202 protein-coding genes, 1 tRNA gene, 1 pseudogene and 2 riboswitches (1 of these 206 cut by a window edge) are annotated in these 230,686 nt (G+C 64.5%); of the genes and pseudogenes, 97 read left to right on the top strand and 107 right to left on the bottom strand.

Annotated elements, in window-relative coordinates; all coding sequences use genetic code 11:
- The 5 genes in view from PI87_RS08715 to PI87_RS08695 are tightly spaced (at most 3 nt apart) and all read right to left on the bottom strand, a layout consistent with a single transcriptional unit that may run on beyond the window.
- On the bottom strand, nt 1-3,554 hold the 5' portion of the coding sequence (locus PI87_RS08715; protein WP_232313962.1) for an SNF2-related protein. 217 nt of this gene lie to the left of the window's left edge; only the first 3,554 of its 3,771 coding nucleotides appear in the window; the start codon lies at nt 3,552-3,554; its stop codon lies off the left edge, out of view.
- A 3-nt stretch (nt 3,555-3,557) separates the two neighbouring features.
- On the bottom strand, nt 3,558-5,234 hold the full coding sequence (locus PI87_RS08710; RefSeq protein WP_039597305.1) for an EH signature domain-containing protein: 1,677 nt from the start codon (nt 5,232-5,234) through the stop codon (nt 3,558-3,560).
- On the bottom strand, nt 5,231-5,941 hold the full coding sequence (locus PI87_RS08705) for an OmpA/MotB family protein (RefSeq protein ID WP_039597304.1): 711 nt from the start codon (nt 5,939-5,941) through the stop codon (nt 5,231-5,233). Before PI87_RS08705 ends, PI87_RS08710 begins: the two co-directional genes overlap by 4 nt.
- 3 nt (nt 5,942-5,944) lie before the next feature.
- Nucleotides 5,945-8,002 carry an anti-phage ZorAB system protein ZorA gene (gene zorA / locus PI87_RS08700; RefSeq protein ID WP_039597303.1) on the bottom strand — a complete coding sequence of 686 codons (2,058 nt, stop codon included), beginning with the start codon at nt 8,000-8,002 and terminating at the stop codon, nt 5,945-5,947.
- On the bottom strand, nt 7,999-8,184 hold the full coding sequence (locus PI87_RS08695; protein ID WP_084209920.1) for a hypothetical protein: 186 nt from the start codon (nt 8,182-8,184) through the stop codon (nt 7,999-8,001). The genes zorA and PI87_RS08695 overlap by 4 nt, the downstream gene beginning before the upstream one ends.
- Before the next feature lie 725 nt (nt 8,185-8,909).
- On the opposite strand from PI87_RS08695, the gene PI87_RS08690 reads away from it, so the two are divergent.
- Both PI87_RS08690 and PI87_RS29020 read left to right on the top strand, forming a co-directional pair.
- Nucleotides 8,910-10,175 (top strand): dsDNA nuclease domain-containing protein, encoded by a 1,266-nt coding sequence (locus PI87_RS08690; RefSeq protein ID WP_198139533.1) that lies wholly within the window; start codon nt 8,910-8,912, stop codon nt 10,173-10,175.
- Nucleotides 10,172-11,986 carry an ATP-binding protein gene (locus tag PI87_RS29020; RefSeq protein WP_052321454.1) on the top strand — a complete coding sequence of 605 codons (1,815 nt, stop codon included), beginning with the start codon at nt 10,172-10,174 and terminating at the stop codon, nt 11,984-11,986. The genes PI87_RS08690 and PI87_RS29020 overlap by 4 nt, the downstream gene beginning before the upstream one ends.
- A 93-nt stretch (nt 11,987-12,079) precedes the next feature.
- On the opposite strand, the pseudogene PI87_RS29525 reads toward PI87_RS29020, so the two are convergent.
- From PI87_RS29525 to dnaA, 7 genes and pseudogenes are all read right to left on the bottom strand, one after another.
- Nucleotides 12,080-12,227 (bottom strand): annotated as a pseudogene (locus PI87_RS29525) (integrase core domain-containing protein); the annotation flags it as partial.
- A 25-nt stretch (nt 12,228-12,252) separates the two neighbouring features.
- Nucleotides 12,253-15,657, bottom strand: a complete 3,405-nt coding sequence (locus tag PI87_RS08670) for a DEAD/DEAH box helicase family protein (protein WP_039597299.1) — start codon at nt 15,655-15,657, stop codon at nt 12,253-12,255.
- Between the two features lie 90 nt (nt 15,658-15,747).
- The gene (locus PI87_RS08665; RefSeq protein WP_157003095.1) at nt 15,748-16,845 is read right to left on the bottom strand and encodes a restriction endonuclease subunit S; all 1,098 of its coding nucleotides are present in this window, start codon (nt 16,843-16,845) and stop codon (nt 15,748-15,750) included.
- Nucleotides 16,846-16,907: 62 nt separating this feature from the next.
- The gene (locus PI87_RS08660; RefSeq protein ID WP_039597298.1) at nt 16,908-18,446 is read right to left on the bottom strand and encodes a type I restriction-modification system subunit M; all 1,539 of its coding nucleotides are present in this window, start codon (nt 18,444-18,446) and stop codon (nt 16,908-16,910) included.
- A 248-nt stretch (nt 18,447-18,694) separates the two neighbouring features.
- Entirely contained in the window at nt 18,695-21,223 is a 2,529-nt protein-coding gene (gene gyrB / locus PI87_RS08655) for a DNA topoisomerase (ATP-hydrolyzing) subunit B (protein WP_039597297.1), read from the bottom strand.
- A 149-nt stretch (nt 21,224-21,372) separates the two neighbouring features.
- The gene (gene dnaN, locus PI87_RS08650) at nt 21,373-22,488 is read right to left on the bottom strand and encodes a DNA polymerase III subunit beta (protein WP_039597296.1); all 1,116 of its coding nucleotides are present in this window, start codon (nt 22,486-22,488) and stop codon (nt 21,373-21,375) included.
- Nucleotides 22,489-22,743: 255 nt separating this feature from the next.
- On the bottom strand, nt 22,744-24,342 hold the full coding sequence (dnaA, locus tag PI87_RS08645; protein WP_039597295.1) for a chromosomal replication initiator protein DnaA: 1,599 nt from the start codon (nt 24,340-24,342) through the stop codon (nt 22,744-22,746).
- A 610-nt stretch (nt 24,343-24,952) separates the two neighbouring features.
- Between dnaA and rpmH the strand changes: the two genes are divergently transcribed.
- The 4 genes from rpmH to yidC all read left to right on the top strand — a co-directional run bounded on the left by rpmH (nt 24,953) and on the right by yidC (nt 27,565).
- A complete protein-coding gene (rpmH, locus tag PI87_RS08640) occupies nt 24,953-25,087 on the top strand; it encodes a 50S ribosomal protein L34 (protein WP_003262958.1) in 135 nt (44 codons plus the stop codon).
- A gap of 61 nt (nt 25,088-25,148) precedes the next feature.
- A complete protein-coding gene (gene rnpA / locus PI87_RS08635; RefSeq protein WP_039597387.1) occupies nt 25,149-25,589 on the top strand; it encodes a ribonuclease P protein component in 441 nt (146 codons plus the stop codon).
- Nucleotides 25,586-25,900: a membrane protein insertion efficiency factor YidD gene (gene yidD, locus PI87_RS08630; protein ID WP_039597294.1), complete on the top strand. Its 315-nt coding sequence runs from the start codon at nt 25,586-25,588 to the stop codon at nt 25,898-25,900. Before rnpA ends, yidD begins: the two co-directional genes overlap by 4 nt.
- Nucleotides 25,901-25,906: 6 nt before the next feature.
- Nucleotides 25,907-27,565 carry a membrane protein insertase YidC gene (yidC, locus tag PI87_RS08625; RefSeq protein WP_039597293.1) on the top strand — a complete coding sequence of 553 codons (1,659 nt, stop codon included), beginning with the start codon at nt 25,907-25,909 and terminating at the stop codon, nt 27,563-27,565.
- Between the two features lie 67 nt (nt 27,566-27,632).
- Here the strand turns inward: yidC and PI87_RS08620 are convergent, their stop codons facing one another.
- Nucleotides 27,633-28,031: a VOC family protein gene (locus PI87_RS08620; RefSeq protein WP_039597292.1), complete on the bottom strand. Its 399-nt coding sequence runs from the start codon at nt 28,029-28,031 to the stop codon at nt 27,633-27,635.
- 59 nt (nt 28,032-28,090) lie between these two features.
- Here PI87_RS08620 and mnmE point away from each other — a divergent pair, with 59 nt between their 5' ends.
- The gene (gene mnmE, locus PI87_RS08615) at nt 28,091-29,536 is read left to right on the top strand and encodes a tRNA uridine-5-carboxymethylaminomethyl(34) synthesis GTPase MnmE (RefSeq protein ID WP_039597291.1); all 1,446 of its coding nucleotides are present in this window, start codon (nt 28,091-28,093) and stop codon (nt 29,534-29,536) included.
- A gap of 46 nt (nt 29,537-29,582) precedes the next feature.
- Here the strand turns inward: mnmE and PI87_RS08610 are convergent, their stop codons facing one another.
- Entirely contained in the window at nt 29,583-30,602 is a 1,020-nt protein-coding gene (locus PI87_RS08610) for a zinc-dependent alcohol dehydrogenase family protein (protein WP_039597290.1), read from the bottom strand.
- 130 nt (nt 30,603-30,732) lie between these two features.
- On the opposite strand from PI87_RS08610, the gene PI87_RS08605 reads away from it, so the two are divergent.
- Genes PI87_RS08605 through PI87_RS08590 form a run of 4 tightly spaced genes read left to right on the top strand, consistent with a single transcriptional unit; the run spans nt 30,733 to nt 33,597 of the window.
- Nucleotides 30,733-31,641, top strand: coding sequence for a LysR family transcriptional regulator (locus tag PI87_RS08605; RefSeq protein WP_039597289.1), 909 nt, complete (start codon nt 30,733-30,735; stop codon nt 31,639-31,641).
- A 31-nt stretch (nt 31,642-31,672) separates the two neighbouring features.
- Nucleotides 31,673-32,299, top strand: a complete 627-nt coding sequence (locus tag PI87_RS08600; RefSeq protein ID WP_039597288.1) for a hypothetical protein — start codon at nt 31,673-31,675, stop codon at nt 32,297-32,299.
- A 39-nt stretch (nt 32,300-32,338) separates the two neighbouring features.
- Nucleotides 32,339-32,737, top strand: coding sequence for an NUDIX hydrolase (locus tag PI87_RS08595; protein ID WP_039597287.1), 399 nt, complete (start codon nt 32,339-32,341; stop codon nt 32,735-32,737).
- Complete coding sequence (locus tag PI87_RS08590) at nt 32,710-33,597, top strand: metallophosphoesterase (protein ID WP_232313961.1); 888 nt, start codon at nt 32,710-32,712, stop codon at nt 33,595-33,597. The genes PI87_RS08595 and PI87_RS08590 overlap by 28 nt, the downstream gene beginning before the upstream one ends.
- A gap of 19 nt (nt 33,598-33,616) precedes the next feature.
- On the opposite strand, the gene PI87_RS08585 is transcribed toward PI87_RS08590, so the two are convergent.
- From PI87_RS08585 to PI87_RS08565, 6 genes are all read right to left on the bottom strand, one after another.
- Nucleotides 33,617-33,868, bottom strand: coding sequence for a hypothetical protein (locus tag PI87_RS08585; protein ID WP_039597285.1), 252 nt, complete (start codon nt 33,866-33,868; stop codon nt 33,617-33,619).
- Nucleotides 33,869-33,889: 21 nt separating this feature from the next.
- Nucleotides 33,890-34,051, bottom strand: coding sequence for a hypothetical protein (locus PI87_RS29415; RefSeq protein ID WP_198139532.1), 162 nt, complete (start codon nt 34,049-34,051; stop codon nt 33,890-33,892).
- 421 nt (nt 34,052-34,472) lie between these two features.
- Nucleotides 34,473-34,685 (bottom strand): 30S ribosomal protein S21, encoded by a 213-nt coding sequence (gene rpsU, locus PI87_RS08580; protein WP_003262970.1) that lies wholly within the window; start codon nt 34,683-34,685, stop codon nt 34,473-34,475.
- A 191-nt stretch (nt 34,686-34,876) separates the two neighbouring features.
- Entirely contained in the window at nt 34,877-36,415 is a 1,539-nt protein-coding gene (locus PI87_RS08575; protein WP_039597284.1) for an efflux transporter outer membrane subunit, read from the bottom strand.
- Nucleotides 36,416-36,417: 2 nt separating this feature from the next.
- Nucleotides 36,418-39,570, bottom strand: a complete 3,153-nt coding sequence (locus tag PI87_RS08570) for an efflux RND transporter permease subunit (RefSeq protein ID WP_039597283.1) — start codon at nt 39,568-39,570, stop codon at nt 36,418-36,420.
- 15 nt (nt 39,571-39,585) lie between these two features.
- Entirely contained in the window at nt 39,586-40,842 is a 1,257-nt protein-coding gene (locus PI87_RS08565) for an efflux RND transporter periplasmic adaptor subunit (protein WP_039597282.1), read from the bottom strand.
- A gap of 572 nt (nt 40,843-41,414) precedes the next feature.
- Here PI87_RS08565 and PI87_RS08560 point away from each other — a divergent pair.
- The 4 genes from PI87_RS08560 (at nt 41,415) to PI87_RS08545 (ending at nt 45,554) form a co-directional block, all read left to right on the top strand.
- Entirely contained in the window at nt 41,415-42,086 is a 672-nt protein-coding gene (locus tag PI87_RS08560) for a TetR family transcriptional regulator (RefSeq protein WP_039597386.1), read from the top strand.
- Entirely contained in the window at nt 42,083-42,985 is a 903-nt protein-coding gene (locus PI87_RS08555) for a patatin-like phospholipase family protein (RefSeq protein ID WP_039597281.1), read from the top strand. Before PI87_RS08560 ends, PI87_RS08555 begins: the two co-directional genes overlap by 4 nt.
- Nucleotides 42,986-43,090: 105 nt before the next feature.
- Nucleotides 43,091-44,530 (top strand): dihydrolipoyl dehydrogenase family protein, encoded by a 1,440-nt coding sequence (locus PI87_RS08550; protein ID WP_039597385.1) that lies wholly within the window; start codon nt 43,091-43,093, stop codon nt 44,528-44,530.
- Nucleotides 44,531-44,663: 133 nt separating this feature from the next.
- Nucleotides 44,664-45,554 (top strand): DODA-type extradiol aromatic ring-opening family dioxygenase, encoded by an 891-nt coding sequence (locus tag PI87_RS08545; protein WP_039597280.1) that lies wholly within the window; start codon nt 44,664-44,666, stop codon nt 45,552-45,554.
- Between the two features lie 25 nt (nt 45,555-45,579).
- Here the strand turns inward: PI87_RS08545 and PI87_RS08540 are convergent, their stop codons facing one another.
- Nucleotides 45,580-46,608, bottom strand: coding sequence for a D-2-hydroxyacid dehydrogenase family protein (locus PI87_RS08540; RefSeq protein WP_039597279.1), 1,029 nt, complete (start codon nt 46,606-46,608; stop codon nt 45,580-45,582).
- A 435-nt stretch (nt 46,609-47,043) separates the two neighbouring features.
- On the opposite strand from PI87_RS08540, the gene PI87_RS08535 reads away from it, so the two are divergent.
- The 5 genes from PI87_RS08535 to PI87_RS08515 all read left to right on the top strand — a co-directional run bounded on the left by PI87_RS08535 (nt 47,044) and on the right by PI87_RS08515 (nt 53,220).
- Nucleotides 47,044-48,912, top strand: a complete 1,869-nt coding sequence (locus PI87_RS08535; protein WP_039597278.1) for a phosphoenolpyruvate carboxykinase (GTP) — start codon at nt 47,044-47,046, stop codon at nt 48,910-48,912.
- Between the two features lie 867 nt (nt 48,913-49,779).
- Nucleotides 49,780-50,610, top strand: a complete 831-nt coding sequence (locus PI87_RS08530) for a winged helix-turn-helix domain-containing protein (protein WP_039597277.1) — start codon at nt 49,780-49,782, stop codon at nt 50,608-50,610.
- A gap of 72 nt (nt 50,611-50,682) precedes the next feature.
- Complete coding sequence (locus PI87_RS08525) at nt 50,683-51,147, top strand: DUF3617 domain-containing protein (protein WP_039597276.1); 465 nt, start codon at nt 50,683-50,685, stop codon at nt 51,145-51,147.
- A 328-nt stretch (nt 51,148-51,475) separates the two neighbouring features.
- Nucleotides 51,476-52,252 carry a hypothetical protein gene (locus PI87_RS08520; RefSeq protein ID WP_052321452.1) on the top strand — a complete coding sequence of 259 codons (777 nt, stop codon included), beginning with the start codon at nt 51,476-51,478 and terminating at the stop codon, nt 52,250-52,252.
- On the top strand, nt 52,246-53,220 hold the full coding sequence (locus PI87_RS08515) for a hypothetical protein (protein ID WP_039597275.1): 975 nt from the start codon (nt 52,246-52,248) through the stop codon (nt 53,218-53,220). The genes PI87_RS08520 and PI87_RS08515 overlap by 7 nt, the downstream gene beginning before the upstream one ends.
- A gap of 53 nt (nt 53,221-53,273) precedes the next feature.
- Here the strand turns inward: PI87_RS08515 and otnI are convergent, their stop codons facing one another.
- The 3 genes from otnI to PI87_RS08500 form a co-directional block, all read right to left on the bottom strand.
- Complete coding sequence (otnI, locus tag PI87_RS08510) at nt 53,274-54,077, bottom strand: 2-oxo-tetronate isomerase (RefSeq protein WP_039597274.1); 804 nt, start codon at nt 54,075-54,077, stop codon at nt 53,274-53,276.
- Nucleotides 54,078-54,145: 68 nt separating this feature from the next.
- Complete coding sequence (locus PI87_RS08505; RefSeq protein WP_039597273.1) at nt 54,146-54,778, bottom strand: response regulator; 633 nt, start codon at nt 54,776-54,778, stop codon at nt 54,146-54,148.
- Nucleotides 54,775-56,217, bottom strand: a complete 1,443-nt coding sequence (locus tag PI87_RS08500; RefSeq protein ID WP_039597383.1) for a cache domain-containing protein — start codon at nt 56,215-56,217, stop codon at nt 54,775-54,777. The genes PI87_RS08505 and PI87_RS08500 overlap by 4 nt, the downstream gene beginning before the upstream one ends.
- A 284-nt stretch (nt 56,218-56,501) precedes the next feature.
- Between PI87_RS08500 and PI87_RS08495 the strand changes: the two genes are divergently transcribed.
- Both PI87_RS08495 and PI87_RS08490 read left to right on the top strand, forming a co-directional pair.
- A complete protein-coding gene (locus tag PI87_RS08495; RefSeq protein ID WP_039597272.1) occupies nt 56,502-58,556 on the top strand; it encodes a carbon starvation CstA family protein in 2,055 nt (684 codons plus the stop codon).
- Between the two features lie 29 nt (nt 58,557-58,585).
- Complete coding sequence (locus PI87_RS08490; protein WP_039597271.1) at nt 58,586-58,780, top strand: YbdD/YjiX family protein; 195 nt, start codon at nt 58,586-58,588, stop codon at nt 58,778-58,780.
- A 75-nt stretch (nt 58,781-58,855) separates the two neighbouring features.
- Here PI87_RS08490 and PI87_RS08485 read toward each other — a convergent pair whose 3' ends face one another.
- The 4 genes from PI87_RS08485 to PI87_RS08470 all read right to left on the bottom strand — a co-directional run bounded on the left by PI87_RS08485 (nt 58,856) and on the right by PI87_RS08470 (nt 62,177).
- Nucleotides 58,856-59,602 carry a tetratricopeptide repeat protein gene (locus PI87_RS08485; protein ID WP_039597270.1) on the bottom strand — a complete coding sequence of 249 codons (747 nt, stop codon included), beginning with the start codon at nt 59,600-59,602 and terminating at the stop codon, nt 58,856-58,858.
- A gap of 103 nt (nt 59,603-59,705) precedes the next feature.
- On the bottom strand, nt 59,706-60,350 hold the full coding sequence (gene metW, locus PI87_RS08480) for a methionine biosynthesis protein MetW (RefSeq protein ID WP_039597269.1): 645 nt from the start codon (nt 60,348-60,350) through the stop codon (nt 59,706-59,708).
- Nucleotides 60,347-61,552 (bottom strand): homoserine O-succinyltransferase MetX, encoded by a 1,206-nt coding sequence (metX, locus tag PI87_RS08475; protein WP_039597268.1) that lies wholly within the window; start codon nt 61,550-61,552, stop codon nt 60,347-60,349. Before metX ends, metW begins: the two co-directional genes overlap by 4 nt.
- A 301-nt stretch (nt 61,553-61,853) precedes the next feature.
- Complete coding sequence (locus PI87_RS08470; protein WP_039597267.1) at nt 61,854-62,177, bottom strand: winged helix-turn-helix transcriptional regulator; 324 nt, start codon at nt 62,175-62,177, stop codon at nt 61,854-61,856.
- Between the two features lie 61 nt (nt 62,178-62,238).
- Here PI87_RS08470 and PI87_RS08465 point away from each other — a divergent pair, with 61 nt between their 5' ends.
- Nucleotides 62,239-62,802 (top strand): carboxymuconolactone decarboxylase family protein, encoded by a 564-nt coding sequence (locus PI87_RS08465; RefSeq protein ID WP_039597266.1) that lies wholly within the window; start codon nt 62,239-62,241, stop codon nt 62,800-62,802.
- A gap of 60 nt (nt 62,803-62,862) precedes the next feature.
- Here the strand turns inward: PI87_RS08465 and PI87_RS08460 are convergent, their stop codons facing one another.
- Together PI87_RS08460 and gabT are read right to left on the bottom strand one after the other, a co-directional pair.
- On the bottom strand, nt 62,863-64,365 hold the full coding sequence (locus tag PI87_RS08460) for an NAD-dependent succinate-semialdehyde dehydrogenase (RefSeq protein WP_039597265.1): 1,503 nt from the start codon (nt 64,363-64,365) through the stop codon (nt 62,863-62,865).
- A 4-nt stretch (nt 64,366-64,369) separates the two neighbouring features.
- The gene (gene gabT, locus PI87_RS08455; RefSeq protein ID WP_039597264.1) at nt 64,370-65,662 is read right to left on the bottom strand and encodes a 4-aminobutyrate--2-oxoglutarate transaminase; all 1,293 of its coding nucleotides are present in this window, start codon (nt 65,660-65,662) and stop codon (nt 64,370-64,372) included.
- A gap of 156 nt (nt 65,663-65,818) precedes the next feature.
- Between gabT and pdxR (PI87_RS08450) the strand changes: the two genes are divergently transcribed.
- Nucleotides 65,819-67,318, top strand: a complete 1,500-nt coding sequence (gene pdxR / locus PI87_RS08450) for a MocR-like pyridoxine biosynthesis transcription factor PdxR (RefSeq protein ID WP_039597382.1) — start codon at nt 65,819-65,821, stop codon at nt 67,316-67,318.
- Between the two features lie 49 nt (nt 67,319-67,367).
- Here pdxR (PI87_RS08450) and slmA read toward each other — a convergent pair whose 3' ends face one another.
- The 3 genes from slmA to argB all read right to left on the bottom strand — a co-directional run bounded on the left by slmA (nt 67,368) and on the right by argB (nt 70,020).
- Entirely contained in the window at nt 67,368-68,030 is a 663-nt protein-coding gene (slmA, locus tag PI87_RS08445) for a nucleoid occlusion factor SlmA (protein ID WP_039597263.1), read from the bottom strand.
- A gap of 48 nt (nt 68,031-68,078) precedes the next feature.
- Nucleotides 68,079-68,954 carry a pyrimidine 5'-nucleotidase gene (locus PI87_RS08440; RefSeq protein WP_039597262.1) on the bottom strand — a complete coding sequence of 292 codons (876 nt, stop codon included), beginning with the start codon at nt 68,952-68,954 and terminating at the stop codon, nt 68,079-68,081.
- 133 nt (nt 68,955-69,087) lie between these two features.
- A complete protein-coding gene (gene argB / locus PI87_RS08435) occupies nt 69,088-70,020 on the bottom strand; it encodes an acetylglutamate kinase (RefSeq protein WP_039597261.1) in 933 nt (310 codons plus the stop codon).
- Between the two features lie 174 nt (nt 70,021-70,194).
- Between argB and PI87_RS08430 the strand changes: the two genes are divergently transcribed.
- Genes PI87_RS08430 through PI87_RS08420 form a run of 3 tightly spaced genes read left to right on the top strand, consistent with a single transcriptional unit; the run spans nt 70,195 to nt 71,240 of the window.
- On the top strand, nt 70,195-70,788 hold the full coding sequence (locus PI87_RS08430) for a sigma-70 family RNA polymerase sigma factor (protein ID WP_039597260.1): 594 nt from the start codon (nt 70,195-70,197) through the stop codon (nt 70,786-70,788).
- Nucleotides 70,789-70,815: 27 nt separating this feature from the next.
- A complete protein-coding gene (locus PI87_RS08425) occupies nt 70,816-71,028 on the top strand; it encodes a zf-HC2 domain-containing protein (RefSeq protein WP_039597259.1) in 213 nt (70 codons plus the stop codon).
- Nucleotides 71,025-71,240, top strand: coding sequence for a cysteine-rich CWC family protein (locus tag PI87_RS08420; protein WP_039597258.1), 216 nt, complete (start codon nt 71,025-71,027; stop codon nt 71,238-71,240). The genes PI87_RS08425 and PI87_RS08420 overlap by 4 nt, the downstream gene beginning before the upstream one ends.
- Here PI87_RS08420 and PI87_RS08415 read toward each other — a convergent pair whose 3' ends face one another.
- Nucleotides 71,241-71,456, bottom strand: a complete 216-nt coding sequence (locus PI87_RS08415) for a hypothetical protein (RefSeq protein WP_039597257.1) — start codon at nt 71,454-71,456, stop codon at nt 71,241-71,243. It lies immediately after the preceding gene.
- Nucleotides 71,457-71,504: 48 nt separating this feature from the next.
- On the bottom strand, nt 71,505-72,002 hold the full coding sequence (locus PI87_RS08410) for a copper chaperone PCu(A)C (RefSeq protein ID WP_039597256.1): 498 nt from the start codon (nt 72,000-72,002) through the stop codon (nt 71,505-71,507).
- Between the two features lie 141 nt (nt 72,003-72,143).
- Here PI87_RS08410 and PI87_RS08405 point away from each other — a divergent pair, with 141 nt between their 5' ends.
- Nucleotides 72,144-73,490, top strand: coding sequence for an ATP-binding protein (locus tag PI87_RS08405; RefSeq protein WP_039597255.1), 1,347 nt, complete (start codon nt 72,144-72,146; stop codon nt 73,488-73,490).
- Between the two features lie 42 nt (nt 73,491-73,532).
- Nucleotides 73,533-74,111 (top strand): response regulator transcription factor, encoded by a 579-nt coding sequence (locus PI87_RS08400; protein ID WP_039597254.1) that lies wholly within the window; start codon nt 73,533-73,535, stop codon nt 74,109-74,111.
- A gap of 78 nt (nt 74,112-74,189) precedes the next feature.
- Here PI87_RS08400 and hslU read toward each other — a convergent pair whose 3' ends face one another.
- The 18 genes from hslU to gatC form a co-directional block, all read right to left on the bottom strand.
- A complete protein-coding gene (gene hslU / locus PI87_RS08395) occupies nt 74,190-75,521 on the bottom strand; it encodes an ATP-dependent protease ATPase subunit HslU (protein ID WP_039597253.1) in 1,332 nt (443 codons plus the stop codon).
- Nucleotides 75,522-75,555: 34 nt separating this feature from the next.
- Nucleotides 75,556-76,092 (bottom strand): ATP-dependent protease subunit HslV, encoded by a 537-nt coding sequence (hslV, locus tag PI87_RS08390; RefSeq protein WP_039597252.1) that lies wholly within the window; start codon nt 76,090-76,092, stop codon nt 75,556-75,558.
- A 144-nt stretch (nt 76,093-76,236) separates the two neighbouring features.
- Complete coding sequence (locus tag PI87_RS08385) at nt 76,237-77,826, bottom strand: ABC transporter substrate-binding protein (RefSeq protein ID WP_039597251.1); 1,590 nt, start codon at nt 77,824-77,826, stop codon at nt 76,237-76,239.
- 100 nt (nt 77,827-77,926) lie between these two features.
- Nucleotides 77,927-79,234, bottom strand: a complete 1,308-nt coding sequence (gene zigA, locus PI87_RS08380) for a zinc metallochaperone GTPase ZigA (RefSeq protein ID WP_039597250.1) — start codon at nt 79,232-79,234, stop codon at nt 77,927-77,929.
- Between the two features lie 83 nt (nt 79,235-79,317).
- Entirely contained in the window at nt 79,318-79,737 is a 420-nt protein-coding gene (dksA, locus tag PI87_RS08375) for an RNA polymerase-binding protein DksA (protein WP_039597381.1), read from the bottom strand.
- A 429-nt stretch (nt 79,738-80,166) separates the two neighbouring features.
- The gene (locus PI87_RS08370) at nt 80,167-81,243 is read right to left on the bottom strand and encodes a CobW family GTP-binding protein (protein ID WP_039597249.1); all 1,077 of its coding nucleotides are present in this window, start codon (nt 81,241-81,243) and stop codon (nt 80,167-80,169) included.
- Nucleotides 81,231-81,758 carry a Fur family transcriptional regulator gene (locus PI87_RS08365; protein WP_039597248.1) on the bottom strand — a complete coding sequence of 176 codons (528 nt, stop codon included), beginning with the start codon at nt 81,756-81,758 and terminating at the stop codon, nt 81,231-81,233. The genes PI87_RS08370 and PI87_RS08365 overlap by 13 nt, the downstream gene beginning before the upstream one ends.
- Before the next feature lie 83 nt (nt 81,759-81,841).
- On the bottom strand, nt 81,842-83,101 hold the full coding sequence (locus PI87_RS08360; protein WP_039597247.1) for a lactonase family protein: 1,260 nt from the start codon (nt 83,099-83,101) through the stop codon (nt 81,842-81,844).
- Nucleotides 83,102-83,115: 14 nt separating this feature from the next.
- Entirely contained in the window at nt 83,116-84,642 is a 1,527-nt protein-coding gene (locus PI87_RS08355) for an FAD-dependent oxidoreductase (RefSeq protein WP_039597246.1), read from the bottom strand.
- A gap of 155 nt (nt 84,643-84,797) precedes the next feature.
- On the bottom strand, nt 84,798-85,316 hold the full coding sequence (locus tag PI87_RS08350; protein ID WP_039597380.1) for a metal-dependent hydrolase: 519 nt from the start codon (nt 85,314-85,316) through the stop codon (nt 84,798-84,800).
- A gap of 78 nt (nt 85,317-85,394) precedes the next feature.
- Complete coding sequence (locus tag PI87_RS08345; RefSeq protein WP_039597245.1) at nt 85,395-86,591, bottom strand: class I SAM-dependent rRNA methyltransferase; 1,197 nt, start codon at nt 86,589-86,591, stop codon at nt 85,395-85,397.
- A gap of 47 nt (nt 86,592-86,638) precedes the next feature.
- Entirely contained in the window at nt 86,639-87,628 is a 990-nt protein-coding gene (xerC, locus tag PI87_RS08340; protein ID WP_039597244.1) for a tyrosine recombinase XerC, read from the bottom strand.
- Between the two features lie 20 nt (nt 87,629-87,648).
- Complete coding sequence (locus tag PI87_RS08335; protein ID WP_039597379.1) at nt 87,649-88,326, bottom strand: DUF484 family protein; 678 nt, start codon at nt 88,324-88,326, stop codon at nt 87,649-87,651.
- 14 nt (nt 88,327-88,340) lie between these two features.
- A complete protein-coding gene (gatB, locus tag PI87_RS08330) occupies nt 88,341-89,807 on the bottom strand; it encodes an Asp-tRNA(Asn)/Glu-tRNA(Gln) amidotransferase subunit GatB (protein ID WP_039597243.1) in 1,467 nt (488 codons plus the stop codon).
- Between the two features lie 75 nt (nt 89,808-89,882).
- The gene (locus PI87_RS08325; RefSeq protein WP_039597242.1) at nt 89,883-90,881 is read right to left on the bottom strand and encodes a dienelactone hydrolase family protein; all 999 of its coding nucleotides are present in this window, start codon (nt 90,879-90,881) and stop codon (nt 89,883-89,885) included.
- Nucleotides 90,860-91,351 carry a hypothetical protein gene (locus PI87_RS08320; protein ID WP_039597241.1) on the bottom strand — a complete coding sequence of 164 codons (492 nt, stop codon included), beginning with the start codon at nt 91,349-91,351 and terminating at the stop codon, nt 90,860-90,862. The genes PI87_RS08325 and PI87_RS08320 overlap by 22 nt, the downstream gene beginning before the upstream one ends.
- A 156-nt stretch (nt 91,352-91,507) precedes the next feature.
- Nucleotides 91,508-92,995 carry an Asp-tRNA(Asn)/Glu-tRNA(Gln) amidotransferase subunit GatA gene (gene gatA, locus PI87_RS08315; protein WP_039597240.1) on the bottom strand — a complete coding sequence of 496 codons (1,488 nt, stop codon included), beginning with the start codon at nt 92,993-92,995 and terminating at the stop codon, nt 91,508-91,510.
- A 79-nt stretch (nt 92,996-93,074) separates the two neighbouring features.
- Complete coding sequence (gene gatC, locus PI87_RS08310) at nt 93,075-93,374, bottom strand: Asp-tRNA(Asn)/Glu-tRNA(Gln) amidotransferase subunit GatC (RefSeq protein WP_039597239.1); 300 nt, start codon at nt 93,372-93,374, stop codon at nt 93,075-93,077.
- A 507-nt stretch (nt 93,375-93,881) separates the two neighbouring features.
- Between gatC and PI87_RS08305 the strand changes: the two genes are divergently transcribed.
- The 5 genes from PI87_RS08305 (at nt 93,882) to rodA (ending at nt 100,337) form a co-directional block, all read left to right on the top strand.
- Nucleotides 93,882-94,925, top strand: a complete 1,044-nt coding sequence (locus tag PI87_RS08305; protein ID WP_004628293.1) for a rod shape-determining protein — start codon at nt 93,882-93,884, stop codon at nt 94,923-94,925.
- 209 nt (nt 94,926-95,134) lie between these two features.
- Nucleotides 95,135-96,178, top strand: coding sequence for a rod shape-determining protein MreC (gene mreC, locus PI87_RS08300; RefSeq protein WP_039597238.1), 1,044 nt, complete (start codon nt 95,135-95,137; stop codon nt 96,176-96,178).
- Between the two features lie 14 nt (nt 96,179-96,192).
- Nucleotides 96,193-96,705 (top strand): rod shape-determining protein MreD, encoded by a 513-nt coding sequence (gene mreD, locus PI87_RS08295; protein ID WP_021196956.1) that lies wholly within the window; start codon nt 96,193-96,195, stop codon nt 96,703-96,705.
- Between the two features lie 42 nt (nt 96,706-96,747).
- Nucleotides 96,748-99,162, top strand: coding sequence for a penicillin-binding protein 2 (gene mrdA, locus PI87_RS08290; protein ID WP_039597237.1), 2,415 nt, complete (start codon nt 96,748-96,750; stop codon nt 99,160-99,162).
- Nucleotides 99,163-99,185: 23 nt separating this feature from the next.
- Nucleotides 99,186-100,337 (top strand): rod shape-determining protein RodA, encoded by a 1,152-nt coding sequence (gene rodA / locus PI87_RS08285; RefSeq protein WP_039597236.1) that lies wholly within the window; start codon nt 99,186-99,188, stop codon nt 100,335-100,337.
- 43 nt (nt 100,338-100,380) lie between these two features.
- Here the strand turns inward: rodA and PI87_RS08280 are convergent, their stop codons facing one another.
- Nucleotides 100,381-102,069, bottom strand: a complete 1,689-nt coding sequence (locus PI87_RS08280) for an AMP-binding protein (protein ID WP_039597235.1) — start codon at nt 102,067-102,069, stop codon at nt 100,381-100,383.
- A gap of 451 nt (nt 102,070-102,520) precedes the next feature.
- Between PI87_RS08280 and PI87_RS08275 the strand changes: the two genes are divergently transcribed.
- Nucleotides 102,521-103,459, top strand: a complete 939-nt coding sequence (locus PI87_RS08275; RefSeq protein WP_039597234.1) for a LysR family transcriptional regulator — start codon at nt 102,521-102,523, stop codon at nt 103,457-103,459.
- 74 nt (nt 103,460-103,533) lie between these two features.
- Here the strand turns inward: PI87_RS08275 and PI87_RS08270 are convergent, their stop codons facing one another.
- The 4 genes from PI87_RS08270 to PI87_RS08255 form a co-directional block, all read right to left on the bottom strand.
- Nucleotides 103,534-106,176: a DNA topoisomerase III gene (locus PI87_RS08270; protein WP_039597233.1), complete on the bottom strand. Its 2,643-nt coding sequence runs from the start codon at nt 106,174-106,176 to the stop codon at nt 103,534-103,536.
- A 242-nt stretch (nt 106,177-106,418) separates the two neighbouring features.
- Complete coding sequence (locus tag PI87_RS08265) at nt 106,419-106,808, bottom strand: thioredoxin family protein (protein ID WP_039597232.1); 390 nt, start codon at nt 106,806-106,808, stop codon at nt 106,419-106,421.
- A 59-nt stretch (nt 106,809-106,867) separates the two neighbouring features.
- Entirely contained in the window at nt 106,868-108,076 is a 1,209-nt protein-coding gene (gene dprA / locus PI87_RS08260; protein WP_039597231.1) for a DNA-processing protein DprA, read from the bottom strand.
- Between the two features lie 22 nt (nt 108,077-108,098).
- Nucleotides 108,099-109,283, bottom strand: a complete 1,185-nt coding sequence (locus tag PI87_RS08255) for a LysM peptidoglycan-binding domain-containing protein (protein ID WP_039597230.1) — start codon at nt 109,281-109,283, stop codon at nt 108,099-108,101.
- Between the two features lie 251 nt (nt 109,284-109,534).
- Here PI87_RS08255 and def point away from each other — a divergent pair, with 251 nt between their 5' ends.
- From def to PI87_RS08180, 15 genes are all read left to right on the top strand, one after another.
- The gene (gene def / locus PI87_RS08250) at nt 109,535-110,050 is read left to right on the top strand and encodes a peptide deformylase (protein ID WP_039597229.1); all 516 of its coding nucleotides are present in this window, start codon (nt 109,535-109,537) and stop codon (nt 110,048-110,050) included.
- A gap of 52 nt (nt 110,051-110,102) precedes the next feature.
- Nucleotides 110,103-112,091 carry an ArnT family glycosyltransferase gene (locus PI87_RS08245; protein WP_442965459.1) on the top strand — a complete coding sequence of 663 codons (1,989 nt, stop codon included), beginning with the start codon at nt 110,103-110,105 and terminating at the stop codon, nt 112,089-112,091.
- A 54-nt stretch (nt 112,092-112,145) separates the two neighbouring features.
- On the top strand, nt 112,146-113,132 hold the full coding sequence (gene fmt, locus PI87_RS08240; RefSeq protein ID WP_039597227.1) for a methionyl-tRNA formyltransferase: 987 nt from the start codon (nt 112,146-112,148) through the stop codon (nt 113,130-113,132).
- Nucleotides 113,133-113,170: 38 nt separating this feature from the next.
- Complete coding sequence (locus PI87_RS08235; RefSeq protein ID WP_039597226.1) at nt 113,171-113,830, top strand: LysE family translocator; 660 nt, start codon at nt 113,171-113,173, stop codon at nt 113,828-113,830.
- Between the two features lie 144 nt (nt 113,831-113,974).
- On the top strand, nt 113,975-114,835 hold the full coding sequence (htpX, locus tag PI87_RS08230; RefSeq protein WP_039597225.1) for a zinc metalloprotease HtpX: 861 nt from the start codon (nt 113,975-113,977) through the stop codon (nt 114,833-114,835).
- Nucleotides 114,836-114,923: 88 nt separating this feature from the next.
- Nucleotides 114,924-116,267 carry a 16S rRNA (cytosine(967)-C(5))-methyltransferase RsmB gene (gene rsmB, locus PI87_RS08225; protein ID WP_039597224.1) on the top strand — a complete coding sequence of 448 codons (1,344 nt, stop codon included), beginning with the start codon at nt 114,924-114,926 and terminating at the stop codon, nt 116,265-116,267.
- A 13-nt stretch (nt 116,268-116,280) separates the two neighbouring features.
- Complete coding sequence (locus tag PI87_RS08220) at nt 116,281-117,066, top strand: DUF4390 domain-containing protein (protein ID WP_039597223.1); 786 nt, start codon at nt 116,281-116,283, stop codon at nt 117,064-117,066.
- Nucleotides 117,063-119,510, top strand: a complete 2,448-nt coding sequence (locus PI87_RS08215) for a sensor histidine kinase (RefSeq protein ID WP_039597222.1) — start codon at nt 117,063-117,065, stop codon at nt 119,508-119,510. Before PI87_RS08220 ends, PI87_RS08215 begins: the two co-directional genes overlap by 4 nt.
- Nucleotides 119,511-119,546: 36 nt before the next feature.
- A complete protein-coding gene (locus PI87_RS08210; RefSeq protein ID WP_039597221.1) occupies nt 119,547-120,257 on the top strand; it encodes a response regulator in 711 nt (236 codons plus the stop codon).
- Between the two features lie 66 nt (nt 120,258-120,323).
- Nucleotides 120,324-120,399: transfer RNA gene (locus tag PI87_RS08205), tRNA-Phe, on the top strand.
- A gap of 286 nt (nt 120,400-120,685) precedes the next feature.
- The gene (locus PI87_RS08200; protein WP_039597220.1) at nt 120,686-120,991 is read left to right on the top strand and encodes a hypothetical protein; all 306 of its coding nucleotides are present in this window, start codon (nt 120,686-120,688) and stop codon (nt 120,989-120,991) included.
- A 181-nt stretch (nt 120,992-121,172) separates the two neighbouring features.
- Nucleotides 121,173-122,093 carry a MurR/RpiR family transcriptional regulator gene (locus PI87_RS08195; protein WP_039597219.1) on the top strand — a complete coding sequence of 307 codons (921 nt, stop codon included), beginning with the start codon at nt 121,173-121,175 and terminating at the stop codon, nt 122,091-122,093.
- 16 nt (nt 122,094-122,109) lie between these two features.
- The gene (locus tag PI87_RS08190) at nt 122,110-123,465 is read left to right on the top strand and encodes an aspartate aminotransferase family protein (protein ID WP_039597218.1); all 1,356 of its coding nucleotides are present in this window, start codon (nt 122,110-122,112) and stop codon (nt 123,463-123,465) included.
- Nucleotides 123,466-123,470: 5 nt separating this feature from the next.
- Nucleotides 123,471-124,313 carry a 3-keto-5-aminohexanoate cleavage protein gene (locus tag PI87_RS08185; RefSeq protein WP_039597378.1) on the top strand — a complete coding sequence of 281 codons (843 nt, stop codon included), beginning with the start codon at nt 123,471-123,473 and terminating at the stop codon, nt 124,311-124,313.
- An 84-nt stretch (nt 124,314-124,397) separates the two neighbouring features.
- On the top strand, nt 124,398-125,303 hold the full coding sequence (locus tag PI87_RS08180; protein WP_039597217.1) for a glutamate/aspartate ABC transporter substrate-binding protein: 906 nt from the start codon (nt 124,398-124,400) through the stop codon (nt 125,301-125,303).
- A gap of 24 nt (nt 125,304-125,327) precedes the next feature.
- Here PI87_RS08180 and PI87_RS08175 read toward each other — a convergent pair whose 3' ends face one another.
- Nucleotides 125,328-126,665, bottom strand: coding sequence for a protoporphyrinogen/coproporphyrinogen oxidase (locus PI87_RS08175; RefSeq protein WP_052321451.1), 1,338 nt, complete (start codon nt 126,663-126,665; stop codon nt 125,328-125,330).
- Between the two features lie 89 nt (nt 126,666-126,754).
- Here PI87_RS08175 and PI87_RS08170 point away from each other — a divergent pair, with 89 nt between their 5' ends.
- A complete protein-coding gene (locus tag PI87_RS08170) occupies nt 126,755-127,312 on the top strand; it encodes a TetR/AcrR family transcriptional regulator (protein ID WP_039597216.1) in 558 nt (185 codons plus the stop codon).
- Between the two features lie 6 nt (nt 127,313-127,318).
- Here PI87_RS08170 and PI87_RS08165 read toward each other — a convergent pair whose 3' ends face one another.
- The 4 genes from PI87_RS08165 to PI87_RS08150 form a co-directional block, all read right to left on the bottom strand.
- The gene (locus PI87_RS08165; protein ID WP_442965461.1) at nt 127,319-128,551 is read right to left on the bottom strand and encodes a multifunctional CCA addition/repair protein; all 1,233 of its coding nucleotides are present in this window, start codon (nt 128,549-128,551) and stop codon (nt 127,319-127,321) included.
- 53 nt (nt 128,552-128,604) lie between these two features.
- Nucleotides 128,605-129,294, bottom strand: coding sequence for a glutathione S-transferase family protein (locus PI87_RS08160; protein ID WP_039597214.1), 690 nt, complete (start codon nt 129,292-129,294; stop codon nt 128,605-128,607).
- 227 nt (nt 129,295-129,521) lie between these two features.
- Nucleotides 129,522-130,526, bottom strand: a complete 1,005-nt coding sequence (locus PI87_RS08155) for a complex I NDUFA9 subunit family protein (protein WP_039597213.1) — start codon at nt 130,524-130,526, stop codon at nt 129,522-129,524.
- 176 nt (nt 130,527-130,702) lie between these two features.
- Nucleotides 130,703-132,694, bottom strand: a complete 1,992-nt coding sequence (locus tag PI87_RS08150; RefSeq protein WP_039597212.1) for a lytic transglycosylase domain-containing protein — start codon at nt 132,692-132,694, stop codon at nt 130,703-130,705.
- Nucleotides 132,695-132,736: 42 nt separating this feature from the next.
- On the opposite strand from PI87_RS08150, the gene PI87_RS08145 reads away from it, so the two are divergent.
- Nucleotides 132,737-133,342 (top strand): 5-formyltetrahydrofolate cyclo-ligase, encoded by a 606-nt coding sequence (locus PI87_RS08145; protein ID WP_039597211.1) that lies wholly within the window; start codon nt 132,737-132,739, stop codon nt 133,340-133,342.
- Nucleotides 133,343-133,361: 19 nt separating this feature from the next.
- Complete coding sequence (locus PI87_RS08140; RefSeq protein WP_039597210.1) at nt 133,362-133,976, top strand: pyridoxamine 5'-phosphate oxidase family protein; 615 nt, start codon at nt 133,362-133,364, stop codon at nt 133,974-133,976.
- A gap of 4 nt (nt 133,977-133,980) precedes the next feature.
- Here PI87_RS08140 and PI87_RS08135 read toward each other — a convergent pair whose 3' ends face one another.
- From PI87_RS08135 to PI87_RS08110, 6 genes are all read right to left on the bottom strand, one after another.
- A complete protein-coding gene (locus PI87_RS08135) occupies nt 133,981-134,442 on the bottom strand; it encodes a TfoX/Sxy family protein (protein ID WP_039597209.1) in 462 nt (153 codons plus the stop codon).
- Between the two features lie 36 nt (nt 134,443-134,478).
- Nucleotides 134,479-135,309 carry a methylenetetrahydrofolate reductase [NAD(P)H] gene (gene metF / locus PI87_RS08130; protein ID WP_039597208.1) on the bottom strand — a complete coding sequence of 277 codons (831 nt, stop codon included), beginning with the start codon at nt 135,307-135,309 and terminating at the stop codon, nt 134,479-134,481.
- A gap of 11 nt (nt 135,310-135,320) precedes the next feature.
- Nucleotides 135,321-135,665 (bottom strand): phage holin family protein, encoded by a 345-nt coding sequence (locus PI87_RS08125; RefSeq protein ID WP_039597207.1) that lies wholly within the window; start codon nt 135,663-135,665, stop codon nt 135,321-135,323.
- A gap of 52 nt (nt 135,666-135,717) precedes the next feature.
- Nucleotides 135,718-137,157, bottom strand: a complete 1,440-nt coding sequence (gene ahcY, locus PI87_RS08120) for an adenosylhomocysteinase (protein ID WP_039597206.1) — start codon at nt 137,155-137,157, stop codon at nt 135,718-135,720.
- Nucleotides 137,158-137,268: 111 nt separating this feature from the next.
- A riboswitch (S-adenosyl-L-homocysteine riboswitch) is annotated at nt 137,269-137,342 on the bottom strand.
- A gap of 176 nt (nt 137,343-137,518) precedes the next feature.
- Nucleotides 137,519-138,340, bottom strand: a complete 822-nt coding sequence (locus PI87_RS08115; RefSeq protein WP_198139531.1) for a hypothetical protein — start codon at nt 138,338-138,340, stop codon at nt 137,519-137,521.
- 197 nt (nt 138,341-138,537) lie between these two features.
- Nucleotides 138,538-139,287 (bottom strand): AAA family ATPase, encoded by a 750-nt coding sequence (locus tag PI87_RS08110; RefSeq protein ID WP_039597375.1) that lies wholly within the window; start codon nt 139,285-139,287, stop codon nt 138,538-138,540.
- Between the two features lie 234 nt (nt 139,288-139,521).
- On the opposite strand from PI87_RS08110, the gene PI87_RS08105 reads away from it, so the two are divergent.
- The 5 genes from PI87_RS08105 (at nt 139,522) to PI87_RS08085 (ending at nt 144,544) form a co-directional block, all read left to right on the top strand.
- Nucleotides 139,522-140,991 (top strand): alkaline phosphatase, encoded by a 1,470-nt coding sequence (locus tag PI87_RS08105; protein WP_039597205.1) that lies wholly within the window; start codon nt 139,522-139,524, stop codon nt 140,989-140,991.
- Nucleotides 140,992-141,008: 17 nt separating this feature from the next.
- Entirely contained in the window at nt 141,009-142,403 is a 1,395-nt protein-coding gene (locus PI87_RS08100; protein ID WP_039597204.1) for an alkaline phosphatase, read from the top strand.
- 81 nt (nt 142,404-142,484) lie between these two features.
- A complete protein-coding gene (locus tag PI87_RS08095; protein WP_039597203.1) occupies nt 142,485-143,198 on the top strand; it encodes a hypothetical protein in 714 nt (237 codons plus the stop codon).
- A gap of 61 nt (nt 143,199-143,259) precedes the next feature.
- Nucleotides 143,260-144,171, top strand: a complete 912-nt coding sequence (gene thiD / locus PI87_RS08090) for a bifunctional hydroxymethylpyrimidine kinase/phosphomethylpyrimidine kinase (protein ID WP_039597202.1) — start codon at nt 143,260-143,262, stop codon at nt 144,169-144,171.
- Nucleotides 144,172-144,187: 16 nt separating this feature from the next.
- Nucleotides 144,188-144,544: a DUF4369 domain-containing protein gene (locus PI87_RS08085; RefSeq protein WP_039597201.1), complete on the top strand. Its 357-nt coding sequence runs from the start codon at nt 144,188-144,190 to the stop codon at nt 144,542-144,544.
- A gap of 67 nt (nt 144,545-144,611) precedes the next feature.
- Here PI87_RS08085 and PI87_RS08080 read toward each other — a convergent pair whose 3' ends face one another.
- The 6 genes from PI87_RS08080 to thiC all read right to left on the bottom strand — a co-directional run bounded on the left by PI87_RS08080 (nt 144,612) and on the right by thiC (nt 150,499).
- On the bottom strand, nt 144,612-145,091 hold the full coding sequence (locus tag PI87_RS08080; RefSeq protein ID WP_039597200.1) for a VOC family protein: 480 nt from the start codon (nt 145,089-145,091) through the stop codon (nt 144,612-144,614).
- Between the two features lie 138 nt (nt 145,092-145,229).
- Nucleotides 145,230-146,384: a thiamine phosphate synthase gene (locus PI87_RS08075; RefSeq protein ID WP_039597199.1), complete on the bottom strand. Its 1,155-nt coding sequence runs from the start codon at nt 146,382-146,384 to the stop codon at nt 145,230-145,232.
- A complete protein-coding gene (locus tag PI87_RS08070) occupies nt 146,381-147,217 on the bottom strand; it encodes a thiazole synthase (RefSeq protein WP_039597198.1) in 837 nt (278 codons plus the stop codon). The genes PI87_RS08075 and PI87_RS08070 overlap by 4 nt, the downstream gene beginning before the upstream one ends.
- Before the next feature lie 9 nt (nt 147,218-147,226).
- Nucleotides 147,227-147,442 carry a sulfur carrier protein ThiS gene (gene thiS / locus PI87_RS08065; protein ID WP_039597197.1) on the bottom strand — a complete coding sequence of 72 codons (216 nt, stop codon included), beginning with the start codon at nt 147,440-147,442 and terminating at the stop codon, nt 147,227-147,229.
- Nucleotides 147,439-148,590, bottom strand: coding sequence for an FAD-dependent oxidoreductase (locus PI87_RS08060; RefSeq protein ID WP_039597196.1), 1,152 nt, complete (start codon nt 148,588-148,590; stop codon nt 147,439-147,441). The genes thiS and PI87_RS08060 overlap by 4 nt, the downstream gene beginning before the upstream one ends.
- Before the next feature lie 13 nt (nt 148,591-148,603).
- Nucleotides 148,604-150,499 carry a phosphomethylpyrimidine synthase ThiC gene (gene thiC / locus PI87_RS08055; protein ID WP_039597195.1) on the bottom strand — a complete coding sequence of 632 codons (1,896 nt, stop codon included), beginning with the start codon at nt 150,497-150,499 and terminating at the stop codon, nt 148,604-148,606.
- A gap of 93 nt (nt 150,500-150,592) precedes the next feature.
- A riboswitch (TPP riboswitch) is annotated at nt 150,593-150,694 on the bottom strand.
- A gap of 227 nt (nt 150,695-150,921) precedes the next feature.
- Between thiC and PI87_RS08050 the strand changes: the two genes are divergently transcribed.
- Entirely contained in the window at nt 150,922-152,070 is a 1,149-nt protein-coding gene (locus tag PI87_RS08050; RefSeq protein ID WP_039597194.1) for an NAD(P)H-dependent flavin oxidoreductase, read from the top strand.
- A gap of 656 nt (nt 152,071-152,726) precedes the next feature.
- On the opposite strand, the gene PI87_RS08045 is transcribed toward PI87_RS08050, so the two are convergent.
- A complete protein-coding gene (locus tag PI87_RS08045) occupies nt 152,727-159,008 on the bottom strand; it encodes a putative Ig domain-containing protein (RefSeq protein WP_442965460.1) in 6,282 nt (2,093 codons plus the stop codon).
- Nucleotides 159,009-159,748: 740 nt separating this feature from the next.
- Between PI87_RS08045 and PI87_RS08040 the strand changes: the two genes are divergently transcribed.
- The 3 genes from PI87_RS08040 to PI87_RS08030 all read left to right on the top strand — a co-directional run bounded on the left by PI87_RS08040 (nt 159,749) and on the right by PI87_RS08030 (nt 163,576).
- Nucleotides 159,749-161,410, top strand: coding sequence for an acyl-CoA dehydrogenase family protein (locus PI87_RS08040; RefSeq protein WP_039597193.1), 1,662 nt, complete (start codon nt 159,749-159,751; stop codon nt 161,408-161,410).
- Nucleotides 161,411-161,525: 115 nt separating this feature from the next.
- The gene (locus PI87_RS08035) at nt 161,526-162,413 is read left to right on the top strand and encodes an amino acid ABC transporter substrate-binding protein (protein WP_039597192.1); all 888 of its coding nucleotides are present in this window, start codon (nt 161,526-161,528) and stop codon (nt 162,411-162,413) included.
- Between the two features lie 257 nt (nt 162,414-162,670).
- Nucleotides 162,671-163,576 (top strand): amino acid ABC transporter substrate-binding protein, encoded by a 906-nt coding sequence (locus tag PI87_RS08030; protein WP_039597191.1) that lies wholly within the window; start codon nt 162,671-162,673, stop codon nt 163,574-163,576.
- Nucleotides 163,577-163,879: 303 nt separating this feature from the next.
- Here PI87_RS08030 and PI87_RS08025 read toward each other — a convergent pair whose 3' ends face one another.
- Entirely contained in the window at nt 163,880-165,598 is a 1,719-nt protein-coding gene (locus tag PI87_RS08025) for a GMC family oxidoreductase (RefSeq protein WP_039597190.1), read from the bottom strand.
- 362 nt (nt 165,599-165,960) lie between these two features.
- On the opposite strand from PI87_RS08025, the gene PI87_RS08020 reads away from it, so the two are divergent.
- Complete coding sequence (locus PI87_RS08020; protein WP_232313959.1) at nt 165,961-167,385, top strand: coniferyl aldehyde dehydrogenase; 1,425 nt, start codon at nt 165,961-165,963, stop codon at nt 167,383-167,385.
- Between the two features lie 19 nt (nt 167,386-167,404).
- Here the strand turns inward: PI87_RS08020 and PI87_RS08015 are convergent, their stop codons facing one another.
- On the bottom strand, nt 167,405-168,013 hold the full coding sequence (locus PI87_RS08015) for a LysE family translocator (protein WP_039597372.1): 609 nt from the start codon (nt 168,011-168,013) through the stop codon (nt 167,405-167,407).
- 105 nt (nt 168,014-168,118) lie between these two features.
- Here PI87_RS08015 and PI87_RS08010 point away from each other — a divergent pair, with 105 nt between their 5' ends.
- The gene (locus PI87_RS08010; RefSeq protein ID WP_039597189.1) at nt 168,119-169,024 is read left to right on the top strand and encodes a LysR substrate-binding domain-containing protein; all 906 of its coding nucleotides are present in this window, start codon (nt 168,119-168,121) and stop codon (nt 169,022-169,024) included.
- Nucleotides 169,025-169,056: 32 nt separating this feature from the next.
- Here PI87_RS08010 and PI87_RS08005 read toward each other — a convergent pair whose 3' ends face one another.
- Both PI87_RS08005 and PI87_RS08000 read right to left on the bottom strand, forming a co-directional pair.
- The gene (locus tag PI87_RS08005; RefSeq protein ID WP_039597188.1) at nt 169,057-169,719 is read right to left on the bottom strand and encodes a VOC family protein; all 663 of its coding nucleotides are present in this window, start codon (nt 169,717-169,719) and stop codon (nt 169,057-169,059) included.
- A gap of 141 nt (nt 169,720-169,860) precedes the next feature.
- Complete coding sequence (locus PI87_RS08000; protein ID WP_039597187.1) at nt 169,861-170,136, bottom strand: hypothetical protein; 276 nt, start codon at nt 170,134-170,136, stop codon at nt 169,861-169,863.
- 483 nt (nt 170,137-170,619) lie between these two features.
- Here PI87_RS08000 and PI87_RS07995 point away from each other — a divergent pair, with 483 nt between their 5' ends.
- From PI87_RS07995 to PI87_RS07985, 3 genes are read left to right on the top strand one after another with little or no spacing between them, the layout of a single operon-like run.
- Complete coding sequence (locus tag PI87_RS07995) at nt 170,620-171,186, top strand: hypothetical protein (protein WP_039597186.1); 567 nt, start codon at nt 170,620-170,622, stop codon at nt 171,184-171,186.
- Nucleotides 171,183-171,839 carry a type VI secretion system amidase effector protein Tae4 gene (locus PI87_RS07990; protein WP_039597185.1) on the top strand — a complete coding sequence of 219 codons (657 nt, stop codon included), beginning with the start codon at nt 171,183-171,185 and terminating at the stop codon, nt 171,837-171,839. The genes PI87_RS07995 and PI87_RS07990 overlap by 4 nt, the downstream gene beginning before the upstream one ends.
- Nucleotides 171,840-171,889: 50 nt before the next feature.
- Nucleotides 171,890-172,465: a hypothetical protein gene (locus PI87_RS07985; RefSeq protein WP_052321460.1), complete on the top strand. Its 576-nt coding sequence runs from the start codon at nt 171,890-171,892 to the stop codon at nt 172,463-172,465.
- 178 nt (nt 172,466-172,643) lie between these two features.
- Here the strand turns inward: PI87_RS07985 and PI87_RS07980 are convergent, their stop codons facing one another.
- From PI87_RS07980 to PI87_RS07970, 3 genes are all read right to left on the bottom strand, one after another.
- On the bottom strand, nt 172,644-172,865 hold the full coding sequence (locus PI87_RS07980) for a hypothetical protein (RefSeq protein ID WP_039597371.1): 222 nt from the start codon (nt 172,863-172,865) through the stop codon (nt 172,644-172,646).
- Between the two features lie 129 nt (nt 172,866-172,994).
- Nucleotides 172,995-173,435: an acyl-CoA thioesterase gene (locus PI87_RS07975; RefSeq protein WP_039597183.1), complete on the bottom strand. Its 441-nt coding sequence runs from the start codon at nt 173,433-173,435 to the stop codon at nt 172,995-172,997.
- 67 nt (nt 173,436-173,502) lie between these two features.
- Complete coding sequence (locus PI87_RS07970) at nt 173,503-174,300, bottom strand: IclR family transcriptional regulator (protein ID WP_039597182.1); 798 nt, start codon at nt 174,298-174,300, stop codon at nt 173,503-173,505.
- A gap of 194 nt (nt 174,301-174,494) precedes the next feature.
- Between PI87_RS07970 and PI87_RS07965 the strand changes: the two genes are divergently transcribed.
- The 5 genes from PI87_RS07965 (at nt 174,495) to PI87_RS07945 (ending at nt 178,515) form a co-directional block, all read left to right on the top strand.
- Nucleotides 174,495-175,262, top strand: coding sequence for an ABC transporter substrate-binding protein (locus PI87_RS07965; RefSeq protein ID WP_039597181.1), 768 nt, complete (start codon nt 174,495-174,497; stop codon nt 175,260-175,262).
- A 20-nt stretch (nt 175,263-175,282) separates the two neighbouring features.
- Nucleotides 175,283-175,954 (top strand): ectoine/hydroxyectoine ABC transporter permease subunit EhuD, encoded by a 672-nt coding sequence (ehuD, locus tag PI87_RS07960; protein ID WP_039597180.1) that lies wholly within the window; start codon nt 175,283-175,285, stop codon nt 175,952-175,954.
- Nucleotides 175,951-176,712 (top strand): amino acid ABC transporter ATP-binding protein, encoded by a 762-nt coding sequence (locus PI87_RS07955; RefSeq protein WP_039597179.1) that lies wholly within the window; start codon nt 175,951-175,953, stop codon nt 176,710-176,712. Before ehuD ends, PI87_RS07955 begins: the two co-directional genes overlap by 4 nt.
- Nucleotides 176,709-178,028, top strand: a complete 1,320-nt coding sequence (locus tag PI87_RS07950; protein ID WP_039597178.1) for an NAD(P)/FAD-dependent oxidoreductase — start codon at nt 176,709-176,711, stop codon at nt 178,026-178,028. The genes PI87_RS07955 and PI87_RS07950 overlap by 4 nt, the downstream gene beginning before the upstream one ends.
- Before the next feature lie 85 nt (nt 178,029-178,113).
- Complete coding sequence (locus PI87_RS07945; protein WP_039597177.1) at nt 178,114-178,515, top strand: hypothetical protein; 402 nt, start codon at nt 178,114-178,116, stop codon at nt 178,513-178,515.
- 17 nt (nt 178,516-178,532) lie between these two features.
- On the opposite strand, the gene PI87_RS07940 is transcribed toward PI87_RS07945, so the two are convergent.
- Nucleotides 178,533-179,162, bottom strand: a complete 630-nt coding sequence (locus PI87_RS07940; RefSeq protein WP_039597176.1) for a DUF1963 domain-containing protein — start codon at nt 179,160-179,162, stop codon at nt 178,533-178,535.
- A gap of 164 nt (nt 179,163-179,326) precedes the next feature.
- On the opposite strand from PI87_RS07940, the gene PI87_RS07935 reads away from it, so the two are divergent.
- The 5 genes from PI87_RS07935 (at nt 179,327) to PI87_RS07915 (ending at nt 183,823) form a co-directional block, all read left to right on the top strand.
- Nucleotides 179,327-180,112 carry a COG4705 family protein gene (locus tag PI87_RS07935; protein ID WP_039597175.1) on the top strand — a complete coding sequence of 262 codons (786 nt, stop codon included), beginning with the start codon at nt 179,327-179,329 and terminating at the stop codon, nt 180,110-180,112.
- 10 nt (nt 180,113-180,122) lie between these two features.
- Entirely contained in the window at nt 180,123-180,887 is a 765-nt protein-coding gene (locus tag PI87_RS07930; RefSeq protein WP_039597174.1) for a COG4705 family protein, read from the top strand.
- Between the two features lie 18 nt (nt 180,888-180,905).
- Nucleotides 180,906-181,571, top strand: coding sequence for a response regulator transcription factor (locus PI87_RS07925; RefSeq protein ID WP_039597173.1), 666 nt, complete (start codon nt 180,906-180,908; stop codon nt 181,569-181,571).
- The gene (locus PI87_RS07920) at nt 181,547-182,911 is read left to right on the top strand and encodes a sensor histidine kinase (protein WP_052321447.1); all 1,365 of its coding nucleotides are present in this window, start codon (nt 181,547-181,549) and stop codon (nt 182,909-182,911) included. Before PI87_RS07925 ends, PI87_RS07920 begins: the two co-directional genes overlap by 25 nt.
- Nucleotides 182,912-182,998: 87 nt before the next feature.
- On the top strand, nt 182,999-183,823 hold the full coding sequence (locus PI87_RS07915; RefSeq protein WP_039597171.1) for a CPBP family intramembrane glutamic endopeptidase: 825 nt from the start codon (nt 182,999-183,001) through the stop codon (nt 183,821-183,823).
- A gap of 37 nt (nt 183,824-183,860) precedes the next feature.
- Here the strand turns inward: PI87_RS07915 and PI87_RS07910 are convergent, their stop codons facing one another.
- Nucleotides 183,861-184,718 (bottom strand): DMT family transporter, encoded by an 858-nt coding sequence (locus PI87_RS07910; protein ID WP_039597170.1) that lies wholly within the window; start codon nt 184,716-184,718, stop codon nt 183,861-183,863.
- 381 nt (nt 184,719-185,099) lie between these two features.
- Nucleotides 185,100-185,372, bottom strand: a complete 273-nt coding sequence (locus tag PI87_RS07905) for a metal/formaldehyde-sensitive transcriptional repressor (protein ID WP_039597169.1) — start codon at nt 185,370-185,372, stop codon at nt 185,100-185,102.
- Between the two features lie 100 nt (nt 185,373-185,472).
- Between PI87_RS07905 and PI87_RS29015 the strand changes: the two genes are divergently transcribed.
- The 5 genes from PI87_RS29015 (at nt 185,473) to PI87_RS07880 (ending at nt 189,922) form a co-directional block, all read left to right on the top strand.
- A complete protein-coding gene (locus PI87_RS29015) occupies nt 185,473-186,588 on the top strand; it encodes a nickel/cobalt efflux protein RcnA (protein WP_039597168.1) in 1,116 nt (371 codons plus the stop codon).
- A gap of 99 nt (nt 186,589-186,687) precedes the next feature.
- Nucleotides 186,688-187,650, top strand: coding sequence for a chromate resistance protein ChrB domain-containing protein (locus PI87_RS29010; protein ID WP_039597167.1), 963 nt, complete (start codon nt 186,688-186,690; stop codon nt 187,648-187,650).
- A 20-nt stretch (nt 187,651-187,670) separates the two neighbouring features.
- The gene (locus tag PI87_RS07890; protein ID WP_039597166.1) at nt 187,671-188,843 is read left to right on the top strand and encodes a chromate transporter; all 1,173 of its coding nucleotides are present in this window, start codon (nt 187,671-187,673) and stop codon (nt 188,841-188,843) included.
- Nucleotides 188,844-188,863: 20 nt separating this feature from the next.
- Complete coding sequence (locus PI87_RS07885) at nt 188,864-189,325, top strand: chromate resistance protein ChrB domain-containing protein (protein ID WP_039597370.1); 462 nt, start codon at nt 188,864-188,866, stop codon at nt 189,323-189,325.
- A gap of 225 nt (nt 189,326-189,550) precedes the next feature.
- Complete coding sequence (locus PI87_RS07880; protein WP_039597165.1) at nt 189,551-189,922, top strand: hypothetical protein; 372 nt, start codon at nt 189,551-189,553, stop codon at nt 189,920-189,922.
- Nucleotides 189,923-189,986: 64 nt separating this feature from the next.
- Here PI87_RS07880 and PI87_RS07875 read toward each other — a convergent pair whose 3' ends face one another.
- A complete protein-coding gene (locus PI87_RS07875) occupies nt 189,987-190,886 on the bottom strand; it encodes a LysR family transcriptional regulator (RefSeq protein ID WP_039597164.1) in 900 nt (299 codons plus the stop codon).
- 104 nt (nt 190,887-190,990) lie between these two features.
- On the opposite strand from PI87_RS07875, the gene tam reads away from it, so the two are divergent.
- The gene (gene tam / locus PI87_RS07870; RefSeq protein WP_039597163.1) at nt 190,991-191,770 is read left to right on the top strand and encodes a trans-aconitate 2-methyltransferase; all 780 of its coding nucleotides are present in this window, start codon (nt 190,991-190,993) and stop codon (nt 191,768-191,770) included.
- 76 nt (nt 191,771-191,846) lie between these two features.
- Here the strand turns inward: tam and PI87_RS07865 are convergent, their stop codons facing one another.
- Both PI87_RS07865 and argC read right to left on the bottom strand, forming a co-directional pair.
- Nucleotides 191,847-192,683, bottom strand: a complete 837-nt coding sequence (locus tag PI87_RS07865; protein ID WP_039597162.1) for a bifunctional allantoicase/(S)-ureidoglycine aminohydrolase — start codon at nt 192,681-192,683, stop codon at nt 191,847-191,849.
- 179 nt (nt 192,684-192,862) lie between these two features.
- A complete protein-coding gene (gene argC / locus PI87_RS07860; protein WP_039597161.1) occupies nt 192,863-193,798 on the bottom strand; it encodes an N-acetyl-gamma-glutamyl-phosphate reductase in 936 nt (311 codons plus the stop codon).
- A gap of 122 nt (nt 193,799-193,920) precedes the next feature.
- Between argC and PI87_RS07855 the strand changes: the two genes are divergently transcribed.
- The gene (locus PI87_RS07855) at nt 193,921-194,805 is read left to right on the top strand and encodes a LysR family transcriptional regulator (protein ID WP_039597160.1); all 885 of its coding nucleotides are present in this window, start codon (nt 193,921-193,923) and stop codon (nt 194,803-194,805) included.
- A gap of 23 nt (nt 194,806-194,828) precedes the next feature.
- On the opposite strand, the gene PI87_RS07850 is transcribed toward PI87_RS07855, so the two are convergent.
- Together PI87_RS07850 and PI87_RS07845 are read right to left on the bottom strand one after the other, a co-directional pair.
- Nucleotides 194,829-195,344, bottom strand: coding sequence for an RNA polymerase sigma factor (locus PI87_RS07850; protein WP_039597159.1), 516 nt, complete (start codon nt 195,342-195,344; stop codon nt 194,829-194,831).
- 4 nt (nt 195,345-195,348) lie between these two features.
- Entirely contained in the window at nt 195,349-195,576 is a 228-nt protein-coding gene (locus PI87_RS07845) for a YgaP family membrane protein (protein WP_039597158.1), read from the bottom strand.
- 284 nt (nt 195,577-195,860) lie between these two features.
- Between PI87_RS07845 and PI87_RS07840 the strand changes: the two genes are divergently transcribed.
- Entirely contained in the window at nt 195,861-197,150 is a 1,290-nt protein-coding gene (locus tag PI87_RS07840; protein ID WP_039597157.1) for an MFS transporter, read from the top strand.
- Between the two features lie 3 nt (nt 197,151-197,153).
- Here PI87_RS07840 and PI87_RS07835 read toward each other — a convergent pair whose 3' ends face one another.
- From PI87_RS07835 to PI87_RS07815, 5 genes are all read right to left on the bottom strand, one after another.
- Entirely contained in the window at nt 197,154-197,570 is a 417-nt protein-coding gene (locus PI87_RS07835) for a hypothetical protein (protein WP_039597156.1), read from the bottom strand.
- Nucleotides 197,571-197,638: 68 nt separating this feature from the next.
- Nucleotides 197,639-198,076, bottom strand: coding sequence for a carboxymuconolactone decarboxylase family protein (locus PI87_RS07830; RefSeq protein WP_039597155.1), 438 nt, complete (start codon nt 198,074-198,076; stop codon nt 197,639-197,641).
- Nucleotides 198,077-198,155: 79 nt separating this feature from the next.
- Nucleotides 198,156-199,613 (bottom strand): MocR-like pyridoxine biosynthesis transcription factor PdxR, encoded by a 1,458-nt coding sequence (gene pdxR / locus PI87_RS07825; protein WP_039597154.1) that lies wholly within the window; start codon nt 199,611-199,613, stop codon nt 198,156-198,158.
- A gap of 70 nt (nt 199,614-199,683) precedes the next feature.
- Nucleotides 199,684-200,895: an NnrS family protein gene (locus PI87_RS07820; RefSeq protein ID WP_039597153.1), complete on the bottom strand. Its 1,212-nt coding sequence runs from the start codon at nt 200,893-200,895 to the stop codon at nt 199,684-199,686.
- A 37-nt stretch (nt 200,896-200,932) separates the two neighbouring features.
- A complete protein-coding gene (locus PI87_RS07815; protein ID WP_039597152.1) occupies nt 200,933-202,138 on the bottom strand; it encodes a globin domain-containing protein in 1,206 nt (401 codons plus the stop codon).
- A 222-nt stretch (nt 202,139-202,360) separates the two neighbouring features.
- Here PI87_RS07815 and PI87_RS07810 point away from each other — a divergent pair, with 222 nt between their 5' ends.
- The 3 genes from PI87_RS07810 (at nt 202,361) to PI87_RS07800 (ending at nt 205,816) form a co-directional block, all read left to right on the top strand.
- Nucleotides 202,361-202,837 (top strand): RrF2 family transcriptional regulator, encoded by a 477-nt coding sequence (locus PI87_RS07810; protein ID WP_039597151.1) that lies wholly within the window; start codon nt 202,361-202,363, stop codon nt 202,835-202,837.
- Nucleotides 202,838-203,005: 168 nt separating this feature from the next.
- A complete protein-coding gene (gene dinD / locus PI87_RS07805; protein ID WP_039597150.1) occupies nt 203,006-203,875 on the top strand; it encodes a DNA damage-inducible protein D in 870 nt (289 codons plus the stop codon).
- A gap of 276 nt (nt 203,876-204,151) precedes the next feature.
- Nucleotides 204,152-205,816 (top strand): S-layer protein, encoded by a 1,665-nt coding sequence (locus PI87_RS07800; RefSeq protein ID WP_039597149.1) that lies wholly within the window; start codon nt 204,152-204,154, stop codon nt 205,814-205,816.
- A gap of 21 nt (nt 205,817-205,837) precedes the next feature.
- Here PI87_RS07800 and PI87_RS07795 read toward each other — a convergent pair whose 3' ends face one another.
- The gene (locus PI87_RS07795) at nt 205,838-207,313 is read right to left on the bottom strand and encodes a sensor histidine kinase (protein WP_039597148.1); all 1,476 of its coding nucleotides are present in this window, start codon (nt 207,311-207,313) and stop codon (nt 205,838-205,840) included.
- Complete coding sequence (locus tag PI87_RS07790; RefSeq protein WP_039597147.1) at nt 207,291-207,971, bottom strand: response regulator; 681 nt, start codon at nt 207,969-207,971, stop codon at nt 207,291-207,293. Before PI87_RS07790 ends, PI87_RS07795 begins: the two co-directional genes overlap by 23 nt.
- 146 nt (nt 207,972-208,117) lie before the next feature.
- Between PI87_RS07790 and PI87_RS07785 the strand changes: the two genes are divergently transcribed.
- Nucleotides 208,118-209,176, top strand: coding sequence for an ABC transporter substrate-binding protein (locus tag PI87_RS07785; protein ID WP_039597146.1), 1,059 nt, complete (start codon nt 208,118-208,120; stop codon nt 209,174-209,176).
- Nucleotides 209,177-209,308: 132 nt separating this feature from the next.
- Here PI87_RS07785 and PI87_RS07780 read toward each other — a convergent pair whose 3' ends face one another.
- A complete protein-coding gene (locus PI87_RS07780; RefSeq protein ID WP_039597145.1) occupies nt 209,309-210,439 on the bottom strand; it encodes a porin in 1,131 nt (376 codons plus the stop codon).
- 275 nt (nt 210,440-210,714) lie between these two features.
- Here PI87_RS07780 and PI87_RS07775 point away from each other — a divergent pair, with 275 nt between their 5' ends.
- Nucleotides 210,715-211,149: a PaaI family thioesterase gene (locus PI87_RS07775; protein ID WP_039597144.1), complete on the top strand. Its 435-nt coding sequence runs from the start codon at nt 210,715-210,717 to the stop codon at nt 211,147-211,149.
- Between the two features lie 61 nt (nt 211,150-211,210).
- Here PI87_RS07775 and PI87_RS07770 read toward each other — a convergent pair whose 3' ends face one another.
- The 3 genes from PI87_RS07770 to PI87_RS07760 form a co-directional block, all read right to left on the bottom strand.
- Nucleotides 211,211-212,716, bottom strand: coding sequence for an MmgE/PrpD family protein (locus tag PI87_RS07770; protein ID WP_039597143.1), 1,506 nt, complete (start codon nt 212,714-212,716; stop codon nt 211,211-211,213).
- Between the two features lie 36 nt (nt 212,717-212,752).
- Entirely contained in the window at nt 212,753-213,838 is a 1,086-nt protein-coding gene (locus tag PI87_RS07765) for a porin (RefSeq protein WP_039597142.1), read from the bottom strand.
- Between the two features lie 64 nt (nt 213,839-213,902).
- The gene (locus PI87_RS07760; RefSeq protein ID WP_039597141.1) at nt 213,903-214,793 is read right to left on the bottom strand and encodes an HpcH/HpaI aldolase/citrate lyase family protein; all 891 of its coding nucleotides are present in this window, start codon (nt 214,791-214,793) and stop codon (nt 213,903-213,905) included.
- Nucleotides 214,794-215,014: 221 nt separating this feature from the next.
- Between PI87_RS07760 and PI87_RS07755 the strand changes: the two genes are divergently transcribed.
- The 5 genes from PI87_RS07755 (at nt 215,015) to PI87_RS07735 (ending at nt 220,307) form a co-directional block, all read left to right on the top strand.
- Complete coding sequence (locus PI87_RS07755; protein WP_039597140.1) at nt 215,015-215,764, top strand: IclR family transcriptional regulator; 750 nt, start codon at nt 215,015-215,017, stop codon at nt 215,762-215,764.
- Nucleotides 215,765-215,812: 48 nt separating this feature from the next.
- The gene (locus tag PI87_RS07750; RefSeq protein WP_052321446.1) at nt 215,813-217,090 is read left to right on the top strand and encodes a CaiB/BaiF CoA transferase family protein; all 1,278 of its coding nucleotides are present in this window, start codon (nt 215,813-215,815) and stop codon (nt 217,088-217,090) included.
- 40 nt (nt 217,091-217,130) lie between these two features.
- Nucleotides 217,131-218,150: a cyclase family protein gene (locus PI87_RS07745; RefSeq protein WP_039597139.1), complete on the top strand. Its 1,020-nt coding sequence runs from the start codon at nt 217,131-217,133 to the stop codon at nt 218,148-218,150.
- A gap of 19 nt (nt 218,151-218,169) precedes the next feature.
- Nucleotides 218,170-219,621: an MFS transporter gene (locus PI87_RS07740; RefSeq protein ID WP_084209911.1), complete on the top strand. Its 1,452-nt coding sequence runs from the start codon at nt 218,170-218,172 to the stop codon at nt 219,619-219,621.
- A gap of 92 nt (nt 219,622-219,713) precedes the next feature.
- Nucleotides 219,714-220,307, top strand: a complete 594-nt coding sequence (locus PI87_RS07735; protein ID WP_039597138.1) for a hydrolase — start codon at nt 219,714-219,716, stop codon at nt 220,305-220,307.
- 4 nt (nt 220,308-220,311) lie between these two features.
- Here PI87_RS07735 and PI87_RS07730 read toward each other — a convergent pair whose 3' ends face one another.
- Nucleotides 220,312-221,154, bottom strand: coding sequence for a helix-turn-helix transcriptional regulator (locus tag PI87_RS07730; protein ID WP_052321445.1), 843 nt, complete (start codon nt 221,152-221,154; stop codon nt 220,312-220,314).
- Between the two features lie 124 nt (nt 221,155-221,278).
- On the opposite strand from PI87_RS07730, the gene PI87_RS07725 reads away from it, so the two are divergent.
- Nucleotides 221,279-222,745 (top strand): MFS transporter, encoded by a 1,467-nt coding sequence (locus tag PI87_RS07725; protein WP_039597137.1) that lies wholly within the window; start codon nt 221,279-221,281, stop codon nt 222,743-222,745.
- A 117-nt stretch (nt 222,746-222,862) separates the two neighbouring features.
- Entirely contained in the window at nt 222,863-223,642 is a 780-nt protein-coding gene (locus PI87_RS07720; protein ID WP_052321459.1) for an MIP/aquaporin family protein, read from the top strand.
- Between the two features lie 10 nt (nt 223,643-223,652).
- Here the strand turns inward: PI87_RS07720 and PI87_RS07715 are convergent, their stop codons facing one another.
- From PI87_RS07715 to PI87_RS07700, 4 genes are all read right to left on the bottom strand, one after another.
- Nucleotides 223,653-224,300 carry a response regulator transcription factor gene (locus tag PI87_RS07715; protein ID WP_039597136.1) on the bottom strand — a complete coding sequence of 216 codons (648 nt, stop codon included), beginning with the start codon at nt 224,298-224,300 and terminating at the stop codon, nt 223,653-223,655.
- Between the two features lie 278 nt (nt 224,301-224,578).
- Nucleotides 224,579-225,793: an EAL domain-containing response regulator gene (locus tag PI87_RS07710; RefSeq protein WP_039597365.1), complete on the bottom strand. Its 1,215-nt coding sequence runs from the start codon at nt 225,791-225,793 to the stop codon at nt 224,579-224,581.
- A gap of 909 nt (nt 225,794-226,702) precedes the next feature.
- Nucleotides 226,703-227,521 carry a MetQ/NlpA family ABC transporter substrate-binding protein gene (locus PI87_RS07705; protein WP_039597135.1) on the bottom strand — a complete coding sequence of 273 codons (819 nt, stop codon included), beginning with the start codon at nt 227,519-227,521 and terminating at the stop codon, nt 226,703-226,705.
- 176 nt (nt 227,522-227,697) lie between these two features.
- On the bottom strand, nt 227,698-230,553 hold the full coding sequence (locus PI87_RS07700; RefSeq protein ID WP_039597134.1) for a sensor histidine kinase: 2,856 nt from the start codon (nt 230,551-230,553) through the stop codon (nt 227,698-227,700).
- Nucleotides 230,554-230,686 lie beyond the last annotated feature (133 nt).

The following is a 230,686-nucleotide window of genomic DNA, read 5'->3' as shown; positions in this document are numbered from 1 at the left end:
AAAGCTTCGCCGGTCACGACATCCTTAACAGCCTCCCACCCAAGGGCGGCACCGTCTGTCCCGCTGGTCTTAGCCTGTATGAGCTGCCCCTTGCGACCGTCAATGGCAACTATGTCCACGCCATTGTCATTCGTGCCGGGTGTGCGGTAACAACCGTATCCGCGCTTCCCCCACAGAGCCCCCGTCAGGCATTCAAAATGCTGCCACCCCATGCGCAATGCCATGTCGAGCGTGATGCGTTCGTCGATGCCTGCGCCTTCCGACTCAGGAACGACCTCGGCCAAGTTGAAGTCGCCAGGCGCAACGTCCCCAGCACCATTCAACATGTCCTCCGCCAAACCGCGCTTGTATTCAAGCAGCATGTCGAGTTTTACATCGAAAGTCGTGAAATCGTCCGCACGAACCACCGGATAGTAGACGTACACAGGCTTCTTTTGATTTATGCGGTACGCGCGGTCAGTGGCTTGGTCCTCCTTGGCAGGATTCCATGTCCGCGTGTAGTGAACGACGTGGTTCGCTGCCTGAATATTGACGCCGAAGCCGACGGCAACTGGCGAAAGCACTAGGACCCCAAACCCGGGAGTTTCTTGGAACGCCTTGATGCGTTTCTGACGGCTGGCCACGTGATTCGCTGATGCCTTTGTGTCCCCGTTGATGATGTCAGGGCGAAATCCAAATTCGGCCTCGATGTAGTGCTGCAGAAGTCGCTGAATTTCGCGAAATTCGCAGAACACGATGACCTTTTCGCCTTTGGCCTTAATTGCATGAAGCTGGTTGAGCAGCCAGTCTAGCTTCGGAGCTTTCTCGCGGTATTGCCTGACCGGCTCAGGCTTGAAGACGCCCAATCCATGAGGTCGGGGGTCGGTGCAAACCAGCCTCAGGTAATGCAGTAGTCCTAGGTGATTTTTGAACGGTGTCGTAACCGTCGGGTCTCCACGTTTCTTGAAGCTCTCCACAGCTTTCGCATATAGGTTTCGCTGTGTGCTTGATAGCTGCAAGCGTCGGCACTCATCCACCACAATCTTCGGCGGCAAACCTGTATCCACTTGACTCTTCAATCGCCGAAGAATCTGCGGCGCGATGCGTGCCCTTAGCTCCTCAACGCGAGCTCGCTCCTCTTCAGTCTTGGCCTCAATAGGCTTTCTGTAGCGCTGACCGAAATCGTTTAGAGCGCCCAACAATCCCGGCTGGACGTAGTCGAACAGACACCACATGTCCGCAAGCGTGTTCTCGACTGGTGTACCTGTGCAGGCAATCTTGAAGTCCACGTTCTGCTTTTTTGCGGCTCGCGTGACCATAGCAGCAGGATTTTTGATTCGCTGGGCTTCGTCACAAACCATCAAGGACCACTTCTGGGCGGCGAACGAAAACTCGAGGTCACGCAAAGTCTCGTAGGTCGTCAGAACTATCTTGGCACTGCCTATCCAATTCGGTCGCAGAAACTTAACTAGGCCATCCTCAGACTGGAGCCGCTGGTCAATCTGAGCGCGCGGCACTCTCAGTTCGGAAAGGCTGTCACCGTAGGCGGTCAATAAGGGTAATGAGCCCGGCTGGAAAAATTTGTTGGCCTCTTCGGCCCAATTTTCCAGCAGCGAAACCGGCGCAACGACCAACATGGGGGACATGTCTGGTTCCAGCTCAAGCAGCCAGGCCATAAGTGCTAGTAGTTGGAATGTTTTCCCCAGTCCCATATCATCCGCCAGCACCGCTCCCCTGACCTGGTATTCGGTTTGCAGGCGAAATAAATGCTGCATCCACGCAAGCCCTTCCCGCTGGTGTTGTAGCAACGCGTACTCCGGGCGGATACTCTTAGGCACGTTGGGCTCAACTGGCACTGACTGCAGTGCTTCACGTCGCAGCTCCTCATACTCGAGCGCCTGGATGTTAGCTCTCAGCACGAGCTGCTTTTGGGGCCCCTTAGTGCTCGGAGGCGGTTGGATAACCTTCTCCTGGTCGAACGGCTTACCCGACTCTATATCGGCGAAAACTTCCTCGAACGTTTTGACAATCTGCTTAGCCTCTTGGACCGATATGGGCTTCGGAAGCCAGGGAACGCTCACCTCACCCGCCCCCTTTTGCTCTGAGGACTGCAGCCCCGCCTTGAGTTGTTCTATCGCTGTCTTGCTGGTCGGGATTGCCACCGGCCCGCTACCATCTTGCGGGTCGTAGACGACTACTGGCAAGACGTTCTCGGGGAACCACCCATCATCCTCCTTCCTTTTGGCGATATAGGGTGAGCAATACGGCTTCTCGATTCCGATTGAATCGACTCTGGCAGAGTAGCCGCTCAGGTCGTGGACCGCCGAATATGAGACCAATGTCGGTGGCGCTAATCGTTGCTCCAGTGCCGCCGTCAGTTCCTTGAGATGCTGCTCAGCATCCCCTTGGACGACGAAGTCATATCCGCCCCATGCAACCAACTGGTTGCCACGTTTGAGCGCGCGGGCAAGCGCCTGTGTGAATGACGACAGCTCAGCGTCATCTAGCCATTGGATTTCTGACGAAGTCGGTCCGCTTGCAACTGCAGTTTCGATGAGCAAACCAACGCGAACTGGATAGCCGGTCGCATCCCGTTCGAGCAGAGGGACAAATCGCTCGTAATCAAGACCTGCATTCTCGCGAGCTTGTTCGAACTGCGATTCCTCAATGACATCCACCGCATCTGCGCCAAGCGTGGCGTACGGATTCAGAAGAAATGCTTGTGCACGAGAGCCGGCGACACGCCTATGAGGAAGACGCTTCACTTCCTGCAGCACAGTCCGCACCTTCGGTGTCACCAGAATCTGGACAATGCCTTCTGGCGTCACAATGTCATATCTGTCGCGGACGTCCTTAGCTCGGTCGAACACTTCGAGCCAATTGGCTGGTGCCCCCTCGAACACCGGCTCAATCTCGACGACGTGGTCGTCGCTGACACTCTCCGAGCGGCGCAAGCCAATCTGAAGTTTTTCCGGAGTCAATACGACTGACCGATATAGGAAGTCGTCGAGATGAGCCCCTGCAGCGATGGCGAGTCTTCGAATGCGCCCCCACGCCTGCCGATGAGCCAAATCCCCTCGCTCTTCCTCCGCTCGCTGCGAAAACGCGACGACTTCCTTGAACAGAAGCCACTGCTCCGGACGCATGAGAGCCTGATGCCCGTCGCGCGCCATCACGGGGCCGTTGAGAATTTCATCAAACTCGAGTCCATCATTACCGTACCAACCAGCCAGCGCGATAGAGAAATCGCGGTCCGTTAATGAGTGGCTGCTTCGAAGGGCTGGGCGAGCATTGGTGAATCCGGGAAGCTGAAGAAGACTGGAAAGCTCGACATAAGCAGGCATGTCAAGTACCGCGTACATGGAATCCCAGCCAAGCAGGAAGCCGTCCTCTGTCTCCACTGCCAATCCGTCATCGACCAACTGCGTGAGGTAGCCCTCTAGCAATGAGCCCTCAATAGCTGGGACATCTGGCATAGCCTTGTCGGACGTCAGCACGACGCCCGCCGGCGACCACTGGCGCCGCCATGCATTTTTTTGCGCCTTCGCGTTCTTGAATAGCTTGAACACTGTCACCCCTTATTTCCACCACCCCTTGCCGGCTTTTTTCCGAAAGCCCCAGTGCGTCAGAACCTGATTGACTATCTCATCGCTTTCACCACCCCGAACCCACAGGTTGCCGCCCATAGATGTTTTATCGTCGATTTCAAGGCCATGCTCTCTGGCCAGCCCAGCAAGAGCTGAGCGAGAGTACGGCTGAGACTTCGCTCTCGCAGCGTGCTGGTTCGTTTCCTGGGATGATTGGCGGGTTGAAGGCAGCTTCGTCGCAGCCCGTGTCGCACGAGGAACTGAATCAGTAGGTTTGATTCCAAATTCCTTGGCCAGCGTCGCTTCGAACATGTCCTCCCACTTATCCCAGTTATGGATGCCGTCTTGGTGACTAAGCCAGAGAATGCTTTTGCTCTTCTGCTTAAGGGAATTTCGGCCATTTACTTCGAGCCGTAGCGTCTGCGTGGTGTCAAAGGGCACGGACCGTTTCGCGTCATAGCCGTACAGGGCATTGCCGAGGCCACTGAACTCTACGGCGACTAGGCTACCCATCGACATGATGAAGGCATTATTGGCACCGGATGCATCGAGTTCACGGACGAGCCCCGTCATCTTCTTACGCAGCGCAACGAAATCCTGTTCCCTAGAGTTGCGAGCAGACGAACCAAGCGCAAACTCTATGTGGTCAATTGACTTGACGTATCGCTTCCAGAAATTCATACGACGTGGGTCGCCAAGTCCATCTTCGGCCAGCTTGGTGAAGAATGTTTCAATGAACTCCAGTTTTAACCAGTCGGCCACCATTGCCCGAGCCTCTGGTGCAACCCCTCCCCATCGTGTCCGGTTCGATGGCAACCATGGGTTACCCCACCAGGCAACCGAGTGGTCGCGGAGCCTTTGGTGTAGCGCGGCATTGGGCACCTCTGCGTACCGGTCGAGCAGAAGAATCATTCCACGGTCACGCAATACCTCGTTAACGGCCAACAGCTCAAGCATCCTGGGTAGAAGCGCTTGAAACTGTGTATGGTTCAGGCGAGTTGCACCTTTCACCTGTGCAAGAACAAGCTCCCGGAGGAACCAGGACGCCTTCCCGATTCCCAGCTGCTCGCAGAGGCGCTCAATGTCCCCAGTGTCATCCCGGAGCAATGCATCCACGTAGGGCTCGCACGGTTGCTCCCCGAAGAGCCGCCTGTTTTCGACTGCGGTATCGACCCATTCCGGATTGAGGTTTCTGTCCTTGATGAGTCGATTTCGTTCGTGCAGGTACTCCCGTAGCAAGACCCAATTCTTTCGGCCGGTTAGAGCCGTCCCATCAGCAATGGCGTCATAGGTGAAGTAGCTCTTGACCAAGCCCTGATAACATCGCCGGTACGCGCTCGGCCTACTCACCCACGCGTCGACGCCCTCGAGGACTCGCTCCAAGCGCGGCCGGTCCTCCATGACGCACGCCCCTTGCGGGCGATGCGGCAAACACAGACTCCACGACAACAGATAGGCATCGCGGAACGATTTCACTTCTTGGCTCTGCCAAAAATGACGTAGCGTCTCTAGCTGATAGTCCTCAGAAAGCGCGCTGCCTTTGCGTGACTTCGTGCGCGCTTCCATCGCAGCAATTGCCTCATCAATGCCGCGGCTTGGCGTCATCGTCTTCGCGCCTTCTTCGACAGCTGGTCGCAGCAGTGACGCCAGATGGTCTAGTGCGCTCATTTCAGTGCGCACTCCCCAAAATTGCCGGACTGCTCCGGTGCTTCGGGCCGCTGCTCGCCAACGCCCAGAAACTCGAGGCGCATTTCGACGCGACGGCTCTCTTCGTCAGTATCCTTCGCCGCGTTAAAAGAGTATCCGCCAACCAGGAACAGGCTACGGACGCTTTCCTTCTGCTCCCCAGAGAGAAGACTTAGGCCAGATGCTGCAAACATACTGCAGAGCACCCGTTGGCTGCGCTGCAGACTCAGGTTCAGGTTACTGAGGTACGAGCCGGTCTTGTCGGTGTACCCCTCGACCACTACCCTCTTCAATACCCGCTTACCGAGCTCATCGTTTGCCACCCTCAGGATTTCGGGTACAAACTGACGAAGCACCACCTCCTGTTCAGTCGTCAGATTCGATTTCCCAAAAGCAAAACGCGCGCGGTCACCGAAGTCGATGACATGCCTATCACGGTCAACCTTGATGCCGTCATACCGCTTCGCAGCCTTTACGAAGCGGTCCAGGATAAGCTCAATGTCTTTACGGTGCTGCTCCTCCCTCTTCTCCTTCTCCGTGACGTTTTTGGTAACCGCGAGCAGCGCTACGCCCATGACGACCAGAAACAGCACCATCAAAGCAGTCATCAGGTCAGCGAACGAAATCCAGAACGGCTTCTCCGCCTCGTCCCGGCCGCCGCGCTTGAGAACGACCCTTGCGCCCACCATTCCTTACCTCCTCACCGGGGCGAGGCTCCCCATCGAGGCCAACGTCACTTCCAGCTCCGCAACGGCTGAATGCAACAGCCCAACTGCTGTGGAGAGCTTTGTGTGGAACTCGGTATTCGCTTTGTCGAGCGTCCTCTTTACCTCAGTAGCGAAGGAGGTATGTGCCTCTCCGAGGACCCGGCTGACGCCATCAAGGTATTCGTCAGCCTGCTTTTGCGCCGCACCCAAACGGTTTGCGGAACCTTCAATCCGCCCCAGGATGTCGCTGGTGAGAGTGGCTTCTTTGCGCGCCGCCTCCACCGTGGCACGCAGTTCGGTAACGAGCTGACTGATTGCATCTCTTTGGTTGCGATAGTCCTTCAGCAGTTCCTGAATGGCGGTTGCGCCAGCCGTAAGACTTCCTGAGGTTTCGGAGAGCTTGGTTGAAACACTGGTTACCTGGCCCATGATGCTCGTGACGCGCTCACCAGCCGTAGCGAAATTTCGGGAAGCCGTACCCAACTGCTCCGCCCCGGCATTCATCTTGTCGACTGACGACGACGTGACCTGGGTCAGTGTCGTGACGCTCTGTGCCATTTGGCTGGTTGCTGCGCCGAGCTCCTTGATTGCAGCTTCGACTGACTCAGACATTCCAGTGACAATACTCGAGGCGCGGTCGGCCATCGATTGCTCTCGGGCACGATTGCTCTCAAAAACCTCTTGCTGCGAGCCACTAAGTCTTGCCAGCATGGTGGTGACCTGCGTACCGATTGCCTCCAGCGTACCTTGCAGCTTCTGGTTGGTCTCCGACTGAGAGGTGGCGACCAGTTGCCGAATCTGTTCAATGAAAGCGGCAGACTGGGCGTTCATCGCCTCTTGGCGCGACTCAATCTTCTCGATAGCTTCGGCCATCCGCTGTGCCATCGCATCAGTTGAGCGCTGACTCGACGCCTCGATGTTGGCTACTAACGCCTGAAGCGTGCCAACAGCGTCCTGCATGCTCCGTGCTGTCTGCTGATTGAGTTCGTTGAGGCCAGAGATTTGCCCACCAAAGAGGTCATTGAGACGCTGGCTAAAGCTAGCCATGATGTCCTGAAGCATACGGGCGGCGGTTGCGCTTTGGTCGCCGCTCGCCGTCCTTACGGTCGAGGCGATGTCTTCTAGCGGGCCTTTGAGACTCTGCTGAATGCTTTCGGCAATAGTGTTGCCCAGGACTTGGTTGTCTTGACGAGCAGCCTCCAATTGCTCGCGGGATGCTTGAACCAATCGCTCCACGACCTGAGCCTGCTGCTCCTTGCCTGCAGCAATCTGGGCGCTGGTCAGTTCGCGTAGCAACTCGCCTAACTCCTCGACGAGAGCGTCCTTGAGAAGCTTGGATTGGCTTGCAGACTCTTCTGAAGCCTTAACCAGCCGTGACAGGTATTCTTCGCCGGCACCTGCCTCGAAGCATGCGTCAATCGCGTGCGCAATCTCCTCTGTCTTCCGGTAGAGCGATGCCAGCAACAGCTTTTCGATGAAGGTAACAACCATCGCGGCAGCAATGGCGGCAGCCGAGACAAGAAATGCCTCCCCAACCGAGTGCATGAGGGACTCGAGGCTCGTTCGCACAGTGGCTGCGTTCTCGCTCACTTGGAAAGCGCGAAGACCCTCAATGAGACCGCTGAACGTGCCAATGATGCCGATGCCAGTGAAAATACCCGGAAGGTGCTTGAAGAACTCCGTGCGCAACCTGCTGTCGACGACGGTTTGGCTATTGAAGTACAACTCCGCTGGCGCTGTGGCACGGACCGCCCGTACGACCATCTGACCGCCCCGTTCCTCACGCTGGACATGCAGTGATTCCTGATATTCCTTCCAGTGGTGCGCCAACTGCTTATCGCCAGCAAACACCTTTCTGAACTCAGCTGGGTAGTCCTTCGCTTCGAAATTTGCGATGTCTTGCTGAATGCGACGCAAGCGCAACCAATGTGCAAAACCCGGCCCAAGGAACACTGCAAAGAAGGCTACAACGAGAACAGCGAGTGCGGCGCCGGTAACAAGGACTGGTGTTGGCGCCGTGACCAGAGACGTCTCGAGATTCACTGCTTGCCCCCTTCCAATGCAAACTCCGCTTTTTTTGCATTGAGCTGACAGGGCAGCTCAATGCCATGTTTCTCGCAGTATGAGTAGAGGAGAGTTTCGAGCATGTTGGTCAGCGAGCGGTGCTCATTTGCAGCCGCAGCCTCAAGCAACCCTTTAAAACGACTGGAAACCCGGAAGCTCATTGAAATATTTTTCCCCTCGACCATAGTCGAACCTTTTTTAATGTATAGAGCCCTACGATACATGCATTGCAAAGCTGGGGATAGAGGGGAATAGCACCTCAGAAAAAACGTTGGAAAAACAGCACGACTCACCGGCCGGCGAAACACCGTTTGGCAGCGGCACCCACCCCTAAAAGAATTTCATACGCCTTTATCACACTATCTGGTCCACCGCGTTCGCGAAGGCTTCCACCCATTAACTTTGCTCAAACAGAGCGCCCGGTTCAACCACAGGATTGTTCTTAGGCCCCTCAAGGGCATTTTCTTGGAAGAACCGGGCCACATAACCCGGAAGAATATATAGGCACTGGCAACCAATCGCCCCCCCCCGGGCTGTCGCAGCTTCCTGTCGACTTGCTTCTGCACTGTGACGCGGCGACTGCCATACCCCCCCCCGATTGAGGGGTGGCCACCCTTCCTGCATAGCCGCATTATCTTCGTGGTACCACGGTGAAAAAAGGGAAGAAACGCAAGTCTCCCGATACGCTCAGATTTTTTGACGTTTGATAGCGGTAGATGTCTTTAGACGACTCTCGGTTCCTGCAGCATAAAAATGCCTCGACAGGCGAAGCAATGGTGTTGAATGTTGCCTGAACAAGAACCCATAAAAAGCCCGGAAAGAATATAAGCACCATGAACCGCATTTAATGGTCCTAATGATAGGAATACAGAAAGAACTGCCGTTAGTGCAAGTCGTATCGGACCTGTTCCGCGATTTCAAAGGGGATGAAATCGGCGGTCAGCACGCTTCGCGCGGGTTCAACTTCCAGGTATGGCATGCAGTACTTGAGGCCTTGAAAGCCTACAAGAGCGGCGAAGACTATGCGGTCGTTCTCGAGTGGCAACAGGACGTGGCGGTGCTCAACTCCTCGACCACACCGACAGCAGTTCGCTTCGTACAGCTGAAGAAGCACGAGACCGCTACTCATTGGAAGTTGCACCACCTCATCGCCCCCGAGAAGGGTGACGACCCGCCCGCCGCAAACGATGCCGCTACGGACGCATCATCACCAGGCGACGTGCAGCCTCCTGTGGATGGGAAGCCTGCGAAGAAGCCTCGGAAAACTAAGCCCAAAGCGCCGAAGCCGTCATTCTTGGCAAAGCTCTACGCCCATCGCAGGCGGTTCAAAGAACTGGCGCAATCGCGATTGGAATTTGCGTCGAATGCAAAATACGAGATTCCCGATGCCGCCGGCGCCACCACGATGCTATCGAGCATTGAGCTGACGGGGTTGGATAGCAAGGTACGAGAGGACCTTGAGGAAAAGGTGCGGACCCAGCTTGGGGTGCCGACCGATGAGCCCATCGACCTGTCGGACTTTGGTTTGCTTGTCAGTGAATGTCCAATTGCCGACCCGCACAAGCACGTCGCCGGCGAGCTTGCTGAGATGCAGATTGGGAGCGAACTAAAATTGAGTGGCGCGGCCACGATGCTCGCGGTGCTCGTAATTGCCTCCTATGTGCATCAGCGTGCTGGCACAACGCGATTTGCCAAAAATCTTCAGGAACTGCTGGAACGCGCGGTTACCCGCAGCGATGTAGACAAATATTTGATTGCTGCGAACGACGCACAAATCTCCACAGCGGAGCAGGTGCAAGACGTCATCAGCCGGCTGAACGCTGAATTGGCACCGTTCGCCCTGGTTAGCAAAATGAAGCGTGAGCTGTCGCGCGCGTGCGTCGAAATTACGAATCGCGCCGGCCCAACTCCCATGGTGGCAGCCCACCTAAAGGCGCTATACGAGAAGAATACTGAATACGCGCAGCTCCCGAAGGTTGTTGACATCTTCGCGGCATGGTACGAAGACTTTCAAAAATTGAAACTTCCCAACGCGTACCTGTACATGCGGGAGTACCTATATTGTCTTATGTCCATGATTATTCAAAATGCAAATCCTATACAGCAACTACCATCTGTTTCGCCTGGTTCGCAATCTGAGGACGAAGAATGAAGCGGACCGTCGTTTATCACGCACTTTGGCTAGTGTCCGAAAGGGACGAGAGCGCGAGGCAAATCTCGTTCAGCCCCACCCACAACCTGCTCGCGGGTGAGAACGAGACGGGCAAATCTCGCGTCCTGAAGCATCTCGTGTGGGCACTCGGCTGCGAGCCGACGGCACGCGATGCGGGCAACTGGGATTCCAATCTCGTTGCAAGCGTTGACCTGAGCATTGACGGTACGCGATACACGTTCATGCGGCGGGGTATCCATCAGCGGGCAGCGTTTGATGCCGAGGGGAAACTGCTTATCGGCACGGAGAGCGCTTCAACCTGGGCGAAGTTCTTTGCAGCCAGGTTCGATTTCCCTTTGAAACTGCAACGGCATCAGGAGGGGGCGTTCGCGCTTGCCGGGCCCGAATACGCTGTGCTCCCCTTCTATATCGACCAGGAAGGGGGCTGGACCAGAAAATGGAGCAACTTCAAACGCCTGACCCAGTTTGCCCGCTGGGAATTGCCAGTCCTCGAGTCCTTTACCGGTCTGCGACCGCAGCGATATTTCGAAGCCCAGCTTACGCGTGACGAACTGGCGCATCAGCTGAGGGAGGCTCGCGCGCAAGCAAAGGTTCAAGCGAAAGCCTATGAACAAGTCAAGGCAATGCTTCCATCTACGGAAGCCAAGCTGGACGAGGCACTTTTTGCTCAAGAATTGAAGGAAATGTCCGCAACGGTCGCTGAGCTCGGCAAGGAAGAGGACAAGGTCCGCACGGAGCTTTTCGATGTGGCTCAGCAACTCCAAGAGCGGACGGCCGAATTGCAGATGGTCACCCGCGCGGAGCAGGACCTGGTCGATGATTTGGCCTATCTGACAAAGGTGCCCGATAACGGCAAGCTGGCCTGCCCGACATGCGGCCAAGAGCATGGTGTGACGTTCCGTGCAAGGCTTGACCTAGCATCCGACGCCAAAGATGCACATCAACTCGTACTGAAAGTGCGAGGACAGCTGGAGAAACTGCGCGACCGTGAAGCGAAGCTTCGTATCCAGCTGAACCAAGTCACCAACCGAATGGAGCAGCTTCGGTCGTCGATGGGGCGTTACCGAGGAGAGAGCAGTGTTTCTGACATTGTTATCGCGAAGAGTCTGGACACCATTGCTTTCGCTTATGACAAAACTCGTCGAGAGTTGAAGCACCATATCGAGGAGCTCGATGAGAATAAGCAGGCGCTGCAAGAAGAGCTTGCCAAGCTGACAGACGCTAACCGCGTAAAGGAAGTTCGCAAATCCTTCAGGGAGGCAGTTAAGTCCCACGCGGACCGCCTGGACATTGCGGCCGCAGAGATTAAGGGCATCAAAATTGGGGCTCGGCCCGCGATGGCGTCGGGCAGTTCCGGCCCGCGCATCTACTTGGCCATGCACTTAGCTCTGCTCGAAATCAATGTCAAATACGGCAGCGGGCCTCGCTTCCCCTTCATCATCGACACTCCGCGCCAGCAGGGTCTCGACGACAAAAATACAGCAAAGCTCCTGAACGCAATTTACGACCACGGGGTAGCTCATCAAATTCTCGTTGCAAATGAGTCAGTGCCTGAGAGTTGGGAGGGGCGCAAACACTGCCACATCATCAGCTTCGAAGAAAAACGCCGTCTGTTGCGTGAATCCGAGTACCGAGTGGGTCTGGAGATGCTTGCTCCTCTAGTACAGGCGATGCAGGAAGCTATCCGCATTGAGCGAGAGGCCGCTGCACAAGATAGCGGTGGGAGTGAATACGACGATGCAGATGTTGATGCGCCCGCCGAGGATGGCAACGACGACGAGGAAGATTGACCTGTTTCTGGTTCCTGCACGAAACGCAGTTGGACTCCGAGGGTGAAATTTCTGCGTTTCGTACGCTTGCGCAAACTGCGCAGGAGCTGGGTAGCCGAGCAGACTATGGGGCCGCTCCGGGTTGTACTTGGTAAGCCACTCCTCAATCAGACGCTTGGCCTGGCGTTGAGACGAACCAGTGTTCGTTCACGCGTTCATCGCGGAATCGCCCGCTGAAGCTCTCGATGTAGGCATTCTCCATATGGCGGATGCCTACCCCCAAAGCGTTAAGCTACGGCTCGGTGCCGAATATCCTCCAACACTTGCACAATCTGACTCACTTGCGCGGAATGGAACACACCCAACGGCCCTTGAGCGTTCACATCAGTAAACGGTGACTCGAAGAGGCGACGGGGTTCCACCGAGCCGGTTTGAGTCAACTCTTCGACAATGAGGTTGACGAACTCAATCTGGTTGGGTGAGGCCGTGGTTCCGCTGATGAATTCAGCGAAGGCGTGCATGGCGGCCTCTCGGTCAAGACCGACCAATGAGCGTACGAACAGCCCCAAGCCATGACACTGCTCCTTGGCTTCGCTGATGAGGACCGGCGTCCCGCCAGCCTCAAGCAGCATCTTTTCCAATTCGTCGAGGTCCGTCTGGGTAAGCGGCTGATTGCGTCTCAAACGCTGCAAAGAGAGGTGCGATTCATGAGCATTGAGGAAGGCACGGGCCTTCTCCCTGAACTTGCTCATGTTTAGGCCCGCTGTTACCTGCGGAAGGTCAATGACCGAGGACTCCCCAAGTTCGTCCTCGAAGTCGGTGTAGACAATCTTCTTCTGTCCCTTTGGGATAAGCTTGATGAGCGCACGCAAGCGTCGCCGCACCGTTTCCAGCATCGGTACAGTCGCCCCCTCCCACCACTCATCACTAGCGACAGCCTGAATCAGCACAATTTCCGCTTTGATGGCCGGGATTGCAATTCGGGCTTCCAGCTCGATGGCGATACGCTGAATCTTCTCCCGCAGACTGGCGAAGTCAGGCTTGGCTTGCAAGATGGCCAACTGGGCACGTAGGACCAGCATATCGAAGCGTTTGGCTTCTTCGTCCTCGTCCGTGATGGCTGAAGGCAGGTCCGCGACCTTGGTATTCAGCTCCTCGATTTCATCCGGCCCCAGTTTCTGCCATGCCTCCGCATTGACGAACTTCTCCACGTACCGACGCTGCGGCCGCACGATAAAATTGTCCACATTCATGGCTGCCACTTTCTCACGCAGCATGTTGGCGAGGTCCCGTCGAAGCTGGTCGTCGGTCAGATTGTCACCAAAAGGTGGCGGGTCGTTCTCGGCCACACTAGGGAGCTGCTGAAGTTTCCGGTCGAGCTCGAGAATGACTTGCAGTCGCGTCTTGAACAGACGCGTTGAGAGCGGCTCGGTACTGGCACCCTCAGCGAACTCTGGATTCTGGCTGAAGAATTCGAGGTTGCCGCAGAAGTCGAAGATGTAGAAGTTCTGCTTGTCCTCACCGGGACCAAACAGGTCCTTGCATAGTCGGGTACCGCGTCCGACCATCTGCCAGAACTTGGTCTTTGACCGCACCATCTTGAAGAAGACCAGATTGACCACCTCAGGCACGTCAATACCGGTATCCAGCATGTCCACCGAGATGGCGATGTGCGGCATCTTGTCCCTCTTCGAGAAGTCGTCGATGAGGCTCTGTGCGTACTCGGTCTTATAGGTCACCACACGGGCGAAATTGCCCTTGTACTGAGGGTAGTTGATATTAAAGCGGTCGGCGATGAACTCGGCGTGGGCGTTGTTCTTGGCGAAGATGATGGTCTTGCCCAGCCGGTCGCCCCCCGCGACTTTGTGGCCCTTGGTCATCAACAACTCCAACACCTTGTCCACGGTATCGGCATTGAACAGCCACTGGTTCAATTCGGCTGGGTCCACCTCAGTAGGGGCGGTACCTTCGTCGTTCCAGTCCAGCGCGTCCCACTGCTCCTTCTCGTCATCGGACAGGTCGCTGTACTTGATGCCCTCTCGCTGAAATTTCATCGGCACGGAAACCGGAATGGGCTCGACCAGGTGGCCATCGGCAATGGCCTGCTCCAAGGTGTAGGCATCCGTCGGCACACCGGATTCGAGGTCGAACAACCCGTAGGTATTCTTGTCGATTTCGTCCTTGGGCGTAGCGGTCAGGCCCACCAGCAGGCTGTCGAAGTAATTGAAGATAGCTCGGTATTTCTGGTACACCGAGCGATGTGCCTCATCGATGACGATGAGGTCGAAGTGGCCGACGCCAAATCGGCGTTGCCCGTGCTGCGCCTCATCAATGAGGCCCATCATGGTCGGGTAGGTAGAAACGTAGACCCGACCCTCCGTATTCTTCTCGGTGACCAGGTTGACCGGCGCCGCGTCTGGCAGATGGGTCTTGAAGGCATTCACCGCCTGATTGACCAGTGCCACCCGGTCGGCCAGGAACAGCACCCGTTTGGCCCAGTTGCTGCGCATCAGCACATCAGCCAAGGCGATGACCGTTCTCGTCTTGCCAGAACCCGTGGCCATCACCAGCAGCGACTTGCGCTGGTTGTCTACCTCCAGCGTTTCGCCCACGCGGCGTACGGCACGGGTCTGATAGTAGCGCTCAATGATGGCTGGGTTGATGACCGCTTCCGCGAGCTTCTTGCGGCTGCTGCGGCGCTGAATCAGTAGTTCCAGTTCCTGCTTCTTGTAGAAGCCTTGAACTGCGCGCGGCGGATAGGACTTGTCGTCCCATAGCCAGTGCTCGTAGCCGTTCGAGTAGAAGATGATGGGGCGCTGGCCATGTGCCTGTTCCAGGCAGTCGGCGTACAGCTTGGCCTGCTGCTGGCCCACCCTGGAGTCGCGGGTGGTACGCTTGGCCTCCACCAGCATCAGCGGCTTGCCGTCATCACCCCAGAGTACGTAATCTACATAACCCTTGCCCTCGTTGTTGGGCATGCCGGTTACTTCGATTTCGAAGTTCTTGGCCGGGTCTAGCGTCCAGCCGGCCTCGCGCAACAGCAAATCGATGTAGGTCTTGCGGGTCTCGGCTTCCGAGTAATCGTGGGTATCTGGCTCGAGCGCGTTCGCTTTCTTAGCGGCAGCTACCTCTGCGCGCAGCCGCTGCAACTCGGCATCGAGTTCCGCTTTTTCGTTACGTAGCGTGGTCAGCGCCTCGTTGCGGTCTGCCAGTTGGTCCGAGAGCTTCTGAAGCTGCGGTTGGGTCAGGGCTGGTGTGTCGCTTGCCTTGGGGAGCAGCCCTGGCGCGAAGGCCAAGCCCGGCGCCGGTCTGGCAGTGCGGCCGTAGTTACGGGCGACCCAGTAGCAGAAGTGGAACAGTTCACGGGTTGCGCTTAGCGCATCGGTCTCCAGCATCTTCTTGTTGCCGTGCACCGCCAGATTGCCAAGGTCCTTGATGAGCTTGGCCTTGGTGAACAGGGCGTCACCAACCTGCGCACGGAAGCTGGGTTCGAAGATGAAGGCGCTCAGCGTATCCTGATACGGCTGCTTGAAGGCTTTGTCGTGGGCGTACAGCCATGCCACAGCCAATTCCAAGCCGCGGCGGGCATAGAAACAGGCCGTACGGGGGTCACTGTAAACCGCCCGTTCGGCACGGTGTGCTGCCTCATGTAGGGAACCCCATTCTGACTGCAGGAAGCTGAAGTTACTCATATTATTATTCTCCTTCGCCCGTCCGGCTCTACCTTCTCGCTACCAACTCAGGTGCCGATGGGAATGGTTTGTTGTTGCATATGTGGCGCCTCAGAGTTCGCCGCTGAACGCGCGGTGCTGAAGCGATGAAATAAGCATTTCCATTTCAGCTAGCGAGGCTTCGAATTTCTTTCTTTCAGTCCAAATCTTCTCAACTCGGGTTGCAAAAGTCAGTTGTTTCGCCATAGGTGGTACAGGCATAGGCAATGCCCGCAAACCAGGACCGCTGAAGTTCTGTTGTGCTGCTTGCCGAGATTGCTTCGCAATCAGCGCCTGCACAGACTTTGCCCGCAACACAGAGAAGGCGTACTGAGGCATCACAGATTCATCAAAGCGTAGTCGAATGAAATACGCGCCAGCAATGCTCGGTGGGTCTGACTCGCGAATAAGCGCAACTTTGCCAACAGTCGCCCCTGTTCTAGCAAACACAATGTCGCCAGGCCGCAAAACAAATTGCGTCTTGATTTTCTCATCCACAGCCATTCGTGGCATGGCATCAAAGTCAAGCGAGCCTAACTGGTCGAGGTCAGTAATTCGAACAATGCGGACACCATCTGAAGAATAGGCTTCGTTGTAAAACCGTGGACCGTACTCAAGCTTCGACACGCAGTCGCCAAGCTTTTTGGGTGTGCAGCCTTTCGCACCGGCAACGGGGTCCCCAAACATCTCCACAAAAATCGATTGCACAAGGCTGTCGACGCGAGTCAAGGCTTCGCGGCGCTTAGCGCGCAGTGCATCAGCCTTATCAAGGATGGTTGTAATGCGGCGTTGTTCGGGGAGCGGGGGGACTGGTATCTCGTACCGCCAAAATTCGCTCATGACCATTCGAGGCATCTTGGCGCCAGCAACAACGGTGTTTGCGAAGCTCAGAAATTCTGGAGAGCGTAGATAGTACGCCAGATAGGGGGCTATTACCTTCTCCGGATTGCATATCAGAGAAACCAGCTCAGTTGTAGCAAAGCCGTCGCCATCCGCAACAACGACCTTGTTTAAATATGGGCGCAGCTTTGAATACAGCACTGTGCCGGAGCTGAATGGGTAAGTCGATGGACCCAATTCATCGTGCGATACCATTACCCTATTTAAAATTCGACCAGAGTCTGACTCAATCTGGTCGAGACTCAAATTCCAAATTTTTTTCCCATCCACAGCGACATGCTTTGGCTTCCCCTCAATGACTATGTCGGAAAGAGGTACGCGAGGGTATCTGCTCACTTCAGCATCCCCTCAAGCTCCAGCATCCCCGTCCGAATCTCATCTTCCAATTGTTTGAGCTTTGTCAGAAGCTCAAGCGGATGCTCATGCTCGACCACCTCGTGCACCACTTCCTTGTAGCGGTTGATGGAAAGGTCGTAGCCCTGCTCAGCAATGTCGGCCTTGCGCACGCAGAAGCTCTGCTCGGTGCGCGCACGCTGACGTTCACTGCCATCGCGTTCGGCCCAGCGGGCAAGCACGTCGGGCAGGTTGTTCTTGGTGTGTTCAACCTCGCTTAGCGCCACGGTCGGGCGCACGCCGAGCTTGTCATCGGAAAGCAGCGGCTGGCGTTTATCGTCCAAGCTCCAGCCGTCGGCCTGCATGTCATAGAACCAAACATGCTCGGTGCCACCCGAATTGGTCTTGGTGAACAGCAGGATAGCGGTGGAAACGCCCGCATAGGGCTTAAAAGCTCCCGATGGAAGTGAGATTACGGCATCGAGCTTCTGGTCTTCCACCAGCACGCGACGCAGTTCCTTGTGCGCCTTGCTGGAGCCGAACAGCACGCCATCAGGCACGATAACAGCGGCGCGGCCACCGGGTTTCAAGAGCCGCAGGAACAGCGCAAGGAACAGAAGCTCGGTCTTCTTGGTCTTGACGATACTCAGCAGGTCCTTGGCGGTGTTCTCGTAGTCGAGGCTGCCCGCAAAGGGAGGATTCGCTAGGATGAGGCTGTACTTTTCTTCGTCTCCCGCATGCTCTTCGCTGAGCGAATCCTTATAGCGGATGTCCGGGTTATCGACACCATGTAGCGCCAGATTCATGCTGCCAATGCGCAGCATGGTGTTATCGAAGTCGTAGCCGTGGAACAACCCATGGTGGAAGTGCTCGCGGGCGACCGGGTCATTGAATAGTTCGGGGTATTGCTCGCGCAAGTATTCGCCGGCTGCCACCAGAAAGCCACAGGTACCGCTGGCCGGGTCGCAAATCACGTCCATAGCCGTGGGCGCAGTGAGCTCGACCATCAGCTTGATGATGTGGCGCGGGGTGCGGAACTGTCCGTTCTGGCCGGCTGCGGCTATTTTGCTGAGCAGGTATTCGTACAAGTCTCCCTTGGTATCGCGGTCCTCCATCGGCACCGCATCGAGCATGTCCACCACTTTGGCCAGCAGGCCCGTCGTGGGGATGGTGTAACGAGCATCCTTCATATGGTGGGCGTATGTGGAACCATCGCCCCCCAGCGTGCGCAGGAAAGGAAAAACGTGCTCGGCCACCACGGTATGCATTTCAGCCGGGGCGAAGTGCTTGAAGCGCGACCAGCGTAGGTCGTTGTAGTCTCGGCCCTTCGGGTCTTGCCTCTCCGGAAAGATGCGGTTGGCCATGGGCTGCCGAAGAATGGCCGCCTTGCTCTCTTCCAGCGTGTGTGCGTCGTCGAGCCGGCGGATGAACAACAGATAGGTGATTTGTTCCAGCACCTCCATCGGGTTGGAGATGCCGCCAGACCAGAAAGCGTTCCAGATGGCGTCGATTTGGTTCTTGAGCTCGCCGGTAAGCATGAATTTCCGATGCTGAAATGGTTGTCGTTGGGCTCGGAGCATTATCCCAGACGGGACCGCGTATGGTCATACCACTTGCGCGTGTTTGCGCAGTGACGCAGATGTGGACGTGCTCACAAGAATTCGGGAAAGTGCGGCGGCCTGACGACGAATTACCATGCACGCACACTATCAATAAAAATGGACCCATAAGTTTCTCAACTTATGGGTCCATTTTTCTCAGGTTATGAGGCTATCTACACTAGAACTCAAACATCAATATTCCGCGCCACCAACGCATTGCTCTCAATGAAGTTCCGGCGCGGTTCCACGTCATCGCCCATCAGCGTCGTAAAGATCTGGTCCGCCGCAATGGCGTCGTCAATCTGCACCTTGAGCAGGCGGCGCTGGGTGACGTCCATGGTGGTTTCCCACAGCTGCTCGGGGTTCATTTCGCCCAGGCCCTTGTAGCGCTGGCGGCTCACGCCGCGCTCGGCTTCGGCCAGCAGCCACGTCATGGCGGCGTGGAAGTCGGTCACGTTGGCTTCACGCTGCTTGTCGCCGGTGCCGCGGCGTACCTTGGCGCCGTCGCCAATCAGACCCTGGAAGGTCTGGGCGGTGCTCGACAGGGCGGTGTAGTCAGAGCCAGCCACAAAGTCGGCGTCGATGTGGCTGATGCGTGCGTTGCCGTGCTGGCGGCGCACGACCATCACGCGGTACTTCTCGCTCTTCTCGTCGTACTGCATGAAGGCGTCTGCCGTGGCGCCGCCGTTGGCGCTGCTGGCGTTGCCTTGCATTTCCAGCAGGCGGGCCTTGAGGGTGCGGGCAGATGCTTCTGCGGCGGCTTCGTTGCTGAGGTCCAGGGCCACGCCTTCGGCAATGGCGCGCAGGGCGTCGGCGTCAATCACGCGCGATAGGCGCTCGATCACGCCGCGGCTGAACTGGTACTGGCGTGCGAGTTCGGCCAGGGCGTCGCCGGCAATCTCGGTGCCATCGGCACGCACCAGCACGGCGGTGTCCAGCGCCTGGCGCACGAGGTAGGCGGCCATCTCAACGTCGTCTTTGATGTAGCGCTCTTCCTTGCCGTGCTTGATCTTGTAGAGCGGCGGCTGGGCGATGTACACGTGGCCGCGCTCCACAATCTCGGGCATCTGGCGGTAGAAGAACGTGAGCAGCAGCGTGCGGATGTGCGAGCCGTCCACGTCAGCATCGGTCATGATGATGATGCGGTGGTAGCGCAGCTTGTCGAGGTTGTAGTCGTCTTTGCCAATGCCGGTGCCCATGGCGGTGATGAGCGTAAGCACTTCCTGGCTGGAGAGCATCTTGTCAAAGCGCGCGCGCTCGACGTTCAGGATCTTGCCCTTGAGTGGCAGGATTGCCTGGAACTTGCGGTCGCGGCCTTGCTTGGCAGAGCCGCCTGCGGAGTCACCCTCGACGATGAAGAGTTCAGACAGCGCGGGGTCTTTCTCCTGGCAGTCGGCCAGCTTGCCGGGCAGGCCCATGCCGTCGAGTACGCCCTTGCGGCGCGTCATTTCGCGGGCCTTGCGGGCGGCTTCACGCGCGCGGGCGGCTTCGACGATCTTGCCGCAGATGATCTTGGCGTCGCCGGGGGTTTCCAGCAGGAAATCACCCAGCGCCTTGGCCACGACTTCTTCCACCGGCAAGCGCACTTCCGACGAGACGAGCTTGTCCTTGGTCTGCGAGCTGAACTTGGGCTCCGGCACCTTCACCGACAGCACGCAGGTCAGGCCTTCGCGCATGTCGTCGCCCGAGGTTTCCACCTTGGCCTTCTTGGCGATCTCGTTGTCGGTGATGTACTTGTTGATGACGCGCGTCATCGCGGCGCGCAGGCCCGTGAGGTGGGTGCCGCCGTCGCGCTGCGGGATGTTGTTGGTGAAGCAGAGCACCTGCTCGTTGTAGCCGTCGTTCCACTGCATCGACACATCCACGGCCACGCCGTCTTTCTCGCCGCTGGCGCTGAAGACGGTCGGGTGCAGCACGGTCTTGTTCTTGTTGATGTACTCAACAAAGCCCTTCACGCCGCCCGAGAAGGCGAAGTCTTCTTCCTTGCCGGTGCGCTGGTCGGTCAGCTTGATGTGCACGCCGTTGTTCAGGAACGAGAGCTCGCGAATGCGCTTGGAGAGGATCTCGTAGTGGTACTCGACGTTGGTGAAGATCGTTTCGTCGGCCAGGAAGTGCACTTCGGTGCCGCGCTTGTCGGTGGTGCCCGATACGCGCAGCGGAGACACCTCCACCATCTTGCCGTCCGGTGCTGCCACCGTTTCGATCAGGCGGTTTTGCGGAATGCCCTGCGCAAACTCGATCTGGTGCACCTTGCCACCCTGGCGGATCGTCACCTTCATCCACTTCGACAGACCGTTCACGCACGACACACCCACGCCGTGCAGGCCGCCCGACACCTTGTAGCTGTTCTGGTTGAACTTGCCACCGGCGTGCAGCTCGGTCATCGCGATTTCGGTCGCGCTGCGCTTGGGCTCGTGCTTGTCGTCAAACTTGATGCCGGTCGGGATGCCGCGGCCGTTGTCGATCACGGAGATGGAGTTGTCCGTGTGGATGGTGACCTGGATCTCGGTGCAATGCCCGGCCAGCGCCTCATCAATGGAGTTGTCCAGCACCTCGAACACGAGGTGGTGCAGGCCGGTGCCATCCGACGTGTCGCCGATGTACATGCCCGGCCGCTTGCGTACCGCCTCCAGGCCTTCCAGGATCTGGATCGAGGCGGCGTCATAGCTGTGGGCCTCGGCGGGGGTGGATTGCGGTTTCTGCTCTTCGGTCATGTCGTTCTGCTCGCAGCCATGGGCACGGAAATGGTTGTCTCAGCGCACACAGCGGGGTTGCTTAAAAACGGCGAAGGGGCGGATCTTTCCGATCCAGCCCCTCGTCTTGCTCTCGATGTTTTGTTCGAGCGGCTTTGGAAAAAGCCTCGTCAAATGCGCATCGGCATGACGACGTACTTGAAGGTGTCGTCGTCGGGCAGGGTGATGAGCGCGCTCGAGTTGGAGTCGCCCAGGCTCACCTGCACCTTTTCGGCCTTGAGGTTGGCCAGCACGTCCAGCAGGTAGGTGACGTTGAAGCCGATATCCAGCGCATCGCCCTGGTAATCGATTTCGAGTTCTTCCTGCGCTTCTTCCTGGTCAGCGTTGGTGGAGCTGATCTTCAGGACGTTGGTGTCGAGCATGCAGCGCACGCCCTTGAACTTGTCGGTGGTCAGGATGGCCGTACGTTGCAGTGCGCTTTGCAGGAACGTGCGGTCGATCGTGAAGCTGTTGCGGTAACCCTTCGGGATCACGCGCTGGAAATCCGGGAACTTGCCTTCGACCAGCTTGGAGATCAGCTCGATGTTGCCGAAGCTGAACTTGACCTGGTTCGACGCCAGTTGCACCGAGACGGGATCATCCACGTCTTCCAGCAGGCGTTGCAGCTCGAGAATCGTCTTGCGCGGGATGATGACTTCGTGACGGCCGCCGGCGCCTGCCGGTTGCTCGCCCGTTTCCACGCCGCAGTAGGCCAGGCGGTGGCCGTCGGTGGCGACAGCCATGACTTGCTTGCCATCCACCACCAGCAGCATGCCGTTGAGGTAGTAGCGGATGTCTTGCTGGGCCATCGCAAAGTGCACCATCGCCAGCAGGTGCTTGAGCGTCTTCTGCGGCACGGTGATGCGGGCACCGAAATCGGTTGCTTCCGCGACGGTCGGGAACTCTTCGGCGGCCAGCGTCTGCAGCGCAAAGCGGCTCTTGCCGGATTGCACCGTCATGCGCTTGTCGTTGAGCGTGAGGGCGACTTCGCCGTCGGGCATTGCACGCAGGATGTCGACCAGCTTGCGGGCGGCCACAGTGGTGGCGATATCGCCGGCGCCGGCGCCGCAATCGGCGTGCGTGGTGATCTGGATTTCGATGTCGGTGGACAGGAAGGAAACCCGTTCACCCTTCTTCGTAATGAGCAGATTGGCCAGGATGGGCAGCGTGTGACGGCGTTCCACGATGCCGCTCACGATTTGCAGCGGACGCAGCAGGTTGTCTCGCGAGGTTTTGACCAATTGCATGAAGGCGATCCTTGCAGTTTGAGGTGACACCGCGCGCGCCCCTCATGGCAAGTGCCTGCAGGAGCATTCGCGATTAACCCCAAAGTTGTTGAAAATCAAGGGGTTAATCACAAATTATACCGCAAAGAAGGGGGCGCTGGATAGCGTCGCGCGCGCGGCAAATATGTCTATTGTGCATGAAAAGACGCCCGCGTTCGAGCGGGCGTTTGCATACGGCAAATTCTTTGCAGATGGCGCTGCCATGCGCCTTGGCGGTCAACCCTTGAGTGTTTGCTCCAGCACGTGCAACTCGTGATTGAGCTGGGCGTCCTTGGTACGCTCATCGGCGATCTTGCGCACGGCGTGCAGCACGGTGGTGTGATCGCGCCCACCAAACAATTCGCCAATCTCCGGCAGGCTCTTCTGCGTCAGCTCCTTGGCCAGATACATGGCGATCTGGCGCGGGCGCGCGATGTTGGCCGGCCGCTTCTTGGAGTACATGTCCGCGACCTTGATGTTGTAGAAATCCGCGCAGGTCTTCTGGATGTTTTCCACCGAGATCTGGCGGTTCTGCACCGTCAGCAGGTCCTTCAGCGCCTCGCGCGTGACCTCGATCGTGATCTCTTTGCCGTGGAAGTTCGAGTACGCCAGGATCTTGCGCAGCGCGCCTTCCAACTCACGCACGTTCGAGCGCAAGTGCTTGGCCACGAAAAAGGCCACCTCTTCCGGCACGGTCACGTTCTCGGCCTGCGCCTTCTTCATCAGAATCGCAACGCGCATTTCCAGTTCGGGCGGCTCGATGGCCACCGTCAGGCCGGAATCGAAACGCGAGATCAGGCGGTCATCAATACCCGTGATCTCCTTCGGATACGTATCGCTGGTGATGATGACCTGCGCGCGGTTGGCGATCAGCGCCTCGAACGCGTAGAAGAATTCTTCCTGCGTGCGGTTCTTGCCCGAGAAGAACTGGATGTCATCGATCAGCAGCAGATCGAGCGAGTGGTAGTAGCGCTTGAAATCATCAAACGCCTTGCGTTGGTAAGCCTTCACTACATCAGAAACGTACTGTTCTGCATGGATGTAGCGAATGCGGGCGCGCGGGTTCTCCATCAGCATGAAGTTGCCGATGGCATGGATCAAGTGCGTCTTACCCAGACCCACGCCGCCGTACAGGTACAGCGGGTTGTACGACTTGCCCGGGTTGTTGGCGACCTGGATGGCCGCGGCGCGCGCCAGCTGGTTGGCCTTACCGGTGACGAAGTTGTCGAACGTGAGGATCTGGTTCAGGCGCGAGCGCTCGTGCACGGTGTCATCCACCGGCGCCTGCGGCGGCGCAGCCAGCGTCGCAACCACGGCGGGTGCAGCCGGCGGCATGCGGTACGACTGCGCGCTGACTTCAGCGGCGTCCATCACGGGCACGTCGATATCGGCCGCAGTGTGACCCACCCCATGGCTGGCCGTGGCGAGCGCGGTCTCGCGGTACATCGCTGGTGCTGGGCGCACGGCGGCCGGGTTGTGCGCCATGCTGCCTGCCACCGGCATCGCCTGCGCGGGCTGAACCGCTTGGCCAACCATCGACTGCATCGGCGCCGGGGCAAATGCCGGCTGCTGGACGGCGCGCTGGCCGGCGGTCGGATCAAGCACGAACTGCACGTCGACCTGCATCTCCCAGTAGTCGCATGCGAGCGACTGGATGCGGCCCGAGAACTGGCTCTTGACCCAGTCCAGCTTGAAACGGTTGGGCGCGGCAATCCGCAGCGTGCACGCCTGCTCGTCGAACGACAGCGGCGTGAGCGGCTTGATCCACGTCTTGAATTGTTGCGGCGTCAGCTCACTCTCGAGTTGAGCGGATGCCGCATGCCAGAAATCCTGCATCGTTATCGTTTGGTGTTTGACCGGCGCCACACACGCGTCATCGACGACGTCCCCGGGTGGGCCGGCCGCCGGGCCTCTGGCGCGGGCCAGAAACCGGGTGGCATTCGTTATTGGAACGGGATTGTACCCCCGCCCGAAAGTTATCCACAAAGGATAAGTCTGTGGATAACCTGTGGACCTGCTGTGAGTAGCAGTGGACAACTGATTTTGACACCTACCCACAAACCCAATACCAGCAAGGGTTTCATCGAAATGACCCAAGCCGCACAAGGCGCTGGGGACAACTCGTAGCGGGGTGGATTTCCGGCGCCGGACGCACGTTATCCCCAATCCGTCAGGCTTGACAGATTCGGCAAACATCGTTTAAATGGCGGGTTCTGCGATGCGCGGCAGGGGAGCGCACGCTTGTTCGCGTCAGACGCGGCGCCGGATTCGTCCAGCGCGCCTGATCCGGCTAAGGCCCGATACCGTCGGTGCCCGTGAACAACACAGCGCACGGCGGTCTGCGTGGGCGATTTCTCCTAATGAATCGACACCAGGCTTTGCGGGGCGACCCTAGGCCCGGCGCGTGCGGCAGCGTCCGCACCACCAATTAACAAGAGAGTGCATCATGAAGCGTACCTACCAACCTTCCGTTACCCGTCGCAAGCGCACCCACGGTTTCCGTGTCCGCATGAAGACCCGTGGTGGCCGTGCCGTGCTGAACGCACGCCGCGCCAAGGGCCGTAAGCGCCTGGCCATCTAAGGTTGCCGCGCCCGGGTGGCGGCTCATGGCCGTTACCCATGGCTTTCGCGGCACGCTGGCGATGGGCCCGCACGCCTACCCCAAAGCCGCAAGGCTGACGAAAACGGATGAGTTCTCATCCGTTTTTGCTTTGCGGCCCGTCCGGCGTAGTCGTCACTTTGTGCTGTATGTGCGCGCCAACGGACACCCCCAGGCGCGCCTGGGCGTCGTGATCGGCAAGAAATTTGCCAAGCGCGCCGTCGAGCGCAACCTCATCAAGCGCCAGTGCCGCGAGCTGTTTCGCCTGCGGCAGCCGTCTCTGGGCGGCCGCGACGTGCTGATCCGTCTGCACGCTAAGTTTCCGCGCCAGGACGTGCCCACCGTGGCCGCCTTCAAGCGCATCTGCCGCGAAGAGCTGTCACATCTCTTTGAGATTGCCACGCGTCCGCTGCCGGCACCTCCAGCACCCTCGGCACCCGCTCCTACGGTTTCCGCACCCGCTGCAGCCGGAGGCACGCCATGACGCGCGTGCTGTTGTTTCTGCTGCGCATCTATAAAGTGGCGTTCAGCCCCTTCGTGGGCGCGCAATGCCGCTTCCTGCCGACTTGTTCCGACTACGCGCGCGATGCCGTCATCACGCATGGGCCGGGCTACGGCAGTTATCTTGCGGCAAAACGTCTATGCCGCTGCCATCCGTTCGCACAAGGCGGGTATGATCCTGTGCCGCCCGCCGCTGGCGACGCTGTGCCCCGCTCCACCGATTCCGCATCGACCGACGCGACCGCAGCCGACGCTCAGGCTGTGCGGCCGTCGATTCACCTTCCCAGACCGTAATCCGACATGGATATCAAACGCACCATTCTCTGGGTGATCTTCTCGCTGGCGGTTGTCCTGCTGTTCGACAACTGGCAACGCGCGAATGGCCACCAGTCGATGTTCTTCCCGACGCCGCAGACGGCAACGACTGCCGCACCGGGCAGCACGCCTGCAGGCGATGTGCCGAAGAGCGCCGCCGCAACGGCAGCCGCAGGGTCGCAGGCCGCTCCGGCAACGGGCGCCGCCTCGCAGGCACCGGCTTCGGAAAAGATCGTCATCACGACCGACTTGGTGCGTGCCACGATCGATACGGCCGGCGCCATCGTCACCAAGCTTGAACTGCTCACGCAGAAGGACCACGACGGCAACCCGATGGTGCTGTTCGACCGCAGCATCGAGCGCACCTACCTGGCGCGTTCGGGCATCATCGGCGGCGATTTCCCGAACCACACGACGGTGTTTGCGGCATCGGCCGGCCCGCGTGATCTGGGCACCGGCAACGACGTCTCCATCACGCTGACGGCCGACAAGGGCGGTGCCAAGCTCGCCAAGACGTACGTCTTCAAGCGCGGCAGCTACGTGATCGACACGCGCTTTGACGTGACCAACGACGGCACGGCGCCGATCAACCCGACGCTGTACATGGAACTGGCCCGCGACGGCGGTGCTGTGGAGCAATCGCGCTTCTACAGCACGTTCACCGGCCCGGCCGTGTACACCGATGGTGACAAGTTCCACAAGATCACCTTCTCCGACATCGACAAGGGCAAGGCACACGTGCCCACCCCGACCGATAGCGGCTGGGTGGCAATGGTGCAGCACTACTTTGCCTCGGCCTGGATTCCGGCTGAGAACGTCAAGCGCGAGTACTACGTCGACCGCGTCGACACCAACTTCTACCGCATCGGCATTCAGGAGCCGCTGGGCACGGTAGCGCCGGGCGCCAGCGTGTCGGCCACGGCACGCCTGTTCGCCGGCCCGCAAGAAGCGCGCATGCTGGAAGCCATCACCCCGGGCTTGGATCTGGTGAAGGACTATGGCTGGCTGACGATCGTCGCCAAGCCGCTGTTCTGGCTGCTCGAGAAGATCCACGCGCTGCTGGGCAACTGGGGCTGGTCGATCATCGCGCTTACGGTGCTGATCAAGCTGGTGTTCTTCCCGCTGTCGGCCACGAGCTACCGTTCGATGGCCAAGATGAAGGACCTGCAGCCGCGCATGACGGCCATCCGCGAACGCCACAAGGGCGATCCGCAGAAGATGAACCAGGAGATGATGACCCTGTACCGCACCGAGAAGGTCAACCCGCTCGGCGGCTGTCTGCCGATCGTGATCCAGATTCCGGTGTTCATGGCGTTGTACTGGGCGCTGCTGTCGTCGGTGGAAATGCGCGGTGCGCCGTGGCTGGGCTGGGTGCACGATCTGTCCGCACCGGACCCGTTCTACATCCTGCCGGTGTTGATGGCCGTGTCGATGTTCGTGCAGACCAAGCTGAACCCGACCCCGCCGGACCCGGTGCAGGCCAAGGTGATGATGTTCATGCCGATCGCGTTCTCGGTAATGTTCTTCTTCTTCCCGGCCGGCCTGGTGCTGTACTGGGTGGTGAACAACTGCCTGTCGATCGCACAGCAATGGTCGATCAACCGCATGCTCGGCACCAACAAGAAGGCCGCGCCCGCCAAGTAAGGCGAACGCGCTTCAGCAAAAAGGGCACCTTCGGGTGCCCTTTTTTCATGCGGCTCGATCGCCGGCCTTATTCGGGTACGTGGCAGACCGCCTCGATGTTGTGGCCGTCCGGGTCACGCACAAAAGCGCCGTAGTAGGTTGGGTGATAGTGCTGGCGCAGGCCGGGCTTACCGTTGTCCTGACCGCCGGCTTCGATGGCCGCTGCGTAGAACGCATCCACCTCGGCGCGCGTCTCGACCCGGAATGCGACATGCACCGGCGGCCGGTTCGGCGTTTGGCCATCCAGCGCGGCGGAAATCCAGAATTCCGGCTTGGCAGGCGGGCCGAAACCAGCCACATCGGTGTGTCCCGTGATCGAAGCCGAAAACTCCATCAGCTTGCTCATACCGATGGCGCCCAACGCCAGCTGATAGAACCGCTTGCTGGCCTCGAAGTCGCTGACGACGACGCCGGTGTGATCGATCATCTGAATCTCCTTGGTTGGAAACTGGCGCGCAACCGCGCGGCTGCCGCACAATACCGCCCATGACTGCCGCTGACCACCCCACGACCTTGCCAAACGCTTCCGACGCGTCACGCGCGCCCATTCGCACCATTCCCATTGCGGCGATTGCCACCGCGCCCGGGCGAGGCGGCATCGGCGTAGTACGTGTGTCGGGGCCCGACGTGCGCGCTGTCATGCAGGCCGTGTGCGGCCGGTTGCTGACGCCGCGCCAGGCAACCTACCTGCCGTTCCTCGACGCCGACGGCAGCGCCATCGACCGCGGCATTGCGCTGTGGTTTCCGGCGCCGCATTCGTACACCGGTGAAGACGTGCTCGAACTGCAGGGCCACGGCGGCCCGGTCGTGATGCAACTGCTGCTGCAGCGCTGCCTGGCCGCCGGCCGCGAGATCGGCCTGCGCGTAGCCGAGCCCGGCGAGTTCACGCGCCGCGCGTTCCTTAACGACAAGATGGACCTGGCGCAGGCCGAAGCCGTCGCCGACCTGATCGAAGCCAGCACGGAAGCTGCTGCACGCTCGGCGGCGCGTTCGCTCGATGGCGCGTTCTCGCAGGCGGTGCATGCGCTGGTCGAGCGCGTGATCCATCTGCGCATGCTGGTGGAAGCGACGCTGGATTTCCCCGAAGAAGAAATCGATTTTCTGGAAGCCTCGGATGCGCGTGGCCAGCTTGCCGGCATTCGCTCAGCGCTGGACGGCGTGCTGGCGCAGGCACGGCAGGGTGCGCTGCTGCGCGAGGGCCTGCACGTGGTGCTGGCCGGGCAGCCGAACGTCGGTAAATCGTCGCTGCTCAACGCGCTGGCCGGCGCGGAGCTGGCCATCGTCACCCCCATCGCCGGCACCACGCGCGACAAGGTGCAACAGACCATTCAGATTGAAGGCATCCCGCTGAACATTGTCGACACGGCAGGCCTGCGCGATACGGAAGACGAAGTCGAGCGCATCGGCATCGAACGCACCTGGGCCGCCATCGCGCGTGCAGACGTGGTGCTGCACCTGCTGGACGCGGCGGACTATCGCGCCAACGGCCTCTCCACCGAAGACGCCGCCATCGACACCCGCATCGCCGAGCACGTACCCACCGGCGTGCCGACGCTGCGCGTCGTCAACAAGATCGACCTGACGGGCGTGGCCGTTGCTGGCCGCGTGGACGCCGAGCCGCCCGAGGTCTGGCTCTCAGCACGCGATGGCGTGGGCGTTGAACTACTACGCACGGCGCTGCTGGAGATTGCCGGCTGGCAGGGCGGTGGCGAGGGGCTGTACCTGGCACGTGAGCGCCATCTCGCCGCCTTGCGCGCGGCCAAGGAAAACCTGGCCCTGGCGGCCGAGCATGCCGATCAGCAAGCGCAATCGCTCGATCTGTTTGCCGAAGAGCTGCGGTTGGCACAGGAGGCGTTGAACAGCATCACGGGGGCGTTTTCCAGTGATGATTTGCTGGGGGTGATCTTCAGCCGGTTTTGTATCGGGAAGTAGCGAACGGCCCGAGGAAACGCACGGCCGCCCGCTTAGAGAATCCCCCTCACGCCCCAACCCGAACCACCACCTTGCCGAAGTGCCGCCCCGACTGCAGATAGTCATACGCAGCCGGCGCATCATCAAAGCTGAAGACACGATCGACCACTGGGCGGATCTGCTGCACGTCAACCAGCCGGACCACCTCGTCGAGCACCGTGCGGCTGCCGACGATCACGCCGTGCAGATGCTTGGCCACATCGAACAGGCTGCGCAGCCCGAAATCCACGCCCGCAAAGCCGCTCAGCAAGCCCGTGATGGAGACGACGCCGCCCAGCCGGGTGGCGGCAATCGAGCGCGCCATCGTGTCGTATCCGCCCACCTCCACCACCACGTCGGCGCCGGCTCCACCGGTCAACCGCAGGACCTCGTGCTGCCACTCGGGCACGGCCCGGTAGTTGATGGTTGCATCGGCGCCAAGCTGCCGTGCGCGCGCGAGCTTCTCATCGCTTGATGAGGTGATGATGGTGCGCAGCCCCGCTGCCTTCGCCAACTGCAGCGCCCAGATCGAGACCCCACCCGTGCCCAGCAGCAACGCCGTCGCGCCCGGCTTGACCACGGTATTCGCAAACAACGCGTTCCAGGCCGTGATGCCCGCGCAGGAGATCGTGGACGCCTCCTCGAAGCTCAGGTGCGCCGGGATTGCCGTCAGCGTGGCCTCTTCGGCGACAAACTGCTCGGCCAGCACACCGTCGAACGTAGCGCCGGGCGATTCGGCAATTTTCCAATGCGCAATCTCGCCGTCGATCCAGTTCGGGAAATAGGTGTTGATCACGCGATCCCCTGGCTTGAAGCGCGTGACGCGCTGCCCCACGGCGATCACCTCGCCCGCGCCATCGCTCAGCGGAACACGCGGTGTGCCATCGATGCCCGGGTAGTCGCCGCGCGCGGCCATCCAGTCGCGGTAGTTCAGCGATGCCGCCCGCATGCCCACGAGCACCTCGGTGGGGCCTGGCTCGCGCACGTCCATGTCGATCTGCTGCAGCCCCGCGATGCCGTGTCCCGGCCTGACTTGCCATGCTTTCATGTGAATTCCTCGTTGCTAAGCAATGAAGCACCGATCTTATTGTTTCCACATGAGACACATTGACTCCATTTGGTAGACTCACCGTCGCCCATCAGGCGCCATTAAATCAACTGAAACGGAGCAGGTTTGGATGGACGATCGGCTCAGCGGCGTGGCCGAATTTGTGAACGTGGTCGAGTCGGGCAGCTTTGCGGCGGCGGCGGCGCAGCTTGGCGTCACGCGCTCGGCAGTGGCCAAGGTCATCGCGCGGCTGGAGCAGCGCCTGAACACGCGACTGCTGCAGCGAACGACGCGCAGCCTGAACCTGACCGGCGAAGGCGCGCTGTACTACGAGCAATGCAAGCGCGTGCTGACCGAGCTGAGCGACACCGAAGCCGCCTTGCTCGCCAGCCGGCGCGAGCCAACCGGCCGGTTGCGGATGACCGTGCCCGTGCTGTTCGGCAGGCACTGCGTTGCGCCAGTCATGCGTGGTTTGATCGAGCGTCACCCGCTGCTGGAAGTCGAGATCGCGTTCAGTGACCGCATGGCGGACTTGGTGGAAGACCGCTTCGACATTGCCGTGCGCATGGGCCCGCTGCCAAACCACGCCACGCTGGTCAGCCGCCAGTTGGGCTTCAACCGGATGGCGCTCTGCGCGTCGCCTGCCTATCTCGAAAAGCATGGCCGCCCGACGACGCTACGCGATCTGGATGCGCATACCTGCATCGTCTACGCCCGCGGTGCGCACCACACGCCTTGGCGCCTTCCCGGGCCGGATGGTGAGATGCAAACCTATCAGCCCGCATCACGCCTGCGCCTGGACGACCTGCTCTGCATCGCGGACGCCGCAGTGGCGGGTACCGGCCTGGCATGGCTGCCCTGCTGGCTCATTCCGTCATACTTGAACGCTGGCCACCTCACGATGGTCATGGGCCATGAGGGCGTGCTCGATACGGAGATCAACGTGCTGTGGCTGAAGACCCGGCACATGCCGCTCAAAGTACGCACGGCCATCGATGCCCTCGTCGATGAAGTGCCTCGCCTGCTGACCCAAGCCTGAGAGCCAAACCCATTCACCAACGGAGAGACCGGTGCGCAAGGTCCGCAACTACCTGAACAACAGCGTCGTACTGGGCCTGGCGTTGCTCGGCGTCTCGGGCCTTGCCGCCGCACAAGCGGGCTACACGCCGATGCCCATACGCAACGGCGTCAACGCGCTGAAGCTGCGTGGCTACGACGCCATCGCCGTGCGTGCGTGGCGCGAGAACTTCAACGCGCACAGTTTCGATGTGGTCACCTTCTTTGTGCGCGACGGCGCGGCAGGTCGCGCACAGCCCTGGAGCCTCGTCCCGGTATTCCGCCGCAGTGAGGGTAGCGGTAGTGGCGAACAAGAGCAGTTGCACGTCACGACCAGCGGCGGCGCAGATTGCCTGCTCCACGACTTCCGGCTCTTGCTCGCGCAAGGCGGCAAGCCCGCCGTGCTCATCCTCGCCAACCGCGACACCGGCGCCAGCTACGCAGCCGATGCCAACGTACATTTCGACTACTACGTGCTGACGGAGAACACCGAAGGCACGCCGGGCCATCCGAAGCTGTCGTTCCGCTGGCAGAAGTCGCAGCCCGCACGCGCACAATACTGCGACGTGAACCGCGCCTTCGACCAGGAACTGCATTTGGGCACGTCCAGCGGCACCGCCAATGTGGCGGATGGGCCGTAACCGACGCAATCGCCAATCGCCAATCTCGCCATGAGTTCCATGTCCACCTATCCCGTCTCCGTCAAAGGCGTGCTGCGCGCGCCCACGGGCGAGGTCGTCCTGCTGCTCAACGAGCGCGAAGAATGGGAGTTGCCAGGCGGCCGTATCGAGCTGGGCGAATCGTCTACCGAATGCCTGGCGCGCGAGATTGCAGAAGAGTTGAACCTGCGCGTGGAGGTCGGTGCGCCGATCGACACGTATCTGTTCGAAGTCATACCGGGCAAGCATGTGTTCATTGCCACGTATGGCTGCACGCTGGTGGGCGCGTTTGCGCCGACGGTGAGCCACGAGCACAAGCGTCTCGGGCTGTTTGCGCCGGATGCGTTGCCGGCGAATTTGCCTGGCGGGTATTGCGCGTCGATTGCGGCAGCGTGCAAGGTCTCGGCGCAACCGGGTTAGCAAGCATGGGTCGAGGCCGGTACTACACGTGGTGGCGACGCGCCGGCGAAACTGCCGAAGCGCTCTTCTACGCCAATGGCTGGGCGGCTCGCACCGCGCACGCACTTGGCCTTCAAGGCCGATTGCATGTTGATCGCCGCGATGTGTCGATACCGTTGAATGCCCCGCCCGCCGAGCCGCTCAGAGTGGCTTTCGCTTCAGACTTCCATGCAGGGCCATTGACCGATCCCCGCCTGTTGGATGCCATGCAGCGAGCGATCGCGGCGTTCGCGCCGCACGTGATCCTGCTGGGCGGTGATTTCGTTTCGCTGCATCACCGGCATGTCACCGGGCTGGCTGCGCGCCTGCGCGAATTACCTGCACCGTCGGGCAAATTCGGCGTGTTCGGCAATCACGATCTTTGGGTGGATGACGCGTTCATCCGCGCACAGCTTGAAGCGGCAGACGTCCGAATGCTCGTCAACGAAGCCGTGCGCCTGCCACCGCCCTATGACGAACTCTATGTGTGTGGGCTCGATGAACCCGGTGTCGGGCACCCTGACCCGGCCCGCACATTCAGCGGTGCTGGCGCGCGCAGGCTCTTGCTGATGCATTCACCGCTGGGCTTGCGGCACGTGCGCGCCCATCCGTTCGATCTTGCGTTCTGCGGCCATACCCACGGCGGCCAGATCGCGCGTCCGGATGGGCGCCCAATCGTGCTGCCATCAGGCTCCGGTGACCGGCGCTTTGCCAGTGGCTACTTTCAGCTGGCCGAAGGCGGGCAGTTGGTGACCAGCCGCGGTATCGGCATGAGTGATCTGCCAATCCGGCTGTTCTCGCCCTCTGAGGTGCATCTCTATACCGTTCACGCGGCGGGCTGAACGCTACCGCCTGTGTAGGTCAATCCCCACCCCAACGCCAACGCGGCGGCTCGCCCTTCCACCAGCACACCAGCAGAAGCAGCAGCGTCACGCCCAGCACATACAACATGAAGACGGTCTGCGAGCGGGCGGGCGGCAGCCCGACGATGCCCGCCGCCAACAGGACGGCGTAGATGGCGAACACCACCCAGCCCTGCCAGCGCGACGGCAGACCCCAGCCCCAGCCGTAACGCTTGGCGGGGAACCAGTAGTCGTTGGAATCAGTGGGCATGGTGGCCTCGAGACATGGCGTTCAGAGAACGGACGCGTCTTCGCTCGGGGGCTTGGGCAGGTGTGCTTCGGCCTCGGCATTGCGGCGCGCCGCGCGTTCCACTCCAATGTACTCGATGGCAAACAGGGCGAGGATGGCCAGCAGGGCGCCCGCGCCGAGCAGCCAATGGCTCATCAGGTTCATGATCGGAAGACGCTTTGCGTCTGCAGTCTGGGATACCTGTAGCGTATGGCTGTGCCCGTCAAAAAGTCGTAAAGAGACGAGGGCGCCGCGCAAAATTCGCATCTATGGCGATGCGCGGAATGCGCCGGACAAATTCCGGGCAACAAACGCCAACAGCCAGCCGGTCAATCACCGCTGGCGGAGGTCGTTTGCTACAGAGAGGGCGCACATGGGCGCGCCGAAGCGGCGGAGAACGGCACGTAGGCCATCAACCGCATCTTGCTAGCTTCTGTATCGAGGAGCGGAGCGTTGGCTGTATCCGGAAAGGGCTTCCGGGGTACGCATGAAGCGCGACAAACCAAGCTCGGCGGGACGGAGGTCGATCGACTTCACACCGCCAACGGCAGCACCCAGTTGGTGCTACCGGAACAACTACGCGATCTTAGTAGAGCTTCTTCGGCAGCATTTGCGAGCGCAGGCGTTTACGCGTACGCGACACAGCAGCAGCCTTCTTGCGCTTGCGCTCGGTCGTCGGCTTTTCGTAAGCGGTGCGGGCGCGCAGTTCCTTGATCAGGCCAGTGCGCTCGATTTCACGGCGGAAGCGGCGCAGTGCAACTTCGACCGGCTCGTTTTCTTTCAGACGGATGGTGGTCATCGGGTCCCTTGCTCAGTATTCGGGTGGACGGCGAAACAGCGGATTATATACCGCCCAGAGGGCGTGCAGTGTAGTTGAATTGGTTTACCGTTGCAAGCACAGGTTTCACGTGCCACTTAGGTGCCGAATCAACCACTTTTACGCCATCCGCCGTCGCGTGGAGGCGACGGCGGACGGTGTGTGCTGACGGATCAGCGGGCCGGCGTCATGTCCGGCGTGGCGGGCGCTACACCTGGTGCCGCCGTCGGCTGCGCCTGCTTGGCGGCCGCAACGGTGCTGCTTTCCTGCAGGCCGCCACCCAATGCCGTGTACAGATCGATGGCGTTGGTCAGGCGGGCCAGGCGCGTCTGCACCAGGGTCTGGTCAGCGCTGAACAGGTCGCGTTGCGCATCGAGCACGTCGAGGAAGCTCGACACGCCGTTGCGGTAGCGCTGGTCAGACAGCGTCAGACGCTCGGCCGTGGCATCACGGAAGCGCTTCTGCGCGGCCACCTGCTCTTCCAGCGTGCCGCGCGCCACGAGGGCGTCAGACACTTCCTGGAACGCGGTCTGGATGGTCTTCTCGTAGGTGGCGACGGCGATCTTCTGGTTGGCCTTGGTGGAGTCCAATTGGAAGACGCGCGTGCCCCAGTCGAAGATCGGCAGCGTGAGGTTCGGTACGAACGACCACAGCCCCGTCCCGCTCTTGAACAGGTCATGCAGCGCGCCGCTGGCCGTGCCCACGTTGGACGTCAGCCCGATGCTCGGGAAGAACGCCGCACGCGCGATGCCGATGTTGGCATTGGCGGCAATCAGCTTCTGCTCGGCCTGGCGGATGTCCGGGCGTTGCTCCAGCAGCTCCGACGGCAGACCCGGCGGGATGTCAGCAACGATCTTCTCCGACGACACGGTGGTCGGGGCAGGCAGATCGGCCGGCAGCGGCGCACCCACCAGCAGCACCAGGGCGTTGGTTGCCTGGGCGTACTGGCGCGTGAGCTGCGCCACGGCCACGCGGGCCGATTCCACCAGCGTCTCGGTCTGGCGCAGGTCCAGCAACGACGAGGCGCCCACGTCAAAGCGCTGCTTGGCGAGCTTGTAGTAGTCCTCGCGGCCCTTCAGGGTCTGCTGGGCCAGCTCAAGCTGCTCGGCATAGGCACGCTCGTTCAGGTAGGCCTTGGCCACCTGCGAGATCAGGCTGATCTGCGCGGCGCGCTGGCCTTCCGCGGTGGCCAGGTAGCTGGCGCGCGCGGATTTCGTCACGTCGCCCACGCTGAACAGGTTGACCTGGTAGTTGCTGATGCCGACACCGAGCTGATACTGCTTGGTGACGACATCCGCGCCGGTCTGCGAGATCGACTGCGGCGTCAGGCTGCGCGTGTACACGGCCGAGGCGTTGACCGGCGGCAGCAGCTCAGCGACTTGCAGACGGTACTGCGCACGTGCCGCCTCGATATTGAGCACGGCGATGCGCAGGTCGCGGTTGTTCTCGAGCGACATGCCGATCAGCTTCTGCAGGCGCGCGTCGGGGAAGAACTCGCGCCAGCCGAGGTCGGTGGCACGCGGGGCGTTCTCGCCCGGCTTCGCGCTGTCAGCCGGCACGGCATAGCCGGCCGGTGCCTGCGGGTAGGTGCTCGTTACCGGAGCATCCGGGCGCTCGTAGGTCGGCGCCAGCGAGCAGCCGGACAGCACGCCGGCAGCAAGCAGGAACGCCGGCAACAGCGCAGGGGTTCGAAAGGTCATCGTTTTCTGCATGTTCAGATTTCCTCGTCCAGCGGACGGTGCGCGGCATCCAGGCGGCGTTGACGCTCGCTGCCCTTGAAGATGCGGCGGACCACCACGAAGAACACAGGCACCAGCACCACGGCCAGCACCGTCGCGGTAATCATCCCGCCCATCACGCCGGTACCGATGGCGCGTTGGCTGGCGGAGCTCGCGCCGGTGGCAATCGCCAGCGGCAGCACGCCCAGGATGAAGGCGAACGACGTCATGATGATCGGGCGGAACCGCAGGTGCACGGCTTCCAGCGTGGCCTCGATGAGGCCCTTGCCTTGCGCCTGCAAGTCCTTCGCAAACTCGATGATCAGAATCGCGTTCTTGGCGGACAAGCCCACCACCGCAATCAGGCCGACCTTGAAGTACACGTCATCGGGCATGGCGCGCAGCGTCACACCCAACAGCGCGCCGAGCACGCCCAGCGGCACCACCAGAATCACCGCCGCCGGGATCGACCAGCTTTCATACAGCGCAGCCAGCACCAGGAACACCGCCAGCAGCGACAGCGCATACAGCGCAGGCGCTTGCGAGCCGGAGGCCTTTTCCTGCAGCGACTGGCCCGTCCACTCGTAGCCGATACCAGCCGGCAGCTTGGCGGCCAAGCGTTCCATCTCGGCCATGGCGTCACCCGAACTGGCACCCGGCGCGGCTGCGCCCGAAAGGCGGACAGCCGGATAGCCGTTGTAGCGCACGAGCTGCACCGGACCGACGATCCAGTGGCCCTTCGCAAACGTCGACATCGGCACCATGTTGCCCTGACCGTTACGCACGTACAGGTTCATGATGTCTTCGGGCTGCATGCGGTTGATCTTGTCCGCTTGCACGATCACACGCTGCTGACGACCGTAGTTCGGGAAGTCGTTGGCGTACGCCGAACCCAGCGCCGTCGACAGCACGGCGTTGATGTCGGTGAACTGCACACCCAGCGCGTTGGCCTTCTCGCGGTCGATATCCACCTGGTACTGCGGCGAATCCTCCAGACCTTCCGGGCGCATGCCCGTAATGATCTTGCTTTGCGCCGCCATCCCCATCAGTTGATTGCGGGCCGCGATCAGGGCGTCATGCCCCAGGCCAGCACGATCCTGCAGGCGGAAGGTAAAGCCGGTGGCGTTGCCCAGCTCCGGAATCGGCGGCGGGTTCAGCGGGAACACGATCGCATCGCGAATGCCACCGAACAGCGCACCGAAGGCGCGGCCGGCCACAGCATCAGCGGTTTGATCCTTGCCCTTACGCTCGCTCCAGTCCTTGAACGGGGTGAAGACGATACCGGCGTTCGGGCCGTTACCCGAGAAGCTGAAGCCCTGCACGGCCACGATGTTCTCAACGGCCTTTTCGTGCTTGTAGTAGTTCTCGACCTGCTTGATCACTTCCAACGTGCGGTTGGCCGATGCACCCGGCGGCAACTGGATGTTGGTCACGATGTAGCCCTGGTCTTCGGTCGGCAGGAACGAAGACGGCAGGCGCAGGAACAGCAACACCACTGCGGCGATCAGCACACCGTAGATGACCATGTAGCGGAAGGTCTTCTTCAGCATGCGCTCCACGAAGCTTTGATAGTGGTTCGTGGTGCTCGAGAACATGCGGTTGAACCAGCCGAAGAAGCCTTTCTTCTCGTGGTGCGAACCCTTCTCGATCGGCTTGAGCAGCGTCGAGCACAGTGCCGGCGTGAGCGTCAGCGCCATGAGTGCCGAGAAGAAGATCGACGACACCATCGACAGCGAGAACTGGCGATAGATCGCACCCACCGAGCCCGAGAAGAACGCCATCGGGATGAACACGGCCATCAGCACCAGCGTAATACCGATGATGGCGCCCGTGATCTGGCCCATGGCCTTGCGGGTGGCCTCGCGCGGGGGCAGGCCTTCTTCGGCCATGATCCGCTCGACGTTTTCCACCACCACGATGGCATCGTCAACCAGAATACCGATCGCCAGCACCAGGCCGAACATGGTCAGCACGTTGATCGAGAAGCCCATCGCGTTCATGACGGCAAACGCGCCCAAGAGCGAGATCGGCACCACGATCGACGGCACCAGCGTGTAGCGGATGTTCTGCAGGAACAGCAGCATCACCAGGAACACCAGCACCATGGCCTCGAACAGCGTCTTGACCACTTCTTCGATCGAGATCTGGACGAACTTCGAGGTGTCGTACGGCACCTTGTATTCCACGCCGGCCGGGAAGTACTTCGACAGCTCTTCCAACTTGGCCTTCACCGCCTTGGCCGTGCCCAGCGCGTTACCCGTGGGGGAGAGCTGCACACCAATGGCCGAAATCGGCTGGCCGTTGATCCGCGCAGACGTCGAGTAGGTCTGGCCGCCCAGCTCCAGGCGCGCCACATCCTTCACGCGGACCAGCGAACCGTCCGGCTTGGCCACCAGCACGATGTTGCCGAATTGCTCGGTGGTCGTAAGCTGGCCTTCTACCACGACCGTTGCCGCGAGCGGCTGGTCGGAGACAGACGGCAGATCGCCGATCGTACCGGCCGAGACCAGCGCGTTCTGGTTGCGAATGGCGTTATAGACGTCCGTCGGGGTCAGCTTGTAGCCGACCAGCTTGGCCGGGTCGATCCAGACGCGCATGGCGCGTTCCGTACCGAACAGGATGGCCTGACCGACACCCGGCACGCGCTTGATTTCGTTCAGCACGTTGCGCGAGATGTAGTCGCCCAGCGCCACCGGGTCCATCTTGCCGTCGGTCGACGCCAGCGTGGCGAACAGCAGGAAGTTCGAGCGGGCCTTGTCGACCTGCACGCCCTGCTGCGTCACCTGCGAGGGCAGACGCGCTTCCACGCGCTTCAGGCGGTTCTGCACGTCCACCTGCGCCAGTGCCGGGTCAGTACCGGCCTTGAACGTCACGGTGATGGTTGCCTGGCCGTTACCGCCCTGGCTGACCGACTCCATATAGAGCAGGCCGTCCGCACCGTTCATTTCCTGCTCGATGATGCTGGTGACGGATTCGTCCAGCGTCTTCGCATTGGCGCCCGGATACGTTGCCGTGATGATGATGGACGGCGGCGCGATGGTCGGGTACTGCGAGATCGGCAGTTGGGTGATCGAGATCGCCCCAGCCAGAATGATGAACAGCGCGAGCACCCAGGCAAAGACTGGGCGATCGATAAAAAACTTTGCCATGCGATGGCTCCTTGTTTACTGCTTGGCTGCCGGAGTGCTGGCAGCGGGTGCACTTGCTGCAGCGGCGCTGGCTGCGGGGGCCGCACCAGCACCACCCTGCGCCGGCTTGGCTTGGCCCGGCGCTGCACCCGGCTGCCACGGCACGGCCTTGACCGGTGCGCCCGGATGGACCTTCTGCAGACCGTCAACGATCACCTTGTCGCCCGCCTTCAGACCGTTGGAGACGATCCACTCGGTACCGATCGAACGATCCGCCTGAACTTGGCGCACAGCTGCCATGCCCTTCTCATCGACCACCATGACCGAGGCGCCGTCCGGGTTACGCGACACCGCTTGCTGCGGCACCGTGATGGCCTGCTCGTCCACAGCCTGCTCCAGGCGCGCACGCACGTACATGCCCGGCAGCAGCGTGCGGTCGGCGTTCGGAACAATCGCGCGCAGCGTGATGGTGCCCGTGGCCGGGTCCACCGTCAGGTCAGAGAAATACAGCTTGCCCGGTTGCGCATAGGCACGGCCGTCTTCGGTCACCAGCGTGACCTTGGCGGCGTTGTCGCCCGACTTGGCCAGCTTGCCGGCCTTGAGCGCTTCCTGCAGGCGCAGCACTTCGGTGCTCGACTGCGTGAAGGTCAGGTAGATCGGGTCGATCTGCTGCACGGTGGCCAACAGCGTTGCCTCACCCTGGCCCACCAGTGCGCCTTCGGTGATCTGCGCCAGACCGGCACGACCGGCGATCGGGGAAGTGACGCTGGCGTAACCGAGGTTCAGCTTGGCGGTTTCCACGGCAGCGCGCGCGGCAGCTACGTCAGCGGTGGCCTGCTTGGCAGCGGCCGTCGCGTCGTCGTAGTCCTGCTTGCTGATGGCGTTGGTGGCGACCAGCGGCTTGTAACGCTCCGCCTTGTTCTGCGCCTGCGTTTGCGTAGCTTCGGAACGCGCCAGTTGCGCCTTGGCGCTATCGAGCGAGGCCTGGTACTGCGCCGGGTCGATCTGGAACAGTTGCTGGCCAGCCTTGACGTCGCTGCCTTCAGCGTACGAACGCTTGAGCACAATGCCCGCGACCCGTGCGCGCACCTGGGCCACACGCGTGGCTTCCAGACGGCCCGGCAACTCGCTGGTCAGGCCAACGGTATGCGGCTGCACGGTCACAATGCCGACTTCGGTCGGAGGCATGCCGGCGCCGCCCGGCCCTTGTGCCTGCTTGTTGCCGCAGGCTGCAAGCGCCACCACCATGAATGCGGCAGCAGCGAGTTGGTGATAACGGCGGGTGTTCGTCATAGATGACCCCATGTGGCGATAAGCGGTGTGCCGGCGGATGCCATACCGAGCGCCACGCAAACGAGTGCGATGCCGGCTAGCCGTCAGCGAAACCAATAAACACAATTGAAACGCACGATCCTAGCCGCATCCGATGGCATGCGATACGGCTTTTGCGACGAAGTCGCAACAAAACGGACTCAATGACGTGAGAACGAGCGCGATTTGCTGCAGTGCCTCACCTAGTCACAAGGCGCCCGGGCTGTGGAACTGACCAAGCCGGCATGGCGCATGTTGCGATGTGCAAGAGGCGAAGTGCGCGCTATTATAGATACGTTCACGCATGTATGTAAGCAGGACCCATCGGCAAAACAGGGCTATTGTTGCAACTTTTGCTGAATTCGTTGCAATGGCGGAACGGTGCGGGGTTGCAGGAGCATGTGGCCTGCCAAGGCCCATCGCAAATCATGCCACCCGAAGCGCAGGGTGCAGCGTTGTGCATTGTGAAACAATGCGTTGTGAGATTTTGTGCGATGCACAAAAGCGAATCGAAAGAACGTCGGCAGGGTGAGCTGGCGTTCCTCTGGAAGATCATGGTCAGACGAACCAAGGAAGAAGCACTGGAAACACGCAACCGCATCCTGGATGCGGCAGAAGACGTGTTTTATGCACGTGGCGTTGCGCGCACGTCGCTATCGGATATCGCACAGGCCGCGGGCGTGACGCGCGGCGCCATCTACTGGCATTTTCGCAACAAGGCCGACGTGTTCGCCGCCATGTGCGAGCGCGTGAAGCTACCAATGGAGACGATGTGCTCGCCGCCGGGCGTGGAGGCTAACGACCCGCTGGGCGAGCTACGCACGGTGGGCAACTTCCTGCTGCGCCAGTTGGTGGAAGACGCGCACTGGCGCAAAGTCTTCGAGATCATGTTCAACAAGTGCGAGTTCGTGGAAGACACGAGCCCGATCCTCAAGCGCCAGCAAGAATCCTTTGAAGAAGGCATGGCGCGGCTGTCCAGCATCATCGAGCAGGCAACACGGCGCGGGCAGTTGCCGGCCGATCTCGACATCCCCCTGGCAGTGGCGCAATTCCATGCATCGTTCAACGGCATCATGGGCGACTTCCTGTTCTATCCGGATGCCTCTGCCCTCGCCAGCAAGCGCGAGCGCCTCATGGATGCCTGCATCGACACCCTGAAATACTCGCCCGCGCTGCGCCTGGCGCAACCGGCTATGGCCTCCGCCCGTACCGAGGCCTCCACATGAACGCGCCCGTCTTCGATCAGATGGTGTTTGCCGGCGGCGGCAACCGCTGCTGGTGGCAGGCCGGCTGGTGGGATGTCGTCCAGCCCGAACTGGGCTTGGCGCCGCGTGTAATCACCGGCATCTCGGCCGGCGCGTCGACGGCATGCATGCTGCACGCATGGAACTCCGCCGAACTGATGGACTATTACGGCGAGGCCCTGCGCCACAACAAGCGCAACGCCCATTGGGGCAACCTGCTGCGTGGCGAGCGCGTGTTCCCGCACTACGGCATGTACCGCACGGCGCTGCTGACCGTGTTCGGCGAGGGCCGTTTCGCGCGGCTCGCGCAGGCGCCGGACATCCGCATCGGCGTGGCACATATCCCGCGCTGGATGGGCGCACGCACCGCCGTGGCAGCCGGACTGATTGCGTACAACATCGAAAAGCACGTCCGCAAAACGCTGCACCCGACGCTGGGCCGACGCCTGGGCTTCACGCCCGAGTTCGTGCGCGCGCAGGATTGCGCCTCGCCAGAAGAGCTGGCCGACCTGCTGTTGCAGTCGGCGTCGACCCCGCCGTTCACGCCGGTGCTGCGGCGCTCGGGGCGGCCGGTGCTCGACGGCGGCATGGTCGACAACGTGCCGGTGCACGCGCTGGACCCGACCCCGGGCGACGCGCTGGTGCTGGTGACGCGCCTGTACCCGCGCCCGACGTTTTTCCGCCTGGATGTGCCGGTGGCCGGTGGCACGGGTGACGTTCAGCGCCGTTTCTACGTGCAGCCCTCGCGCAAGGTGCCGATCTCCAGTTGGGATTACACCCGCCCGGGCGCCATGCGCGACGCCTATGCGCTCGGCCGTCATGACGGCGAAACCTTCCTGCGCGAACTTCCACGCGGGTTCGCCGAACCGGTGGCTGCGTAGCCATCGTCGTCCGGCAAGCGGCGGGCGCGCCGTTTGCTGCACACGGCACGCCCGCCGGCGTGCCGCCATGGCCGTCCGGCCGATGCTTTTTCGACGGACACCGCCATGCCCGCAAAATCCGCAGCTTCCTTTGACTTGATCGTGATCGGCGCCGGCTCGGCCGGGTTGGCGGCCGCGCGCCGTGCAGCGCAGTTGGGTGCACGCACGCTGATCATCGACCGCGCGCAGGTGGGCGGCACCTGCGTCAACCGCGGCTGTGTGCCCAAGAAGCTGCTCGGCTACGGTGCCGCATGGTCGCAGACGGTGGCGCGTTGCCTGCGCGCGATCCACACCGTGCATGCCGCCGACGCCTGGGCCGAAGCCATCGCCCGCACCCGCGCCGAAGTGGCGCGCCTGAACGAGGTCTACCACGCGCACCTGCTCGATGCCGGCGTGCAATGGCTGACCGGGATGGCCTCGCTGCGCGGGCGCGGCATCGTCCGGCTGCAAAGCGACACCGGTAAGACCACGCTGCGTGCGCGGCAGGTCGTGCTGGCCACCGGCGCGCAGCCCGTGCCGCTGCCGGTGCCCGGCGCTGAACTCGCCTGCAGCTCCGACGACGTCTTTGGCTGGGACACGCTGCCCGCCTCGCTCATCATCGTGGGCGGCGGCGTGGTTGCTGTGGAATTGGCATCGATGCTTGCGCGCTTTGGTGTACGCGTGACGCTGCTGGTGCGCGAGGCGCGTGTGCTGGCTGAGTTCGATGTCGCCGTGTCCGAAGCCACAACACAGGCCCTGACCCGCAGCGGCGTTGACCTGGTCCCGAACGCCGACGTGGTGCGCGTGGAGCGCGATGCTGTCAACGGCGGTGGCGTGGCCGTTTACGTAAGCGGCGCCAACGATGACATCCCACGCGTGCTGCGCGCCCAACGCGTGCTGGCCGCCATCGGCCGCGCGCCGACCACCGCAGGGCTCGGGCTCGACGCGGCGGGCGTCTCGCTGGATGGGCGCGGTGGCATCGCCGTGGACCGCCACTTCCGCACCCGCGCACGCGGCGTGCATGCCGTGGGCGATGTCAGCAGCGCACAGCAACTCACACCCGTGGCCACGGCACAAGGGCACTACGTGGCCGAACGCCTGTTCGGCAAGGGCACCAAGCTGCCCGATATGAATGCCGTGCCGACGGCAGTGTTCTGCGATCCAGCCATCGCCACCGTGGGTCTGACCGAAGCTGACGCACGCACCCGCTGGCCCGAGTTGGGCAAACGCGGGACCAAACTCGAAACCGACGGCGACAAGCGCGCCGCCGCCGACCGCATCGACGTGGTGGTCCGCCGCTTTGTTTCGCTCGAACAGCGCTTTGCCGGCACCGGCATGGAATCGCTGATCAAGCTGGTGTGCAACGCGCGCAGCGGGCGCGTGCTTGGCGCGCATATCGTCGACAACGCGGCGCCGGAGATCATTCAGGCGCTGGCCGTGGCAGTGCGCATGGGCGTGCGGCTCAAGCATCTGCGCACCACGGTGGGCCTACACCCGACCGTGGCAGAGGAGCTGCTCAGTTTCTGAGCACCCGCATGGTTGAGCGGCTGAGCGCTTGAGCGCACTTGTTCAACTTTCCTGATCCCTGCCTCCAAATCCATGCACGTTCCATGCGTGAGGGAGGCGCAGAATGGCAGTCATATTCTTCAGGAAATTTGACATGCTTCCCGTGCTCTATCTGTCTCATGGGTCGCCGATGCTGGCGGCCGATCCGGGCCCTGTCGGCCAATCCCTCGTCGCACTTGGGCAAGAGATGACTGCGCTTGCGCCCCGCGCCATCGTCGTGGTCTCGCCGCACTGGATGACGCGTCGCCCGGCCGTCACCGCCCGCGCCCAGCAAGAGGCGTGGCACGACTTCGGTGGTTTTCCGCCGCAGCTCTATGCGCTGGAATATGCGCCGCCGGGCGCACCGGACCTGGCCGAGCGCATCCGCGCGCTGATCGACGGCAACATCGTCCCGGGCCTGGAAGAGCAGGCATCAACCGTGCTCGACCCGCGCCAGCCGCTGGACCACGGCGCCTGGGTGCCGCTGATGCTGATGTTTCCCGAGGCGAAGATCCCCGTGGTACAGGTGTCGTTGATGCCGGGCCTGTCGCCCGCGTGCCAGATGGCGATGGGCCGCACGCTCGCGCCGCTGCGCGACGAGGGCGTGCTGATCATCGGCTCCGGCAGCTTCACGCACAACCTGCGCGCGCTGATGCGCGGCCCCGGCACGGCACAACATGGCGTGCCGGTGGAGCCGTGGGTGAACACATTCCGCGAATGGATGATGGAGGCCATGACCGAAGGCATCCGCAGCGGCGATTTCGCCACCTTCTGCGACTACCGCGCGCAAGCCCCGCAAGCCGCCCACGCCCACCCGACCGACGAGCACCTGATGCCGCTGTACGTGGCACTGGGCGCCGCGATGGGCCAGCCGAACCAAGCCACGCCGGGCGGCGTGCAGGCTCAGCACGTGATCGACACGGTCACCTACGGCTCGCTGGCGATGGACAGCTTCCGCTTTGACGGCGCAGGCGCCAATCAGCCGCAGCTTCGCGCTGCGGCTTGATCGGCTAAAGGCTGGAGACTGGGCGTCAGGCGCGGATCAGCGCCGGTGCCAGTGCGGTCGGGTTGACCACGCTGTCAACGTTGCCCTGCAGGACATCGAGGATGTTCTGGAACGCGACACGGAAGTACATCTCGTAGCTGTCGCGTTCCACATAGCCAATGTGCGGTGTGCAGATGCAGTTCTCCATGCGCAGCAGGGTGTGGCCCTGCAGGATGGGTTCTGTTTCAAACACGTCGATGGCAGCCATGCCCGGGCGCCCGCGGTTGAGCGAGGTCACCAGGCCGTTTTCTTCCACCAGCTCGGCGCGGCTGGTGTTGACGAATAGCGCAGTCGGCTTCATGCGCGTGAGATCGCCCACCGTCACGATGCCGCGCGTTTCGTCGTTCAGGCGCAAGTGGACGGACAGCACGTCGGACTGCTCGAACAGCGCCTCTTTCGATTCCGCCACGCCAAAGCCGTCAGCGCGGGCGCGTTCCTGCGAGCCTTCCCGGCCCCACACCAGCACGTTCATGCCAAAGGCACGGCCGTAGCTCGCCACGAGCTGGCCGATCTTGCCGTAACCAAAAATGCCGAGCGTCTGGCCCTTCAGCACACGGCCGATGCCGAAGTTCGGCGGCATCGTCGTGGATTTGAGCCCCGACTGCTGCCACGCGCCGTGCTTGAGGCTCGCCACGTACTGCGGAATGCGGCGCTGCGCGGCCATCACCAGCGCCCAGGTCAACTCGGCCGGCGCCACCGGCGAGCCCTTGCCCTCCAGCACCACCACGCCCTTGTCTGTACAAGCGTCCAGATCGATATGGCTACCGGTATCGCGCGATACGCGCCCGGTCTGGCTGATGATCTTGAGTTTGGGCAGGCGATCGAGCAACTGACGCGTCACGCGCGTGCGCTCCCGGATCAGCACAATGGCTTCAACGTCCGCCACGCGTGCGGCCAATTGCCCCACGCCTTTGACGGTGTTGTTGAACACTTTGACTTCGTGGTCCTGCATCAGGCTGAAGCAATCCAGCTTGCGAACAGCGTCTTGGTAGTCGTCCAGTACGGCAATCTTCATCGACATCTCACTTCGAACAATGGTGCGCAGCAAAAAACAGCGATCCCTCGCGGTGGTATTCTTCCCATCCCTCGTCGCACGACAATCCGTGTCGACGTTTGGAATTGCCCGCCGCGGGCACGCAATTTGCGCAGCCCCGCTGGTGACGAGTCCTTGTTCTAGGGTCTATTGACCTCGGTCCCGCCACTTTAGCGCACGCGGCCCCCGCCGCCCGGAAAAACCCATCTTCCGGTAGCGAACCGCTTTGTAACTGAATGTGAAATCAGCACGGCCACTGTCCCTCCGCCTGCGTCACCCCTCCCTCTGGAAATCGCTGATCCGGCCCGCTCAGGATGCGCCGTCGATCGCTTTCCACCCCGCCACTGGGTGCCCCGGCCGAGACTGCCGTGCTGATCTGCCACCGCTTTCTTTTTCACTTCCATTGGAGTTTTGGTCATGAATCAACCCGTGATGCAGGGCGTGCCCGCATTGAACGTGCCTGACTACGTCAAACACGCACGACTGATCGCGTGGGTGGGCGAAATCGCCGCGCTCACCAAGCCGGAGCGCATTGTCTGGTGCGACGGTTCGCAAGAGGAATACGACCGCCTGTGCGCCGAGATGGTGGCCGCCGGCACGATGAAGCAGCTCAACCCGGCCAAGCGCAAGAATTCGTACCTGGCGCTGTCGGACCCGTCGGACGTGGCGCGCGTGGAAGACCGCACCTTCATCTGCTCGCAGAAAAAGGAAGACGCCGGCCCCACCAACAACTGGACGGCGCCAGCCGAGATGCGCCAGACGCTGAATGGCCTGTTTGACGGCAGCATGCGCGGCCGCACGCTGTATGTGGTGCCGTTCTCGATGGGCCCGCTGGGCTCGCCGATCGCGCACATTGGCGTGGAACTGTCGGACAGCCCGTATGTGGCCGTCAACATGCGCATCATGACCCGCATGGGCCGCGCCGTGTATGACGTGCTGGGCACCAACGGCGATTTCGTGCCGTGCGTGCACACCGTCGGCAAGCCGCTGGCCGCCGGCGAGAAAGACGTGCCGTGGCCGTGCAACCCGACCAAGTACATCGTGCACTTCCCGGAATCGCGCGAGATCTGGTCGTTCGGCTCAGGCTACGGCGGCAACGCGCTGCTGGGCAAGAAGTGCTTCGCACTGCGCATCGCTTCCACCATGGGCCGCGACCAGGGCTGGCTGGCTGAGCATATGCTGATCCTGGGCGTGACCTCGCCGGAAGGTCAGACGTATCACGTGGCGGCCGCCTTCCCGTCGGCCTGCGGCAAGACCAACTTTGCGATGTTGATTCCGCCGGCCGGCTTCAACGGCTGGAAGGTGACGACCATCGGCGACGACATCGCCTGGATCAAACCCCGCCAGGACGCCGACGGCCAGACCCGCCTGTACGCCATCAACCCGGAAGCCGGCTACTTTGGCGTGGCCCCGGGCACCAGCGAGAAGACCAACTTCAACGCGATGGCCACGCTCAAGGAAAACGTCATCTTCACCAACGTGGCGCTGACGGACGACGGCGACGTGTGGTGGGAGGGCATGACCGACACGCCGCCCGCGCACCTGATCGACTGGCAAGGCCAGGACTGGACGCCCGCGAGCGCCAAGGAAACCGGCCGCAAGGCTGCACACCCGAACGCGCGTTTCACGGCACCGGCTGCACAGTGCCCGTCGATCGATCCGCAGTGGGACAACCCGGCTGGCGTACCCATTGATGCGTTCATCTTCGGCGGTCGCCGCTCGACCACCGTGCCGCTGGTGACCGAAGCGCGCGACTGGACCGAAGGCGTGTACATGGCCGCCACGATGGGCTCGGAAACCACCGCCGCCGCCGCCGGCCAGCAAGGCATCGTGCGCCGCGACCCGTTCGCCATGCTGCCGTTCTGCGGCTACAACATGGCCGACTACTTCGCGCACTGGCTCAAGCTGGGCGACCAGCTCGCCAAGAGCGGCGCCACGCTGCCGAAAATCTTCTGCGTGAACTGGTTCCGCAAAGACGAGAACGGCAAGTTCGTGTGGCCGGGCTTTGGCGAGAACATGCGCGTGCTGAAGTGGATGATCGACCGTATCGAAGGCCAGGCACAGGGCGATGAGCACGTATTCGGCGTGTCGCCGCGCTATGAAGAGCTGAGCTGGGAAGGCCTGGACTTCACGGCCGAGCAGTTTGCCAAGGTGATCTCGCTCGACGCTGCCGCCTGGAAGCAGGAGCTGGCGCTGCACGACGAGCTGTTCACGCAACTGGCGAACCACCTGCCACAGGCGCTGCCGGAAGCCAAGGCGCGCCTGGAGGGTCGCCTGCAAGGCTGACGCGCTTGACCGCTCGCCAAGAAGCCCGCCTCGTGCGGGCTTTTTTGTGCCCGCTGCCATCGCTTGCTCAAGCAATGAGCAGTAATCCTAAAGGTTTAAATTAAGCGATTTACCCCCTTCAATAAAACAGATCACTTGATTTCAACTTAATTGAATCCTGTTGTAAAAAATACCGTCAAGCACAGGCTGACGCACGTTATGCCAATCAAAACATAATCACTATGCATTTATGCGAATCTTGAATCTTTGCAAGCATGACACGCCCCAAGACCCTTGCCCCGCATAGCTTTGTGAAGAGTCCGTGTCAATCAATGTCGTACGAAATGTACCGCCCCTAAAAAATTAACGACTTTTAAAAATGGTGCGTGACGAATTCCCGCGAGATTCTTATAATCCGGCAAAACGGGATCCTTCTTCACTGAGCCGGAGAGGGGTATCCAGACAAAAGGAATCAGAAAAGGACGGCAGGCCAATGCCATGTGCGGATGGGGGTACCCCTCCATCCTCCCGGCGCTCGGGGGGGCGCCGGTTCGGTTTTCGCGTGAACGATGACGCACGCTGTGCAAACGATTGCACTGTGCGGCACGCAGCGCAGGGGCCGATGGGCTTGTGACGCCTTTTCCAAACCACCCTGGAACATCCAGGAGGCTCCGCCACCGACCGTCAACGGGATAGCAGCACACGACGATCGCGCGCCAGGCCCACACACCTAGTGGCCCCCGGCAAATGGTGCCCGGCAAGAACGACCTGCAGGCAGACGCGCAACGCATGCATGGGTTTGATAACAACGCGCACCGCAGACAGCAGAGCGCAGCCGCAAGGCTGCTCGCCGGAGTGTGTCGGCTGGTTAGACGGGAGGTTTTACAAGTGGGTACTCAGATCGTGCTGGTCGAACAGGACCAGGCAGAGGGCGAACGTTTGTCATTTTCCCTGCGCGACGGCGGACATCATGTCCTGCGCGTCGACAGCCCAGCGCAGGCGCAAGCCGCAATCCAGGCTTCCACACCGGATTTGCTCGTGATGGAGTGGACGTGGCCCGAGCGTGAGTCGATCGACATGCTGCTGGCGCTGCGCGCCAACACGCACACGCGCGGCCTGCCGGTCATCGTGTTGTCGCGTCATGGCGACGCGCGCGCCAAGATCGCAGCGCTGGATGCCGGTGCCGACGACTACGTCGTCAAGCCGTGCGACACCGGCGAGCTGCATGCCCGCATCCGTGCCGTGCTACGCCGACGCGCACCGCAGCAAGGCGATGAGATCCTGCAGGTCAACGGCCTGCGCCTCGACCCGCTCACGCTGGGCGTGACTGCGCACACCGAAACCGGCCCGCGCGCCATCGCACTCAGCCCGCTGGAATTCCGCCTGCTGCACTTCCTGGTTGCGCATCCGCAACGCGTGCACTCACGCACGCAACTGCTCGACCGCGTGTGGGGCAACCACGTCTTCGTGGGTGAACGGACCGTCGACGTGCACGTGCGCAAGCTGCGTGTGGCGCTGGCCGGCACGCCGTGCGACGGCCTGATCCAGACCGTGCGCGGTGGCGGCTATCGCCTGGTGGTGGGCGGTGGTGCCGCTCAGGCTGCCGAGCCGATCAGCGATCGCCTGAACATGGTCACCTCGCGCAAGCCCGAGCCGCTGGTCGAGACTCCGTTTGCACGCACGCCGCTACGTCCCGCGGCGATACAGATGACCGTCTGACGAAGACCCAAACGCATCAAACGAAACGGCGCCCAAGAGCGCCGTTTTCATATCAACGCGGGGAGAGCACGCATGAAATCGTGGTTGAGTGGAGCATTGCTGGCCGGCCTGGCCATCGGCGCCCATGCACAAGAAGTAAAGCCGGGGCTGTGGGAAGACAAGACCAGCTACACCGTCAACGGTAAGCCGCTTGTGCTGCCGGATGAGCGTGGCCGCCAGATCTCCACCATCGTCAGCAAGGGATGCCTGGCAAGCAAAGACGCCGGCGACGTTCGCACTTTGATGGAGCGCAACATGCTCAAGGACATGCCCGGCTGCAAGCTGAGCCGCTGGGACTACGCAGGCGGCACGCTCAAGGTCACGGTGTCATGCAGTGACAGCGCACGCGGCGGCGCAGGTACGCTGGAAGGCAGTGGTCCGCTCAGCGCCGACCGCTACGACATCTCCGGCACGGGGCGCTCACAGCATCCGCAGCTCGGACCGATGAACATCGGCTTCCGTTACCAGGGGCGCTACATGGGTGCGTGCAAGTCATAGGCTGACACCCCCACCAGACAAAACGGCCGGACTGCGCACGCAGTTCCGGCCGTTCTTCTTTGTACCGCTCGCGACCTGCGCCAACGCCTCACGGCCGCCGGCGCGCTAGGTCATGCGGATTAGTCCTCTCGTTGAATCGCCCGCAAAGCCTGATGGGAGCTGGACGCAGCGAAATAATCTGTAATTTTCCAGCTTTCCATTTAACGCATTCGTCAAAAAGCAAAATCAAGATTCCCCCGCCCCACCAGCGGGCGGCGCAGCGGATCAGCTTGCGCACGCAGCACGTAGTGAAGCGAAGTCAAGATCGACCCAATCAACCAAAAACGATATGTCCTCTTATCCGACTCACCGCGTTCGGCTCGGCCTGACCGCGGTTGCTGCAGCAAGCCTGCTCGCCGCGTGCGGTGGCAGCGATTCATCCAGCTCGACCTCGAGCAGCACGACGAGCGGTTCGCCAGCCCCCACCAGCAGTGCCTACACGGCGGGCACGCTGTTGGTTTCGCGCTCGGCCTACGACGCGTCGTTCACCGTCAGTGGCCAGCTCCCCTACAACGCCACCCCGACCACCACCAACGCGGCGCCGGTGACTGCGGTGGCGCCGGGCACGTTCCCTAACGTCTTCACCAACGACGCCAACGACGGCAATTTCGGCGTCACCTCCAAGGTCTATCTGGACCAGTGGTCGCCGGCGGCAACCAGCGCATCCCAGACGGTGAATATCACTGCCGCTGCTGCGGCGCTGGCAACGCCGGAAGCCTTTGCGACCAGCTTCGCCTCCAAGTCTGAGCTGGGCATGAATGTCTCGCTCAACAAGCAGTCGGTGACCTTCATGGGCTACAACACGACGCCCAACCAGATCGACATATCGAACTCCAATACGCCGGGTGTGGTGGACACCACCAACACGGATATCGCAACACCGACCTATCGCTCCGTCGCGCAGCTCGACTTTGCGACCGGCAAGCTCTCGTTCACCCACACGAATGCCTACCCGGGCAACAACGGCCGCGCTGCCATTCTCGCGGGCGGCTTGTACTACATGGTTGGAAACGCCGGCAACTCGGGCAAAACCCCAAGCCGACGACCGCGCAACTGGACATGCTGACCACCGCCACCGGCGTGCAAAGCATCGCGCCGGGCAGCAGCTGCGCCTTCACGCAGGTCATTGGCGCCTTCCAATCGGGCTCGGGCACGGGCACCTACACCCCGGCCCCGGCGGGCACCGCCTGCTCGCTGGCAAGCATGGGCACGATTTCCGGTGGCAGCGCAACGGGCGACCAGTTCGGCTTCTCCATCGCCAACCTGCAGACGACTCCGGCAACGGCCGCGGACAAGACCGGCAAGGACGTCAACCTGCGTGGCCTGTACGTCGGCCCCGACGGCACGATGTACGTGTCCAAGGGCAGCGGCGGCAACGGCGTGAACACGGTCTACCAGGTGGGTGCGACGGGTGCACTGGCCAACAACGGCACACTCCCGCAGAACGCTGCGATCAAGATCGTGCCGGGGTTCCCCACCACGCTGGCGGCCAACCTGCCGACCACCCTCACGTCGGCCAGCCAGGTGACCGGCACGATGTATCCGTTCGGCATGTGGATCCCGGCATCCAATCCGTCCATCATGTTCGTGGCCGATGAAGGCGATGCCGTCACGGCCGACGCGAAGATCGGCAGCGGCGGCCTCTGGGTCTACCAGAACCAGGCCGGCACGTGGAATCCGATCGCACACCTGACGGCCGGCTTGAACCTCGGCACCGCGTACACGGTCACCGATACCACGGGCGTGTATGGCACCGCGGGCGCCGCCTACACCACCATGCCCGATGGGCTGCGCAACATCGCCGGCCAGGTCAACGCAGACGGCTCGTTCACGCTGTACGCCACCACCTCGACGATCGGCAACAGCCTGGGCGCAAGCTTCGATGCGGGGGCCGACTCGAACCAGCTCGTCAAGATCACGGTGACGGTGAGCGGCTCAACCGTGCAGGCGGCCGGCAGCGGCTTCAGCGTGACGCAGACTGCGCCGTATGGGCAGGTTCTGCGTGGCGTCGCACTGGTGCCGAGCGCGTCGTGAACAACAAGGCCCACGCGTTTGCGTGGGCCTTGTCCTTGTCGTTGTTGCACCGGTTAGTTGCCTGATGCTGCGCGCTGGCTCTCGCGCCAACGCCTGAGCCAGCCCAGCCCTTCGCTGGTGCCGGCGCGCGGCCGGTACTCGCAGCCGACCCAGCCGTCGTAACCAAGTGCATCCAGCAACGCGAAGAGGTGCGGGTAGTTCAGCTCGCCTTCATCGGGCTCATGGCGATCGGGCACGCCGGCAATCTGCACGTGGCCGACATCAGCCACGTACTGCTTGAGCTTGACCGACAGGTCACCCTCCATGATCTGCGCGTGGTACAGGTCGAACTGCACCTTCAGGTTGGGGGCGCCAACCTCCTTGCACACCGCATGCGCCTGCGCCTGATGCGTGAGGAAGAAACCCGGCATGTCGCGCGTGTTGATCGGCTCAAGCACGATGGTGATGCCCGCGCCGGTAGCCTCGCGCGCAGCGTAGGCGACGTTGCTCACGTAGGTGGCGTGATGGCGTGCGCGGTCGGCACCAGCGGGCAACAAACCTGCCATCACGTGCAGGCGCGTGTTGCCCAGCACCTGCGCATACTCCAGCGCCGCCGCAATGCCGCGCTTGAACTCGTCTTCGCGCCCGGGCAATGAAGCCGTGCCGCGCTCGCCGCCGGCCCAGTCGCCGGGCGGTGCGTTGAACAGGGCTTGCGTGAGGCCCGCTTCGTCCAGGCGGGCACGGATGTCCGCCTTGTCAAAGTCATAGGGAAAGAGAAACTCCACGCCCTCAAAGCCGTCCTTTGCCGCAGCGGCAAAGCGGTCAAGGAACGCGTGTTCCTGATACATCATGGACAGATTGGCAGCAAAGCGTGGCATGGCAAATCTCGAAAGACGATCGACGATGGCGGAGGGTTGGGCGGATTGCGACAGCGCCTTTCGGCGCTTTAGCGCCCCTTACCCAGCTCCACAGCAAATTTCACCAACTCCGCCTGGCCCTCGATGCCGAGCTTGCGCTTGAGGTTCAGGCGATGCGACTCCACCGTGCGCACCGAGAGCCCCAGTTCATCAGCGATGCGCTTGTTGGCATAACCCTTGGCAATGCCGTCGAGGATGTCGCGCTCGCGCGGTGTGAGCACCTCCACGGGCGTGGGCATGATGGCCTGCTCGGCCATGCGCATCGCCAGTTGTGCGCTGTAGAAAGCGCGGCCAGCGAGCACCGCGTCGATGGCCTCCACCAACTCACTCGCGGGCGCATCTTTGAGCACGTAGCCACGCGCACCGGCGCGGATCACCTGGCGCACGTACTCCAGGTTGTCGTGCATCGACAGCACCAGCACGGCAATCTCCGGAAACTGCTCGGCAAACTTTTCGGTGAGCGCAATGCCGTTCATGCCACGCATGCCGATGTCCATCAACGCCAGGTCCGGCGACAGCGTGCGCGCAGCTTCAAGCGCGGCGGCGGCGTCGCCGGCTTCGCCCACCACTTCGAAATGCGGCACGGCCTCCAGCCGCACGCGCACACCATCGCGCACCAGCGGGTGATCGTCGACGAGGAGCAATTTGACGGGCGTGTTCATGCGGATGTGGGTGATGCGGTGGAAGCGGCCGAAGTCGCAGAGGCCAGTTGAGCGATGACGATGTGCGGCAACACAGCGCAGACTTCCGTGCCGTGGACGTCGGAAACAATGGTACAGGTGCCCCCCAGCGCGGCCATTCGCTCGCGCATGTTGCGCAGGCCGATGCCGTGGTCCGGGTCCACCTGTACGGACTCGACGTCGAAGCCCGGGCCGTTGTTGCGGATGGACAGACGCACGGCATCGATGTCGTTCTCCAGCAGCACGCCGATGCGCGTGGCATGCGTGGCGTGGCGCTCGACGTTGGCGATGGCCTCCTGCGCAATGCGGAACAGCGCCGTGTTGCAGGCATCCGGCAACTGCACGGCCGGCCCGACGCGTTCGAGCGCGATGGCAAAGCCCGGCTGGCGGTCTTCATGCGCCTCGCGGGTTTCGCGCACGAGCAACTCCAGCGCGGCGGCCAAACCTAGGTCATCGAGCAGTGCAGGGCGCAGGTTGTGCGACACGCGCCGCACCTCGCGCAATGCGCCATTCAGACGATCGAGCGCGCGGCGCAACATGCCGGCGGCCTTATCGGTGGCAACCGCTTTCGCAGGCTGCGCTTCCAGGTGGCCGTGCGCCGTCTCCAGCAACAGCTTGGTCGACACCAGCACCTGGCTGATGCCGTCGTGCAGCTCACGCGAGACACGCGCCCGCTCATCTTCCTGCGAGCGCACCACCTGCTGTGCGAGCTGGCGCAGCTTGGCGTCCGCCTCGCGGTGGTCGCTCACGTTGAGCGCGAGGCCACTGCCGGCCACCAGCAGGATGCTGATCGCCGCGATGGCCACCACCCACGCGAGCGTCTGATCGATATTGGTCTGCGCACGCTGATCGATCTGGCGCAGGGTCTGTTCGATGTCATCCAGGTACAGGCCGGTGCCGACCATCCAGCCCCACTGCGGAATCGGCTCGACATAACCAAGCTTGGGCACGCTCTGGTGCGTGGAAGGCTTGTCCCACATGTAGCGCACGAAGCCGCCGCCGTTCTGCGCGGCGGCGACCAGTTTCTGGATGGTGGGCTGGCCACCGGCGTCGGTCAGGTCCCACAGGTCACGGCCGACCAGCTCGGGCTGACGTGGATGCATAAGGTTGCGCCCGCGCATGTCGTAGAGGAAGAAATAGCCGTCGGTTCCGAAGTCGAGGCGGGCGAGGGTGCGCATGGCTTCGTCACGCGTGGCCTCGTCATTGCGGCCAGACGCGACGAGCGGTGCGATGGCGCTCTGCGCGAGCTTCACGTAGGCGCGCAGCTCGGTCTCCTTGGCCTGCAGGTAGGCGGATTCCACCAGTTGCCGCTCGTGCTGCGCCAGCGCGATCGACTGGTGCCGCACGGTCAGCATGATCGCCAGCATGGCGATGGTCAGCGGCGCAACGGCGAGCAACAGGATCTTCTGACGGAGCTTCATGGCGGGGCGCGGCACCTTGCATTGCAACATCGTAAGGTTCGGGCGCTGGATATCGAATAAGCCGGGATTGGGAATCACGTCGCCTGCGTAGTACTACGGACAGGTGCTGCGTAGTCCTCCGCTTGTGGCGGGCACCGAGGCTGGCAAATACTACACGGCCTTGCAATCCGGCCAACGGACTGCGTGCAAACCTTGCCGACGATGACTCGATCGGCAGGATCAACCCGCAGGGATGAGCCCACATCCCGCACTTCATAACTTCGACCAAGTTCGAGGAGACCGACATGCCCTTCATCAGGCAACACCTGATCTGGCTGGTCGTCGCCATTCTTGGCGCGTCTGCTTTTGCCACCGTTGCGCTTGCGCGCGGCGAGGCAGTCAGCGCGCTCTGGGTGGTGGTGGCCGCCGTGTGTATCTACCTGATCGCGTATCGCTACTACAGCCGCTTCATTGCCGACAAGGTGCTCGGCCTGGACGGCACCCGCAAGACGCCCGCCTGGCGTCATAACGACGGGCTCGACTACGTCCCCACCAACAAGTACGTGCTGTTCGGCCACCACTTTGCGGCCATTGCCGGTGCCGGCCCGCTGGTGGGCCCCGTGCTGGCCGCGCAGATGGGCTATCTGCCGGGCATGCTGTGGATCCTGGCCGGCGTGGTGTTTGCCGGCGCGGTGCAGGACTTCATCGTGCTGTTCATCTCCAGCCGCCGCGACGGCCGCTCGCTGGGTGACCTGGTGAAGAGCGAGATGGGCACGGTGCCCGGCGTGATCGCGCTGTTTGGCGCCTTCCTCATCATGATCATCATCCTGGCCGTGCTGGCGCTGATCGTGGTCAAGGCGCTGGTCGGCTCGCCGTGGGGCACCTTCACGGTAGCCGCGACGATTCCCATCGCGCTGTTCATGGGCGTGTACGTGCGCTACATCCGCCCGGGCCGCATCGGCGAAGTGTCGATCATCGGCTTCGTGCTGCTGATGCTCGCCATCATCGGCGGCCAGGCGGTGCATGAGAACGCCGCGCTCGCACCGCTGTTCACGTTCGACGGCAAGGCGCTGACATGGATGCTGATCGGCTACGGCTTCGTCGCCTCGGTGCTGCCGGTGTGGCTACTGCTGGCGCCGCGCGACTACCTGTCGACGTTCCTGAAGATCGGCACGATCATCGCGCTGGCCATCGGCATCCTGATCGTCGCGCCGAAGATGCAGATGCCGCAGCTCACGCAGTTTGCGGCAGGCGGCGGCCCGGTGTGGTCGGGCAACCTGTTCCCGTTCCTGTTCATCACGATTGCGTGCGGCGCGGTGTCGGGCTTCCACTCGCTCATCTCGTCGGGCACCACGCCCAAGCTGCTGGAGAACGAAACGCAGGCCCGTTTCATCGGCTACGGCGCGATGCTGATGGAATCGTTCGTCGCCATCATGGCGCTGGTGGCCGCGTCGGTCATCAACCCGGGCGTGTACTTTGCGATGAACAGCCCGGCGGCCCTCGTGGGTGCCACGCCCGATGCGGTGGCGCAGACGCTGTCCACCTGGGGCTTCGTCATCACGCCGGACGTGCTGATCCAGACCGCCAAGGACGTCGGTGAGAACACCATCCTCGCCCGTGCAGGTGGCGCACCGACGCTGGCTGTCGGCATGGCGCACATCCTGCACCAGGTGGTGGGTGGCCAGACCATGATGGCGTTCTGGTACCACTTTGCGATTCTGTTCGAGGCGCTGTTCATCCTCACCGCCGTGGATGCGGGCACGCGTGCCGGCCGCTTCATGCTGCAAGACTTGCTGGGCACCTTCGTGCCGGCGCTCAAGCGCACGGACTCGCTCGTTGCCAACCTGATCGCCACGGCCGCGACCGTCGCACTCTGGGGCTACTTCTTGTATCAGGGCGTGGTCGATCCGCTGGGCGGCATCAACACGCTGTGGCCGCTGTTCGGCATCTCCAACCAGATGTTGGCCGCGATTGCGCTCACGCTCGGCACCTGTGTGCTGGTCAAGATGAAGCGTGATCGTTACGTGTGGGTCACGCTGCTGCCGACCGCGTGGCTGCTGATCTGCACGCTCACGGCCGGCTGGCAGAAGCTGTTCGATCCGGACCCGAAGATCGGCTTCCTGGCGCACGCCAACAAGTACGCTGGCGCGATTGCCGAGGGCAAGCTGCTGGCCCCGGCCAAGTCGATGGCGCAGATGCAGCAGATCGTGCTGAACGACCGCATCGACGCCTTCCTGTGCGGCCTGTTCGTGCTGGTGGTGGTGAGCATTGCCTGGTACGGCGTACGTACGGTGTTCAAGGCGCGCACGCAATCGCGTCCGACCGTCAACGAAACACCGTACGAAGCGCTGGGCGCCTGAGAACCCGCGGCCGGCCAAGGAGAACCTGCATGCGCGAAGAAATCGAAACCCTCGGCCGCTACCTCGGCCAGGCGATGCGCCTGATGGTGGGCGTGCCGGACTACGACACCTACGTGCGTCACATGCAGGAGACCCATCCGGGCCAGCCCGCCATGACGTACGAGGAATTCTTTCGCGAACGCCAGGACGCACGCTACAAGGGCCGTGTGGGCCGCTGCTGTTGACCACGGCAAGTCGAACGCTGCAAAACAAACCGCCGGTGCATGAAGCCATGCCCGGCGGTTTTTTTCATGTCTGCGTTACATGGACGGACGCGCCACCGTGGGCGGATCGCCGTGCTTGGCCCGATAGGTCTTCTCCACCAGCTCGCGCAACTTGGCCAACGCACCAACGTCGCCCTGTGCAGCAGCCCTGCCGTACCAGTTCTTGGCCCGCTCGATATCCTGCGTCACCACACCGGGCTCGCCGCGCTCGTAGTAGCTGCCCACGATGTATTGCGACGGCGCATCGCCACCCTCCGCGGCCTTCTTGTACCAGGTGAAGGCACGCCCGTAATCGCGCGGCACGCCACGGCCAGTGAAGTAGTTGGTGGCCAGCGCACGCTGCGCCTCGACGTGCCCGCCGGTGGCGGCACGCTCATACCACTTGTTGGCCTCCTCCAGGGAGCGCGGTACCAGCTCGCCGCGCTCGTACAGCTCGCCGTAGGCAAACTGCGCGTGGGTCATCTGGTTGTCGGCAGCGCGGCGCAGCCACTTGACGGCTTCTTCGGGGCGGGCAACGGTGCCTTCGCCGCGCATCAGCATCATCGCGTAGTTGAATTGCGCGAGGCGGTTGCCGCGTTGCGCTGCCTCGGCAAATTCGTCAAAGGCGTGGCCGAAGTCGTTCTGCTCGTAATGCGCGATGGCGATCTGGGTGAGGGCAGCGGCGTCGCCCTGCGCATCTTTTGGTGAGGTCGCGGCAAGCGCAAACGGCATCGCCGCGCTCATCGCCAACACCAAGACTGCCTGCAGCATGCGCGGACCTCTGCGCCGGGTCTGTCTGCTCATCGCGCGCTCCTCATCGGAAGATGGCCCAGTGTAGCGCGCCAACCTGCTGCGCGTGGGTGCGCTCAAACCGCCACACCCAAACCCCACATGCATGCCAAGGCAATCAGGCTGCACGCACCCGGTACACCGCCACGCTGCCGCGCCAGTTGGCGCCCCAACGCACCACGCTGCCTTCGTGCAGCACAACGCGATCGAGAATCAACAGCCCCACCTTGGGCGCCAGCGCCTCGAAGTCGCGGATGGTCAGCACGCGCACGTTGGGCGTGTCGTACCACTCATACGGCAGCGATTCCGACACCGGCATGCGCCCGCGGAAGATCGACAGCCGGTGCGGCCAGTAACCGAAGTTCGGGAACGACACGATGCATTCGCGGCCCACGCGCAGCATCTCGCGCAGCACCTGCGCCGTGTTGTGGATGGTCTGCAGCGTCTGCGAGAGGATGACCGTGTCGAAGCTCTTGTCTTCGAACAGTGCCAGGCCACCTTCGAGGTTCTGCTGAATCACTTGCACGCCCTTCTTGGCAGTGGCCAGCACACCGGCGTCGTCAATCTCGATGCCGTAGGCCTGCACGTCCAGCTCGTCCTGTAACACGCGCAGCAGGCTGCCGTCCGCGCAGCCAAGGTCGAGCACCGTGGAGTTCGGTTCGATCCAGCGGGCGATGGCACGGAAGTCCGCACGGTCAGCCAGGATGTTCGGCACAGCGGAGGGCGCAACGGCGTTCAGCGCATTCAACGTTTCGGTGGTCATGCGCCGATCTCCTGGGCGATGCGTTCGTAGTAGGCGCGCACCAGGGCGTGGTAGCGCGCGTCTTCCAAGAGGAAGGCGTCGTGGCCGTGCGGGGCCTCGATCTCGCCGTAGGTGACGCGGTGCTTGTTGTCGAGCAGCGCCTTGACCAGCTCGCGGCTGCGCGCGGGGGCGAAGCGCCAGTCGGTCGTGAAGCTGACGACAAGGTAGCTGGCCTGCGTGTGCGCAACGGCCTTCGTCAGGTTGCCGCCGTAGGCCAGCGCGGGGTCGAAGTAGTCGAGCGCGCGCGTGATCAGCAGGTACGTGTTGGCGTCAAAGTACTCGGCAAACTTGTCGCCCTGATAGCGCAGGTAGCTCTCCACCTGAAACTCGACGTCGAACGAGAAGCGGATGTCTTCCGCCTTGAGTTCGCGGCCGAACTTGGAGGCCATGTCCTCGTCGGACAGATACGTGATGTGGCCGATCATGCGTGCCACGCGCAGGCCGCGCTTGGGCTTGACGTTGTGTGCGTAGTAATCGCCGCCGTGGAAGTCGGGGTCCGACAGGATCGCGCTGCGCGCCACCTCATTGAAGGCGATGTTCTGCGCCGACAGCTTGGGGGTGGATGCCACCACCACGCAGTGCCGCACGCGCTCCGGATACATCAGGCTCCACGCCAGCGCCTGCATGCCGCCGAGGCTGCCGCCCATCACCGCCGCGAACTGCTGGATGCCGAAGCGATCGGCCACGCGTGCCTGGGCGTTCACCCAGTCTTCCACCGTCACCACGGGGAAGCGCGCGCCGTACGGAGCGCCCGTCTCCGGGTGCGGGCTCATCGGGCCGGTCGAGCCAAAGCACGAGCCAAGATTGTTCACGCCGATGACGAAGAAGCGGTTGGTATCCACCGGCTTGCCGGGGCCGACCATGTTGTCCCACCAGCCGACTTCGCCTTCCGCATGCACGCCCGCCACGTGGTGCGACGCGTTGAGCGCGTGGCAGATGAGCACGGCATTGGAGCGGTCGGCGTTGAGCGTGCCGTAGGTCTCGACCATCAGGTCGTAACCGGCGAGTTGCGTGCCGTTGCGCAGCGGCAGCGGCTCGGCAAAGTGCATGCGCTCGGGCACAACCAGGCCGATGGCGTTGGCTGGTTTGCCCTTGTGTGCCGCTGGAGGAGGTGTCTCGGTCACTGCCGCAGCATCTGCGGGGACCGCCTGGAATTCTGTCATGGCACCAAAGAAAAAACCCGACCGGCAACGCTGATGTCGCAACCAATCGGGTTCTCATGTGGCGCACGTGGGGCGGTGACTTTTCCCTACCCCGCGTTCTGACCGAACCTCTTTAGCCGCATTTGTAATGAGAGCCCCGAACCACATTCGTGCAACCAGGACTCCCGCGCGCCCGCAAGCCAGTCGTCAAATCGGCGCGTCAGGAATTGGTGATTATAGAGCAAGCGCCGAACGATGCGACCGCGCTGTTGCGTCGTCTCGTTATGCACTGTCGAAAGCGTGGCGATCAGCCGGCCGCGTCCTAACCCAGCGTGGACGCCCAACGCTCGGCCCAGGCGTTGAGCGGCATGAGCAGCGCCTGCAACTCCACGCATAGGTCGGTGAGGCGGTATCCGCCCTCGTCGTGATCGACCAGCCCGGCGGCGCGCAGCTCTTTGAGGCGCGTGTTGAGCACCGCCGGATTGGTGTCGGCTGCCTCCTGCAACGCACGGAAGTTCAGCGGGCCGGCGCGCAATTCCCAGATGATGCGCAGCGTGCCGCGACGGCCGAACAGATCCAGTGCCGCCATGATCGGGCGGCCGGAATTCGAGCCGCGTACGGATTGACCGGGAAGTGACGTCTTCATGCTTTACTTTCCATAGCAAATTGCCTACGTTTACTATGAAAATCATAGCGCAGGAGACCGCATGGAAACCGCCCGCATTGCCCCCGCAACGCCCCCGTTCGCTCTGTCGATCCAGAAAACCATTGACCAGGTCATGCGTGGGCAACCACCGTTGACCCTGTTCACGACATTGGCCCGTGATGAACGGCTGGCGGCCAAGTTCTTCTCAGGCGGTCTGCTGGACAAAGGACACCTCAACCTGCGGGACCGCGAACTCGTGATCGACCGCACGACGGCGCGCTGCGGCTCCGAGTACGAATGGGGCGTGCATATCGCCATCTTTGGCGACGCAGCCGGCCTGACCGAGACGCAGATCCACTCACTGGCGCACGGCGATCCGACCGACACCTGCTGGCAGCCGCACGAGACAACACTGCTGCAGTTCTGCGATGCCCTGCACGAGGCCTGCGATATCGACGACGCGCTGTGGGCACGCGTGAAAGCGCTCTACAGCGACGACGCCATCCTTGAACTGCTGATGCTGGCGGGCTTCTACCGCACGGTGAGCTATCTCACCAATGCCCTGCGGTTGCCGCTCGAAGGTTTCGCGCGGCGCTTTCCCGCCACGGAAAACGCCCCGGCCTGAAGCCTCGCCGTACAGGCGAAGTCCGGTCGGGGCGTAGCTGCTTGATGCCGCTGGTGTGGCTTAGAGCCCAGCCATGTTGATGTACTTGATCTCCAGGTACTCGTCGATGCCGTACTTGGAGCCTTCGCGGCCCAGGCCCGATTGCTTGACGCCGCCGAAGGGCGCTTCGGCCGTCGAGATCAACCCAGTGTTGACGCCGACCATGCCCGACTCCAGCGCCTCCGACACGCGCCACGCACGGCCCAGGTCGCGCGTGTAAAAGTACGCGGCCAGGCCGAACTCGGTGTCATTGGCGGCAGCCACGGCCTCGTCTTCTGTGTCGAAGGGGATGAGTGCGGCCAGCGGGCCGAAGGTCTCTTCGTGCGCGACCAGCATGCCCGGCTTGGCATCGACCACCACGGTCGGCTCGAAGAACGCGCCACCCTGCGCAGACAGCGCGTGCGGCTTGCCGCCCACCAGCACGCGCGCACCTTGCGAGATGGCGTCGTTCAAGTGCTGCTGCACCTTGTCCATCGCGCGCATGTGGATCAGCGGGCCCTGCTGCACACCGGGCTCGGTGCCGTTGCCCACGCGCAGCGCACGCACGGCATCGGCCAGCTTGGCGGCAAACCTGTCGTAGATGCCGCGCTGCACGTAGAAGCGATTGGCGCACACGCAGGTCTGGCCGGCGTTGCGGTACTTGGCGATCATCGCGCCTTCCACGGCGGCATCGACATCGGCATCGTCGAACACGATGAAGGGCGCGTTGCCGCCCAGCTCCAACGAGAGCTTCTTGATGTCGTCCGCGCACTGGCGCATCAGCAGCTTGCCAACGCCCGTGGAACCCGTGAAGCTCAGCTTGCGCACGATGGGGTTGGAAGTCAGCTCGCCGCCAATCGCCTGCGAATCGCCGGTAACAACGGAGAGCAAACCCGCAGGCACACCGGCACGCGCAGCAAGCTCTGCAAAGGCGAGCGCAGAGTAGGGCGTCTCGAGCGCAGGCTTGACCACCATCGAGCAACCCGCGGCCAGTGCCGGACCCACCTTGCGCGTCATCATCGCGATCGGGAAATTCCACGGCGTGATGGCGGCTGTCACGCCGATCGGCTCCTTGGTGACGACGATGCGGCGGTCGCTCTGCGGCGCGGGAATCGTGTCGCCGTAGACGCGGCGGGCCTCTTCGGCAAACCATTCGATGAACGATGCGGCGTAGGCGATTTCGCCCGCGGCTTCGGGCAGCGGCTTGCCTTGCTCGGCGGTGAGGATGGCAGCGAGGTCTTGCTGGTGGTCCATCATCAGGTCGGCGAGCTTACGCAGGATCTTCGCGCGCTCACGCGCGGGCACCTTGCGCCAGGCGCGCTGCGCGACCTGCGCGGCGTCGATGGCGCGGCGCGTTTCAGCAACGCCCATGCCGGGCACAGTGCCGATGGTGCGGCCGGTGGCGGGGTCGGTCACGTCGCGCGTGGCGCCGTCATCGGCATCGGTCCATGTGCCGGCCAGGAACGCCTGCGTGCGCCACAGACCCGGGTCTTTGAGCGCGATCGGTGGCGTAACCGGTGCGCTGGGCAAATCGGTGCGGGTCATGGTGTCAGCCCTCCAATGCGCGTTGCAGGATGGCAAGGCCCTCTTCGAACACCGCATCTTCAATCGTGAGCGGGAACAGGAAGCGGATCACGTTGCCGTACACGCCGCACGACAGCAGCAGCAGGCCGGCGTCGAGCGCACGTTGCTGCACGCCCTTGGTGAAGTCGGCGTCGGGCTTGCCGTCCGGCGTATTGAATTCCACAGCAACCATCGCGCCCACGCCACGCACTTCGGCAATGCGCGGTTGCTTCGTCTTGATCGCGTTCAACGCGTCGACAAGACGTGCGCCCAGCGCAGCGGAACGCTCACACAGTTTCTCGTCGGCGATGATGTCGAGCACCGCGTGCGCAGCGGCCACGGCCAGCGGGTTGCCGGCGTAGGTACCGCCCAGACCACCCGGAGCCGGTGCGTCCATGATTTCGGCGCGGCCGGTCACGGCGGACAGCGGCAAGCCGCCAGCCAAACCCTTGGCCATGGTCATCAGGTCCGGCAGCACGCCAGTGTGCTCCATGGCGAACAGCTTGCCGGTGCGGGCAAAGCCGGTCTGCACTTCGTCGGCAATCATCACGATGCCGTGCTCATCGCACAGTGCACGCACGGCGCGCACGAAGTCGGCAGGCATCTGGTAGAAGCCACCCTCGCCCTGCACCGGTTCAAAGATGATGGCCGCGACTTGGCGCGGATCGATGTCAGCCTTGAACAAGCGTTGGATCGCGTCCAGCGAATCCTGCGTGCTCACGCCATGCAGCGCGACCGGCGCCGGCACGTGATAGATGCTGCCCGGGAACGGACCGAAGCCCGTCTTGTACGGCACGACCTTGCCCGTGAGCGACATGCCCATGAACGTGCGGCCGTGGAAGGCCCCCGTGAGCGCGATCACGCCCGGACGGCCGGTGTGTGCCCGCGCGATCTTGACGGCGTTCTCGACGGCCTCGGCGCCCGTAGTGAAGAACGCGGTCTTCTTGACGTGCGCGCCGGGCGTGGCCGCGTTCAGGCGCTCAGCCAGTTCGACGGCCGAGGCATACGGCACGATCTGGTAAGCGGTGTGCGTGAAGTGGTCGAGCTGCTCGCGCACGGCTTGCACCAGGCGCGGATGACGGTGCCCCGTGTTGACCACCGCAATGCCGGCCGCGAAGTCGATGTAGCGACGGCCTTCCACGTCCCAGAACAGGGCGTTCTCGGCGCGCTCGGCGTAGCGGTCGGTCATCACACCAACGCCGCGCGGCGTGGCGGCCAGGCGGCGGGCATTCCATTGGGCGTTCTGTTGCAGCGCTTGTTGCGGATCTCGGGCGTTCATGGCGGTCGGGTGCGTGGGGTCAAGAAAGATTCGATGCGAGCCAGTGTGGCGCCATTGGCTCTGTACAATAAGACCCAATCAGGTTTTTCTTTTGGAACCACTTTATAGGTTCCACCCTCCACCATGGCCGACCATTCCCCCGCCCACCGCGCCAGCATGCTGGTCGACTACCTGCAGCGTCGCTTCGATCGTGCCGACGCCAGCGGCGAGCCCGACCACCGCCGCCTGTACCGCGCGCTGCAGGAGGGCATCCTGCGCGACGAACTGCAGCCAGGCACGCGTCTGCCGTCGTCGCGCCAGTTGGCCACCGAGCTGGGCATCGCGCGCAACACGGTCATCCACGTGTACGAACAGCTCGGTGTGGAAGGCTATGTCTCGGCGGGCGTGGGCAGTGGCACGTTTGTCGCCGATACCGCGCCGGACCGGCTCGATGCCACGCCTGTGCCAACAGCGCCTGTTGCTGAGATTGCGGAAGCCGCGGCGCCCGTCGCACCGATGCTGTCCACACGTGGCCGCGCACTGGTACGCGATGCGGGCGCCAGCTCGCGACAGTGGGGCGCTTTCATGCCAGGCGTGCCCGAGGTGCGGATGTTTCCGGCGCGCATCTGGTCGCGGCTGCACAACCGGTTGCTGCGCAAACCCTCGCCCGCGTTGCTGACGTATCCGGTGGGCGCCGGCTACCTGCCGCTGCGCACCGCGCTGGCCGACTACCTGCGCACCGCGCGCGGCGTGCGCTGCGAGCCCGAGCAGATCATCATCACCGCCGGCATCCACCCGTCGCTCCAGCTCATCGCACAACTGCTGTGCGATGCCGGTGATAGCGCGTGGATCGAAGACCCCGGCTACTGGGGCGTGCGCAGCGTACTCACCGCTGCGGGCATCCGCACCGTGCCGTTGCCGGTGGACGACGAAGGCATGCGCTTTGACGTGCCCGCACGCACGCGCCAGCGTGGCAAACCGCCCAAGCTGATGGTGGTGTCGCCCTCGCACCAATACCCGCTCGGCTCGGTGATGAGCCTGGCGCGGCGCCGCGCACTGCTGGCCACCGCGCACGCCACCGATGCGTGGATCGCTGAAGACGACTACGACAGCGAGTTCCGCTATGGCAGCCGTCCGTTGCCCTCACTGCAAGGCCTGGACGAAGGCGGGCGCGTGCTCTACATGGGGACGTTCTCCAAGGTGCTGTTCCCGAGTCTGCGGATCGGTTATCTGGTGGTGCCGCCTGCGCTGGCCGATGCGTTCGCGACGGGGCTGTCGGAGATGTTCCGCGGGGGTCAGATCCTCACGCAGGCGGTGCTTGCGGATTTCATTGCCGAGGGGCATTTCGTCTCGCACATCCGGCGCATGCGCGGCGTGTATGCGGAGCGGCGCGAAACGCTGCTGGCTGCCATCGGCAATGAGTTTGGCGATGCGCTGCCGGTGCATGACGGCGCGTCGGGCCTGCATCTCGTGCTGGGCCTGCCGCCGGGTACCAACGATGTGGCTGTGGCAGACCTGGCGCTCGCCAACGATGTCGTCACGCGGCCGCTCTCGCGCTACTACCAGGACGATGCGCGCCGCCAGCCAGGCCTGCTGCTGGGCTATGGCCATGTGGAAACGGAACACATCGCTGCGCGGTTTCACACGCTGGCCGAGGCAGTGCGCACCATTGGCTGAGCACACAAAAAAGCCCCGCATCTGCGGGGCTTTTTCTTGGGCGGCATGCTCAAGCCAACAGCACGCGCAACTGCGCTTCCACGCCCTCCATCGGCGATTTGCGGAAGCCGCTCTTGGCGTACCGGTGCCAGCGCCCCACCACCACGCAGACAATCAGGTTGGCGCGCGACGCAATGTCAGTATCCGCCGGCCATGCGCCTTGGGTGACGGCCACGCGCAGGCTCTGCTTGAACGACGCCTCGATGCGGTCCAGACACTGCGCCATGCGCTCCGGCAGGCGCTCATCCTCACCGACCAGCGCCTCGCCCACCAGCACGCGCGTCATGCCCGGGTTCTTGTCGGCAAACGACAGCAGCATGTGCGCAATGGCGTGCGCCTGGCGCAGGCCGTGCTCTTCACGCAGGGTGATCTGGTTGATAAGGCCAAAGACAGTCTGTTCGATGAATTCGATCAGGCCTTCGTACATCTGCGCCTTGCTGGCGAAATGTCGGTACAGCGCCGCTTCGGAGACATCCAGCTTGGCCGCCAGGCCAGCGGTGGTGATCTTCTCGCCACGCGGCTGTTCGAGCATACCTGCCAGCGTTTGCAGGATCTGCACGCGGCGCTCGCCTGGGCGGGGGCGCTTGCGTACGGGTGTGGCTTCGGGTGTGGCTTCAATAGGCGCGTCCACAGCCAGCTCGGCCGTCGGAAACCCCGTTTGCGCGTTGCTCATGACTTCCTGGCCCCTCTCCCGTTCTGCACACGGAAGCTAAGTAACAGCCTAGCCGCGTCGAACAAGCCTTCGTTTTAGTTGAAGCACCGATTTTACTTTCACGCTGACATAGCCGGGCCGGTTGGCGAACAAAATCGGTGCGGCGGCCGGCTGATGTGGTGAATTTGCACGCGCGCCCATCGCCGCCACTTGCATTGGATGCAAAGCCTCGGCAGCCGATTGTGAAGACTGCGATGCCGCACCGGGTGCAACCCGGCGCAGGTAGCCCGTCACCCACACCGTGCCAATGCCCAGACGCCGATAGCGCTTGAGGTGCGAAAGTGTGTCCTCCACCAGAATGGCGCGCGACGGCGCAATCCGCTCACGCGCCAGCAACCGGCGCAGCATCAGCGGATCGGGTTTTGGGCGCAAGCGCCGGTGTACCCACATGTGCTCGACGGCAATCTCGCGGGCAAACGCGCGCTTCAAGCCGATCAGGCGCACCACCTCGCGCGCATAGGCGACGGGGGCGTTGGTCAGCAGGATCTTGCGCCCGGGCAGCGCGCGCAGCAATTGAGCCAAGCCGCGCTCGGCACGCACCATGGCGCGCAGGTCGTCAAAGTGATGCGCCTGGGCGAGGAAGTCGTCGGGGTCGACGCCGTGGTGGCGGACCATGCCGAGAATGGTGGCGCCATAGCGGTGCCAATAGTCCATGCGCACCTGGCTGGCGGTGGCGTCGTCCGTGCCGAGCACGCGTGCCACATAGGCCGTCATCAGCCGATTGATCTGCGGAAAGATCGCGTGCGAGGCGTGGTGGAGGGTGTTGTCGAGGTCAAACAGCCAGACCGGCTGTTGCTTGGGCGGTTGGGAATCCGCCACCTCGCGTGGCCAGGCGCGTGTCGATTGCGCCTTCCGGCGCGCCCGTACCCTCAAGACGGTCCGCATTGCCTTGGCCTAGAACGTGTTCACGATCCGTAGCGAGCGGGCCGAGGTTGGCCCGAGAAGCGCAACCGTACATGGGTACGGTGAGCATCGCAGGGCCAAGATCGGGCCGCGCAGTAGGATCGTGAGCACGTTCTCAATGCGAGCGGATCATCGTGCCAAACGCCTGTTCGGTCAGGATTTCCAGCAGCAGCGAGTGCTCGATACGGCCATCGACGATGTGCACCGAGTTCACGCCGCTCTTGGCCGCATCCAGCGCGGACGAGATCTTCGGCAGCATGCCACCCGAGATCGTGCCGTCGGCAAACAACTCATCGATCTCGCGCGCCGACAGGTCGGTCAGCAGGTTGCCCTGCTTGTCCATCACGCCGGGGATGTTGGTCATCATGACCAGCTTCTCGGCCTTCAGGATCTCTGCCATCTTGCCGGCCACCACGTCAGCGTTGATGTTGTAGGCCTGGCCTTCGTCAGAGAAGCCAATGGGCGAGATGACCGGAATGAACGCGTCGTCCTGCAGCGCCTTGACCACGGCCGGGTTGATCGTCTCGATATCACCCACGTAGCCGATGTCGATGAACTGGCCGGGGTTCTCACGATCCGGCATCTTCAACTTCTTGGCGCGGATCAGGCCACCGTCCTTGCCGGTCAGGCCGACTGCCTGGCCGCCGTACTGGTTGATCAGCATGACGATGTCCTGCTGGACTTCGCCGCCGAGCACCCATTCGACCACTTCCATGGTCTCTTCATCGGTCACACGCATGCCCTGGATGAAGGTGCCTTGCTTGCCGACCTTCTTCAGGGCTTCGTCGATCTGCGGACCGCCGCCGTGCACCACCACCGGATTCATGCCGACCAGCTTGAGCAGGATCACGTCGCGCGCGAAACCGTGCTTGAGCTTCTCTTCCGTCATGGCGTTGCCGCCGTACTTGATGACGATGGTCTTGCCGTGGAACTTGCGAATATAAGGCAGGGCCTGCGCGAGAATTTCAGCCTTCAGCGCCGGCGCAATATGCGCGAGTTCGGGGTCGAGGCCAGCAGGGTCGGGGGCAGCAGCAACAGAAGCGTTCATGTCGGAGACATCCGGATTGGGCGGGTATGATGGAGCGCCGAATGTCGCGTGCTACACAAAACGCAGCAGCCCATTTTCGGCAGGCGGGATTTTACAAGAAAAGCCGGCGCCGTCTGATGGCACACCTTGCGTACCGGCCATACCGTTGCAGACACAAAACACCATTCACCCGACATGGCCATCGCCCCCGATCAGCTCAACGCCCTGCGCCCGCATCTGCTGCGCTTTGCGCAACTGCAGTTGCGCGATACGGCACTGGCCGAAGACGTGGTCGCCGACACCATCCTGGCCGTGCTGGAGCACCCCGAGCGCTTTGCCGGCAACGCCTCACTCAAGACGTACGTAATCGGCATCCTCAAGCACAAAATCATCGACGAGATCCGCTCGGGGCGGCGCGAAGTGCGCGTCTCGTTGCTCGCCGGTGGTGCGTCGGATGACGCCGATCAGCGCTCGGACGAGGCCGTCTTCGATTCGCTCTTCGCTGCCGACGGCCACTACGTGAGCCCGCCATCGGACTGGGGTAACCCGGACGCGGCGCTGTCACGGCGTGAGTTCTTCGACATCCTACAGATGTGCGTCGACCGCCTGCCGCCACGCGTGGGCCGTGTGTTCATGATGCGCGAGTGGCTGGAGCTGGAGACCGACGAAATCTGTCAGGAATTGGAGATCACCGCGACCAATGCCTGGGCGCTGCTGTATCGCGCCCGCATGCGCCTACGCGAGTGCCTGGATCTGCACTGGTTCGGCAACCAGCCTGCAGCCGCATAAGTCGCGCAAAAGAGGAACAGGAACGCTATGCCGAACCGTTGGGGAATGCTCACCTGCAAGGAGGCGCACCGCGTGCTGGTGTCGAAGATGGACCGCGAACTGGGCACCGGCGAGCGCCTGCGCCTGCGCCTGCATCTGTTTGCGTGCGATGCATGCACACGGTTCTCACACCAGATGGGGTTTCTGCGTCAGGCCATGCACAAGCTCGGGCAAGACGATGAGGGGAGCGGCCGCCCGTGAACCCGCCGGTGTCCAACACCGTGTGCGCCATCTGCGGGGCAGCACTGCGCTGCGGGGCGATCGGCGACGGCACACAGCCTGACGCAACCTGCTGGTGCATGACGGAAGAGAAACTGCCAGCCAGCGCGCGGCGCCCGGGGCAGGGTTGCCGCTGCCAGCACTGCCTGCGCAAGGCGATTGCGCAGGCACAGGCTGCGTCGGGATCGAACTAGCTAGTCTTTGTTGTCGTCGTCCAGCGTGCGGAGTGCGCGTCGGACATCGGCCCGGCCGCGCTGCCGTTCAGCGTGGGCGCCTTCGGTGTGGGCGCCGGCCTTGCGGCCGCGGGCGAGTGGCACCAGGAAGTTGCGCGGGCGGGCGGTGCCAGCCTTGGTGGAAGGCTCGATACGGAAGGTGAATTTCTGGCGGGTGCTCAGCGTTTTGTTAGCCATGTCGGATCTCTGTCTCGCACGGCCCGCAGCAACACCCGCCGCAAGCCATCAATGTTTGTGTTCGCCGCCGTGGTTCATGGCGGGCATGTTGCCGGCGGTCAGGTCGCGCACCTTGGCCTCGACCTTCTGCTCGACGACGCGCTTGTCGGCCAGCTCAACCTTGAGCGTGATGGGCACGACGGTGTCCTTGACCAGCGGCTGCTTCAAGTCCATCAGCATCACGTGGTAGCCGCCCGGCTTCAGTTGCACGGCCTGGCCCTTGGGCAAATCCAGCGAAGGCAGGGCCTTCATACGCATGACGTTGCCGTCCATCTTCATCTCGTGAATCTCGGCCGTGCCCGCCACCGGGGTGGACACGCCCACCACCTTGGCGCCATCAGCGGATTGCAGCGTCATGAAGGCGCCGCTGGAAGTCTGGCCCGGCACGGTGCCGCGCACCCAGGCGTCCTGCACGGTCACCTGAGCGAAAGCGGCGGCGCTCACCAGCAGACCTGCGGCCATCGCGGCCAGCCGGGCGGAAGTACGGATCGATCGGGACTGCGTCATGAAAGGCTCCTGTCGGGACAAACGTGCTGCGCATTAAAGCACAGCAGTCTGTGGAGGGGTCTTCGGGTGCACAATTGTGCGGCTGATTGACGCATCGCGGCGCCAGAAACCGCGCGGTGCACGCGTTTACACTTGTCCACCATGCTTTCGACCCTGTCTCTTGCCGCACCACTGCTGGATACCTCCAGTCTACGCCGCCTGTTCTGGCTGCGATGGAGCCTGCTCGCCACGCAGTTGATCCTGATGCTGCTGGCGCCGCAGGTCTTCGGCGTGCAGTTGCCGGTGGTGCCGCTGCTCATGGTGATGGGCCTGCATGCGCTGTTCAACCTGGCCACGGGCCTGCGCATGCGCAGCGAGCGGCCGGTGCGCCATATCGAGATCACCATCCAGTTGCTGGTGGACCTCACAGCGCTCTCCGCGCTGCTGTACTTCACCGGCGGCGCGACCAACCCGTTTGTCTCGTTCTACCTGCCTGCGCTGGCGATTGCTGCGGCCCTGCTGCCGATCGCCCACGTGGTCGGCCTGACGCTATACGCGCTGGCCGCCTACAGCATGATGCTCGGCAACTACATCCCGCTGAACCTGCTGAACCAGGCTGATGCGGTGCCGTATCACCTCGCCGGCATGTGGATCGACTTCGTGGCCAGCAGCGCGATGATTGCCGGCTTCACGGCGCGCCTGTCCGCCGCACTGCGCGAGAGCGACGCACAACTCACGGAGGCGCGCGAACGCTTGCTGCGCGATCAGCGCGTCGAGGCGCTCATGTCGCAAGGCGCCAGCGTGGCACACGAGATGGGTACACCGCTGTCTACCGTGGCCGTCATCACGGGGGAACTGCAGCACGACGCGAAGCAGCCCAATTCGCCGCTCGCCCCCTACCGAGAAGACCTGCGCGCCATCGAACAACAGCTTGAACTGTGCCGCGCCGCACTCGCCCGGCTGCAGCGCAAGCCCAACGACGGCGCGCCCGAACCGCTCGGCCAATGGCTGCCGGAGTTCACGCAGACCTGGCAATTGCGCCACCCGGATATCCGCCTGCATACGGAAAGCTCGCCGGCAGCGCAGGCAGTTGAGTTGGACCCGGTGTACGTCGGCCAGATCCTCACCATCCTGCTCGACAACGCGGCGCGCAGCCAGCAACAAGCCGAGCGAGACCAGGTGCCGCTGCTGCTCACCGCCAAGATCGATGCCACCCCCGATGCGCTGCGCGATGCCCCGCCGCAGATCGTGCTGTCCATCGTCGACACGGGCCTTGGTTTGCCGGAAGACCTGCGCACATCGCTGGGCCGTACGCCGGTGCGCAGCAAGCACGGCGGCCACGGCATCGGTGTCTATCTGGCTGCGACTACAGCCCGCCGCCTGGGCGGCACCGTGGTGCTGCGCCCCAACCCGCCGCAGGGCGCGATTGCCGAACTCCGGCTGCCGGTTGGCGGTCCGAAGGAAGAATCCGCTGTACCCATCATCGGCGCGCCCACCCTGTTCACATAAGAGCGACCGCTCAAGCGTGGCCCTTGCGGCCCGGAGATCCACATGCAACAACCCGCCCCTTTCCTGATCCTCGACGACGACGACGTCTTTGCGCAGACCCTGGCGCGCGCCCTCACGCGCCGCGGCTTTGCTCCGCAGATCGCCCACACCGGCGGCGAGGCGCTGTCGCTGGCACGCCAGACGCGCTTTGCCTACGTGACGGTCGACCTGCACCTGGCCGCCAGCGACAAGGGCCTGATGCCCCACGGCGGCACGGATTCGGGCCTACACTGGATCGCCCCGCTGCGCCAGGCACTGCCCGATGCACGCATGCTGATCCTGACCGGCTACGCGAGCATCGCCACGGCCGTGCAGGCCGTGAAGCTGGGCGCCGACGAGTACCTCGCCAAGCCCGCGAATGTCGATTCGATCCTGTTGGCGCTGCAGGTGGGGGTGTCGGAAGCCGTGGCCGAGCAGACCATGGAGAACCCCACACCGCTGTCCGTCGCGCGGCTGGAGTGGGAACACATCCAGCGCGTGCTGGCCGAACACGACGGCAACATCTCCGCCACCGCACGCGCGCTGAACATGCATCGGCGCACGTTGCAGCGCAAGCTGGGCAAGCGGCCGGTTGCCAAGTAAGCAACACCGATGCCGTCAAACAAAACGGGCCGCATCGTTGAAGATGCGGCCCGTTTTTCTTTGCCCGTGCGACTGGCTTTACAGCACGTAGCGCGACAGGTCTTCGTTGCCCGACAGCTCGCTCAAGCGCTCATCGACATACGCGGCGTCGATGGTCACCGTCTCGCCCGAGGACTTGTGCGCGTGGAACGACAGGTCTTCGAGCAGGCGCTCCATCACCGTGTACAGGCGGCGCGCACCAATGTTCTCGACCTTCTCGTTGACCGCGCAGGCGATCTCTGCCAAGCGGCGAATGCCGTCATCCGAGAACACGAGGTCAACACCTTCGGTCTTCATCAGCGCCTGATACTGCTTGGTCAAGCTCGCATCCGTCTGCGTGAGGATCGCGCGGAAATCTTCCACCGACAGCGAATCCAGCTCCACGCGAATCGGGAAGCGACCCTGCAATTCCGGAATCAGGTCGCTCGGCTTGGACAGATGGAACGCACCCGAGGCGATGAACAGGATGTGGTCGGTCTTGATCATCCCGTACTTCGTGTTGACGGTCGTGCCTTCCACCAGCGGCAGCAGATCGCGCTGCACGCCCTGACGCGACACCTCGCCACCGCCGTATTCGCTGCGGCTGGCGATCTTGTCGATCTCGTCCAGGAACACGATGCCGTTCTGCTCGACGTTGGCAACAGCCTTGTGCTTGAGCTCCTCTTCGTTCAGCAGCTTGGCGGCCTCTTCGTCGATCAGCAGCTTGAACGCTTCGGCCACCTTCATCTTGCGGCGATGCTTCTTGCCCTGCCCCAGACCGGCGAACATCGAGCGGATCTGCTCGGTCATGTCTTCCATGCCCGGCGGGCCCATGATGTCCATGCTGGGGCTACCGGCCGACACCTCGAGTTCGATCTCCTTGTCGTCGAGCTGGCCCTCGCGCAGCTTCTTGCGGAAGGTCTGACGCGCGGTGGAATCCTTGTCCTCGTGTTGCGCGAAACCGATGTCGCGCGGCGGCGGGATCAGCACGTCGAGGATGCGATCTTCGGCCGCGTCTTCGGCCTTGGCGCGCACCTTCTTCATCTCGGATTCGCGCGTCTGCTTGACGGCCATCTCGGCCAGGTCTCGCACGATGGTGTCCACGTCGCGGCCCACGTAGCCCACTTCGGTGAACTTGGTCGCCTCGATCTTGATGAACGGTGCGTCGGCCAGCTTGGCCAGACGGCGGGCGATTTCGGTCTTGCCCACGCCGGTCGGGCCGATCATCAGGATGTTCTTGGGTGTGATTTCCTGGCGCAGCGGGTCACCCACCTGCTGGCGGCGCCAGCGGTTGCGCAGCGCCACGGCCACGGCCTTCTTGGCCTTGTGCTGGCCGATGATGTGCTTGTCGAGTTCGGAGACGATCTCCGACGGCGTCATGGTTTCAGACATGGGAATCCTGTCGATGCGTGCAGAGGGAGATCGCTTATTCGAGCGTCTCGATCACGAAATTGGTGTTGGTGTAGATGCAGAGTTCGCCGGCAATCTTGAGCGATTTCTCCACCACGTCGCGAGGGCTGAGGTCGGTGTTTTCCATCAGCGCCTTGGCCGCTGATTGCGCGTACGAACCGCCCGAACCGATCGCGGCGATGCCGCCTTCCGGGTCCAGCACATCGCCGTTGCCGGTGATCACCAGGGTCGTTTCGCGATCAGCCACGATCAGCATCGCTTCCAGATGGCGCAGCGCGCGGTCAGTGCGCCAGTCCTTGGCGAGATCGACGGCGGAGCGCAGCAGGTTGCCCTGATGCTTCTGCAGCTTGGCTTCGAAGCGATCGAGCAGTGAGAAGGCATCAGCGGTAGCGCCGGCAAAGCCGACCAGCACCTTGCCATCATAGATGGCGCGCACCTTGCGGGCGGTGCCCTTCATCACGATGTTGCCCAACGTGACCTGGCCGTCGCCGCCCAGCGCGACTTGGTTGCCGCGCCGCACGCTGACGATGGTGGTGCCGTGATACTGTTCCATGCGCTTGTTCCTTGGGGTCCAGCATGAGCCGACCCACAACGGGCCGGTCAAAGAGTTCCATACTTGACGCCAGCCCCCAGGATTTCAAGCCTGATTTCCGCAGCGCGCACAATTTTTGTGCGCGCCGCATCGCTTCTCTGATCGTCAGTGCGTGACGTCGAAAGCGTAGGTGCGCTCATCCAGACGCGGCACCACCGTATAGCCCTTGCGCGCGGCCCACACGTTGATGTTGAAGTAAAGCGGAATCACACCGTTGTCGCGCATGCCGATTTCGGTGGCCTCCTGCAGCAGCTTCTCGCGCTTGGGATCGTCGATGGTCTGCAGGGCCTCGGCCAGCTTGGCGTCCAGCGCCGGGTTGGAATAACGCCCGCGGTTAGATGCCCCCCAGCCGCGCGCCGGATCGTACGTGGCCAGCAGCGCCTTGAGGCTGGAGCTGGCCTCACCCGTATCCGCCCCCCAACCCGCTTGCAGGAACGAAAAGTCCAGCTTGTTGGCGCGCGTGAAGAACGTCGCCGATGGCATCGCCTCGACCTTCGTCGCAATGCCGACACGCGAAAGCATCGAAGCGATCACCTGGGCGACGCGGTCGTCGTTCACGTAGCGGTTGTTGGTGGCGTGCAGCGTGATGGCAAAACCGTCGAGATACCCCGCCTGGGCAAGCAGCGTCTTCGCGGCGGCCGGGTCGGCCACCGGTGCCTTCAGGCCCGGCACATGGCCGAACAGCGCGCTGTTGACGAGCTGCCCAGTCGGCTCGGCAGCCCCTTCCATCACACGGTCGACGATGGCTTGGCGCGAGATCGCCAGCGAAATCGCCTGACGCACGCGCGGATCCTTGAGCGGATTCTTCGCCAGCGGCTTGCCGGCCTTGTCGGTCACGAACGGCGACACATCGCGGTTCGAATCCAGGTGCAGATACATCATGCGGAACACCGGCATCTTGAACACCGACACCGCCGGATCGCTCGACAGCTTCTTGATGTCCGACGTCGGCACGTTCTCAATAACCTGCACGTCGCCGGCCAGCAGCGCCGCCACGCGTGACGGATCAGCCGTCATGATGCGCAGCGTCACGCGCTCCCATTGCGGCTTCTTGCCCCAGTAGCCGTCAAAGCGCGTCAGCTCCAGGCGGTCGCCCTTCGCGAACGACACAAACTTGTACGGCCCCGTGCCAATCAGCGCGCGACCATTGTTGAAATCTTCCGGGCCGGCTTTCTCGGCCGCCTTCTTCGACACGATGTAGATGGTCGACAGATCGTTCGGCACCAGCGGATACGGGCCGTTGGTGGTGATGCGCACGGTCAGCTTGTCGACTGCCGTCACGTCCTTAAAGCCGCGTGTGTAGATCGTGAACGGCGACGGGCTGTTCTTGATGGTGGCCGGGCGCGCCAGCGAGTAGACGACATCCGCCGAAGTGAATTCACTGCCGTCATGGAAATGCACGCCGGGGCGCAGCTTGATCTCCCACACCGTATCGCTCACGGCCTTCCACGAGGTGGCGAGGCCGGGCTTCATGCGCATCTTCTCGTCCTTGGCGATCAGCGCCTCGAACATGTGCTCGGCAACGTTCGAATTGGGTGTGACGTTATGGAAGTGCGGATCGAGCGAGGTGATGTCGCCCGACAAGCCGACTACCAGCGTGGTGGGCGACGCAGCCTGCGCGGCAAGCGGTGCGGCGGTAACGAGAGACAGTGCAGCGACCAAACTCGCGGCGCGCAACAGACGCAGAACCGGCATGACAACTCCCCGATGGTTCGTTATGAAAACAAAACGTTCGGGGATTGTCAGGACCGGATGACACCGGTGTCAATGTCGATGAAGCAGGGTGTGCGCGTGCTCAGTGATGGTGCCCGCAATCGCAGTCGTCACCATGCTGGTGATCGTGATCTTCGTCGTCATCAAACTCGTCGTGATCGTCGAAGGCCCAGGCGGGGAATGGATCAGACAGCGCAGCCCAAGCTTCGGGGCCGGCGGCCATTTCTGCAGCGGTCAGCAGGCAGGTATCGAGCTGCGCAACCAGCGCGGCCTCGTCCAGATCGGTGCCGATGAAGACAAGCTCCTGACGACGGTCGCCCCACGGCGCGGGCGCACCGTTGTCGTGCAGCTTGTCGATGATGTCGGCGCGGGCTTCTTCCTCATCGGGCCACTCAGCCTCATCCACCGCTGCCCACCATGCGCCGGCACCGCCATGGCGCATCACGCCGCCGGCCTGGCCCCAGCTGCCGGCCGTGTCCATGCGTGAGGCCAGCCAGAAATACCCCTTCGAGCGCAGCACGCGACCATGCTCGCGCAGCCATTCGGTATGCATCAGGTCCCACAGGCGCTGAGGGTGGAACGGCACGCGGCGGCGGTAGACGAAGCTGCGGATGCCGAGTGCTTCCGTCTCGGGCACGTGCTCGCCGCGCAGTTCGGCCAGCCACGCGGGCGCGGCGGATGCAGCGTCGAAATCAAAGCGGTGCGTATTGAGCATCTCGTCCAGCGGCACTTTGCCGAACGACGCCGGCACGATGCGCGCGCGCGGGTTCAGCGAATGCAGGATACCGGCCAGCCGCGCACGCTCAGCCTCGTTCACCAGGTCGATCTTGTTGAGCACGATCACATCGCAAAACTCGACTTGTTCGATCAGCAGATCGACCACGGTGCGGTCGTCGTCCTCGTCACGGGCTTGGCCACGGTCAGCGAGAAAATCCGCCGCATCGTAATCGGCGAGGAAGTGTTGAGCATCGACCACGGTGACCATGGTGTCCAGCCGTGCGAGGTCGGACAGCACGTCGCCCTCGGCATCTTCAAACGTGAAGGTCTCGGCAATCGGCAACGGCTCGGCCACGCCGGTCGACTCGATCAGCAGGTAATCGAAACGGTCTTCGCGGGCCAGGCGCGCGATCTCATCCAGCAGGTCTTCGCGCAGCGTGCAGCAGATGCAGCCGTTGGACAGCTCGACCATGCGCTCGTCGGTGCGCGAGAGCTGCGCGCTCGTGGCGGTGCCGTCGCCGACGAGCTGCGCGTCGATGTTGACGTCCGACAGGTCGTTGACGATCACGGCCACGCGCTTACCCTCGCGGTTGGCGAGCACGTGGTTGAGCAGCGTGGTCTTGCCGGCGCCCAGGAAGCCGGACAACACGGTAACGGGAAGCGGACGGGACATGATCGGTGGCCTATAAAGCAAACAGCCCGGTGATGGCCGGGCTGTCAATTCAGACAAATGCGCAAACAGATGCGACGCGCGCGTCAGTCACCCATCAACTTCTGGCGCTTTTCGCGGCGCTCTTGCGCCTCCAGCGACAGGTTGGCGGTCGGGCGGGCGATCAGGCGCGGCACGCCGATCGGCTCGCCGGTTTCGTCGCAGAAGCCGTAGTCACCAGCATCGATGCGCGCGATTGACTGGTTGACCTTCTTGAGCAGCTTGCGCTCACGGTCACGCGTGCGCAACTCCAGCGCGTGCTCTTCCTCAATGGTGGCACGGTCAGCCGGGTCCGGCACGACAACTGTCTCGCGCAGATCGCTGACGGTCTGGTCGGCATTCTTGAGAATGTCGTCCCGCATTTGTTCGAGCCGATGCTTGAAGAAGGCGAGCTGCGCCTCGTTCATATAATCCTTGTCGCCCATCTTCAGGATTTCGGCTTCGGTGAGTAGTTTCTTGCTGCTCATGGTTGCTGCGGATGATCCTGGTAAATCGCGCGCCGTGTCGGCTGTCGCGTCGTCCTCGCGCGGGGATGCGCCGGACTCGTTCTGGCTGGCGGCGGACTTGCCGCCCCGCGCGCCTCCTGTTGCCTTGCCCGCAGCGGCGCCCCCTGCCGCTTTTTTTCGGGTGGCTGGCGCAGCCTGGGCTGCAGCCGACTCCGTGTTGGACCGCAAGGCGCCGCCGTTGGCGCCGCGCCCGTCCTTGTTCTTTGTCACCATCGCCTGCTCCTCCTATCGGACGTGCTTCGGACGACGTGCCTCGAAATCGACCTATTGTAGCTGAACGATCTTACCCGAACTATCGGATAAACACGGACAGGAAATTCGGCCTGAAAATACCGGATTCGCCCACTGGATCGATTAAAACGGTCGAGATACTACCGGATACGGCCAGTCTCAGGCCAGGCAGTTCTCCAATCCTTTCAAAATTGTTTCGCGCGGCAGGTCCACCCCGATGAAAACCATACGGTTGCTGGGCTTTTCACCATCCCACTTGCCGCCCACGTCGCTGCCCATGAGCTGGTGCACGCCCTGGAACACCACCTTGCGGTCGACGCCCTCCATATAAAGCACGCCCTTGTAGCGCAGCAGCTTCTCGCCGTAGATGTTCAGCACGCCCGAGAGAAACTCCTCCAGCTTGGTGTAGTTGAACGGGCGGTTGCTGCGGAAGACGAACGAGGCGATGCGGTCGGTATGGTGCGCGTGGCCGTGATGGTGGTGATGGCCGTGACCATGGTCATGATCGTGGTCACAGTCGGCCGAGCAGGCGTGGTCGTGATCGTGATCGTGATCGTGATCGTGGTCATGCTCGTCTTCGCGCAGGAAGTCGGGATCGATCTCCAGCTTGGCGTTCAGGTTGAAGCCGCGCAGGTCGAAGATGGTGTCGATCGGCGTTTCGCCAAAATTGGCGGTGCGGATCGGGGCGCGCGGGTTCATGTGCAGCAGGCGGTGGCGCAGCGCGTCCACGTCCTCGGCCGGCACCAGATCGCTCTTGGTGATGAAGATGGCGTCGGCAAAGCCCACCTGGCGCTGCGCCTCTTCCTGCTTGTCGAGCTGCATGTTGCCGTGCTTGGCGTCGACCAGCGTGATGACGGCGTCCAGCAGGTAGCGGCTGGCGATCTCGTCGTCCATGAAGAAGGTCTGCGCGACGGGGCCGGGGTTGGCTACGCCGGTGGTCTCGATGACCACGCGGTCGAACTGGATCTGGCCGTTGTCGCGGCGCGTGAGCAGGTCCGACAGGCCGGCCACGAGGTCGCCGCGGATGGTGCAGCAGATGCAGCCGTTGCTCATCTGCACGATCTGCTCGTTGCCGTCCTGCACGAGGATGTCGTTGTCGATGTTCTCTTCGCCGAACTCGTTTTCGATCACGGCGATCTTCATGCCGTGCTGCTCGGTCAGGATGCGCTTGAGCAGCGTGGTCTTACCGCTGCCGAGAAAGCCCGTCAGGATGGTGACCGGGATCATTTTGGACATGAGGCGTTTCCTGTCTGGTGATGGACTGCCAGATGCGCGCAGTCGGCGCAGCAGCCCTTGATGGTGAGTTCAGCGTGGTCGGCCGCAAAGCCGGCGGGCAGGGCGCCCTTAGGCATGACCGGTGGTTCGGCGGCCTCCAAGCAGAAGTCCCGCCCGCATTGCGTGCAGTGAAAGTGGCTGTGTGAGCGATGCGCCGCTTCGCGCGCAGCGTCGTGCTCGGCCAGACTGAAGCGGAAGACGCGGTCCGCGCCCGCTGTCTTGTGGACGATGCCGCCGGCCACCAACCAGTCGAGTACGCGGTAGACCGTCACGCGGTCGATACCCGAATCATCGGGCAGCGCGTCGCACACGGCCTGGTGCGAGAGCGGCTCGGCGCCTTGCATCAGCACGGCCAGCACGCGCACGCGCGGCTCGGTCACACGGCTGCCCAGGCTGCGCAACCGCGCGCGGGCGGCCGCATCGGGCGAATCGGTTTGCGGAGTGGCGAGATCGTCTCGCGAGGCCGGGGTGCTCATGCGCGGGATTGTCCCACGGCCCGCAGGTTGCTGCAATTGAGTTGCAACTGGGCGGCCTTGCACCGCCCAGGGTCTTTGCTGCGCTACGCGGCAAACACCAGACACACCGGCGTCGGCACCTTCGCCACCACCACGGGCTGATCGAGCCTGCCGGTCTGCCCGTCAATGCGCAGCCGCAAGATCGTGTCGCCCTTCTGGTTGAGCGCGTAGAGATGGCCGCCGTCGGGCGCCATCGTCATCGCACGCGGGAAGCGCACGCCTTCGCTCCAGTACTGAAGCGGCGCGAGCTTACCGGAGGCATCGATGCTGAACGCGGCCACGCTGTCGGCCAGCGGGTGGTCCGACTTCAGCTTGCGATTGCTGGCGTACAGGAAGCGCCCGGACGGATGCATCAGCAACTCGGCGCCGCTCTTCTGGCCGGTGTAGTCGGCCGGCGTGGTGGAGATGCGCTGACGCTCCTCCAGCACGCGGCCGGTCTCCGGGTCATAGCCGTGGCAGGCGACCGTGCCGTCCAGCTCGTTGATGACGTAGAGCAGCTTGCCCTGCGGATGCAGCGCCAGATGGCGCGGGCCGCCGCCGGGCTTGAGCTGCGCGCGGTCGCGCGGGGCAAGCTTGCCACCCTCGATGGCGAACACGTTGATGCGGTCGGTGCCGAGGTCGGTGCCGAGCACGTGCTTACCCGCCGGGTCGAACAGCATCATGTGTGCGTGCGGCGCTTCCTGTTCGGGTGCGGGACCAGAGCCGGTGTCCTTGAAGATGCCGGACACAGCGCCGAGCTTGCCGTCCGCGCCGATCGGCAGGAGGTTGTAAGCGCCGCCGCTGTAAATCGACACCGCCAGAGTCCGCCCGTTCGGCGACACCACCACGTGCGCCGGATTCGTGCCCGACAGCGACAACGGCTGCCGGTTGAGCAGCGTCAGCTTGCCGTCGCGCGGGTCGATGGCGTAGGCCTCGGCGCTACCGTTCGGGCGGCCCTCATAGACCTCGATCTCATTGATGGCGTACAGAAATCGCTGATTCGGGTGCACGGCCAAAAACGATGGATTGGCGCTCTCGACCACCTGCACCTGCGTCCAGGCATCACCGCGCGACTCAAGCACATAGATGCCGCGGGCAGGCGGGCCACCGTCGGTGCCGCCCGGCGCATTGAACGTGTAGGTGCCGACGTAAGCGAAACGCGGCGGGCGAGTGGCGCCAGCGGGTTGTACACCCGAGGTGGCAGGCTGCGCGGTTTCGTGCCCCTGCGCCTGGGCCATCGCGGTTTTGGGAAGCGCGCCTGCCAAGGGCAGGCTACCAGTCCACTGCATGAAAGTTCGACGGGTTGGGGATTGGCGATTGGTCATGGATAGGCTCCTCCTCACGCACGCACGGACATCGCGTGGTGGAAGATGTTGTTCGGATCATAACGGCGCTTGACGCGTTGCAGGAACGCATAGAGATCGCCATCGCCGTAGTAGAGCTGCGGCCAGAACGAGTAGGCCAGCATGTCGACGTCGGGGTAGTTGATGTAGCAGCCCTCGTACCGGTCACCGGGGTAGGGCGTGCCGCTGTGCGGCGCGGGTACGTCAGGGGCGCCGTAGACGTCGCGATAGAAGTCGTTGATCCAGCGCAGGTGGCCGGCGTCATCAGCGGCGGCTCCCCAGTAGGTCTGGTACTGCAGCTTCATGATGGATGCGCGCTGCGGCACGGCTGTGTCGGCGATGCGCTCGGTCTTGTTGACGGCACCGCCGTAGGAATCGACCTGCAGCAGCGATTGGCTCAGATCCACGCCCGGCATCGTCCGCGTGAGGTGAGTGTAGATGCGCTGTGCCTCGCGCGCCGTGAAGCCGCGCTTCATGTAGGCGGACTTGTACTTGCCGCGCTGGTTGGCGCCCGAACCGTTCAGGTATTGCGTGGCCGTCAGCCAGTCGTACTGCACGATCGTGTGCGGCTTGGAGCAGAGCAGTTGCCCCGTGCCCTGCTTGTGCGCCGGGCCGTAGCCGGGCGGGCGGCCCTTGACGGCCGTCGGTGCGCACGCCTGGAAGCGATCGAGAAAATCGTTGAGCACGGAGAGATCACGACACGTGCCGTCCGGGTTGCAGAACTGCGTGAGCAGCACAATCTGCCCGGCTGATTTGTGCGTGAGCTTGAGCAGCGAGAACATGCCCCAGGTGTCCGGGTCCTTGCCGCGCGTCTCCCAGTATTCGCCGTAAATGCGTAGTAGTTCAGCAAAGCGCTCCTGCGTCATCGTGGCCCAATCGAAAGCGACGGTGGCGAGCGCCACCTCTTGCGGTGCCTCGGGCAGCTTGGCGAACGTGTAGCCGGTAATGACGCCGAAGGTGCCACCACCCGCGCCACGGCATGCGCGAAAGAGTTCGGGGTCGCGCGTGGCATCGACGGTGCGCGCGGCCGCCTTGCCATCCTTGTCCACGGTGACGATGTCCACGGCGGACAGCCAATCCACCGTCAACCCTTGCAGCCGCGACAACAGTCCATAGCCGCCACCGCAGATGTGCCCACCCGCACCCACCGAATAGCACGAGCCGCCAGGCAGCGTGACGTTGTGGCGCTTGTAGAGCTCGAGGTAGCCGTTCCAGTTCTGCGTGCCGGCGGGAATGCGCACCGAGCCGTCGGCGTGCACTTCGGGCGAGTCGAGCAGGCTCAGATCGACGATCGTGCCGTCGGGGTTGTTGGAGACGAAATCTTCATAGCAATGCCCGCCGCTGCGCACCGTCGGCCGCTGCCCCGCATTGATGATGCGCTGGATGGCGGGCGCCACATCGTCGGGCTTTTCAACAAGGGCGATCCGGCCAGCGGACTGGGCATCGGTCGCGGGCCAACGGAGGTTGAAGCCGTGCTTGAGCGTGTTGTAGCGAGGGTCCTGGCGGGTCACATCCAGTGTCATCGACGACTCCCGGTGAGGGCGTTTGCGCAAGGGTTGCGCAAACGGAGTTGGATTCGGACGCGATACGTCCGGCGGTTCCAACTTAGTCGTTCGCGAGTCCGGCTTCCATCAGACATTGCCGGCACAACGTGCGCGCCATGCCGGCCAAAGCCGCTTCAGCGCACCTGATGGGCAAACCAGGCCACCACCCGGGACGCCGTCTCTAGCCACAGCGGCCGCACCAGCCAGCACGCCGCGGCCCATGCCAGGATCACCACGATCAGGTCGCAGCGCCCGCTCTTCCACAGGTTCAGGGAGTGGCGCCCCCAGATCCAGGGCACGCCCAGCGGGTTCGGCCAATCCGCCAGCAAGTGCATCAGCCCGCCGCAGGCAAAGCCGAACAGCGGCGGCGCCCAGACGTGGCCGTGACTCAGCGCTTGGTAAGACAGCACGAGCGCCGCGATCCAGCCGACACCCCAGTGCGTGGCAGTACGGTGCGTGATCCAGAGCCGGCGGGCGCGACTCCACCACGCGACCTCCATCCAGTCAGGCGCCGTGCTGCCGGCAACCGCCGCGCAAAACGCGAGGATGGGGCCCAGGTGTTCGAGGGAAGTGTGGGAAGCCTGTGCGACGAAGGTGGCGGCGATCAGCCCCGCCGCCCAGCCCGTCGCATGATGGGCTGCGTTGGATGCCATCAGCGTGATGCGGAAAACGAAGGGCCGCATCTTCGCAATTGAGGCTTGCCGCGACAAGCCAAAATTTGCGACAAATTGCTAGCCGATCTGCAGCAGCAAGCCCTTGAGGTATTCGCCTTCCGGGAAGCTCGTCAGCAGCGGATGATCCACACCGCCCGCCAACCGGCGCTGGATGCGCGCCGTCACCTTGGCATCCGCCGCCGCGCCCGCAACGATTTTCTGGAACAGATCCGCATCGATCGCACCCGAGCACGAATACGTGAACAGAAGACCGCCCGGTCGCAGCAGTTGCATGCCGACCAGGTTGATCTCCTTGTAGGCCCGCGCTGCGCGATCCACTTGCTGAGCCGACGCCGCAAACTTGGGCGGGTCCAGCACGATCAGGTCGAACTGGCGACCTTCAGCACGGAAGTTGCGCAGCGACTTGAAGACATCCGCATCCAGCCACTCGGCACGTGCCGGATCGAAACCGTTGAGCGTGACATTGCGCGCGGCCACCGCCAGCGCCTCACCCGACGAGTCGATCGACACCACCGAACGCGCCCCGCCCTTCAACGCCGCCAGCGAAAAGCCGCCGGTGTAGCAGAAGCAGTTGAGCACGTCGCGATCCTTCGCCAGCGCACCGACGAGCGCGCGGTTGTCACGCTGATCGACGTAGAAACCGGTCTTGTGGCCCTCGCGCACGTCCACGTAATAGCGCACGCCGTGTTCGGTGGCGGAGAGGTCTTCGGGCGGCTCGGCGCCGGCCAGCACGCCGGTCAGCTGCTCCAAGCCTTCGCGCTCGCGCACGCTCACGTCAGAACGCTCGTACACGTTCGGGCAACCGGTCTCTTTGATGAGCGCGGCAACGATCGCTTCCTTCCAATGCTCCACGCCGGCGGCGCTGAACTGGCAGACGAGCTGGCCGGTGTCACCCGTACCGTACTGGTCGACGATCAAGCCGGGCAGGCCGTCGGCCTCGCCCATGATGAGGCGCACGGCGTCGGTGTCGTGCACCCATGCGCGGCGGTACGCGACGGCGGTGGCAATGCGACGCTTGAAGAAGGCGTGATCGACGGGCTCGGCCTCGTCAAAACTCCACACGCGGGCGCGAATCTGCGAGACCGGGCTGAACGCAGCGCGCGCCAGGAACTGGCCGTTGGCGGCACGCACGACCACCGTTGCACCGGAGGCCGGCGAGCGGCCTTCCATGCGGTCGATGGCGTTGGCGAAAATCCACGGGTGCCGGCGCAGCAGCGAGCGCTCCTTGCCGGGCTTGAGAATCAGGGTTTGCATACGACTGGGGAATAAGTGCGCCCCGCTACAGGGTTCGGGGCAGCGCGTTACTTCTTCTTCGCGCGGGGATGCGCCTGATCGTAGATCTTGGCCAGGTGCTGAAAATCGAGCGAAGTATAAACCTGCGTGCTGGCGATGCTGGCGTGCCCGAGCAGTTCCTGCACCGCACGCAAGTCACCGGACGATTGCAGCATGTGCGTGGCAAACGAGTGCCGCAGCACGTGCGGGTGCACATCGGCCGGCACACCGGCCTCGATGGCGTTGCGTTTCATGCGCAGTTGAATCTGCCGCTGCGCCAGCCGCTTGCCACGCGGGGAGAGGAACAACGCATGCGCATCTTCCGGTGCCGGGTCGGGTTTGACCAGTTGCTCGCGCACCGCCAGCCACGCGGCCAATGCCTCGGCGGCCTTACTGCCCACGGGCACCGTGCGCCGCTTGCTGCCCTTGCCGAGCACCATCACCTCGCGGGCGTCCAGATCCAGCCAGCTGGCGGATTCGTACTCGCCGGCCTTCACGTGGCGCTGGTCCAGGCTCACCAACTCAGAGAGCCGCAGCCCGCACGAATAGAACAGCTCGTTGACGGCGCGGTCGCGAATCGTCTCGGCATCGTCGCCGGGCAGTTGCTCCATCAGCGCGACGGCCTGTTCGACGGACAGCGCCTTCGGCAGCCGCTTCGGGCTCTTTGGTGCGCGCACGCCGTCGACCGGGTTTGCGGTGACGGCCGCATCGCGCAGCGCCATCCACTTGTACCAGCCGCGCCATGCCGACAGCGCCCGAGCAATGCTGCGGCCCGACAGGCCGTTGCCGTGCAGCTGCGCCATCATGCGGCGGATGTGGTGGGACTGGAGCTGCGTGAGATCGATGCCGGCCGCGTGTTGCGCGCCCAGACGCTGCAGCACGGCCAGCTCGTGGCCGTAGCTTTCCAGCGTGTGCGGCGAGAGCTGCCGCTCGAACTTCAGCGCATCAAGGTAGGCCGCAATCTGCGGATGCGGCGGCGCGGGTGCGTCGCGGTCATCGTGGTGAGCAGATTGCGGCATGCGGAGCGTGCGCCGAGCGCTTAATCGCGCAAGCGGTTGAGCGTGGCAGCAGCCAGCTCGCCGAGCTGCGCAAGGTAGGTCGTACCCATGCCGTCGTGGAAGCGGCGTGCATCCGGCGAGCCGAGCACCAGCATGCCAAAGGCAGGCGCTGCGGTCTGATCGGCATCACCACGCACCGGCACGCGCAGCGTGACGATGGCGACCGATTCGATCGTCTCAGCGGTCTCCAGCCAGCCGGCGGCTTCGAAGCCCGCATTGGCGCCACAGTATGGCGCGCGCAGGCCAGCGGCAAACAGGCGCACTTCCTCACTCACGCCCTGCGCGACCTCCAGGTGCGTGAACTCTTCGCCCACCTGCCATACGCGCAGCGCGACTGCCGGCACTTCAAAGATCTCGCGCAGGCCATCTTGCACCACGTACGGCAGCGCATGCGTGTCGGCCTCGCCCACCAGGCGCGTCGTCCACGCGTGCACGCGCTGCTGCGTGCGGTCGTTCTCGTTGCCGTGGCGCATGAGGTCCGACAGCTTGAGTTCGAGATGCTTGTGCTTGTCGCGCAGGATTTCCATCTGGCGCTCCTGTAGCGACACGGCGCGGTGGCTGTGCGGGCTGGTCAGCTGGATGGCGGCCAGCAGTTCCGCGTGCTCTTCAAAGAAGGCCGGATGCGCTTGCAGGTAGTTGGCGACGTCTTGTGCGTTCATCGTGGAGGTGGTCATCAGGCGGCGCCCAGTTTCTTCTTCAGCAGTTCGTTGACTTGTGCGGGGTTGCCCTTGCCGCGCGTGGCCTTCATGGCTTGGCCGACCAGCGCGTTGAACGCCTTCTCCTTGCCCGCACGGAATTCCTCAACCGACTTGGCGTTGGCCGCCAGCACGTCGTCGATGATCTTCTCCAGCTCGCCGGAATCCGACATCTGCTTGAGGCCCTTCTCGGCGATGATCGCGTCGGCATCGCCATTGCTTTCGCCGGCCCACATGGCGGGGAAGACGTCCTTCTTAGCGGTGTTGTTGCTGATCGTGCCGTCGGCGATGCGCGCGAGCAGCTTGGCCAGTTGCGCAGGCGACACCGGCGATGCGTCGATCTCCAGATCGGCACGGTTCAGGTTCGACGCGACCTCGCCCATGATCCAGTTGGCCGCAACCTTGGCGTTGGCAGCGCCAGCGTCAGCCACCACGGCTTCGAAGTAGGCAGCGGTCGCCTTGGTGGCGGTCAGGATGCTCGCGTCGTACTTCGGCAGGCCGTAGGCCGACTCGAAGCGCGCGGCCATGGCGGCGGGCAGTTCGGGCAGCGTGGCGCGCACGCGGTCGATCCAGTCGTCGCCGATGACGAGCGGCAGCAGATCGGGGTCGGGGAAGTAACGGTAATCCTGCGCGTCTTCCTTGCTGCGCATCGAGCGCGTTTCCTTGCGATCCGGATCGTACAGGCGGGTTTCCTGCACCACGGTGCCGCCGTCTTCGATCAGCTCGATCTGGCGGCGCACTTCGTAGTTGATGGCCTCTTCCAGGAAGCGGAACGAGTTCAGGTTCTTGATCTCGCAGCGCGTGCCGAACGGCGCATCCGGACCGCGGCGCACCGACACGTTGGCGTCGCAGCGGAAGCTACCTTCCTGCATGTTGCCGTCGCAGATGCCCAGCCACATCACCAGCGCGTGCAGCGCCTTGGCATAGGCCACGGCTTCGGCGGCGCTGCGCATGTCAGGCTCGGTCACGATTTCCAGCAGCGGCGTGCCGGCGCGGTTCAGGTCGATGCCGGTCATGCCGGCAAAGTCTTCGTGCAGCGATTTTCCGGCGTCTTCTTCCAGGTGGGCACGCGTCAGTTGCACGGTCTTCTCATACCCAGGCTGACCGTTCTTGCCTTCCACCTGGATGGTGAGCGTGCCGCCCTGCACCACCGGAATCTCGTACTGGCTGATCTGGTAGCCCTTGGGCAGATCCGGGTAGAAGTAATTCTTGCGCGCGAAGATGCTCTTGGGCGCGATCTTGGCACCAATGGACAGCCCGAACGTGATGGCGCGCTCAACCGCGCCCTTGTTCAGCACGGGCAGCACGCCCGGCAGCGCCAAGTCCACCGGCGCGGCCTGCGTGTTGGGCGCCGCGCCAAAGGCGGTGGACGCGCCGGAGAAAATCTTCGAGGCCGTGGAGAGCTGCGTATGCGTCTCGAGGCCGATCACCACTTCCCATTGCATGTTGCGTGTGTCCTGTCGATTGTTGTGGTGTGAATGTCTAGGTCTAGGTGTTGCTTGTATCTCTGCTCGGTGCGATCAGGGGTGCGGCACATCCAGCCAGGCCGCAAGCTTCGCGAAGGCCGCCTCGCGTGCTGCCGGATCGCCGCCCACCGTGACCGTACCGTGACGACGCCCGCCCAGGTTGCCGCTGCGTTCCTTGATCGGTGCCGTGCCATCAAAGCCATGATAGGCCCCGCCGAATGTCTCCAGCTCAAAGCGCGCCTGCGGCTGACGGGCCAGCACGGCGGTCTGGAGGGCCTGGCATCGGTCGGCGGGCGTCCAATCATCATTGCTGCCGGCCAGCAGCAGCAATGGCGCGTTCAACTGATACTTCGCACGCTGCAGCGCGGCGGCACAGCCCGGGTAGAACGCCACGGCGCGCTCCACAGTCGGCGTGTCGGCGGGCCAGGCAAGGCTCGCGTCTACGGTTTCTAGCACTGCCTGCGCACCGTTGGACCAGCCCAGCAGCACGATGCGGTGCGCATCCACGCCCGGCTGCGCGGCCACCCAGCGCATCGTCGCCAAAACGTCGGCGCGGCGCACGGCACCGTTGATATCGCGTGCCGCAAACCGCTCGGTACAGATGCCATGCGGTTTGCCGCGCGGGCCAAAACTGTCAGGCAGCACCACCGCGTAACCGCGCGCGCCCAGCCACTGCGCGTAACCGCGATAGCGCGTACCGAGCGCTTTCGCATCAACACCGGCCTGCGTGTACAAGCCGCTGCAGCCATGCAGCGCGATCACCACCGGCAATCCGGCGGCGGGCGCCTTGCCCGCTGGCGTGACCCCGGGCTTGATCCAATAGGCGGTCAACGTCTGCGGCGCATCTTCGGCGTCTTTCATGACCGCGCGCGGAATCTCCACCGTCTGCACGCCCAGCTCCGCGGCTGACGGTGCGCGTGCCGCCGGCATGTCCGGCAAGGCACCTTCCGCGTCAGGCGTCGGCTGGGCGAACGCGTGCAGCGCCAGCAGGGCGCCCGTCAACGCAGCCGCCATCCGAAGCGATGCGCGCATCACCGGGCATTCCGGGCGCATTGGCCCGTTTGCGGATCGAACATCACCGGCCAGGCTTCTTCGTAGATGCCGGGCGTGCAATGCGCCTCACAGTTGGCGTGCGCCAGCGTCACGCGGCGCGGGTCCTGCCAGACCATCAGCGTGCAACTGCCGGTGCGCTCGCGCAGTTCGATGCTCGGACGGCGCTTGGTCTGCTGGAACGTCGACAGGTCAAACTGGCACGAACCGCGACGACCGACCCACAACTGCCACTGCAACGCGCTGACGTTGTTGTTGGCCACGGTGAGCGTTGCCTGCTCGCGGAAGCCGTCTTCTTCGGTCTGGCTGCAGTAGCCGTTGACGCTGATCATGCGATCGGCAATCGGCGGCGGCCCGGACGGGCGGCCAAAACCCGGAATACCCGGCAGCGACGGCAGCGGAATGGGCACGCAGGCCGCCAGCAGGACGGCAGCAAGCGCCAGCCCGAGTACGTTGCGGATGCGGGGGGTCATGCGGTCGCCTCCGAGCGGATTCCGTTCATTTTGCCTTCGTGGTGTCGGCGACAGCCTGCATTCGCGGACGTGCGCCTCCCCGCTACGCGGGGGCCCTGCTGACTGCTCATGCGGCCCCCTGCGGTGCAGCGATGGTCCGAGCGCCTGTGATCGCCGTCAGGCTGCCGGTTGGCGCGCGTGCCAGTCGGTCGCCTGCTGGAACGCATGCGCGATCTGCAGCATGCGTGCCTCTTCAAAATAGTTGCCAATGATCTGCAAGCCAACCGGGAGACCGTTTGCGCCAAAACCGGCCGGCACGCTCATGCCGGGCAGGCCCGCCAGGCTGGTTGACAGCGTGAAAATGTCTTCCAGGTACATCTGCACTGGATCGTCGCTCTTCTCACCCAATTTCCAGGCAACGGTCGGCGCCACGGGGCCCATGATCACGTCGCATTGACCAAACGCGTTCTGGAAATCCTGCGCGATGATGCGGCGAATCTTCTGCGCCTGCAGGTAGTACGCGTCGTAATAACCGTGCGATAGCACATAGGCGCCGACCAGAATGCGGCGCTTGACCTCCCAGCCGAAACCTTCAGCGCGGGATTTACGGTACATGTCAGCCAGATCGCGGTACTCAGCCGCACGGTGGCCGTAGCGCACGCCATCAAAGCGCGACAGATTGGACGAGGCCTCGGCCGGGGCGATCACGTAGTACGTCGGGATCGACAGCTCGGTCTTGGGCAGGCTGATGTCGACCAGCGTGGCGCCGAGCTTTTCCATCTCCGCCAGCGAGGCGCGCACGGTGGCGCGCACGTCATCGGCCAGGCCTTCACCGAAATACTCCTTGGGCAGGCCGATGCGCAGCCCGGCCAGCGGACGGGCAGCATCGGCGCCTTGCAGCGGCTGGCCGAGCAGGCGGGTGAAGTCTTCTACGTCGCCGCCGCGGCCCGGCTCCAGGCTGGTGGAGTCGCGCGGGTCAAAACCGGCCATGGCGGACAGCAGCAGCGCGCAATCCTCTGCGGTGCGCGCCATCGGGCCACCTTGGTCCAGCGACGAGGCGAAGGCGATCATGCCGTAACGCGACACGCGGCCGTACGTCGGCTTGATACCGGTGATGCCCGAGAACGATGCCGGCTGGCGGATCGAGCCGCCGGTGTCCGTACCCGTTGCAGCGGGCGCCAGATCGGCCGCCACGGCAGCCGCCGAGCCGCCCGACGAGCCACCCGGCACGTGCGCGACGTTCCACGGGTTCTTGACCGCGCCAAAGGCCGAGTTCTCGTTGGACGAGCCCATCGCGAACTCGTCCATGTTGGTCTTACCCAGCGTCACCATGCCGGCGGCGCCCAGGCGCTCCACCACGGTGGCGTCAAACGGGCTGACGTAGTCGGCCAGCATCTTGGAGCCGGCCGTGGCACGCCAGCCGCGGGTGACGAACACGTCCTTGTGGGCGATCGGCACGCCGGTCAGCGGCGCCGCGTTGCCTGCCGCAATGCGCGCGTCGGCGGCCTGCGCCTGCGCGAGCGTGGCCTCGGCGTCGACATGGGTGAAGGCGTTGAGGTGTGCCCCAGCATCAATGCGCGACAGGTAATGGCGCGCCAGTTCCACCGCCGAAACCTCCTTGGCGGCGAGTTGGGCAGACAGGGCTTTGATCGTGGATGCGGTCATCGAGTACGTTCGGATGAGCTGCCGGCAGCGGCCGGCGTCGTCGAATGGAGTGGGGTCAAGCGCGGCGCACGGGCGCCGTTTACTCGATCACCTTGGGCACGAGGTACAGGCCGGCCTCGGTGGCCGGGGCGCATTGCTGGTAGTCGGCGCGGCGGTCGGCCTCGGTCACGGCATCGTCACGCAGACGCTGCGCCTGAGCCTGCACCTGCTCGATCGGGTGGGCCATGGGCTCGATGCCGGTGGTATCCACGGCCTGCATCTGCTCGACCAGCGTGAAGAACTGGTTGAGCTGGGTCAGGGTCTGCGCGGCCTCGCCATCGGAGACTTCGATACGGGCAAGGTGGGCGATGCGTTTGACGTCGGAGAGTTCGAGTGCCATCGGAGTGGATCAGTGAGTGCGGCGGCTGGCGGGCAATTTGCGCAAGCAGCAGCCAAGCGACGGCTACTGCGCGTGGGGCATGCTCAGGTTGCGCCCGAGTTGTGCCGATCTGCCGCAAAATTGGAGGCAAACGCCCGCCGAATACCCGCAGAATGCCCGAATTATAAGGTATGATTGCCGACTAAATTTCTAAGTCAGCAGGCGACTTCGTGCAGCCACGGACCCTCTGATTAAGTGGCCGGGAACCTCCCGGCTGCGGCGCCAACCAACTCAGCCGACACTTAATCAAAGGTTCCTTGGGGCCGCCCCCTCCGGGCGGCTCACCCTCGGCAGGATGGCCAGTGCCACGGCACCCCACCGCCGACCACCACGGAGCCCGCGACATTCCCGGGAGCGCAGTAGCAGGATCGGACCGCATGGCAGCCATGCGACGTCCGCGTATCGGTGCAGCCATTGACCGAGGTTCCGCTGCTGAGCCGCCCATGACTCGAAAACAGGATTCATTCGATGTTTGGCTTTTTGCGCAGCTATTTCTCCAACGATCTCGCGATCGACCTCGGCACCGCCAACACCCTGATCTACGTCCGCGACAAGGGCATCGTCCTCGACGAGCCGTCGGTGGTGGCCATCCGCCAGGAAGGCGGCCCGAACGCCAAGAAAACCATCCAGGCCGTCGGTAAGGAAGCCAAGCAGATGCTGGGCAAGGTGCCGGGCAATATCGAGGCCATTCGCCCGATGAAGGACGGCGTGATTGCCGACTTCACCGTCACCGAGCAGATGCTCAAGCAGTTCATCAAGATGGTGCACGACACCAAGCTGCTGCGCCCGAGCCCGCGCATCATCATCTGCGTGCCGTGCGGTTCGACCCAGGTCGAGCGCCGCGCCATCCGTGAATCGGCGCTGGGCGCCGGTGCCTCGCAGGTCTACCTGATTGAAGAGCCGATGGCCGCAGCCATTGGCGCCGGCCTGCCGGTGTCGGAGCCGTCGGGCTCGATGGTGGTGGACATTGGTGGCGGCACCACCGAGGTGGGCATCATCTCGCTGGGCGGCATGGTCTACAAGGGCAGCGTGCGCGTGGGCGGCGACAAGTTCGACGAAGCCATCGTCAACTACATCCGCCGCAACTACGGCATGCTGATCGGCGAGCAAACCGCCGAAGCCATCAAGAAGGAAATCGGCTCGGCCTTCCCGGGTTCGGAAGTGCGTGAGATGGAAGTGAAGGGCCGCAACCTGTCGGAAGGCATTCCGCGCGCCTTCACGGTGTCGTCCAACGAAATCCTGGAAGCGCTGACGGATCCGCTGAACCAGATCGTGTCGTCGGTGAAGATTGCGCTGGAACAAACCCCGCCGGAACTGGGCGCAGACATTGCCGAGCGCGGCATGATGCTCACGGGCGGCGGCGCGCTGCTGCGTGATCTGGACCGCCTGCTGGCCGAAGAAACCGGCCTGCCGGTGCTGGTGGCCGAAGACCCGCTGACCTGCGTGGTGCGCGGCTCCGGCATGGCACTCGAGCGCATGGACAAGCTCGGCAGCATCTTCTCGTACGAATAACGGGATCATGCTCCGCACGTATCCGTATTCCGCCTTCCTGGCCGCGCCAGCGGCCGTGGCGGGCCGCTGAGATGCGTCACGCGCCGGTGCGCCGTGCTCCGCCCACCCCGGGCCCAGGCACCGCACCAGCGCCACACCCAATCTGTTGCCGGCAGGCCGCTGACGTAGACCGTCAAGCGCCTGCCGTGCCCATCTGAAGCGTCCGGGTCATGGATTACTCCCCGCCGCCCCTCTTCAAGCAGGGTCCGTCTGCCACCGCGCGGCTGGTTGCCCTGCTCGCGCTCGCGCTCGCGCTGCTGGTGATCGATGCCCGCATGTCGGTGCTGGGCGTGGTCCGGCAGGTCGTGTCGGTGGTGCTTTACCCCGTCGAGCGCCTGGTGCTGATCCCGCGCGATACGGTGCGTGCTGCGCTGGATTACACGCAGTCGTCCACCTCGCTCGCCGCCGACAACCGCAACCTGCGTGAATCTGCCGTGGCACAGGCCCAGCAATCGCTACGCGCCTCGCAGCTCGAAGCCGAAAACCGCAATCTGCGCACGCTGCTCAACCTGAAGCAGCACGCCGCCGTGCCCACCGTGGCGGCGGAGGTCCTCTACGAAGCACGCGACCCATACACCCAGCGCATCGTCATCGATCGTGGCTCGAAAGACGGCGTGCGCGCCGGCTACCCCGTCATCGATGATCGCGGCGTGGTGGGCCAGGTAACGCGCGTGTCGCTGTTCGAATCGCAAGTCACGCTGCTGACCGACAAGGACCAGGCGATCCCCGTGGAAGTCGTGCGCAACGGCCTGCGCAGCGTAGCCTTTGGCGGCGCCCGCCCAGGCGCGCTGGACCTGCGCTTCATGGCCGCCTCGGCAGACCTGCAGCAGGGCGACCTGCTGGTGACCTCGGGGCTGGATGGCGTGTACCCGGCGGGCCTGCCGGTCGCGCGCATCGCCCAGATCGAACGCAAGGCCGACACCGCGTTCTCGCGCGTGATCTGCGAGCCGGTGGCTGGCATCCGCAGCAACCGGCACCTGCTGATCGTGAAGTACGAATCGGGCTTCCCGCCGCCGACGGATCTTGCGCCGCCGCCCGCTGCCAAGGGCAAGAACGCCGCCCGCGACGCTCGCGAAGAGAAAGACCGCGCCGCACGTGCCGCCGCCGAGGCTGCCGTGCCTGGACCAGCAGCCGCTGAAGACAACGCTCCGCCGCCGCGCCCGACCGACGCTGACGGCAATCCGCTGGACACCGATCCGGCGCCCAAACGCTAAGCGAGGCATTCGACATGAACTCGCCCCAATACCTGCTGCGCCCGGTCAACCCCGGTTTCATCGCCTTCAGCTTCGTGCTGGCGTTCCTGTTCAACCTGATGCCGTGGGGCCACATGCAGTGGATTCCCGATCTGGTGGCGCTGGTGCTGGTGTTCTGGAACATCCACCAGCCGCGCCGCGTGGGCATGGTGGTGGCCTTCCTGCTGGGCCTCTTGATGGACGTGCACGAAGCGCGGCTGCTGGGTGAACACGCGATGGCCTACACGATGCTGTCGTACTTCGCGATCACCATCCACCGGCGCGTGCTGTGGTTCTCGGTGCTGTCGCAGGCACTGCACGTGCTGCCGCTGCTGGTGCTCGCACATGCGGTGCCGATCGTCATCCGCTTGCTGATGGGTGCGCATCTGCCGGACTGGCAGGTCATTCTTCCTCCGCTGATCGAAGCGGCGCTGTGGCCGTTCGCCAACGCCATCCTGCTGGCACCGCAGCGCCGACCGGAGAGCGTCGACGAAACTCGGCCAATTTAAGGCGCCCGATCTGATGTCCTCCGCTGTTAGCGTCCACCTGGCATGACCGAAATCCGCAACGTCGAACAGGAGCTGTCGCGCTTCCGCCTGCGGCTGGCGGCGGCCGCCCTGTTCGTGGTGATCTGCTTCGGGCTGCTGCTGGCGCGCTTCTTCTGGCTGCAGGAGGTCAAGCACGAGCAGTACTCAGCCAAGGCAGAAGACAACCGCATCTCGGTGGCGCCCATCGAGCCCAACCGCGGCATCATCATGGACCGCAACGGTGTGGTGCTGGCGCGCAACTACTCCGCGTATACGCTGGAGATCACGCCGTCCAAGCTGCAGGACACGCTGGACAACACCATCGACCAGCTGGCCCAGGTGGTCGATATTCAGCAACGTGATCGCCGCCGCTTCAAGCGCCTGATGGAAGACGCGCGCAGCTTCGAGAGCCTGCCGATCCGCAGCCAGCTCACCGATCAGGAAGTCGCGCGCTTCTCGGCGCAGCGCTTCCGCTTTCCCGGCGTGGATGTGCACGCGCGGCTGTTCCGCCAGTACCCGCTGGGCGACTCGGCATCGCACGTGATCGGCTACATCGGCCGCATCTCCGAGCGCGACCTGGACCGCATCGACAACATGAGCGATGCCAACAGTCAGCCCGGCGTGACGTACGACCCGCGCAAGGACTCCAACAACTACAGCGGCACCGAATACATCGGCAAGGTCGGCATCGAGCAGAGCTACGAGACCGAACTGCACGGCCTGACCGGCTACGAAGAAGTGGAAGTGAGCGCGGGCGGGCGACCGATCCGGACGCTGTCGACCTCGCAGGCGACGCCGGGCAACAACCTGATCCTGTCGCTGGACATCAACCTGCAGCGTCTGGCCGAGCAACTCTTCGGCAACCGCCGCGGCGCACTGGTGGCGATCGAGCCCGAAACAGGTGACATCCTCGCCTTCGTCTCCAAGCCGACGTTCGACCCGAACCTGTTCATTGAAGGCATCGACAGCGCCACCTGGAACGAGCTGAACAACTCGCCCGACAAGCCGCTGCTGAACCGTCCGCTGCGCGGCACGTACCCGCCGGGCTCGACGTACAAGCCGTTCATGGCGCTGGGGGCGCTTGAGCTGGGCAAGCGCACGCCGCAATGGGGCATGGCCGATCCGGGCTCGTTCACGCTGGGCAACCACACCTTCCGCGATGACGTGCCGGGCGGGCACGGCTGGGTCGACATGTACCGCTCCATCGTGGCGTCGTGCGACACGTACTACTACCGCCTGGCCAACGACATGGGCGTCAATGCCATCCACGACTTCATGAAGCCATTTGGCTTCGGGCAGGTCACGGGCATCGACATCGAGGGCGAGCGCACCGGCATCCTGCCGTCCACCGACTGGAAGCGCAAAGCTTACAAGCGCCCCGAGCAGCAGAAGTGGTACGACGGTGAAACCATCTCGCTGGGTATCGGCCAGGGCTACAACAACTTCACCATCCTGCAACTGGCGCACGCGGTGTCGACGCTGGCCAACAACGGCGTGGTGATGAAGCCTCACCTGGTGAAGGCCGTCGAGGATTCGCTGTCCAAATCGCGCTCGCTGACGGTGCCGACCGAGAGCTACCGGATTGCGCTCAAGCAGGCCAACATCGACGTGATCAAGCGCGCCATGGTGGGCGTGAACCAGGCGGGTACGGCTGCCAAAGCGTTCATCGGTGCGCAATACGTGTCGGCCGGCAAGACCGGTACGGCACAGGTGTACTCGCTGGGCAAGAACGAGAAGTACAACCACCACGCCATTCCCGAAAACAAGCGCGACCACGCGCTGTTCGAAGCCTTTGCCCCCGCAGATCATCCGAAGATTGCGCTGGCGCTGATCGTGGAAAACGCCGGCTTTGGCGCCGCATCGGCCGCGCCGATCGCGCGTGCGGTCATGGACTACTACCTGACCGGCAAGTGGCCCACCGATCTGGTCGCCACCGCGCCGAAGGCCCAGCCGCAACCGCCGGTGGATACACCCAGCGTGTTCTCGACCGGCAAGACTGCCACCATCGCCAGCGCCACGGCCACGCCGCAGGCTGCAGCAGAGGTGGTGGCACAGACGGCGTCGGGGGTCGCGGCCGCTTCCGCCGTGGCCGCGCCGGCTGCCAGTGGCGTGGCCGCTGCTTCGGCACCGGCTGCGTCGTCCGTGGCCGCCGGCACAGTGCGCGGCACGCCGCCAATGTCGCCGGATCTGGTGTCGCCCGCCCTGCGCGAGGCCGGCACCAGCGCCGAAGCCATCGCCCCGGCCACGCTGGACGCCCAGGTGCTGCAAGCGCTGTCACACGCCCAGCCGGCCCCCGAACTGCCGCCACGCGGACGCGGCAATACCACTGCCGCACCGGCCTCGACGCCGGCCACCACGCCCAAGGGTGGGAAAGAGGCGAAGCCGGGCAACAAGCCCGCGCCAAAGTCGACGCCCAAACCCGCGCCGGCCGCGCCCTGACATTCGCGCTTGAGGATCACGCCATGGACAAACTGGACAAGCGCCGCATATTCAACGTCATCAAGTCACTCTTCACCGGCTTCGATGTGCCGCTGGCACTGATCGTCTTTCTGCTGCTGGGCACGGGGCTGGTCGCGCTGTACTCGGCCGCCATCGACATGCCGGGCCGGGTGGAAGACCAGGTCCGCAACATCATGCTGTCGTTCGTGCTGATGTGGGTCATCGCCAACCTGCCGCAGCAGACGCTCATGCGCTTTGCCGTGCCGCTGTACACCGTCGGGGTAGCGCTATTGATTGGTGTGGCGGCGTTCGGGCTGATCCGCAAGGGTGCGCGGCGCTGGTTGAACATCGGCGTGGTGGTGCAGCCGTCCGAGATCATGAAGATCGCCATGCCGCTGATGTTGGCGTGGTACTTCCAGAAGCGCGAGGGCGTGATCCACTGGTATGACTATCTGGCCGCCGCCGTGCTGCTGCTCATTCCCGTGGGGCTGATTGCCAAACAGCCCGATCTGGGCACGGGGCTGCTGGTGCTGGCCGCCGGCATCTACGTGATCTACTTTGCCGGCCTATCGTGGCGGCTGATCGTGCCGGTGCTGGTGATTGCCGTCACGGCGATCACGCTGATCGTGTCGTTCGAATCGCGTATCTGCGCGCCGGGCGTGAACTGGCCGATCCTACACGACTACCAGCAGCACCGCGTGTGCACGCTGCTGGACCCGACCACCGACCCGCTGGGCAAGGGCTTCCACACCATCCAGTCGATCATCGCCATCGGCTCGGGCGGGGTGAGCGGCAAGGGGTGGCTAAAGGGCACGCAAACCCACCTGGAGTTCATCCCCGAGAAGCACACCGACTTCATCTTCGCGGTCTATTCCGAGGAGTTCGGGCTGGTGGGCAACGGCTTCCTGCTGTTCCTGTATCTGTTGCTGATCATTCGCGGGCTGTTCATCGCCGCGAATGCGGGCACGCTGTTCGGGCGATTGCTGGCCGGGTCGATCACGCTGATCTTCTTCACCTACGCCTTCGTCAACATGGGCATGGTGAGCGGCATCCTGCCCGTGGTGGGCGTGCCGCTGCCGCTCATCAGTTACGGAGGGACCGCGCTCGTCACACTGGGGATGGGCATTGGCATCCTGATGAGCATCGCCCGACAGAAACGCTTCGTGCAGACGTAGCAAAAGGCCGCCAAGATTGGCGGCCTTTTTGTTTTCAGGCGAGTCAGGCGGCGAGCGCCTCCTCGCGCAGCAAGCGCCGCAGCACCTTGCCGGTGGACGTGGCTGGCAGCGCATCATGAAACTTCACGCGGCGTGGCACCTTGTACGGCGCCATGTTGTCGCGCGACCAGGCAATCAGCTCCGCTTCGGTCAGCGTGACGCCGTGCATCGGCACCACGTGCGCGCAGACGACCTCACCCTTGTCTGGATCGGGGATGGGCGTGACGGCCACTTGGCGAATGCCCGGATGGCGTGAAAGCAGCGCTTCCACCTCTTCCGGAAACACGCTGTAGCCCGACACCTTGATCATCTCCTTGATGCGGCCCTGCCACTGCAGATAGCCGTCGGGCGAGAGTTGGCCGATGTCGCCGGTGCGCAGGAAGCCGTTCTGCAGCGCGGCGCGCGTGGCCTCGTCGCGCTGCCAGTAGCCACGGAACACGCCGGGGCTGCGGATGGTGATCTCGCCAGCCTGACCAGGCGGCAACTCGGCGCCGGTGTGCGGATCGACGATGCGTACCTCGGTCTGCGGGACGATCTTGCCGTGCCAGCCCCAGCGCGGCGCGTCGGGCGGCGTGATGGCATCGCAGGTGTGGGTTTCCGACAAACCGTAGGCGGCCTCGTAGATGCTGCATTGCCGGCCGGCAAAGGCACGCCACTGGTCGGCAATCGCCTCGGTGAGCGTCACGCCAAAGCTCGTGCACGGATTGACCACCAGCGATTCCATGCGGTATTGCGAGGCGTCTGGGTGCGCCATCACCGCCAGATTCATCGGCGTCATGCTGTACCAGCGCGTGACGCGGTAGCGGTCGATGGCCTGCAGCACGGCCAGCGGGTCGAAGCGATAGAGCAGGATGGTGGTCGCGCCGGAATACAGCATCACGTTCATGCCCATCAGCATGCCGGCAATGTGCGACAACGGCGCCACCGCCAGCATCACGTCGGATGCATGCACGCCGCTCACCTGCGCTGTCACGGCGGTCTTGTACAGCGCATTGCGGTGCGTGAGCATCGCCCCCTTCGGGCGGCCGGTGGTGCCCGAGGTGTAGATCATCAGGGCCACCTCATCCAGCTCGACCTGGATGGCGGTGACCGCATTGCGCTCAGACACGTCCACCGGCTCGGCCAGCAGTTGCATCAGGTCGAGCTGAGACGCGCCGGGCTTGTTCTTGAGCGGCGGCGCAGATGACGCATCGGCCGCGATCAACTCCGGCGGCACGGCAAGCGCCTTGCGGCAGGCCGGCTGCGACGGCTGCAGATCGGCATAGCGTGTGGTGATGACGGTGGACACCGAGGTGCCCGGCCGCGCGGCCTCGACAATCGGCATCAGGTCCGCCGCGGCCACCAGGATCTTCGCGCCGGAATCGGCCAACTGGTCGCGCAACTCATGCTGGCGCGACAGCGGCCCGCACGGCACGACAATGCCACCCAGCTTGGCCGTGGCCAGGTGCGCCAGGATGGCTTGCGGACAGTTCTGCAGGAACAACGCCACGCGGTCGCCGCGCCCCACGCCCAGCCGTTGCAACTGCACCGCCAGCCGCGTCGAGAGCTGATCCAGCTCGCGCCAGCAGATCGTGCGGCCGTACCAGAGCAAGGCAATGCGCTCAGGCGTCTGCTGCGCATGGTGGGCGCAATACCGGTGCAGCGGCATTTCGCCTGCCAGGTAGTGGACCGGTTCGCGATTCTGGATCGTCATGTGGTGTCTCCTCGGCTCTCGCCATCGCGGGGCGATGTCTTGGCCGTGATGGCTGCCCTCGTCTCGGGGCGCTCATGCGGGGCAGGTTTCTTTGCATCCATCGTTCGAGTATGACGAGCCCGCCTTGCGGTCGCCGTATCGATTTGCGCAAGACAATGTTCCACCCGCAACCGGAGCGAAACGTGACCCCACGCAAGACAGATCCCGAGAAAATCTACCGTTCGGTATAGAGTCTCGGCGCAAACTTGCCGCGACGTCAATCAGGGAGAAGGCGGATACTCCGCCTCGGCAACAATGCCCGTGAAGGGTAAACGGCACGGTCACCCCAGAATAAGCGTGTACTCACATCTCATGATTCGGCCTGGACAGTGAATTGCGCAGACAACATTAAAAATTTGCCGCCACAGCAGATTTGTTCTATTTTTGACAACAAATCATGTGAGAGGCTGGAATGGATCGTTTGCAGTCGATGCGGGTGTTTTCCAAGGTGGTGGAGCTTGGCAGCTTCGCCCGGGCGGCCCAGCATCTGTCGATGAGCAATGCCGTGGTCACACGCTACGTGGCCGATCTGGAGGCGCACCTCGGCACGCGCCTGCTCAACCGCACCACGCGCAGCCTGTCGCTGACGGATGTGGGCGAAACCTATCTGCAGCGCTGTGCGCAGATCCTGCTCGACATTGACGAGGCCGAATCGCTCGCCACCTCGCGCAGCCAGGCGCTGGTCGGCGGCTTACGCATCGTCGCGCCGGTGATGTTCGGGCTGCACGTGCTACCGATGTTGCTGGCGCGCTTCCAGCAGCTCTACCCCGAAGTGACGTTTGACGTGGCGCTGTCCGATCGCCCGATCGACATCGTTGAAGACGGCCGCGACGTCGGCATCATGGTGTCGGAACTGGGCCTGGGCTCACACCTGGTGGCGCGCCGCATGATTTCCGCCGAGATGGTGATGGCCGCCACGCCCGCCTACCTACGCCAGCACTCCACGCCGCAGCGCGCGGAAGACATTGCCGAGCACCGCGTGATCGCCATGTGGCACCCGCAACTGCGCCACGAGTGGGAGATGAGCACGCCCGACGGGCAGGCGATTTCAGTGCCGGTGCAGCCGTCGCTGGTGACGAGCAACGCAGAGCTGATGCACCGCGCCGTGCTGGCCGACATGGGCATCGCCATTCTGTCGTCGTATATGGCGCGGCCGGATCTGGAATCGGGGCGCCTGGTGCGCGTGCTGCCGCAGTACAAGCTGCCGCACCGGTCGCTCTCATTGGTGTATCCGAGCCGCAAATTCCTGCCGACGAAGGTACGCACATTCATCGACTACATGCTGGCCCAGGCGATGGAGGTCAAGCACAACGAGGAGCGCGCCGGCCGGGGCCTGAGCGAAGCCGCGTAAGCCGCAAGCGCATTGCCCAAACAAAACGGGAGGACATTGTCCTCCCGTTTGCGTTGGTGCCCGCGAAACCGTGATCAGGTTTCGCTGGTGCTTTCTTCGTCGGTCTCTGCTTCGGCGGCTTTCTTGCGTGCCGGGGCTTTCTTGGCCGCAGTCTTCGTTGCCGTTTTGGCAGCGGTCTTGGCCGGGGCCTTCTTGGCAGCAGGGGTCTTGGCCGCGGCCGTCGTCTTCTTGGCTGCAGTCTTGGCGCCGGGCTTGCCCTTGCCTTCGCCGCGCGGCTCAAACTCGAAGCCGATCTTGCCGTCCGGCTGCTTGACCAGGAACGCCTTGAAGTTGCGGCCCGTGCGCGCCGACTTGAAGCCAGTCAGCAAATCCGTCTTGCCGTCGGTCAGCAGCTTGGCCAACTGCTCGCGGCTGATCTCCTGCTGCAAGATGATCTTGCCGGTCGTGAAGTCGCACGTCTTGGGCTGCGCCACGGCGTTCTCGCACACATACTTCAGGCCATGCTCGTAGACGCTGCCGTTGCACTTCGGGCAGTGGCCGACGCTTTCCTGGCCGGAGAAATCGACCGGCTCGCCGTCGTCTTCGTCGTTCTGACCGAAGTCGAACTCCATCTTCCAGTGGCCGTCTTCCTGCGCCAGCTTGAGGATGGCCGCAAACGGCCGACCCATCTTGCTGCGGAAGCCCTGCAGGGGGCCGATGGTCTTGTTGATCAGCAGCTCTTCCACCTCGTCCAGCTCGAACTGGCGGCCGCCCGGGATCTTGCTGATCGAGAAGTCGCAGTGGCTGCACGCGAAGCGGCGGTAGTTCTCCTTGACCACGTGGCCGCACTGCGGGCACGGCGTGGCCAGCGTCGCGTAGTCGCCGGGGATGGTGTCGCTGTCGTATTCCTTGGCGCGCTTGACGATCTGCTGCGTCATCTGCGCGATCTCGCGCATGAATTCGTCACGCTCGAGCTGGCCGCGTTCGATCAGCGAGAGCTTGTGCTCCCAGCCGCCGGTCAGTTCGGCCTGTGTGAGTTCTTCCACGCCCAGGCCGCGCAGCAGCGTCATCAGCTGGAATGCCTTGGCCGTCGGAATCAGCTCACGGCCTTCGCGCACGAGGTACTTTTCCGTCAGCAACCCTTCGATAATGGCCGCGCGCGTGGCTGGCGTGCCCAAGCCCTTGCCGGCCATGGCTTCGCGCAGCGCGTCGTCGTCGACCAGCTTGCCGGCACCCTCCATGGCCGAGAGCAGCGTCGCTTCGTTGTAGCGTGCGGGCGGCTTGGTGGTCAGGCCCACCGGCTCGACCTTGTCGGTCTTGACCTTTTCGTCCTTGGCGACCGGCACGAGGTTGGCGTCTTCACCCTGCGCCTCGCGGCCGTACACGACCAGCCAGCCCGGGTTCACCAGCACCTTGCCTTCGGTCTTGAAGTGATGGCCGGCCACCTCGGTCACGCGCGTGGTGACTTGGTATTCGGCCGCCGGGAAGAACACCGCCAGGAAGCGGCGCACCACCAGGTCATACAGCTTCTGCTCCGGCTCCGACAGGTTCTTCGGGGCCTGCAGCGTCGGGATGATGGCGAAGTGATCGCTGATCTTGCTGTTATCGAAGATCCGCTTGTTGGGCTTGACCCATTGGTTGGCGAGGATCTTCTTGGCATGCGTCAGATAGTTGGGCGAGCTTTCGCCCAGCATGTCCAGCGTCTGCTTGACCGTGCCCATGTAGTCTTCGGGCAGCGCGCGCGAATCGGTACGCGGATACGTCAGCACCTTGTGCTTTTCATACAGCGCCTGCGCCAGGCCCAGCGTGTTCTTGGCCGAGAAGCCGAAGCGGCCGTTGGCCTCGCGCTGCAGGCTGGTCAGGTCGAACAGCGCCGGCGACATCTGCGTCGACGGCTTCGACTCTTCAGTGACGGTGCCTGTCTTGTCGCGGCATGCAGCGACGATGCTCTTGGCCTCGGCCTCGCTCCACAGGCGCGAGTCGCGACGCTCGGGGTCGAACTCGTCCTTCTTGAACTTCGGGTCGAACCAACGGCCTTCGTACAGGCCTGCCGCGGCGATGAATTCGGCGCGCACTTCCCAGTAGTCGCGCGGCACGAAGCGTTTGATCTTCTCTTCGCGCTCCACCACGATCGAAAGCGTCGGCGTTTGCACGCGGCCCACGGTGGTCAGGAAGAAGCCGCCGCCCTTGCTGTTGAAGGCGGTCATGGCGCGCGTGCCGTTGATGCCGACCAGCCAGTCGGCTTCGGAACGGCAACGGGCGGCATCGGCCAGCGGCATCATGTCTTCGTTGCTGCGCAGCTTGGTAAAGCCGTCGCGGATGGACTGCGGCGTCATCGACTGTAGCCACAGACGCTGGATCGGCAGCTTGGTGTTCGCGTGCTGCGCGATCAGGCGGAAGATCAACTCCCCTTCGCGCCCCGCGTCACACGCATTGATCAGGCTGGTCACGTCTTTGCGCTTGATCAGGCGCGTGAGCACCTTCAGACGCGATTCGGATTTGGCGATCGGGCGCAGGTCAAAGTGTGGCGGGATCACCGGCAGATGGGTGAAGCTCCATTTGCCGCGCTTGACTTCGTATTCGTCGGGGGCGGCGATCTCGACCAGGTGGCCAACCGCCGAGGAGAGGACGTATTCGTCGCTCTCAAAGTACTCGTCGTGCTTGGTGAAGCCACCCAGCGCGCGCGCGATATCAGCGGCGACCGACGGTTTTTCGGCAATGATGAGAGCCTTGGACATGTGAGCGGATCCTGGCGATCGCAAGTAATCAGATAAACAAGAAGTCGCTTTTCTATAGCGACCGTTCGCGTGGTTTTTTTAGAGTCTTATGGCAACGCCTGCCGACTTCAAGTGCTTCCGGCGCCCGTCAGAGCGCGCGTCCGGGCAGTCTGCCCCGATTTTGGCCGCCAATCATAAGCGCGGTTCCTTTTCAGGTGCAATAGAGTGACGCAGACATCGCCTTGCGTTGTCAAGGCGCACCATCAAGCCAATTGCAGCAGCCAGCCACGCAAGTCGGGTGCCGCCGTCACGGTTGGTGCGGCGCGCAAATCACGCGAAAGCATGCCTTCCACCACACCTGCATGCGGCAAGACCGGGCCGAAAAACAACACATCGCCGGCATCGTCCATGCGCTGGATCAGCAGGGTCGGGAAGTTTTCGACGTAGAAATCGCCCAGGGCGTCGGCATGGTCTTCCACGTCGACCCAGACGAAACAGCATTCCGGGTGCCGCGCCGCCAACTCGGTGAACGTCGTGCGATAGCTGCGGCAGGTGCCGCACCACTCGGCGCACAGGCACGCCACCAGCAACTGCCCCGTACGCATGTGCATGTGCAGGGTTGCGGCTTCAGTGTCTGGCGAAAGCAGTGGCATAAACAATGGCGGTAGGCGGCAATGTCAGCGAATGGGTCGCGCCCATTGTAGGCACGCTTTCAAGGAAGCCGCAGGAAGCGCCCGCCAGGCTGGCGTTCCACACGGCCGTCCAGTTCCAGCGCAAGAAGCTGCGCCGACAACGCGGCGGCAGCCTGGCCGGTGCGCTCGCACAAGGTATCCAGATCGACGGGATCAAAACCAAGCGCATCCAGCAGCGCAGTTTCAGCGGCACTGGGCGCAGGGCGCGCGACCGGTGCCGGTGCAATGGCGGCGTCCTCAGCGGGCACAGCACGAGCAGCTCGCTTGGCCGGTGCGACGGCACGCCCCCAGCCCAGTTCATCGAGGATGTCAGCAGCGGTTTCCACCAGCTTGGCACCCTGCTTGATCAGCAGATGGCAGCCCTTGGCCAGCGGCGAGTGAATCGAACCAGGAATCGCAAAGACATCGCGCCCCTGCTCGGCGGCCAGCCGCGCGGTGATGAGCGAGCCGGACTGCGCTGCAGCCTCCACCACCAGCAACCCGCGTGCAAGGCCGGCAATCAGGCGGTTGCGGCGCGGGAAGTTCTCAGCCCGCGCGCCCATGCCAAGCGGGTACTCGGAGATGATGACCCCGGCCTCGGCAATGCGGTGCGCCAGCGCCCGGTTGCGCGCCGGGTAAACAATATCGAGGCCCGTACCCACCACTGCGATGGTGCTGCCGGGCCCGTTCAGCGCGCCCTCGTGTGCCGCCGCATCAATGCCGAGCGCCAAGCCGGAGACCACCGTCACGCTCGCCGCAGACAGCGCCTGCGCAAACGCCCGCGCGTTGTCGATACCCGCCGCCGTAGCACTGCGCGCGCCCACTACGCCCACTGCCGCCGCACGCAACAGCGACACATCGCCCTTGGCGTACAGCACGGTCGGCGGATCGGTCAGTTCCAGCAAGCGGGGCGGATAGCCTCGATCGGCCAGCGTGAAGACGGCATTGCCGGGCTCGTTTGCCCATGCCACGGTGCGTTCGATGAGTGCGGCCAGCGCCTCGTCCGGCGCCGCCAACAGCGCGCGCGCGTGCCGCTCGGGCAGCACCTTAGCGAGCGCGGAATACGGTTGGGCGAAGATGTCTTGCGGCAGGCCAAAGGCCGCCAGCAACTGACGCGCGGCCACAGGGCCGACACCGGGGGTTTCTGTCAGACGCAGCCACGCGGCCAGCTCGGCCGGGTCGCGTGTGCAGGAGAGGGAATCGGTTGAGTCGGTCGCGGCACACGCCGCGACCTGTGAGGCATCGGTCAAATCAGGACTGCGGTCAGATCGCTCAAGGTTGCGTCATTGGGTTATCGACCGCGTCACCCACCTCTACGGTGTTCGACGAGTCCGTCACCAGCGCGTAGGCCACATGCGGGAACACGCGGAACACGAACGCCATGCCGTAGCGCTCTTCCGGCAGTTGCACGGCTTCGCCACCGGCGGTCCGATCCTTGACGACCGTACCCGCGCGCGACAGCGCCAGCACGTGGCCGGGCTCCAGCCCTTGCTGGCTGCCGATGTTCAGCACAACCACCTGGTCGGGGCCGCCAAAGCGCACACCGCCCGTGACCTTGGCAACCACGCCATGCACATCGCCTTCCGGCGCATGCGGCACATAGCGCACCGGCACGCGCGGCGGCAACGGCATCAGTTGCGTGCCGACGCCCATTTCTTCCTTGGACGTCAGCGCTTCCATCTTGGTCACTGCCTGCGGGCCGGTGGCTGCTCGTACCACGCGCAGCGTGCCGAGGAAGTCAGCCTCGTAGCCAAGCACCTTGCCGGTGACCGGGTCCTTGAGCGGCTTGACCGGACGATAGGCTTGCCACTCGGTGCCTGCCTGGCCGGCAGCGCCCTCGGGCAGACCGCGGGCGTAGGCGCTTTCGCCCTTGCCCAGGTAGACGCGGCCTTCCAGCAATCCGAAGATGCGCGCCGGTGTGGCCAGCGTTTCTTCATCCACGACGATCGGCTGCGTCAGGAACGGCTCGATGACAGAGGCGGGGATGCTGGAGATGGCGTCGTCGTCCTGGCCCGACACACGGGTGTGCGGCGACAGGCGCACCGTGCTGCCGTCCGCCGAAGCCGGCGAGCTCGACAGCCAGGCGCGGCCGTTGGCGTGATGCAGATAGAGCACCTGACCCGGATAGATCAGGTGCGGATTGCGGATCTGCTCACGGTTCATGCCCCACAGTTCGGGCCAGCGGTACGGCCGCTTGAGGAACTTGCCAGAGATCGCCCACAGCGTGTCGCCACGGCGCACGGTGTATTGCGCAGGCGCGCTGGCGGCGAGTTCGGATTCAGGGATGCCGGCCTGTGCGGCGACTGTGGCCTGCGCTTGTTGCGCCGGAGAGACAGTGCGCTCGGCAGCATGTGCGGCGCCGACACAAAACAGCGTTGCCGCGGCAACCGCAGACAGGGCGCAAACGTAAGACTGGCGCGCTTTCGTGGCAGGTTGCGTAGCGGGCTTGATAAGCATCGGTGTGTTACGATGGCGCATTATTCTATGAAGAATCGGCGAGTGGTCCGCGTGCTGCCCGACGCCTGACCGCTGCCGCTGCACGCTTCGGAGCGTTGCAGCAAGAGGGGTATGACATCGAACATTCGTCAGGCTTTTTCCTAAGCCATGTGGCGGATAGCGCCCCCGATTCTGCATGACATTCCAAGCGATCGCAATTGAAGGCAACCCCTCGTTAGCGTGGCCTTCCGCAACCGTTGTTGCCAAGCATCATGGCCCTACTGAATATCCTGCAATACCCTGATCCGCGGCTGCACAAGGTCGCGAAACCGGTCGCCAACGTGGACGACCGCATCCGCAAACTGGCTGCCGACATGGCCGAGACCATGTACGAGGCGCCGGGCGTGGGCCTGGCTGCCACGCAGGTCGACGTGCATGAGCGCGTGATCACCATCGACGTGTCAGAGTCGCGCGATGAACTGCGCGTGTTCATCAACCCGGAGATTGTCTGGGCAAGCGATGAACGCAAGGTCTGGGACGAGGGTTGCCTGTCCGTGCCCGAGATTTACGACAAGGTTGAGCGGCCCGACCGCGTGCGCGTGCGCGCACTGAATGAGAAGGGCGAAACCTTCGAATTGGAAGCCGATGGCCTGCTGGCCGTGTGCATCCAGCATGAAATGGATCACCTGATGGGCAAGGTGTTCGTCGAATATCTGTCGCCGCTCAAGCAGACGCGCATCCGCTCCAAGCTCAAGAAGCATCAGCGCGATCTGGAGCACCAGCGCTGATCGCACGTTCATGCCACCTGACGCTGACGCGCGCGCTCACCCCCTCCCGCTGATGTCGACCGGACCCGCGAACGCAAATACGGCAGGCCCGGACGCGCGCGCGCGCAGCCTCACCGCCGTGCTGGTGCGGCACTGGCGCGTGATCGTCGTGCTAATGGTGTGCGCGTACTTTGTTGCGGGCACGTTCTGGCGCGCGCCGTGGAAAGCCGACGAGCCGTACTCGTTTGGCGTGGTGCTCAACATCATCGAGCGCGGCGACTGGGTGATCCCCAACGTCGCCTTTGAGCCGTTCGTCGAGAAGCCCCCGCTGATGTACTGGACCGGCGCGCTGGCCGCGCTGGCCGTGCCGGATCTGCCGCCGCACGAAGCGGTGCGTCTGGCCGTGCTGTTCTGGATGGCGCTGACCTGCTTGGCGATCTGGCGTGCGGCGCGCCTGCTGCGCGGCGAGGCTCGCGACTGGCGCATGCGCGTGGGGGCACACCTGGCACGCGGTCGCCCCGGCCTGACACTGTCCGAACGCCGTACCGCCGGGCTGGATGCCGGCAGCGCAGCGTTTCGTGACTACGCGCTGGGCGCATTGCTGCTGTTCGCCGGCTGCATCGGGCTGGTCGAGCATGTCCACAAATTCATTGCCGACGTGCCGCAACTGGCCGGCACCGCCATCGCACTGTATGGCCTGGTGCGCTATGTGAAGGCGAATGAGGCAGGCGGCGTACACGGCGTTGACGTGCTTCGCCCGGCGCTGTGGTTCGGCACGGGCGTTGGCGTGGCGTTCCTCGGCAAGGGTGTGCTCGTACCGGGCCTGTTCGCGCTGACCTTGCTGGCCGCGATGGCGCTGTTGCCAGACTTCCGCAATCGCCAGGCATGGCGTTTCTATGGGTTGTCGCTGCTGGCGGCGCTACCTTGGCTGGTGATCTGGCCTGCCATCTTCTGGCACGAATCGCCGGACCTGTTCATCGAGTGGTTCTGGGTCAACAACCTTGGCCGCTTCTTCGGGTTCTCGCATCTGGGCGGTGAGAACGGATCACTCGTCACCACCGTCCGCTCGATCCTGCTGACCGGCACGCCGGCGGTGTGGCCGGCACTGGCGGTGCTGGGCATCTCGCTCTACAAGCTGGTGCGCCAACGTGGACGTGGCGCGCGCGCAGCCTGGCTGTTGCCGTATCAGGGGCACCTGGTGGTGGCGCTGTTCGTGCTTGTGACGATTGCCGTGGTGCTGCGCTCGGCCGTGCTGCGCGATGTGTACCTGATGCCGCTGCAACCGGCGCTGGTTCTGCTGGGTGCGCCGATGCTCCTGCTGATCCCGCCGGCGTGGCGTGCGCGCGCCTGGGCGCTGTCGGTGGCGGTGTTTGGTGCGCTGGGGCTGGTGGTGTGGAGCGTGTGGGCCACGCTCGTCACCAATGGCGGGCAGTCGCTGCCGGGCTGGCTGGCCAAAATGCTTGGCCGCGTGCTGCCGCTGCCTTACGACATGCTGCTGCACCCGATCGCGGTGCTGGCGGCGGCCGGCATCACCGTGCTGTGGGCGATCTGCGTGTGGTTGCGGCCCGCGCGTTCGGGTGTGGTGGCGTGGGCCGCTGGTCTTGGCATGGTGTGGGGCCTGCTCGGCACACTGCTGATGCCCTGGGTGGATGACGCGCGTAGCTACCGCCCCTTGTTCCAGGCGATCAAACCCGTGCTCGAATCCGCGCAGATCTGCGTGGCCACGCGCGGCATGGGCGAGAGCGAACGCGCGCTGATGCACTACGAAACCGGCGTGCGCCCGGTCAAGTGGCTGCTCGGCCACAGCGGCGCAGGCGACGATCACCGCCCCAACCCGACCGCGCGTACCTGCGACCTGATGCTGGTGCTCGAAAAACGGCCGGAGCACAGCCGACGCCGCCCTCAGGGCGACAACTGGGAAATGGTGTGGCGCGGCAGCCGCCCCGGCGACACCAACGAAACCTTCTCACTCTTCCAGCGGCGCAGCAATGGCGTATCCGAGACGTTGCCGCCGCCCGAGCCCATCGTCCCACTGACCGATACGCCGCATCGCGGCCGCTAAGTCCAATGCGCTACGCTGTCGTGTAGCGCGTTTTCCTTTTCCGCTCTCTGCTCCATGACGTCCACCCTTCGCGTAGCGTTTGCCGGCACGCCTGAATTTGCGCAGATCGCCCTGGCGGCGATCCACCAGGCCGGCTTCCCAATCGTTGCCGTACTGAGTCAACCGGACCGTCCAGCCGGGCGCGGCATGCAGCTGCAGGCGAGTCCCGTCAAACAGTACGCGGTGTCGCATGGGTTCGAGCCGATCCTGCAGCCGCCGTCGCTGCGCCGCACGGGCAAGTATCCGCAGGAAGCCGCCGAGGCCATCGACGTGCTGGCCGCGCAGCGCCCCGACGTGATGGTGGTGGCTGCCTACGGCCTGATCCTGCCGCAGGAAGTGCTGGATCTGCCGCGCTTCGGCTGCATCAACATTCACGCATCGCTGCTGCCGCGCTGGCGGGGCGCGGCCCCCATCCACCGAGCCATCGAGGCCGGTGATGCGGAATCGGGCATCACGCTCATGCAGATGGATGCAGGCCTCGACACCGGTGACATGATCAGCATGGAGCACGCGCCCATCGGCCTGACCGACACCACGGGCACGCTGCACGACACACTGGCCGCGCTCGGTGGGCGCATGGTGGTGGACGCGCTGACCAAGCTGGCGCAGGACGGCAGCAAGCTGCCCGCCACGCCGCAACCGACCGAAGACGTAACCTACGCCGAGAAAATCGCCAAGGACGAAGCCGCACTCGATTGGTCGCGCCAGTCCGCTGCGCTGCTGCGCCAGGTACACGCGTTCAACCCGTTTCCGGGTGCGTCAGCCACGCTCGATGGCGTGACGATCAAATTCTGGCAGGCCGAAGCGCTGGCCGACAAGCCGGCTGCTACCGAACCCGGCACCGTGCTCGCCGCCAATGCCGACGGCGTGACGATTGCCTGTGGCGCCGGTGCGCTGCGCGTGACACAGTTGCAGAAGCCGGGCGGCAAACGCCTGCCCGCGCGCGAGTTTCTGCAGGGCCTGGCGATCCAGCCGGGCCAGCGCTTCGCCTCACGTACCTGAACCGTCGCCAAACCCCTATCTATATAGAGGACCTCGCCATGACCACGCTGGGCATCGTCAACCTGCCGCTTTTCATGCTGGCGGTGTTTCTGCTGAACGTGACGCCCGGGCCGGACACGGCCTATATCGTTGGGCGCAGCGTGTCGCAGGGGCGGGTGGCCGGGCTGATGTCGGCCCTGGGCGTGTCGGCCGGCTGCTGCGTGCACGTGCTGGCGGTGGCGTTCGGGCTGACGGCGCTGCTGGCGGCGTCTACCGTGGCCTTCACCGTCATCAAAGTGGTGGGCGCGTGCTACCTGATCTACCTGGGCGGCCGCATGCTACTGACACCGCCCGAGCGCGATGACGCACCCGCTGAAAGCGCTGAACAGGCCGCAGCCGCAAAGCGCCCACGCCCACTCAAGGCGTTGTTCATGCAGGGCTTCCTCACCAATGTGCTGAACCCCAAGGTTGTGCTGTTCTTCCTGTCGTTCTTCCCGCAGTTCGTCGATCCGCATGCCAGCCACAAGGCGGCGGCGTTCCTGGCGCTGGGCGTGGTGTTCATCGCCATGTCGACGGTGTGGAACAGCATGGTGGCGTGGGTGGCGGCCAGCGTCACACGCCGCGTGGCGGGCAAGCCTGGCATCAAGCGCTGGCTCGATCGCGTGGTCGGCACGGCGTTCATCGGGCTGGGCGCGCGACTGGCGTTCACCACCCGTTGATGCGTCAAGCGTCATCTGCGGCAAAGTATCGCGCAAGCATCGCACAAACCCTTGAATTTTCAGCGATTATCGCGATCTAAGAGACTCGAAAAACGGTTCTGCGCCCTTGCCTGAACCCCCTAGACCCACAGGAGCCACGCCCCCATGTTCAACTGGATCAAGACCTTCATGTTGATGGCAGCGATCACCGCGCTGTTCATCGTCATCGGCGGCATGATCGGCGGACGCAGCGGGATGATGCTGGCGCTGCTGTTCGCGCTGGGCATGAATTTCTTCTCGTACTGGTTCTCCGACAAGATGGTCCTGCGCATGTACAACGCGCAGGAAGTCACCGAAACCAGCGCGCCGCAGTTCTACCGCATGGTGCGCGAGCTGGCCACGCGCGCGCAGTTGCCGATGCCGCGCGTCTACCTGATCGACGAAGCCCAGCCCAACGCGTTTGCCACCGGCCGCGACCCGGAGCACGCGGCGGTTGCCGCCACCACCGGCATCCTCAACATCCTCTCCGAACGCGAGCTGCGCGGCGTGATGGCGCACGAGCTGGCCCACGTGCAGCACCGCGACATCCTGATCTCGACCATCTCAGCCACCATGGCCGGCGCGATCTCGGCGCTGGCCAACTTTGCGGTGTTCTTCGGTGGGCGCGACAGCGAGGGCCGGCCGGCCAACCCGATCGCCGGGATTGCCGTGGCGATCCTTGCACCGCTGGCTGCAGCGATGATCCAGATGGCGATTTCCCGCGCGCGCGAATTTGAAGCCGACCGGGGCGGCGCCCAGATCAGCGGCGACCCGCAAGCGCTGGCTTCGGCGCTGGACAAGATCCACCGCTATGCCGCCGGCATCCCGTTTGCTGCCGCCGAGGCCCACCCGGCCACCGCTCAGATGATGATCATGAACCCGCTGCACGGTGGCGGCCTAGCCAACCTGTTCAGCACGCACCCGGCCACGGAAGAGCGCATCGCGCGCCTGATGCAGATGGCGCAAACCGGTCAGTATCCGTCCTAACCGGACGCATCCTTTATACTTCCGCTGTCCGCACGAGCCCGCCCATCGCGGGCTCGCTGCTTTTCTACTGCCTGATTTTTCCGCACCGATGCGCCTGCCGCCCGACTCCCTCGCCCACGCCTTATCGCTTGCTGCTGTTGCGCTGGGCAAGCTGCGGCAGGGTACGGCATTGCCCCAGGCCATCGATGCCGCCTGCCAAGGCGAGGTGGGGCCAATGCGCGCCCCGGTGCGCGGCGCCGTGCAGGATCTCGCCTACCGCGCCACGCGCTGGCTGGGCAGCACCGACTGGCTGATCCGCACGCTGATCCCGCGCCCGCCCGCCGAAGGCGCCGCCAACCTGCTGTGCGTGGCGCTGGCGCAATTGCTGGATGAGCCGCCGCCGTACACGCCGTTCACTGTGGTCGACCAGACCGTGCACGCCGCCTCGGCCGACCCGAAGCTTGTGCACGGCAAGGGCATGATCAACGGCGTGCTGCGGCGTTTCCTGCGTGAGCAGGGCGAACTCGTCGCCGCCATGCAGGCCGACCCGGTGGCCGCCACCAACTATCCGCAATGGTGGATCGACGCCGCGCGCAGCGCCTATCCCGACACGTGGCAGGGCATCCTCGCTGCCGGCAACCGCCGCCCGCCGATGGTGTTGCGCGTGAACCCGCGCCGCATCGCCGTGGATGACTACCTCGCCCAGTTGGCCAAGGCCGACATCGACGCCGAACGCATCGGCGAGCAAGCCGTACGCCTGGCGCGCGCCGTACCGGTGAACGAGCTGCCCGGCTTCGCCGTTGGCGACGTCTCCGTACAGGATGCCGGCGCGCAACTGGCTGCAATGCTGCTCGACGTGGCGCCGGGCCAGCGCGTGCTGGACGCCTGCGCCGCGCCCGGCGGCAAGACCGGCCATCTGCTGGAACTGGCCGACAACCTGGACGTGACGGCACTCGAATCCGACGCCGCACGTGCCGTGCGCATCAACGAGAATCTCGCGCGCCTGTCTCAGATCGCCACCGTTTGCGTGGGCGACGCAGCCCGACCTGACACCTGGTGGGACGGCCGACCATTCGACCGCATTCTCGCCGACGTGCCGTGCTCGGCTGCCGGCATCGTTCGACGCCACCCGGACATCCGCTGGCTGCGCCGCCCGGCTGACCTCAAGGCATTGGCCGCCCTGCAGCGAGACATCATGCGCGCCCTCTGGGCATGCCTCGCGCCCGGTGGCAAGTTGGTTTATGTCACCTGTTCGATTTTCCCGACGGAAGGCGAAGCGCAAGCCCGATGGTTTGAAAGCCATCTCGAAGATGCGATACGATTGCACGCGCCCGGCCAGTTGCTGCCAGCCTCGCCCGATGCGGCGCCGGCTGGTGGTTTCGTCCCAGGCGTCTCGCCACTGCCGCTCGACCACGACGGCTTCTTTTACGCGGTGTTCCAGAAACGGCCTTGATGCGACGACCGTTGTGACTGTCTTCCTCCGCCCATCGCTCCAGCTGCTGCCCGCCCGATTCCGGCAGATGCTGCATCGGCTTGTCGTGCTGGGCATGCTGTGCCTGCTGTGGCCAACCGCGCCGTCCGCACAAACCATCGAAGTCAACCGCACCCAGTTGGAATACGCCGACGGCGGCTGGAACCTCACCGCCGATTTCGATTTCGATCTGCCGAGCAACCTCGAAGACGCGGTCAACAAAGGTATCGCGCTGTATTTCCTGGTCGAGTTCGAACTGATCCGCCCACGTTGGTATTGGTTCGATGACCACGCCGTCAGCGCCACGCGCGTCGTACGTCTGTCCTACCACCCGCTGACACGCCAGTACCGTGTATCGACCGGCGGCCTGCAGGTGCCGTTCTCCCGCCTGAAAGACGCGGTCGACTTCATGCAGCACGTACGCGGCTGGCGCGTGTTCGAGCGCGGTGCTGTCAAAGCCGGCGAGACCGTGCAGGCCGAAGTGCGCATGCGCCTGGACGTAACGCAACTGCCCAAGCCGTTCCAGATCAACGCCGTCAACACGCGCGATTGGAACCTCGCCTCCGAGTGGAAGCACTTCAACTTCCTGGTGCCAAACGAACCCGCATTGCCTCCTCCGCCGCCGCAACAGCAACCTGCGCCGCCGGTTTCGACACCCGCTGCCAGCACACCCGCGTCTTCGGCGTCGGCGCCGGGTGCGCCGGGCCTGTCGCCTAGTCCGGGCTGGGGCATGAGCGCCGGCCCCGGCAACGCAGGTTCGCTGCTGGCGCCCACCAAATGATTTTCGACCGCAGCTACAAACGCCTGCTGTATCAGGTGGTGGCGGGCACCATCGTCTTTCTGGCGATCGTGCTGGTGGGGCTGCTGGCCGCCGCCTCGGCCAACACCGAATTCTTCGACCGGTATTTCACGCTGCTCTACAAGGTCAACCTCGTCATTGGCGTGCTGCTGGTGGTGATCATCGGCGGGTTGATGCTGGCGCTGGTGCTGCGCGCGCGGCGCGGCAAGTTCGGCACGCGGCTGATGACCAAGCTCGCCGTGTTCTTCGGCGTGGTGGGCGTGCTGCCAGGCGTGCTGATCTATCTGGTGTCGCTGCAGTTTGTCTCGCGCAGTATCGAGTCGTGGTTCGACGTGAAGGTTGAATCGGCACTGGAGGCGGGGCTGAACCTTGGCCGCACGACCATGGACAGCGCGCTGGCCGATCTGCAGAACAAAGGCCGCCTAATCGCAGAACAGGTTGGCGACGGTTCAGCCTCGGCCACCGCCATTACACTCAACCGCCTGCGCGAGCAGTTTGGCGTGCAGGAGGCGACCATCTTCACCACCAACGGCCGCGTGGTCGCCACCGCATCGAGCACCTACGACACACTCGTCCCGAGCCTGCCCGACCAGGCGATCCTGGAGCAGGCACGTGCACCGGGCGGCTACGCCAGCCTCGAAGGCGGCAGCGACAGCGAGGGCGACACCGGCCCCACGCCCTCCACGCGCGGCAACAACCGTCACAACGATCTCTACCAGTTGCGCGTCGTCGTCGCCTTGGGCACAACCTCGCGTGAAGAACCCATGCTCGGGTCAAGCTCACCCGCGCGCAAGTGGGCTGGCACCGGCCTGCTGGCCGATCGCCGCTCAGAAGACAGCAGTGGCGGCGCCTCGCGCGGCTTTGGCCTGACGGGCGAAACCGGCCGCGAAGAGCGCTTCCTGCAGCTCGTGCAACCGGTGCCGCAGGCGCTCGCCCGCAACGCAGACGCCGTGCAGCGCGCGTACCAGGAATATCAGGAGAAGGCGCTGGGCCGCACGGGCCTGCGCAAGATGTACATCGGCACGCTCACGCTCACGCTGTTCCTCGCCGTGTTCATCGCGGTGATGCTGGCGTTGCTGCTCGGCGCGCAGCTGGCACGACCGCTGCTGATGCTGTTGCAGGGCACGCGCGAGGTGGCCGAAGGCGATCTCTCGCCCAAGCGCGAGCTGCATACACGCGACGAGTTGGGCCTGCTGACGCAGCAGTTCAACCAGATGACGCGCCAGCTTGCCGACGCGCGCCGCGCAGTGGAGCAGAATCGCGCGGCACTCGAGCAATCGAAAGCCTATCTGGAGAGCGTGCTGACCAACCTGACGGCGGGCGTCTTTGTGTTCGACCATCGCTTTGTCCTGCTGACCGCCAACCCTGGTGCCGAGCGCATCTTCAAGCAGCCGTTCGGCGCGTGGGTCGGGCAGGGGCTGGTCGGCATTGCACCGCTGGCAGCGTTCGCACCTGTCGTCGAACAGGCCTTTGCGGAGCACGATGCGAGTGCAGCAGCCGGCGGCGCAGCAGCGCACTGGCAAAAGCAGGTGGAAATTCCGCTCGAAGACGAAGACGAGCCGCTCACGCTGCTGGTGCGTGGCACGCGCCTGCCGGGGCCATCGGTGGGTGCACACGGCACGGAGCGCGGCTACGTGGTGGTGTTCGATGACATCTCCGACGTGATCTCGGCGCAGCGTTCAGTGGCATGGGGTGAAGTCGCGCGCCGCCTGGCGCACGAGATCAAGAACCCGCTCACACCTATCCAGCTCTCGGCCGAGCGCCTGGAGATGAAGCTCTCGCCCAAGCTGACCGACACCGATGCTGAGGTGCTGCGCCGTGGCGCCACCACCATCGTCAATCAGGTCGCCGCGATGAAGCGCATGGTGGACGACTTCCGCGACTACGCGCGCACACCACCGGCCGTGCTGCAGGAGCTGGACCTCAACGCGCTTGCCTCCGAGGTACTGCACCTGTACGGCATCGATCACCCTAGCCAGCACGATCACCCAGTCATCGAGGTCAAGTTGGGCGATGGATTGCCGTTGATCAAGGGCGACCCGACCCAGTTGCGCCAGGTCATCCACAACCTGCTGCAGAACGCGCAGGACGCGGTGGCCGAGAACGAAAGCGCCGGAAGACCTGCCGCACATGTCATGTTGCAAACTGACACGGTAGAATACGATGACGCCTCGGGCGCGCGGCGGCAGGCCGTGCGGCTTGCGATCGCGGACAACGGCGGCGGGTTCTCATCCCGCATCCTCAACCGCGCCTTCGAGCCGTACGTCACGACCAAAGCCAAAGGCACAGGATTGGGCTTGGCCATGGTGAAGAAAATCATGGACGAGCACGGGGCCCGCATCGAGTTGCGCAACCGCCAATCGGGTCAAACGGGCACCGACATCGTCGGCGCCCAGGTTTCCATACTGTTCGTAAAACTTGCCTGACGCGGACGGCAATCCCGCCGCACATAGAGGAAAAGCATGGCCACCATCCTCGTTGTCGACGACGAAATGGGTATCCGGGAGTTGCTCTCCGAAATCCTCGGAGACGAAGGGCACGTTGTCGAAGTCGCCGAGAACGCGCAGCGCGCGCGTGAACACCGCGCGAACGCAACGCCCGACCTCGTCCTGCTCGATATCTGGATGCCGGATACCGACGGCGTCACGCTGCTCAAAGAATGGGCATCGCAGGGCCTGCTGACCATGCCCGTCATCATGATGTCGGGCCACGCGACCATCGACACCGCTGTAGAGGCGACCAAGATCGGCGCACTGAATTTCCTGGAGAAGCCCATCGCGCTGCAGAAGCTGCTGACCGCAGTGGAGCAGGGGTTGTCTCGCAGCAAGGAAAAGCCGCGCGCAGCTGCACCGCTGGCCGCACCGGCGGCAGGCTCGGGCGCGGCACCGAATGCCTCCATGGCAGGCGCACCTGCCACGCTCGACCGCGCCGACATCAACGGCGCACCCGTGCGCACGGCTGAGGGCGGCGGCATGCAGTTCTCCTTCGACATGCCATTGCGCGAAGCACGCGACCTGTTCGAGCGCGCCTACTTCGAATATCACCTGCAGCGCGAGGGGGGCAGCATGACCCGCGTGGCCGAGAAGACCGGCCTGGAGCGCACGCACCTGTATCGCAAGCTCAAGCAATTGGGCGTCGAGCTGTCGCGCAACAAGGGCGAGCCGACTGCCTGATCCAATCTCTTTTCAACAGGGCTTGACGACAGGGGCCAAACCCTGCCATACTTGCCTTTCTGTGCTGGCCCGGTAGCTCAGTTGGTAGAGCAGCGGATTGAAAATCCGCGTGTCGGTGGTTCGATTCCGCCCCAGGCCACCAAAATTCATTGTTCCGCAAGATGCATCGATTTTGCGGAGCAACAAAAAAGACCTCCTCGCGAGGTCTTTTTTCATTTCTGCGCACCGTTCCCGCGCGCCCGTCATCCCCCCGTTTGCCGCACCAGCCGCCAATCTGCGGCGCAGTGTCGCAGTCACAAAAAATATACCCAAGCCTCTTGACGCAGCGCAGCTCAGGGTATACCTAGCGGCGCAAACTGCGCCAAACTGTCGCAGGTCTCGGTATAGTGACTCAACGCTCTCAAGCGGCAAGCACAAGGAGATTCTCCATGGCACTCGTTGGCACCGGTCACCACCACTTCCATTTCCACGCTTTCGACGGCATCAGCCGCAAGACGCGGTTGACGTGGTTGCGCAATGCTGCGGCGCTAACGTGCTTGATGGCGCTGATCGCGACCATGTGGGTAGGCGGCAATCTGTCGGCCCTGATGCACACGCCGATTCTGAATGGCGTGACCCCGCTGGTCGCCGTCATGACCCTGGCCTGCTCGTTCATGGCCGTGAGCCTGCTGGGTCTCATCGCAGCCGGGTTCTTCCAGTTCCGCATGGAGCAGCTCGACGCCCCGGCAACCTGAGCCGCGTATCCATCACATCCCAGACGGAGGCTTCGGCCTCCGTTTTTGTTTGCCCACCGCGGCCGCACCCTCCAAGGTGCGGCCGTTTTGCTGCACGGCCGGCTCCGGAGCAAACTCGATCTTGACTCAATTGTTTCACTGTCGTAGTTTACGAAACAGTTGAATCAATTTCGCTATTTCGATGACCTTCGATGGGCTCATGCAGACGTTGCGCGATCGCGCGGGGGATCTGTCACCGCAGTTGCAGCGTGCCGCCATGCTGCTGGAAACCCATCAGAGCGATATCGCCCTGCTCTCCATGCGGGATCTGGCACGCCGCTGCGACCTGCCGCCGGCCACGTTCTCACGCCTTGCACGCGCGCTGGGCTTCGATGACTTTGCCGCGCTGCGCGACATCTGCGTGAACCACCTGCGCCAGCAGGCGGATGGCTTTGCCGGCCGGGCCAGTGCGCTGCAGGGCAGCGACGCGGCCGGCGCATCCGAGGCTGAACGCATCGGCAGCACCATCGGCGCGCACGTACAAGCGGCGTTTTCGCCGGCCAATCTGGCCGCACTGGACGCCGCTGCCGGCGCACTGTGCTCGGCGCGCCGCGTCTATCTGCTCGGCGCGCGCAGTTGCCTCGCGCTGACGCATGCGTTTGGTTACGCCGCTCAGCTGTTCGACGACAAGGTCACGCTGTGCAGCGGCGCCGGCAACACGCTGGCCGATCCGCTGCGCTTCTGCGGCGAGGGCGATGTCGTCATCGCCGTCACGTTTGATCCGTACACGCGCGAGGTGATCGAGGCGATGCAGTACGCGCATGCGCGCGGCGCGCGCCTGGTCTACGTGACCGACAGCGCCATCGCACCCGGTGCCGAGCTGGCGTGGCAGCAGCTTGTGGCACCGGTGGCAATCCCGTCGTTCTTCCATTCGCTTGCCGCGCCGCTTGCGCTGCTCGATGCGCTGCTGATGACGTGGTTCCGCCAAGCCGGCCCCACCGCACTCGCGCACCTGGCCGACAGCGACGCCCAACTCAAACAGCAGCAAGCCTACGTACGCAGTGCCCGCCGCAGTGAAGCGGCTGTCGCGCATCCCACGCCCACGGCACCCACTCAACGCTGACATCCAGCCATTGGCCATGACCCCATCCACCACCTCCGTCTTCCATCGCGACCCGCGCAAAACGTTGCCCACCGCCGTCGGCGGCGAGGGCATGACACTCATCGACTCCGACGGCAAACGCTACCTCGATGCCTGCGGCGGCGCAGCCGTCTCGTGCCTGGGTCACGGGCATCCGCGCGTGGTCGAAGCCATCTGCAAACAGGTGCGCGCGCTGGCGTATGCACATACGTCGTTCTTCACGACGGATGTGGCGGAAGAACTCGCCGCGCGCCTGACCGCTGCTGCACCAGGCGATCTGGACCACGTGTACTTCGTCTCCGGCGGCTCGGAAGCGATTGAGGCAGCGCTCAAGCTCGCGCGTCAGTACTTCGTCGAAATTGGCCAGCCGCAGCGCCAGTACTTCATCGCGCGACGCCAGAGCTATCACGGCAACACGCTCGGCGCGCTGGCGATTGGCGGCAACGCGTGGCGGCGCGAGCCGTTCCTGCCATTGCTCGTGCCAGCACACCATGTGTCGCCGTGCTTTGCCTACCGCGAGCGCCTCGTTGGGGAAACCGATGCGCAGTACGTGCAGCGTCTGGCCGATGAGCTGGACGCGAAGATCGTCGAGTTGGGTTCTGAAAACGTCGCCGCCTTTGTCGCCGAGACGGTGGTGGGTGCCACGGCCGGCGCGGTGCCACCGGTGGCGGATTACTTCCGCCGCATCCGCGCAGTGTGTGACCGCCACGGCGTGCTGCTGTTGCTGGACGAGGTGATGTCCGGCATGGGCCGCACGGGTTACCTCTTTGCCTATGAAGAAGATGGCGTGGTGCCCGACATGGTCGCCATTGCCAAGGGCCTGGGCGGCGGGTACCAGCCGATCGGCGCCACGCTGGTGAGCCGCCGCATCTATGACGCCATCACGCGCGGCAGCGGTTTCTTCCAGCATGGGCATACCTACATCGGCCACGCCACGGCATGTGCGGCGGCACTGGAAGTGCAGAAGGTGATTGCCGAAGAGAACCTGCTCGCCAATGTGCAGGCGCGCGGTGAGCAACTGCGCGCCGCTTTGCGTGCACGCTTTGCTGACCACGCCCACGTGGGCGACGTGCGCGGGCGCGGGCTGTTCGTCGGCGTGGAGCTCGTTGCCGATCGCGCCACCAAGGCACCGCTGGCGCCCTCGCACAAGACGCATGCACGTGTGAAGGCCGAGGCCATGCAGCGCGGCCTGATGGTCTATCCGATGGGGGGCACGATCGACGGCCAGCGCGGCGACCACATCCTGCTCGCGCCGCCGTTCATCGCCACCGCGCAGGACATCGATGCCATCGTCGAACGCCTGGGCGATGCCGTGGACGCCGCCACCGCCAACGCGCCGGAGGCCGTGTGGTGAACCCCGTGAGCCGGCCCATCGCCATCGCCGTTGCGCCCAATGGCGCGCGCAAGACGCACGTCGATCACCCCGCACTGCCGATCACGCCCGACGAACTGGCTGCCTGTGCGCGCCAGTGTGTCGAGGCCGGCGCTGCGATGCTGCATCTGCATGTGCGCCGCCCCGACGGCACGCACAGTCTGGAGCCCGACGATTACCGCCCGGCCATCGCCGCCGTGCAGCGGGCGGTGGGCGACGCGCTGGTGCTCCAGATCACTACGGAAGCCGTTGGCATCTACACGCCTGAACAACAGATGGCATCGGTGCGAGCACTGCAGCCGGAGGCCATCTCTGCCGCACTGCGCGAGCTGGTGCCCGATGCTGCGCACGAAGCGGAGGCTGCACGTTTCTTCGGCGAGCTCGCTGCGACGCGCACGGCCATCCAGTACATCCTCTATTCCGCCGACGACGTGGTGCGCTACCGCGCTCTGCGCGCGCGCGGCGTGTTGCCCCCTCCATCCGACATGCCGCACTGGGTGCTGTTCGTGCTCGGCCGCTACTCGGCGGGGCAACGCTCTGATCCGTCTGACCTGCTGCCGTTCCTGCAAGCGTGGGCTGAGGGCGGCGAGGTCACGGCCAACGTGCCATGGGCGATGTGTGCGTTTGGCCCGCGCGAAGCCGAATGCGCGCTCACGGCAGCACTGCTCGGCGGCCATGCCCGCTTGGGCTTCGAGAACAACATGATGCTGCCCGACGGCAGCACCGCCCCCGACAACGCGGCGCTCGTCACCAATCTGCGAGGTCATCTCGACGCACTGCATCGCCCGCTGGCCAGCGCCGCCGAGTTGCGCAGTTGGTTCGGCAGGTAAGCGCGCCCACTTTGCACACCACGAAGCCATCACACAGACGGCCCGACACGTATCAGGCCGCGCCACACAACCTTTGGAGGAAGTATGCGTTTGACCACCCGCGGTATCCGATCCATCCCGCTGGCGCTGGCCGGGCTGTTTGCGCTGAGCGCGCAGGCTCAGACACTCGACGGCGCGCTCAAAAAGATCCAGGACAGCAACACCATCCTGATCGGCGTGCGCGAATCGTCGATTCCGTTTTCGTACCGCGACAGCCAGAACAAGATCATCGGCTTCTCGGCGGACCTGTGTTCGCGCGTGATCGACGCGGTCAAGCAGAAGACGGGCAAGCCCAACCTGCAGGTGCAGCAGATTCCGGTCACCTCGCAAAACCGTACGTCGCTGGTGCAGAACGGCTCGGTGGATCTGGAGTGCGGCGTGACCACGCACCTGAAGTCGCGCGAGCAGCAGACGGCGTTCTCGACCACGTTCTTCATCGCCGGCACACGCCTGCTGACCGGCGTGAACTCGGGCGTGAAAGACTTCCCCGATCTGGCGGGCAAGTCGGTCATCACCAATGCAGGCACGACGTCGGAGCGCATCCTGCGCAAGATGAATGACGAAAAGAAGATGAACATGAACGTCATCAGCGGCAAGGACTATGGGGAATCCTTCCTCACGCTGCAGAGCGGCCGCGTGGCGGCGTTCATGATGGATGACGTGCTGCTGGCCGGCGCGCGCACGTTGGCACAGAAGCCCAACGACTGGGTCGTGACCGGCACGCCGCAGTCGTTCGAGGCCTACGGCTTCATGCTGCGCAAGGACGATCCGCAGTTCAAGAAGCTGGTGGACGACACGCTCACCAGCGTCATGAAGAGCGGCGAGATCAACACGCTCTATGCCAAGTGGTTCGAGAAGCCGGTGCCGCCCAAGAGCCTGAACTTCAACTTCAAGATGAGCGATCAGTTGAAGGCGTTGTACGCCAACCCGAACGACACGCCGTTCGAGTAAGCGGACAGCCACACGCCTGAAGGTTCAGGCAACCGCCCGGGCCAGCGCCGCGTGATCTGGCTGTGGCATGCGGGCCGCCAGCAAGTGCTGCGCGGCCCAGTGGCCAGTTTCTGCGGCACCGTCAGTCCACGGGCTGCCGAGGTAATCCCCGGCTAGGACGATACGACGATCGCGCCCGACCGTGTTGCGGTACGCCGCAACCGCGCGGGCACGGCCCACGGGTGTGAGCGGCTCGGCTGCTTCCCAGCGCTGCAGGTGTGTCGACACCGCAGCCCGGTCGATGCCAGGCAGGTGCGCAGCCATCGCCTCCACGACAAAGCGCACCAGCGCCGTATCGCTCAAATGCTCTGCCTCTGCCGCTGCGCGCTCGCCCAGCATCGCGCAGACGATCGGGCCATCGCCAGATGCCTTCCCCTGCTGAAACGTGAGTGCGGCCAGCGGACTGCCTTCTACCGGCGCAAACAGCGCGCCATACACCGGCTGGAAGACCTTGGGCGCCGACCAGGATGGCGGGAGCCCCAGCGCCACATGCACGCTCGGTGCGTAGCGCGCATCCAGCACGGCGGATTCTCCAAGCGTGGGCTGTGGCAGCCATGCGCGCGCGATATGGGCCGGCGCGGCGAGCACCGCGCCATCGGCGTCGAGCCATTCCCCGTTCACGCACAGGCGTACGCCTTCCTGCGTTTCTCTGACCTGCTCCACATTCGCGCCGTAACGCACGTCGAGCGCTGAAGCCATCGCACGTGGCAAAGCTTGCCAGCCGCCATCGACCGTCAGCGTGTCAGCGCCGTTGAAGGCAGTGAGCGCACCCAGCAGCGCGCGTGAGGTACCGGCCAGCCTATGAAAATACAGGCCATGGACCATCGGCTCGAAGAAGTAGCGCGCGGCGGCCTCACCGAATACGCGCGTGCTCCAGGCCTGCGCATCTTCGTCGTCCAGCGCTGCGAGGCTGGCGTAGTGACTCGGGTCGACGCCGCGCACCTCGCGCGCGGTGGCCAGGCCGCCGCGCAGCATCTGCCAGGTCTCGCCCCAGGTGAGTTGGCCACTGGTGCCGAGCGTCCACGGGCGCTTGCTGTGCACGGCGTGGAACACCGGCCCACGCTGCATGGCCGCCACGGCCGAGGTCTTGCGCAAGCGAGTAGACAGCCCAGCCTCCTCCAGCAGCGGTAGCACATAGCGGTAGCGCGACGATACAAACTGCGCGCCGCACTCGATGGTCTGGCCGTGAAAGGGCACGCTGCGGATGCGCCCGCCGGGCGCGCGCGCCGCTTCCAGCACGGTGACGGAGCAGCCGGCCCGCTGCAGATGGCGCGCGGCACTCAGCCCGGCAATGCCCGCACCCACAATGATGAAATGTCGCATGGCAAAGAAGAAGGAGATGACGGCGCCTACAATACCGGCCGGCTGCGCACCCTACACAGCCTGTCAGTTTTTGCCCCAAGGACGCCACGATGGCCAAAACCACCCGCACACACTGGATTGAAGCCGGTTTCGAGCTGCTCGATATCGAGGGTGCCGTCGGCATTTCTGCGGAGCGCCTCGCCCGTCGCCTGAACGTGACGCGCGGCGCGTTCTACCACCACTTCACCAGCCGCGACGACTACGTGCGCAGCCTGCTCGCCGAGTGGGAGCGCACCTACACCGGCAGCATCCTCTCGCTCATCCAGCCCGACGACACGGCCGAGACATTGCTCATGCGCTACCTCGACGTGGCAGCATCGATGCACCCACAGCGCGAAGTCGCCATCCGTGCGTGGGCGATGCGCGAGCCGCTGGTGGCCGACACCATGCAGCGCGTGGACGCCCTGCGGCTGGCCTTCGCCACCTCGCTGTGCAGCCTGGACGGCGGCGCACCGGATGACGCTGCGTTCTGGGGCCGCATCGCGCACCTGTGCTTTATCGGCGCGCAGCAGACTACGGCACGCCCCGATCCCGAGGCGTTCCGCGCGTTCTTCCTGAAGTTGTTTGCGATGTCGCAGCGGCTGGCCGCGCTGGCCGAGCCGAACTGAGTTGCCTTAGATGCCGGCCTGCGTGACCGCCTCGATGCGTGCCACGTGTACGGCCTGCTTGATGTGCGCCGGGTTGTCAGCGTAGCGCTTGGCGACGGCGCCGGCATCGATGGACGATGCCGCCTGCAACGCTTGCAGCAGGCGTTCCGTTTGCGGATACGCGCGGTCTTCAAACCCGAGCCGGCCACGTGCATCCGCTTCGCACGCCTGCAGCGCCAGGCGGAAACGCTCCGGCTTGCGCAGCGCGTCGCAGCGCTCCAGCAGGCGCACCAGTGCCGTCGCATCAAACCCATCACTGCGGTGGATGTTGCCGTGCTCGCGCGCAACAACCAGTGCCAGCTCGCGGCAATCCGTCGGCACGCGCAGGCGCTGGCAGACCACCTCGATCATCGGCACGCTGCGTTCTTCGTGGCCGATGTGGCGCGGCAGGATGTCTTCGGGCGTGGTGCCCTTGCCGAGGTCATGCACCAGCGCAGCAAAGCGCACGGGCAGCGGTGTGCCCATGGCGGCGGCGGTCTCGATCACCATCATGGTGTGCACGCCGGTGTCGACTTCAGGGTGATAGTCGGCACGTTGCGGCACGCCCCACAGCCGATCCAGCTCGGGCAGCAGACGCACCAGCGCGCCACAGTCACGCAGCACGGCAAACATGCGCTGCGGATGGGTCTCCATCAGCCCACGAGCGATCTCCTGCCACACGCGCTCGGGCACCAGCGCATCCACCTCACCGGCCTGCACCATGCGCTGCATTAGCGCGTTGGTTTCAGGTGCGACGTGGAAGTCGGCAAAGCGTGCGGCAAAGCGCGCCAGGCGCAGGATGCGCACCGGGTCTTCCACAAAGGCATCCGACACATGCCGGAACGTGCGCACGGCCAGATCCGCCTGTCCGCCGTACGGATCGATGACCGGGCCGACCAGCGCGCCGTCTTCGGCCACGCGCTGCGCCATCGCGTTGACAGTCAGGTCACGGCGGATCAGGTCGTCTTCCAGCTTGACGTCGGGCGCGTAGTACACCGAGAAGCCCTTGTAGCCCGCAGCCGTCTTGCGCTCGGTGCGGGCGAGGGCGTACTCGGCCTGCGTGCGCGGGTGCAGGAAGACCGGGAAGTCCTTGCCGACGGCTCGGAACCCCCGTGCCTCCATGTCCTCCGGCGTGGCACCGACGACCACGTAGTCGCGGTCCTGCACGGGCAGCCCGAGCAGCGCGTCACGAATCGCGCCGCCCACGGCATACACGTCCAGCCCGTGCGTGGCCGGATCAACGATGGTCTGTGACCCCTGTGCTGCGCGTTCCGTCATTGATTGGCGGCGACCAGCGCTTCCTCGTCCGGCGCGGTGCGATACGGCTCGTCATCGGCGAGGAAGTCGTGCTCAGCGCGTGCGCCGTCAATCCACTCCTGCATCGCAGGCAGGTTGAGGATGTGGTCGGCGTAGGCCTTGGCGGCTTCAGGCAGGCGCACGCCGTAGGTGGCGAAGCGGCTGACCACCGGTGCGTAGAACGCATCTGCCACCGTGAAGTGGCCGAACAGGAACGGGCCTTCCGATGCGTATTTCTGGCGCAGCTCGGTCCACATCTGGGCAATGCGGTCGATGTCGCGCTGCACGGCCACGTTCCAGCCCATGCCGGGCAGCATGGCCGTCACGTTCATCGGCATGTTGTTGCGCAGGTTGCCAAAGCCGCTGTGCATCTCGGCGCAGATCGAGCGGGCGTGCGCGCGGGCCTTCGGGTCGGCCGGCCACAGTTGCGCGCGCGGAAAGCGCTCGGCCAGCGTCTCGCAGATGGCGAGCGAATCCCATACGTTCATGTCGCCGTCGACCAGCACGGGCACACGGCCGGCCGGCGAATGGCGCGCCACGTCGGCGGCAAAGCTTTCGCTCAGCAGGCGCACGCGAATCTCCTCGAACGGGATGCCGGCCTGCTTGGCGAGCAGCCACGGGCGTAGCGACCACGACGAATAGTTCTTGTTGCCGATGACCAGTTTCATGATTCCCGTCCTTGGAGAGTGCACAGCAATTATTGTGGGAGCTCGCCTGTGTCACGCCGGCATACCGGAACCCCGGGGACGCTCTTGTTCTTGGCGATGGAGGATGGTGCTGCAGCGTGGGGCGAACGAGTCATTCTAGCCCTGCGCTGCAGCGCGACAAAATGAAACGGATTGGCCACGGTTGTGAAGTGGCCTCACAAGCGCGGCGTACCACGTTGCCAGGACCGCTAACGATGCGCCCGGGCGCGTGCTGCGCTCAGCCCAGGGTTCGGGCCGAATCCGGCCAGCGCGGGCAGCATCACGGCCTCCATGCCGAGCGGGTGGATGCCGAGTTCCGGCGCAACAGGCTCCATGCTGACGTTGTCCACACGCATGGAATCCAGGTTGTCGCGCGAGATGGGTGCACCCGGCAGGTGCTCGAACAGCGCCGCCTGCATCCGGCCCAGACCTTCGGGCAGCGGCACGATCCAGCGCCGGTGGCCGCTGGCGCGTCCGGCAAAGCGCATCAACTCGGCCAGCGTGTACACACGCGGGCCAACCAGCGGATACGCGCGCCGGATGGTGGTGGCATTGTCGAGCGCATTGACGAAGGCCGCCGCCACGTCGTCCACATAGACGGGCTGGAAGCGCGCATCGGCACAGGCCAGCGGCACGAACGGCGCCATGCGCTGCATGCGTGCAAACAGATTAAGGAAGTGATCCTGCGGGCCAAACACCACGGACGGGCGGAACACCGTCCAGTCGAGTTCACTGTTCATGACCACGCGTTCACCGTCGCCCTTGCTGCGCTGGTACATCGACGGGCCCGCCGAGTCAGCGCCCAGCGCGCTCATGTGCAACAACCGGTTCACGCCGTGCCGGCGGCATGCGGCGACGATGCGGCGAGGCAGTTCAACGTGCACGCGCTGGAACGCGGGGCCGTAGGGCATCACGCGTTCGTCCTGCAGCACGCCGACGAGGTTGATGACAGCGCAGTGCTGACCGCCGCGTTCAGTGAGCGCCAGAAAAAGCGCGTCGAGCGCATCGTCGGCGTAGATGTCGGCATCCATCACATCCACGCGCGGCAGCAACGTGAGTTTGTGCGCCCGGGCGGATTCGGCATCGCGCGTGGGCACGATCACCCGGCCTTCGGGCAAGCCGGGTGCGGCAAAGGTTTCGGTCACCAGCCGCGAGAGCAACTGCGTGCCGATAAAACCGGTACCGCCAAAAACGAGCAGATTGGAGGTATGCATGGCGGCATCTCCAAGACGGGAAAAGGGGGGCAACACCACAATACATCCCGAAGGCGACCGCCCCCAAGGCGTACCGGTGCGATGTGCTGCGCGCGGCACCGTTGTGATCGCAAAAACGCCCGCACCAATGCAAAACGCCCGCATCGGTGCGGGCGTTTTTATGGTGATCTCGTCGCTTACGGCAGATCGTCCGGCGTCACCGCCTCCGGCCCGACCTTGCCCAGGCGGTCCTTCAGCGATTGCGGACGGCCGGTCAGCAGCGCGCTGTAGTACGTGGCGTTGGACAGCACGTTTTTCACATACGTGCGCGTCTCGTTGAAGGGAATCGTCTCGGCGAAGATCGCGCCTTCCACCGGGCGCGTGAGCGTCGAGCGCCAGCGCTTCGGGCGGCCCGGGCCGGCGTTGTAACCGGCGGTCGCCAGCGTCATCGAGCTATCGAGGTCGGTCAGGATCATCGACAGGTAGCTCGTGCCCAGCAGCACGTTGGTGTCGATGTCGCTCATCTGCGAGGGGCGGAAGCCCGGCAGGCCGATCTTCTTGGCGACGCGCTTGGCGGTTTCCGGCATCACCTGCATCAGGCCCGAGGCACCCACCGACGAGCGCGCGTCCATGATGAAGCGCGACTCCTGGCGGATCAGGCCGTACGTCCAGGCGATATCCAGGCCCACGGCATCGGCGTTGCGCTGGACCACATTGAGGAACGGCGTGGGGAAGCGCAGCGAGAAGTCGTGCTCGGTCTTGGTCTTGTCGGCCGAGTTGACGGTGCGGTCGAGCAGGCCGAGCTTGCGGCCGTATTCCGCCGCGGCGATCAGCTCGCGGTCGCTCATGTTGCGCAGCTCCCAGTTCCACTCGCGGTTGCCCTCGAAGCGCAGGTTCAGGTCATACAGGCGCTTGGCGCGCGCGAAGCCCGGATGGTTGCGGCCCATCGGGTCGATCTCGGCGTCAGTCACGGCGGTCTTGGGCGGCACGGTGATGCGCTGGCCGAGTTCTTCCTGCGCCAGCTGGCCGTAGAAGTTGAACTGCCCGGCAATCGACTGGAACTGCTTGTTGGCGTCGTCGCTGCCGCTCTTGCTGCCATCGGCCTTGAGCGCGCGGCCATACCAGTACGTCCAGGCTGGATCACGATCACGCAGGGTGGGGCGCATCTTCTCGATGGCCTGCCGCACCATCTTCCAATCGCCTGCACGCAGCGCGGTGCGCACACGCCATTCCAGCGAATCGTCCGACAGCCAGGCATCGCCGCCCAGCGTCAGTTGGCGGCGGTAGGCATCCAGCGCATCGGGCGTCTGCTTCTTGGCCGCGTACTGGCCAATCACGCCCCAGGCCGCGCCTTGCTCCTCACGCGACAGGCCGCCGCTCTGCGCCATCAGATACGCCGTCGCCTGCGACGGATCGTTGCGTGCCATGCGCGTGACGTTGGCCAGCGTGTCGTTGTCCACACGGTCGCCCTCGGGCAGCACGGCCGCAATGCGCGACGCCTGCGTCACCAGGTTCTGCTCCAGCGACAGCCGCGCCGCAAAGGCCACGTCCGCACGCGTGAACTGGTTGGCCTGGGCCAGATAGCCGATCAGGTCGACACAGCCTTCGCCATAGCCCTTCGGATCGGACAGCGTGTTGCGCGCATCGGCGGCCACGCCTGCAGCCGCACTTCCGCCCTTCATCGCGCGCGACAGCAGGGCATAGCACTCGACCTGCGTGTCGTCCTTGAGCACGAACTTCGGGTACTCGACATCGAAGGTGGCCCAGTCGCGTTTCTTGCCGAGCACCAGCAGCCAGTCGTTGCGCAAACGGTCGGCAATGGCATCGCCCTGGTAGCGCTGCAGGAACGAGCGGATCTCGTCTTCCGGCGCATCCGTGCGCGCATAGCCGCTTGCGTCGAACAGCTGCGGCTTGATGCGGAAATACTGGACGTACGATTGGAGCGGGTAGTCAGCCAGGCTGTCGGCCAGCTCCCAGCTGCGCGACACGTCATTGCGGCGAGCGGCGTTGCGCAACTCGACGAACGCGTCGTCCGGATTGGCCGGAATGCCCTGCGGCGCCTGACGCTTGGCAGCCACCGCCAGCGAAATAGGGCTCAGGGGACTCAGCGGGCCCACCACACTCATGCCCACCACACCCGTAAAAGCCAGCGCCACCGCGCGATATACTGCCTTGCCCTTCAATGCCATCTCCTACCCCGTCCAATCACTGTTAGGTCGCCGAATTATCCCATGTCAGCCTTAGGGAACCCGCACGATCCGGCAAATCCGACCACGCCGATCGAATCCCGCCGCACCCTGCGCGCCGTGCTGCTCGATGCGCGTGCCGCATTGCCCGACCGCGTCGCACACGATGCCGCGCTGGCGCACCACCTCGCTGAGTTACTGCGTGCGCTGCCTGTCAAACGCCTGGCCGCCTACTGGCCAACGCAGGGCGAGTTCGATGCGTTGACCGTGCTGGGCCATTGGCTGTCGGCCGATGCCGCGCGCCATGCGCTGCTGCCCGTGGTGACTGACAAGTTTTCGCCCCTGCAGTTTCGGCGATGGACACCCGATTGTGAAATGACGCCAGGCGCGTACAACATTCCCATCCCCCGCTCGGATGAGGAGGAAACCCCCGATGCCTTGCTGATTCCTTGCGTCGGCTTTGATGCGCAGCGCTATCGCATCGGTTACGGTGGCGGCTTCTACGACCGCACACTCGCCGCACTGCACGCCGCCGGCCAGCGCCCGCGCACCATCGGCGTGGCGTTCGAGGTGAACCGGGTGGAATCCATCGCTCCGCAACCCCACGACATCGCGCTCGATTGCATCGTCACCGAGCGCGGCACGTTTTAAACCGCCTCCGAGAATCCACATGACGCACACGCTGAAGACCGTTGCCGACCTCGAAGCCGTCTACGGCACCCCGAACCCGCGCTCCGTTCTCAAAGAGATCGACCACCTGAACGAGGACTATCGCGCGTTCGTCGAGGCCTCGCCGTTCATCGTGCTGTCGTCGGTGGGCGCGGAGGGTACGGATGCCTCGCCCAAGGGCGATGCGCCGGGCTTTGTACGCATCCTCAACGAGCGCACGCTGGCAATTCCCGACCGCCCCGGCAACAACCGCATCGACAACCTGCGCAACATCGTCGAAGACGGGCGCGTGTCCGTGCTCTTCATCGTGCCGGGTGCGGGTGAAACACTGCGCGTGAACGGCACGGCCACGATCTCGACCGATCCGGAACTGCTCGCCGCATCGGCCGTGCAGAACAAGCTGCCGCGCTCGGTGATCGTGGTGAATGTGCAGTCGGTGTACTTCCACTGCTCGAAAGCGGTGGTGCGTTCCAAGCTGTGGGAACGCGGCGCGCAGGAAACGACGCCCGCGCTGCCCACCGCAGGCAAGATCCTGCAGCACATCAGCGGTGGCGCATTCGACGGGGAAGCTTACGACCGTGAATTGCCCGAGCGGCTGAAGACGACGCTGTACTGAGCGTTCAGCGCTTGGCCGCTTTCTTGGCGGCAGCGGTCTTGGCAGTGACCTTCTTGGCGGCGACCCTCTTGGTCGCCGTTGTCTTTGTAGCGGTGCGCTTTGGCTTGGCCGCCTTCGCGTTCTCCACGCGCAATGCCGCTTCGATTGCCAGGCGCGCCCAGTCGCGCAATGGCTGACCACCGTCGAGCGCGTCGGCCGGCGTGCTCAGATAGCCGTTCATGCTGATGGTGCGGCCATCGCGGTCGTAGCTGAACGGCACCGACTTTTCTGCGAGAAAGCGCTCGCGCGTGAGGTCGTCCACGCGCAGGTAGCACGTGCTGCGAATCACCAGCGCGAAGATGATGTCGTCGTAGTACAGCGACGCGCCGCCGAACATCCGGCGGGCGCGGATCTCGCCGATCTGCGCGGCGAGCGGTTGGAGTTCGTCAAGCAGCCAGGCGACCAGCGGATCGGGTGCAGCTGCCATGACGATCTCCTTGTCTTCTCTTTTTCTGTCGCTTGCTTACAGACCCAGGCGCTGCCAGATGGCGCGCGTGGAACCGGCGGCGTTGAGCGTGTAGAAGTGCAGGCCCGGCGCGCCACCTTGCAGCAGGCGATCGCACAGTGCCGTCACCACATCCAGGCCGAAGGCGCGGATCGACTCACGATCATCGCCGAAGCTCTCCAGGCGCTTGGCCACCCAGCGCGGAATCTCGGCGCCGCACATCTCGGAAAAACGCATCAACTGCGACGAGTTCGTGATCGGCATGATGCCGGGCACGATGGGCACGTCCACGCCGAGCTTGCGTGCGTCGTCAACGAACTGGAAGTACGCATCCGCGTTGAAGAAGTACTGCGTGATGGCGGAGTCTGCACCGGCCTTCACCTTGCGGGCGAAGTTGTCCAGGTCCTGACGGGCTGAGCGTGCCTGCGGGTGGTACTCCGGATACGCGGCCACCTCGATATGGAACGCATTGCCGGTTTCCTGGCGGATGAACTCGACCAGCTCGTTCGCGTAACGGAACTCGCCGATCTCGCCCATGCCCGAGGGCATGTCACCGCGCAGCGCGACGATGCGGCCGATGCCGTGTTCGCGATACGTGCCGAGGATGCTGCGGATGCTCTCGCGCGACGAGCCCACACACGACAGGTGCGGCGCGGCCTCGATGCCTTCGCGCTGGATCTCCACCACGGCGTCGAGCGTGCCCTGTTGGGTGGTGCCGCCCGCGCCAAAGGTCACGGAAATGAAGCGCGGCTTGAGCGGCGAGAGCTGCGCACGCGTGTTGCGCAGCTTCTCGGCGCCTTCCGCCGTCTTGGGCGGGAAGAATTCGAAACTGAATTGACGGTCTTGCATGACAGAAAACCTTAAGCCTCGCGCAGCAGCAGGCTCGAGAGCAGCCACGAGATCACGCTGTACAGGATGGAACCCAACAGCGCCGCGCCAAAGCTGGCCACCTGGAAGCCTGCCAGCAGGTTGCCGACAAACATGAACAGCAGCGCGTTGAGGATGAAGATGAACAGCCCAAGCGTGAGCAACGTCACCGGCAGGGTGAGGATCACCAGGATCGGGCGGATCAGCGTATTGACGAGACCCAGCACCAGCGCCGCGATCAGCGCGGAGCCGAAGCCGTTGACGTGGATGCCTTTGAGCAGATAGGCGACGAGCAGCAACGCCAGCGCGTTGATGACCCAGACAGCGAGCAGTCTCATGGAGGAGTCCTCGGGTTGAATGCCGGCGGCGGGGTGCCGCCGGCGGGACGGCTTAGTAGCGGTAGTGATCAGCCTTGTACGGGCCGCTCTTGGCAACACCAATGTACGCAGCCTGCTGGTCGGTCAGCTCGGTCAGTTGCGCATTCAGCTTCTTGAGCTGCAGGCGCGCAACCTTCTCGTCCAGGTGCTTGGGCAGCGTGTACACGCCCACCGGGTACTTGTTCGAGCCCTTCTGCGCTTCCGTCCACAGTTCGATCTGCGCGATGGTCTGGTTGGCGAACGAGCTGCTCATCACGTACGACGGGTGGCCCGTGGCGCAACCCAGGTTCACAAGGCGACCCTTGGCCAGGATGATGATCTTCTTGCTTGGTTTGTCGCCAACTGCAGGGAAGATCACGTGATCGACCTGTGGCTTGATCTCTTCCCACTGGTACTTCTCGATCGAGGCGATGTCGATCTCGTTGTCGAAGTGGCCGATGTTGCAGACGATGGCCTGGTCCTTCATCTTGGCCATGTGGTCATGCGTGATGACGTGGTAGTTGCCCGTGCAGGTGACGAAGATGTCGCCGTGCTCGGCAGCGTAGTCCATGGTGACCACGCGGTAGCCTTCCATCGCCGCTTGCAGTGCGCAGATCGGGTCGATTTCGGTCACCCACACTTGGGCAGACAGCGCGCGCAGTGCCTGGGCCGAACCCTTGCCCACGTCGCCGTAGCCGGCCACGATCGCCACCTTGCCGGCGATCATCACGTCGGTTGCGCGCTTGATGCCGTCGACCAGCGATTCACGGCAGCCATACAGGTTGTCGAACTTGCTCTTGGTGACGGAGTCGTTCACGTTGATGGCCGGGAAGCGCAGTTCACCGCGCTGAGCCATCTGGTACAGGCGGTGCACGCCCGTGGTGGTTTCTTCGGTCACGCCCTTGATGGCATCGAGGTTGCGGCTGTAGAACGTTGCGTCCTTCGTCAGCTTGTCCTTGATGGCCGCGAACAGGAAGGTTTCCTCTTCGCTGGTCGGCTTGCTGATGACGGAGGCATCCTTCTCAGCCTTGGCGCCCAGGTGCAGCAGGATCGTTGCGTCGCCGCCGTCGTCCAGGATCATGTTGGGCGTGCCGCCGTCGGCCCATTCAAAGATGCGGTGCGTGAAGTCCCAGTATTCCTTGAGCGATTCGCCCTTGTACGCAAACACCGGCGCGCCCGACACGGCAATCGCGGCGGCAGCGTGGTCCTGCGTCGAGAAGATGTTGCACGACGCCCAGCGCACATCCGCGCCGAGCGCCTTGAGCGTCTCGATCAGCACGGCGGTCTGGATGGTCATGTGCAGCGAGCCGGCAATGCGCGCGCCCTTGAGCGGCTGGCTGGCGGCAAACTCGTCGCGAATCGCCATCAGACCGGGCATCTCGGTCTCGGCAATGGCGATTTCCTTGCGGCCCCAGTCGGCCAGCTTGATGTCGGCGACGAGGTAGTCGTTCTTCAGGTCGGTCACAGCGTTCATTAGGTCACTCCGAAAATTTGGGGTGACTGCACGCTGGAGAGATAACTGCTGAGACGGGGCGCCAATGCACTGGACCCCGGATAGATGCGTTCTCGCCATCGTGTAGCCACGATACTGCGAGCGCCGTTTGAACTTCCGAGCCTGGCGGCGGGGCTTGCCCGACCGTTGCAACGCTCCTCGGAATGGGCTGGATTGTAGCGGATTCAGTGAATCTGCGGCAGGTCAACACGCGCCTGCCGTGTGACGCATGAGGCCACAGATCAAACGAAAACGAGGCCGGTCAAGGGTCTCGCCCAAACCGGCCTCATGCCCAGCGTCGCGATTTAACCACCTTGGCTGTGCAAAGGCGGCTCATGAAAGGTCAGCCCTTCTTGTACTCAGGCGGACTTGCATAGCGATCGCCCCCCGACTTGTCATCCCCCGGAAATGCCTTCGGGCTATCCGCCGGTGGCTGTTTGGCTTTTTTGTTGGGATCGTAGAGTTCAAACACGGCGGTGCCAATCACGCCAGCATTCGAGGCCGACCCCTGTTTGCTGTTGGCTGCATAGGCGTCATCGACCTCGGAGAAACGAAACGCTGCCACTTCCTCCCGGCTCTTTCGGAAACCCTCGACCTGGAGCGTTTCGCCCGGCCTGAGGACATAACCAGAGTTCTTGACACTCCCCGCCCTGCCATTCAGCACGTCCAGGCCATCCACCGTCGTGACGATTTCGTAGATGCTCTCTTTCGAGTAATTGCGATACTGCAGCACATAGCGCTCACCCTTCTTTCCCTGAAGTTGGGCGTTTTCTCCATCCAGGTAAATCGACCAGGGTTCATGTCCATCATGAAGAACGGTCAATCCAATTCTTCCTTTGCCAAGCATGATTTCTCGAACGGCTCTGCCGCTCCCGCTTGCTGCTGAGTACGGCAACGTGTGCTGAATCATCGGTGCATTGCTCACACGCCGAAGATCGACGGTTGTCACGCGGGATTCGATGCCCTCTCCCCACTGGGTGCCAAGTCGTGCGGAATCAGCACGCGTCTCCGGTACCACGATTGGCGCTGCGGCCGCCAACGACGAAAGCCCGCCCGCTGGCGGTTGCGTCGCACATCCTGCGACAGCCATGACACCCAAGGCCGCCATGAGGCTGGCCAACATCCCTCTCACTCTTGTCAGTTTCATCTCTTCGCGTTCAATCACGATGTTTGATGGCCGCCAACCTCAACAGCCTCTCTGGCAGTGTCCTTCCGTGCGCTCAATGGTCGCCGACACTTGCGCTGGCGGGACCTTAACAAATTTATCCACGGCAATTACGAAAAATCGGCCTACGTTACTAAATCAAAATAAATACGTCCCGCTGCCGAATCGAGATGCCTTGCAAAAGACATAACGTTGATTCAGTCATCCAAGAGCATTGCCAGCATGCGCTGCGGGTGCGCCAGAAAATCCCGCGTCACCAAAAAGTGTTCGGTCTCTTCATAGGCAATACGCCGGATCCCTTCACCATCACACTGATAGATCCACGCATCGGGATACGCCATCAGGATGGGCGAGTGCGTGGCGATGATGAACTGGCTTTCCTGCTGCACCAGATGGTGGATGCGGGCCAGCACCGCCAACTGCCGCTGCGGCGAGAGCGCAGCCTCGGGTTCGTCGAGCAGGTAAAGGCCGTTGCCGCCAAAGCGGTGCATCAGCAACGCCATGAACGATTCGCCATGCGACTGCGCGTGCAGTGATTTGCCGCCGTAGGAGGCGATCACGGGCCCGCCTGGGCCGGGCTCTTCATCCATGCGCTGGATGTTGGTTGCCACGTTGAAGAAGCTCTCGGCGCGCAGGAAGAATTCGGTGCGCGGCTTGCGAAAGCCCTTGGCGATGCGCAGGTGCGCATGTAGCTCGGAGTGCGACGCGTGCGTGCTGAAGTTGAAGTTGCGCGAGCCCCCCTCGGCGTTGAACCCCATCGCCACGGCCATCGCTTCCATCAGGGTCGATTTGCCCGAGCCGTTCTCGCCCACCAGAAAGGTCATCTTCGGGTGCAACGCCAACGTATCCAGCGCGCGCACAGCGGGCAGGCTGAACGGATACGCATCGAAGGTGGTGATGGTGTCGCGCCGCAGCGTAACGTGGCTGACAAACTGGCGAGTGAGCATGGGCATGCGCGGTAGCAGGCGATAACGCGCATCGTACCGCGCAGCCTTGTGCGCACATCGCCCCGCGATCCACTGTTTGCTCAGGCAAGCGCAAGGCCATAGCGCGCGTCACTTGGCGGTGTCAATGCGCTGTCATATTCGAATCTTGCGATCGGGTTAGGAAGCGGCGTACCCGTATCACAGACGTGCAACACGCGGCCACCAAAGTGCCGGGCATCGTTCAGGGAGCCAACGATGCACAACCATAAACTTACGAAGTACGCCGCCGCCGCGGCAGTTGCACTGGCCATGGCTGCGTGCGGCAGCGACGGCACATCCAACACCGGCACGGCCGAGCCCGATGGCAAGCCGACCACACCGTCCAACGGACCGACCAAGAACGTCGTGTTCTTCCTGGGCGACGGCATGGGCCTGACCACCATGACCGCCGCGCGCATCTACAAGGTGGGCGAAGACGGTGAGCTGACCATGGACACGCTGCCGGAAACCGGCTTCGTGCGCACCTTCTCCAACAACGCACAGGTGACCGACTCGGCGCCGTCGATGTCGGCCTACATGACCGGCGTGAAGATGAACAACGAGGTCATCTCCATGTCGGCGGACACCAGCGCGTATGACGCAGGCGGCAAGGATTACCTGTCGGGCGCCGACAGCACCTGCCCGTCCAGCGGCAACGGCAAGCCCGTCACCACACTGCTTGAGCTGATGAAGGCCGCAGGCTATGGCACGGGCGTGGTCACCACCACGCGCATCACGCACGCCACGCCGGCCGCCACGTACGCGCACATCTGCCACCGCGACGGCGAGAACACCATCGCCGCGCAGCTCACGCCGGGCGGCAAGGGCTACAACGCCGCGCTGGGTGATGGCGTGGACGTGATCTTCGGCGGCGGCAGCAAGCACTTCCTGTCGGACAAGACCCGCGGCGGTGTGCGCACCGACGGCCGTGACCTGACCGCCGAACTGAAGGCCGGCGGCTACAGCTATGCCGGTACCCGAGCCGAATTCGACGCGCTGGCCGCCGGCAGCAAGAAGGTCGCAGGCCTGTTCACCAGCAGCCACATGTCTTACGACCTGGACCGCGACGCCGCCAAGGAGCCGAGCCTGGGCGAGATGACCAACAAGGCCATCGACGTGCTCGCCGCCAAGAAGAAGGGCTTCTTCCTGATGGTGGAAGGCGGCCGCATCGACCACGCACTGCACGAAACCACCGCCCGCAAGGCACTGCAGGACACGGTGGCGTTCGACTCGGCCATTCGCGGCGCGATCGACAAGCTCAACACGATCGACCCAGGCCTGAAGAACACGCTGATCGTCGTGACGGCTGACCACGACCACACGCTGGTGCTCAACGGCTATGCCAAGCGCACCGGCCCGACCAGCGACAGCAACCCCGGCGTGCTGGGCCTGCTCAAGAGCTACGTGACGGGCGCCAACGCTACTGACACGGGTGGCAACCCGTTCAGCATCATCGGCTTCGGCACGGGTGAAAACCGCCCAGCCACGCGCGGCGCGCTGACGGATGCGGCCGTGTACGACAAGACGTATCACCAGGAAGCCGTCATCCCGGTCGCGCCGGGCGGCGAAACGCACGGCGGCACCGATGTCTTCATCGGCGCACGCGGCCTGGGCGCCGAGCGCTTTACCGGCACGATGGACAACACCGAGGTCTTCGGCCTCATCAAGCAGGCCGTGGGTCTGTAAAAGAGGCAGAGGCGAACATGAACAAGCAATCAATCCGCATCATTCGCGCCAGCCTGCTGGCGCTCGCGGCCAGTGCCGCATGCCAGGCGCACGCCGCTGGTGAAGCCAAGAACGTGATCTTCTTCCTGGGCGACGGCATGGGCCCGACCACCGTCACCGCCACGCGCATCTACAAGGTGGGCGAGAGCGGCAAGCTGACGATGGAATCGCTCAAGCGCACGGCACGCATCAAGACGTATTCCAACGATGCGCAGACCACGGACAGCGCTCCGTCGATGTCGGCCTACATGACCGGCGTGAAGATGAACAACGAAGTCATCTCCATGTCGCAGAACACCAAGGCCAGCGACAGCACCGGCAAGGGCTACGTGAACGGTGCTGACACCACCTGCCCGGCAGGCAACGGCACGCCGGCCGTCACGCTGCTGGAGCTGGCCAAGGCGGCCGGCAAATCGGTGGGCGCCGTGACGACCACGCGCCTGACGCACGCCACGCCCGCGGCGACGTACTCGCACATCTGCCACCGTGATGGTGAAAACCAGATTGCCGCGCAAGGCGCGCCGGGCAACGCGCTGTTCAACACCGCGCTCAAGGACGGCGTGGACGTGCTGCTGGGTGGCGGCCGCCGCCACTACCTGCCGCAGGGCACCGCCGGCAGCAAGCGCACCGACACGACCGACCTGACCGCCCAGTTCACGGCGGCCGGTTACAGCTACGTGACCACGGGCACGGCACTGACGGCCGTCAACCCGGCCACGACGAACAAGCTGCTCGGCCTGTTCAACCTCGACCACATGAACTACGAGCTGGACCGCAAGAAGAACAATGTGGACGAGCCCAGCCTGGCAGACATGACCGAGAAGGCCATCCGCGTGCTGCAGAAGAACGGCAAGGGCTACTTCCTGATGGTGGAAGGCGGCCGCATCGACCATGCACTGCACGGCACCAACGCCAAGCGTGCACTGGAAGATGCCGGTGCGTTTGACGAAGCGATCAAGCGCGCGCTGGGCACGGCGGACCTGTCGAACACGCTGATCGTCGTGACGGCCGACCACGACCACACGATGACGATCAACGGTTACCCCCGCAAGGGCAACCCGATCCTGGGTGTGTCGAACGACATCAAGACGGGTCAGCCGCAACTGGCTGCCGACGGCCTGCCGTACACCACGCTGGTGTTCGGCAACGGCGGCACGCCGCGCAAGGCGACGCGCGACAACGTGGCCGGGGTCGACACCACGGCCGATGACTACTTGCAGGAAGTGGGCGTGCAGCTCGGCACGCCCGGTTCGGAAACGCACGGCGGCGGGGATGTGATGCTGTTCTCCTCTGGTCCGGGCAGCGCACCGCTGAAGGGCACGCTGGACAACACGAAAGTGTTCGGCGTGGTCAAGACGGCCATGGGCCTCTGATTCGAGCGTTTCCATTGACGCGCATGCCGAGACCATCGGCATGCGCTTTTTTCGTTTCTGCTTTCCCGATTTCGAATTCGTATGACCCGATCTGCCCGCATTCTGTTTTCGTTCGCGCTCACTGCACTCAGCGCGCTCGCTGCCACCGCACAGGCCGCTGGCCCAGCGGCCTCGAACACGCTGACCGCACTGCGCGTCGAACACCAGATTTCGTCGCTCGGCACCGACGGCATTCAGCGCGACGTGCGCTTTGCCGAGCGCGTCTACCGCCAGGGCGAGCGCGTCTGGATCGCCCGCGAATTGCCGCCCCAATCGGCACAAGCGGCCCACGCCGAGCATGACCACACCAACGCCCACGCCGGCCACAAGCACGCTGACACCGATACCGCCCCGCGCTGGATCGAACGCGACGCCAAGGGCGCGCTGAGCGTGCGCGTGGTCAGCGAGTCGCAGCAGAAGAACTACGCCGTGGAGCCCGCCGAGTATTCCAACATCGGCTTCGACGGCTCGTGGGCCACGGCCTATCACCTGCTCGACCCGGCTGCGCTCAAGGGCATGCGTGCCGAGGGGCCCGTGCGCAACGGCGTGCAGACCTATCGCTCGGCCCAAGGCGAGCGCACCGTCACGGTCGACTGGGATGTGGCCGGCCAGTACCCGCGCCGCGTGGAATCGCGCAATGCCAGCGGCTCGCAGCGCAAGCTCACGCGCGTGACGGCGTTGCCCGCACCTGCCTCGGCACCGTGGGCGCGCGCCCAGGGCTATGCGGCCGCCGACTACACAGACTTGATGGACTAACCCATTCGGTCAGCCGCCAGTGGCGCTATAGTGCGAACAACCCCCAACGCTCGCACCCGCCATGACGATCACTGACCCGACCCTCGCTGCGTTTGCCGCTCCCGCCTCGCACGTGCCGCGCGTGCTCACCATCGCCGGCTCGGACAGTGGCGGCGGGGCGGGCATCCAGGCCGACCTGAAGACGTTTGCCGCGCTCGGCTGCTACGGCATGTCGGCCATCACGGCCATCACCGCGCAGAACACGCTGGGCGTGACGGCGGTGGAATCCCTCACGCCGGACATCGTGGCCGCACAGATCGATGCCGTAGCAAGCGACATCGGCGTGGACGCCGCCAAGACCGGCATGCTGGGTACGCCGCAGGTGGTGGAAGCCATCCTCTCGGCGCTGGACCGCCACCCGATCGCCAACCTCGTCGTCGACCCGGTGATGGTCAGCACCAGCGGCGCGCAGCTCGGCAGCGATGCCACCGTGCAGGCCATGGCGAAATGGCTGTTCCCGCGCGCCCTGGTGGTCACGCCCAACCTGCCGGAGGCCAGCGCGCTGCTCGGCCGCGAAATCCGCACGGCGGACGACATGCTGCCCGCCGCACGCGATCTGCTGGCCCTGGGCCCGCGCGCCGTGCTGCTCAAGGGCGGGCACCTGGCGGACGTGGCCACCGCGGGTGAAGACGGCGTGCTGCAAGACGTGCTCGTCACCGCCGACGGCACCGAGCGCGTCTACGCGCACACCTACATCGACACGCCGCATACGCACGGCACAGGCTGCACGCTGTCCGCCGCCATTGCCGCGCAGCTCGCACGCGGCGACACGCTGGAAGCCGCCATCGAGGCGGCGCTCGACTACCTGCTGCACGCCATCGGTGCGGGGCGCCACCTCGCGCTGGGGCGCGGTTCCGGCCCGCTCAACCACGGCTTTGCGCCGCGCCCGCTGGCGGCACCGCGTGCACTCGAAGTGGATATCGACGAAGACTGACGCCCAAGGAGCCGCCATGAAGCACCTGCCGATCAAGCTGGTCCGCATTCTTCCCGTAACCGCACTCTGCGGGTTGCTGAGCGCATGCAATGGCACTGTCAGCTTTGGCGACTTCGGCAACAGCTTCTCGATTGGCGGCACACTCAGCGGGCTGCCGGCCGGTCAGTCGATCGCACTGCTCAACAACGGCCGGGACTCGCTAACGATTGCCAGCAACGGCGCGTTTGTCTTTGGAGGGTTGGTGCCGTTCAACGGCAGCTATCTGGTGACAATCAGCTCGCAGCCGGCGTCGGCCAACTGCGTGGTGGCCAACGGCAACGGCACGGCCACCAATGATGTGACCAACGTCCTCGTCACCTGTCAGCCGCGTTAGGCATCCCTCACCCACCAAGAAAAAGCGCGGATCAACGTCCGCGCTTTTTCGTTTCTGCTCACAAGCATCACGCCGATGCGCCGGCCTGCTCCTTCGTCCACTTCTCCATGCGCTTGGCCATCTCGTCGGGCGCCACGTCTTCCACATGCGTGGACACCGTCCACACATGGCCGAACGGATCTTTGAGCGTGCCGGAGCGGTCACCATAGAACTGGTCCACCACCGGGCGGACTTCCGTGCCGCCGGCCTTGAGCGCGTTGGCGAACACGGTATCGACGTTGGGCACGTAGATCATCAGGCCAACGGATGTGCTCTGCAGCGTGTCGGGGCTGGCACAAACCATGGTCGGCGCTTCGTCCGACATCATGATGGGCGAATCGCCAATGCGGATTTCAGCGTGCGCGATGGTGCCGTTGGGGCCGTCCATGCGAAAGAGTTCGATGGCGCCGAACGCTTGCTTGTAGAAGTCGATTGCGCGCGCGGCGCCTTTGATGCTCAGGTACGGGGTGACGCTGTGGTAACCCTCGGGAATGGGCTTAACCGCCATGTCTGTCTCCTGCAGCGTGAATGAGGATGCGCCACCCCAGGATCGAAACCCCCAGCGACCGGGACAGCGCACGAACAGGATAGGTCAGGCAGATGGGGGTTGCGCGACGCAAACTGCGACGCGCACCCTTGCGTGTCGTCAGGCGCGCACGTGCGCCGCGAACGTCGCTTGCAGGGTCTGCACTGCGGCCGACACATCGTCGGCCTGCGTGATGGCGCGCACCACGGCCACGCAGCCGACACCAGACTCCAGCACGCGCGGCATCGCTGCCAGATCGATGCCGCCGATAGCGACCAGCGGCGGCGCCGGCACGCGCGTGCGCATGGCTGCCGCATAGGCGAACAAGCGGCCCAGGCCCTGCGGCACGGTCGGCATGGTCTTGGTGGGGGTGGCGAACACGGCGCCGAGCGCGAGGTAGCTCGGGTTCAGCGGCGCGACGCGCAGCATTTCGGCAACGCCGTGCGTGCTGATGCCAAGGCGCAGGCCTGCGGCGCGAATGGCCACCAAGTCTGCATCATCAATGTCTTCTTGGCCGAGGTGGATACCGTAGATGCCGCTGTCGGGCACCTGGGCATGCACATCGAGCGCGACTTGCCAGTGGTCGTTGATGAACAGGCGCGTCTCGCTGCCGCGTGCAGCGGCCTCTGCGCGTCGCACTTGCTCAGCAACCGCAGCCGCGTCGTCTGACTTGAAGCGCAACTGCACGGTCGGCACCTTGAGCGCGACGAGGCGGGCCACCCATTCTGCATCCGGCACCACGGCGTAGATGCCGAGTTGCGTCGGGCACGGTGCAAAGGCGAGGTCCGCTGCGGTCGGGCACGGCAACGCCGGTTCAAGCACGCGGGGCAGGGCGTTGAAACGAGTAGGCCAGGCCAGCGCATCCGCATTGGCTTCGGTGACCCATGCGCGCGCCACGCACAGCGCATCACGCGGCTCGAACGCCAGCGCGAGTGCCGCGCCAAAGATGGCGACGAAGCGTGCATCGAGCGCATCGCCGTGCGCTGCCGACGTGAAGCGGTACGTGCCGAGACGGTCGTGCACGGTGTCGATGCGCTGGTCGCCTTCCGTTGCAGCCAACACGACAGCGGCGCCAGCCGCGCGGGCACGGTCGGCTTGTGCAGCGTCGGTGGTCAGCAGGACGGTGGTGGCGCTGGTGGCGTCATCAGCACGGTCGGTCACGCTCCAGGCGTGCGGGGCGCGACCGAAGGCTTCCGCATGGTGATCGATGATCTGTGCGGCGAGGGCGGCAGCCTCCGGCCATGCGGCGGAAAAACGCAGGGGCGACATGCTCATGCACTCTTCTCTTCCGCGTGCCAGAACGGCAAGCCCACGACCGGCGTGCTGGCTTGCGCAACATCACGCTCGGGCATCGGCCCCGACAGGCGCGCGAGGCGACCGGCCTGCGTGGCCATCGCAAACGCCTGCGCCATCGCGACCGGATCACCGGCTTGTGCGACAGCCGTGTTGAGCAGCACCGCGTCGTAACCCCACTCCATCACCTGCGTGGCGTGCGACGGCACACCCAGGCCCGCATCGACGATGAGCGGCACGCTGGGCAGGCGCTCGCGCAGCAGGCGCAGGCCATACGGGTTGGTGGGCCCGCGGCCGGTGCCGATGGGCGCGGCCCACGGCATCAGCGCCTGGCAGCCGACGTCAAGCAGACGACGGCACAGCACGAGGTCTTCGGTGCAATACGGCAGCACCTTGAAGCCATCGCGGATGAGGCGCTCGGCTGCTGCGGGCAGTGCGAGCGTGTCGGGCTGCAGCGTGTAGTCGTCGCCGATGACTTCGAGCTTGATCCAGTCGGTCTCGAACACTTCGCGCGACATCTGCGCAAGGGTGTAGGCCTCGTCGGCGGAATAGCAGCCGGCGGTGTTGGGCAACACGGGCACGCCGAGTTCGCGCAGCATCTTCCAGAAGCCGGCGCCGCCCTCGGGCGAGCCCGCGCTTTGGCGGCGCAATGCGACCGTCAGCATGGCCGGGTTGGACACGCGCACCGCGTCTTCCAGCGATTGCGGCGACGGATAGCGTGCCGTACCGAGCAGCAGGCGCGAGGCGAAGGTCTCGTCGTACAGGCGCAGCGGATCGGCTTGACCGGCGAGCGCAGAAAGATTCGTAGTGGTCATCAAGAACTCCTAGCCGCCCACGACAGGCTGTACGAGTGCAATGCGGTCGCCTGCTTTGAGCGCGTGCTGCGCATGGCGCGTTTTGGGCACGAAGTCGCCATTCACGGACGCCGCAAACGGCGGCGCGATCTGCAGTTGCGGCGCGGCCGCGCCGATGGCATCCGCCAGCGTGCTACCAACAGGTAGCGCGAGCGACAGGTCGTTGAGGGTGACGTTCAGCGTCATGACAAAACAGGTTCAGGCGATGCGGCAGCAGCGAGTAGCGCGGGCCATTCGCTGTCGTTCGCATCGAGGGCACGGCCATCCAACAGATCACGTGCAACCGCCACCGCAGCTTGGGTGACGGCGGGCGCGATCATGTAGCCATGCCGGTACAGGCCATTCACCGACAGCGTGCCAAGGTTTGCTCCACCCGCATCCCAGCGCAACGCGGGGCGGTGGTCGGGCAGGGTCGGGCGGCACTGCGTGTTCAACTCCAGCACGCGCGCCTCGCCAAAGGCGGGGTGCACGGCGTAGGCGGCGGACAGCAACTCCAGCGTGGAACGCACGCTGGCCGGCGACATGTCGTCGGATTCGATTTCCGTGGCGCCGATTACGTAGACATTGCCCGGCTTGGGCGCGATGTATATCGGGTAGCGCGGATGCAGCATGCGCACCGGCCGCGTGAGCGACACGTCGGGCGCGTGGATGCGCGCGACCTCACCACGCAGGCCACGCAAGCGTGGCCATTGTGGCTTCGCACCCAGGCCACGGCAATCGAGTACGAGACGTGCGCCAAGGCCATTGGCCGCGAGTGCTTCCGGGCGCGGATCAGCAACTTCCGTGTTCCAGCGCAGTTGCACGCCCAGCGCTTCCAGTTCAGTCGCCAGCGCATCGAGCAAGGTGCGCGGGTCGAGTTGACCTTCGCCCGCCAGATACAGCCCCTGCGTAAAGCGTTGCGCAAGCAGCGGCTCCAACGCGGCGATGCCAGCCGCGTCGACCGCGCGCAAATCTGCGGCAACGCGCTCGGCCGGCGCAGCAGCGCGCACGTGGTTGGCGAACAGCGATGCCTCTCCACGATCCGCCGCATGCCACACGACCAGCGTGCCGGCCTCCTGGAAGAACACCGGCGTGCGCAGCTTGGGCAGCCACTCGCGCCACAGCGCCAGGCTTGCCAACCCCAAGTCGACGACGAAACGATCGGCCACGGCGGCTTCGGCCAGCGGTGCCAGCATGGCGGCCGCCACGAACGCGGCGGCACTGCTGCCGTCGCGCGCGCCGCGCTCCACCACGACAATGCGCGCCGGCGGCACGCCCGCTTGCACGAGTTGCCAGGCACACAGGCGGCCCGCAAGGCCACCGCCGAGGATCGTTACGTCGAAAGGAGTTGGCATGTCGCCTGGTGGATTAGCTGTAGATCTTGCTGCCCGTCTTGCGGAACTCGATCGACTTCTCTTCCATGCCCTGTGTTGCAGCGGTGGTGTTGGCGTCGAGCGAGGCCGCGTAGTCACGCACTTCCTGCGTGATCTTCATCGAGCAGAACTTCGGACCGCACATCGAGCAGAAGTGCGCAATCTTGGCGCCTTCGGCCGGCAGCGTTTCATCGTGGAAGGCGCGGGCCTTTTCCGGGTCCAGGCCGAGGTTGAACTGGTCTTCCCAGCGGAACTCGAAGCGTGCCTTGGACAGCGCGTTGTCACGCAGCTGCGCGCCCGGCCAGCCCTTTGCCAAGTCGGCCGCGTGCGCAGCGATCTTGTAGGTGATGATGCCTTCGCGCACGTCTTCTTTGTCCGGCAAGCCCAGGTGCTCCTTGGGCGTGACGTAGCAGAGCATGGCCGTGCCATACCAGCCGATGTTGGCCGCACCGATGCCGCTGGTGATGTGGTCGTAGCCCGGAGCAATGTCGGTCACCAGCGGGCCCAGCGTGTAGAACGGCGCTTCGAAGCAGTGCTTCAGCTCTTCGTCCATGTTGGCCTGCACGCGCTGCAGCGGCACGTGGCCCGGGCCTTCGATCATCACCTGCACGTCGTGCTCCCACGCCTTCTTCGTGAGTTCGCCCAGCGTGTGCAGCTCGCCGAATTGCGCGGCGTCGTTCGAGTCGGCAATGCAACCCGGGCGCAGACCATCACCCAGGCTGAACGATACGTCGTACGCCTTCATGATTTCGCAGATCTCGTCGAAGTGCGTGTACAGGAAGTTTTCCTTGTGATGCGCCAGGCACCACTTGGCCATGATCGAGCCACCGCGCGAGACGATGCCCGTGATGCGGTCAGCCGTGAGCGGCACATAGCGCAGCAGCACGCCGGCGTGGATGGTGAAGTAGTCGACGCCTTGCTCGGCCTGCTCGATCAGCGTGTCGCGGAACATTTCCCACGTCAGGTCTTCAGCCACGCCGCCGGTCTTGTCCAGCGCTTGGTAGATCGGCACCGTGCCGATGGGCACCGGCGAGTTGCGCAGGATCCATTCACGCGTTTCGTGGATGTGCTTGCCGGTGGACAAGTCCATGATCGTGTCGGCACCCCAGCGGATCGCCCACACCATCTTTTCCACTTCCTCTGCCAGCGACGACGTCACCGCCGAGTTGCCGAGGTTGCCGTTGATCTTCACGCGGAAGTTGCGGCCGATGGCCATCGGCTCCAGCTCGGTGTGGTTGATGTTGGCGGGGATGATCGCGCGGCCGGCGGCGATTTCTGCGCGCACGAATTCCGGCGTGATGTCTTCCGGACGCTGCGGCAGGTTGGCGCCGTATGAGAAACCCGGATGCTGCTTGAGCAGTTGACGGTACTCGGGCTTGTCTTGCAGCGCTTGCAGGTTCAGCGATTCACGCAGCGCGACGTATTCCATTTCCGGCGTGATGATGCCGCGGCGCGCGTAGTGCATCTGGCTCACGTTGGCGCCTGCCTTGGCGCGGCGCGGGTTCGTCAACTGCGCAAAACGCAGGTGGGCGGTGGCCGGGTCATTGGCACGGTTCTGGCCGTATTCGGACGACAGGCCCGAGAGGATTTCCGTATCGCCGCGCTCGTCGATCCACTTGGCGCGCAGCGGGGCCAGACCGGCCTTCAGGTCGATGTGCACGTCCGGGTCGGAGTACGGGCCCGAGGTGTCGTACACCGGCACCGGCGGGTTCAGCATCTCGCCCTTGTCGGTGCGCGTGGCGGTTTGCTTGATGGTGCGCATCGGCACGCGGATGTCCGGGCGGCTGCCGGCGATGTAGGTCTTGCTGGATGCCGGATAGGCGAACTTCTGGTCGAGCTCGGACTGCAGCGAGTCGAATGAGGCGGCGGGGGCGTTTTTGGCTTGGGGCATGGTCTCGTCCTTTGATTCTGTGGCCTGGTGGAGCAGGCTGTGGACGAAACCGGGAGGAGAGGCGAAGCCCGAAGGATCGGGTTGCCGGAGACTCGGTGTTCTGAAGAAACTTCCCACGCCGGTACGAACCGGATCGGGTGCTAAGGGACTCTCTCAGCCGCACGGCCCATCCGTACGGCACCCCTGTTTCATCCAACGAGGGTGCATTTAAGCACAGCCGGATCGACGTTGCCAGCAGGAAAACCCGGCAGGTGACGGGCGGCACGTCATTTCAGTCCAAACCCCCATGCAATGCGCTGCAAATGTGCCGTCCTCCGCACGGGCACCGCGTGCCTTGATCTGGCGCAAGCCGGCCACGTTTCACCTATGCGACGCTCGATCCCATTTTCTATTGCAATGCGGCAAAGCCGCGGGGAGTTGTCATGCTGGAGCGTCGGTTCACACTCGCGGGGCGCAGCCTCGTGCCCATCGTGCAGGGCGGGATGGGCGTGGGTATCTCCGCGCACCGGCTGGCCGGCGCCGTGGCGCGCGAAGGCGGCGTCGGCACCATCGCCAGCATCGACTTGCGGCATCACCATGCAGACCTGGTGGCCGCGACCGAGAAGTCGCATGACAAGGCGGCCATCAACGCGGCCAACCTTGTTGCATTGGACCGCGAGATCCGAGCTGCGCGCGAGGGTGCGCAGGGCAACGGGCTGATTGCCGTGAATGTGATGAAGGCAGTGGAATCACACGCGGCGCTGGTGCGGCAGGCGTGTGAGAGCGGCGCGGATGCGATCGTCATGGGGGCGGGGCTGCCGCTCGATCTGCCGGAGATGACGGCAGAGCATCCAAAGGTGGCGCTCATCCCCATTCTTTCCGACTCGCGCGGCGTGGGGGTGGTGGTCAAGCGGTGGATGAAGAAGGCGCGCTTGCCCGATGCGGTGGTGATCGAACACCCATCGCACGCAGGCGGGCACCTGGGTGCGGCGCGCATTGAAGACCTGCGCGATGAGCGCTTCTCGTTTGCGCGCGTGCTGGACGAATGCCGTGAGTTGTTCGTCAAGCTGGGGCTGGCTGCGGAGCAGATTCCGATCATCCTGGCGGGTGGGATCGATTCGCATGCGAAGGTGCGGCATTGGCTCGATAAGGGTGCTGCCGCTGTGCAGCTCGGTACTGCGTTTGCGGTGACGGAAGAAGGCGATGCGCACGTGCGCTTCAAGCGTGTGCTGACGGGCGCGGAGGATGGCGACATTGCCGAGTTCGTCAGCGTGGCAGGCTTGCCTGCTCGCGCGGTGATGACGCCCTGGTTGTCACGCTACCTCTCTCGCGAGAGTGCCTTGCAGGCCAAGGCGAAGGTGCGGGATTGCCTGCAGGGGTTCGATTGCCTACAGACATGCGGGCTGCGGGATGGGATTGGCAAGGTTGGGCAGTTTTGTATTGATTTGAAGTTGGCGCAGGCGCTGCGCGGGGATGTTGAGCGCGGACTGTTTTTCCGTGGCGCGGGCAAGCTGCCGTTCGGGCAGGCGATTCGGCCTGTGCGTGAACTGATGCATTACTTGCTGACCGGGGAAAAACCTGTGGTGAGTTGAACCGTTGCGGTTCATCCCTTGCTTCATCCCCTGCCGGGGCTGACTCACTTTCTTTGTCTTGCCAAAGAAAGTAAGCAAAGAAAGGCGCGCCCGAGATGGCGAAAGACTCCTTGAATTTATGTCGCAGGGAGGGGAAGGGGAAAACTCGCTGCGCTCAGACAGTTCCCCTTCCTTTTTCCTCCCTGCAACAGAAATTCAAGGCGCCATCTAGGGCAGGGGCAAAGCACACCATCGATTGCCAGGGCGGCACTCCGTCCTAAGCTCCAAATCACGCATCACGCATCACGCATCACGCATCACGCATCACGCATCACGCATCACGCATCACGCATCACGCATCCAACTGAGCCTTGGCGCTCACTCCTGTTCCCCGCCGGTTTGACCTTTGACTTTCCTGCCCTTGATGGCGCCTTGAATTTTTGTAAGCGGGCGGAAAAAAGACGGGGAACTGTCTGAGCGAAGCGAGTTTTCCCCGTCTCCGCCCGGTTACGAAAATTTAAGGAGGGGGTCGCCATCTCGGGCGCGCCTTTCTTTTGCTTACTTTTCTTTGGCAAGACAAAGAAAAGTGAGTCGGCCCCGGCAGGGGACGATACGAGGGATGCACCACCAACAAAAAACCAGCCCGAAGGCTGGCTCTTTGCTAAGCACGTACCACCTCAGAACGGTGCACTGAAGGTCAACCGCACCCCCTGCTGCAGCCCACCCATCCCCGTCATCACGTTGTAGTCCAGACCAAACGTCAGCGGCCCCGTACGGAACTTCGTACCCAGCCCAATCTGCACACGATCACGCCCAAACGGCGTACCCGGCACGTAGTACGCAGGGCCGGACGACGCCAGATCCGCATACGCCAGGCCCGCGTTGCTCTGGCCATTGAAGTCATGCTGATACTCCACCCGTGCAAACGGCAGGAACGTGCCCCACTTGGTCTTCTGCGCGTACTCCGCTCGCAGGCCCAGCGTGCCCGACACGGTGGTCACCGTCTGCTCGAAGTACGTCAGCGCGTTGATGCCCGCCCCCGATTCACTGAACTGATCCAGCGTCGATTGCGACACTGACAGACGCCCGTACGGCGAGATCAGCCACGTGCGGTCACGATGCTCGTAACCGGCCGAGACTGACGCGAACATCTGGCGGCCGTTGCGCCTGCCCGTGGCGAAATCGCTGGCGTCCGTCACCCAGCGGCGCGAATCGAAGCTGAGCGTGCCGAAGCCCGCAACGCCATCCACAAACACCGACGGCTGCGGACGGTAGCTGCCGTACAGCGCCAGGCTGTAGCTGTCGCCCGTGCTCTTGGTGCCGGCGTTGCCGATGTCGGTGGAGTCACGCCCGTAGCCGAAGCCCGCGCCCACCGAGAGCTGATCCGACACGCGGTAATCCGCACCCGCGGTCACGCCGCCCGTGGTGAAGCGGAAGCCCGAGCGCTGCGCCCCCATGTTGGCAAAACCGAAGTCCAGCGTACCGGCGCTCCAGAACGCCAGATTCGTATCGGTGCTGTCGGCGCGGGAGCCGGCGACATCGGCACCCGGCAGGTCGGGGCCGGCGTCCGCGTTGGATTTGTCGCCATCCTTAGCCGCATCCGGATTGCGCTTGCCACGCGCGAACGAGCGGCCCTGGCCGTCACCGCGCAGACAGGCGTCGTACGCGGCAATGCCGGCGACGTCCTGACAGCGCGCCCGCATATCGGTGCGCTGGCCCGGCATGGCGACCGTCAGGCCGTTGTCCGACGGCGCACGTCCGGTGCCGTGCAGGGCTTCGAGACGGCGGTTGTAGTTGTCGATCTGCGTGGTGGCAAAGCGCCGCGCGGCCTGGATCTGCGCGTTGATGAGGCCTGCCACATCCGGGTCGGCTGACGGGTCCTTGCGCGCCGCCACGCTCACCTGCACGGTGGCTGGCGTGGACGTGGCGTACGCGTTGGACAGCGTGTACGTCAGCACTGCCGGGCCGCTGTAGGTGCTGGCTGGCGTGAAGTTCAGCATGTAGGTCGACGCGGCCGCCGCTGTGGTCTTTACGCCTGCTGGGGTCTGCACCGTCTTCTGCACGATGCTGGCCGTGCCCGCGTTGGACGGCACCACCGACACCAGCGCCGCACCCGTGAACGGCCCGCCTGTGGCGCCTTCGGTCAGGTCCACGCTCACCGCCTGGCCAGACGATGTGGAGATCAGCTTCTGCACCGCCGCGATTGGCACCGCGCTGACGTTGACCGTTGCAGCGATCGGCGCGGACGTGCCCGCCGTATTGACCAGCGCGTAGGTGAAGTTGATGGCGCCCGAGGTGGTCGGCGTGGGGGTGTAGACGATGTCCAAACCGTTGACCACGGCCGTGCCGCTGGCCGGCGGGCTGACGATCACCACCGACGAGAACGGCCCGCCCGTTGCATTGGCCGTCGGATGCAGCGTGACCGGCGCATTGGACAGCGTGCTGACGACGGTGGCCGGCGCCGTGCCGATCACCTGGCCCATCACGATGGTGTAGCTGCGCGTGCCGCTGTACGGCGCGCTAGCACCGGTGCTGCTATCGCTGGCCTGCACGGTGAAGGTGCTGGTGCCCAGCGCAGTGGGCGTGCCCGACAGCACGCCGGTACTGGCGTTCAAGCTCAGGCCCGCCGGCAGCGTGCCGGTGGAGACGGCGAACGTATAAGGCGCGGTGCCGCCCGCGGCGCTGAAGGTCTGGCTGTACGCGGTGTTGATCGTGGCACCCGCTGCGGCGGCCGGACTGACCGAGACGGTGGGCGCGCCGATGCTGAAGCTATAGACGCGGGTGGCCGTGAAGCGGTTGGCATCGGTGGCCGTGACGGTGAAGTTGAACGTACCGCCCGCCGTGGGCGTGCCGGTGATGGCGCCAGTGCTGCTGCTCAAGCTCAGGCCTGTCGGCAGCGCCCCGGCCGTGATGGCGTAGGTGTACGGCGCGGTGCCGCTGCTGGCACTCACGGTCTGGCTGTACGCCGTGGCAATCGCCGGGGCGGGCAGCGTAGCCGGCGCTACCGCGATGGTGGGCGCCGACACGGCAAGCGTGTACGTACCACCCACCGCATACGGCCCGCTGCCGGTGCTGCTGTCCGTGGCGGTAATCGTGAAGTTGACCGTCCCGGCCGTGGTGGGTGTGCCCGCCAGCGTGGCGGTGCCGGCGTTCCAGACGAGGCCGGTCGGCATCGTGCCGGCATTGACGGTCATCGCATAGGTGTACGGGCCGATACCACCGCTCGCGCTGAAGTTGCGGCCATAGGCCGTGCCCGCCACGCCATTGAGGGCGCCCGATGCGGGCGTGATCGCCAGCGTGGGCGATGCGACGGTCAGCGTATAGGCGCGGCCGCCGGTGTAAGGCGCACCGGTGCCGGTGCTGCTGTCCGTGCTGGTGATGGTGAAGTTGAAGCTGCCGCCCGCAGTCGGCGTGCCGGACAGCGCACCGGCAGACGACACCGTCATGCCCACAGGCAGCGCGCCCGCTGTCACCGCATACGTGTACGGCGCGGTGCCGCCGCTGGCGGTCATGCTCTGGGTGTAGGCCGTGCCGACCGTCGCGCCGGGCACCGTGCCCGGACTGACGGTCACGGTGGCGGCAGCGACGCTCAGACCGAAGTTGCGCGTGCCGGTGTAGCCGTTGGCATCGGTGGCGGTGACGGTGACGTTGAACGCCCCGCCGGCCGTGGGCGTGCCGGAGATGGCGCCGGTGCTGCTGTTCAGGTTCAGGCCTGCCGGCAGCGCACCGGCGGTCACCGCATAGGTATACGGCGCCGTGCCGCCGCCTGCCGTTGCCGTCTGGCTGTAGGCCGTGGCAATCGTCGGGTTGGGCAGCGTGGCCGGCGACACCGAAATGGTGGGCGCAACGGCGGTCAGCGTGTAGGTGCCAGACGTGCTGAACGGCCCCAAGCCCGTCGAGCTGTCGGTGGCAGTCACCGTAAAGTTGACCGTGCCCGGGGTCGTGGGCGTGCCGGCCAGCGTGCCGGTGGCCGTGTTGAACGTGACGCCGGTCGGCAGCGTGCCGGCGTTGGTGCTGATGCTGTAGCGGTAAGGCGCCGTGCCGCCGCTGCCGGCGAAGGTCTGGCTGAAAGCCTGGCTGAGCGTGGCACTGAAGCTGCTGGACGACGGCGTAAGCGTCAGTGTGGGCGCGCCCACCGTAACCGAATAGGACTGACTACCCGAAAAACTGTTGGCGTCGGTGGCCTTGATCGTGAAATTGAACGTACCGCCAGCCGTGGGCGTGCCCGAGAGTGCGCCGCCCGAACTCAACGACAGGCCCGTCGGCAATGCACCCGACATGATGGTGTAGCTGTACGGCCCGGTACCGCCGCTGGCCGTCACGGTCTGGCTGTAGGCCGTGGCAATGGCCGGGTTGGGCAGCATAGCCGGTGTGATCGAGATGGTCGGTGCCGATACGGTCAGCGTGTAGGTACCCGTCACCGCATAGGGGCCGCTGCCGGTGCTGCTGTCGGTCGCCGTCACGGTAAAGCTGACCGTGCCGGCCGTGGTGGGCGTGCCCGACAACGTCGCCGTGCCGGCATTCAGCACAAGGCCGGCCGGCAACGTGCCGGAGCTGATCGCCGTGACATAGGTATACGGCCCCGTGCCGCCCGCCACGCTGAAACTACGGCTGAAGGCCGTGCCCCCCATGGCATTGAGCGCACCCGATGCCGGCGTCATCGTCAGCGTCGGTGCCGCGACAGTCAGCGCATAGGCACGGCTGCCGGTGTACGGCGCACCGGTGCCGGTGCTGTTGTCGGTGCTCGTGATGCTGAAGTTGAAGGTACCGCCCGCAGTAGGCGTACCTGAGAGCGTGCCGGTGGAAGTCAGCGTCATGCCGGGCGGCAGCGAGCCGACTGAGATGACGTAGCCGTACGGCGACGTACCGCCACTGGTCGACATGCTCTGCGAGTAGGCCGCACCTGTCGTCGCGCCCGGCAGCGTGACCGGGTTCACGTTGATCGCGGGTGCGGCGATGCTCAGGCCATAGTTGCGCGTGCCGGTATAGCCGTTGGCATCGGTGGCGGTGACGATGACATTGAACACCCCGCCCGCCGTGGGCGTGCCCGTGATCGCGCCCGTGCTGCTGTTCAGGCTCAGACCTGCCGGCAGCGCACCGGTGGTCACTGCGTAGGTGTACGGCGCGGTACCGCCACCGGCCGAAGCCGTCTGACTGTAAGCCACGCCCACCGTGCCATTCGCGAGCGACGCGGGCGACACGGTGATCGTGGGCGCAGCGGTCGTCAGTGTGTAAGTGCTGGCCACCGTGTACGGCCCTGTGCCCGTCGAGTTGTCCCTGGCAGTGACCGTGAAGTTGACCGTGCCTGAAGTGGTGGGCGTGCCCGACAGCGTGCCCGTACCCGTATTGAACGACAGGCCCGTCGGCAGCGAACCGGAATTGATGCTGAAGCTGTAGATGTATGGCGAGGTGCCGCCGCTACCGGTAAAGCTCTGGCTATACGGCGTGCCGGCTGTGGCACTCAGGTTGCCTGCCGACGGCGCGATCGACAACGTGGTCGCATTCACGGTGAGCGAATACACCTGGTTGCTGATGTACGGCCCCGCGCCGCCAGTGTGGTCGGTGGCCGTGACGGCGAAGTTGAACACGCCCCCAGCCGTGGGCGTACCCGAAATCACACCACCTGAACTGAGCGTCAAACCCGCGGGCAGGTTGCCGGCCGTGACGGCATAGGTGTAGGGTGCCGTGCCGCCACTGGCCGATACCGTCTGGCTGTAGGCCGAAGCCACTGTCGCCATGGGCAACGTGGCCGGCGACACGATGATCACAGGCTGTGCGATGGTCAGCGCAACGTTGCCGCTGGTGCCTGTGAATGGCCCGGTGCCGGTGCTGCTGTCCGTGGCCGTTATGGAGAAGTTGAAACTACCGGACGACGTCGGCGTGCCCGACAGCGTACCGTTGCTCGCCAGTGCGAGCCCTGCGGGCAAGGTGCCCGACGCCAGCGCATAGGTGTAAGGCGCCGTGCCGCCGCTGGCCGATGCCAGCGACTGGCTGTAGGCCACGCCCACCGTGCCCCCCGAGGGCGGCGACGCCGTGTACGCGACTGTCGCGTCCGATACCGTGATCGAGACCGTGGCCGGCACCGATGTTCCGCCTGCGTTCGTGGCGGTATACGTCAATGAATCCGGCCCTGAATACGATGCGTTGGGCGTGTAGGTGATCGTCGTACCGCTGGCAGTGGCGGTACCGTGGGTCGGCTGTGCGGCCACGGCCACGCTCGTCGGCGAGCCGGTGACGTTCAGCGGAACAACGTTGCTGGTGCTGCCGTGCGCCACGGTGGTGCTGGTCGCGCCGGCCGTAGGCGCAGCGACGTAGGTGAACTTGTCGGCACCGCTCACGGTACTGGTGCCACTAAATGTCGAGACCGATACATCGACCACGCCGGAGCCAGGTGGCGAGACAGCATTGATCTGCGTGCTGCTCACGATGTTGACACTGGTGGCCCTGGTCGAGCCGAACCAGACCGTCGACATCGGGCCCCTGAAGAGATTGGTCCCGGTGATGGTGACGCTCGTGCCGCCGGCGGCGGTGCCAGTTGAAGTCGACAGCCCGGTCACCGTGGGCGTGGAACCGGTGACCGAGATATTGACGGTGCTGGGTACCCAGCCGGTACCGTCGACGTTGTTGTAAAAGGGCGCCGTATCGTTGCCACTGAAGTTGGGAGGTGCGTAGTAAACGAAGCCCTCAGCGCCCGAATTCACATCGACATATACGGAGATCAGACCACCCGCCGATGTGGCTTGCATCATCCCGGGGTTACTTGCCGCCGGGTTGGACTGACCCTGATTGTTGTAGGCAATACCGAGACTAACCGGATCGCAATTGCTCAGATCCGAATTGCTGAGTTGGTAGGTCGTTTGCGTGTTGACGTTGGCCGGGAAGGCAACCGAACAACCGGCCGCCCCCTGCGATAGCAACGCCAGCCACGCCGTCAGCATGGCCAGCAGGCACCGCTGCATCCACGCACGCCGCACCGCCCCCAAACGCTGCAACGTCGACCATCCGGCAACCCCATGCCGGCCCAACGGGCTGTTTTGTGTCAGCACGCGCATTTCTCCCTCGTTCCCGCCCGCTGTGTTGCGAGCTTTTTCTCTCGAGCGTTCTTGCGAAATTCGGTGCCTGGCTGCTGTCAGGCACGCCCCCGTTACGAGGGAATCGTGCGTGGATTGACACACCCGTCCTCCATTGCATCGCGCAAAGCCATGCAATCACCGTGTGTGTTTCCTTAAAAACTCCCCCGTTAGATCCGCGCAGCCTTTCTTTTTCATTTTGACTGGCATCTCGATCCGGACGCGATGCTAAAAAAAGGCGCTCCGCCCCGTCAACACCGCGTTTGAAGGAAGCGGCCAAAAACAGCGCTGCCATCCTGTTTTCCCGTTCAGGTATCGCTTTGCCATCTCATTGAAAAATAAACACTTCGCATTTCTCATTGAGATGGAATGAATGGGAGTTGAGACAACATGACCATTCATGATCAACCAATCCCGACTCGCCATTTCAATATCGCGGCAACACCACATCGCGACAAAAAAATGGGGGCGCATCCACTTGTAATGACATTTACCTGCGTGTATTGACCGGCGCATCGAGAGCGCGCATCGCGTGTGCCCCTCCGTATGGAAAACCGCCTCCACCCACCCAAACCGCCGCTGGTCTACCATGGGCTCACAACCAAAAGTGACACGCCAGGAGACTCCCAATGCCCATCGAGGCCACCCACCGCGTCTTCAACCAGGTCCCGGACCTGAGCGGCTTCAACCCGTTCACGTCTGACACCACACTGCAGCGTGCACTTGAACGCCTGGGTGGAGGCTGGCACGCCGACGCTTTGACGGCCTTCGGTGACCAGCTCGGCGCCCCCGAGACCCTGCGGTGGGCCGCCGAGGCCAACGCGTACCACCCCGAACTCCACACCCACAGCCGCACCGGCGAGCGCATCGACGCCATCCGCTTCGACCCCGCCTGGCACGCGCTGCTCGGCCTGATGCGCAGCCAGGGCCTGCAGGCGCTGCCGTTTGCCGAGCCGCGCCCCGGCGCGTGGGCCGCGCGCACCGCCGGCTACTTCATGCAGGGACAGATCGAATCCGGCTCGCTGTGCCCGGCCACGATGACGTTCGCCAGCATCCCCGTGCTGCAGAAAGAGACCGCGCTGTTTGCCGACCTGGGCCCGCGTCTCTTTGCCCGCGAGCACGATGCGCGTGACCTGCCGTGGCGGCAGAAGACCGCCATCCTCGTCGGCATGGGCATGACCGAGAAGCAGGGCGGGTCAGACGTACGCAGCAACACCACGGTGGCCACGCCCCTGCGCGGCGAGGGGCGCGGCGCGACGTACGCCATCACCGGCCACAAGTGGTTCTTCTCCGCGCCGATGTGCGATGCGCACCTCGTGGTTGCACGCATGGGCGCAGAAGACGGCCCGCTGTCGTGCTTCTTCGTGCCGCGCTTTCGCGATGACGGCAGCAAGAACCCGATCCAGATCCAGCGCCTGAAAGACAAACTCGGCAACCGCTCCAACGCCAGCAGCGAAGTGGAGTTCCGCGGCGCGGAGGGCATCCTCATCGGCGAAGAGGGGCGCGGCATCCCGACCATCATTGAGATGGCGACGCACACGCGCCTGGACTGCGTGATCGGCAGCGCGGCCATCCTGCGCCATGCGCTGATGCAGGCACTGCACCACGCGCGCCACCGCATGGCATTCGGCCGCCTGCTGGTCGATCAACCGCTCATGCGCAACGTGCTGGCCGACCTCGCGCTGGAATCGCAAGCCGCGACCTTGCTGATGATGGAGCTGGGCAACGCCTTCGAGCGTGCCGATGCCGACCCGCTGGCCGCCGCCTGGAAGCGCATCGTCACGCCCGCCGCCAAGTTCTGGGTCTGCAAACGCTCCATCGAAGCCACCGGCGAGGCCATGGAAGTCTGGGGCGGCAACGGCTACGTGGAAGAGGGCCCGATGGCGCGCCTGTACCGAGAGGCGCCGGTCAACTCCATCTGGGAGGGCTCGGGCAACGTGATGTGCCTGGACGTGCTGCGTGCCATCGCCCGCACGCCGGACGATGCGCTGCGCTTGTTGCATGACATTGGCGAGCGTGCGCAGGGGCACCGTGCTGTGCGCGCCGAACTGGCCGCGCTGCAGGCGATGCTGCATCAGCCGGGCGATATTCAGGAGACCTCCGCACGCCGCATCGCGCAGGGACTGGCGCTCACCGCGCAGGCCGCGCTGATGCTGGCCCACGCCCACCCCGACGACGCGGAGCGCTTCATCGCCAGCCGCTTCCACCATCAGCATGGCCGCGTGTTCGGCACGCTCGATGGGCACGCGCAGGAACTGGGCGCGGTGCTGCAACGTGCGTGGCCGGTGTGAAGGCTCGGTGAAGAAAAAACCGGTGAAAGCGCGATGAAAGTCCGCATCGCCTAGGGTAGGTGGGCCGCGCGCCCACGCCCGGCATAAAAAGAACAAACAAACAGGAGACACCCCCGTGCCGCATCCGACCCGCGCTCTGCTCGCGGCCGGCCTGGCGTTGTGCGCATTCCAGGCGTTGGCTGCATCCCCCGTGCTCGACCGCATCCGCGACACCGGCGCCGTCCGGCTGGCCTATCGCGAGAACTCCGTGCCGTTTTCCTACCTCGATGGCGGCAAGCCGGTGGGGTATTCGATCGACCTGTGCGCGCGGCTGGTCGACGCGATCAAGGTGGCGGCCAAGCGGCCCGACCTGAAGGTGCAGTACGTGGCGGTAACGCCCGCCACCCGCATCGTCGCCATCACAGAAGGCAAGGCCGATCTGGAATGTGGCTCGACCAACAACACGCGAGAGCGGCGCGAGAAGGTAGCGTTCACTATTCCGCATTACATTGCCAGCAGCCGCATGCTTGTGAAGACCAGCTCAGGTATCCACCGCTGGGAAGACCTCAACAACAAGACGGTGGTGTCCACGCGCGGCAGCACCAACGGCGGGCAGATCCGGGCGATGGCCGATGCGCGCGTGCTCAAGATCAACGTGATCGAAGCCAAGGACCACGCCGAGGCCTTCGGCATGGTGGCCGCGGGCAAGGCCGATGCCTTTGCGATGGACGACGTGCTGCTCTACGGCTTCCGGGCCACCTCGCCCAACCCCGCGGACTACGCAGTGGTCGGCTCCAACCTGGCCGTGGCGCCGTACGCGATCATGCTTGGCAAGGACGATGCGGAGTTCAAGAAGGTGATCGACCTGGCAATGTCGCGCACGATCCTCGATGGCGATGCGGAAAAGCTCTACAAGAAGTGGTTCCAGCAGCCAATTCCGCCCAACGGCGTGCATCTGGATATCCCCATGAGCTTCCTGCTGCGCGACTCGTTCAAGTTCCCGACCGACAAGGTGGCGGACTGACGCAACACCTCTAAGCGATGCACCAGCAAGGTGCTTGAGGGTATACCCGTAATCAGGCCATAATGCGCGCCCATGGCGGCGCGTGACATTGCTTCACGTTTTGGCATTCCCCGGGGGGAGTGACGGCGCGCAAGCCAGTTCTGCGCAATCGGCGGGGCCTGGCCCGGCAAACGATTGCACAGATGGCCGCGCCGACAGGGCAGCGAGGCGGCCAGCCGTGCCCAGATAGCCCTAACCCTCTCCTAGGACCTTTGACGATGCTGTTCCCTGCGCGCACGTGGCTGCTGGCCGCGCTTGCCGTTCCTGCGGCGTTCTTTGCTGTTCCCGCTGCCAACGCAGTAGCTTCCACCCCGACGCTCGATCGCATCCGCGATTCCGGCACGGTGCACGTGGCCTACCGTGAAGATTCCATCCCGTTCTCGTACCTCGACGGCACCAAGCCGGTCGGCTACACGATCGACATCTGCTCGCGGCTGATCGATTCGCTGCGCACCTCGCTCAAGCGCCCGGACCTGAAGGTGCAGTACGTGCCGGTGACGGCTGCCACCCGCATGGACGTGATCGCCGCGGGCAAGGCCGACATGGAGTGCGGCTCGACCAACAACTCGCCGGATCGGCGCGAGAAGGTGGCCTTCACCATTCCGCACTACATCACCAAGGGCCGCATGCTGGTCAAGGCGAACTCGGGCATCCAGCAATGGGAAGACCTGAACGGCAAGACGGTGGTGGCTGCGCGCGGATCAACCAATGCGGAACTCGCACGCAAGCTCAACGAGAGCGGCATGACGATGCGCGTGGTGGATGCCAACGACCTGCGCAGCGCCTTCGCCATGCTGGCCGATGGCCGCGCCAATGCGTTTGCGGGTGATGACATCCTGCTCTCGGGCATGCGTGCCACGTCCAAGAATCCGGCGGACTTCACGGTGGCCGGCAAGACGCAGCTTGTGTCGTCGTACGCGATCATGCTCAGCAAGCAGGACCCAGAGTTCAAGAAGATGATCGACCAATCGATGACGCGCCTGATCGTCGATGGCGAGGTGCCGAAGCTGTACAAGAAGTGGTTCCAGCAGCCGATTCCGCCGAATGGTGTGAACTTGGAAGTGCCGATGAGCTATTTGCTGCGGGACTCGTTCAATACGCCGACGGATAGCGCGGGGAACTAAGGCGGGCAGGGATGCCTGGCAATCTATTGATGTTGTAGGTGCATCCCTTGTTTCATCCCCTGCCGGGGCTGACTCACTTTCTTTGTCTTGCCAAAGAAAGTAAGCAAAGAAAGGCGCGCCCGATGCGGCGACTTCCCCTTGAATTTGTGTGGCCGTGCGGGGAAGGAGGCAAACTCGCTGCGCTCAGACAAGCCTCCTTCCTTTTTCCGCCCGCTCACAAAAATTCAAGGCGCCGCATAGGGCAGGGTACGGCCAAACCATCGGTGTGCGTGTGTCAGCGTCAAGGCACGTCTTGTTCGGTGCTCAATGCACCTCGGCTGGCGTCGTCTGCGCCGTGGTACCTATCACCACATTCAGCGTCGGGCGTCCGCCTTGGCGCATCAGGTCTGCCGCGCGCTCGGCAATCATGATGATCGGCGCGTTGGTGTTGCCGCCAATCAGCGTCGGCATGACCGAGCCGTCGATCACGCGCAGGCCGCTCACGCCGCGCACGCGCAGTTCCGGGTCCACCACCGCCATTGCATCGTCTGCGCTCCCCATCTTGCAGGTGCCGACGGGGTGGTAGATGGTGTCTGCATGCTGGCGGATCAGCGCGCGCACGGCTTCGTCGTCGGAGCCATCACCGCGAATCCCTCCCGAGTACAACTCGCGCCCACCCAGCTCTGAAAGCGCCTGCTGCGCGAAGATGTTCTTTACCGCGCGGAAGCCCGCGAGCATGCCGTTCATGTCGTCCGGATCGGACAAGAACTTCGGATCGATCAGCGGTGCCTCGCGCGTGTCGGCGGAGGCCAGGCGTACCTCGCCGCGGCTCTTCGGGCGCAACACGCACACGTGGCACGAGTAGCCGTGGCCGTAGTTGAACGTGCGGTTGTGGTTGTCGGCCATGGCGACCACGAAGTGCAGTTGCAGATCAGGTTCGGCCAGATCGGGGTGGCTCTTGATAAAGCCGCCTGCTTCAGCAAAGTTGGTGGCCAGCATGCCGCGCCGCTCGCGGCGGTAGCGCAGGATCTCGCCCAGCATGTGGGCGCTGCCGCGCAGGGAATAGCCGATCAGGTCGAGGTTGAAGAGCTTCTTGTGCAGGATGATGTCGAGGTGGTCCTGCAGGTTCTGGCCAACGCCTGGCAGATCCTGCACGACGGGAATGCCGAGCGAGCGCAGATGCTCGGCTGGGCCCACGCCCGAGGCCATCAGCAACTGCGGCGAGCCGAACGCGCCGGAGGACACGATCACCTCGCGGCGCGCACTCAGCGTCTGCGTGCTGCCGCCTCGGTCCACCACCACGCCCGTCGCGCGCTTGCCCTCAAAGACAATGCGCAGGGCCTGCGTGTCGGGCATCACCGTCAACTGGCGGCGGTTGCCGCTGAGGGTGGCATCGGTCTTGTCGCCACCGTGCAGATAGGCGCGTGCGGCGTTCCAGCGTTCACCGTTGTGCTGGGTGACCTGGTACAGGCCCACGCCTTCCTGCTCCGGACCATTGAAATCGTCGTTGCGGCGATAGCCGGCCGCAGCAGCGGCGTCGACAAAGCGCTTCGGGATCGGGTTGCCGGTGCGCAGGTCGCTCACGTGCAGCGGGCCGTTGCCGCCGTGCAGCGCGTCGTTATCGCGGCCGGCAAAGCGCTCGTTGCCTTCGGAGCGCTTGAAGTAGGGCAGCACATCATTCCAGCCCCAGCCGGTGCAGCCGAGCGAGGCCCAGTGGTCGTAGTCGTTGTGCGTACCGCGGATGTAGATCATCGCGTTGAGCGACGAGCTGCCGCCCAGCCCGCGCCCGCGCGGCTGATAGCCCTGGCGCCCGCCCAGGCCCGGTTGCGGCACGGTCTCGAACCCGTAGTTGCGCTTGTTCTTGAACGGCAGCGATGCCGCACACCCCGCCGGCACCCACACCGAAAGGTGATGGTCATGCGGCCCCGCTTCCAGCAGCGCGACGGTCACGTCCGGGTCTTCGGTCAGTCGGCTGGCGAGCGCGCAACCGGCCGAACCGGCGCCGACGATGACGTAGTCGAAAGTGAGCGAATCGTTGGCCATGGGTGTCTCCGGATGGGGTTTTTATTGGGCGAGCGCCGCCGCCGGCTGACTGCCGGTCACGAACTCACATGCTAGGCGCCATGGGTTGTTTCAAACGGTCGGGCTAACCCGCATTAGAGGCATCGTTCGATGTCATGCAGCAATGCCGAGGGAGATGACGTGCAAACCCCTGTCAGGACTTGGCAGACAGCCCGCCGCATCGCAGCAATTTGCGTTGCGTATGCGCCTGCGCGCGCCCGTACGAGGGCGCCATGCCGCACACGGTGCGGCCGTATCAGGGCTTCGCAAGGCTGCCTGGGCGACCATACTCCTTTGCGATTGCGCCACCTCGCCAACCGTCCACCCTTGCCAGGAGCATCGCCATGCAACCTGCCGACCTGCCCGCCCCGCACCTGCTGCGCATGCAGCAAACCTTTGAGGCCATGCGCGCTGCCCACCAGGCCGACATGCTGCCCGCATGGTCCGTACGCCGCGACAGGCTGGAGCGCCTCAAGCGCCTGGTCATGGACAACCGCAGCGCCATCGCCCAGGCCGTCAGCGCAGACTTCGGCAACCGCTCACGGCAAGAGACGGATCTGCTGGAGATCTTCCCCAGCGTGGACGGCATCAAGCACGCGCTGTCACACGGCAAGCGCTGGATGCGCGTGCAGCGGCGCGGCGTGAGCCTGTGGTTCCGCCCGGCCAGCACGCGGCTGATTCCCCAGCCGCTGGGCGTGGCGGGCATCGTCGTGCCGTGGAACTACCCGATCTACCTGACCATCGGGCCGCTGGTGTCCGCATTGGCGGCGGGCAACCGGGCGATGGTGAAGCTCTCGGAATACACGCCACGCTTTTCCGCGCTGTTTGCCGACCTGATCGAGCGCCACTTTGCTGCCGATGAAGTGCGCGTGATCAATGGCGATGCCGACGTTGCCGAGGCGTTCTCGCGGCTGCCGTTCGACCATCTGCTGTTCACGGGCTCGACCAACGTCGGCCACCACGTCATGCGCGCAGCGGCGGACAACCTCACGCCGGTGACGCTGGAGCTGGGCGGCAAGTCGCCCACCATCATCGGGCCCGATGCGGACTTCGACCGCGCGGTGGAACGCACGCTGGTCGGCAAGCTGCTGAACGCCGGGCAGACCTGCGTGGCGCCCGATTACGTGCTGCTACCGGCGGGCACCGAACAGCGCTTCATCGACGTTGCACGCAAGCTGGTCGGCAAGATGTATCCCGACATGGCGCGCAACCGCGACTACACCACGCTCATCAGTCCGCGCCACTTCCAGCGCATGGTGAGCCTGGCCGATGAGGCACGCACGCAAGGCGCGCAGGTGCTGCCGCTCACCAACGCCGCGCCCAGCGCAGACACACGCCAGTTCCCGCCCGCGCTCATCACCGGCGGCACGGAAGACATGCGCGTCATGCAGGAAGAGATCTTCGGCCCGCTGCTGCCGCTGGTGCCGTATCGCACGCTGGGCGAAGCCATCGACTACATCAACGCCCGGCCGCGTCCGCTGGCGCTGTACCTGTTCGAGCGCAACAGCAGCACGGTGGACCGCGTGATGGCCAGCACCATTGCCGGCGGCGTGTGCATCAACGAGACGCTGCTGCATGTGGCGCAGGATGACCTGCCGTTTGGTGGCGTCGGTGCCAGCGGCATGGGCGCGTACCACGGCATCCACGGGTTCGAGCGGTTCTCGAAGATGAAGCCGGTGTTCAAGCAGGCCAGCCTCAACGGGCTGGGCCTGTTCCGCGCGCCGTATGGCAAGACGTTCGAGACGATGATGAAGCTGCTGGTGCGCTGAACCGAGTCGCTGGCCTCGTTCAGGACGTCCACATCGGCACGATGGAGACGGCCAGCAGCACGCCCAGCACGGCGTTGAGCACACGCCACTGGCGCGGCGTCTTCAGCAGCCGCGCCAGCACGATGCCCGCCGCACACCACAGCGACAGCGACACGAGCGCCGCCAGCCCGAACGTCGCGCCCAGCAGGGCAGCCAGTTGCAACGGACCGCTCGCCAGCATTGCAAAAGACGCGGCCGCGCCCAGCGCCATCGCCCAGCCCTTCGGGTTCAGCCACAGCAGGCAGGCGCCGCCCAGCAGCGTGGTCGGCACGGCCGCGCTGGCATTGAAATTGGGTGGCCCGCTGCGCGCCACCTTCCACGCAAGCCACAGCAGGTAAGCAGAACCCGCCGCCTTCATCACCAGCAACAGGCTCGGCGCGGCCAATAGCAACCCGGCCAAGCCCGCCGCTGCACCGGCTGCCAACGAGGCCAACCCCACGGCAATCCCCGCCATCAACGGAATCGAGCGCCGGAAGCCGAACTGCGAACCTGAAGCCGTCGCCAGCGTCGTCGCCCCGCCTGGCGAGACGGTCGACACCACAGCAAACAGCACGAGCGGTGCAATGGACGGAAGCGGGTCGACTGGCATGAACTGCACCCCTGGGCACGTGATGGACGACCCACTGTAGAGCGCCGCAATCCATTAGCAAACCGAAGGTTTTTGATGCCATGCATTAGCAACTAGAATGCATTGATGGCCAAGAACCTCGACATCACCCTCGTCCGCACCTTCGTTGCCGTGGCGGAAAACGCCAGCATGACGGTGGCGGCCAACGCGCTGCACCTCACGCAGGGTGCCGTCAGCCAGCAGATCAAGCGGCTTGAAGACGCCTTCGAATGCCGCCTGTTCGAGCGCGACGGCCGCCGGCTCGAACTCACCCACGCGGGTGAGCGTTTCCTCGGCCGCGCCAAACGCCTGCTCGCCCTCAACGACGAAGTCTGGGCCGATATGGCCGCGCGCCCGCTGCAGGGCCCGGTGCGCCTGGGCGTGCCATATGACCTGGTCGGCACCATCTTCCCGCCCATCTTCAAGGCCTTTACCGAGGCATGGCCATCGGTGGACCTGACCATTGTGTGCGGCACCTCGCCCGAGTTGTCGGAAGGCATTGCACGCGGCGAACTCGATGTCGCCGTGGTCGAAGCCCCAGTGGACGAAGCCGAGGGCGAATGCCTGTGCGTGGAGCGGCTGGTGTGGGTGGGCCCGCGCGGCGGCAACGTGCATGCGAAGCGCCCGCTGCCGCTGTCGATGGTGGATGAGAGCTGCGCCTTCCGCGCCCGCGTGCTGAAGGTGCTGGGCGAGCACGGCATCGAATGGCGCACGGCGTTCGAGAGCGGCAACATCGAAGCGACCACCGCTACGGTGCGTACCGGCCTGGCTGTCACGGCGTGGCTGACGCCGACGGTGCCGGCGGATCTGGACATCCTCGGGCCCGAAGCCGGCCTGCCGGAATTGCCGATGTTTGCGATCAGCCTGCTACTGCCAGCTCAAGGGGCAAACCAGGCTGCGCAGGCGCTTGGGCAGTGTATTCGTGAGGGGTTTTCGACGCGGGCCAGCGTGGGAGAGCGGCGCAGCACGATCGCCTGGGACCGCGCAGCCTGACGAGTCGGCGTATCTCGTACGCCCGCCGGTAGCTAAATGGCACCGCCGCCGATCTGCACCCGCCCGTTCGGCGTGTCGAGCACGAGTGTCAATGCAGGCTGCGCCGCCTGCACGAACGCGACATGGTGGTTCTCGGGGCTGGCAGCATTCCAGCCCTGTCGATCAAGCTGTTCGTGGATGGCGGCCATCTCCGGATGCGCCAGTTGGAACTGGTTCAGGTGAATTCCAACCTCCTGCATCTTGTCGACCGGGCTGGCGCCGCTTGCCCAGTCGATCATGGCAGGCACGCACCCGCCTGCCTCCGCTTCACCGTCTGCGCGGTGGAAGAAGTGCCACCGCAAATCGCCACGCGACACTTCCAGCAGTTCGTGTTGCGGTGAATCGATATCCGTAACGTTGCGCGCCAAGCCGGGAAGGCTGGCCACCCAGCCGAACAAGCGGGGCGCTTCTTCCAGCTTGCCTTCCTGCATCAGCCGGTCCAGTGCAAACCAGCGCGTCCTGTTGGGTGGAGGCGCCTCGGGGTCAATGGCAATGAATTCCAGAAAGACGCCGGGTGCGATCCGCGTGAGCAAGTTGTGCGTGCCCATCAACGGATGCTTGCCTCCCGTAGGGAGCTTCACGCCGAACAAGCGCAACGCATAGTCATGCGCTTGATCGAGGGATTGCGCGGCGAAGGCAATGTGGTCGAGCTTCAAGATGGCCCCCGTGGGTATCGATCAGTAACCTGCGGCGCTCAGGATGCCACATGCCTCTTCAAGGCGTTCTTGGGGGCTGTTCTGGTTAGCGTGCTGATTTGCGGCATCCCCGCCCGTCCCGGGGATACGTCCTTCCGGTTGTTACTGGCTCTCGCCAGCCCGCTCTACGGCGGTGAGCACTTCCCACGTTTCAGGGTTCACCTGACAGCCCTCCAGCATCATCAGCACGAACGCGCCGATGGCATCAAGAAAGCCCGCCCGGTACTCCGGCGGATGCATGCCTGAAAACACCAATTCCCAACGCAATGCATTCGGCTCGTATTGCTGATGCCGATGCAGGTCAGATTGCTTGCGGCAGAGAAAGTCTCGCGCCGCCAGCGCGCCGGTCAGGTAAATGCGGCGTTTGCTGGGCGTCATCGGCGGCCTCCCGAAATGGGATGCGCCAAATGCCAAGAGGATGGGGAAGGATAAGCGCGGGGCGATGCCCGCTAAGTGCGGTTGCCATACGGCCTCCTGAGGTGATTGCAGGAGACCCGCCATTCGCTGCGATCGAGGGTGGCGGGCCCGACGACAGGGTTCGCAGACCGGCCACCTCAGGAAACCGGCAGACCCGAAGGTCTCCCTGCCCGGCCCGCCGCAGAAAGCATAGGCGCGCGCAAGCACCGGACATGAAAACGCCGCGCTAAGGCGGCTGTCCGTCTGAAGTGTTTGGATGGGCTGCGAAACCCGGTCACCGCGAAGGCGGTGACACGCGGATTATGGCGACCGAATTCATGCGCTTCGTTTGTAACGTTTCGCCAAATCTCTCGGATGGGTATGGGATTGCCGAGACAAGCTGAGCACCATTGTTCGTCGGTAGCAAGCCGAACAACACAGCCCATCACTACAAACGGAGACAGCATGATCCGGTACTTCCTTGCCCGAGGTGACCAGGGCGGCAGCGCCACGATTACGGAGGGGTTGGAATACATCACGTGTTCCAATCCGCCGCCGACCGTGCGAATCGCCACGCTCTACATGAGAACGTACTGCACGGCATGCAAGCGGGAAGGGTTCATCGCACCCAACGGAGGGCCGCGCCACAGCGGCACCGGACCGAATGGCAAACCGTGGGCTTTAGGCGGCGACATCAATGTTTGCGGATGTAACCCGCCACCCGTCTTCTATGCCCCCAAGCGCGGCATGTTCATGAGATTTACGAGCGAGGAGATTGCGCAGATGCGTGCGCCGGCAGCTCCCGCTTATGCAGTGCAACGCGGGGAGGTGTCATACGACGAGCAGGCACATCTCGCGGCCACGAACCTAGAAGGTGTGCCGTACTACATCGAGACTGCAGACGGTCGCGTTTTCTCGGGACGCATACCCGCAAGCGGACTGCTGCCGCGCATCGATACGCAAAGCGAGGAAACCTACACCGTGCTCTGGGGTGACGAGGCACTGGCAAAGCAAGCAGGAGAGCAAGCATGACAGCTGCGCAGCGCAAACCGCTTAAACAGAAAGCGCAGGTCAAAACCAACACAACGCCAGGGTCAGTGTGCAGGGTCGACGTGCCTGCAGTCACTTTCGCCGAGTTATGGGCAAATTATGAGACCGGCAATCCCTATCGGGATACCAAGACCGGGAAGGTGCCACCCGGCTTTGGGAACCAGTGCGCAATTCGGATGAGCGTGACGTTGCACAGAACCGGCATCGAGATGAAGTCGTTCATACCGGCCAATGTCACGGTCAAACTTGGTAGCCAGTTCGGGCGCATCCTCATGAGTGGAAAATACACGGCTGTCCTCGCAGATCAGATGGGGTCTTGGTTGAGCAAGCAGCCGTTCTGTGGGCTTGGCAAAACTGAGGACATTACCGGGCCGGACTGGGAGTCAAAGGTGAAGGGGCGAACCGGCATCATCATGTTTGACAGCTACTGGGCGCGCGATAGTGATTCCGCGGGTAGCGCAAGCGGCGGGCATATTGATTTATGGAATGGCTCCCGCCTGACGATCAGCGGCCCCCTAGGGTCGATTGCAACGGTTGGCAGAATGTTCGGAATGAACTCACTGTTTCCGGGGACGTCCTTAGGTTTCTCCGATCTGCGTAATTCGAGAAAAATTCTTTTCTGGGAGGTCAAGTGAGTCGGCTAGCCGCATTTTCTGGGTTCGTTTTCGCGGGGCTCGTGACCGCCATGGTGGTCGTGCGCATCATGACCGTGTTCGACCATAACCCGGGGTGCGGATTGGACTGCGCGAGCCCAGAGTTGGAGGCGGCCCTGCTCACTGGACTCGCAACCGTACTCATGTTTCCGATTCTGGGCGCCCTGCTTACGCGCGGGGAAAAGCTGACAGCGCGTCGCGTAGTTGTCGTGTCAGCAGCGTTGATGATCGGGTTCATTCTTGCTGCGACCTGTCATTACGTTTTTCAACTGCGTGCGCACTACGTCGCGGCGGAAAAAGCGCGGCCCATTCAGCCCGATCTGGATTTTATGTACATGGCGATTGCAATCCGTGACGTTCAAGCATACGCCGCTCCTGAAGCGGGACAATCCAGTGCTGCAAGCATGATCCCTCAGTGGCAACGCTGCGCAATTGGCGGTGCATCGTGCGAAAAGCGCCCAAGGCAAGTGCAGATGCTTTGCAAGATTGGTGTTGTCTTCGTGCGCGAGTCAGATTGGAAAAACTTCTCCCTCATTCCACAAGAAAACGTCTTCGGCGCCATCCCTTTGAAATCGATGAATCTGTGCGCACCAGACAATCGGCCATAGGCTCACTTCCAAACGGACCTGAAATGCAGGGTGACAAGAAGCCGAGTGGTATCGCAACGCACCTGATGCAGCTTATGCCGAAGTACGGGCTTGCAGTGCTCTCCTGATAACGCCCCACGCAAACAAAAACCCCGCCAACCGGCGGGGTCCCCCAAATCCTTTCGAGCCTGCAAGCCAATCAAGCCTGCGGTGCAGCCCCATCTTCCGGCGCAGCTTGCTCGCCTTCGGCCTTGGCTTCGTCTTTCTTCTCCACCATCTCTTCCAGCGCGCCTGCGCCCTTGAAACCGGCAACAGCAGCGACAGCCTTGGTCAGCAGGCCGGCATCCGGATCGACTTTCTCGGTGGCTTCAACGGCGGCGACGGCGCCGGCGATCTTGCCTACTTCATCCAACAGTCCCATGGTCACCTCCTTCTGGTCGAACGGGAGAGCCATCTTCCCACCAAGCAAGGGCCGGAGCGCAAACAAAGTTAAAAATATCCGCGCGGTTGCGTTTGCGTCGACCGCGCATCACGCGCAATGCCCGTTCGCTTACTCGGTTTCTGCACCAGCGGGGGTGACAACGAGCGCAGTCAGCCGCGCCCGGGCGCTATCAGTAATCGCGGCCGATTGGCGCGTGGCGACGTCAATCTGCACGATCACCGACTGGGAGGTGGCAGCGCAGCGGCCATTCTGGAAGATGGCCTGTTCGAGCTTGACCGAGCTGCGCCCGATGTGCGCGACGCGCGTGCCGATCTGCACTGAACCGGGCCAGAGGATTTCGTTGCGGAAGTCGAGCACCAACTGCGCGATGACGAACTCGCAGCCGGGTGCGGCCAGGGGGTTGTCGGGGTTGAAGAGCATCTCCACGCGGCCGGTTTCCAGGTAGGTGGCGAAGACGGCGTTGTTGATGTGGCCCTGGCGGTCGGTGTCGCCGTAGCGGAGCTTGTCGGTGGCGTGCAGGGGGAAGTCGTGGATCGACGGGGTCGTCATCTTGGTATGTGGAGAGGCGAGGGTGCCTGCATTGTGCCGGGCTTTACGCGCGGGCGCAGAGCCCGCCTCACCCCAACGCCCGCACCGAGGTACTGATCGCCCGCGCACATTGCAGCAGCGCGGGGCCGAGCTTGGTCTCCATCTCTTCCGCGGTCCATCGCCCGGTGGGGGCGACGAGGTGAATCGCCCCGAGCGCGCGCCCGTTGCTGCTGACGATGGGCGCGGCGATGGTCATGTCGCCGAGGAACAGCTCTTCGCAGTTGACGGCGTAGCCGCGCTGGCGCGCTTGGCGCAGCGTTTCCATGATGTCGGCCACATCGGTGCGGGTGTGCATGGTGTGCTCAACACGCTGCGAGGCCTCAACGATGGCCTGCGCTTCGGGCATCGGCAACGCGCTCAGGTAAGCACGGCCCGATGCCGTGCAGTACATCGGGATACGGCTGCCGATGGGCATGTGTACGGGCACGAAATGCGCGCTCACAAAGCGGGCCACATACACCATCTCGTCCTGATCGGGCTCGGTCAGGCACGAGGTTTCGGTGGTCATCTTGGTGAGTTCGGCCAGGAACGGATTGGCCACGTCGATGAGCGTGTCGGCGGCCAGGTAGTTGAAGCCGATCTTCATGACCGCGGGGGTGAGCTGGTAGCGCCGCGTTTGCGGGTGCTTGCGCAGGTAGCCGAGCTGTTCGAGCGTGTAGACCATGCGCTGCGCCGAGCTTTTGTTGATACCCGCAGCGGCGGCCACCTCGGCAATCGTCATGGTGCGGCGCTGCGCGTTGAAGGCGCCCAGCACGGCCAGCCCTTTCTCCAGCGACTGGTTGAACAGCAGATCGGGAGCGTCGGTGGAATCAGCGGCGTCAGTCATGACAAGTGGCGATCTAGTGGCAAATCAACGCTCAAAGAATCGCATATCGATTCACATGCGTCGATTAGTGGTTTTCCATAGTTAACCATCGATTCGATACGTTCGAATATTGGCACAAGCATTGCATCACGTTGAGCCAGTCCCCGTGCATGCGCGTTCGGGGTGCGTCTTTTTCCGTTGCCTGGAGGATTGCCATGTCTGTTGTCACCACCTTCCGTCGCGCTGCACTGGCCTTGTGCATGCTCGGCACCGCTTCATTCGCTTGGGCGCAGGGGGGAAGCACGCCCACCTACAACGTGGGTGCGACGGCCACCGGCGTGCCGTTCACCTTCCTCGACGTGAAGACCAACTCCATCCAGGGGATGATGGTCGACACCGTCACGGCGGTGGGCAAGGCGGGCGGCTTCAACGTGAACGTGCAGCAGACGGTGTTCTCGGCGCTCATTCCGTCGCTCACGTCGAGCAAGATCGACATCATCTCGGCAGCGATGCTGAAGACGCCGGCGCGCGCGCAGGTGGTGGACTTTTCCGACCCGGTGTACTCGTACGGTGAAGGCCTGATCGTCAAGGCCGACGACGCCAAGACCTACGCCACGCTCGATGACCTGAAGGGCGAGGTGGTGGGCGCACAGGTGGGCACGGTGTTCCTCGACATGCTCAACAAGAAGGGCATCTTCAAAGAGGTGCGCAGCTACGACTCGGTGGCCGACATGACACGCGACCTGGCACTGGGCCGCATCAAGGCCGGTCTGGGCGACCAACCCATCATCGCGTACCAGATCCGCCAGAAGACCTTTGAGGGCGTGAAACTCGCGCCCAACTACAAACCTGCCAACGTGGGCGACGTGTGCCTGGTGGTGCGCAAGGGCGATACCGAAACGCTCAACCGCATCAACAAGGCCATCGCCAAGATCAAGGCGGACGGCACGCTGGACGCCATCGTGAAGAAGTGGGGCATCTGAGTCCGCACGGGTGATGCGCCATGAGTGTTGCAACGTTCATTGAACACGCGCAGGAGTTCCTGCCGATCCTGCTGAAGGGGGCGGTAGTCACGGTGGAGGTGACCGTGCTGTCGTTCCTGCTCAGCAGCGTGATCGGGCTGGCCCTGGCGCTGATGCGGTTGTCGCCCATCAAGGCTGTGTCCACGGCCGGTGCGACCATCGTCAACATCATTCGCGGGCTGCCGATCATCGTGCAGCTCTTCTACATCTACTTCGTGCTGCCGGACATCGGCATTCAGCTCACCGCGTTTCAGGCAGGCGTGATCGGGCTGGGCATTGCGTATTCCGCCTACCAGGCCGAGAACTTCCGCGCCGGCATCGAAGCAGTGGACCCGGGCCAGCGTGAAGCCGCCGAGGCGATGGGTATGCGCGGTGCGCTCATCATGCGGCGCGTGATCCTGCCGCAGGCGTTTCGCATTGCGCTGCCGCCGTACGGCAACACGCTGGTGATGATGCTCAAGGATTCGTCGCTGGTGTCCACCATCACGGTGGCGGAGATGACGCGTGCGGGGCAGCTCATTGCCTCGTCCACGTTCCAGAACATGACGGTCTACACGCTGGTGGCGCTGCTGTATCTGCTAATGAGCCTACCGCTGGTGTACTGCCTGCGCCGGCTTGAGCACCGCCTAGGCGCTGGGAGGGCCAAGCGATGATCGAGATCCGCGATCTGCAGAAACACTTTGGGGACCACCACGTGCTGCGCGGCGTGAGCCTGCATGTGGACAAGGGCGAGGTCGTCTGCCTGATCGGCCCGTCGGGCTCGGGCAAGTCGACTGTCCTGCGCTGCATCAACGGCCTGGAGTCGTACGACGGCGGTGACATCCGTGCCTTTGGTGAACGCGTTGACCGCAACAGCAAGACCATCCACACGCTGCGCAGCCGCATGGGCATGGTGTTCCAGCGTTTCAACCTGTTCCCGCACCGCAGCGTGCTGGAAAACGTGATGGAAGGCCCGGTCTACGTGAAGGGTGAACGCCCCGAAGCCGCGCGTGCGAAGGCGATGGCGTTGCTGGACAAGGTGGGCTTGGCCGCCAAGGCGCAGGCGTTTCCAAACCAGCTATCCGGTGGGCAGCAGCAGCGCGTGGCGATTGCCCGCGCGCTGGCGATGGAGCCCGAGGCGATGCTGTTCGACGAGCCCACGTCTGCGCTCGACCCCGAACTCGTCGGCGACGTGCTGGAGGTGATGCGCGCACTCGCCCGCGAAGGCATGACGATGATTGTCGTCACGCACGAGATGGGCTTTGCGCGTGAGGTGGCTGACCGCGTGTGCTTCCTGCACAGCGGCACCATCGTCGAGGAAGGGCCATCTGCGCAGGTGCTGGGCGCGCCGCGTCAGCCACGCACGCAAGACTTTCTGCGCCGCGTGCTGCACAAACCCGCGGATGTGCCCACCGGAGACCTCGTGCCATGACGCAGCCGCAACTCGACATCGCTTCAGCCACGTTCGGCGGCGAGCCACTGCCGCCATCGCTGTGGGCGGCCACGGCACCGGCCGCGCCGCCCACGCCACCGTTGATGGAATCGATCACGACGGATGTGCTCGTCATCGGTGGTGGCTATACCGGGCTCTCGACCGCACTGCATCTGGCCGAGCGCGGCACCAACGTCACCGTGCTGGACGCCAACGACCCCGGCTGGGGTGCTTCCGGGCGCAACGGCGGGCAGGTCAACCCGACGCTCAAGCACGACCCGGATGAACTGGTGAGCTTGTTTGGTGCCGCACGTGCGGAGGTGTTGATCGATACCGTCTCGCGCTCGGCCGATCTGGTGTTCGACCTGATCAAGCGGCACCGCATCGATTGCCAGCCGGTGCGCGCGGGGTGGCTGCAGCTCTCCTATTCGGACAAGGCCGTGCCGGCGCTGCATGCGCGTGCACGGCAATGGGAAAAGCGCGGTGTGCCGGTGGAGGTGCTGGACCGCGCCACTGTCGCAAAACGTGTCGGCACCGAAGCGTTTGCGGGCGCATGGCTCGACGGCCGTGCAGGCGCGATCCAGCCGATGGCGTATGCGCGCGGTCTGGTGCACGCCGCCCAGCAAGCGGGCGCGGCCGTGCACGGGCACACCGCCGTTACCGCGCTGGAGCGACAGGGCACGCAGTGGATCGCCACCACCAGCACAGGCGCCCTGGTGCGCGCGCAGCGCGTGGTGATCGGCACCAACGGTTACACCGGCCCGCTGTGGCCCGGACTGGCACAGACAGTGCTGTCCGCCAACAGCTTCATCGTCGCGACCAAGCCGCTCAAAACGGCGGATGCGCAAGCCATTCTGGCGCGCGGCGAGACAGCCTCCACCTCGCAACGGCTGCTGCTGTATTTCCGCAAAGATGCGGCTGGGCGCCTGCTCATGGGTGGGCGCGGCTTCTTCACCGAGCCGCGTGGCGCGCAGGATTTTGCACACCTCGAACGCTCACTGGAGCTGCTGTTTCCGCAGTTCGGGCCGCTGGAGTACGAGTACCGCTGGGCAGGCCGCATCGCCATCACGCGAGACTTCATGCCGCACATCCACGAACCCGCACCGGGCGTGACGATGGCGCTTGGCTGCAACGGGCGCGGCATTGCGCTGTGCACCAGCCTGGGCCAGCACATCGCCGCACGGCTGACAGGCAGCAAAGAGGTGTTTCCGTATCCCGTGTCGCCCATCACCTCGATCCCATTGCACGGGCTGCAGCGCTTCTACATTGCGGCGGGCGTGGCGTGGTACAGCCTGCTGGACAAGCTGGGCGGCTGAAGGATTGACTGGCGGCGGCCACCACTGACCGATGCGGCATGGTCTAGGATGAAGGCACCCTTTCGTCACATCCTGAGGACGCGCCATGCCCCGTCGCCCGTTTCCTTCCCGCCGTCTTGCACTTGCCCTCGCGGGTGCAGCGCTGCTCGCCGCCACCACACCGTCATTCGCGTATTTCCGCAACGTGCTGGCCAGCACCATCATCGGGTCGATGAGCGAGACGGAGGTGAGGTCGTTCACCAAGGCCATCGGCAGTGCGCTGGCCAACACCGCTGACAACACGCCCGCGCAATGGACGTGGCCCGCCAAGGGCAGGCAACCCGCCATCGAAGCCACCATCACGCCGCTGGAGAGCAAGACCGATGCCGGCCAATCGTGCCGCCGCCTGCAGAGTGAACTGACGCGCGGCTCCAGCAAGGAGCAGTGGACGGCCTGGCTGTGCAAGCAGCCCAGCGGAGAGTGGAAGCTGCGCCGGCTGACCCAGTAGGCGCTTGCGCTAACGCGTCAGCACTGCCACAAAAACTTCACCTGCCCCGCGTGGTGCGCGCATTGGAAGAGGTAGGCACAGCCGCCGCCAAAGTTCATCGCCGTGTGTGCGTCGGGCCCTTCCTCTAGCTGCGCGGCCAAGTGCATGGGGGCACCGCAAGCTGGGCAGGCTGGGGTCTCATCGGCTTGCAGCCAGGACGGTGCGCCGTGCAGTTGGCCCAGCACCTGGCGGCCCGGTTGGCCGGTGTGCTCACACCATTGGCGCCGGGCGGTTTCGTAGTCTTCCGCATCTTGCTCCTGCGTGCGCGCACCATTGGTGGTTTCGCGCAGGGTCAGGCCGGTTGCAGGCGGCTCAGCCAGGGTGAGCGGCCCGGCCGGCACGAACAGGGCGAAGTTGCCGCCTTCGTTGGCATCCCACTCGTCACAGCAGCCGGGGTCGTTCTGGCACATGAACACCAACAGCAACCCGGCTGGGCGGTCGGCCGTGGCCTCCACGCCGATCTGCCCCTGAAACTGCATCGGTTGTTCACACGTAGCGCAGCAGGGCCACGTGAACGGCGCGTCGGCCGGCACCAGCGGGAGCCCGCCAAAGCGGGTCTGCGCGGCGTGTTCGTCGGGCGCGGGGGCATGCAAGAGCAGCGTCACCATGGCAACTCCTCTCTGAAGGAATAAAGGAAGACGGGCCAGCCAAGTCGGCCGGTATTGTGCCGGACGGATTGTGACGCGGTGGCACTGACGCTTGCAACGGCCTATGGGGCATCTAAGTCTGGCTAGGCAGACTGCGGTGGAATCCCCCCATCCCCGTATTCCATATGGACGCCGCATCACACCCTGGCCGGCGCAACAAGGTGCCCGAAGTCACCGCGCTGTTCTGGATCATCAAGATGATGTCCACCACGGTGGGCGCAGCTGCAGCCGGTGCACTCAACCTCGGCTGGCAGTTCGGGCTGGGCGGCACGACCGTCGTCATGGGCGCGCTGTTTGCGGCGGCATTGAGTGGGCAGCTTCGCGCGCACCGTTACCTGCCGTGGCTGTACTGGATCACGGTGCTGCTGGCGAGCGTGTTCGGCGCGCTCGCCGTCGATCTGCTGACGGCGCGCGCAGGCTTGCCACCGAGTGTGTCGACAGTGGTGTTGTCTGTGGCGCTGCTGGCGACGCTGGCGTTCTGGCACCGCCGCGCGGGCACGCTCGCCCTGGATGCCGTCGACACCCCCGCGCGTGAGCGCTTCTACTGGCTGGTGGTGCTGCTGGCCTTTGCGCTGGGCACCGCATGCGGCGACTGGCTGATTGAAAGCCTGCGCCTGGGCTACGCGCAATCGGCACTGGGTTTTGGTGTGCTGGTGGCGGCGGCGGCCATGGCACGCTTCGGCTTTGGCGCGGGCATCGCGCCCACGTTCTGGTGGGCCTTTGTGATGACGCGCCCGCTGGGCGCCGCCTGCCGCGACCTGCTCGCCCAGCCGGAAGCCAACGGCGGCCTGGGCCTGAGCACGGGCGCCGTCAACGCGCTGTTCCTGGCGGTGGTCGTGGGGCTTGTCGCCTACCTGTCGGCGCTTGAGCACTCGACAACGGACCCCGCACATGACTCTTCAGCCTCGTAAGGACACCCGCATGACCACCTCCCGCACCCTCCCCAGCAAACTGCCCGAGATCACGCTGGCGTTCTGGATCATGAAGATCTGCGCCACCACCCTGGGCGAAACCGCCGGCGACCTGCTGTCGATGACGCTCAAGGTGGGCTATGCCGCCAGCTCCGTCCTGCTGATCGGCATCTTCCTCGTCACGCTGGGCGCGCAGTTGCGCAGCAAGGCGTATCACCCGCTGCTGTACTGGGGCGTGATCCTCTCGACCAGTACCGCCGGCACCACGCTATCGGACTTCATGGACCGCACGCTAGGCCTGGGCTATGCCACGGGCTCGACCATCCTGGCCAGCCTGCTGTGCGCGGTGCTCGTGTACTGGAAGCTCACGCAGAAATCGCTGTCGATCGCGCAGGTGCGCACCGGCAAGCAGGAGCTGCTGTACTGGGGCGCCATCCTGGTGTCCAACACGCTGGGGACGGCGTTGGGCGACTTCCTGGCGGATTCGTCGGGGCTGGGTTTTGCGGGTGGGGCGCTGCTCATTGCCGGCGTGATCGCGCTGATCGTGGCGGCGTATTATCTGACCGGCATCTCGCGCGTGGCGCTGTTCTGGATGGCCTTTGTGCTGACACGGCCGCTGGGCGCCACGGGCGGTGATCTGCTGACCAAGCCCATCAGCGCGGGCGGCATGAACCTGGGCACGGCGGGCGCATCGGCGGTGCTGCTGGCGATCCTGCTCTTCACCATCGGCTATACGAGCTGGCAGGCGCGGCGCGGTGCCATGCAATCGGCTTGAGCCATCACCAGAACCTGAATGCGAGTCCTCCTCGTTGAAGACGACCCAATGATCGGCGCGGCCGTGGATGCCGCGCTGCGCGACGCCGCCTATGCGGTGGACTGGGTGCGCAACGGCCAGACCGCGCTGGACGTGGCCGCGCATCAACACTACGACGTGCTGCTGCTCGACCTCGGCCTGCCGGGCAAGGATGGCCACGCCGTGCTCAGTGCGCTGCGTGCCCGCGACAACCCGGTGCCGGTGCTGATCCTGACCGCACGGGATGCCGTGAACGAGCGCGTGCGCGGCCTGGACGGCGGCGCGGATGACTACATCCTCAAGCCCTTCGAAATGGTCGAACTGCTCGCCCGCATGCGCGCGGTGCTGCGCCGCAAGGGCGGGGCCGCCAGCCCGGTGCTGACCAACGGCAGGCTCACGCTCGACCCGGCCGCGCACGAGGCCCGCATGGGCGATGGCGAACCGGTGCGCCTGTCGGCACGCGAGTTCGCACTGCTGCAGGCGCTCATGCTGCGCCCGGGCGCCATCCTCTCGCGCACCGAGCTGGAAGAGCGGATCTACGGCTGGGGCCATGAGGTGGCGAGCAACGCGGTCGAATTCCTCATCCATGCGCTGCGCAAGAAGCTCGGCGCGGAGGCCATCAAGAACATCAGGGGCGTGGGATGGATGGTGTCCAAGGGTGGATGAGGGCCGACTCGGCAACGTCCGTGCAGCGACGGCTGTCGCTGTGGTTGTCGATCATCATCATCGGCGTGGCCGTGCTGGCGGGTGGCTTTGCGTTCGTCTCCGCCTTTAGCGAGGCGCATGAACTGCAGGACGACGTGCTGCGCCAGGTGGGCGCGATGTTCGACCCCGAGCATCTGCCCGCGCCACCTACGAATCCTGAAAACGCACCGCCCGTTTCCGATCAGGAAGCGCGCGTGATCGTGCAACTGCTGCCGGGCCCTGACGGCACGGTGGCACCCGGCACACCCGCACCGCGCCTGGCGTTCCCACCCACATTGGTCGACGGCATGCAGACCGCGCGTGCCGGCAAGCGCGACTACCGCGTGTGGGTACGCACGCTGTCCGACGGCCAGCGCATTGCCGTGGCGCAGGAAACCGCCGTGCGCGACGAGACCGCACGCGACAGCGCCATCCGCACGCTGATGCCGTTCCTGATCCTCGCGCCGATCCTGCTGCTGGCCGTGGCCGACGTGCTGCGCAAAATGTTCGCACCCATCAAGCGCCTTGCACATGAGGTGGACCAGCGCGACGAGCGCCAACTGCACGCCATTGCGCCCGAGGCTGTACCCGAGGAGGTTCGCCCCTTCGTGGTCGCCATCAACCGGCTGCTGGCGCGCGTGGGGCAATCGATGGAAGCGCAGCACCGCTTCGTGGCCGATGCCGCGCACGAGCTGCGCACGCCGCTCACTGCGCTGTCGTTGCAGGCCGAACGGCTGGGACAGGCCTCCATGTCTGCCGACGCGCATGAACGTCTGGCCACGCTGCGCCAAGGCATCGAGCGCAGCCGCGGGTTGCTTGAACAGTTGCTCACGCTGGCCCGCGCGCAGGAGGCTACCGGTGTGCCGGAGAGCACGGTCTCGGTCCAGCGCATCTTCCGCAGCGTGCTCGAAGATCTGATGCCGCTGGCCGAAGCCAAGCGGCTGGACCTGGGCGTCACTACCGAGGCCGATGCCCACGTGCATGCCAACGAACTCGACCTCTTTGTCGTGGTGCGCAACCTGGTGGACAACGCCATCCGCTACACGCCGGTCGGCGGCAGTATCGACCTGTCGATCGCGACCGCGGCACGTGTGGTCTCGATTGCCGTGCAGGACAGCGGCCCCGGCATCCCCGCCGAGGAACGCACACGCGTGTTCGACCCGTTCTACCGTGTGCTGGGCAATGAGGCGACTGGCTCGGGGCTCGGGCTGTCGATTGTCAGCACGGTGGTGCAGCGGCTGGGTGGGGAGGTGGTGCTGGAAGACGCGAGCAGCGTCACGGGTGGGCTGCGGGTGACGGTGCGGCTGCCGTTGGCGCGATAGCACACCCCACTTCGGCAGTCATGCCACGGCAAGCACCTCGTGCGATGATCGGCGGCTTTCCAGCCTGCCGTTTGCCCCATCGCCCAGATGCCGCCCACACAGCACCGCTATCACTTTCCGAATCTGCTGGAAGCGTTCCTCATCATCCTGGTGCTCTATTTCCTGGAGTACGTCATGGATGCGATCATTTGGAAGTTCGGCCGAGACGCGGGGCTTGAGCCCGTCGCCATTCAGAGCATCGGGCGCGTGCTGGCTTGCGGGCTGGTCTTCACCGTGCTGCTGCACCACGCCAAACGCACCTACCGCGAGCTCTTTCATGAGAGTGCGCACTCGTGGGGCGCCACGCTGGGCTTGTTGACCGCGCCGATCCTGCTGCTGACACCGGGGCTGTTGCTGATCGAGTCGCTGGTGCAGATCGTGGTAGTGCACTTCTTTCCGATGAGCCAGTCGATGAGCGACAGCATGCAACGCATGGTCACCAGCGGGCTAGGTTCGATCGTGCTGGTGTGCCTGGTTGCGCCCATCGTCGAAGAGATGCTGTTTCGCGGCGTCATCCTGCGCAGCTTTCTGCAACAGTACCCCTCCGGGGTCGCCATCGTGCACTCGGCAGCGGTGTTCGGGCTGGCGCATCTGAACGTGTATCAGTTTGTGGGCGCGTTCCTGACCGGCCTGCTCCTGGGCAAGCTCTATGAGCGTACGCGGTCGCTGCTGCCGTGCATTCTGGTGCACGGGTTCTACAACACGGGTTGCACAATCTTGGCCTACCAATCTGCGCCAGGAGAATGGCTGACGGCGCCCAGCCTCTCGCTACCGTGGTGTGTGTTTGCGCTCATCAGCGGCAGCGCCGGTGCGTGGCTGCTCTACAAGCTCATCGCTCCCCGTGCGGCGCCAGACGCTGAGCCACAAGCCTGAGCGGGCCGCCTGCTGCGAGCGGCCCGCACCTCAGCCGTTACCGCTGTGCGGCGCGAAACACCACCGCCAACCCCAACAGAATCATCCCCATCCCCGCCATCGCCACCACCGACAGGCGATGGCCGAGCACCACATCATCGAGCAGCGCGGTCACCACCGGCACGAGGTAGAACAGGCTCGTCACGTTGACGAGGTTGCCGCGTTGCATGAGCCGGTAGAACAGCAGTTGCGCACCCACTGACATCACCACGCCCATCCACAGCAACGCGGCGATGCCGGGCACGCTGGGCACGAACGCGGTCGGTTGGGTGAGGGCGAAGCCGGTGCACAGCACCAGGCTCACCGCGTTCTGCAGCGGTAGCACGTCAATGGGGGCCTGACCCAGGCGCTTCTGCCAGATCGCGCCCACTGTCATGCTGGCGAGCGAGGCCAGCGCATAGGCGAGACCAGCCATCGGCACTTGCTGCGCATTGGCGCCGCCCACAACCAGCGCCAGCCCGCCCAACGCCAGCACGAGCCCCGCCATGCGCCGCATGGACCACGCCCGTTCTGTTGCCAACAAGGTCAGCACCGGCTGCACGCCGAGCACCGTGGCCAGCAGCCCCGGTGTGAGCCCATGGTCGAGCGAGAGCAGATAGCAGATCGAATAGCCGCCGGTGAGCAACGCACCGGTGCCCGCCACCTTCAACCGCGAGCCCGGTACGGGCCACCAGCGCCCGCGCCAGAGTCCCAACCCCGCCAGCACCAGAGAGGCCAGCGCAAACCGCCCCACCAGAAACGCGAACGCCGGGACATGCTGCACCCCGATCTCCGCAAAAATTGCACCGCTGCTCCACAGCAGCACGAACAACACCGTCGCGCCGGACCCTGCCAGCGCGGCTTGTATGGAACGCATACCACTCACCTGTCGAAAAGGAATGTCGGGTTCCGGTGTGCGCGGCGCGAACGCGCACGCCCGCCTCGGGCACAAGCCCGAGCCTGAATCAGGTCAACCGGAAACGAAGCGGCCGGAAATCAGCCGCGAGCGAACAGGCACGGCGGCGGAGCGCCGACCATGCCCTGGCCCGGAGGGGCCGCAGGTGGGGAAAGCGGAGGGAAGGGCCCAGGTTGCACGCACACGTCTTCCATGCGGGCGCGTTGGCCGGCAGCGAGGAGGGTGGCGGGAAGTCGGGGCATGAAGACGAGGATTCGAAGAATCAGAATTTGCCGATGGCGTTGCAGCAGGTTAGCGAGGTTGCAGGTGCAACGCAAGCCGCATCAGGCAGCGCTGTGCGCGTTACTTCAGGTACGACTTGATCACCTGCATCACGGCGTCAAAGTCCTCCTGACGCTGCGCCTCGGTGGGCTCCTTGACCACGTGATCCATCAGGTGGCCTTCGAGGACAGCCGCCATCAACCCGTTGACCGCGCCGCGAATGGCCGCGATCTGCTGCAGGATGGCCGTGCAATCCCCCTCCTCGGCGAGTTGTTTTTCCAGCGCAGTCGCCTGCCCCTGGATGCGCCGTACGCGCGCCAGCAGCTTGGCTTTGTCGCGGATGGTATGGGCCATGAATCGGAGGTTGGGGTGGTTTGAATGACGCGAAAGGGTAGCATCAATATACTGGGGGGGAGTATAGTTCGTCCAATCGAATTCACCACCGGCTGCCCCTATGACCGCGTTTGCCACCCTTCTGCAGCAAGGCAATGCCTGGCTGTTCGTCCCCAGCGCCATCCTGCTTGGCGCCTTGCATGGCCTGGAGCCGGGGCACTCCAAGACGATGATGGCGGCGTTCATCGTCGCCATCCGGGGCACGCTCTCGCAAGCGGTGCTGCTGGGACTGTCGGCCACGGTGTCGCACACCGCGGTGGTGTGGGCGGTGGCGATGGCGGGGCTGTACTTCGGCCGCAACTGGAATCCGGAGACGACCGAGCCGTACTTCCAGGTGGCGTCGGCTGTGCTGATCGTCGCGGTGGCGGGGTGGATGATGTGGCGTACATGGCGCAGCACCCGCGCAGAGCACGACCATGACCACGATCACGGCCATGACGAGGTCAACCGTATCGACACCGGCCACGGCATCGTTCGGCTGGAGGTGTTCGAAGATGGCGTACCGCCGCGCTTCCGGCTGACGCGCGAGGGCACGCACGGCCACGCCTGGTCAGCCGACCAAGTGGAGGTGGTGACCGAACGGCCCGACGGCAGCCAGCAAGCCTTCAGCTTCGTGCAGCGCGATGGTTTTCTGGAGTCGGAGCAGACCATTCCCGAGCCGCATGCCTTCACGGCACGCCTGTCCCTTGGGCATGCGCACCATCGGCATGACTATGACGTCGAGTTCGTCGAGCACGACCACGCGCATGCCGCGCATGACCACGGTGGGTTGGATGTGTCTTCCGGTGACTATCAAGATGCGCACGAGCGCGCGCATGCCAACGACATCCGCCGCCGCTTCGCCAATCGCGACGTGACCACTGGCCAGATCATCATGTTCGGCCTGACCGGCGGGCTGGTGCCATGCCCAGCATCCATTACCGTGCTGCTGCTGTGCCTGCAGCTCAAGAAGGTCACCCTGGGTGCGGCGCTGGTGCTGTGCTTCAGCATCGGCCTGGCCTTGACGATGGTGGCCTCAGGCGCGCTCGCAGCATTGAGCGTGAAGCACGTGTCGCGGCGCTGGAGCGGCTTTGGTGAGTTCGCGCGCAAGGCGCCGTATTTCTCGGGTGGGTTGATCGCGCTCGTTGGTCTGTATGTGGGCTGGCAGGGGGTGCAGGGGGTGATGCAGTTGACGTAAGTACACGCGTCTCCCGCTGCGCCGGGGGACAGGGCACTCATTCTCTGTAGCGATCTCTACAGCATTGCAGCGGTCATTACCGGCACCTATGCTGCCGTCATGACCGCTTCCTCCCATTCCTGGCTCCTGCTGATCGTCAGCCTGCCGACGGCCGGCGCCACCGCCCGCATGCGCATCTGGCGCGCCGTCAAGGCGCTAGGCTGCGCCGCCTTGCGCGATGGGGCGTACCTGCTGCCCGCGCATGCGGAGCAGGCGACGCAACTACGCAACTTGGCCGACGAGGCGCTGCAGGAGGACGGCCAGGCCTGGCTGCTGCGCGTGCAAGCCGATGAGGCCGCAGACAACGACGCATACCGCGCCCTGTTCGACCGCACGCCCGACTACACGGACTGGCTGACCGAACTGTCAAAAGCCCGCGAGACGCTTCCCGACCTGCCTGCGGCAGAACGCAACCGTCTGCGGCGGCGCCATGCACGCACCTACGAAGCCATCCGCCAGATCGACTTCTTTCCCAATGAAGCCGCCGTGCGCGCGGCGGCGCAATGGCGCGATTTCGCGGCCGCTGTCGAAGCCACCCAGTCACCCGGCGAGCCACATGCCACCTCGGGCAACATCCCACGGCGTGACCCGGCGCAATACCAGGGCCGCGTATGGGCGACGCGCCGACACCTGTGGGTAGACCGGGTGGCGAGCGCGTGGCTGATCCAACGCTTCATCGATCCGCACGCGCGCTTCCTCTGGCTAGGAAACCCCGCTGATTGCCCCGCCGATGCGCTGGGCTTCGACTACGACGGTGCGACCTTTACGCACGTCGACGGGCGTGTGTCGTTCGAGGTCCTGCTCACCAGCTTTGGCCTGGATGACAACCACGGGCTCGCGCGGCTCGGCGCCATGGTGCATGCGCTGGACGTGGGCGGATCGACGCCCCCCGAAGCCGGCGGCTTTGAAGCCATTCTGGCCGGTGCCCGCAAGCGGCTGGCCGACGACGATGCGTTGCTGGCGGACATCGGCACCGTGCTCGATTCGCTGTACGTCCATTTCTCCGGCAGCCGGAAACCGTAACCACTCTGCAGGCACCCGACATGAGCGCTGCCAACGAACGCCCCACCTACACGCTGTGGCAACTGGTGCTGTACTTCGTGCGGCTCGGTGCACTGGGTTTTGGCGGGCCGGTTGCGCTGGCCGGCTATATGCGCCGCGACCTGGTGGATGCGCGCCAGTGGATCACTGAAGCCGATTACAAGGAAGGCCTGGCACTTGCACAACTGGCGCCGGGGCCACTCGCTGCGCAACTGGCGATCTATCTCGGCTATGTCCATTACCGCATCCTGGGCGCCACGCTGGTCGGCATCCTGTTCGTGCTGCCCTCGTTCCTGATGGTGGTAGCGCTGGGCTGGGCCTATGTGCGCTTTGGTGGGCTCGTGTGGATGCAGGCCGTGTTCTACGGCGTAGGCGCCTGCGTGATCGGCATCATCGCCATCAGCGCGCGCAAGCTCACCACCAAGAGCGTCGGCAAGGATCGGTTGCTATGGGCCATCTATCTGGTGCTGGCGGCAGTGACGGTCATCACCGAATCGGAGGTGGCGTGGCTGTTCCTGGCAGCCGGGGTGCTCGTGTTGTTCTGGCGCGCACCGCCCAAGTGGGTGCGCCAGGGCAAGGTGAACGCTCTGGCGGCAGCGCCGATTGCTGCAGGCAGCAGCATCCTGAGCATGATCGACTGGCCGCTGCTGTCGCAGATCGGTGTGTTCTTCGCCAAGGCGGGTGCGTTCGTGTTCGGCTCGGGGCTGGCCATCGTGCCGTTCCTCTACGGCGGCGTGGTCACCGAACATCATTGGCTCAATGAGAAACAGTTTGTCGATGCGGTGGCCGTGGCAATGATCACGCCGGGCCCGGTTGTGATCACGGTGGGCTTCATCGGCTACCTGATCGCGGGGTTTCCCGGTGCTTGCGTGGCGGCGGCCGGCACCTTCCTGCCGTGCTACCTGTTCACCATCCTGCCGGCGCCGTACTTCAAGAAGTACGGCAAGCTGCCGGCGATCCTGGCATTTGTCGATGGCGTGACGGCCGCAGCGGTGGGCGCCATCACGGGGGCAGTGATCGTGCTGGCCAAGCGATCGATTGTCGATGTGCCAACGGTCTTGCTGGCGCTGGCGACCATCGTGCTGCTGGTGAAGTTCAAGAAGCTCTCGGAGCCGATGATCGTGGCGGGCGCGGCACTGATCGGCCTGGCGATCTATCCGCTGCTGCATCACTGATCGCTGACATGGAGGTTGCCATGCAATGGATCACGCGCGAGCGCCCCAAGATTGATCGCATCGCCTGCCCGTGGCTGATCGCCCGCTTCATCGACGAGACACCCGACTTCCTCTACGTGCCGGCCGGCGATGTACTGCGCGTGGCCAACGAAACCGGCGCCATCCCGTACGACATTCCCGGTGTGGCGCTCACGCATGTGGGTGAGCTGTGCAGCTTCGATGCGTTTCTCGATCAATACCGCCTCGGCAACGATCCGGCCCTGCAACAACTCGCTCGCATCGTGCGCGGCGCGGATACCTCGCGGCTGGATCTGACACCGCAGTCCAACGGACTCTACGCGATCTCGCTGGGCCTGTCGCACGTGTTTTCCGATGACCACGTCATGCTCGAACACGGTCTGGTGATGTACGACGCGCTCTATGCCTGGTGCAAGCACTGCCAAGCGGAAACCCACAACTGGCCGCCGCAGATGCCGGCGTGAAATGGGGTGGCTTGGGCGTGCGGGACACACGTTCGCGCCATGCTGCATCCACTGCCGCACGACCTGCGTATCAGCAAGTACCGGCGGGCGCGAAAAATTTCTCATGGAAGCCGTGTCAGGTTTGCATCGATGCCGCGACCAACAGGGGAGGTCGATGCCACCGGCAAGCGATCCGTCGCACGGCCATCTACCGATGGCGCACGCTCATTCAATGAGGAGTTCATCATGCACACCACCCGTTCTTCTGCACGTACCCGCCGCCTGTCGCTCGCCCTGCTGGCCACGCTGACGGCCTCCGCCGCACTGTTCGCGGCGCAACCCGCCGCAGCCGCACGCAGCGTCGATCCCTATACGCAAGGACAAAGCCGCCTGGACAAGGTGGATGCCTACACGCAAGGGCACAAGCAAGACAAGGCTGATCCGTTCACACAAGGTGCAGATCGTCAGGCCGACACCTACGGCTATCTGTCGTGGAGGCGCGACCGCTTCGACCCGTATGCGCAAGGCGCTGACCAGCAACGCACTGACACACGTGGCGTGCTTGCCTGGAACCGTGATTCCACCTACCCCAGCACCCCGCAAGGCGCACGCGCATGAGCCGTGCTGCTGGCGTAAGAAGGGCTCACCTGCACCGGTAGCCCTTCTCATCCGTCATCACCCATCAACGCGCCAGCGTCGCGCCTTCCTCGACAATCATGTCGTAGAGCGCACGCGCCGCAGGCGACAACTGCGCCGCCCTGCGCGTCACGAGCACCAGCGTGCGCGACACCTCCGGCTCCACCAGTTCAATCGTGCGGATCATCGGGTACGCGTTCTTCTGGATCGCGAGCCGCGGCACCACCGCCGCGCCCAGTCCTTCCGCCACAAGCCCGAGCGCCGTTGAGCTGCGCTGGACCTCGTAGAACGAATGCAACGTCACTCCACTGTTCTTGAGCGCGCCTTCGAGCAGGCTGCGATTGCCGCTCACCTCGCCGGCAAAGATCAGGGGATGTGGTTGCAGTGCCTCCCAGCGGATGCGGCGTCGCTTGGCGAGCGGATGATCGTCGCGACAGATCAGCACGTACGGGTCGTTTGTGAGCGGCACGCTGGTCAACTCAGGATGCTGGTCGCCTGCGATGCTGATGCCAAATTCCGCCTCGCGTCGCAGCACCGCCTGCAGCACGGATGCGGACGCGTGATCGAGAATCTTCACCCGGTCATGCGGCCGGTGCGCCGAGAACGCCCGCAGGATGCGCGGCAGATACTGCACGCCCACCGTCGGCACGCAGGCAATCGTGATGTCCCCACGCTGGCTCAAACCCGTCTCGCGAATTTCCGTCAGCGCATCGGACAACTCGCTCAACAACCGGCGCGCCTGCGGCAGGAAGCGCCGCCCGATCTCCGTGAGTTCCGTCCGGCGCGTGGTGCGCTCCACCAGCGCTACGCCCAGGAACGCCTCCAGCTTGCGCAGCCGTTGCGTGATCGCCGTCTGCGTCACATGCAGCGTATCGGCCGCCTGCGTGAAGCTGCCGCACTCCGCAATCGCTACAAAGGCCTGCACGCCCAGCGTATCGATCTTCATCAATCAGATAAGTGAATCAATGGGAACAATGAATTCATTTTACTGATCCCCTTGAGGGCCACAGAATTCTCCTCATCGACAGCAACCACGGCAGGAGAAGCACGATGACGACACAACACGACTGGAGCGCGACCCAGTACGTTCAGTTTGAAGAAGAACGCACACGGCCAGCCAGGGACTTGCTGGCTGCCGTGCCGCAAACGCCCATCCACAGTGCCATCGACATCGGCTGCGGGCCGGGCAATTCGACCGAGGCGCTGATCGCGCGCGCACCCGGCGCGGCAATCCAAGGCTTCGACACCTCGCCCGACATGATCGACGCCGCACGCAAGCGCTTGCCCGACGTGCGCTTTGAGGTCGCCGACATTGCCACGTGGGATGCGCCCAGTGCATACGATCTGATTCTCGCGAACGCCGTGCTGCAATGGCTGCCCGCGCACGACACGCTGCTTCCAAAGCTGATCAGCAAGCTGACGAAGGGCGGTCATCTTGCGGTGCAGATGCCCGATAACCTGGACGAACCCACGCACCGCCTGATGCGCGAGGTGGCCGCCGCTGGCCCGTGGGCGACAAAGCTCAAGGGTGTGGAGCGCACCGAGCGGTTCGACCCGCGCCGCTATTACGCGCTGCTGTCGCCGCTGTGCTCGCGCGTGGATGTGTGGCGCACCACGTACTACCACCCGCTGCGCGGCGGTGCAGATGCAGTGGTGGAGTGGCTCAAGGGCACCGGGCTGCGGCCGTTCCTGGCCGCGTTGAACGACGACGAGCGGGGCGCCTTCCTCACGCGCTATCGCGAAGAGATCGCCAAGGCCTATCCGGCACTCGGCGATGGCACGGTGCTGCTGCCGTTCCCGCGCCTGTTCATCGTGGCAACACGCAAGTAAGCAAACACCAGCGCTCCAATGGAAAAAGCCCGTCGGCATACACCGGCGGGCTTTTTTTGCCTGACCTGCGAAGCGCTTAGCGCGGCGAGTTCAGGGTCAGGGGCATGTGACGGTTCACATCCTTGTACAGCAGGTAGCGGAAGCGGCTAGGGCCACCCGAATAGCAGGCCTGCGGGCAGAACGCGCGCAGCCACATGAAGTCGCCTGCTTCCACCTCGACCCAGTCCTGGTTCAGGCGATAGACAGCCTTGCCTTCCAGTACGTACAGGCCGTGCTCCATGACATGCGTTTCCGCAAACGGAATCACGCCGCCCGGCTCGAAGTTGACGATGTTGACGTGCATGTCATGACGCATGTCGCTCATGTCAACGAAGCGGGTGGTGCTCCAGCGTCCTTCGGTATCCGGCATCACCAGCGGCTGGATGTCCTGCTCGTTGGTCACGAAGGCGTCCGGCAGCGGTACGCCGTCGACCTTCTGGTAGTGCTTGCGGATCCAATGGAAGCGGGTGTGCTGGCCGGAAGTGTTGCGCACCTTGTAGTCGGCGCCCGGCGGAATGAAGGCGTAGCCACCCGGCTGCATGTTGTGGACCTGGCCTTGCAGGGTCAGGGTCAGCTCACCTTCGACGATGAACAGCACGGCCTCGGCGTTGACGTCCTGCTCCGGCTTGTCGCTGCCGCCCTTGGGGGCCAGCTCGACGATGTACTGGGAGAAGGTCTCGGCAAAGCCGGACAGCGGGCGAGCGATCACCCACATGCGCATGTTGTCCCAGAAGGGCAGGTGGCTCGTGACGATGTCGCGCATCACACCCTTGGGGATCACCGCGTACGCCTCGGTGAACATCGCGCGATCCGTCAGCAGATCAGTCTGCGGCGGGTGGCCGCCATGCGGCGCGTAATACGTTGTTTTAGACATACTGCATCCAGGCAATGGGTTGGTCCGGCCCCGGGCGCAAACAGCATCGGGCGGTTCGTACGCGGGCGGCGTTGACGATAGCGAAGTCGATAACAATCGACCAATTAAATGTTGCGATGACTTCCATTCGATTTCCCACTACCTGCCGTCGTTGCGGCGCGCAAGTCAGCGCGCCGGCCTCAGGCGTGCGCCAGCATCAACTCCAGGTTCTGCACCGCCGCACCTGAGGCGCCTTTGCCGAGATTGTCGAACACCGCCGTCAGCAGGACTTGGCCGTGGTCGTTAGCGAACACGCCCAGACGCATGTCGTTGGTGCCGTTGAGCGCCTGCGGGTCCAGATGCGGCAGCGCCGACGACACCTGCAGCGGCATCACCTCCACATGCTGGGCGCCCGCGTAGTGGTCGGCCAAGCAGGCATGCAGCTGGGCAGCATCAACGCCGGGCGCCAACAAGCGCTGCTCCAGCGGCACCGTCAGCACGATGCCCTGGCGATACGCGCCGTACGCGGGCACGAACATCGGCCGCTGCGAGAGCCCGACGTGCTGCTGGATCTCCGGCACGTGCTTGTGCGCCAGTCCCAGCCCGTACATCTGGAACGGCAACGCGTGCGCGGCGTTCGGCCCCTCGTGCTCTTCCACGCGAGCGCGCCCACCGCCCGAGTAGCCAGACACCGCATGAATGCTGATCGGGTAATCCGCCGGCACCAGACTCGCGTGCACCAGCGGGCCAAGCAGGCCAATCGCGCCGGTCGGATAGCACCCCGGATTGGTCACGCGCGATGCAGTGGCAATGCGCTGAGGCTGGTCTTGCGCCATCTCCGGAAAACCGTACGTCCAGCCAGGTGTGGTGCGATGTGCGGAGCTGGCGTCGATCACGCGCACGGCCGGGTTGACGATGGACGCCACCGCCTCGCGCGCAGCCGCATCGGGCAGGCACAGGATGGCGATGTCGCACGCGTTGATGGCCTCGGCGCGGCGCTGCGGGTCTTTGCGGGCGTCGGCGGGCAGCGTCAGCAATGCCAGATCCCGCCGATCCACATGGCCGCGCAGGCGTTCGTGGATCAGCAGGCCAGTGGTGCCTTGGTCACCGTCAATGAAGACAAGGGGCGTGGACATGGCGGGGCGCTCCAATGGAAAGAAGAGGGTCAGTGCGAGCCACCATCTTCGGGCGCGATCTAGAATATGAAAAGTTGAATTTCACAACCACCATATTCAGCTTTTCTGAACGATCGACACCCATGCGTGAAATCAGCCTGGACCGCCTGCGTACCCTGGTGGAAGTCGCCGACCGCGGCTCGTTTGCCGACGCGGCACGCGCGCTGCATTTGGCGCCGCCCACCGTCAGCCTGCACATTGCCGAGCTGGAAGATCGCGTGGGCGCGCCGCTGCTCACGCGCAAGCGCGGGCAGGTGCAGCCCACCGCCATCGGCGAGGTGATGGTGGACCGCGCCCGCAAGCTGCTCGCCGATGCCGAACAGGCGCTGGACGACATCCAGCGCCAGGTGCAGGGCCTGAGCGGGCGCGTGCGGCTGGGCGCTTCCACCGGCGCGATCGCGCATCTGCTGCCGCAGGCGCTGGAGGTGCTGCGGCAGGACCACCCCGGCATCGACGTGCAGGTGGCGGTGCTCACCTCGCAAGAGACGCTGGCGGGTCTTGCCGATGGGGCACTCGACATCGGCCTCGTAGCGTTGCCGCAATCGCAGGTGGCGGGGCTGGCGATCAAGCCGTGGCGGCGCGACCCGGTCATGGCATTTCTGCCGGCGCATTGGCAGTGCCCGGCGCGTGTCACGCCAGCATGGCTGGCTGAGCAGCCGCTCATCCTCAACGACACCACCACGCGGCTCTCGCGCCTGACGACGGAGTGGTTTGCGGCCGACGGCCATCACCCCGCACCGCGCATCCAGCTCAACTACAACGATGCGATCAAGAGCCTTGTGGCAGCGGGCTACGGCGCCACGCTGCTGCCGCACGAAGCGTCCACGCCGGTACCGGATGCCCGCATCATCATGCGGCCGTTGCGCCCGGCGTTGTGGCGTCAGCTCGGCATTGCGCATCGGGCGGGGCATATCGAACGCGCAACGCAGCATGTGCTCGACGTGCTGTGGGGCATGCGCGCGCGGTAGCACCACGGTGTTTGGTTTGGACGTCAGCCGAGCAGGTATTCGCGCGTGAGTTGCCGCGCCCGGTGCAGGCGGCTCTTTACCGCCGCGCGGGTCTCGTGCAGTTGGTCGGCAATCTCGCCGATGGTCATCTCGTTCAGGTCGCGCAGCACGATGATCTCGCGGTAGTGCGCAGGCAAGGATTCCAGCGCGGCGGCCACGTCGTGGCGCAGGTCGTCCACAGGCAGACGCGCGAGCCAGGCTTCCACCTTGTCGTCATCCCACGGGTCGGTCGAGAGAGCCTTGCGCGCCATGCGATGGCACTCGCGGCGCACGATGGCGAACAGCCAGCTCGAGAACGCCGCCGCCGCGCGCAGCGAGCCCACCTTGCGTGAGAGCACCAGCAGGCTTTCCTGCACGGCGTCATCCACGTCGGAGATCAGGCAGTTGCGCTGCGCATAGCGGCGGATATCGGGCTGACAGACCGCCAGCAGGCGCTCGATGGCCGATACGTCACCCGCGCGGGCGGCGTCGAGCAGGGGTTGGTGACGGACAAGATCCATGGCGTCAGTTACGCGGGGGTTGGCGCCGGCGACCGACCAGCGCACACGCCGGGCAGAAACCGACCACGCCGGTCAGGCCAAAGCCGGCACCGGCCGCGGCCAGCAACCAGCTCCAGGGCGCGGCCGCCAGGGCCAGCCCGCCCACCGCAACAGCCAGCGCCAGCACGATGCGCACGGCGCGCTCCCAGTTCGGCACGTTCTTTACATACAGCGCAGATTTCAGAAACGACATGATGTTCTCCAATGGGGTCGGACGAAAGGTGAGGGAAGTCCTCGCCCCTTAGAGGCACCGTCGCGCCAAACGGATTCGCGCCCATCAAAAAAAACTGCGCCGTACTCACACGGCAAGCGCATGATGGCCGCCGTTGCATGCGTGTCACGCAAATTTGGGTTGACTTCGCCTGCCGCGATAACTATCTTAAGATATGTTTTTAGACATAACGCGGCGCAAGAATCACCCAGGCGATCTCCGCCACGGAAATACGCGCCCCCTCTCCGTTTTCTCTGCCCTCTCCCATGCCCTTACTTGACTCCAAGCGCGAGCGGCATCTGCTCTGGCTGCTCGCGCTCACGCAGTTCACCGTCATCATGGATTTCATGGTGATGATGCCGCTCGGTCCGCAGATCATGCATACGTTTGGCATCGGTCCGGCGGCGTTTGCCACGGCGGTGTCGGTGTATTCACTGTGCTCCGGCGCCTCTGGCCTGCTGGCCGCCACGTACACCGATCGCTTTGACCGGCGCCGCCTGTTGCTGACGGTGTACGGCCTGTTCACACTGGCCAACCTGGCCTGCGCGCTGTCAGGCAGCTACAGCATGCTGCTGTTTGCGCGGGCGTTTGCGGGGCTCACGGGCGGCGTGCTCGGCTCGCTCGTACTCGCCATCCTGTCGGATGTGATTCCGCCGGCGCGGCGCGGCGCGGCCACTGGGGTGGTGATGTCGTCGTTTGCGCTGGCGGCCATGGCCGGTGTGCCGGTGGGCATCGCGCTCGGTGCACACCTCGGCTGGACGGCGCCGTTCTACCTGTTGACCGTGATGACCGCGCTGACGTGGCTCGGCGCACGGCACACCATCCCGCCGCTCACTGAACACCTGAGCAACACCCGCCAGACCCCCAGCGAGATCCTCGCGGGCCTGTGGCAGCTGCTGAGCAACCCGCGCCATCTGCGGGCCTTCCTCCTGACCTTCGTGATGATGGGCTCGCACATGCTGGTGATCCCGTTCATCTCACCGGTGCTGGTGGCCAACCACGGCATCGCGCCGCAGGATCTGTCGTGGCTGTACGTGGCAGGTGGGGCGGCGTCGTTCTTCACCTCACGCGCCGTGGGCAAGCTGGCGGACCGCTACGGCCGCCGCCGCGTGTTCGTGGTGGCGGCACTGCTGGCGTTCATCCCGGTGCTGGTGATGACGCATCTGCCCGACTGGCCCTTCATCGGCATGCTGCTGTTCTTCCCGTGCTTCATGGTGATCCTCTCCAGCCGCATGGTGCCGATGCAGGCACTGATGACGACCGTGCCCGCCCCGCAGGTACGCGGCGCGTTCCTCTCGGCCAACAGCGCGGTGATGTCAGTGGGCACAGGTGCGGGCGCTTGGATCGGCGGGCTGCTGCTGTCCACCGGCGCGGGCGGCCACATTGATGGCTACGGGCTGAACGGCTGGCTGGCCGTGGCGGCGGGGCTGTTCTGTGTGTTCTGGGTGAGCCAGGTGAAGGGGTCGGATGCGCATGGCGATCCGTCGCTGGCGGCACCGTCCGGCGCGTCGGGTCCGCAAGCCGTGCTGCAGGCCCCGCGGGCGGAGAAAGTCTGAGCGTTATTCGGCTTCCACTACCGTCTTCAGCTTCACCAGGTCGCGCTGCACCCATTCGGCATCGGCCTCGAACTGCGCGTCGTCCATGCCGGGCAGTTGAAACAGCGTGAGCGAGACGGTGGTGCCGGCGCCATTGCGTACCACGCGCAGCGGCACATAGATGACGGTGTCGTCCTGCAGGCGCACCCAGTGGTCGGCAATCCCAAACGTGTTGGGCGGGCTGAACCGGATGAACACGTTGCCCTGCGGCGCATCGGCAATCCACTCGTCGGGCGCCGCACCCGAGCCCTGCGTGCTGGGTGTCAGCCCGGTCGACAAACCCGTCGCCCAGGTGGGGTAGTTCAGCGGCTCGGCCAGGAAGGTGGCCACATCATCAAAGTGACGTTCGACGTTGATGCTGAGGGTGCGGACGGGATGCATGCAAACTCCAGTGCAGGCGAGATGCGCCGATCGCTGGAGTATAGGCGCCGCCCATCCGCCCGCCCCCTTCAGGCGGGCAGCTTGCGAAAGCTGATCGCCAACCGGTTCCACGCGTTGATGGTGGACACCAGCAGTGTCAGGTCGACCAGCTCCGCATCGGAAAATTGGGCGCGCACGGCCTGCCACACATCGTCCGGCACGCGGGTTTCAGCGACGAGGGTGACGGCTTCCGTCCAAGCCAGCGCGGCGCGTTCGCGGTCGGTGAAGAACGGCGTTTCTTGCCAAACGGAAACGGTGGCCAGGCGGCGGTCGTCCTCACCGCCCTTGCGTGCGTCGCTGGTGTGCAGATCGACGCAGTAGGCGCAGCCGTTGATCTGCGAGGCGCGCAGGCGCACGAGTTCGGTCAGCGGCTTTTCCAGCGGGCTTTTGCTCAGTGCTTTTTCCAGGCCCATCATGGCCTGGATGGCGGCGGGATTGGCTTTGTAGAAGTCGAGGCGGGGTTCCATGATCGGGCTCCAGTGCGAGGTGACAGGTGCCAGATTAGGGGTTCGAGTGGCACCAAAACAGCGCCACTCCTGTGTAGTTTCAGGTAGCCAGTTTGGCGAGCACCTGTGCCAACCGGCCAAGGCCAGCATCGATCTCCACCTCGTTCACATAGCCGTAGCCAATCAGCAATCCGGGCTGCGGGGCGCGCGCGACATGCATCTTGGTCGTGCCATACAAACCCACGCCCACGCTTTCGGCCAGCTTCAGCACAGCGGCCTCTTGCAGCGGCGCGTGTAGCTGCGCGGCCATGTGGATGCCGGCAGCAGACGGCAGCGGCGTCATCCACGGTGCCAGGGGCCCGCGCAGATGCCGCAGCAGGGCATCGCGCCGTGCCACGTATTCCTTGTGCATGCGGCGCAGGTATTTGCCAAAGTCGCCGTCGAGCATGAACTTGGCGAGCGCCGCCTGCATGAGCGATTCGCTATGCCAGTCGGCCACCTGCTTGGCGCGCCGCAGCGGCGTGAGCAGCGAAGCCGGCGGCACCACGTAGCCGATGCGCAGCTCCGGAAAGATGGTCTTGGAGAACGTGCCCACGTAGGCCACGCAGCCGGCCGCGTCCAGGCTTTTGAGCGATTCCATCGGCCGGCCGTCGAAGCGGAACTCGCTGTCGTAGTCGTCTTCCACAATCAGCGCGCCGTGGCGCTGCGCCCAGTCGAGCAGTTGCGCACGGCGGGCCAGACTCATCGGCATGCCGAGCGGAAACTGGTGCGACGGTGTCACGTAGACGAGCCTGGTGCGCGGTGGCAGTGCGTCGACCACGAGGCCTTCCGCATCCACCGGCACGGGTACCACGTTGGCACCCAGCGCCTGCAACGCGATGCGTGCGGGCGGATAGCCCGGGTCTTCAATCGCCACGGTATCGCCCGGACGCACCAGCACGCGGGCGATCAAATCGATGGCCTGCTGCGCACCCTGCGTGACGACGACATCGCCCCAAGCGCAGACCACCGCACGGCTGAACGCCAGATAGCGTGAGATGGCCAGGCGCAGCGTCTGGTCGCCCGCCGGGTCGTGATACGCACCACGCCCGCGCGCCTGCAAACGCAACCCGTGTGCAACGCAGCTGCGCCACTTGTCGAATGGGAACAGGCGCTTCTCGGTCACGCCGCCTACAAAGTCGTAGACGATGCTCGCGCGGGGCATGGGCAGTACGTCGGGCACGTCGTTCCACGGCGTGGCGAAGGTGTGCGTGGACGGTGCAGGCGCGGCAATTTGCTCGGCCGGCGACACACGCGGCGTGCGGCCGGCCAGCCCCTGCGTTGCTTCGGCCACGAAGGTGCCGGAGCCCGCGCGCGAACGCAGGTAACCCTCGGCAATCAGGCGTTCGAACACATCGAGCGTGGTCTTGCGTGACACGCCAATCTGCAGCGCGAGATCGCGCGTGGAAGGCAGCCGCTCGCCAGGCGCAAGGCGGCCGTCGAGGATGGCGGTGCGCAACTGGCGGTAAAGCTGGCCGGCAAGGTCATGCCGGCCGTGGATCGTCAAATGGACATCCATCGTGGACGCGGGAAGCGTTGGGCTGCGCCATTCTACGAAAGCCGCCGCGGCGGCGGGCAACGTTGTGCGCTCAACCCTCGCGGCCGTCCACGCGCGGCGCCAGCAGCCACGGCGTGTAGCGCCACAGATAGACGGCGAAGGCTGCCACCCACAGCGCTGTCGCGGCGCCGATCCACACACCGCGCGGCAACAGCATCGGCCCGGCCACGCGCACCAGTGCAGCCAGCGTGATGGCGGCATAGGCAAAGGTCTCTGCCCGGCCCACGCGCAACGGGCGCCCGGTGTGACCGAGTGCCGTGCGCGTGATCATCGCCACGATGGCGCCGCCGATGGCCCCGGCCATGAGCGCGTGCAGCGCGGTCGAGCGGCCGCCCCAACCGAGTGCGGCGGCCGCCAGCATGGCAAAGCCGAGCGGCAGGAAGGCGTATGCGACATGCAGGATGGCGACGATGGGGGTGCGCAGCGTGCGGCGCGACTCCCAGCCGATCCAGCGGGCCGCCTGCGCAATGGCAGCAGCGGCAAACACGGCGGCGGGCACGAGGCCGCCCATCGGCACGGCCAGTGCCACGACGGCCAACACCGTCAGCGGCACCACGGTGCGCTCGGCCCACACGAAACGCCGGATGCGCACGCCAGGAACAGCGTTGGTCGTGAACATCGGGATGACGCGCCCGCCAATGACCGTGACGAATACACAGATCAACCCGGCTGCGGCATCAAGACAGCGCAACGCGGCGAGTGGCGCGCCCATCGCCAGTGCCGCATGAAAGCCGGCGTTGACGGCGCCCAGCACCAGCAACGCAATCGCCAGGCCGTAGTTGCGCGCGCTGCGTGCGCGCCGCAGAACCAACAGGAACAGCACGCCGCACGCCGGCAGAAAGGCCACGTCGGCCGCCACGGCCAATGGCAGCGGCCCCGTCCACATCAGCACACGCGCCGCAAGCCACAGCCCGGCGAGTACGGCCAGCGACTTGCCCTGTGGCGTCTGCAGCCCCGTCCAGTTCTTGCCGGCAGTGAACAGGAAACCGACGACCACTGCCGCGGCAAAGCCGAACACCATCTCGTGCGCATGCCAGAACAACGGTGCCAGCGCCGGACCGTGTGCCGACGCCATGCCGCCCAGCAGCAGCATCGCCCACGCTGCCATGCCGGCTGCAGCAAACGCCGCCGCCAGCAGATAGAACGGGCGAAAGCCGAGCGCGAACACCGGAGGCCCCGCATACGGTACGCGGCTGGCAGGGTCCGGTTGCCCGATGGTCAGCAGCGGGGCAGGGCGGGGCATGGTGGTCTCCCGGGCGATGGCGATGAGTATTGGCGGCTTACAGGATGTCGTCCAGCAGATCGGGGCCGAACACCTCGCGGTGGATGCGCTCCGCCGGCACCCCTTCCGCGAGTAGCGCGGCGCGTTGGGCCTGCATGAAGGGGAGCGGGCCGCAGAGGTAGAAGTCCGCATTCGCCGCATGGCCTTCGAGGAAGGTGTCGAGCGTCATGCAACCGGGCTGGGCTGGGCGTGCAACGAATTCCGCCGCTTCGCCGGACTCCAGGAACACGTGCGCTTCGAAGTCGGGCAGGGCCCGTGCGGCGCGCTCCAGATCGTCGGTGTGCGCGACATGTGCCGCTGCGCGATCGGCGTGGCTGAACACGATCTTGCGCGTGCTGTTCTGCTGCGCCAGCGTGTTGAGCGTGGCGATCATCGGCGTGATGCCCACGCCAGCCGACATCAGCACGATCGGGTTGTCGGTGGCGAGCTGCGGCACGAAGTCGCCATAGGGCTGGCTGACGAGCAGGACGTCGCCTTCGCGCGCATGGGCATGCAGCCAGTTCGATACGGTACCGGCGGGGCGATCCCCATCACCGGCATCGCGCTTGACCGAGATGCGCCACGTGCGGCCGTTCGGCGCGTCCGACAGGCTGTACTGGCGCTGCTGCAGCACGCCCGGCGCCAGTTCCACCTGCACCGAGATGTACTGCCCCGGCAGGAAGCACGCCAGCGGTGCATCGCCCACGGCTTCCAGCGTGAAGGAGACAACGTCTTCTGCCTGCTGGCGGCGCTCGACAATGCGCACCGGTTGGCGATGGTCCGGGCCGCTGCCGGCGTGCTGATACAGGCGGGCCTCTGCGGCGATCAGCTCGGCGGCCAGCAGCCAGTAGGCCTCATCCCACGCGGCCAGCAGTTCCGGCGTGGCGGCATCACCCAGCACCTCGGCAATCGCGCCCAGCAGGTGCCGCGCAACGATGGGGTAGTGGCTCGGCTTGATGCCCACGGCCGCATGCTTGTGCACGATGCGCGCGACCACCGGGGCCAGCGCCGCGTTGTTGCCGTGGTTGGCCGCATACGCAAACACCGCGGAGGCCAGCGACTGCTGCTGCGATCCATTCGCCTGGTTGCCCATGTTGAACAGGTTGGTCAGCTCGGGGTGGCTGGCAAACATGTTGCGGTAGAAGGTCTGCGTGATGGTCAGACCGTGCTCGCGCAGCACGGGCACGCTGGCATCAATCAGGGGTTTGGATTGTTCGGACAGCATGGAAAGCTCCAAATATGTGTATTAGATGCAACAAATAAGACCGGGGGCGCCGTTGCACTTTCTGTGGTGCTGCAGCGTGTTCTTGCGACTTCCTGAGACCGATTCTATTAAACGTGCATTTTTCGTACAACAATATGACCTGCGGCAAACCAGCGCATCCAAGGCGCTCGCTTACCCGTAAGATGTGTCCTTCATGAATGTTTTGCGCACAACGCACCTGCCATGCGACTGACCGACTACACCGACTACGCCCTGCGCACGCTGATCTACGTGGCCGTGCACCCGGACGAGCTGGTCACGATCCAGCGCATTGCCGATGCGTTTGACATTCCCAAGAACCACCTCATCAAGATCGTGCAGCAGCTTGGGGCAGACGGCTTCCTGCACACCGTGCGCGGGCGCGCGGGCGGCATCACGCTGGGCCGGCCGGCTGCCGAGATCAACCTGGGCGACGTGGTGCGCGCCACCGAGCCCGACTTCCGCCTGGTCGAGTGCTTCCGCGCGGACGACAACCACTGCGTCATCACCCGCGCCTGCGGCTTGCGCGGCGTATTGAACGACGCGCTACGTGCGTATTTCGCGGTGCTCGATACGTACACGCTGCAGGACCTGGTCGACAAGCCCAACGCGTTGAGCCGGGCCTTGGGGGAGGGCGTGGCTCTGCCGATGCCGCGTGCGACCAAACGCAAGTCAGGTTGATCGCTTCACCATCCAGAAGCGCCCGCTCGGGCGTGCTTGACAACGTTTGACAGCTTCCGTGCCTGGCCCCGCCTAGATTGTCTGCTCCGCAAACACTAGGCACCCAGGCTTGACGGTTCGCCCAACCGCGGCGACGGCGTGCCCAGGTGCCCCCAAAAGGAGGCAGACATGGGTGACAAGCGCATCCGCACCGAGCACGAACACACTTTCGAGAACATCAAACAGCGGAACGAAGATCATTCCGAGTTCTGGTTTGCCCGTGAGCTGGCACCTCTACTGGAATATCCGCATTGGCACAACTTCTCGCGGCTCATCGAGAAGGCCAAGATTGCGTGCGAGCGCTCGGGCCATGTAGCGGCGGACCATTTTAACGAGACCATCAAAATGGTCGATCTCGGTTCCGGTGCACAGCGTGCAGTGTCCGACTATCGGCTCTCCCGCTACGCTTGCTACCTGATTGTCCAGAACGGTGATCCCTCCAAATCGGTCATTGCAAACGGACAAACCTACTTCGCGCTGCAAACGCGCCGCCAGGAGCTGGCGGACGAGGCGCGCTTCGGCCAACGCTCCGAAGACACCCGACGCCTCATGCTGCGCGGTGAACTGACCGAGCACAACAAGGCGCTGACGGCCGCAGCCAGGAGTGCCGGCGTGGAGTCGGGGCTGGACTACGCCATCTTTCAGGATCATGGCTACAAAGGCTTGTACGGTGGGCTGGGCGCCAAGGACATCCACAGCACCAAGGGCCTGAAGAAAAGCCAGAAGATCCTGGACCACATGGGCAGCACGGAGCTGGCCGCCAACCTGTTCCGTGCCACGCAGACCGAAGACAAGCTGCGCCGTGACAACGTGCGCGGCAAGCGCCTAGCCAATGAAACGCACCGCGAGGTGGGCGCCAAGGTACGCCAGACCATTGTCGAGATCGGCGGCACCATGCCGGAGAAATTACCGACCCCGGCCAAGAGCATCAGACAGATCGAGAAGGAACAACAACGACTGATACGTGACGCCGGATCGTCCGAGCCAGACAACGCTTGAGTCCACCCGCGACCGAGTCAGCGACCGCCTCCAGCAGGCGGTTTTTCCTGTGCGCATTCCGTGCACCAGAACCTCGTCGCGCAAACATTCTGCCGACCAGAACAACTCAGCGCTCGCTAAGGAAACCGAGCAAACTCCTGCGCCGATTTCACCTGAGCGTCATCGTCCGTCACCAAGATTCGGCCGCGCAAACGTTTTGGCTCTGCAAGAGCCGCCCACACCGCATGGGCGGCCAGGAACGTTTGCCCGACCTCATCACTTCGACTGGAAACCACGATGCTCTCAACCAAGAAGACGCTGATCGCGATTGCTGTGCCTGTGTGCCTGTCTCTCGGCCTCTACGCGTGCGGTGGCAGCGACGATGCCCCGACAACCGCCGGCCCTGACACCACACCGGCCAACCCAACGCCGACCACTCCGACGACACCGCCGGCCAAACCGCAAGGCATGTGGACGACGGGCGACCTGCACGTACACACGGCAGAGTCCGTCGATGCCGTCACGCCGCTGGCGACCGTGCTCGATCGCGCATTCAACGCCAGCAGCCTGGACTGGATGGCGGTATCGAACCACCTGCGTCCGTCGCCGCGCGATGCCACGGGCGCCACGCTGCCGGGCGGCTCGATTGCCGCATCGGCCGGCGTCGCCAAGTATGAGATGCCCGCCATCGCTGACGCGCAGACCGCAGGCAAGTACGCCGGCAAGCTGATCTTCTCCGCTGCGGAGTGGGACATGCCGACACACGACCACCTGAACGTCGGCATCTTTGAAGGCACCGGCAAGCTGCAGACTTCGGCCAAGGGCCTGAACAAGTTCGAATACTTCTTCACGCAGCAGGCCACCGCGCTGTTCGACCCGAACGATGTGGCCGCGTGGCAGCAGGAGGGCCCGCGTGCCGGCACCACGCATATAGATGTGGTCAACGCGTTCAAATGGCTCAAGACGAATTACCCGAACAGCAGCTACGGGTTGATCAACCACCCGTCACGCAACCCCGGCAAGTACACGGTGGCGGACTTCCGCGAATTCAACGACACCGCGCCCGACATCATGTTCGGCATCGAGGGCATGGTCGGCAACCAGATGGAGCCCGACCGCGGCGGCTACAACAGCGCATACGTCGACGCCAACCTGAAGAACCGCACCTACGGCGGCGTCGACTACGTGGTCGCCCAAGTCGGTGGCATCTGGGATGCACTGCTGGGCGAGGGCCGTCGCGTGTGGAACTTTGCCGACTCCGACCACCACTTCGAAGTCGATGCCACGCAGCAGTTCAGCAGCGGCTACTACCCCGGTGAATACGCCAAGACCTACCTCTGGCTGCCGGGCACCAGCACCGATCTGAAGACGCTGCTGACGGCCATGCGCTCGGGCAAGTCGTTCGCGGTGTTTGGTGACCTGATCAACGCGCTGGACTTCCGCGCGGGCAATGCGGCCGCGTCGGCCGACATGGGCGCCACACTCGCCGCCCGCGCCGGCGACAAGGTGACGATCACCATCCGCTTCAAGAGCCCCGACCACAACAACTACGAGTACCCGCTGGGCAGCGGCTTCAAGGCGAACATGCGCCCGGTGGTCGACCACGTTGACCTGATCGCGGGGGACGTGACCGCCAAGGCTGCATCGGGCACGCCGGCCTATACGAAGGACACCAACGACTCCACCAAGGTCATTGCCACCTTCACCAAGGCCGACTGGAAGGTCGATGCCGACGGCTACAACAGCATCACGTACACCTACACGGCCGCCAAGAACCAGTACTTTCGCCTGCGCGGCACCAACCTCGGCATGAACGTGTCGGGCGAGACCAGCAACGGCAACCCGCTGCCGGACCAGAAGACCGTGGTGACAGAAAACGTAGCGCGCTTCAACGCCATCAACGACCGCAACTACAACGATCTGTGGTTCTACTCGAACCCGGTATTCGTGTCAGTGCAGTAAGGCCGGTGTAGCAGCAGCAACTCACGCGGCGGCCGGCGCTTCGGCCCGCCGCAGCCACACCGTCACCGCCAGCCCGGCGCCACCGGGGCCGGGCGCCAGCGCAACCTGCCCGCCCATGCGGTCGACAATCTGCCGCACGATCGCCAGACCCAGGCCGCTGCCCTGGGTCTGCTGAATGTGCGCACTCGCCAGGCGCGTGAAGCGCTCGAACACACGCGCATACGCCTCGGGCGGAATGCCGGGGCCGTTGTCGGTCACCGTCAACATGGCCCAACCGTAGTCGGCCGACACATGCACGGTGACGTGGCCGCCTTCCTGCGTGTAGCGCACCGCGTTGTCCACCAGGTTGAACAGCAGGGCCGCGACCAGCGTGCGGTTGCCGGAGGTCCAAACCGGCTGTTCAGCGTGCTCCATGCCCAGATCGATACGCCGGCCATCGGCCAGCAGCGCCAGGTCTTCCAGCACCGTGCGCGCCACTTGCATCAGGTCGACTGTCTCGCTGGTGGCGGCCGAGGCCTCGGCCTGCGACAGTAGCAGCAAATCATTGATGAGATCGGCCAGATTGCGCGTGCTGGTGCGCGCAGCTTTGAGCACCTCGCGCAGCGCATCGTCGGCATTGGTTTGCGCCGCCACCTGCATCTGTGTGTCGAGAATCGCCAGCGGCGTGCGCATCTGGTGCGCTGCATCGGCAATGAAGCGCTTCTGCGTGAGTGCGTTGTCGGCAATACGCTGCAAGTACTGGTTGAACGCGCCGGCAATCGGCTGCAGTTCACGCTGCAAGCCATCGGGGTTGAGCGCCGCCAGATCGGTGGGCGAGCGCGCCGACACGTTGGCCGCCAGCCGCAAAATCGGCCGCAGCTCCAGCGTCAGGCCGATCAGGATCATCGCCAGCGCCAGCCCCACCAGCGCTAGCTGGCGCACGGTGGACGGCCACCACAACTGGCGGATCATCGCGTCGCGGCCGCTCATGGTTTGCGCCACGCGGGTGACAACGCGCTCGGTGCGCCCGGCGTCGTACATGGTGCGCACCACGGCCGCCACGTGCACGGGCTGACCCTCCAGCGTATCGGTATAGGTACCAATATCGGCCAGACCCGCGGCATCAAAGGCGGGGCGCGTACCGAAATCCAACCGCCCGGCCAGCAGGCGGCCATGCTCGGTGCTGACCTGGTAGGCAATCTGGTCGCGCACCTGGGTCTCGGGCGCGGCGAACACCGCCAGCGCCGCCGGCGGCACTGACACGCGCAAGCGGCCTTCGTCCCATTCGACTTGGCCACTGATCATCTGTGCGGCGGTGTCCAGCGCGTGAAAATGGACGAGATCGGCGTTGTGGCGCGCGGCGGCCAGGTCCAGCCAGGCATCGGCCGCCACGTAGACCACCAGCGGCAACGCCAGCCACAGCACCAGCCGCGCACGCAGGCTGCGCGCGCGTGAGGTGGCCCGTGCCGCCTTTGCCGCCTGTGCCGCCGGTTGTTCAGGAGGGTTGGGTTGACGCATCGCGCAGCAGGTAACCGAGGCCGCGCAGCGTGACGATGGTGGCCGTGGAATGCTCCAGCTTCTTGCGCAGGCGGTGGATGTAGATCTCGATGGCTTCGGGGCTCGCCTCTTCGTCCAGGCCGAACACACCGTTGACCAGCGCCGGTTTGGACACGGTGCGCCCGAGCTTGAGCATGAGGATTTCCAGCACGGTGTGCTCACGCGCGGGCAGCACCAGCGGCTGGCCGGCCAGCGCGAAGGTGCGGCTGCCGGTGTGGTAGGTCAAATCGCCACAGTGCAGCTCGACGGATTGATCGGGCGTGCTGCGCCGCACCAACACCTGGATGCGCGCGATCAATTCACGGATCTCGAACGGCTTGACGAGGTAGTCATCGGCACCGGCGCCCAGGCAGGCAACCTTGTCGTCAATGCCGCCGCTGGCCGTCAGGATCAGCACCGGCACGGCATTGCGGCGACTGCGCAAACGTTGCAATACACCTTGCCCCGACAACGTGGGCAACTGCAGATCCAGCAGTACCACGTCGTAGTGCTGCGTGAGCAACAGGCTATCGGCGGATTCGCCATCCGTGGCGTGATCCACCGTGAAGTGCGCGCGGCGCAGGGCTTCTGACAGCCAGTGCGCCAGCGGGGCGTTGTCTTCGATCAGGAGCAGCTTCATACGAAAACAGCGCGTCCGAAAAATGAAAGCGATTTGTGGGTTGCCGCTTCCTAGAATGGTGACGGCTGCCTACGCGCGCCGGATGCATCACTCACCAAATCCGGGCCGCGCGATACGATATCTACAAAAGAGCCGGAGACAACTCAATGGGTGTTTTTACCTGCAGGGGACGTGGGCGAAGTATGCGCGCCCGCAGCCCTCGAGGCTGGATCACGCCGTTGCTCGCTGCCTGCCTGGTGGCGGTGACTGCGCACGCCTTGGCGCAAGACCCCACGCGCCTGACCATCATGGTCAGCGGCACCGCCAAGATGATCTACCTGCCTGCCACGCTGGCACAGCGCCTTGGCTACTTCCGTGACGAAGGGCTGGAGGTGGAACTGCTCTCGCAGCCCGCCGGCGTGGATGCGGAGAGCGAGCTGCTCACCGGCTTTGCGCAAGGCGTGGTCGGTTTCTACGATCACACGATCGACCTGCAGGCCAAGGGCAAGGAAGTGCGCGCCATCGTGGTATTCAGCCAGGTGCCGGGCGAGGCGGAAGTGGTTTCCACGCGGCTGCCCGCCACGGTGGAATCGATGCGCGATCTGCGCGGCCGCACGTTGGGCGTGACGGGCCTGGGCGCGTCCACCAGCTTTCTCACGCGCTACCTGATGGCACAACAGGGCCTGTCTGCGGGTGACTACACCATGCTGCCGGTCGGCGCCGAGCACAGCTTTGCCAAGGCGCTGCGCAGCGGCCGCATCGATGCCGGCATGACCACCGACCCGACTACCTCGCGCCTGGTGCGCGGCGGCGAGGCCCGCGTGCTGCTCGACCTGCGCACGCTGGAGAGCACGCGCGCCGCACTGGGCGGCCCGTACCCGGCCGCGTGCCTGTATCTGCAGACCGAATGGCTCGAAGCGCATCCGGAACTGGCCACCAAACTGGCCCGCGCTTTCGTGCGGACCTTGCGCTACATGCACACGCACAATGCGGAGGACATTGCCGCGCGCATGCCGGCTGAATTCCGCCGCGAACATTCCGAGCTCTACGTCAAAACGCTTGCCGCCGCGTTGCCCACCTTCAGCACCGACGGACGCATGCCGGACGACGGCCCACCCACCGTCCTGCGCGTCCTCGCCGCCAGCAATGCCAACGCGCGCAACAAGCACATCGATCTCTCGCGCACCTATACCAACAAGTACGTCGATCAGGTGCGCGAGCGCTAAGAACCTGCCCATGATCCCACTGCGCGGCCCGATCTTGGCCCTGCGATGCTCGCCGTACACGTGTACGGCTGCGCTTCTCAGACCAACCTCGAACTGCTCGCGACGGATCACGAGCAGGTTCCGAACCCCCAATCAGAAGCGGGTGCGCATACCAACGCCGAACTCGGTCTGGCTGTTGTGGCCGTTGGTCGAGCCCACGATGTACTGATCCTTCAGCTTCATGTAGTCGGCCGCCACGTAGAACTCGGTGCGCTTGGACACGTGATAGAAGACCGAACCGTACAGCGTGCTCTTGCGGCCGCTGCCCGACGCCGTGGCACCCAACACGCTGGCGTACGCGTTGAGCGTGTTGCCGTTGGCGTCGAAGGCGGCGTTGTTGGCCTTCATGATCTGGTAGCCGATCTCGTAGTCGAAGGCGCCTTGCGGAGCGACCTTCAGCGACAGGGTGTAGGCGTTGTCGCTGCGATTGCCGATCGCGGCCGGCTGCTCGCCGGTGTAGTGGAAGTAGCCAGCGTTGATGCGGAAAATGCCGAGGATCACGTTGCCGCCCACCGAGTACGAACGGTCGGTAAAGCCGTTGACCTTGGCCTGCTGCGCGAAGCCCGCCACGTGGAAGCTGTCGCCGTTGTAACCCAGGGCCAGCGATTCGGTGGAGCCTTGCGAGAACTGGCCCGGCACTTCGCCAAACTGGTAGCCCAGGGCGGTCAGGAAGCGGCCGTCCCACATCTTCTTCCACACCACACCGTTGTTCAGGCGCGTGCCCGTGGCGCTGCCTGCGTAGAAGATCAGTTGCTTGAAGTTGTTGACGTTGGTGTAGCCGCCTTCTTCCAGGCTCACCTTGTCGCTGGTGTACGGGTCACCGTAGATGGCCGAGACGTCACGCGCGATGGCGTTCTGACGGCCGAAGGTCAGCTTGCCCAGCGCTTCGCTCGACAGACCCACCCATGCGTCACGGTTGAACAGCACGCCCGGGGTGTCCATGTTGCCGGTCGGCGTTTCGAACTCGGATTCCAAGCGGAAGATGGCCGACGTACCGCCGCCCAGGTCTTCCTTGCCGGTCAGGCCCCAACGGCTGCCCGAGAACCAGGGCACCTGGAAGCCGGTGGTGCGTGCGCCGGCCGCGTTGGTGTTGTTGACGGTGCTGATGGTGGTGTCGATCAGGCCGTACAGCGTCACGCTCGACGCTTGTGCGTGGGCACCGGTGGCGGCCAGGGTGGCCGCGGCGGCCGCAGTCGCCGCGAGGGCGAACTTGATACGGGACATTGAAGTCTCCTTCCTTTGTGGGTGATGGGTGCTCGGTCGTGATGCCGGCTTTGGGTGACGCGCAAGGGCAGGGGGTCAGGCCGCCCGATGCAATCGCTGGGCGAGCGTAGAGGGGGCCACCTTTCTGGAGCCTTTCGCGTCGGCATGCGCGCAACGTTAGGGTTCGCCCGCATTGGGGCGTTGTTGCGCCGGCCGCTGCAACGCATTGCAGTCATGGAAATCCGGCTCGCGGTAGAGTGTGGAACCGTTCCAACCCAACCCCACCTGACCTTCCCATGCATCCGTCCCAAATGACCGGCCTGCAATTGCTGCAGGCCATGTCGCGCGGTGAGCTGCCGCGCGCGTCCATCAGCGCAACCATTCCGATGTCGATGGACGCCATCGAGCCCGGCACCGTGCACTTTGGCGCCCAGGCCGACAAGCGCCACCTCAACCCGCTGGGCGGTGTGCACGGCGGCTTTGCGGCCACGGTGCTCGATTCGGTGACGGGCTGCGCGGTGCATTCCATGCTCGAAGCCGGTGTCGGCTACGGCACGGTCGACCTAAACGTGAAGATGGTGAAGGCGGTGCCGGTGGATACGCCGCTGGTGGCCGTTGGCCGCGTGCTGCATGTCTCGCGCACGATCGGCGTGTCGGAAGGCACGCTCAAGACGCAGGACGGCACGTTGCTGGCACATGCCACGGCAACGTGTGTCATCCGCCGTCCGTAAGGGGCGGCAACAAGGAAGGGGGCCTCAGCGCCCCCTTTTTTATGAGCGCAACCGGCTGCGCTCAAGCCGCCCGCTCCGCCATGGCGGCCTCGAACAGGGCATCGACACCGCGCAGTTGCTCCATTGACCAGATGCGCTGGATCAATGCCTCGCCGTTCGCGCGGGTGATGGCCGTGCCTGCGGTGCGCCAGAACTTGGCTTCGATCGCCTGACGGGTCAGCGGCGCATCGGGTGCGCCCGGCAGGTCGTCAACGCGTTCAGTCAGCACCTCCCCCGAACGCAGATACACCGAGATGCGGTTCGGAATGTGCCTCGGATACAGCGCGGTGAGCGCCGGGTCTTCCTCGACACGGATCTTGGGCATCAGCGCACGCACATCTGCGGCGACGAGTTTCTCGGGGGCGTAGCTCGCGTTCGTCAACGTGCCGTCGAGGAGGGCACGCGCCACGACGTAGGGCATGCTGTGGTCGGCGGTTTCCTTGGTGGCCGGCGCCCAGACATACGGCCCGCTTCCGGTGATCTTGTAGCCGAGCTGCGTGGTGGCAACGACCACCTTGTCGATCTGTGCCGGATCGTGGATGCGCCCCGACAGCCGGATGGCTGCCTCCACCGCAGTCAGCGTGTGGCCTTGTGCGGGATACGGCTTCACCAGCACATCGGCAATGCGGAACGGGCGGCCCGGCCCGCCGAACGCCGTCGTATCAATGGCAATCGGTTGGCCGGCGACGAGCTTCTCGAACCCGTAGTTGCCTTCGAAGATGGGGCTGGGGCCGGTAATGCCCTCCCGTGCAAGGCTGGCGGCAAAGACACCACTTTTTGCGGCCGACGCATCGGCCAGCCCCTTCCAGTTCGACAGCACCTGCGTTCGGGTCTGGTTCATCGCCACGTGGTCAATGAGTGCGATGTTGACGGCCTGCGTCAATTGCTCGACCGAGAGCTGCATCAGCTTGCCGGCGGTCAAGGCGGCGGTGACCACGCCGTAGCTCGGGTTGTCCCAGCCGCGCGGGCTGATGGCAGCGGCATCGAACAGCCGGCATTCGATTTCGTAGGCGATGAGCGAGGCCAGGATGAAATCCTGGATCGAGCGCCGCTCCGATTGCGCCACGGCAAGACTGACCGAGATGAAGTCGCTCGGATGCCCGATCTCCTTGGCGGCGTAGCCATCGTTGAGATCGTAGTAGCGGATGGCCGCGCCATTGGCGAAGGCGGCAAGCTCCGGCGTCGTGCGTTGCGCGGCGCCGATCAGCGTCGAAGCATGACTCGCACCGGCTTGCGCAAGATGGAAACACCGCTGGACCACCGGCTCCTTCAACGCCGCCAGCGCGCAGCCGAACGTATCGACCAGCCGCAGCTTCAACGCTTCCAGCGCACCGGCGTCAATGTCTTCGTATCGCAGGCGGTGCACGTATTCAGCCAAGCGGTTGGCGATGGGCGGCACGGCGTTGGCGGCAAGCTTGGCCGCGTCCGCAAGGGCTTGCGCCGACGGGGCCCCCGCAAAGGCAACGCCAGCCGTACCGGCAAGCGCACGCAACAAAAACGCGCGACGGCGCGCAAGCGTGATGGACATGTCACGATCTCCTGATTTGGGTCTTTTGTTTGAGCATCAGAACAGCTTGCGCATGCCCAACGCCACGCCCGTGCTGACGGAGCGGCCGCTGGCGAGCGAGTAGTGCAAGAAGCTGTAGTTGTAGTTGTCGAAGTCCAGCGCGGCGCGGTGTGCGGCACCGGCCGCGAGATAGAGCGTCGTCGTCTTCGACGGAAAGTAGTTGAGCTGTACCGTGACCTGCTGCGGATTGGTCAACTGTGGCGCGGGCTGCCCGGACGCGGGGTTCTGCGCGCGGACATTCTCGTAATAGAACGCGCCGATGGCCTGGAGGCGCTCCGACAGGCGATACCGCACCCCCGTCCACAGGAACGTGTAGCGCGTGACCACCAGTGGCGTGTTCACGTTGCCATTGCCCTCGGTCAGGCCGACGATCCACTCGGCACGGCCCAGTGCGACCATGGCGGCCGCCGAGTAGCGCCGGAAATGCGTGACGTTGCTGAGCTGCGCGCCGTTGACGTTGTCATAGGCCGCAGCAAACGACAGCGGGCCGCTCGCATAGTCAAAGCCGGCGCCGTACGCAGCACTGGTCTGGAACGAGCCCGGCGTACCACCCAAGGCGTAGTGCGCCTGCACGGCCAGCGGGCCGGTCTCGAACCGGTACTTCACGACGCTGTTCTCGCGAAAGTTCAGGCCGACGATGGCACCGGCAGGCTCATACAGCGTGGAGTACGCGCCGGTGGGCGAGTACTTTTCCATGACGTCGAACAGCGTGGAGTATTGTCGGCCCAGGCGCAGCATGCCCCACTGGTCGTTCTCCAGCGCCACCCACGCGGAGCGATCAAAGCCGCCCCCGCCCGAACCCGTTCCGGTGCCGTTATTGAGGTTGATGCCGCTCTCCAGGCGGAACGCTGCCCGCCAACCACCGCCCAGGTCTTCCTTGCCCTTCAAACCCCAGCGCGAGCCGCTCTTGCCGCCCGAGGCCATGCGCGTCTGCGTGACGGCGCGACCGTCGCCCGGCGCTGCCTGGCTGGTGAGGAATTCGGTATAGACGTCGGCAACGCCATACAAGGTGAGGGTGGACTGTGCGCTGGCGCTGGCCGAAAGAAGGCCCAGTCCGCATAGCGCGAACATTCGCGTGGTCATGGTTGTCTCCTACTGTTTTGATTTTTGAGGTACGGCAAGTGCCGGCGGCGCCGGCAAATCGGGGCTATGGCATGCGCCTCTGGCTGGCGGCATGGCGGGCAAGCACGCGGCGCGCGCGTGTGATGCCAGGGGCGTCGACCATCCGCCCGTCGAACCGGAGCGCGCCCCGGCCCTCGGCGCGCGCAGCATCGAAGGCAGCCAGCAGCGCGCTGGCGTCGGAGACCTCGTCAGCCGAGGGCATGAATGCGCGGTTGAGGACCGCCACCTGTGCGGGATGGATGCAGGTGGCGCCGGCAAAGCCCATGTCGACGGACTGCTGTGCCGCACGCTCGAAGGCATCGAGATCGTCCAGTACGTCCAATCCCCCGGTCAGGCCGAGCGGCAGGACGCCGGCGGCCCGGGCGGCGATCACCAGTAGTTGCTTCGGCACGCGCAGCACCTCGGCGCTGGCACGGCTGTCGCAGGACAGCGCAAAATCGCCGCCGCCAAGCATCAGGGCCGCAACTCGCGGCGTGGCGCGCGCAATGTCGCTCATCACCTCGAAGGCGCGCGGCGTTTCGATGATGGCGATGATGCGGGTCCGGCCAAGCGGGGTGCCGCAGGCGTCCTCCAGCAACGCCAGTTGTTCATCAATGGCCTCCAAATGGGCCGCGCCGCGCACCTTGGGCAGGACGACGCCGCTTGCGCCCGCAAGAACAGCGGCACGCAGGTCGGCCGCCATCGGTTCAAGCGGGCCATTGACGCGCACCAGCAGGTCATAGCCGATGCGGGCCAGGCGTGGAATCGCTTCGGCAAGCGCGCCGCGCGCCTGCGCCTTCTGTTCGGGCGGCACACCGTCTTCCAGATCGAGGATGACGGCATCGGCCCCGCACACCTCGGCTTTGGTGACGTAGCGGGGGACATGGGCGGGCACATACAACAGCGAGCGCCAGACCGGCAAGGGTAACGAAAACATGCTGACTCACTAAAATGAAAGTGACTTTCATTTTTTGTGTTTGGCATCGAATTCGTCAAGACTATCGTTAACCCTTGTGATTGCTTGCACACGAAAACCCCCACACCAGCCGAGCAGGTCTACGCGACTATTGCCAAATTCGCGCTCACAAATATAATGAAAACAACTTTCATTTTCTAGCGACGCCATCAGCGCGTCGGCCAGCACGTCACGAGGTCCACATGAACACGCAAACAGAGGGTGGCGTCTCCGCGGTCAATCGCGCCCTGACCGTCCTGCTCGCCTTCGGCAACGCCCCCAATGGGCTGATGCTTGCCCAGGTGAGCGAGGCCACCGGGCTGAACATGAGCACGCTGCTGCGCATGTTCGAATCGCTAGAGCAGTTCCGCTTCATCAAGCGGCTGCCGGACGGGCGCTATGTGCTGGGGCCGGCCAACTTCCATCTGGGCATGACGTATCGCGAGTCGTTCCAGCTGCGCGAGCACGCCGCGCCGATCCTCGCCCGACTCTCGGAGGAGACCGGCGAAACCTCCGCGTTCTATGTGCGCGAAGGCGACCAGCGCGTCTGCCTGTTCCGCTTCCACGCCGAGCGCTCGGTGCGGACCAACCTGCGTGAAGGCGATCGTTTCCCGCTCGATGTGGGTGCCGCAGGGCATGTGCTGCTGGCGTTTTCCGGCACACGCAGCGCGGAGCACGAGAAGGTCGTGGAGCAGGGGTACGCCGTCTCCATCGCGGAGCGCGATGCGGAAAGCGCGGCGATTGCCTGCCCGGTGTTCGGCGTTGGCCGCGTGCTCAGCGGCACGATCTCGCTGGGTATCCCACGCTACCGCTTCAACAAGAAAGTGCAGAACGACTATCTGCCGCGCGTGCTGGACGCCGCCGCCGAGTTGACACACGCGCTGGGCGGCGACCTCCCATCCTCAGGCGCAGCCACCACCCAGGCCGACCCGCTCGGCGCACTACAGGCGTAGCGCAGGCGCCCAGGCGCGCCACACCAGTTACCCATCCCGGAGACCCCGATGTCCGTTGAACACATGCCACCCCAGGCGGGGAAGGCCCCCTTTCGCGCGCCGACTGGCCCGATCCACGTGAAGCAGTTTGATGCCGATGCCCGCGGGCCACTGGCCGGCGTGCGCGTCATCGATCTGTCTCGCCTGATGGCGGGCAACATGCTGAGCGTGCAGCTCGCCGATTTCGGCGCCGACGTGATCAAGGTCGAAGGCGAGCACGGCGACACGCTGCGCGCGGTGGGTGCCGGCGGCATCAGCACCAACTGGAAGGTCTACGGGCGCAACAAGCGCAGCGTGTGTGTGGATCTGCGGTCGCCGGAGGGCATCGATATCGTGCACCGGCTCGTGCGCGAGGCCGACGTGTTCATCGAGAGCTTCAAACCCGGTGTTGCCGAGCAGATGGGGCTGGGCCCCGAGGTGCTGCTCGCGCTGCGCCCGCAGTTGGTGATTGCGCGTATCTCCGGCTGGGGGCAGAGCGGCCCGTACCGGCACAAACCCGGCTTCGGCACGCTGGCCGAGGGCTACGCAGGGTTCGCGGCCATCAACGGTTTCGCCGATCGCGAACCGGTGCTGCCGCCGATGTTCCTGGGCGATATGACGGCCGGCCTGTCCGGCGCGATTGCCGTGCTGGTGGCCCTGCGCGCACGCGATGCCGAGGGCGCTACCGGCCAGGTGATCGACGTGTCGCTGTTCGAGCCGCTGTTCTCCATCCTCGGGCCGGCTGCAGCCAACTACGCGCTCACGGGCAAGATCAAGCCGCGCACCGGCAGCCGTTCGACCAACACCGCGCCGCGCAACACGTACCGCACGCGCGACGGCAAGTGGCTGTGCATGTCGAGTTCCACGCAGGGGATGGCCGAGCGCCTGCTCCGCGCCATCGGGCGCCCCGACCTGATCGACGACCCGCGCTATCGCACCAACGTGCAGCGCGTGCAACACGCGGAAGACCTGGACGCCATCGTGGGCAGCTTCATTGCCGAGCGCGATCTGGACAGCAATCTCGCCTTCTTCGAGGCGGCGGGCGTCACCGTCGGGCCCATCCACGACATCGAGCAGATCGTGCACGACCACTACGTGATCGAGCGCGAAGCCCTGGTCGAACTGCCGGACGACGACGCGGGCAGCCTGCCCATGCACAACATCGCGCCGCGCCTGTCCGGCACGCCTGGCGTGTTCCGCCGGCCGGCACCTGCACTCGGCGAGAACAACCGCGAAATCCTGCTACCGCTGCTGGGCGAGGACGACTACGCGCGCCTCACGGCACAGGGCGTGATCCTGCCGCGCTAGGCAGTACCACCAGAACACAAATCAAAAACGAGGAGACTGCATGAACCCGCGCTGGACCCACCGGCCGCCCGGTTCCAATTGGGGCGACTTCGGCATCGATGATCAACGAGGCAGGCTGAACTGGCTGACGCCGGACCGCGTCTTGCGCGCCGTCGCAGAAGTGCGCGAAGGCGTGGTGTTTTCGCTCAGCCTGCCACTGGACGTGCCGCGCGGCGGCGGGCTCAACGCGCGGCGGCAGCCGCCGACGATCAGCCCCGCACTGCTGCAAGGCAAGCCCTACTTCGGTTATCGCGCCGAGGAAGTGGCACGTAACGCCACCGACGTCGTCTGCGACGATGCCTTCTGCATGCACTCGCAGTTCTCCACGCAGTGGGATGCGCTGTCGCATGTCGGCTCGCTGTTCGATGCGGACGGTGATGGCAACGCCGAAGCCGTGTTCTACAACGGCTACCGCATGGACGAACACGTGCGGGTGCCGCAGGCCGGCGCATCGACAGGTGGCGCACATGCACTGGGCATCGAAGTCATGGCCCAGACCGGCGTGCAGGGGCGGGGCGTGCTGGTCGACCTGCGGCACCACTTTGGCGACGCCCGCCGCAAGATCGGCTACGACGACTGGATGGCCGTGCTGCGTGCCGACGATATCGTGGTCGAGCACGGCGACATCGTCTGCATTCACACCGGCTTTGCCGATCGCCTGCTGCAAGCCGATGCCGCTGGCGAACGCGCCATGCCCGACACCTGCTGCGTGCTCGACGGCAACGATGAGCGGCTCCTGAACTGGATCGATACCTCGGGCCTGGCCGCACTGGTTGCAGACAACCACGCCGTTGAAGAGCGCCCGCAGCAGCTTGCCGACCGAACCAGCCCCGGCGCGCTGATGCCGCTGCATGAGCTGTGCCTGTTCAAGCTGGGTATCCACCTGGGCGAGCTGTGGCACCTGACACCGCTGGCGCAATGGCTGCGCTCGCATCAACGCAACCGTTTCCTGCTGACCGCGCCACCGCTGCATGTGCGTGGGCTCGTGGGCTCACCGGTCAATCCGGTCGCAACGGTCTGAACCCTGCAGGAGACACTCCATGTCTGCAACCTATGCGCAGTCGATCGCTGCGCGCATCGACCGCTTGCCGGCCACCGGCACCATCTGGCGCCTGGTGCTGCTGTTGAGCGTCGGCGGCTTCTTCGAGGTCTACGACCTGTTCCAGATGACCTACCTGCCGCCCGGCCTGATCCGAGACGGCATCTTCCACGCGGGCGCGCACGGCACGTTCGGGATGTCGGACCAGGGCGCGCTGGGCGCGGCGACGTTTGCCGGCCTCTTCATCGGCGAGATGTTCGTCTCGCGCCTGGCTGACCGCATCGGGCGGCGCACCGTGTTTACCGGCGCGCTGCTGCTGTACACCGCCGCCAGCGTGGCGATGTGCTTCCAGAGCTCGGCGCTCGGCATCCACCTCTGCCGCTTCGTGGCCAGTTGCGGCGCAGGCGCGGAGCTGATCACGATCGGCGCGTTCCTGACCGAACTGGTGCCCAAGGACATGCGCGGGCGGGCCTTCGCGGTGTGCTTCGGCATCAGCTACCTGGCCATGCCCGTGCTCGCGCTGGCGTCCTGGCTGTGGATTCCGCAATCGCCGCTGGGCATCTCGGGTTGGCGCTGGGTAGTCGCTGCAGGTGGCAGCGGTGCCATCGTCGCGTGGTGGCTGCAGCACCGCCTGCCGGAGTCGCCGCACTGGCTGGCCATGCGCGGACGCACCCAGGAGGCCGAAGCCATCGTCCAGCAGATCGAGGATCGCGTGGAGCACGAATCCGGCCGCCCCTTGCCACCCGTCCCGACGCCGCAGGCCGCACGGGCGCCGGGCAGCGCGCCTGCCGCGCAATCGATGTGGAACCGGCGCTACCGTGGCCGCACCGTCATGCTGATCACCTTCAACGCGTTCTTGAGCATCGGTTTCTTCGGCTTCAGCCAATGGCTGCCGACGCTGCTCGCGGCGCAGGGCGCGTCCATCGCCAAGAGCCTCTGGTATGCGTTCGTGATTGCGTTTGCATATCCGGTATCGCCCTTCATCGGCGGGTTGCTGGCGGATCGCATCGAGCGCAAATGGCTGATCGTCGCCACGGCCATCGGCGTGGTCGTGTTCGGCACCGGGTTCGCCTTGTCGGGGCAAGCGCCGCTGGCGATCCTCTTTGGCGTGCTCATCACCCTGTGCAACACCGTGATGGCCAGCAACGCCACCGCCTATCAGGCCGAGGTGTTTCCGACCCAGATCCGCAGCCGCGCGCTGGGGTTCGTGCACGCCTTCGGGCGGCTGACGGGCATTGCCAGCAGCTTCATCATCGCCTTGCTGCTGGAGCGCGCGGGCGCACCTGCGGTGTTCGTGTTGATCAGCGCGAGCATGTTGATCGTGGTGCTGTCGATCGGGATCTTCGGGCCGCGCACGAACAACCGCTCGCTCGACGAGATCGCCGGCACGGAAGAACCGCGCGCACACGACGCTGCACCGGCCCTTGGCACGCTGCCGGCAAGCCGGTCCTGACGCGCCACGGCGCACTTACACTTCCCGCTGGGGCGGCGGAACCGTGCCGCCAGCCCCATGTCTGATTCGTCCCATCCTCAGGAGTCACACCGATGTCTACCGAGCAACCGCTGGTCTTGTCGCCCCAATCCACCGCACTGGTGCTGATCGACCTGCAACGCGGCATCCTGCCGTTCGCGCAGGGGCCGCACTCGCCGGAACAGGTGTTGGGTGCCTCCGCCAAACTGGCCAAGCGCTTTCGCGCGCTTGGCGCACCGGTCGTGCTGGTGCGCGTGGGCTGGGCGCCGGACTACGCCGACGCCCCGCGCCAGCCCGTTGACCGCCCCGCGCCCACGGTGCCCGGTGGCCTGCCGCCGCAATGGTGGGAGCAGCCCGCCGAGCTGGAAGTCGCGCCCACCGATATCCAGATCACCAAACGCCAATGGGGCGCGTTCTACGGCACCGAGCTGGACCTGCAACTGCGCCGACGCGGCATCAGCACCATCGTGCTGGGCGGTATCTCGACGCATGTGGGCGTGGAATCGACCGCGCGTGCCGCGTGGGAGCACGGTTACGCGCTGGTGCTGGCCGAAGATGCGATGAGTTCGAACGATGCGGCGCTGCACCGGTCATCGGTGGAACACGTCTTCCCGCGACTGGGCCGCGTGCGCAGCACGGACACCATCCTCGCGGCCTTGAAGGCCTGAGCGTTCAGGCACCGTCCTCCACCGGCACGTACAGCACCACCCGCAGCCGCGGGTCTTCCATCACCGGCAGGCCGATGTAGTCGTAGCGGACGATCTTGCCTTCTGGCGTGCGGATCAGCTTGTGCTCCGCGCGCTGGGCACGCACCTCGTGCTGGCGCCACCAGGTGTCGAACTCGCGGCTGTCGGAGCGCAGGCGGTCGACCAGCGCCACGAGCACCGGGTCGTCCGCATGTGGGTCGTACACCGCACGAAACTTGGCCAGCATGCGGCGCGCCTCGTTCTCCCATTCGACAAAACGCTCGCGCGCGTTGGCGTACAGGAACATGTAGACCAGCGAGTTGCAGTCTTCCTGCGGCATCGTGCCGAAATCCATGAAGAGCTGCGTGGTGGCCTCGTTCCAGCACAGCAGCTCGGTGCGGTAGCTGCGCACGTGGGCGGGCAGGACCATGCCGGCGACGGCACGACGCAGGACATCCGGCACGGCTTCAGCCGGTGAGTGCCCGGCCGGCCCCGTGAAGACCGCTTCCGCGCGCGCCAGCCCACGCATGTGCGCCCGCTCATCCGGCGATAGCCTCAACGCCCGGCCGATCGCCTCGATGGTCGCCACCGAGGGCCGCACGTCGCGCCCCTGCTCGATACGCACATACCAGTCGATGCTGATGTTGGCGAGCTGCGCCACTTCCTCCCGGCGCAGCCCGGCAGTACGGCGGCGCCCGGTGCCTTCGGGCAGCCCCACATCCTGCGGGCGCAAGTGGCTGCGGCGGCTGCGCAGGAACTCGCCCAGCTCGCTACGGGGCGCATCAGGGAAAGTCGGGAAGGGGGCCAGATCAGCAGTGAAATCGTCCATGGCGACATTACACACGCCAGCGCGTGCGGGTGGGAGGGACAACGCAATCCTAGGTTAATCCTAGCTCTGAATCGAATCGGCACCGGCGCTTACGCTGCGTTCACCTCTCTTTCCGGAGCCGATCGTGACCCACGTTTCTTCTGCTTCTTTCGCCTCAGAACCACGCCGCTGGCTCGCCTTTGGTGTGATGGTGACGGCGCAATTCATGTTCATCGTCGATGCGTTCATCGCCAATGTGGCGATCCCGAGCATCCGCACGAGCTTGCACGCTTCGCCTGCGCAACTGGAAGCGGTGCTGGCGGTGTACCAGCTCGGCTATGCGATTTTGCTCATCACCGGTGGCCGCCTGGGCGACCTGTTCGGGCGGCGGCGCGTGTTCCTGGCGGGCCTCGTCGCCTTTGCCGCCACCTCGGCCGGCTGCGGGCTGGCGGGCAGTGCGGCAGCGCTCATTGCATGGCGGTTTGCACAGGGGTTATCCGCCGCGATGATGGTGCCGCAGGTGCTGGCGAGCGTGCAGGCGCTCTTTGCCGGCGCGGAGCGCGACCGCGCGCTGTCGATCTTCGGGCTGGTGATGGGCACCGGCGGCGCGGCCGGGCTGCTGGTAGGCGGTGCCCTCACCAGCGCGGACATCGCCGGGCTGGGCTGGCGCACGGCCTTCCTGATCAACGTACCGGTCGGGTTGACGGCGGCGCTGCTTGGCTGGCGCTGGATTCCGCGCCCGGCCGCAGGGGCTGCGAAGGTCCACCTCGACACCGCCGGCGTGGCATGGATGGCCATCAGCGTGGCCGCCGTACTCGTGCCGCTGCTGTTCGGCCGCGAACTGCACTGGCCGGTGTGGAGCCTGGCGTTGCTGATCGTAGGTCTGCTCGGCATGGCAACGTTCCAGCAGCTTGAAGCCCGCGTCGACCGTGCCGGCGGCACGCCGCTGCTGCCGCCCGCGCTGCTGCAACACCGCGCCTTCATGACCGGCATGACGGCGTCGGCGCTGCACTACATCGGAATGATGGCGTTCTTCCTGGTGCTGACGCTGTATCTGCAGAACGGGCGGCAACTGTCTGCGATGTACATGGGCGTGGTCATCCTGCCGCTGGCGCTTGCGTTCCTCGTCACGTCGCGGATGGCCAATGCGCTGGTGCGGCGTTACGGCATCCGTTCGCTGCTGGGCGGCCTCGGCTTGATGGCGGCGGGCCTGTTGATGTTGCTGTCGGGCTTCGGCACGGAGTGGGTGCACCCCATCGCCCCCAGCATGACGCGCATCAGCATCGCCCTGGCGCTGCACGGCGCGGGGCAAGGGCTGGTCATCGTCCCGCTGATCGGCCTGGTATTGACCGGCGTGCCGCGCACGCAAGCCGGCGCAGCGGCAGGATTACTGATCACGGCGCAGCAACTGGCGGGGGCACTGGGCGTCGCCTGCATCGGCGGGCTGTATTTCACTTTCGCCGCCGATGGCAGCGTGACGAGCATGGCGCACGGCACGATGGCCGGGTGCCTCGCGATGCTGGTGGCGCTGGGCGCGGCGGCGGCGGGCTTCATGCGCCTGGGGTCGCAGCAGCGGCAACTGGCGGCGGCCGGTGTGGCCAGCCCGGCCTGATCGCGCCATTCGATACTGCGGCGCGCGACACAAGCGCGCCGCAGTGCATTGATCGACCTGGGCGGCGGTCCCACACTCCCGCGCGATGCACTCCGCATCGTCTGCATTCCGCTCCGCATGGCCACCGTGTCTTCGCTTCGCACCGCATCGCCCTCCATCTCCCTGGCCCGCCGCCTTGTCGCGGAAGGGCTCGGCACGGCCCTGCTGATCGCCGTGGTGATCGGCACGGGCATCCACGCGAACCGGCTCTCCGGCGGCGATGCCACGTGGACGCTGCTGGCGCAATCGCTGGCAGGCGGGGCGGGGCTGTGCGCGTTGCTGACGGCGTTTGGGCCGGTATCGGGCGCGCATCTGAACCCGGCCGTCACGCTGTCGGCGCTGGTGCAAGGGCGCCTGCACTGGCGTGAAGCGCTGGGGTATGTGGTCGCCCAGGCAATGGGTGCCGTGCTGGGCGTGATGGCGGCCCATGCGATGTACGGCATGCCGGCGCTGTCGGCAGGCACCCACATCGCCACCGGCCCCGCGCTGTGGTGGAGCGAGGCACTGGCAACGTTCGGGCTGATGGGTGTGGGCATCGCCTGCGGCCGTCACGCGCCGAAGCAATTACCGCTGGTGGTCGCCACCTACATCGCAGCCGGGTACTGGTTCACGGCCTCGTCTTCACTGGCCAATCCGGCGCTGGCACTGGCCTGCGCGCTGACCGACGGCCCCTCGGGCATCCGCCCCGGTGACGTGCCCGGCTACATGCTGGCGCAAATGGTTGGCGCGCTGGTCGCAACGCCGTTGTTTGGTTGGCTGATGGGCGCCAGCGCCGCAGAGGCAGCACCCACAATCGACGCATCGGCAAAGGCACCGGCGCAGACGCTGTCGCTGCCTGCCAACCGCCGCGCCATCTGACGTGCGGCGCTCAGTGGAGCTGGGATAGCCCGTTGTTACGGGCGAACTGGAAGAGATCAGTCTCGCGCGCCAGGCCAAGCTTGCGCAATGCAGCCGTCTTCTGGGTGCTGACGGTCTTGACGCTCGAACCGAGCTTGCGCGCAATCTCTGACACGGCCATGCCACCGGCATACAGGCAGACGACCTCCCGCTCACGCGCGCTCAGATTCTCGAACACGTTGCGCACGTTCGGGTTGAGCCCGCTTTCCTCCAGGATGCTGGGGCTGTAGTAGTGCGCCCCGCGCGCGGCCGCCGCGATGGCGTGGCCAACGTAGACCAGGTCATCGCTCTTGCTCACGATGGCGGCCACGCCAAGCTGGCGCATGCTGCGCAGCAAGGCAGGGTTGTGCACCATCGTACAGACCACGATCGCCCGCTTCGGGTGCTGCTTGCGCAGGCGCGCCAGCAACGCCATGCCATCGAATGCCGGGTCCCCGTTCATGCGGTAGTCCGTGACGATGACATCGCAGTCGATATGTTCGAGCACCTGCATCAACTCATGCCCATCGTGCGCCTGCGCAATGACGCGCTGCTGCGGAAACTGCGCGATGGCAGCCGTCAGCCCCATCAGGATCACCGGATGATCATCTGCCGCCACGATCGATAAGAAAGGGGACATGGCGTGCGATCAGGTGAGCGCTGGCGCTTGGAAGCGCGGCTGCCCATCAGCCACCGACACGCGGCGTTGATGGACAGAGACGATGAAGCAGCGATCGACCCGCGGGTGCAGCAGAAGGGAGGAGATCAGAGCCGTCATGGGATGTGGGAGAGCCGGCAAAAGAGTGCCGGTAACCATACCCACGCGCGAAGCCCAATGGGATCAGACTTTTCTTACTTTCGGCGCCCCGTAACCTTTCGGGGCAGAAGCCATTTCAATCAGGGCTGCACGAAACTGAATCAGGCTGCCGCCTGCACGTGCGCCAGGAATGCCGTAGTCGACAACGGTGCCGCCCACAGATAGCCCTGCCCCGTTGCACAGCCCAGGGTGCGCAAGGTCTGGCGCTGTGCATCGGTTTCCACCCCTTCAGCAATGCACTCCAGATGCAGCGTGCGCGCCAGTTCGATCATGGTGCGGCAGATCACGCCGCGCTGGCTGGTCTGGTTGACGGCCGCCGTGAACGAGCGGTCGACCTTGAGGATGGTGAAGGGCAGGTCGGCCAGCAGCTTGAGCGTGGCAATGCCCACGCCAAAGTCATCAATGGCCAGCGGATGGCCAAGCAGACGCAGGCGGTTGAGCGCGATGGTCAGCTGCGTGGCATCCGGCACCGGTGAGTCTTCCGTCAGCTCCAGGCTGATGGAGGCCGGTGCAATGCGCGCCTCGCGCACAGTGGATTCGATCCGCTCGATGGTGCCGGGGCGGCTGAGCGTTTGCGCAGAGGCATTCACGCCAATCGGCACCGGATGCGCGTGGGCGGCCAGTGCGTGCTGCACGCGCACACAATGCTCCAGCACATGGAAGAACAGGCCGTCGGCCAGCCCCAGCGCCTCCAGGCGCGGCACGAACGCGGCGGGCGACACGCGCCCATGCACCGGATGCATCCACCGGCACAGCGCCTCGGCGCCGACGATCTGGTCGCTGGCCAGATCGTGTTGCGGCTGCAGGACGACCTCGATCTGCTCGGGCGTCTCGTTGATCAGCACAGCAAGCTCGTCGTCGGAAAACTGCGGCGTACCAACCGGCGCGGCGGGTGCTGGATTGCGTTCGCGCGCGGCGGCTTCTTCCAGCAACGGCAGCACGTGTGCAGGGCGCAGCGGCTTCTGCACGCCGTGCGTGTGCGTGAGACCGATGGCATCGGCCAGGCTCACGTGCGATTCAACGATCGGCGCGTCCATGGCGCTCACCCATGCCCACACGGGCGCCTGCCGGGGGAACACCTGGCCGCCGCGCAGCAGCATCTGCTCCATCAGTTGGGGGCCGTTCATGCCGGGCATGTCGATGTCGCACAGCACGAGGTCGACGTGGCAGAGCTGGAGCAGGTAGAGCGCCTCGCGGCCGTCGCAGGCGGTGAGGATCTGCTGCACGCCTAGCGTGTGGAGCAGTTGGCGGGCAGCGGCCCGTTGCACGGGATGGTCGTCCACCACCAGCACGGCGAGTTGTGCGAAACCTTCCATCGGCCAGTCCTTGTTGTTGTAGGTATTGGGCGAGGCGCATCCCGTTTGCGCCGTGCTGCATCCGCCGCGTGCCGTCATTGAAGCACTGCGCGCGCCCCTTGTCAGGCGGCGCCAGAAAAAACAAAGCCCGCGCAGCTTTTCAACTGCGCGGGCCTTGAGCGATTCCCCCAACCTTTTGAGCTTCCGACATCCGGTGTCGACGGCGTCGGGATGTCAGAAATCGTGCCCTAAAAAAATGAAGCCCGCAACAGGGGCGGGCTCAAAAGGGGGGGAGTGCTCTCTAAAGAGAGAGCAAGGTGAAGTTTAGTGGAGGGGTTCCCGTCGGACTGTCCGGATGCCGCCGAATCGCTTGTAGGACAAAGGCTGACGCAATTTCGCGATGTTAGGCGCACAAAGCACGTGGTTGCGCGCACATTCGAGGCATTGGCGTGATTCAAGCAACGCTTTGAATGACGCTGTCCGACACATCGCCCTTGGGCTGGAATGGCGGCTTAAAGCAGGCGATTGAAAAAAGTGCTCGTTGCGATCGGGCAACGCCCAGATGCTTTGAGACAGGAAAGTAGCGTAGCCGGAATCGGCCGGGATGCAAGGCGACCCGATCAGACACGAATCAGGCGCAGAAAAGAAAAAAGCCCGAGCACCAGGTGCTCGGGCCACAATCCACCAAGGAGGGTGGAGGAGACAGTTCCTACTATAGCGAATCATTTGCTGCGTTGCAATAACGTAGAACTACTTAATGCAGCCAACGTTGCCAAGGCGCCACGGGTTGCGAAAACGATTGCAGTCGTCACGGGATGACGCGGCGCAACAAATGATGCGGCACGCCGGGGAGGCCCCAGCCTCCCGCAGCGCGCCGCCAATTGCTTCAAAGCAGAGCGAGAAAGTATCCGCTCACTCAGAGCGTGTCGATTAAAACGCCGGCAGGATCGCACCCTTGAACTGCGTGTCGATGAACTTGCGCACGTCTTCCGACTGGTAAGCACGCACCAGCGTCTTCACCCACGGCTGGTTCTTGTCCTTCTCGCGCACGGCGATCAGGTTGGCATACGGGCCCTGGCGGTCTTCCAGCGCAATCGCGTCCTTGGTGGGCGACAGGTTGTTCTTGACCGCGTAGTCGGTGTTGATGGAAGCGACGTCCAGATCATCCAGCGAGCGCGGCAGTTGGGCCGAATCCAGCTCGATCAGCTTGATCTTCTTCGGGTTCTCGACCACGTCGCGCGGGGTGGCGTTGTTGCCGTTGGTGCCCGCGCCGGCCTTGAGCTTGATCACGCCGGCCTTCTGCAGCAGCAGCAGGGCGCGGTTGCCGTTGGACGGATCATTCTGGATACCAACCTTGGCGCCTTCCTTCAACTCGGCAAACGACTTGATCTTCTTCGAGTAGAAGCCCATCGGTGCCACGTAGGTCAGGCCCACGTTGACGATCTTGTAGTGGCGCGCCTGGATCTGGCTGTCGAGGAAGGGCTGGTGCTGGAAGCCGTTGGCGTCCAAGTCACCCGAATCGAGCGCGGGGTTGGGCTGGGCGTAGTCGTTGAACTCGATGATCTTGACGTCCAGGCCGTCCTTCTTGGCGACCTTCTGCACGACTTCCCAGATTTGCGCATCGGGGCCGCTCATGGTGCCGAGCTTGATCTGCTTGGTGTCGGCGTTGGCTGCGGCAGGCACGGTGGCAAAAGCGGCAAGTGCAATGGCCGGTACGGCCACGCGCGCCAGGCGGGAGAACAGAGACATGGAGAAACCTCGTGGATTTTGTCGTGGATACGTGAACGAAAGCCGCCCGCGGGTAGCGGGCGGTGTGTGACGTGATCCTGGCATAGAGGCGCCGATGGCCGAACGATATTTTCGGCATGTCGATATGCCCTGCGACGGTGCAAAGCCAAGCAGCGTGCCGGTTTGCGGCAGCCGGCCTACTCGGTCTCGTCCACCTCGACGGGCGGCGGCTCGGCGGCGGGCAGGGCGACGACGAAGCAGGCGCCGCCATCGGCAGGCTTCTCGACCCAGATGCGGCCGTTGTGCGCGCTGACGATGGCCTCGCACACCGCCAGGCCCAGGCCGACGCCGGTGGTGGCCGATTCCTTCTCGCCGCGCGTGAACTTCTCGAAGATGATTCGCTCGGCGCCGGCCGGTACACCGGGGCCGTGATCACGCACATGCAGGTGCAGCTCCTGGCCGCGTTTAGCGTCTTGCACGATGGTCGCGGAGATGCGCACCTCGGTGCCGGCGGGGGCAAACTTGCCGGCGTTCTCCAGCAGATTGGACAGCACGCGCTCCATGAGCGGGCCGTCGCAGCGCACCAGCGGCAGTTCGGCCATGTCGTCCACCACCACGCGGTGATCGGGCAGCGGAATGGTCTGCAATGCCGCGCCGACCAGCTCTTCAATCGACTGCCACTCCAGCCGCAGCTTGACCTCGCGGTTCTGCAGGCGCGCCATGTCGAGCAGGTTGGTGACCATCGTGCGCATGCGCTGCGCCTGCTGGCCGATCGCGGCAGCGGCCTCGGCCTGCAGGGGTGACAGGGGCGGCTGATTGGGTTGTGGGCGCGTGAGCGTCTCGGCCATGCCAACCAAACCCGTGAGCGGCGTCCGCAAGTCGTGCGACACGGCGGCCAGCAGCGAATTGCGCAGCCGCTCCGACTCAATGCGCACCAGCGCGTCCTGCGCGATCTCCACGTAATGCACGCGCTCGATGGCAATGGCGATGAGCGTGGCACAAGCATCGATCTGGCGGCGGTTGTCGGGCTGGGCGAGCACCTGGAAGGCCTCCGGCTCGACGGCCAGCACGCCGCGAATCGCCATCGGCGCCTTCAGCGGCAGATACAGCACCGAGCCCGACGGCAGCGTGTGCGTGCCGGTGCCAGCGGGTTGGCCGTGCTGATAGGTCCAATCGGCCAGCACGCGGTCCAGGTTGGGCATGCCCGAGGGTGCCGCATTGGGCACGCCGGACACCGCAGCAGCCCCCTCCGGCTTGGCGATCTGCGGCGCGCCCAGCCGGCCATCCAGCCCGACAAAGAAGAACGCGCAGCGCCCGCCGAACGTGGCGTTGACGAAGCGCCCGCCGATGCTGACGATCTGGTCCAGCGTGAGTGCGGCAGACAGCTCGCGCGCGGCCTCATACAGCGCACGCGCAGCGGCCTCGCGCTGCACAGCGGCTTCGGCCTGTTCACGCAAACCCGCCGTGAGCTGCCCCACCAGCAAACCCACCGCCAGCATCACCGCGAAGGTCAGCAGGTATTGCACGTCGCTCACGGCAAACGACCAGCGCGGCGGCACGAAGAAGAAGTCGAACAACGCCACCGACAACACCGACGCCAGCGCCGCCGGCCCGCGCCCGTGACGCATCGCCACCGCCACCACGGCGGCCAGGAACAGCATGACGATGTTGGCCAGGTCGAATACCGGGCGCACGAGGCTGGAGAGCGCCGTGGCAACGCCCACGTACACACCCGCAGCCAGGTAGCCCGGCGTCAGCCAGCCGGGTTGTGCGTCCGCCGCGCGCTCGATGTCGGTACGCACATCCGCCCGTCCGACGCTTGTGCCCATGCCTGCCGCCTTGGGCGTGAGCTGGATGCGCGCCGGGTCTGCCGCCGCGCGAATCACATCCACTTCCGGGCAGTGCCGCGCGAGCGCTTCGGCAAAGTCGCCGCTGGGCAGGCGTCGCTCCAGCCCGATGGCCAGCCGCAGCGCCACGACGATGGCACGCGGCGAGCGCCAGCGCTTCTCCGGCGGCCGCCCGATCACCGCCTTGGTGATGTTGTGGCGGCGGATGTAGCCGGTGATGGCCTCGATCGCGTTGGTGCCGGCCAGCGTCTCCACCCGCGCACCCGCGTCTTCGGCCAGCTTGAGCAGGGCGTGCAGGCGCTCGGAACGGCCATCGGCGGCACGCAGATGCGGCATCACCACCGCCACGGCGTGCCAATCGCATTCAAGCTGCGCGGCCAGGCGCGCGGCGCTGCGGATCACCTGTTCGCCATCGCCCTGTGGGTCCAGGCAGGCGACGATGGTTTCGCGCGTGCGCCAGACGTTTTCGATGCGGCGGGCGCGGCGGTAGGCCTGCACGTCGTCGTCCACCCGGTCGGCGGTGCGGCGCAGAGCGAGTTCGCGCAGGGCGATGAGGTTGCCCTTGCGGAAGAAATTGCGCGCGGCGTGCTGCGCCTGCTCGGGCATGTAGACCTTGCCCTCGGCCAGGCGGCGCAGCAGTTCATCGGCGGGCAGGTCCACCAGGATGACTTCATTCGCGCTGTCGAACACCGCGTCGGGCACGGTTTCCCACACGCGGATGCCGGTGATGCTGCCCACGGCCTCGTTCAGGCTGTCGAGATGCTGGACGTTGACGGTGGTCCAGACGTCAATGCCTGCGGCGAGCAGGTCTTCAATGTCCTGCCAGCGCTTGGGGTGGCGGGAGCCAGCGACGTTGGAGTGCGCGAGTTCATCGACGAGGATGAGGGCGGGCTTGCGCGCCAGCGCGGCGTCGAGGTCGAACTCGGGGAGGGCGCGGCCCTTGTATTCGATCTGGCGGGTGGGGAGGTGTTCTAGGTCAGCAACCAGCGCGGCGGTTTCTGCGCGGCCGTGGGTTTCGACCAGGCCGATGACGGCGTCAATGCCCTGGGCGCGTGCTGCCTTGGCCGCGGAGAGCATGGCGTAGGTCTTCCCCACCCCCGCGGATGCGCCGAAGTAGATGCGCAGCTTGCCGCGGGCGGCGTGCTCCTCGCCGGATTGGAGTTCGGCTAGGAGTTGGTCTGGGTTCGGGCGCGCGGCTTCTTGCATGTTTGTATTTTGGGTTTTTGGGACCCGGTGGTCCATCCCCTGTTTCATCCCCTGCCGGGGCTGACTCACTTTCTTTGTCTTGCCAAAGAAAGTAAGCAAAGAAAGGCGTGCCCGATGCAGCGAAAGACTCCTT

Source organism: Ralstonia sp. A12 (genome assembly GCF_000801955.1).
Taxonomy (GTDB): domain Bacteria; phylum Pseudomonadota; class Gammaproteobacteria; order Burkholderiales; family Burkholderiaceae; genus Ralstonia.
The sequence above is the reverse complement of the archived record's forward strand: the minus strand, read 5'-3'. Positions and strand labels throughout refer to the sequence as shown.

Bases quoted from the DNA above. Each gene is read 5' to 3' on its own strand.
- PI87_RS07915 (WP_039597171.1), top strand. From the start codon at position 182,999: ATGCCGCCCACACAGCACCGCTATCACTTTCCGAATCTGCTGGAAGCG.
- PI87_RS08345 (WP_039597245.1), bottom strand. From the start codon at position 86,591: ATGCAAACCCTGATTCTCAAGCCCGGCAAGGAGCGCTCGCTGCTGCGC.
- PI87_RS07820 (WP_039597153.1), bottom strand. From the start codon at position 200,895: ATGCCCCGCCCTGCCCCGCTGCTGACCATCGGGCAACCGGACCCTGCC.
- PI87_RS08350 (WP_039597380.1), bottom strand. From the start codon at position 85,316: ATGGCATCCAACGCAGCCCATCATGCGACGGGCTGGGCGGCGGGGCTG.
- PI87_RS07710 (WP_039597365.1), bottom strand. From the start codon at position 225,793: ATGGAAGGTTTCGCACAACTCGCCGTGCTGGTGGTGGACGACCATCCC.
- mrdA (WP_039597237.1), top strand. From the start codon at position 96,748: ATGACCGAAATCCGCAACGTCGAACAGGAGCTGTCGCGCTTCCGCCTG.
- PI87_RS08495 (WP_039597272.1), top strand. From the start codon at position 56,502: ATGCCCTTCATCAGGCAACACCTGATCTGGCTGGTCGTCGCCATTCTT.
- PI87_RS07905 (WP_039597169.1), bottom strand. From the start codon at position 185,372: ATGGCCCATACCATCCGCGACAAAGCCAAGCTGCTGGCGCGCGTACGG.
- PI87_RS08370 (WP_039597249.1), bottom strand. From the start codon at position 81,243: ATGTCCAAAATGATCCCGGTCACCATCCTGACGGGCTTTCTCGGCAGC.
- thiC (WP_039597195.1), bottom strand. From the start codon at position 150,499: ATGCCCCAAGCCAAAAACGCCCCCGCCGCCTCATTCGACTCGCTGCAG.
- PI87_RS08195 (WP_039597219.1), top strand. From the start codon at position 121,173: ATGACCTTCGATGGGCTCATGCAGACGTTGCGCGATCGCGCGGGGGAT.
- slmA (WP_039597263.1), bottom strand. From the start codon at position 68,030: ATGAGCAACGCGCAAACGGGGTTTCCGACGGCCGAGCTGGCTGTGGAC.
- ehuD (WP_039597180.1), top strand. From the start codon at position 175,283: ATGAGTGTTGCAACGTTCATTGAACACGCGCAGGAGTTCCTGCCGATC.
- PI87_RS08040 (WP_039597193.1), top strand. From the start codon at position 159,749: ATGCCCATCGAGGCCACCCACCGCGTCTTCAACCAGGTCCCGGACCTG.
- PI87_RS07780 (WP_039597145.1), bottom strand. From the start codon at position 210,439: ATGTCCCGTATCAAGTTCGCCCTCGCGGCGACTGCGGCCGCCGCGGCC.
- PI87_RS07790 (WP_039597147.1), bottom strand. From the start codon at position 207,971: ATGAAGCTGCTCCTGATCGAAGACAACGCCCCGCTGGCGCACTGGCTG.
- dnaA (WP_039597295.1), bottom strand. From the start codon at position 24,342: ATGCAGGATTTCTGGCATGCGGCATCCGCTCAACTCGAGAGTGAGCTG.
- mnmE (WP_039597291.1), top strand. From the start codon at position 28,091: ATGACTGCCGCTGACCACCCCACGACCTTGCCAAACGCTTCCGACGCG.
- PI87_RS08140 (WP_039597210.1), top strand. From the start codon at position 133,362: ATGACGCACACGCTGAAGACCGTTGCCGACCTCGAAGCCGTCTACGGC.
- PI87_RS29020 (WP_052321454.1), top strand. From the start codon at position 10,172: ATGAAGCGGACCGTCGTTTATCACGCACTTTGGCTAGTGTCCGAAAGG.
- PI87_RS08550 (WP_039597385.1), top strand. From the start codon at position 43,091: ATGCCCGCAAAATCCGCAGCTTCCTTTGACTTGATCGTGATCGGCGCC.
- PI87_RS08515 (WP_039597275.1), top strand. From the start codon at position 52,246: ATGCTGACCACCGCCACCGGCGTGCAAAGCATCGCGCCGGGCAGCAGC.
- PI87_RS08335 (WP_039597379.1), bottom strand. From the start codon at position 88,326: ATGAACGCACAAGACGTCGCCAACTACCTGCAAGCGCATCCGGCCTTC.
- rpsU (WP_003262970.1), bottom strand. From the start codon at position 34,685: ATGACCACCATCCGTCTGAAAGAAAACGAGCCGGTCGAAGTTGCACTG.
- PI87_RS08200 (WP_039597220.1), top strand. From the start codon at position 120,686: ATGGCACTCGTTGGCACCGGTCACCACCACTTCCATTTCCACGCTTTC.
- PI87_RS08190 (WP_039597218.1), top strand. From the start codon at position 122,110: ATGACCCCATCCACCACCTCCGTCTTCCATCGCGACCCGCGCAAAACG.
- rnpA (WP_039597387.1), top strand. From the start codon at position 25,149: ATGGGCCCGCACGCCTACCCCAAAGCCGCAAGGCTGACGAAAACGGAT.
- PI87_RS08280 (WP_039597235.1), bottom strand. From the start codon at position 102,069: ATGACGATCCAGAATCGCGAACCGGTCCACTACCTGGCAGGCGAAATG.
- PI87_RS07965 (WP_039597181.1), top strand. From the start codon at position 174,495: ATGTCTGTTGTCACCACCTTCCGTCGCGCTGCACTGGCCTTGTGCATG.
- xerC (WP_039597244.1), bottom strand. From the start codon at position 87,628: ATGCCGCAATCTGCTCACCACGATGACCGCGACGCACCCGCGCCGCCG.
- PI87_RS08085 (WP_039597201.1), top strand. From the start codon at position 144,188: ATGAAGCACCTGCCGATCAAGCTGGTCCGCATTCTTCCCGTAACCGCA.
- PI87_RS07985 (WP_052321460.1), top strand. From the start codon at position 171,890: ATGGTGGTCGTGCGCATCATGACCGTGTTCGACCATAACCCGGGGTGC.
- PI87_RS29015 (WP_039597168.1), top strand. From the start codon at position 185,473: ATGACCGCGTTTGCCACCCTTCTGCAGCAAGGCAATGCCTGGCTGTTC.
- PI87_RS08170 (WP_039597216.1), top strand. From the start codon at position 126,755: ATGGCCAAAACCACCCGCACACACTGGATTGAAGCCGGTTTCGAGCTG.
- metW (WP_039597269.1), bottom strand. From the start codon at position 60,350: ATGACCACCGAAACGTTGAATGCGCTGAACGCCGTTGCGCCCTCCGCT.
- PI87_RS08710 (WP_039597305.1), bottom strand. From the start codon at position 5,234: ATGAGCGCACTAGACCATCTGGCGTCACTGCTGCGACCAGCTGTCGAA.
- PI87_RS07830 (WP_039597155.1), bottom strand. From the start codon at position 198,076: ATGGAACCCCGCCTCGACTTCTACAAAGCCAATCCCGCCGCCATCCAG.
- PI87_RS08610 (WP_039597290.1), bottom strand. From the start codon at position 30,602: ATGAAAGCATGGCAAGTCAGGCCGGGACACGGCATCGCGGGGCTGCAG.
- PI87_RS07745 (WP_039597139.1), top strand. From the start codon at position 217,131: ATGAACCCGCGCTGGACCCACCGGCCGCCCGGTTCCAATTGGGGCGAC.
- argC (WP_039597161.1), bottom strand. From the start codon at position 193,798: ATGTCCACGCCCCTTGTCTTCATTGACGGTGACCAAGGCACCACTGGC.
- PI87_RS07800 (WP_039597149.1), top strand. From the start codon at position 204,152: ATGCTCTCAACCAAGAAGACGCTGATCGCGATTGCTGTGCCTGTGTGC.
- PI87_RS08470 (WP_039597267.1), bottom strand. From the start codon at position 62,177: ATGAAGACGTCACTTCCCGGTCAATCCGTACGCGGCTCGAATTCCGGC.
- PI87_RS07845 (WP_039597158.1), bottom strand. From the start codon at position 195,576: ATGTCGTTTCTGAAATCTGCGCTGTATGTAAAGAACGTGCCGAACTGG.
- PI87_RS08255 (WP_039597230.1), bottom strand. From the start codon at position 109,283: ATGCTTATCAAGCCCGCTACGCAACCTGCCACGAAAGCGCGCCAGTCT.
- pdxR (WP_039597154.1), bottom strand. From the start codon at position 199,613: ATGGATGTCCATTTGACGATCCACGGCCGGCATGACCTTGCCGGCCAG.
- PI87_RS08465 (WP_039597266.1), top strand. From the start codon at position 62,239: ATGGAAACCGCCCGCATTGCCCCCGCAACGCCCCCGTTCGCTCTGTCG.
- PI87_RS07875 (WP_039597164.1), bottom strand. From the start codon at position 190,886: ATGAAGATCGATACGCTGGGCGTGCAGGCCTTTGTAGCGATTGCGGAG.
- PI87_RS07925 (WP_039597173.1), top strand. From the start codon at position 180,906: ATGCGAGTCCTCCTCGTTGAAGACGACCCAATGATCGGCGCGGCCGTG.
- PI87_RS08100 (WP_039597204.1), top strand. From the start codon at position 141,009: ATGAACAAGCAATCAATCCGCATCATTCGCGCCAGCCTGCTGGCGCTC.
- PI87_RS08245 (WP_442965459.1), top strand. From the start codon at position 110,103: ATGTCGACCGGACCCGCGAACGCAAATACGGCAGGCCCGGACGCGCGC.
- yidD (WP_039597294.1), top strand. From the start codon at position 25,586: ATGACGCGCGTGCTGTTGTTTCTGCTGCGCATCTATAAAGTGGCGTTC.
- PI87_RS08575 (WP_039597284.1), bottom strand. From the start codon at position 36,415: ATGCAGAAAACGATGACCTTTCGAACCCCTGCGCTGTTGCCGGCGTTC.
- PI87_RS08415 (WP_039597257.1), bottom strand. From the start codon at position 71,456: ATGGCTAACAAAACGCTGAGCACCCGCCAGAAATTCACCTTCCGTATC.
- fmt (WP_039597227.1), top strand. From the start codon at position 112,146: ATGACGTCCACCCTTCGCGTAGCGTTTGCCGGCACGCCTGAATTTGCG.
- PI87_RS07920 (WP_052321447.1), top strand. From the start codon at position 181,547: ATGGATGGTGTCCAAGGGTGGATGAGGGCCGACTCGGCAACGTCCGTG.
- gatB (WP_039597243.1), bottom strand. From the start codon at position 89,807: ATGCAATGGGAAGTGGTGATCGGCCTCGAGACGCATACGCAGCTCTCC.
- metX (WP_039597268.1), bottom strand. From the start codon at position 61,552: ATGACAGAATTCCAGGCGGTCCCCGCAGATGCTGCGGCAGTGACCGAG.
- metF (WP_039597208.1), bottom strand. From the start codon at position 135,309: ATGCAAGACCGTCAATTCAGTTTCGAATTCTTCCCGCCCAAGACGGCG.
- PI87_RS08020 (WP_232313959.1), top strand. From the start codon at position 165,961: ATGCAACCTGCCGACCTGCCCGCCCCGCACCTGCTGCGCATGCAGCAA.
- rodA (WP_039597236.1), top strand. From the start codon at position 99,186: ATGGACAAACTGGACAAGCGCCGCATATTCAACGTCATCAAGTCACTC.
- PI87_RS08070 (WP_039597198.1), bottom strand. From the start codon at position 147,217: ATGACCACTACGAATCTTTCTGCGCTCGCCGGTCAAGCCGATCCGCTG.
- dinD (WP_039597150.1), top strand. From the start codon at position 203,006: ATGGGTGACAAGCGCATCCGCACCGAGCACGAACACACTTTCGAGAAC.
- PI87_RS07950 (WP_039597178.1), top strand. From the start codon at position 176,709: ATGACGCAGCCGCAACTCGACATCGCTTCAGCCACGTTCGGCGGCGAG.
- PI87_RS08110 (WP_039597375.1), bottom strand. From the start codon at position 139,287: ATGCTCACTCGCCAGTTTGTCAGCCACGTTACGCTGCGGCGCGACACC.
- dnaN (WP_039597296.1), bottom strand. From the start codon at position 22,488: ATGCAATTGGTCAAAACCTCGCGAGACAACCTGCTGCGTCCGCTGCAA.
- ahcY (WP_039597206.1), bottom strand. From the start codon at position 137,157: ATGAACGCTGTGACCGACCTGAAGAACGACTACCTCGTCGCCGACATC.
- PI87_RS08015 (WP_039597372.1), bottom strand. From the start codon at position 168,013: ATGCCAGTCGACCCGCTTCCGTCCATTGCACCGCTCGTGCTGTTTGCT.
- PI87_RS08155 (WP_039597213.1), bottom strand. From the start codon at position 130,526: ATGCATACCTCCAATCTGCTCGTTTTTGGCGGTACCGGTTTTATCGGC.
- PI87_RS07795 (WP_039597148.1), bottom strand. From the start codon at position 207,313: ATGCGTCAACCCAACCCTCCTGAACAACCGGCGGCACAGGCGGCAAAG.
- gatA (WP_039597240.1), bottom strand. From the start codon at position 92,995: ATGACCGCATCCACGATCAAAGCCCTGTCTGCCCAACTCGCCGCCAAG.
- PI87_RS08050 (WP_039597194.1), top strand. From the start codon at position 150,922: ATGCTGGAGCGTCGGTTCACACTCGCGGGGCGCAGCCTCGTGCCCATC.
- PI87_RS08430 (WP_039597260.1), top strand. From the start codon at position 70,195: ATGGCCATCGCCCCCGATCAGCTCAACGCCCTGCGCCCGCATCTGCTG.
- PI87_RS07885 (WP_039597370.1), top strand. From the start codon at position 188,864: ATGCAATGGATCACGCGCGAGCGCCCCAAGATTGATCGCATCGCCTGC.
- PI87_RS29415 (WP_198139532.1), bottom strand. From the start codon at position 34,051: ATGAACCTGATGAGCCATTGGCTGCTCGGCGCGGGCGCCCTGCTGGCC.
- PI87_RS08235 (WP_039597226.1), top strand. From the start codon at position 113,171: ATGACCACGCTGGGCATCGTCAACCTGCCGCTTTTCATGCTGGCGGTG.
- PI87_RS08320 (WP_039597241.1), bottom strand. From the start codon at position 91,351: ATGACCCCCCGCATCCGCAACGTACTCGGGCTGGCGCTTGCTGCCGTC.
- PI87_RS08585 (WP_039597285.1), bottom strand. From the start codon at position 33,868: ATGCCCACTGATTCCAACGACTACTGGTTCCCCGCCAAGCGTTACGGC.
- PI87_RS08505 (WP_039597273.1), bottom strand. From the start codon at position 54,778: ATGAACACGCCCGTCAAATTGCTCCTCGTCGACGATCACCCGCTGGTG.
- PI87_RS07955 (WP_039597179.1), top strand. From the start codon at position 175,951: ATGATCGAGATCCGCGATCTGCAGAAACACTTTGGGGACCACCACGTG.
- rsmB (WP_039597224.1), top strand. From the start codon at position 114,924: ATGCGCCTGCCGCCCGACTCCCTCGCCCACGCCTTATCGCTTGCTGCT.
- PI87_RS08695 (WP_084209920.1), bottom strand. From the start codon at position 8,184: ATGAGCTTCCGGGTTTCCAGTCGTTTTAAAGGGTTGCTTGAGGCTGCG.
- PI87_RS08555 (WP_039597281.1), top strand. From the start codon at position 42,083: ATGAACGCGCCCGTCTTCGATCAGATGGTGTTTGCCGGCGGCGGCAAC.
- PI87_RS08075 (WP_039597199.1), bottom strand. From the start codon at position 146,384: ATGAGCATGTCGCCCCTGCGTTTTTCCGCCGCATGGCCGGAGGCTGCC.
- PI87_RS08545 (WP_039597280.1), top strand. From the start codon at position 44,664: ATGCTTCCCGTGCTCTATCTGTCTCATGGGTCGCCGATGCTGGCGGCC.
- PI87_RS07810 (WP_039597151.1), top strand. From the start codon at position 202,361: ATGCGACTGACCGACTACACCGACTACGCCCTGCGCACGCTGATCTAC.
- PI87_RS07835 (WP_039597156.1), bottom strand. From the start codon at position 197,570: ATGCATCCCGTCCGCACCCTCAGCATCAACGTCGAACGTCACTTTGAT.
- PI87_RS07755 (WP_039597140.1), top strand. From the start codon at position 215,015: ATGAACACGCAAACAGAGGGTGGCGTCTCCGCGGTCAATCGCGCCCTG.
- PI87_RS08000 (WP_039597187.1), bottom strand. From the start codon at position 170,136: ATGACGCCCAGCAAACGCCGCATTTACCTGACCGGCGCGCTGGCGGCG.
- PI87_RS07750 (WP_052321446.1), top strand. From the start codon at position 215,813: ATGTCCGTTGAACACATGCCACCCCAGGCGGGGAAGGCCCCCTTTCGC.
- PI87_RS07760 (WP_039597141.1), bottom strand. From the start codon at position 214,793: ATGTTTTCGTTACCCTTGCCGGTCTGGCGCTCGCTGTTGTATGTGCCC.
- PI87_RS07715 (WP_039597136.1), bottom strand. From the start codon at position 224,300: ATGTCCCCTTTCTTATCGATCGTGGCGGCAGATGATCATCCGGTGATC.
- PI87_RS08125 (WP_039597207.1), bottom strand. From the start codon at position 135,665: ATGAGACTGCTCGCTGTCTGGGTCATCAACGCGCTGGCGTTGCTGCTC.
- PI87_RS07910 (WP_039597170.1), bottom strand. From the start codon at position 184,718: ATGCGTTCCATACAAGCCGCGCTGGCAGGGTCCGGCGCGACGGTGTTG.
- PI87_RS08490 (WP_039597271.1), top strand. From the start codon at position 58,586: ATGCGCGAAGAAATCGAAACCCTCGGCCGCTACCTCGGCCAGGCGATG.
- thiD (WP_039597202.1), top strand. From the start codon at position 143,260: ATGACGATCACTGACCCGACCCTCGCTGCGTTTGCCGCTCCCGCCTCG.
- PI87_RS08570 (WP_039597283.1), bottom strand. From the start codon at position 39,570: ATGGCAAAGTTTTTTATCGATCGCCCAGTCTTTGCCTGGGTGCTCGCG.
- PI87_RS07970 (WP_039597182.1), bottom strand. From the start codon at position 174,300: ATGACTGACGCCGCTGATTCCACCGACGCTCCCGATCTGCTGTTCAAC.
- PI87_RS08025 (WP_039597190.1), bottom strand. From the start codon at position 165,598: ATGGCCAACGATTCGCTCACTTTCGACTACGTCATCGTCGGCGCCGGT.
- PI87_RS08270 (WP_039597233.1), bottom strand. From the start codon at position 106,176: ATGTCCAAGGCTCTCATCATTGCCGAAAAACCGTCGGTCGCCGCTGAT.
- PI87_RS07975 (WP_039597183.1), bottom strand. From the start codon at position 173,435: ATGACGACCCCGTCGATCCACGACTTCCCCCTGCACGCCACCGACAAG.
- PI87_RS08030 (WP_039597191.1), top strand. From the start codon at position 162,671: ATGCTGTTCCCTGCGCGCACGTGGCTGCTGGCCGCGCTTGCCGTTCCT.
- PI87_RS08275 (WP_039597234.1), top strand. From the start codon at position 102,521: ATGGATCGTTTGCAGTCGATGCGGGTGTTTTCCAAGGTGGTGGAGCTT.
- PI87_RS08305 (WP_004628293.1), top strand. From the start codon at position 93,882: ATGTTTGGCTTTTTGCGCAGCTATTTCTCCAACGATCTCGCGATCGAC.
- PI87_RS08460 (WP_039597265.1), bottom strand. From the start codon at position 64,365: ATGACCCGCACCGATTTGCCCAGCGCACCGGTTACGCCACCGATCGCG.
- PI87_RS07740 (WP_084209911.1), top strand. From the start codon at position 218,170: ATGTCTGCAACCTATGCGCAGTCGATCGCTGCGCGCATCGACCGCTTG.
- PI87_RS08105 (WP_039597205.1), top strand. From the start codon at position 139,522: ATGCACAACCATAAACTTACGAAGTACGCCGCCGCCGCGGCAGTTGCA.
- PI87_RS08405 (WP_039597255.1), top strand. From the start codon at position 72,144: ATGCTTTCGACCCTGTCTCTTGCCGCACCACTGCTGGATACCTCCAGT.
- PI87_RS07705 (WP_039597135.1), bottom strand. From the start codon at position 227,521: ATGTCTCTGTTCTCCCGCCTGGCGCGCGTGGCCGTACCGGCCATTGCA.
- PI87_RS08565 (WP_039597282.1), bottom strand. From the start codon at position 40,842: ATGACGAACACCCGCCGTTATCACCAACTCGCTGCTGCCGCATTCATG.
- gabT (WP_039597264.1), bottom strand. From the start codon at position 65,662: ATGAACGCCCGAGATCCGCAACAAGCGCTGCAACAGAACGCCCAATGG.
- PI87_RS08210 (WP_039597221.1), top strand. From the start codon at position 119,547: ATGGCCACCATCCTCGTTGTCGACGACGAAATGGGTATCCGGGAGTTG.
- PI87_RS08535 (WP_039597278.1), top strand. From the start codon at position 47,044: ATGAATCAACCCGTGATGCAGGGCGTGCCCGCATTGAACGTGCCTGAC.
- PI87_RS07990 (WP_039597185.1), top strand. From the start codon at position 171,183: ATGACAGCTGCGCAGCGCAAACCGCTTAAACAGAAAGCGCAGGTCAAA.
- PI87_RS08440 (WP_039597262.1), bottom strand. From the start codon at position 68,954: ATGCGGACCGTCTTGAGGGTACGGGCGCGCCGGAAGGCGCAATCGACA.
- PI87_RS07935 (WP_039597175.1), top strand. From the start codon at position 179,327: ATGGACGCCGCATCACACCCTGGCCGGCGCAACAAGGTGCCCGAAGTC.
- PI87_RS08215 (WP_039597222.1), top strand. From the start codon at position 117,063: ATGATTTTCGACCGCAGCTACAAACGCCTGCTGTATCAGGTGGTGGCG.
- yidC (WP_039597293.1), top strand. From the start codon at position 25,907: ATGGATATCAAACGCACCATTCTCTGGGTGATCTTCTCGCTGGCGGTT.
- PI87_RS08425 (WP_039597259.1), top strand. From the start codon at position 70,816: ATGCCGAACCGTTGGGGAATGCTCACCTGCAAGGAGGCGCACCGCGTG.
- PI87_RS08080 (WP_039597200.1), bottom strand. From the start codon at position 145,091: ATGGCGGTTAAGCCCATTCCCGAGGGTTACCACAGCGTCACCCCGTAC.
- PI87_RS08150 (WP_039597212.1), bottom strand. From the start codon at position 132,694: ATGGCATTGAAGGGCAAGGCAGTATATCGCGCGGTGGCGCTGGCTTTT.
- PI87_RS08410 (WP_039597256.1), bottom strand. From the start codon at position 72,002: ATGACGCAGTCCCGATCGATCCGTACTTCCGCCCGGCTGGCCGCGATG.
- PI87_RS08175 (WP_052321451.1), bottom strand. From the start codon at position 126,665: ATGCGACATTTCATCATTGTGGGTGCGGGCATTGCCGGGCTGAGTGCC.
- gatC (WP_039597239.1), bottom strand. From the start codon at position 93,374: ATGGCACTCGAACTCTCCGACGTCAAACGCATCGCCCACCTTGCCCGT.
- PI87_RS08355 (WP_039597246.1), bottom strand. From the start codon at position 84,642: ATGACACTGGATGTGACCCGCCAGGACCCTCGCTACAACACGCTCAAG.
- PI87_RS08385 (WP_039597251.1), bottom strand. From the start codon at position 77,826: ATGCCGGTTCTGCGTCTGTTGCGCGCCGCGAGTTTGGTCGCTGCACTG.
- mreD (WP_021196956.1), top strand. From the start codon at position 96,193: ATGAACTCGCCCCAATACCTGCTGCGCCCGGTCAACCCCGGTTTCATC.
- PI87_RS07865 (WP_039597162.1), bottom strand. From the start codon at position 192,683: ATGTCTAAAACAACGTATTACGCGCCGCATGGCGGCCACCCGCCGCAG.
- PI87_RS08660 (WP_039597298.1), bottom strand. From the start codon at position 18,446: ATGCTTACCGGCGAGCTCAAGAACCAAATCGACGCCATCTGGAACGCT.
- PI87_RS08620 (WP_039597292.1), bottom strand. From the start codon at position 28,031: ATGATCGATCACACCGGCGTCGTCGTCAGCGACTTCGAGGCCAGCAAG.
- htpX (WP_039597225.1), top strand. From the start codon at position 113,975: ATGTTCAACTGGATCAAGACCTTCATGTTGATGGCAGCGATCACCGCG.
- PI87_RS08045 (WP_442965460.1), bottom strand. From the start codon at position 159,008: ATGCAGCGGTGCCTGCTGGCCATGCTGACGGCGTGGCTGGCGTTGCTA.
- PI87_RS08160 (WP_039597214.1), bottom strand. From the start codon at position 129,294: ATGAAACTGGTCATCGGCAACAAGAACTATTCGTCGTGGTCGCTACGC.
- PI87_RS08325 (WP_039597242.1), bottom strand. From the start codon at position 90,881: ATGCGCCCGGAATGCCCGGTGATGCGCGCATCGCTTCGGATGGCGGCT.
- PI87_RS07995 (WP_039597186.1), top strand. From the start codon at position 170,620: ATGATCCGGTACTTCCTTGCCCGAGGTGACCAGGGCGGCAGCGCCACG.
- dksA (WP_039597381.1), bottom strand. From the start codon at position 79,737: ATGAGCAGCAAGAAACTACTCACCGAAGCCGAAATCCTGAAGATGGGC.
- PI87_RS07765 (WP_039597142.1), bottom strand. From the start codon at position 213,838: ATGACCACGCGAATGTTCGCGCTATGCGGACTGGGCCTTCTTTCGGCC.
- tam (WP_039597163.1), top strand. From the start codon at position 190,991: ATGACGACACAACACGACTGGAGCGCGACCCAGTACGTTCAGTTTGAA.
- def (WP_039597229.1), top strand. From the start codon at position 109,535: ATGGCCCTACTGAATATCCTGCAATACCCTGATCCGCGGCTGCACAAG.
- PI87_RS08180 (WP_039597217.1), top strand. From the start codon at position 124,398: ATGCGTTTGACCACCCGCGGTATCCGATCCATCCCGCTGGCGCTGGCC.
- PI87_RS07700 (WP_039597134.1), bottom strand. From the start codon at position 230,553: ATGCAAGAAGCCGCGCGCCCGAACCCAGACCAACTCCTAGCCGAACTC.
- PI87_RS08525 (WP_039597276.1), top strand. From the start codon at position 50,683: ATGAAATCGTGGTTGAGTGGAGCATTGCTGGCCGGCCTGGCCATCGGC.
- rpmH (WP_003262958.1), top strand. From the start codon at position 24,953: ATGAAGCGTACCTACCAACCTTCCGTTACCCGTCGCAAGCGCACCCAC.
- PI87_RS07945 (WP_039597177.1), top strand. From the start codon at position 178,114: ATGCCCCGTCGCCCGTTTCCTTCCCGCCGTCTTGCACTTGCCCTCGCG.
- otnI (WP_039597274.1), bottom strand. From the start codon at position 54,077: ATGCCACGCTTTGCTGCCAATCTGTCCATGATGTATCAGGAACACGCG.
- PI87_RS08010 (WP_039597189.1), top strand. From the start codon at position 168,119: ATGGCCAAGAACCTCGACATCACCCTCGTCCGCACCTTCGTTGCCGTG.
- gyrB (WP_039597297.1), bottom strand. From the start codon at position 21,223: ATGACCGAAGAGCAGAAACCGCAATCCACCCCCGCCGAGGCCCACAGC.
- PI87_RS07850 (WP_039597159.1), bottom strand. From the start codon at position 195,344: ATGGATCTTGTCCGTCACCAACCCCTGCTCGACGCCGCCCGCGCGGGT.
- hslU (WP_039597253.1), bottom strand. From the start codon at position 75,521: ATGTCTGAAACCATGACGCCGTCGGAGATCGTCTCCGAACTCGACAAG.
- PI87_RS07735 (WP_039597138.1), top strand. From the start codon at position 219,714: ATGTCTACCGAGCAACCGCTGGTCTTGTCGCCCCAATCCACCGCACTG.
- PI87_RS08670 (WP_039597299.1), bottom strand. From the start codon at position 15,657: ATGAGTAACTTCAGCTTCCTGCAGTCAGAATGGGGTTCCCTACATGAG.
- PI87_RS07785 (WP_039597146.1), top strand. From the start codon at position 208,118: ATGGGTGTTTTTACCTGCAGGGGACGTGGGCGAAGTATGCGCGCCCGC.
- mreC (WP_039597238.1), top strand. From the start codon at position 95,135: ATGGATTACTCCCCGCCGCCCCTCTTCAAGCAGGGTCCGTCTGCCACC.
- PI87_RS07840 (WP_039597157.1), top strand. From the start codon at position 195,861: ATGCCCTTACTTGACTCCAAGCGCGAGCGGCATCTGCTCTGGCTGCTC.
- PI87_RS07980 (WP_039597371.1), bottom strand. From the start codon at position 172,865: ATGGGACTGTTGGATGAAGTAGGCAAGATCGCCGGCGCCGTCGCCGCC.
- PI87_RS08095 (WP_039597203.1), top strand. From the start codon at position 142,485: ATGACCCGATCTGCCCGCATTCTGTTTTCGTTCGCGCTCACTGCACTC.
- PI87_RS08705 (WP_039597304.1), bottom strand. From the start codon at position 5,941: ATGGTGGGCGCAAGGGTCGTTCTCAAGCGCGGCGGCCGGGACGAGGCG.
- hslV (WP_039597252.1), bottom strand. From the start codon at position 76,092: ATGGAACAGTATCACGGCACCACCATCGTCAGCGTGCGGCGCGGCAAC.
- PI87_RS08595 (WP_039597287.1), top strand. From the start codon at position 32,339: ATGTCCACCTATCCCGTCTCCGTCAAAGGCGTGCTGCGCGCGCCCACG.
- PI87_RS07730 (WP_052321445.1), bottom strand. From the start codon at position 221,154: ATGGACGATTTCACTGCTGATCTGGCCCCCTTCCCGACTTTCCCTGAT.
- PI87_RS08265 (WP_039597232.1), bottom strand. From the start codon at position 106,808: ATGCCACTGCTTTCGCCAGACACTGAAGCCGCAACCCTGCACATGCAC.
- PI87_RS07720 (WP_052321459.1), top strand. From the start codon at position 222,863: ATGGCCACCGTGTCTTCGCTTCGCACCGCATCGCCCTCCATCTCCCTG.
- PI87_RS07815 (WP_039597152.1), bottom strand. From the start codon at position 202,138: ATGCTGTCCGAACAATCCAAACCCCTGATTGATGCCAGCGTGCCCGTG.
- PI87_RS08135 (WP_039597209.1), bottom strand. From the start codon at position 134,442: ATGGCAGCTGCACCCGATCCGCTGGTCGCCTGGCTGCTTGACGAACTC.
- PI87_RS07880 (WP_039597165.1), top strand. From the start codon at position 189,551: ATGCACACCACCCGTTCTTCTGCACGTACCCGCCGCCTGTCGCTCGCC.
- pdxR (WP_039597382.1), top strand. From the start codon at position 65,819: ATGCTGGTCGACTACCTGCAGCGTCGCTTCGATCGTGCCGACGCCAGC.
- PI87_RS07775 (WP_039597144.1), top strand. From the start codon at position 210,715: ATGCATCCGTCCCAAATGACCGGCCTGCAATTGCTGCAGGCCATGTCG.
- PI87_RS08145 (WP_039597211.1), top strand. From the start codon at position 132,737: ATGTCAGCCTTAGGGAACCCGCACGATCCGGCAAATCCGACCACGCCG.
- PI87_RS08360 (WP_039597247.1), bottom strand. From the start codon at position 83,101: ATGACCAATCGCCAATCCCCAACCCGTCGAACTTTCATGCAGTGGACT.
- PI87_RS07940 (WP_039597176.1), bottom strand. From the start codon at position 179,162: ATGGTGACGCTGCTCTTGCATGCCCCCGCGCCCGACGAACACGCCGCG.
- PI87_RS08400 (WP_039597254.1), top strand. From the start codon at position 73,533: ATGCAACAACCCGCCCCTTTCCTGATCCTCGACGACGACGACGTCTTT.
- PI87_RS07890 (WP_039597166.1), top strand. From the start codon at position 187,671: ATGAGCGCTGCCAACGAACGCCCCACCTACACGCTGTGGCAACTGGTG.
- PI87_RS08060 (WP_039597196.1), bottom strand. From the start codon at position 148,590: ATGCCAACTCCTTTCGACGTAACGATCCTCGGCGGTGGCCTTGCGGGC.
- PI87_RS08500 (WP_039597383.1), bottom strand. From the start codon at position 56,217: ATGAAGCTCCGTCAGAAGATCCTGTTGCTCGCCGTTGCGCCGCTGACC.
- PI87_RS08485 (WP_039597270.1), bottom strand. From the start codon at position 59,602: ATGAGCAGACAGACCCGGCGCAGAGGTCCGCGCATGCTGCAGGCAGTC.
- PI87_RS08560 (WP_039597386.1), top strand. From the start codon at position 41,415: ATGGTCAGACGAACCAAGGAAGAAGCACTGGAAACACGCAACCGCATC.
- PI87_RS08605 (WP_039597289.1), top strand. From the start codon at position 30,733: ATGGACGATCGGCTCAGCGGCGTGGCCGAATTTGTGAACGTGGTCGAG.
- PI87_RS29010 (WP_039597167.1), top strand. From the start codon at position 186,688: ATGACCGCTTCCTCCCATTCCTGGCTCCTGCTGATCGTCAGCCTGCCG.
- zigA (WP_039597250.1), bottom strand. From the start codon at position 79,234: ATGTCCCGTCCGCTTCCCGTTACCGTGTTGTCCGGCTTCCTGGGCGCC.
- PI87_RS08540 (WP_039597279.1), bottom strand. From the start codon at position 46,608: ATGAAGATTGCCGTACTGGACGACTACCAAGACGCTGTTCGCAAGCTG.
- PI87_RS07930 (WP_039597174.1), top strand. From the start codon at position 180,123: ATGACCACCTCCCGCACCCTCCCCAGCAAACTGCCCGAGATCACGCTG.
- PI87_RS08365 (WP_039597248.1), bottom strand. From the start codon at position 81,758: ATGAGCACCCCGGCCTCGCGAGACGATCTCGCCACTCCGCAAACCGAT.
- thiS (WP_039597197.1), bottom strand. From the start codon at position 147,442: ATGACGCTGAACGTCACCCTCAACGACCTGTCGCTCGCGCTACCTGTT.
- PI87_RS07770 (WP_039597143.1), bottom strand. From the start codon at position 212,716: ATGTCCATCACGCTTGCGCGCCGTCGCGCGTTTTTGTTGCGTGCGCTT.
- PI87_RS08520 (WP_052321452.1), top strand. From the start codon at position 51,476: ATGTCCTCTTATCCGACTCACCGCGTTCGGCTCGGCCTGACCGCGGTT.
- PI87_RS07855 (WP_039597160.1), top strand. From the start codon at position 193,921: ATGCGTGAAATCAGCCTGGACCGCCTGCGTACCCTGGTGGAAGTCGCC.
- argB (WP_039597261.1), bottom strand. From the start codon at position 70,020: ATGAACGCTTCTGTTGCTGCTGCCCCCGACCCTGCTGGCCTCGACCCC.